Here is a 230,686-nt window from a genome sequence, read left to right on the forward strand (position 1 = left end):
GATGTTCGACGAGGACGAAGGCCCCGAAGCGGTGGCCGTACTCGGCTTCGAGCTGCCGAGCTGTCTCGGCCATTGCGGGGCCGCCGCGTTCCTCATGAGCGAAGAAGACGAGGAGCTGTTCGGGCTTCGTCGAGGTGTGCAGCAGGGTGCGGATGGTGTCGGCGATGACTGGGTAGGGCTCGTTGTACGCGGCCACGACGACCGCGTGGCGCAGGGTCGATGGACGCATGATCGAGGTCGGATCGGCGCTGACTTTCGCGACGAGGGCGGCGTGGTCGGCAGCACGGAATCCACCCCGAGGATGCGCCAGGGAAGGGCGACCGTCCAGGGCCCGCTCGAGGTCGGTCAGGCGTGCCGCCCAGTCGACGCGAGCGCTGCGTCGGTAGCGAAGGAACCCGCGGGCGACGTCGATCGCCCCGAGCATCGCCCGGACGAACATCAGCCCGACGATCGAGAGCACATAGACCGCTCCGAGCATCGCGTCGACGAACGGGAGGACGAACACGAGCCCGACCGCGGTGAAGCTGATCGCCGCCGGCAGGGCTTCGAAGAATCGGTACAGCCGGGTACGCGGGCCCATCGGCAGCTCGAGGCCGGAGGGCGGTGGTGCCGTCGGCTCGAACGAGAAGGCTCCCCTGCCGGAGCTCCGAGGACCGGGTGGTGACGGCCGGAGCGGTTGAGGAAGTGGGTGGCCGGAGGTTGGCGATTCGACGGAGGTGACTGGTTCGCGGTTCGCTCTCACTCTCTCGATCCTGGGTGCCCCGGCTGGACAGCTGTTTGTCGGCAGATGCAGGTCAGGTGAATATTTCGTGCCGACGACCGGGGCTCCAGCATGTGCTGTGAATGGTCGTTGGCCAGGAGAATGATCGGCACTCGGGGGTAGAGTCGCTTCATGACATTTGCAGTCCGCCCCGCAGTCATTGCCGACGTCGCCGGAATGGCGCGCGTCCACGTCGACACCTGGAGTGAGACCTACCGCGGGATCATGCCCGACGAACTCCTCGATGCTCCGGACCTCGTCGATCGACGCGGACAGATGTGGACGCAGATCCTCGACGAGGCTGCTCCGTCGAAGTACACCTGCGCCGTCGCCGAATCCGATGGCCGGATCGTCGGCATTGCAATGTGCGGACCGCCGGAAACCGACGGAAGCGTCGAAGACCGGCATCTCTACGTTCTCTACGCCTATCGAGCCATGCACGGCACGGGCGTCGGCCAGGATCTCTTCGACGCCGTCGTCGATCCGTCCGTGACGACGGCGCTATGGGTGGCGGATCCGAATCCCCGCGCGCAGGCGTTCTATTCGAAGAACGGGTTCGTCCCCGACGGCACGGTCAAGACCGACGAGTACGACGGGGTGCGCGAGGTGCGGATGGTGCGGCAGGCCAGGGGCGACTGACGCCCAATCAGGTCCAGAGGACCTTGTCCTGTGCGCCCAGTGTCCCACCGGCACCGAGGTGACCGAGCATGAGTGCCCCATCCAATGGTCCGCCTGCGGGCTCGACGATGGTGATGGTCGGATCCAGTCGTGCGGCTTCGGCGCGGAATCCCTCGACGAGGTGATCGCCGGCGGCCGCGACTCCCCCGGTGAGAGCGATGCGGGTCGCGGAGTTGGAAGTGGGAAAGGCCTCGGTGGCTACCGTTGACGAGTCAGTGTCAGTTCGCACGGAACGAGCTGCGGCGAGCGCGCTGCGGGCCGCTTCCTGACCAGCTTCACGGAGCAGGTCGGCAGATGCTGTGTCGCCGGCCCGGGCACAATCAGCGACGTCAACGGCGATTTCGGCGAGGAGTCCGGCCCGGTCGCTGCGGGTATAGAACTGTGCCGGCCACGAGGCGGGTGGGCCGAAGCGTCGGGTGGCTGCCTCGAGCAAAGCACGGCCGTGTTCGTCGATTCCGTCTTGAGTGCGCAAAGCGAGTTCGAGACCATGACGTCCCAGCCACGCTCCTCCCCCGCGATCGCCGAAGAGGTGTCCCCAGCCATCGGCTCGTGACCAGTCTGCTGTCCATTTGCCGTCAGCGTCCGGACCCGGATGGGCGATGGCGATCGCCCCGGTGCCGAGCACACTGATCGCCCCACCGGCCCCACCGAGAGCACCGAGGTGGGCGGTCACGGCATCGATCGCGGCGACTGCGGGCACCCCGACCTCGCCGGAGATCTCGGCGAGAACGTCGGACGGATCCTCAGCGAGGGAGGCGATGCCGGTCGCACCGATTCCGATGCTGCTGACCTCGGGGAAACGTTCGGGCCAGGTCTCCGCGGCCGTTCTCACTAGTTCGCGGACGACGTGAAGGACGTTGCTGCCGCTCGGCCCGATCTCGATCCGCGGGCCGGTGAGTTGGTCGATGATGCGTGGGACGAAGCCCCCGCCGTCAGCGATGCCCGGTCTGCTAACGGCATTGCCACGATGGTCAGTTGCATCGCCAACGTCACCGAGCGCGGCTCGGCTGCCGGTGCCGCCGATGTCGATGCCGAGGATCAGGGTCATGCGCCCACGGTACCCGGGCCGGAACCTTCCGAGTCCGTACCGTCGTCCGAGCCGACCGGTTTCTTCGTCCCGACAAGCTCGGCGATCGCGGCCCTGACCGAACCGTCATGGGCCTCCAGGGTCGACCCGGCCAGGGCGGGGGCCGCCTCGGTGAAGGAGACGACGATAGCGGTCTTGAGATCGCCATCGCAGCTCTCGAGCAGAGCCCGCGCGTCGGCGTCTCCCAGGTCAGCGGCCTCGCGGAGGATGCGCACAGTGCGCTCGCGCAGCTTCGCGTTCGTCGCGACGACGGAGACCATGAGGTTGTCCCAGGTCCGGCCGAGAGCGACCATGAGCGCGGTCGAGAACCCGTTGAGGGTGAGCTTCTGGGCGGTGCCGGCCTTGAGCCTAGTCGATCCGGTGATCACTTCGGGGCCGGTGTCGAGCACGATGTGGTCATCGGCTTTCTCCGCCAGAGAGGCGTACGGGTTGTTCGAGATGAGCACAGCGTGGGCGCCGTTGGCCCGCGCCGCGTCGAGCGCCCCGCCGACGTACGGGGTCGACCCGCTCGCGGCGATGCCGATGGCCACATCGTCGGGTCCGAGCTCGGCACCGGCCGCGGTTCCGTCGGCCCCGGAGTCCTCGGCGTTCTCCACCGCATTGACCAATGCCGCCTGACCACCGGCGATATGCCCGATGACCCGGCCCGGTTCGAGGTTGAACGTCGGCAGGAGCTCGCTCGCATCGAGGACGCCCAGCCTCCCCGAGGTGCCTGCGCCGAAGTAGTGGACGCGGCCGCCTCGGCGCATGCGGTCAGCGGCAATGTCGACGAGTTCGGCCAGCTGCGGCAGGGCTGCGGCCACCGCGTCGATGACGGCGTGGTCTTCGGCGTTGAGGACCTTGAGCACCCCGAGGGTGTCGAGGTCGTCGAGGCCGGAGCTAGCCGGATTGCGCTGCTCGGTCGGCGACAGCGGCCGGCCGGCCGGCGGTGCCGTTTCAGACGTCGGCGGGTTCGGTTCCGACGTCGGCGAGGTCGGGCGGGCTGAGCCCGGCTGGGAGGAGGTCATGGACGGGGGCTTCCTTCCGCCTCGGCGATGGTGGGCTCTTCGACTGTGGTCTTGTGGCGCAGACCCAGCAGGCCGCCGACGATGAAGGTGACGATGACGCCGAGCAGCGGGTACCACTGCCACGCCACCCACACTTCGCCGGTGACGTACTTCTCCATGACGAAGAAGAACGCGTTGACGGCCACGGCCAGGGCGAAGGCGATGTTCGCGTCGACGGCCCTAGCCCGCTTGTTGACGATGCCGAAGACGAACGCGCCAAGCAGACCGCCGTACGTGATACCGGCGATGCCGAGAGCCAGGATGACGATGTTGCCGGAGTCGGATTCGAAGACCGTGGCCGGCAGGATGAACGCGATCCCCCAGCCGATCGTCGCCCAGCGGCCGACCCTGAATCCCTGTTCGTCGGTCATCGGGGTGCGCTTGAGCTTCGCGTAGACGTCGTTGACCGTCGAGGACGACAGGGCCGACAGCGACGACGACAGCGTCGACATCGCGGCGGCGAGGATGCCGGCCAGCAGCAGTCCGGAGATTCCCGTGGGCAGGCCCTCGATGATGAACAGCGGGAAGATCTCGTCGTCGCGGGTCAGCCCGAGGTCGGCAGGCAGCGCGTGATCGTAGTACGCCCAGAGAGCCAGGCCGACGGCGAGGAAGATCGCGAACTGGACGACCACGACGAATCCGGAGGTGATGAGGGCCTTCTGTGCCTCGAGCTTCGACCGGCACGACAGCAGGCGCTGAACGATGAGCTGATCGGAACCGTGGGAGGCCATCGCGAACACGGCGCCGCCGAGCACCGACGGGATGAACGAGGTGTCCGCAGAGATCGGGTTGCCCTCGAAGACGAAGATGTTCGTCTTTCCGGCCTCGACCGCCTCGGCGAGCCATCCGCCGCCGATCGATGCGGAGATGATGATGATCGCGAGAATCCCGCCGAGGACGTAGAGGATCATCTGCGCGACATCGACCCAGACGACGGCCTTGATGCCGCCGATGAACGTGTACACGATCGTCACAAGCGAGAGGACGACGATGATGACGAAGTAGTTCGTGTGGATGCCGAGCCCGTCGAGGATGACCTTGAGCGGGATGGCCGCGGCGAGCACGCGGATGCCGTCGGCGAGCAGTCGGGTGAAGAGGAAGGTCACGCCGGCCGTGGTCTGCGTCGACTGGCCGAAACGTTTGCCCAGGTAGGCGTACGCGGTGATCATCTCACCGTCGTAGTAGCGCGGCAGCATGAAGTAGGCGACGATGACGCGGCCGAGGATGTAGCCGAGTCCGAGCTGCAGGTAGTTGAGGTCGCCGAGGTAGCTCATGACGGGGATGCCGATGACGGTGAGCGCGCTCGTCTCGGTGGCGACGACGGACAGGCAGACGGCCCACCACGGCAGGTCGCGCCCGCCGAGGAAGTAGCCCTTGAGGCTGCTCTGCTTGCCGCTCAGTGCCAGTCCCAGCCACGCCGTTGCGACGAGATAGGCGATGATCACCAGGAGGTCGATGATCTGCATTGGTCTCTCCTTGTTGGGGGTGTGGAGTGTGTCGGTTGATCGGTGGTCAGGAGGTGCGTTCGTTTGTGTGGCCGGGCGGGCGTTGCCGGTGGCGGCCGCGGTTCAGTCGGCCAGTCTCAGTCACTCAGTCTCAGCCGGGTGGGACGTCGGTGGAGGGGTTCGGGCAGACGGAGCGGTCCGTCACCGGGAGTGAATCGACCCGCGATGCGCGGTCCGATCGCCCCGGTCAGACTGGGCTGAGTGCCGTCGAGTCCGTGCCAGCTCAGCCACCCGAGGAGCGCCATGAGCAGCGCTTCCTTGCTGCCTTCCGGCAGCCCGAAGGCCTCATCCGTGCTCGTGAGGACGATGCCCTCGCCCAGTTCCTCGCCGAGGCGGCGCATCAGCTCCGGATTCCTCGTCCCACCTCCCGAGGCGATGACGGTGGTGACGTCGTGACGGCGGGCCGCCTCGGCGATGGTGCGCGCGGTCAGCGCGGTGACCGTGGCGATCTGATCATGCTCGCCGAGGTGGGGGTGGGGTTCGAGGTATGAGTCGAGGTAGGCGGCGTGGAAGAGTTCCTTGCCCGTCGATTTCGGGGCGGGCCGTGCGTAGAAGGGTTCGGTGAGGAGCTCGGTGAGCAGGTCCTCGTCGACGGTGCCGGCTGCTCCGAGCGCGCCGTCGCTGTCGTAGCTCTGCCGACCGTCGGTGATGCGGCGGGCGAGGATGTCGATGAGGGCGTTGGCCGGGCCGGTGTCGAAAGCGATGGGATCGTGGCCTGGTTCGATGACGGTGATGTTCGCGATTCCGCCGAGGTTGAGCACCGCGGTCGGCGCCTCGGCGTCGGAGAGCAGGAGGGAGTCGAGCAGCCCGACGAGCGGGGCACCCTGTCCCCCTGCGGCGACATCGCGGGAGCGGACATCGGAGATCACGGGCGCACCGAGTCGTTCTGCGATGAAGGCCGGCTGTCCCAGCTGGAGGGTCGAAGTGACCTGCCCGTCGGTGATGTCGTGGCGGACGGTCTGTCCGTGGGAGACGACGAGGTCAGGGGTCAGGTCGTGGTCGGCGCAGAGTTCGGACAGGGCGTCGGCGCAGAATCGGCCGAGCCGGGCGTCGACGCTGCTGACCAGTGACAACGGCAGATCTGCCGGTTCGAGAAGGCGAAGGATGTCGGCGGAGAGCCGGTCATCGAACGGGGTTTCGCGTTCGGCGAGGATCCGCACGGTCAGGGTGGTGGGGTCGGCGCCGACGAGGTCGAAGCTGGGGGTGGGTTCCGTGTCGCTGATGGGGTCGGGTCGGAACTCGGCGATGACGAGGTCGAGACCGTCGGCGGAGGTTCCGGTCATGAGTCCGGCGATGATCATGGCTGCACTCCCCCAGTGTGGTCGGTGACGGTGGAGGGAGCGGTGCCGGTGGGGGCGGCCTCGGATGCGGCCGGAGCGGGGACGGTGAGTTCGGTGCGGACCTTGTAACGGTCGCCTCGGTAGACGGAGCGGACGAACTCGAAGGGGCAGTCATCGGCACCGCGGGATATGCGTTCGAACAGCAGGGCGGGTGAGAGTTCTTCGACGCCGAGGTGTTGAGCTTCGCCGGCGTCGAGGAGGGTGGGCTCGATCGTCTGCACACTGTGGTTGAGGCGGATGCCGAAGTTCCGGCGCAGCAGATCGTAGAAGGACTGGTCCTCGAGGTCACCTGGACTCAGCCCCGGGACGAGAGCCGAGGGGACGTGGAGTTCTTCGAGAGCGATCGGTTCGTCATCGGCCAGGCGCAGACGCAGGATCGCGATGACGTCGTCGTCTTCGGCAATATGGAGTCGACGAGCGATGTGCGCGCCCGCCTCGGCGACGTCGAAGCTGAGGATATGAGACCCGGGACGCATTCCGCGGGCGAGCATATCCTCGGTGAAGGAGCTCGCGGCCAGCGGTTGGTCGAGTTTCGGCCCGAGTGCGAAGACACCCGTGCCGTGCCGCCTGCGGACCATGCCCTTGGCGACGAGTTCGTCGATGGCGCGGCGCAGGGTCATCCGCGAGATGCCGAGCGTCTCGGCGAGCTGCCGTTCCGGAGGGAACTGCTCACCGGCGGCCATGTCCTCGAGACGGTCGAGGAGCTGGTCACGGATGGCATGGAATTTCGTCACACCACCATTGAGGCACAGGACACACTGCGAAATCAAGACCACTGGTCTATTTTGTGATGGCTGGACCCTCGGTCGGCGTTTCACTCGTGCCGTCGATCAAGCGCTCGCTCACTTTCAAGCGCTCCCTTCCCTCGATCAAGCGGGGCCGCGAATATGGCGTCGTCGACCACGACATATCTGCGCCCCGGCTTGAACGGCGGAGACCGGGCGGGCGGTCAGAGGCCGGGCAGGCGGAGGCCGGGCGGGCTGAGACCGGGCGAGCGGAGACCCGTCAGACGAAGAGCAGTGAGAGCAGGAAGGCGAAGATCAGCCCGAAGACGCTGACCAGGGTCTGGACCATCATGTGAGTCTTCGTCGCCTGACCGATCGTCATGCCGAAGCTCTCCTTGACGAACCAGAATCCCGCATGGTTGACCCAGTTCAGACCGATCGATCCCGAGCCGATCGCAATGACGACCAGAGACACGTATGCCCCCGAGTGATCACCGATGAGAGGGGCGACGATGCCGGTGGCCGAGGTGATTCCGACGGTCGCCGATCCGGTGGCGAACGACAGCAGGATGCCGATGAACCAGCCGAGCAGGATGAGGTTCATCTCCAGATGAGAGGTCGCGCCGACGACGGCGTCGCCGATGCCCGAGTCCTTGAGCACCTCGTTGAAGGCACCACCGCCGCCGATGATGAGGATGACTCCGGCAATCGACTTGAGGCTGTCGCCGAAGGAACTGCGGATCCGCTCACCGCCCATTCCCGAGGTCCATCCGAGTGCGATGGCGGCGAAGACGACTCCGGCCAGCATGGCGATGATCGGGTTGCCGATCACCTCGGCGATGGGTTCGAACGAGGACTCCGGCGCCACGAGCTGAACGACGGTGTGCACGAGCATGAGCACGACGGGGACGAGGACGGTGACGAAGGCGAGCCAGACCGGAATCGTTCGCAGTTCCTTCTGGTCCACCTCGGCGCGGGCTCCGGTGTACTGGTCGATGAGGTCAGCGGTCGGTTCGAGTTTGACCCGTGGGGCGATCCAGCGGGCGTAGACCGGGCCGGCGAGGATGACAGTGGGAATCGCACAGACCAGGCCGAGGCCGATGGTCATTCCGACGTTCGCGTCGAGTCCGGACACGGCGATGAGCGGACCCGGATGGGGCGGAACCATGCCGTGGAGGCAGGCGAGCGCGGCGATCGCGGGAACGAGGATGCGCAGGTACCACAGCTTCTTCTGCCCGGTCTTCTTCTCCAGCTGCGAGGCGACCGCGTAGATGACCGGGATGAGGACGACGAGGCCGACCTCGAAGAACATCGGGATGCCGATGATGAAGGCGACACCCGTCATGATCCACGGAGCGGCCTTCGGCGAGGAGTGCTCGATGACGAGGTTCGCGATCCGTTGGATGGCGCCGCTGTCGGCCAGAAGCCGTCCGAGCATCGCTCCGAGGGCGACGACGACACCGGTCTCGCCGAGGGTATCGCCGGCTCCGGCGGCGATCGTCTCCGGAATCTTGGCGATCTCCTCACCGGCGGCCAGTGCCGTCACGGCGGAGGTGATGAGGAGAGCGAGGAACGGATGCAGCTTCGTCTTCCAGTTGATGAGGAGGATGAGAAGCGCGATCGACGCGAAGAGAAGCGTCACGAGGTATGCGGTTGAGCCAATCACTGGGGCAACGTTACGCCCCTGCCTGCTGGATCCGGGAACGAGGGGTTCGCACGCGAGGGGTTCACGTGGGAGGGAGAAGTCCCTAGCATGAAGCCATGACTGCATATACCGGACAGAAGCTGCTCGACGCACTCGACTCCCAAGGGCTCGGCGACTGGCAGGGGCTGCCGGACTGCATCGGCGCCCGGTTCCTCACCGGCGACTTCGCCACCGGGCTCGATCTCGTGGCCGAGATCGGGTCCCTCGCCGAGGCGGCCGGCCACCATCCCGATGTCACGCTCACTTTCCCCCACGTCGACATCCGCCTGACCAGCCACGACACCGGTGCCGTGACCGAACGCGACCTCAACCTCGCGGGACAGATCAGCGAGGCGGCCGCCTCGGCGGGGGTGAAGGCGGACCCGACCATCCCGGCACTGCTCGAGCTCGGCCTCGATACCGCAAATCAGGACGCCATCGCTCCGTTCTGGGCGGCGCTCCTGACCGGGGATGCGAGCAACGTCTCCGGACCCGATGTCGTCGATCCTGCCGGACAGATGCCGCTGCTGTGGTTCCAGGACTGCGAAGAACACGAGGTTCCGCACCAGCGTCTGCATGTCGACGTCTCCGTGCCGGCGGCGGTCGCGCCGGAGCGGATCAGGGCCGCGGTCGACGCCGGAGGCACGATCGTCGACGAGTCTCAGGCGCCGTCATTCACCGTCCTCGCCGACGCCGACGGCAATCGCGCCTGCGTGTGCACGCTGGCCGCTCGCCCGTAGGCTGGGATACGACCTCTTCCACCCAGTTCAGGGAGTCCGTGTGTACCTAGCCGCCGAGAACCGCTACAACTCGATGACCTTTCGCCCCGTCGGTCGATCCGGGCTCGTCCTGCCTGCGTTGTCACTGGGGCTGTGGCACAACTTCGGCGACGATGTCGCCTTCCAGAACCAGCGCGATATCGTCCGTCGCGCCTTCGACATGGGCATCACGCACTTCGACCTGGCGAACAACTACGGTCCTCCCCCGGGCTCGGCGGAGACGAATTTCGGCCGGTTGCTGCGCGAAGACCTCCGCCCCTACCGCGATGAGCTCATCATCTCGACGAAGGCCGGTTGGAACATGCATCCCGGCCCATATGGAGGTCCCGGCGGCAGCCGCAAATACCTTCTGGCCAGCCTCGATGCGTCACTGCGCCGACTCGGCCTCGACTATGTCGACATCTTCTACTCCCATCGTCCCGATGCTTCGACGCCTCTCGAGGAGACCATCGGCGCACTCGACACCGCCGTGCGCTCCGGTCGCGCGCTCTACGCCGGGATCTCCTCATACTCCGCCGCCGATACGGCCCGGGCCTCGCAGATCGCCCGCGATCTCGGCACTCCCCTGCTCATCCACCAGCCTTCGTACTCGATGATCAACCGGTGGATCGAAGATGATGAGCTCCTCGACACAACCGCTGACGAAGGGCTCGGTGTCATCTGCTTCTCCCCGCTGGCGCAGGGCCTGCTCACGGACAAGTACCTCGACGGAGTGCCCGAAGATTCGCGAGCGGGCAAGGCGAAGCCATCGTTCAAGGACGGGTTCCTAAGCGCCGACAACCTCGCCCGGATCCGCGGGCTCAACGACATCGCGGCCGCTCGCGGTCAGTCGTTGGCACAGCTCGCCCTGTCCTGGGCACTGCGGGATGGCCGAGTGTCCTCGCTGGTCATCGGGGCCAGCCGTGTCGAACAGCTCGAGCACAATGTCGCGGCTCTCGACGCGGCACCGTTGAGCGACGAAGAGCTCACGGCAATCGACGAATTCGCCATCGATTCCGGTGTCGATATCTGGGGAGACGCGCGACGCAGCACTGCCGAGTGAAGTCAGCGGCCCTCCGCAAGGCTCAAGTGTCGCAGTCTCACATCGCCTGCGCCGCCTCGAGCAGCCACCCGATCCGGTCGCTCCAAGCGGGCCGGAAAGCGTAGACGCAGGCGAGCCGAATGAGGGTGGCCCTCTCGTACACGCTCACCCTGGCGGGGTCGAACCCTCCCGCCGACGCGACCCGGGCGATCTCATCGATGACCACGGCCGCCTCGGCGGGGGTCCACAGACCCTGCTCGGTGCGCCACCGGGCATGCGCGCGGAGGTTTCCGAGGTCGAGCGCCCGTTCACCCCGGCACGCCGTATCCACGTCGAGCAGCCCCGGTCCGGAGATCGGATCCCACATGATCTGTTTGTCGTGTAGGTCCCGGTGGATGAGCCCGATCGATCCGTCCCTCGCCGAGGCGGTCTCGTCGTCGAGTTCGGCCGTGACCTCTGTGATGAGTTCGTCCACGTCGGCGAGCAGAGTCTCCCCTCGCGCAGTCCGCGTGGTCTCCAGCAGAGGACGGGCGCGCTCACGCCATAAGTGGAGCACTTCGACCTCGTCCGCAGCCCCATGAAACGGCATCGCGGTCGACAGTTTCGGCGCAGCCGCTGGCACGGTATTGGTCGGATGTGCCTTTGCCTGAGCCCAGGCGTCGAGGGACTCGGCCCAGGCACGTGACCACTCCTCGCCGAGCTCGGCTGGATCGTGGAGTTCGACCCCGGGCACCACGCTGAGCACAACGGTCGAAGAATCCGAACTGAGCACCTGCGGGAGGGCGAAACCGGGAAGGAACCCAACCGCTCGGCACTGTCCCGCGATGACGTCGGAGGCCTTTCCGTCGCGCACGCATTTGGCGAAGCTGCCGTCGCGCAGGCGGACGACGGCGCGTCTGCCCGGCCGATGGGAGACCAACCGGCCTCCGTCCTCGAGCAGCCCGGCGAGACCCGGCAGCTTCGGGTCACGGTCAGCGTCGAGGACCGTCACGCCGCGTTCGTCGAGATAGCCGACCCGGGTCCCCTGGCCAGGAAGAGAAGCCTCCCACGCGATTCGACTGTCTCCTGCGGGCCAGGCTCGACGCACGTTCCAGTCCTGTCCGCCGGTCGTGACTGCGTCAGGGATGTGCAGGGCCGCGCCCCACTTCGTCGCAGACTGTTTCGTCACGGTCTGCTTCGTCGCGATCTGCGTCGCCGCGGTCTGCTTCGTCACGGCTTGTTTCGTCACGGTCTGCTTCGTCCCGGTCATGGTGCGACCTCCGTCGTCGGGGCGTTCCCTTCCAGAGCGGTGCGCGCGAGGTCGATGATCCGCATCGTCTCGTCCCTCCAGGTCTCGGAGCAGCTGCGCCAGGGTTCGAGCGCGGCCACCAGGATCGCCCACGCCGTCCATGCGCCCAGGTCGGTCTCCTCGCCGCCGGCGGAACGGTAGCCGTCGATGAAGGGGTGCTCGAGCTCGTGCAACCGGGAATCGACGCGGCAGGCCGCGATCCATCGCCCCAGATCCATCCCGATCGGCCCGTACCCGGACCGGTCGAGGTCGATGATCCGGCACTCGGAATTCGCCAGAAGCACCTGGTCGGGGCTGAGGTCCCCGTGGATCTCCCGCAGTTCCCGCTTCGGCCCGAGGCCTCGATTCGGTCCGAGTCGTCGGCTCAGTTCGGAGAGCAGTCCGACGATGTCAGTCTCTCGTTCCGGGAGCAGACGAACCAGCGACCGGCTGGTGGTCTCGAGTTGGTCGAGCGGAGAGTCGAGCGCGCGTCCGTCCTCCCCCGCCGAAGCGCCAACTTTGTCTGCCTGCACGCCCGCGGATTCTCCCGGATCGCCTTCGTCGTCCGGCAGTGCACGTGTATCAGACACACCGCCTCTGTGCAGTTCGGCGATGATCACGCCGACTTCCTCGGCGACATTCGGATCCGGTCGATCGCTCAGGTCACCGGTCCCCCACCACGGCGAACGTGTGGCGGTGTCACGTCCGCCGACGAACTCGACCGGCAGGCTGGGAAGCTCCGCTCGCTGCCAACGGTCGGCTGCCTCGGCGAGGTGGATCTGGGAGTCGGCGGCGATCCGCACGAATTCCGGCGCCCCATCGGCCGGGGTGTGCTTGAGCAGCAGCCGCCTGGCGGGGTTGTATCCGATGATCCGCAGATCCCCGCCGAGGTGGTCGAGTGTCCGTGCGACATGCTTGCCGATCCTGGGGTCGGCCAGCACTCCGCCGGTGACCAGCACGGCACCGGTCGCACCCGCCGAACGCGGGTCGGCAGCCTCGTGGACGACCAGCTCCTGCCCGTGCCGAGCGGCCCGCCGCCGAGCATTGGCGAGCTTGTCCGGGCTCGTCAAAACCGCGGTGAATCCCCAACCATCGAATTCGCCGAGGCGGCTGGGCTCCTCTCGCTGCCATGCGACGATGGCGCTCTTCCCCGGTTTGACACGGACACGGCGAGGACGAACCGCGAAGCCGAGGCGTCGGGAGAGCTCGTCTGCCGATCGCAGTTCGTCGATATAGGGCAACAGGGCGAATCTCGTGTCCACGAAGTCGTTCACCGGGTCGGAAATCGATGCGGTCATGATGAGGCTCCTGCATAGGTGGGGGCGCTGCCGACGGTGGGCGGTTCGGACGGACGTGGTCCCGCGACCGTGGACGGCTCCGCCCCCATCGTTCGCCCCGGCACGCTGTCGGCTTCGTCGGCCTGCGAACGGATCCACCGGGAGAAGCGCGAGTCCGCAGCCGCAGCCAGCTCGCTCGGTGTTCCGTCCTCGACGACCCGACCGTCCTCGAGCCACACCACACGGTCGAGTCCGCGGATCATCGCCACGTCGTGGCTGATGACGATGCTCGTCCGGCCCGTCGTCAGCGCGGACACTGAATCGGCCACCTCGGCGCGAGTCTGCGGATCGAGCCCTGTCGTCGCTTCGTCGAAGACGACGACCGGGGCGTCGCGGACGAGGGCGCGAGCGATGGCCAGCCGCTGCCGCTGCCCACCCGAAAGCGTGTCCCCTCGGTTGCCGAGCTCGGTGTCGTAGCCGTCGGGAAGAGAGCGGATGAACGCATCGGCACGGGCCGCACGGGCGGCGGCGACCACCTCGGCGTCGGTGGCATCGAGCCGACCGTAGCGAATGTTCTCGCGCACGCTCGCGGCGAAGAGCACGGACTCCTGGAGAAGGACCGACACGTTCTGCCGCAGGGAGGCGCGAGTGACGTTGTGGGTGTCGTAGCCGTCGAGGTAGATCGACCCGGAGTCCGGCTGCGACAACCGCAGCAGGTAGCTCATCAGGGTCGATTTTCCGGCCCCGGAGGCCCCGAGGATCCCGACCTTCTGTCCAGCCGGAATGAGCAGGTCCAGCTCGTCGAACAGCGGCCTGCCATGCCCATCGGCCGAGGTGATGCGGTTGAAGACGACGTCGCCGCAGACCGGGCCCATGGACACTGAGTCGGGGGCGTCGGCGATCTCGACGGGTTCGTCGAGGAGGTCGGCGATCCTCTCCCCCGAGGCGGCCGCGCGAGCGATCCGGCCGGTGTATTTGGCCATGTCCCGCAGCGGCTTCATCGCGATCTTCAAGTAGAGGAGGAAGAGGACGAGGTCGCCCGGAGACATCGCCCCGCGCAGCACCTGCCACCCGCCGAAGGCGAGAACGAGAGCCTGCGAGATGCCGACGAGAACATCCGTGGAGCGCTCGAGCCCGGCCGCCAGACGGCGTGCCCGCACCCCGGCCCTGAGTGCGCGTTCGTTGCCGTCGGCGAAGTCGCGGGCCACGGTCTTCTCGAGTCCGTAGGCCTGGACGACGCGGATGGCACCGAGCGCCTCGGCGGCGGATCCGACCAGTCGGCCCTCACCCTTGCGCGTGGACCGGGAGGCCTTCGTGATCTTCGGGGTCGCCACCTTCGACAGCAGGCCGTAGACCGCCGCCGTGACGAGCACGATGGCGCTGAGCACGGGGTCGAGGACGACCATGACGACGAGTAGGACGGCGAGCGTGATGACATTGCCGACCAGGGGCAGCCCGGCGGTGACGGCGACTTCCTGCAGCCGTCCGATGTCGCCGACGAGTCGCTGTGAGGTGTCTCCGATCGAGGCCTTCGAGTGGTAGCGCAGCGACAGGGACTGGACGTGATCGAACACCCGTGAGCGCAGCTGGGTGGCGACACGGGCGCCGACGAGAGCGAAGCAGATCGTCGAGGCGTAGTTCGCCGCGGCCCGTCCGCCGACGATGACGGCCAGGCCGATGGCCACGACTGCAAGGGTCGTACCCACTCCGGCGTCGAGGCCGAACGTCGGGGCGATCTGGGCGCCCAGGGCCGCGGTGACGGCGTCGACGGCGATCTTGATCGGCCACGGTTCGAGAATGCGGAAGACGACGTCGGCCAGCAGTGCGGCCATCCCGCCGATGATCAGCCACGTGTGCCGACGCAGGTGCGGGCGGATGATCCGCAGGGTCCGCCGCAGCGCGGACGCCGTGAGCTTCTTGCCGCTCATGAGATCACCGCCGAGGCGGGGCGCCGTCCCGATACGGACGTTTCCTCGCAGATAGGTGCGGCATCGGTTTCTCCGGCAGCTGTGTCGCCGGCGGTTCCCGTCACCGGTGCGAGGATCTGCTGACACCGGCGCATCCAGGAATGGCTGGTCAGGGCCTCTGCGCGGGCGCGTGCTCCCATCCTCGCGCGCAGTTCGCCGTCGTCGATGAGTCTCTGCAGTGCGCGGGCGAGGTCCGCGGGGTCGGCCGGGTCGGTGAGGATCGCGGCTCCGGTTCCTGCGAGCACGCCGGGGATCGAACCGACGCTCGATGCAACGACGGGCAGTCCGGCGGCCAGGTATTCGTAGACCTTCAAAGGGGAGAAGTAGTTCTCCCCTGCCGGGTACGGGGCGACAGCGATATCGAATTCGCGCAGCGCCTCCGGCACGGCTTCGGGTGCCAGAGCACCGTGGAAACGCACACGCCCATCCAACCCGAGCGTACGCACCTGATTCTCCAGCGCCTCGGATTCGGGGCCATGGCCGACGATGTCGACACGGAAGTCCCCGACCAGTCCGGCGCAGGCGGCGATGAGCCGATCCGTGCCGTGCCAGGGTTTGAGCGTGCCGACGAACCCGATCCGCACCGGACCGTGAACACTCGGAGGTCCCCCACCGGGGCGGTCCTCCCGTATCGAGCGACCGCTGGGCGACCCGCATCCTTCCCCGCCGAGGCTGTCGTGATCTGGCCGTGGAGTGATCCGTTCCGTGTTCACTCCGTTCGGGACGACGCTGACGTCGCCGAGGCCGGGATAGTCGGTGCGGACCCAGTCGGCGACGAGTTCGCTCACGCACACGATGCGTGCGGCTCCGGCGAAACTTGCCGCCGTGGCACGGGCGGCGTGTTCGGCGTGGACGAGTCCGCGATGGGTCCGCTGCTCCTCCAGCAGAGGCGCATTGACCTCCATGATCAAAGGCACGTCGAGGCGCTGGCTGATCCGGGCACCGGCCGTGGAGAACAGAGAATACCGTTCGTAGACGAGGTCGAATCCCTGCCCCGAGGCGGCCACCGTGTCCGTGACCAGGTCGGCGAGCATGTCGGAGAGTCGCAACAGTACGATCTCACGCTGGGAGCGGTCAAGACCACGGGGCACCTCGAGGCGGGTGACATCGAGGTCGGCGAGGTCGGAGGGCACGTCGTCATCGGTGCGGGTGCAGAAGACGCTGACCTCATGGCCGAGTGTTCGGAAGGTTCGCACGACCTCCTGGACGTGGACGCTGGCACCTTTCGTGCCGAAGACTCCGATGCCGGGGTCGAGAAGGACATAGGCGATTCTCATGACACTGACTCCATTTCACGGACTGTCGGAACGGCAGGAACTGCCCCAGGCACCGCCGCAGCGTCGGCCAGGCTCGCGAGCTGCCCGGCCTGGACGCCCGAGTCGTGCAGGCGGCACACCCGGTCACGGGCGGCATCGGTGACGGCACGGATACCGGCGGGATCCGTGCGGAGGGCGGCGGCCACCTCGGCGATGGTGGAGGCGATGTTCGCCTCATCGGTACCGTCGACGAGCCACCCGGTCCGGCCATGGTCGATGACCTCTGGCACGGCGGTGACGGCCCCGGCGACGCAGGGAATTCCGGTGGCCATGCCCTCGAGCAGCACGGTGGGCAGGCCGTCGGCGTTGCCGTCGGTGCCGATGACGAACGGGGAGACGAGGATGTCATGGTCGGTGAGCATGTCGCGGACCTCGGCCTGGGTCAGCGCTCCGTGGAAGGTGACGAGGTCGTCGAGTCCGAGTGTGTGGGACCGGGTCCGCAGCTCCTCCTCGAGGGGGCCGGTGCCCACGAGGTCGAGACGGCAGCTCATGCCGTCGGCCCGGAGGCGGGCGAGCGCGTCGAGGAGGTGGGCGAATCCCTTCTTCTCGACGAGGCGGCCGACGGCCAGCAGCGAGGGCACCTCGCCCGTCGCGCCCTGCTTGGGCCGATACGGGAAGCGATCGATCTCGAGGCCGTTGCGCACGACGACGACCCGGTCGGCCAACTCGGGGCCGAGCACCCGCGACAGGTAGCGGCGATTGAAATCGCTGATCGCGATCACGTGGTCGGCGTCCGCGGTCTTGCGGGCCAGATCGGTGAGCACGACATCCTCGTGGAAGATGTCCTTCGCATGCGTGGTGAAGGAGTAGGGAATCCCCGTCAGCGCCGAGGCGGCCCGAGTCACGGTCGTCGACACCGACGCGAAGTGCGCGTGCAGGTGGGTGACCTCGTGGTCGAGGGCCAACCGGGCGAGGGTGAGAGCTTGGATCGCATCATCGTGGCCCAGTTCCATAAGTTCGCCGAGGTGGTCCGACACTGCCGCGGCCACGCGCGGTTCCGCTGCCGCCTCGGCGAAGGACTGCCAGAAGCTGCGGGCGCTCGAGGGCCGGTCGATGTGGATGACCTCGGCGCGGACGCGAGCGAGTTCGGGATGGAAGCGGGTGTCCGTGCTGGGGCGCAGGGAGAAGATGACGAGGTCCTCTCCGGCGGCTTCACGCGCGAGGATCTCGGAGACGATGAAGGTCTCGGAGAACCGCGGGTACATCTTGAGCACGTAGGCGCGGCGGCCGAGATGTCTTTCCGGTCGAGCGGTCGGGGCTGCCGGTGGACGCGGTGCCGGTGTTGAAGGGTTTGGTGTCTGTTCAGACAGCATGGCTGGTCTCCTCCAGGGTGATGGGCAGACGGGCGGACGGTGCTGTGCCGGCGGCTGCAGTCGCCGTCGGCGCTGTTGACGCCGGTGCGGTTGTCGCCGGTGCGGTTGTCGGCGTCGGTGCGGTTGCGGATCCGAATGCCGTTGCCTCGGCGCGGACATCAGCGATGAGTTCGGCTGCCAGGCGGGGAACGGTGGCCAATCCGGTGAGATCGATTTGGGAACGGTCTGCGGGTCGCCCGACCCGGTCGGCGAACCATTCGCTGAGAACATCGGCGTCGAGGCTGTCGATTGTCAGAGCGTCGACCGCTCCGGCAGCAGCGAGGGCGAATGCCCGCCTGGGCTGTTCGGCCCGGTGTCCCTTGCGGGGGACGACGAGCGCGGGGGTATCGGTGGCCATGAGTTCGGCCAGAGTGTTGTACCCGCCCATGCACACGACAGCGTCGGCGGCGGCGACGAGTCCTGGGATGTCGTCGCAGTGACGGATGACTGTGGTGGCCGCACCGGCACGGGCACGCAGTCGTTCGAACTCCTCGGTGTCCATCTGCGGACCGGTGACGACGAGGTGACGGTGGCCATCGGGCGGTTCGGCGTCCACTGCGATCGAGGCGAGGCTGCCGCCGTCGGATCCCCCGCCGAGGCAGGTGAGGACGAAGGGCCGGGTTCTGCCCCCTGCCGTCTCGACGTCTGCCGTCACGACACCCGCAGCCACGGTGCCTGCCGGCAGGACACCACCGTCATCGGGGCGGTCCCGTGACAGGTAGCCGGTGGTCACGGCCTTGGCCGCCAGGGTCGCGGGCACTTCGCCGGTGGACCGGGGATCGTAGACGTCCGGGTCACCGTAGATCCAGACTTCGTCGAAGGATTCGGCCACTCGTGCAGGCCCTCCGACCTTCTCCCATTCGACAGCGATGACGGACGGGGTGTCGAGGACTTCGCGCAGCCCGAGGACCGTACGGCAGCCGTAATCGCGGACCTGGTCGATGGCGTCGGCGAGCTCGCCGCCGATGCCGAAGGGGTGCCGGTCGACGATGAAGAGCTCAGGTCGCTGCTGGTCGAGGATCGCCGAGATCGCCGCCGCTCGCAGTGCCCGCAGGCCCTGCATCGAGGAGGCGAGTGCCCGTGGGACGTAACCGCCGGGGGCGGGGGTGACTCCGGGCAGGATCACCCAGTCCCACCCATCCGGCAGGTCGAATCGCGTGGCCTCAGGACTGCTGGCGATGAGCAGACCGGAGACCTCCCGGCCGGTCAGTGCCGGCAGGTCTCGGGCCAGAGCGAAGGCCAGCGCCCTGTTGCGGCGGATGTGGCCCAGTCCCAGCGAGTCGTGGGAGAACAGTGCGATTCTCAATCGTCGTCTCATACATCTCAGCTTGTCGGCTGTGATTAAGATGAGATTAAGACGCGGATGAGAAAGATCTTAGGTTCAGTCCACGCGGTATCCGAAGCCGCGCACCGTGGTGACGAAATCAGAGCCGAGCTTCTTGCGCAGGTAACCGACATAGACGTCGACGACGTTCGAGCCGGGGTCGAAGTCGAATCCCCACACGTGGGAGAGCAGCTGTTCGCGGGAGAGGACGTTACCTCTGTTGCGCAGCAGGATCTCGGCCAGGGACAGTTCCCGAGCCGAGAGGTCGACGAGACGGTCTCTGACCCACACCTGCCTTTTGAGCAGATCGATGCGCACCTCATCGCGGATGAGCTCCGTGACCTCCTGCTCCTGCGGGCTCTCCTTGAGCCGCAGACGGACGCGAGCCAGCAGCTCCGCGAATCGGAAGGGCTTGATCATATAGTCGACCGCCCCGGACTCGAGAGCGTAGATCGTGTCGTCCGGGTTGTCCCGGGCGGTGAGCACGAGCACCGGCAGTTCGGGTCGCCGTTCACGCAGCTGCCCGAGCACGGTGAAACCGTCGAGGACGGGCAGACCGATGTCGAGGATGACGAGCGCGAAGTCGCCCGTCATTGCCAGGTCTCGCCCGGTGAGGCCGTCGGCGGCGGTCTGCGGACTGAACCCGGCGGCGGTCAGGCCCTTCGAGATGAAGGCGGAGATCCGCGCCTCGTCCTCGATCACGAGAATGCTCTTCACTTCTGTCCTTTCGGCAGGATCATGCGGAACTGTGCACCGATGGCGGTCCGGTCGAGCACGACCGTGCCTCCGTGCGCCTCGGCGATGGCGGAGATGATCGACAGGCCCAACCCGAACCCGGCTCCGTCGGTCGACCCACGGCAGAAACGGTCGAAGATATCCTCGGCGATCTCGTCGGGCACCCCCTTGCCTTCGTCGCGAACCCAGACGTGCACGGAATCGGAGTCGTCCCGGGCACCGAAGACGATCTTCTGACCGTGCTCGGTGTGTTCGACGGCATTGGACGCCAGCTGCAGAAGCGCCTGCGTCAGGCGTTGTCGATCCCCGCGGAAACTCAGCGATTCGGGTACGTCGAGGCCCCATTCCCGGTCTCCCAGTCCTTTGGCCTTCGCCAGGGAATCGGACACGACCCCGCTGAGGTCCACCTCGGCGAAACGCACGAAATCAGGGCGGCGGGCACGAGCCAGCAGGAGCAGCTCCTCGACGAGGCGACCCATCCGATCCGTCTCATCGAGCAGCATCGCCCGGGTCTCCTCGACATCGCCGACGTCCTCTGCGTTCATCGTCTCGAGGTGACCGCCGAGAATGGTCAGTGGCGTGCGCAGCTCGTGCCCGACGTCGTCGAGGAAGCGCCGCTGAGCTTCGAAAGCCGCCTCGAGGCGATCGAGCATCTCGTTGAAGGTGTGCCCGAGTTCGGCAATGTCGTCATGGCCCTTCGTCTCCAGACGACTGCTGAGATCACCGCCGGAGATCGACTGCGCGGTCTGCCTCAGCTCGGTCACCGGTGACAGCAGCCGGCGCGCCAGAAGTGAGGAGAGTCCGGCGATGAGCAGAGTGGCGGCGAGCGCGACGACGACATAGATCTGCATGATCTGCACGAGGTCGGCATGGCTGGCCGAGACGTTGTGGACGACGACGAAGGCTCCCGCCCCGTTCGTCGCGGCCGCTCCGCCCGCCACCTCGCCGACGCCCTTCGTCCGGGACGTCGAATCGGTGGGCGCGGTCTGGGTGTCCGTGGCCGTGCCCGCTCCCGCCTCGGTGCCGGCGATGGGCAGGACGAAGCCTTCGTATTCGACGTCACCGACGGTCAGGCGGATCTCCCCGCCTTTCTCGGCCGCCCCGGCTACGGCCTTCTCGAAGTCGCTCGAACTGCCGAGGAGGTCCTTCGGCTCACCCTGATAGAGCACGCGGCCGTCGGTGAGGAACGCGAACAGCACCTCGTCCTCGTCCGGCCTGTTCTGGGCGAGGAAATTGCTGAGGATCTCATCGACGGAGGCGAATGGTCTGCCGGTCTGCGGATCGATCCCGTTCTCGGAGAACGTCCGCATCTCGTCGACCTCTTGGGACATCGAGGCGGTGGTCCGGCTGGAGACGTTGTTCGACTCCACGGTGTAGAGGATGAGGCCGACGATGGAGAGGGTGAGCACGGACAGTGCGGCAACGGTGATGGTCAACCGGTTCTGAACGGTCAGCCCGACGCGCCGTTCAGTCGTCATCGTCGTCCCCGTCATCGTCGCCGTCGTCCCGGTCATCATCGTCCCGGTCATCGTCGTCGCCGTCGTCGTCCCCGCCATCATCGTCGTCGGGGACTTCACGAGGCGGGTTGGGCACCGGTTCGTAGGAGTGCTCGATCTCATCAGGTTCTCGCGAATCCTCGCCTCCGGAGTCCGCAGCATCTGAGTCCTCGGCAGCGGAGGCGCCGGTGTCGGAGGCACCAGTCGAGTCTTCGTCGGCAGAGCTGTCAGCGTCTGCATCCGACGTCTTGGAGGTCTCCGTCGGTTCAGGGGTGACTTCCACCGGGCTGAGATCCGGCGGGTCCGCTTGAGTGGTGTTGCGCACGATGAGCACGGTCAGCAGTGCGAGCATGACAACGAGACCGGCCACAATCCAGCCGATGATCTTCGATCGTCCACCCATACCGTCCACATTGCCCAAGGCCTGCCGCAAAGTCGAGCCGGAGGCGATGAGAGTCTTCTTAGGTGGAGTGTTCGGGCGCCTGTGATACCGTAAGCGCCGACCGCCACGACGACCCGCAGGAGCCCACCGATGAGCGACGATCGCGCGGACCGCGACCAGGCTGAGCCCGTATCCGCAGACCCCTCATCGCCGATGCCCGAGTCCACCGAGCCCGACGATGGTTCCGCGCAGGCAGACGGTTCCGCAACCACTGAGCCGGATGTCAGCTCCGAAGCCGAGTCCAAGGAGAATCCGTGGGCGGCGATCAAACCCTGGCAGGGCAAGGCCCAAGGCCTCGACAAGCTGCTGCTGTTCATCATCATCGGCGTCCCACTCATCTACCTCGGCCTCATGCCGCTGCGACCGTGGATGCTCGTCAATGCCCCGGTCGTCCAGGAATTCATCAACGGCGCGAAGACCTCGATCGTCGCTGCCGCCGCCTATGCCCGCGTCGGTGAGATCCCGCTGTGGCTGGTCATCGTCGCCGGTTTCGTCGGCATGGCCAAACTCGACTGGGCGTTCTGGCTGGCCGGGCGCCGGTGGGGCGACGGTGTGCTGCGGCTCTTCGCACAGAACGAACGCCAGCTCAAACGCATCAACCAGCTGAAGAAGATCCCGAACTGGGCGCTGTTCCTCATGACGCTGATCTCGCGCTGCCCGGGAATCCCGGGCACCCTCGTCTACCTCGTCGCCGGGTGGACGCGGATGCGCCTGTCGCTGTTCCTCGTCGCCGACCTCCTCGGCTGCCTCATCTTCACGCTCATCTGGACATTCCTGGGCTACCAGCTCGGAGAAGCCGCGGTCGACATCCTCAAGGTCATCGACAAGTACGCCCTGTGGCTGACCCTGGCCCTGATCGTCGGCATCTTCGCCATCAGCTTCTTCAAGGAATACCGCAAGCAGAAGAAGGCCGAAGCCGCAGGCGGCACCTCCGAGAACTGACCATTCCCGCCGAACCGGGAGCCGCTTCGGATCCTGGTCAGGTGTCTCGGATCAGGAGCCGAAGGACAGGAAGGTCTCACGCATGCGCTGCGGGTCGGCCTTCTGTCCGCTGAAGAGTTCGAACGCGTCGATGGCCTGATTGACCGCCATCCCCGATCCGTCGAGCGTGCGGCAGCCCTTCGCTCTGGCTTCGGCAAGCAGCTGCGTCTCGAGTGGGAAGTACACGACGTCGGCCACCCAGGTATCCGACCCGAACACGGAAGTGTCGACCGGAGTTCCCGGGTACGCCTTCATCCCCACCGGGGTGGCGTTGACGATCCCCTGCGCCGAGGCGGCCGCCCCTTCCAGCTCATCGAGCCCGATCGCTCGCGCCCGAGTTCCGACCGATGACGTTTCTACGATGTCCGTGGCCAGTCCTTCGGCACGCTGCACATCGGTGTCGGCGATGATGAGGTCGCCGATTCCGAGTTGCGCAAGTGCGAACCCGACCGCACGGCCGGCTCCGCCCGCACCGATCTGCACGACCGCCTCGGTGGCGGCACCGTCCAGTCCGGCACGGAATCCGGCAGCGAAACCGGTGACATCGGTGTTGTATCCCGTCGTCCGTCCGGCGCTGTCGATGACGACGGTGTTGACCGAATTGATGCGCGCGGCCACGGGATCGACCTCATCGAGGAGGCCGATGACCTGCTGCTTGAACGGATGAGTGATGTTGAGCCCGTCGAAACCGAGGCGGATCGCCGCGGTGAGCAGCTCCGTCAGTGTCGCCTCGGCGAGGTGGGGGCTGCTGATGTCGATGGTGCGGTAGATCGTGGGGATGGAATGTGCGGCACCTTCGTTCTCGTGCATCCGCGGGGTGCGGGAGGCGGAGATGCCATCGCCGATGAGGCCGAGGAGGAGGGATGAGGTCATAGTCTCGCTTTCGCGTTCGTGAGGTGGTCGATGAGGATCTCGACCGCGTGGACGTAGCCCTTCGCACCGGCTCCGGCGATGACGGCCGCGGCGACGGGTAAGAGGTAGGAGTGGTGGCGCACGGCTTCCCGCGCATGCGGGTTGCTCAGATGCACCTCGATGATCGGGTGGTCATAGGATTTCAGCGCATCGTGCAGGGCCAGGGAGGTGTGCGTGTACGCTCCGGCGTTGATGATCGCACCGACCGTGGAGCGCCGGGCCGCATGGACGGCATCGATGAGCCCACCCTCATGGTTGCTCTGGATGCAGCGAACGCTCAGCCCCGCCTCGGCGGCGGTGTCGGCACACATGGCCTCGATATCGGCCAGCGTGGTGCGGCCGTAGATCTCCGGTTCGCGCTCCCCGAGGAGGTTGAGATTGGGTCCGTTGAGGACGAGGATTTCGGGCATGGTCACCTCGGGAATCGGGCGGCGATCAATGCCGCGGTTTCGTTCAGTCGGGGGACGAATTCGATGAGCTCGTCGAGGCTGCGGCGGAAGACCGGAGCGGCGAGCGCGAGCGAGGCCAGCAAGGTGCCGTCGAGGTCGAAGACGGGCACGGCCAGGGCATTCATGCCGATGTCGTTCTCTTCGGACTGTCCCGCCCAGCCGTCGGCGCGTATCTGTTCGAGACGTGTGCGCATCTTCGCCGTATCGGTGATCGAGTTCGGGGTGCGAGCGACGAGGTCGAGCGCGTCGACGGTGGCGTCGGCCTGTGGATCATGGGCGAGCAGAGCCTGACCGATCGCCGAGGTATGCAGCGGAGATTCGTCGCCGGGGTCGGTGGTCGTGCGGAACTGCGGGCCGTCGACGGTGAGCACAGTCAGTGCGGCATTGCCGCGACGGACGGCGAGGATACTCGATTCGCCGGTGGACTTCGTCAGTTCCTGCAGCAGATCCTTCGTCGCTCCGGACAGCCCCTGCCGGTGCGCGACCTTCTGCGCGAGGCGGAAGACCTCCATCCCGAGGGTGTAGATCTTCGTGCGCGCATCAAAGCTGGCATACCCGGATTCGACGAGCCCGCCGAGGAGGCGGTAGGCGGTCGAGAAGGGATAGCCGGTCGTCTCGGCGGCCTGGGCGGCGCTGATCCCCTCGGGTGATTCGCCGAGGAGTTCGAGCATCTCGAAGGTCTTCGTCACCGAGTTCGAGCCCTTGGGCGGCATGCTTCGCCTCCTTGCGTTGCTGTGGCAGTTCGGTGGTGCTGGGGCAGTATGTGCAGGTGGTTCGTGAGTCCGGAAAGCAGAATTCCCTCGTTCCACGTTGACAGGCTATGTCATCTCAATCACACTGTAAACCACAATGTAACAATTATTGCCACACTATGGCAATGCAGTATCGGTCCGATGAACGCTCGACAGCGCCGAGGCCGTCGATAAGTCCTGAGAGTGAGAAATGCGAGGAAGCATGAGCAACGCGATCGAGGAAGCTCGCCCCACGAAGAAGACACCGCTGCGCGCGGCCTTGTCGAGTTGGACGGGTTCGGCCCTGGAGTACTACGACTTCGCGGTCTACGGGACCGCGGCGGCGCTGGTGCTCAACACTCTGTTCTTCCCCGAGACCACCGCACCGGGAATCGCCATTCTGCTGGCGATGGGGACGGTCGGGGTCGCCTATGTCGTGCGTCCGCTGGGTGCGCTCATCATGGGACCGCTCGGTGACCGCTTCGGTCGCAAGTTCGTCCTCATGCTCACTCTGTTCATGATGGGCGTGTCGACCTTCGTCGTCGGCTGCCTGCCGACCTATGACCAGGTCGGAATGCTCGCTCCGATCCTGCTCGTGCTCTGCCGCATCATCCAGGGCCTGTCGGCTTCGGGTGAACAGGCGAGCGCAATCTCAGTCTCCCTCGAACATTCGGACGAGGCGAAGCGGTCGTGGACAACGAGCTGGACCTTGCACGGCACTCAGGCCGGCACCCTGCTGGCTACAGCCGTGTTCATTCCCTTCACTGCCTTCCTCCCTGACGAAGCACTCTTCAGTTGGGGCTGGCGTGTACCGTTCTGGCTGTCGGCACTGGTCGTGCTCACCGCCTGGCTCATCCGTCGCGGGCTCGAGGAGCCGCCGGCATTCAAGGAGTCGCGGGTTGAGAACCCACCGCTCATGCAGGTCTTCCGGTGGCACAAGGCTGCGGTCGTCCGCGTGGCCGTGTGCGCCATGGTCAACACCGTGAATATGGTCTTCACCGTCTGGTCGCTGTCGTTCGCCACGTCGATCGTCGGCCTCGAGCGTTCGACCATGCTGCTCGTCTCGGTCATCGCCAACGGTGTCGCCCTCTTCGCGATCCCGGCGGCCGCACTGCTCTCCGACCGATTCGGCCGGAAACCGATCTTCATCACCGGCGCCGTCGGATCGGGTCTGATGATGTTCCCGTACCTGGGTGCGGTCTCGGCCGGGAACTGGCCGCTCATCTTCGTCTTCGGCGCCATCATGTCCGGCTGCGCGTACTCGCTGGCCAACTCCATCTGGCCCTCGTTCTACGCCGAGATGTTCCCGACGACGGCACGAGTGACAGGTCTGGCACTGGGCACACAGGTCGGATTCGCGGTCTCCGGCGGTCTGGCTCCGGTCCTCGCTTCCGCTGTCGCCGGCGCCGGAGGAGAGAATTGGGTCTCGGTCGCCGCGTTCACCGCGGGCGTCTGCGTCGTCGTCGGCCTGGTCGCGATGACGGCGAAGGAGACGAAGGGACTGAGCCTGGAAGAGATCGATGTCGTCCACGAGGAAAGGTCACGATGAAAACCTCGATTGCCACGGTGTGCCTGTCGGGCACGCTCGAGGAGAAGCTGCAGGCTGCCGCAACGGCAGGGTTCGACGGGGTCGAGATCTTCGAACAGGATCTCATCGTCTCGCCCAACTCGCCCGAGAAGATTGCCGAACTGGCCGCAGAGCTCGGACTGAGTCTTGACCTCTATCAGCCCTTCCGCGATTTCGAAGGCGTCGATGACGAGCAGTTCGCCGCCAATCTGACCCGGGCCGAGGCGAAGTTCCAGCTGATGAGTCGAATGGGTATGACCACGATCTTGCTGTGCTCGAACGTCGCCACCGCAACCATCGACAACGATGAGGTCGTCGTCGATCAGCTGCGCCGCCTCGGCGATCTGGCAGAGAGATACGGCATCAATGTCGCCTACGAGGCGCTGGCCTGGGGTCGATTCGTCTCCGAATACGATCGCGCCTGGGACCTCGTCAAGGCCGCCGACCATCCGCGCATCGGCACCTGCCTCGACAGCTTCCACATCCTCTCCCGCGGTACGGACCTGTCACGCATCGCCGAGATCCCGGGCGAGAAGATCTTCTTCCTCCAGCTCGCCGACGCTCCGGCCCTGTCGATGGACGTGCTCAGCTGGTCCCGTCACCACCGAGTCTTCCCCGGCGAAGGCTCGTGGGACCTCACCGACTTCCTCGCTCGCGTCGCCGGGACCGGTTATGCTGGACCGGTGTCGCTCGAAGTCTTCAACGACTCCTTCCGACAGGCCGACACCCAGCGCACCGCCGTCGACGGACTGCGTTCCCTGCGGTGGCTCGAGGCGGCGACCGCGGATCAGGTGTCTGAGGACAATGACCCGGGTTCGGCCAGCGGCACTCCTGCAGCCGCCGGTGCGGGACGAGTGCGTCTCGACCTGCAGCGACTGCCCGAGGTCGCCGAACCTCGCGGCGTCGACTACGTCGAGCTCGGCACCGACGACCTCGGGGCACTGACCCGGCAAATCCACCAGCTCGGATTCCGCTTCGTCGGATTCCACCGCACGAAGCCGCACGTCCAGCTGTGGCGTCGCGGACAGGCACGCATCGTCGTCACCGAATCCGCTGGTGTCGACCCCGTGGAATCCGAGCCCTCTGGCGCACCCACCGGATCGGGAACCCATCTGCACGGCATCGGCTTCGCCGTGGCCGATGCCGACGCCGCGATCAATCGGGCGATTCTGCTCCAGGCGACCGAGGTCCCCCGCGACCAGGCCCATGACGAGGAGATCCTGCGCGGCGTCTTCGCTCCCGACGGGTCCGAGGTATTCTTCGGCAACGGAACCGGCATCGACCCCACGTGGACCGAGGAGTTCGGCAACGTCCCCGACGATCGCCGCTCGGCCATCGACCACGTCAACCTCGCACAGCCGGCCCACCACTATGACGAAGCGGTGCTCTTCTACACCTCTCTTCTCGCGCTCCATGCTCAGGTCTCGAACGATGTGCCCAGCCCCTCAGGTCTCGTCCGGTCGCAGGTGATGGCAAGCTCCGACGGGGCGATCCGCATGCCGCTCAACCTCGCGCCGCGTTCTGCCGAAACTTCGACGACCGGCGGCTACCCCGAGCACGTCGCTCTCGCCTGCGATGACATCTTCACGGCCGCAGAGACCGCGGTCTCACGAGGGTTGGACTTCCTGCCTGTTCCCGAGAACTACTACGAGGATCTCGAGGCTCGTTTCGATCTCGCCCCCGATCTGCTCGAACGGCTGCGGGCGAACAACATCCTCTACGACCGCGACGGCAGCGGCGAGTTCCTCCATTTCTACACCTCGACGATCGGATCGGTGTTCTTCGAGATGGTCGAACGCCGCAATGACTACCAGGGATACGGCGCCCCGAACGCGCCGGTGCGGCTGGCCGCACAGCACCGGCGCAACGCGGGTCGCTGAGCCGAGCGCACTGCTCGACACGGTTCAGAAGGGCCTGCCCGCCACCGGTTCCGGGCTGAACTCCCAGACCGAACTGGACGTCTCAGGACCCTCGATCGGACCGTCAGCCGGCAGAAGGTCCTCGTCCTTGAGCAGTGAGAGGATACGGCCGTGCGAAGCCTGCCAGACGATCCTTCGGACGGCTGACACCTCGGTGTCGAGCACGCGGGCGACTGCGTGGATCTCATCGTGCACGTAGTCGACGGTGAGATCGGCTTCGGAGTCGGCCACCGCGGCGAGGTATCCGACCACCTTGTCGTCGACCTCGAACTGAGGGCACCCGGCGAGCATCAGCAGGTGGAGCCACGTGATGCCCGAGCTCTGGCTGGGCAGAGCTCGCCAGGCCTTCGAGACGTCGTTGTAGAACGCATCGTTGCCGACTCCCTCGCCGACCGCTTCAAGCAGATCACCGACATCATCGATCCCATAGTCGGCCATGACTCGGGTGGCGTCGTCGACGACCTCGGCCTTGAGCACCGCCCCCGGGCGGGTGCTGGCCGGTTTGAGGTTGCACGCCTCGAACTCAGCCCACGGACGTGCCCCACCTGCGGCGGCGATCGAGTAGCGCAGCGACTTCGCTCCATGGGCTTCTCCGTGCTGGGCGATGTACCGGGCGACGACTTTATCCACCGCCGTCGGGTGGGAGCCCGTCGAATAGATTGCGTCGAGGATGCACAGCGCGAGGCTCGCCGGGTAGCTCGGTGTCATCGTCTGGCCGAAGTCGCCGAGGAACTCTCCGCACCTCTGCGCCAAACGAGCGACGCTGTTGGTCGTGATCATCATTGTTCTGACCTTCCGTCGTGCGCCGCACCCTGCGACGCGTCACCTCCGACTCCGATGTCGGATGCGTGGACAGAACATTAGACCGCGGCACTGACATGACTTGCTCGGGAATGAATAGAACACCATTGGTCCGCAGTTTCACCTGCTTCTACACACTTCACCGGGCTGAGATGTGCGCAGCGATCCCAATTCGCCGCCGGCGGCGAATCAGGCCAAGAGGCCGGTCGCCCGTCCTTGGCAGCCATCATGGCCTCTGGCAAAGTGGAGCCATGAGCACAGAAGAGATCATCATCGACGGCCCCCTGGCACGCGCAACGCGGATCCTCTGCCAGGTCTCGGCCAAGCACGTGGCAGACAAAGCTGAGATCGACAAGTCCGAACTCAAGGACTACGAAAAGGGGACAGCGGACCTGACCGCCGAGCAGGAGCGTCGACTCATCCTCGCCCTCGAACAGTACGGTGCGCGGTTCATTCCCGACGGCAAGGAAGGCGGCTACGGCATCCGCCTGAAGTTCAGCCGCGCAAAGGTCCGCGCCATCGAACGCTGGGAAGACGAAGGCGGCACCCCCGGCGCCGACGACGTCTGAGCGCCGCGCGCAGACGCAGGGCCTCCTCGGTGAGGCGAAGCCCTGCCAGGGAGTCCCTTGTGACTTCCGGGAATTCCGTTGCGACGACTGTGGCCTCGAATCCGCGCGGAGCGGATTCGAGGCCACAGGTGCATCCGTCGGCGCCGAGCAACCACCTCGGCGACGTTCGAAGTCACCGGCGGATATCGCCGATGAAGATCAGGCGAGTATCAGCGGAGAACGTCAGTTCTTGCCGATGAACTCGAGATTGTCGACGACACGATTGGAGAAGCCCCACTCGTTGTCATACCAGGCAACGACCTTGACGTGGTTGCCGACGACGCGGGTGAGCGCGGAGTCGAAGATCGACGAAGCGGGCTGACCGACGATATCGGAGGAGACGACGGGCTCGGTCTCATAGTCGAGGATGCCCTTGAGCTCGCCCTCGGCGGCCCTCTTGTAGGCGTCGAGCACCTCGTCGCGGGTGACCTCACGGGAGACGGTCGTGTTGATCTCGACGATCGATCCGACCGGGACCGGCACGCGGATGGCATCGCCGGACAGCTTGCCGTCGAGCTGCGGGAGGACGAGGCCGATTGCCTTGGCCGCACCCGTCGAGGTGGGGATCATGTTCTCGGCGGCGGCGCGGGCACGGCGGGGATCCTTGTGCGGGCCGTCCTGGACCATCTGGTCACCCGTGTAGGCGTGGACGGTGGTCATGAAGCCCTGCTCGATTCCGGCGAGGTCGTCGAGTACCTTGGCCAGCGGGGCCAGGGCGTTCGTCGTGCAGGAGGCGTTGGAGATGACGGTGTGCTCGGGCTTGTACGCCTCGTTGTTCACTCCGTAGGCGAGGGTGACGTCGGCACCCTTCGAGGGAGCGGAGACGAGGACCTTCTTCGCGCCGGCGGTGATGTGGGCGCTGGCCTTTTCGGCCTTGGTGAAGCGGCCGGTCGATTCGAGCGCGATGTCGATGTCGAGCTCACCCCAGGGCAGTTTGGCCGGATCCTTCTCGGCGAAGACCTTGATGGCCTTGCCGTCGATGACGATCTCATCATCCGTGGCCTCGACGTCATGGTTGAAGCGCCCGAGGGTGGTGTCGAACTTCAGCAGCCGAGCGAGATCGTCCACGGGGCCCAGGTCGTTGATGGCCACGACCTCGAGCTCGCTGCCGCGCTCGATCAGCGCGCGCAGGGTGCTGCGTCCGATGCGACCGAAACCATTGATGGCGATGCGAGTCAATGTCACTCCTTGTAGATGTTGAACACGGGATTCGTCTTGATATCTCCATCATGGGCGATTTCCACAAACGTCAACAGTGGCCAGCCAGACAATCTACGCAAGGTTCTCGCCAGTCGTATTGCCAAAGGTCGAAAGTTTCTGGCCACAGTTGTCTTCGTGTGATCCGGGCCCCTGAAATGTGCCGAAAAATGCCCCAGCTCGGCCCGGAAGTGTCAGATTCTCACCCTGACAAGCGCCCGCTTTCAGCCCTGGAAGGAGTGACGGTAGTCGTTCGGGGAGGTCGAGAGGATGCGCTGAAAGTGCATCCGCAGATTCGCACCCGTTCCGAGTCCCACCTGGTCAGCGATCTGCTCGATGCCCAGGTCGGAGTTCTCCAAGAGCTCCCGGGCGACATCGACTCGGGCTCTGAGAACCCACTGCATGGGAGTGTACCCGGTGTCTTCGACGAAGCGGCGGGAGAAGGTGCGCACGGAGACTCCGGCGTTGGCGGCGAGATCGCGCAGCGTGATCTTCTCGCCGATGTGCTGCAACGCCCATTCGCGGGTGTCGGCGAAGTCGTCGCCGAGCGGGTCAGGCACGCTGCGCGGCACATACTGCGCCTGCCCAGCGCTGCGATAGGCGGCGGCAACGAGCCGCCGGGCGACCTGGTTGGACAGTCCGACGCCGTGATCGCTGCGGATGAGATGGAGGCACAGATCGATCGCCGAGGCGGCTCCGGCGGAGGTCAGCAGCTGTCCTTCGTCGATGAAGAGGACGTTTTCGTCGACCTTGATCGAGGGGAACCGTCGGGCGAGCTCCTTCGCCGTCGACCAGTGCGTGGTGGCGCGTCGCCCGACGAGCAGTCCTGTGCGCGCAAGGACGAAGGTGCCGGTGGAGATGGCAGCGATCCGCGCGCCGCGCTCGAATGCCGAGAGGAGCGCCCCGACGACCGAGGCCGGTGGTTCTTCTGCCACCGCCGAGGTGGCACCCGGCAGGATGATCGTGTCCGCGGTCTCCAGGGCGTGAAGTCCCTGGTCGACGGAATAGTCGAGCCCGTCCGAACCGGTCACCTTTCCTGCAGCGATGCCGCAGACCTCAACCTCGTAGGGCCAGACCCCTGCAGGGACGGTCGTCGCCCGTCCGCCGGGCACGGCGGAAGCCGCCTCACCGCTCGGATTCGGCTGGGAGCGTGGGGCCGTCTCGGTGCGGGTGCGGTCTGTGGCTGCGTTCGACTCCCGCCCGAAGATCTGGACGGGGACGCCGAGATCCATGGCAGACACCCCGTCCAGTGCCAGCACGAGGATACGGTGCGGGCGGGAACGGGGTGTTCTGCGCGGAAGGGTGCGGGGCTCGTCACTCATGATCGCCTCTCAGTCTAGGCAATCGGGACTCGCCCCGGGGCGAACTCAGTGCTCGTGGACCCCGGTGAGCTTGAAGCCCAGACGACCGTGGGCATATGCTCCACCGGCACGAAGAGCCGAGGCAGTCCAGGCAGTCTCTGCCAGTTCGGTCTCCGTGGCGCCGGCCTTGACGGCGGCATTCGAATGCGCATCGATGCAGTAGGCACACTGGGTGGTCAAGCCGACGGCGTAGGCGATGAGCTCACGGTACTTCAGCGGGATTTCACGACCTTCGGAAGCGAAGACGGCGTTGTTGAACTCGCCGAAGGCCTTGAGGATGTCGGGAGTGGTTTCCTTGTAGGCCCTGTCGTACTTGCGGTCATTCTCGCGGTCGAAGAAGTCGGTCATGGTCATATCTCCTGTGATCGGTGTCATTCCGATCCTCACGCTACCGAGTCCCCGCATCAATCGCTACGGAATTGTCACCTAAGAGGCGGATCGACACGTACACAGCTGCGCCGGACGGGTTTGCGGTCGGCATGTCTCCTGCGGGTGGATCCGCCTCGACTATCCGCACTGTTTCGAGGTGGATCCGCCCGCAGGAGACACGCGAACCGCTCGGCCTCAGTACAGCGTGCCCTGACCGATGAGAGGGGCAGTCTGCGCTCCCGGCAGAGGCGGTTCCTGAGGTGCGGCTGTGGCGGGCGCGGCCTCAGGATGTGCAACCGCTGCTTCACTCAGCGCAGGCACGGGCGCTGCAGATGCAAGGTCTGCAGCTGCTGGGGCTGCCGGAATCTGGTCTGCGGGAGCCGGCGCTACGGGGGCATCTTCCGCCGCGGCGGGCAAGGTCTGCGCAGGGACCGATTCGACGGATTCCGCAGCCGCCTGCACCGCTTCGGCTGGTGACGCAGCCACCGGAATCGACTCCGCGGCCAGAGCCTCGGCACTCGCCGCCTCGGGGCTGCCGATACTCGGGTCGGCGGGAGCAGCTGCGCTCGGCACTGCAGGCGCGGTGCCCGGTACAGAGTTCCGGGGAGCCGCCTCGGTGGGTGCAGGGCTTGCAGGCGTCTGACCAGCGGTCGGGACCGCCTCGGCGATGGCCTCGAACATTGCCAGGGTGCCGTGCTGGGCCGCGAGGCTCACCGGTTCTGGGTCGCTCGAGAGCTTGATGCCGACGGTCTGAGTGGCGCGGTCGATGTAGAGCATCTGGCCGTGGATGCCGATGCCGATGACGACGTTGCGGTCGGCCGAGGGCATCCAGAACTGGCTGCGGTACATTCCGCCCGGGTAGGAGCGTCCCGACGGGGACGCAGCGAAGACCTTGGCGGAGTCCTCGGCGCCGGTGAAGATGTCTTCGACCCATTCCGCCGAAAGCACGCGTTCACCGTTGTCCGTGGTGCCGCCTCGGGCGATCATCTCGCCGAAGCGGGCGAGGTCGCGCAGGGTGGCACTGATGGCACCGTCGGCGATCGATCCGCCCCACCGGTCCTGGCAGACCTGGGCGGCGTGGGCGGCGCCGATCCGCGACCACACGTATTCGCTGGCGACGATGGAGAACGGCTGGCCGGTGACCGCCTCGGCGATCCAGGCGAGCACATCGGTTTCGCAGCTGCGGTAGACGAAGGCAGAGCCGTGTTCGCGGTCGCTGGTCAGCCCGGTGAGGAAGTTCTTGATCCCCTTCGCCGAGGCGGCCGATCGAGGCGCGAAATCGACGGCTTCGAACAGGGCTCGGATCTCAGAGCCCTCCTCGAGGTATTCCTCGGAGAACTTGATGCCCGAGCGCATATCGAGCAGATCGCGAATGGTGGCTCCCGCGTAGCCGCTCTTGGCCAATGCGGGCACATGCGTGGTGACAAGGTCGGTGGGGCGCAGCAGTCCGGCGTCGGCGAGCGCACCGATAACGGTGGCGACGATGGACTTGCTCACGGAGAAGAGCATGTGCTGGCGGGCGGGCTTCATCGGCCAGGCGTATTCCTCGGCCAGCGCCACTCCGTTGCGTGTGACGAGCCAGGCGTCGGTGTGGGTGTTGGCCAGCACGTCGCCGACGGTGGTCCAGTCCTCGTCGGCGGCCGGCCATTTCTCGCGGTCGATCGTCAAGGACCGGAAGTCGTTGCCTTCGGTGACGTATTCGCGCACCGGCCCGATGCCGCGCGGGATGCCGCCGGTCGGGAAGATCTCCTGCATTCGGGTGAGCGCGAAGGCGAAGAACTCGGGCCATTTCCAGGTGTCGAGGTCGATGCTCTCGAGCACCGCTTCCGATGGGTCGACGATGGCGTCTTCACTGGCAGAGGTGAGTTCCCCGACGTGCGGCAGGGTGATGTCCAACGCCGAGGCGTCGACATCATCGACTCCGGACTGCACGGTTGCAGGGTCCGCGGAAACCGAGGGCTGCTGGGAGTCCGCGTCCGCAGATCGACCGGGAGCCGCCTCGGTGGCGGTGTCTGTGGATGTGCCGATGCCCTTGGTATTGCCGGACAATGCACCGATTCGTCGGTTCGGCGGGGTCACCGGGCGGGGCGGAAACGTCTCGTCTTCGCCTGCCATGTCACCTCCACTGTCTCGACCTGGACTGCGTTGCGCATGCGCGCGGCTGTCCCGATGTGCAGGGAACAGACTACCGGCACGAGGTGAAACTCCGTAGTCGAGAAGAGCCGATTGGGGCGATGCGGCGTTCTCCGTCCCGATCGTCTGCGTCTCTCACCTGGAGTGACGGTAATGGTGATTACCTATCAGTTATTCATCTGACAGTTGGTCACAGTGCCGATGCGGCGCGCTCGGCTTCCGACTCACTGGCGCCGCCTCGGCCCGCAACGGCGGTTCGGCGTTTCACGTGTCGACCACAGCCCACATCGTCGTCGATTTCTCACCGGCGACGAGAATGGTGCTGTAGCCGGAGGTCAGCTCATCGTATTGGTCGGCCTTGTGCTCTTCGACGAGTCTGCCGGTATCCGAGTCGTAGAAGCTCGTCTTCTTATTATCAGTGAGCACGACCAGCCCGACGTCGGGCAATACTCCCTCGCCGCCCCACGGAGTCGTCGATCTGTAGTCGCCAGCATTCCACGCCGTCTTCCCGGTCGCTGCATCGATGGCGACGACGCCTCCGTCGGGACCCGGCGCGAGTACCGCAGCCTTCCCTCGGCTGTCGAAAGGCACTGTTCTGGGAGCCCCCGAGTACAGCACGGTATCGAAAGCCATCTCCGGTGCATCCGCGAACCATCCTTCCGGCGACCCGTCCGAGCCCTGATATTTGACCGCCGAAGCGAACAGCTGCAGCTGCAGACACGCGGCCCGGCCTTCCGGCGTAAAGGTGAAGTCGGTCGAACACATCGGATCGGTCGTGTCCTCCATCGTCGCGGCGTTAGGGCCGGAGTCGGCGGCCAATGTCGCGCTGTCGGTCTCTTTGAGTCCAGCAGGAAGGGTCAGCTCAGCTGCTCTGCTGAACGCCTGGCTCATCGGGTCATCGGGGTCCTCGGCTCCGAAGAGGTAGGTCAGCGTGGTCTCATCGCTTGTCGGAAAGACGTCGAAGTGCTCGACTCCGGAGTCGTCGATCGCTCGAGCTTTGGTGATGGGAACAGTGGCATGGCGCCCGGTGTCCAACGAGATCCGTGTGACCATGGAGTCCTCCCCGGACTTCCATGACATGACTGCGTTCTTGCGGTCCGGCGCGAGGTGAATCAGGGAGCCGCCGAAGGTCCGACCGTCATCATCGATCGACAGCGACGGCCAGGCTTCAACCCCTGTCGATGGGTCAAGGGCGAACAACACCGCATTGCCGGCTTCGGAGGTAGGTGTGCAGTGCCCGTCCATTCGCATGCCGCTGTATTCGAGCAGGAGCAGGTCATCTTCGCCGAGGCGGTTGCCGAGCCCTGTCGACCGGGAGCCGAACGCCATCTGTTCATGACACGCATCGTCGGGGCCGGGAATGTCGAATGACCAGGCTTCCTCGCCGTCTTCCCAGGTGTAGGCAGTGACCGTTCCCGAGTAGTCGTTGACGATCACCAGGTCTCCCGCGGAATAGGCTTCTGAGCCTCCGCCTTCGTCATTGATGTAGGCGTCGATGCTCCACAGCTCTTCTCCGGTGGAATCGATCGCCCGCAGCTTCTCTTCGACCCAGTCGGTGACGAGCGCATGCCCCGCACCATCGTCGACGGTCAGTGTGGCGAAGTAATCGAGCTCGACCGGTTCGGCCAAGGTCGGGGTCGTCGTCGGCGATGGTTTTCCCTCTGGTTCGCCGCCGATGCTGCAGCCGCTCAGCGCCACTAAACCTGCCGCCACAACCGCCGCCCACATCCGCTTCATAATGCGTTTCTCCTGCTCATACCCCGGTGCATAGCTTGATCATATGCGGCGGCATTCACATTGGCACTTCGGGTGTGGTGAGCATAGAACCGCGCACTCGCCGAAAAACGGGCTGCGTGTCGAGTAACGGGGGTGCACATGCGTTTCTCGACGCTCAGCCCGTTTTTCGGCGGAGACTGCGAGCAGTGAGGCCCCTAAACCAGCCCCTGGTCCTCGGCGACTCGGATGGCGCGGGCCCGCGAGTCCACCCCGAGCTTCGTGAATACGTTGACGAGGTGGCTCTTCACTGTCGCCTCGGTGACGAAGAGCTCCTGAGCGATCTGCGCGTTCGACGCCCCTGTGGCCAAGAGTCTGACGACGTCGCGTTCACGCCGGGTGAGCTTCGGGCTCGGATTGCGCATCGCGGCGAAGACCTTCGACGAGATCTCCGGAGGCATATACGTCTCCCCCTTCGCCGCTTTCTCGATCGCAGTCGAGATATCCCCCGGGTCGATGTCCTTGAGCAGGTACCCCGAGGCCCCGGCGTTGATCGCGGCGATGATCTCCGAATCGAGGTCGAAGGTGGTGAGGATGAGCACCGCCGGCGGATTCGCCTTTGCGCGCAGTCGCTTCGTCACCTCGATGCCGTCGATCCCCTCCCCCAGCCGCAGATCGCAGAGGACGACGTCGGGGTCGAGTTCGTCGACGACAGTCAGCGCCTCCTCACCACTGCCGGCCTCACCGACGACGGCGATGTGGTCCGGAGCGTCGATGACTGACTTCAGGCCCGCCCGCACGACCGGGTGGTCGTCGACGAGGATGACTCGAATGCTCATGCGTTCTCTCCTGTGTCGGTGTTCTCGCGTGTGCCGTCTCCCTCGTCAGCAGTGCTGAGCCCCTCACCCCGGGTGTGCAGCTGGGACTGGCTCGGCAGGGTCGCGGAGATCGCAAAGCCGGATCCCTGACTCGATTCGATGACGAGTTCGCCGCCGAGTTCGCGCATCCTTGAGCCGATGAAGTCGAGACCGAATCCCGAATCGGGGTTCCGCTGCCGATTGTGAGGATCGTCCATTCCGACGCCGTCATCGACGATGTCCATCCTGATCGCCCCGTCGAGGTCCATGAGGCTGACCATCACTCGTGTGGCCTGCGAATGCTGCCGAACGTTGGCCAGCGCAGACTGCGCGGTCCGCAGCAGCGCCACCTCCGCCTCGGCGGACAGAGTCGGCAGGGTCTCGTCGACGTCGAGGCGACCCGTGATCGAGCTGTCCTCCTCCAGCCTGGCGAGCAGCCGACGGATCGCCGCGGTCAGCGCCCCGTCCTCGAGTTCGGCCGGGGCAAGGGCGGCGATGATGCGGCGGACGTCGCGGGAGCTCTGCGCGGCGAGCTCCTCGACCTGGGCGAGCACCTGCCCGGCGTGATCATCGGTGGTGCGCTCCGCCTCGGCGTGGGCGATGAGGCGGATCGACGAGATCGACTGCGCGATCGTGTCGTGGATGTCGCGGGAGACGCGGGTCCGCTCCTGGATCTCGCCTGCGTGGCGCTGGGTGAGAGCGAGCTCGTCCTGGAGGTCGAGCAGGTTCTGGTGTGCGAGCTCAAGCGAGCGCAGCAGTTCCTCGCGGCGGCGGCCCTCGCGCAGGAGTTCGATATAACCGCGGGACAGCCCGAGAGCGAACACGGCACCGATGAGGGAGCCGATGATGCTCGGGGTCGGCACCTGCCCGTAGTGCGCGAGTGGGGCGACGATTGTCGCGATGTAGGTGAGTGCGGTGAAGACGACGGCGATGCGCAGGGAGAAGAGGTGGCCTGCGAGCAGCCAGAGGAGGAAGGCGACCCAGATGAACTCGGCGGAGACGAGCAGGGTGCACAGCCAGGCGGCTGCGAGGACGATGAGCCACCATTTCGCGAGGACCAGTGCGCCGGAGCGCGCTGCGCGGACGGCGCCGAGGGCGTACCAAGCGAGGAAGACGACGCTCACGGTTACGGCAGCGAGCATCGGTGCACCGGCAGAGACCGCGCGGATACAGGAGATGAGCATGAGGACGAGCGCGATGGCGTGCTGACCGAACTCCATCGTGCGTTCCGTCCATTTGCGTGCGCCCACGCTGCCACCTTCCTGCAGATCGGCCTCGGCGATGAAACTGCCGAAGCGGTGATCCAGTGCTGTCATGATCTCCCTGCCAACTCAATCACATCCGAAACCCCGGTGGTACGACAAATGCGCGGCCCGATGCGAAAACCGAGTGGGCCCGGGCGACGATCTGCGTCGTCGCCCGAGCCCACCCAGCGTGACGGCTCAGTGCCTGCCGTGGTGAATCCCGGAACCGGAGTCCGCGAATTCCTTCTCGGCGAGCAGATGGGTGGAGTGTTCGTCACCGTCAGCCGCACCGGATGCCGCACGCTCGTGGAAGTGCGTGATCGCCTTGTTGGGCCACCACACCTTGTCGCCCACGAGTCCGAAGATCGAGGGGACGATGATGGTGCGGACGATGATCGTGTCGACCAGTACGCCGACTCCGACGATGAGGCCGAGCTGGCCGAGCACCATGAGCGGCAGCATGCCCAACGCCGCGAATACTCCGGCCAGAACGATGCCGGCACTCGTGATGACGCCGCCGGTGTGGGCGACTGCCTCGACCATGCCCTGGCGTCCGCCGTGGAGGACAGATTCCTTCTTCGCACGGTGGGCGAGGAAGATCGAGTAGTCGATGCCGAGTGCCACGAGGAAGAGGAACGCGAGGATCGGCACCTGTGCATCGAGGGCGGACTGACCGAAGATCGTCCGTGACAGGAACGCGCCGAGCCCGATGGCCGCCGCGGAGGAGACCACGTTGACCAGCAGCAGGGTGAACGCCGCGATGGGTGCACGGAGGATGACGAGCAGGATGATGAAGCTGATCGCCAAGACCATCGGAACAATGGTCATGAAGTCTTTCTGATTGCCGTCACGGGCGTCGAGCTCCGTGGCCGCTGCACCACCGACCTGAGCGTCGGCTCCGTCGATGGCGTGGACGTCGCCGCGGATGTCCTCAACGAGGTCGAGTCCCTTCGTGCTGTCGGGTGCATACTCGCCGGTCACCATGATCTTCGTGACCGAGGTGCCGTCGATGTTCGTGTCCTCGATCGCCGAGGCGCGCACGACGCCGTTCATATCGTTGACCGAATCGGCGACCTCATCGGCATGGTCGGTATCGGCGACGATCCAGATCGGCTGGGATTCCCCGGGCGGGAAGTGGTCGGCCAGGACATCGAGTCCCTGCGCGGATTCGGACTGGACCCGGAACTTCTCGGTCTGGTCGAGTCCGATCGAGGATCCGATGAACCCGGTGGCCATGACACCGAGGATGACGATCCCGGCACCGAGGTGGAGCCCCGGTTTGCGCACCACCCGAGTGGCGATGGTGCGCCAGATCGAGGGCTTGGCCGCACCTGAGGGTGCGGTCGCACCCTCAGGTGCGGTGGCACGGCCGGCGGCGGCTGCCTCAGCGGGGGTGAGTTCTTCATCCGTGCTCTCCTCGGCCTTCGGGATGAAGGGCCAGAACATCTTCTTGCCGCAGATCGCGAGTACGGGCGGCAGCGCGAAGAGGACGGCGGCTGCGGAGATGAGCAGGCCGACGGCCGCGGTGATGCCCAGGCCGCGGGTGCCGGGGATGATCGCGAAGACGAGGCTGAGCAGGGACAGCACGACGGTGAGGTTCGAGGCGAGGATCGTCGTGGCGGTGTGCGTCCAGGCGTCGGCGAGCGCGCGGCGGTGGTCGGTGAAGCGGCGCAGCTCCTCGCGGTAGCGGGAGATGAACAGCAGCGCGTAGTTCGCTCCGGCGCCGAAGACGAGGACGCTGATGATGCCTGCGTCGAACTGCAGGTCGAGCCAGTCGCCGACGGCCGCGGTCACGGTCGAGGCGAGTCCGTCGGCGGTGCCGATGACGATGAGCGGCAGCAGCCACAGGATCGGTGAGCGGTAGGTGATGATGAGCAGGAGGGCGACGATGACGATGGTGACGATGAGCAGCGTGAAGTCCGCGCCGTTGAATGCCGAGGCGATGTCGGCGCCGATCGCGGGACCGCCGGTGACCAGCAGGGACATGCCCTCATCGGTCAGTCCTGAAGCGGTCGGGTCGTCGGCGATGGCGGTGCGCAGGTCGTCGACGGTCTCGGCGGTGTCGGAGTTCGTCAGGCCGACCGTGATGGGCACCATGAGCAGCGCGGCCTGTTTGTCGTCGCTGAGGATCGGTCCGGTGACGGTCTCGGTGGATTCGTCGCCGACGGAGTCGCCGAGCGAGGAGCCGAGCTTCTTCAGCTCGGCCTGGTCGTCGGCGGAGAGTTCGGATCCATCCTCGTTCGAGGCCACGACCATGACGGACTGCTTGTCCGCCTCGGGGAACTTGTCGAGGACCTTCTGTGCCTGAGTCGATTCGGAGTCGGCCGGAGCGGTTTCGTTGGGCCGGTCCTCCCCTGCCCCGGACAGGAGTCCGAAGAGCAGAGCGACGAGGACGACGATCCCGCCGAGGACGAGCCACGAACCGCGCTTCGATGTCAGCGTATGTGCGGTTTTCGCCAGTGGTGAGTTCATGACTCCAGTCCATCAATCTATGGAGTCACACACATCGCCTGTGAGTTCGGATTCGATCTGCAACTTTCGATGGAGAAAACGCGCTGACCTGGGGCGATAGGTTTTCTGAAGGTGGAGGTTCCGCGGAGAGTCGGCGACTCAGACGAGCTCAGCGCCCGCCTTCTCGACCTCCGCGAGGGCGGCCCTGCTCGACTCGTCTCCGACGCCCGCGACGAGGTCGGTGAGCACGCGAACGCTCAATCCCGCACGCAGCGCGTCGAGCGCTGAGGCGCGCACGCAGTGGTCGGTGGCGATGCCGACGACGTCCACGTCGGTGATCGTGAGATCGCCAAGAAGCTCGCCGAGGCGGCTCCCCGTGTCCGTGATCCCCTGAAAAGCCGAATAGTCGGGTTTACCTTGGCCCTTGCGGACCTCATGGGTGATGGCCGCGGTGTCGAGGAGAGGATCGAAAGCCGCGCCGTCGGTGCCTGCGACGCAGTGGACGGGCCAGGAATCGACGAAGTCCGGGGTTTCGCTGAAGTGGCCGCCGTTGTCATTGTCGGCATCGTGCCAGTCGCGGGAAGCGATGATCGCGTCGTAGTCTCCGACATGGGCGGAGAGGTAAGCGGTGATGCCTTCGGCGACGGCGTCACCGCCGGTCACGCCGAGCGCGCCGCCTTCGGTGAAGTCATTCTGGACATCGACGATGAGGAGTGCCTTGGCCATGCCTCGAGCATAGGCGTTTCTGCGCGGAATTCCAGAGATGTGGCGAATGGGGACGGAAATCCAGTGCTGTGGCGAATCGGAGGGTCGAGCGATTCGTGTCGGCGCGGCTCAGCCGGTGGGTTTGTCGGCGAACCAGTAGAACTGGGAGAACTGCTGCGAACGCCCCAGCCCCAGATCGCCTTTGGCGAAGCGGCGGACCTCTTTGACCATGTTCCTCTCCCCCGCCGCCCAGACGTACAGTCCGGCGGTATCGAGGTCGAGTCCGCGCAGGCGATCGGCCACGGATCGATCCGTGCGATGCTGCGGGGCCGCCTCGGCGCTCACACCCTGACTCACCCAATGCCACGTCGCGTTGGGGTGTGCCGACTGCGGGAGCCCTGGCACTTCGGCCGGGTCGGCGGTGATCGCCACGGTGATGGCAATGTCGGCGGGGACGGCTTCGCACCAGGAATTGATGGCCGGGAGCGCAGTGAGGTCCCCCGCGAGGAGGAGGTGGGAGGTGTCGTCGGGCAGGTCGAGGCGCGCAGGGGTGAGGGCGGCTTCGATGGTGTCACCTGGGCGGACATGCGCCGCCCAGCGGGCCGCGGGACCGATGTCGGACGTGGATTCCGCCTCAATCGGGCTTGTCGAGCCCGCCAGGCCTGCCTGACCCGCAGAAACTGCCGGGCCCGCCGGAATTGCCTGGTTTGCCGGGCCGCCCGAATCGGCTTCTCCGAGGTCACCGTGGAGGACGAAGTCGAGGCTGAATGTCCCGGCGTGGAGGTCGATGGCCGAGAACGTGTAGCCGCGCTGACTCAGGTGGCCCTCGCCCTTCTCCGGGTGCGGGAACCACAGCCGGGTCCACAGAGTCGGGAAGACCTCATCGAGTTGGGCCAGCAGTTCGGCACCGGAGAAGTGGATCCGACGGTAGGTCGGGGTGAAGTCCGTGACCCCGGTGACGACCACTTCGTGATTCGTGATGCGCATCAGCCGCATCACTCCGCGTTGCCAGTTGACCATTCGCTCCACCCCTCGTTCGCAAGTCTTTGCTTAGCCTACCCTAAGCAAACGGCGACGGGAGTGTGAATCAGCGGATCAGACACTTCGGGACGGGAGTGTATGTGGAGTGGATCAGATCCATCGGAACTGGTGCATCAGTGGAGTGGGTCAGACCCAGCCTCGGGCTTCGAAGATGCGGTGGTAGATCTCGCGGACGACGGCCTGCTTGCGGGCGTTGTAGCCCATGACCGTCTCCCCGACCGCGTTCGATTCCGCGGCCGATGTCCGCTTCACCGACTCGTAGGCCTCGCGCTCGACCGCATGCTCCCGCAGCCGATCTCGGAAGAGCCGCATCCGTGCCACTTCCGCGCACCGGGGTCCGAAGACGTGCAGATTGCATCCCGGCTGCCCGGGTTCCGGGTCGAGCCGCTTGAACATCCGATGCTCGTACCACGCAGGTTCGCGGAGGGTGAGACCGAATCCCGCTTCGGCGAGCGCGGGGACATAGTCATCTTCGGCCGCGGGGTCGGCTACGACGAGGGCGATGTCGATGATCGGTTTCGCGGGCAATCCCGGCACCGAGGTGGACCCGACGTGGTCGATGCCGACGAACGCACCGCTCGGGCTCAGGGCCCGACGGATCCGGTGGGCCGCCTCGGCGAAATGATCGGTCCAGGCGGGGTCGTGGTCAACGATGGCGATCACGGACGGCGGCGTGGTCGGTCGCGTCCAGAGATCGGGATCCTTGACATCGTTGAAGGTGATGATGTCAGCGATCGCGGCTGACATCGGATCGGCGGACACACCGCCCGCGGCCTCCTGCTCAGAGGAGTCACCAGCGGACGGCTGCGTCATGCCTCAGGCCTGCTTGAGGGCGTGCTTCTCGGCCTTCTTCGCAGCTTTCCTGGCAGCCTTTGCGGCCGCCTTGTCGATGGCCTTCTGGTTCTCACCGGCGCCGATGAGGAGCAGCAGTCCGCCGAGCGCGGCGAGGTTCTTCGAGAACTGGGTCTGGTGAGCCTTCGCCTCTCCGCCTTCCATCTCCCAGAAGGAGTGTCCGGCGAGCGTGGTCGGGATGAGGGACCCGGCGAGTGCGAGTGCCGAGAGGCGCGGCTTGATGCCCAGCAGCAGGGTGGTGCCGGCGAGGATCTGGACGCCGCCGTTGATGCGCACGAGCAGCTCGTTGTCGTCGGGCAGCCCGGGCACGTATTCGCGGATGGCGTCCAGGGTCGACTCGGCCATCGCTGCTTTGCCTGCCGGATCAGTGACGGCCGAGTATCCGCCGCTGATGAAGATCGGTGCGGTGAACACGCGTCCGGCGGTCTGCAGCAGCGAAGGTCCGAAGGTCATATGGGGCTCCTGTGGGTTTGGGATTCCGGTTGATCGGGTTTTGAGCCTAGCCGACGCCGGGGCCGAGCCTCAAGATTCGGCGCCGGCCTTCCCTTTGATGCCCAGTTCCGGCTGCTTGCGGAACTGGCCGGTGACGACGAGCACTGCGATGACGACCGCTGAGACGATCCAGCCTGCGACTCCGAGGAACGCGACAAGCGCCGGATCCGGAGTCGACGCACCTGCATCGACGAACAGGCCCAGCAACATGGCCCCGCAGCCGTTGAGTGCGGCATGGGCGAACACGGCCGGCCATACGGATCCGGTGCGCAGGCGCAGCCAGCCGAAGAGGATGCCGACCATGACGCAGCCGCCGACCATGAAACCCACACCGGTGAGGTCGGGGCGCCCGAAGTTGTAGCCGAGCAGGATGAGCGGTGAGTGCCACAGGCCCCACACGACGCCGATGATGAGCAGTGCGGGCCAGGTGCCCAGGGGACGCAGACTGGTGAGCAGCCATCCTCGCCAGCCGAATTCCTCGCCGATCGTGACACCGACATTGGCCACCGAGCTGACGAACATGAGCAGCAGGTAAATGGCGATGGCGGCGGCAGTCGGCAATGAGTCCGTGCCGGGAATCGTCTCCAGCTGCGCCGTGAACCCGGACAACCCGTCGAGGTCGAGGGCGAGCCATCCGAAGGCCGCGCTGACCAGGTAGCCGAGGACGACGAGCACCATGATCCCGAAGAAGGCGGCGATGGTCATCCCGATGACTCGGCCGAAGCTGCGCAGCGGCCAGAAGCCGAAGTAGCGCGGAGCACTGGCCAGGACCTCTCCCCTGGCACGGGCGCGGCGGCGCTGGACGATGGAGGCAATGATGCTCGCGATGAGCGGAGTGAACATCATGGCGCTGCCGCAGGCCAGAAGCAGAACGGGATCGCCGATCCCCTCCGCGGAGAACCACAGCGGCAGGCAGGCCAGCCAAGCGAGCCCGAATGCGGTGACGGTGAAGATTCCGATCTCGAGCCACGGGACCCGAGCGGGCACGACGGCGAGCGGCCGTCCTTTCGCGTCGACATCCTCGGCGGGGGTGTGCGATCCATCCATCGCCGAGGCGGCAGAACCGGGCATGGAATCCGTCGTTCCGGGCCGGTGGGGTTGGATAGTGGGTTGAGGTGATGGCTCGGTCGGTCCGGTCGCCTCGGCGAATCCGTTGTGACTGTGCGTCTGCGTGTTCACGGTTCCTCCTCGATCCTGCACTGTGCCCACCGATTCGGCGGTGGTCCGTGCCTGTGATTCCACGCTATGACTCGTCGTTGTTCGACACCTCCGCCGCGAGGATGAAATAGCAATCAGCCGCGCGGGCGAGAACGCTTCCGCAGGTGAGAATCGGAGATACGATGCGAACAGCACAGAATCAACGACGATTCGAATGAAGGAACATCACCATGTCCGATCTCCCCTCGAACGCCCACCACCCCGCAGGCGTTCACAACTCCACCGGCAACCGGGCCGGCGACCACCTCTCCGATTCCGACCATCTGGCCGTCCTCGGCTACGAAGATTCCTTCGAACGGTCGATGAGTCCGTGGGCGAACTTCGCCCTCGGCTTCACCTACCTCTCCCCTCTCGTCGGTGTGTATTCGCTGCTGGCAGTGGCGCTCTCAACCGGTGGTCCGCCCTCGATCTGGTGGATCGTCATCGTTGCCTGCGGACAGCTGCTCGTCGCCCTCGTGTTCGGTGAAGTCGTCTCCCAGTTCCCCATCGCCGGCGGAATCTACCCATGGGCCAGGCGGCTGTGGAGCAAGCGATATGCGTGGATGGCCGCATGGATCTACATCTGCGCACTCATCGTCACGATCACCTCGGTGGCGGAGTTCGGTGCCGGATTCCTCGCGAGCCTCTTCGGCCTCGAACTCAGCCGCAACTCCACTCTGTTCCTCGGCCTGGTGCTGTTGGTGCTGGCCTTGGCGATCAACTTCTCGGGCACGAAATGGTTGGCCCGCATCGCGCGCATCGGCCTTTTCGCCGAGCTCATCGGCGTCATCGGGCTCGGCCTGTTCCTGCTCATCTTCGAACGCAAGCACAGCTTCTCCGTCTTCTTCGACACCATGGGCACCGCGGGCGACGGCAGCTACCTGCCCGTCTTCATGGGAGCTGCAGTCGCCGGGCTCTTCCTCTTCTACGGATTCGAAGCCTGCGGCGACGTCGCCGAGGAGGTGTCGAATCCGGCTCGCGGCATCCCGAAGGCGATGCTCATGACGATCCTCGTCGGAGCGGTCTCGGCCCTGTTCTCCTTCGGCGGGTACGTGCTCGCGGCACCGAATCTCGAGGAGATCGTCTCCGGTGAGGTCGCCGACCCGATTCCCGCGATCCTCGAAGGCAGCCTCGGAGCGGTGGGGGCGAAGATCTTCCTCGTCGTCGCTGTCCTCGCATTCATCTCCTGCGTGCTCAGTCTGCAGGCCGCCGCATCGAGGCTGATCTTCAGCTTCGCCCGCGATGGAATGATGCCCGGGCACCGGTGGCTGTCGAAGGTCACCGACGGGACGAAGATCCCGCACAATGCGCTCATCGTCGCCTGCACGGCACCCGCGCTGATCTGCGTGCTCATCTGGTTCAACGACGGAATCCTCGTCGCCGTGACCTCGTTCGCGATCCTCGGCATCTACCTCGCCTTCCAGATGGTCGTCCTCGGTGCGCTGCGGCAGCGGCTGCGCGGGTGGAAGCCGGCGGGTCCGTGGTCGCTGGGCGGTTGGGGAATCATCGTCAATTTCGCCGCACTGGCCTACGGCATCTTCGCTATGGTCCTGCTCTCGCTGCCCGGCGACTCCGGATCGTTCTTCGCCGACTGGATCGTGCTCATCGGTCTGGTCGTCGTGCTTGTCGCCGGATTCATCTATCTGTTCACGGCACGTCCGGATCGGAAGTCCGACGCTCCCGAAGGTGACGCCATCGCCGTCGCCGAGGCGATCCGGGCACACCGCGCGAAGCAGTAACTCACGCGGGTCGGGCGCGGCCCCGGATCAGACCCCGAACTCTGGCGCGAAGGCCAGGGCGCCCTCGGGTACCTCGCCTCCCAGCGGCATCGCCATGAGCGCTTCGTCGGGAACGTCGACGTGCAGGGTGATGCCGAAGCCTGAGGCTGGGGTGAACCCGAAGCGCGGATAGTACTCGGGGTGGCCGAGGACGACGGCGAATGCCTCACTACGGCGGGCCGCCTCGGCGAGGAGCGCTTCGATCACCGCAGTGCCTGCGCCAGTGCGCTGGTGCTCGGGCCATACGGAACAGGGCGCCAGGCAGACGCCTGGGGCCTCGCCGACGAAGCAGCGGGAGAGCATCGCGTGGGCGATGACCTCACCTTCGAGCACTCCGACGAACGACAAGCCCTCGACCCCATTGCCGGATCCGCGGAGGGCGTCGACGAGCTCTGCCTCGTCAACCTGGCCGAATGCAGCTGCGGTCAGCGCGTGGATCGCGTCGAAGTCGCCGGAAGTCTCAGGGCGGACGGTGAACTGAGGTACGGGAGGATTCGTCACCCGCTCACGATAGCAATCGGCGGGGCCGCCTCGGCGAGATTCCATCGCCTCACCAACTTCCCGCACATAAAAATACGGACCTATGCATAACAATTCGACAGACGGCGCACAATCACGTTACGCTGGTGACATGTCGAAAGTACTGTCTTCGCTCCCAGTCGGTGAGCACGTTGGAATCGCCTTCTCCGGCGGTCTGGACACCTCCTGCGCGGTCGCGTGGATGCGCCACAAGGGCGCCATCCCGTGCACATACACGGCCGATATCGGCCAGTACGACGAGCCCGACCTGGAGTCGGTGACCGATCGCGCCAAGGAATACGGTGCCGAGATCGCTCGCTTCGTCGACGCCAAGCGCCTGCTCGTCGAAGAAGGCTTCGTCGCCCTCCAGTGCGGTGCGTTCAACGTCCGCTCCGGAGGCAAGACCTACTTCAACACCACTCCCCTCGGCCGCGCTGTCACCGGGACCATGCTGGTCCGCGCCATGAAGGAGGACGGCGTCGACATCTGGGGCGACGGCTCGACCTACAAGGGCAACGACATCGAGCGGTTCTACCGGTACGGCCTCATGGCCAACCCGAAGCTGCGCATCTACAAGCCCTGGCTCGACTCGGAGTTCGTCGACGAGCTCGGCGGCCGACAGGAGATGAGCGAATGGCTCGTCGAACACGGCTACCCCTACCGCGACTCGGCCGAGAAGGCCTACTCCACGGATGCGAACATCTGGGGAGCCACCCACGAGGCGAAGACCCTGGAGTTCCTCGACGCCGGACTCGACATCGTCGAACCGATCATGGGCGTCGCCGCCTGGCGCGATGACGTCGAGGTCAAGTCGGAAGAGGTCTCGGTCCGCTTCGAAGCCGGCCGCCCAGTCGCCATCAACGGCGAAGTCTTCGACGATCCCGTTGCCCTGGTCTTCAAAGCCAACGAGATCGGCGGCCGCCACGGGCTCGGCGTCTCCGATCAGATCGAGAACCGCATCATCGAGGCGAAGTCCCGCGGCATCTACGAGGCTCCGGGCATGGCCCTGCTGCACGTGACCTACGAACGCCTGCTCAACGCCATCCACAACGAGGACACCATCGCCCTCTACCACGAAGAGGGCCGCCGCCTCGGCCGCCGGATGTATGAGGGACGCTGGCTCGACCCGCAGTCGCTCATGCTGCGCGAGTCCATGCAGCGGTGGGTCGCCTCGGCGATCACCGGCGAGGTCACCCTGCGCCTGCGCCGCGGCGACGACTACACGATCGTCAACACCGAGGGCCCGAACCTGTCCTACCACCCGGAGAAGCTGTCGATGGAGCGTGTGGGCGACTCCGCCTTCGGCCCCGAGGACCGCATCGGCCAGATGACCATGCGCAATCTCGACATCGCCGATTCGCGTGCCCGCCTCGAGCAGTACGCCGCCATGGGCATCGTGTCCGGCCCGACTTCGGAGCTCGTGGGCTCGCTGGAAGCCGGCGGCGCCGAGGAGATCGCGAACTCCAACGCCGAGGTGGACGAGGCCAGCGACCTCGCCAACCTCTCCTCGGCCTTCGACGCCGGCACGGACTGAGGTCCTGACCCGGCACAGGTCCCGGTAGGGCTGAGCCCCGTCCGAACCGGAGATCCCCAGAACTTCCGGAGACACTGCGCAGCATGAGACTCGCGGCCTCCGGTTGAGAACAGAGAACGGCCGGCAGGCGCACTCCTCGATCATCACGATCGACGGAGTCCGCCTGTCGGTCGCTTCGCATTCACTGCGATCTGCAGCGCCTGTACCCACTGGTGGCGGGGCCATGGAAAGATTCACTCCATGAATTCCGATTCCCGGAACAAGGCCCACACCCTCGCCGAGGCGGTCGACCGAGATCTGCGCGCCCGTGGCGGCAGCGAACGCGCCCAGAAGGAAAGGGCCTACCTCAAGAGCGAACTCCTCCATTACGGGGTGAGTGTGCCCGACACTCGTGCCGTCGTTCGCGCCGCCCTGCGCACGGTGAAGCTCTACCACGAGGAAGTCATCGAACTAGCCCGACTCCTCTGGGCCGCGCCGACGTCGTCGGACGACTCGGCCGGCAGCGCCGAACCGACGCACACAGGCGCCGGGTCAGCAGGGCACCCCACACCCGTCCACGAACGTCGCGCCGCGGCCACGATGGTGCTCATCCAGTCGAAGGACCGCCTCGGCGGTGCGGATGCGGATTTCATCGAGGGCCTGCTCCGCGAGGCGAAGACCTGGGCGCTCGTCGACCCTCTGGCCGGGGACCTTGTCGGGCCGTTGAGCGAACGGGACGCCGCGTTCGACCCCGTCTTAGAGCGCTGGGCGAGCGATGAGGATTTATGGATTCGCCGCTCGGCCCTGTTGGCGCACCTGATCCCGCTGCGGCACGGCCGCGGCGACTTCGACAGGTTCTCCCGATTCGCCGATGCGATGCTCGAAGAGAAGGAATTCTTCATCCGCAAGGCCATCGGCTGGGTTCTGCGCGATACCTCGCGCAAACGCCCCGACCTCGTCTTCGACTGGATCCTCCCGCGCGCCCACCGCGCCTCAGGGGTGACGATCCGAGAAGCCGTCAAACGCCTGTCGACAGAACAGCGTGAGGCCGTTCTCGCCTCCAGATGAGCGGCCGACCGCCGACTCCCCGCCCACCGGCAACACACCCCACCCGAGCCCGATCTGCCATCGACTTTCATGTCATGACAAATTAGTCGACAGATTCTCTTTTGACCTGACAAATATATGTGTAATGTGGTGTCCGCTTCACCACGAAGGCTCCATGCGAGCCTCACTGCCGTCGGACGCATCGCAGACTGTCGTCCGACACCGAACCCCCTGCATTCGAAGGAGAATCATCATGCCGCAGCGCCTCGGAATCGCTGTCATCGGAGCCGGAATGGCCGGTCGAGCCCACGCCTCGGCCTGGCGCGCCGCCCCCACAGTCGGCACCGGCGAACTGCCGGAGCTCGAACTCGTCTCCGTCTGCGACCTCGCAGGCGATCTCGCCGCCGCCACGGCCGCCCGATACGGCTTCTCCCGCCACGACACGGACTGGCAGAACATCGTCGATGCTGACGATATCGACATCGTCAGCGTCGTCGTCGCGAACTCACTCCACAAGGAGATCGTCGAAGCGCTGCTCGCGGCCGGCAAGCATGTCCTCTGCGAGAAACCGCTGACCGACACCGTCGACGACGCTCGCGCCATGGTCGCCGCTGCCGAGGACTCCACCTCGATCGCCCGCCTCGGCTTCACCTACCGACGCTCCCCCGGCCTGGCCGCCATCCGCGACCTCATCAATGACGGCACCCTCGGCGAGGTCCACCACGTCAATGCCTGGTACTGGACGGACTATGCGTGCTCCCCCACCGCCCCGATGAGTTGGCGCTACAAAGGTGAGCTCGGCAGCGGCGCACTCGCCGACGTCGGCAGCCACCTGACCGACACCGTCGAATTCCTCGCCGGTCCCATCAGCTCGGTCTCGGGCGGTCGCTTCCACACCGCGATCACCTCCCGCCCGCTGCCGCTCGGTCACGTCGTCGGCCACGACCATGTCGAAGTCAGCGACGAATTCGAACCTGTCGGCAATGACGACTACGCAGCCTTCGGCGTCGAATTCCCCACCGGATCCGGCGTCCTCCAGGTCTCCCGCATCGCCGCAGGCCATCCCAACAGCCTCGGCATCGAAGTCTTCTGCGCCAATGGCTCGGCCAGCTTCGACTTCCGCTTCCCGGGCCAGATCGTGCTCAACCAGACCATCGACGGGCACGCCGCGACCGGACTGACGACGATCCAACTCGGCCCCGAACATCCCTATATCGCCGACGGTCTCGCCATGGCAGCTCCCGGTGTCGGCGTCGGACAGAACGACGGCTTCGTCTTCCAGGCGCGCGCTTTCCTCGACGAGGTCGCCGGCCGCGCCGAGGCTGACTCCCTTCCCCGCTGCGCCCGCTTCTCCGAGGGCCTGCACGCACTCCAGGTCCGTGACGCCGTCATCGCCTCGGCTGGCGACAACGGAGCCGCGAAGGAGGTCGCAGCATGAAGTACGGCGTCTACACGGCCATCCTCCACGATCGCCCGCTGCCCGAGGCACTCACCGTCATCAAGGAGCTCGGACTCGACGCGGCCGAGATCAACGTCGGCGGGTTCCTCCCGCCCATCCACATGCCCACGATCGATGACCTCCTCACCTCGGACGCTGCCCGTGATGACTACCTCGGCATCTTCGCCGAGGCAGGGGTCGAGTTGGCGGGCCTCAACGCCAACGGCAATCCCCTCCATCCGAATCCGGAGATCGGACCGCCGACTCTGGCCGACATCGAGCGGGCCATCAAGGTCGCGAATCGACTGGGCCAGACGCGCGTGGTGACGATGTCGGGTCTGCCCGGCGCCGATTCCGCGGCCACCGTGCCGACCTGGATCGTCAACCCGTGGGAGTCGTCCTACCTCGACGTCCGCGACGCTCAATGGGAGGCCGCGACCCCGATCTGGCGCAACCTCGACCGCCTCGCCGCCGACAACGGTGTGAAGATCGCCATCGAGATGCACCCGCACAACCTCGTGTTCAACCCCGCCACCCTCGAACGCCTCGTCGAGACGATCGGAGCGACGAACGTCGGCGCGGAGATGGACCCCTCCCACCTGTTCTGGCAGGGCATCGATCCCGTCGCAGCCGTCGACCACCTCGGCGAACTCGTCGTCCACGCAGCAGCCAAGGACGTGCGCATCAACGAGGCCGCACAGATCCACGGCGTGCTCGACGACCGCCACACCCGCTTCACCGGGGACCGGATCACGAACATCCGCGGCGGAGCGGCGATCAGCGCCTGGCCCAAGGGCTCGGCCTGGGACTTCGTCGCCCTCGGCAAGGGCCATGACCAGGACTTCTGGAACCGGTTCGTCGCCGCCCTGGCCCGAGTCGACCCGAACATGGCCGTGCACATCGAGCACGAGGACGAATCTCTCGGCCGGATCGAAGGACTCGAAACCGCCGCCGAGGTGCTCCTCACGACCGCACGCACCGTGCCGTCCCCAGCCTGATCGACACGGTCGCGCAGTCGGCGTGCGACGCGTCCGACCGCGGCACAGCGACCACGCCGACTGCGTGAACTGAGGCGTTCGGGGACGGTGACCTGAGCGGGTCACCGTCCCCGAACCCTGGCGAGCCGAGTAAGCTCGAAACACAGATCCCCCGATGAGGCAGGAGCCAATGGCACGCGAACCCGAGACCGAACTCCCTGCGGAGTTCTTCGGCCCCCTCGACCGCTCCCCCGGTGCCGCGCCGCTCTACACCCAGATCGCACGCAAGCTCGAAGGCGCCATTGCCGCCGGCACGCTCGTGGCCGGCACCCGGCTCGAGAACGAGGTCGCGATGGCCAAACGCATCGGGCTGTCCCGTCCGACGATCCGCCAGGCGATCCAGGACCTCGTCGACAAAGGACTGCTGGTGCGTCGCCGCGGGATCGGCACGCAGGTGATCCAGCGCCCCGTTGCCCGGCCGGTCGACCTCACGAGCCTCTATGAGGACCTCGAGAAGTCCGGCAATCCGCCGTCGACTGTCGTGCTCTCGCATCGCGTCGAAGCCGCCGACGCCGAGGCGGCCGAACACCTCGGAGTCCCCATCGGCACACCCAGCCTCCACCTGCGGCGACTCCGTCTTGTCGGTTCGACACCGCTGGCGGTGCTGCACAATGTGCTGCCGGCTCCCTTCACCGACATCACCGCCGACGAGCTCGTGAGCACCGGCCTCTACGAGACCCTGCGGGCCCGCGGGGTCGTCTTCTCCGTCGCTCAGCAGCGCATCGGCGCGAAGGCCGCCGATTCCGCCGAGGCGGAACTGCTCGACATCGACACGGGGTCACCGCTGCTGACGATGAACCGCACGGCACTCGACCATTCGGGCACCATCGTCGAATGGGGCGATCACTGCTACCGGCCCGACCTCTACTCATTCGAGACGACCCTCGTCTCGCGCTGAGACGCACCGATCCGCACTTCGGCGATGCCTGCGGCCGCGACAATCAGTCACACCGCACACAACGGGGGCCATCCGGCATCGCGCCGTCACGCCTACACCGCACTCTCACACCCACCCGCCACCGCTGTGCCCGCACCCGAGAAATTTCTCCCGCAAGGGGGGTGACGAGGCACACGAACAGTGCTATTGTCATGACAAATACTTTGTCCTGACAAATACTCGCAACGGCATCGCCGCCGTAGAGAAGGAAGCTCCACCATGACCTCCTCGCCGACTTCGGCTCCTCGGACCTCACCGTTCGACCTCATCACCATCGGACGCATCGGCGTCGACATCTACCCGCTCCAGGACTCGGTCGGCCTCGAAGAGGTCGAGACCTTCGGCAAGTACCTCGGCGGGTCGGCCACGAACGTCGCCGTCGCCGCAGCCAAGCACGGCGTCGACGCCGCCGTCATCACCGCCACCGGCGACGACCCCTTCGGCCGCTACCTGCGCAGCGAAGTCGCCCGCCTCGGCGTCGACAACCGCTGGGTCGCCACGAACCCGGACTACAACACCCCCGTGACCTTCTGCGAGATCTTCCCGCCCGATGACTTCCCGCTCTACTTCTACCGCGACCCGAAGGCCCCCGACCTCGACCTCACCGAGGCCGACCTCGACCCCGAGCAGATCGCCTCGGCGCAGATCTTCTGGGCCACCGTCACCGGGCTGAGTGTCGAGCCCAGCCGGGGAACCCACCATGCCGCGTGGGCGGCGCGGAAGCGCGCCGGGCACACCGTCCTCGACCTCGACTACCGCCCGATGTTCTGGGAGTCCCCCGAGATCGCCAGCGCCGAGGTGGCCCGTGCCCTCGAGCACGTCACCGTGGCCGTGGGCAACAAGGAGGAATGCGAGATCGCCGTCGGTGAGACCGAACCCGAACGCGCCGCCGACGCACTCCTCGAACGCGGCGTCGAACTCGCGATCGTCAAACAGGGCCCCAAGGGAGTGCTCGCGAAGACCGCCGACGAACGCGTCGAAGTTCCGCCCTACCCGGTCGACGTCACCAACGGCCTCGGCGCCGGAGACGGATTCGGCGGCGCACTGTGCCGCGGACTGCTGGCCGGCTGGGACCTCGACTACCTGCTCCGCTTCGCCAACGTCGCCGGAGCCATCGTCGCCACCCGCCGCGAATGCTCGACCGCGATGCCCGCGACCGAGGAGATCACCACCGTCATCGGCGAACCCACCGACTCCGCTGCCGTCGCGGCCGGCGCGAAGGGAGACCACTCGTGACCACCGACGCCACCACGGCACAGACCACGGCCTCAGCTTCCGCCTCGGCGACAGCGAGCCCCATCGTGACCACCGACGCCATCGCCGAACTCCGCGAGGCCCGCTTCACCGACCCCGGCACGATCACCCGCGCCTGGCAGTCCCGCTCCCGCCGCACCATCGCCGGCGATGACTCCCGCCTCTTCATCGTCGCCGCCGACCACCCGGCCCGCGGCGCCATGAAGGTCGGCGACGACGCCCTGGCGATGGCCGACCGCGCCGACCTCATCACCCGCCTGGCCACCGCGCTCTCGCGACCCGGCGTCGACGGAGTCCTCGCCACCGCAGAGATCCTCGACGACCTCGCCTTCCTCGGCCACCTCGAGAACAAGCTCGCCGTCGGATCGATGAACCGCGGCGGGCTCGCCGGCTCGAGCTTCGAGATCGACGACCGCTTCACCGGTCACACCGTCGACCAGATGGCCCACGACGGGATCGACCTGGCCAAGACGCTGCTGCGGATCAACCTCGGCGACCCGGCGACCGCCTCGGCGCTGCAGGCCAATGCCGATGCCGTCAATGCCTGCGCCGAGGCGAACCTGCCGGTCATGCTGGAGCCGTTCATGAACGAATGGGTCGACGGCAAGGTCCGCAACCAGCTGACCCCAGAGGCGGTCATCAACTCGATCGGCATCGCCCAGGGCCTCGGCGCGACGTCGACGCACACGTGGCTGAAGATCCCCGTCGTCGACGACATGGAACGGGTCATGGCCGCGACCACGCTGCCCACGCTGCTGCTCGGCGGCGAACGCTCGAACGACCCCGAGGCGACCTTCCGCAGCTGGGCGAACGCCCTGGCCCTGCCCGGAGTCCGCGGACTCGTCATCGGCCGCTCGATCATCTACCCCGCCGACGGCGATGTCGTCTCGGCCGTCGACCGCGCCGCCGCTCTCGTCCACGGAGAAGAGAGGATCTGAAATCATGATCAACGAATGGTTCCACACCGCGGGCTCCCTCGCCCGCGAGGGCTTCGACTCCGTCGTCGACGCAGAGATCGACGGCTGGGCACACACCGGATTCCGGTCCGTGACCTTGGGCGATGCCTCAGCATTCGCCATCCCGTCCGCACCGCGCACCGGCACGACCGCCTCGGCGAATGATCAGCACCCCACCTCCATCGACCTGCCGGCCGCCGCGGTCGAACGGGTCCTCGTCCCGCTCGCCGGTGAGTCCTTCACCGTCGACTACACCCTGGCCGACGGCAGCACCGGCGGCCAGACACTGACCGGCCGAACCTCGGTCTTCCACGGCCCCGCCGACTGCCTCTACCTGCCCACCGGAGCGAGCGCGACCGTGTCCTCGACCGCCGGGCGGATCGCCGTCGCCGAGGCGCCCACCACCGAGGCTCGTCCCGTCCAGTTCCTGCCCGCCGCCGAGGTGCCCGTCGAACTGCGCGGTTCGGGGATCTCGAGCCGTCAGGTCCACAACTTCGCGACCCCGGCCGGACTCGACTGTGTGAAGATCATCGCCTGCGAGGTCATCACCCCGGGCGGCAACTGGTCGTCGTATCCCCCGCACAAGCACGACGAGGCGATTCCCGGCTCCGAATCCCGACTCGAGGAGATCTACTACTTCGAGACCGCGGTCTCCCGGGGATCGAAGGCCCCCGAGGCGGCCGATCCGTTCTCCCTGTTCTCGACCTACTCGTCGTCCGCGGGAGAGATCACCACCTCGGCGACGGTGCGCACCGGCGACATCGCGCTCGTGCCCTACGGCTACCACGGTCCGCTGGCCGCAGCCCCCGGCTACGACAACTACTACCTCAACGTCATGGCCGGCCCCGACGAGGAACGCGTGTGGCTCATCAGCGACGATCCGGCCCACGGCTGGGTGCGCGAGGAATGGGAGAACCTCGAATTCGACTCCCGCCTGCCCTACACGGCCGAGACAGACGCGACTTCGAAGGAGAAGTGACATGACGACAACGATGACGGTCGCCCAGGCGCTCACGACATTCCTCGCCCGCCAGTACACGGTCGACGGCGACGTCCGCCAGCGGACCATCGCCGGCATGTTCGGCATCTTCGGTCACGGCAATGTCGCGGGCATCGGCCAGGCCCTTCGCCAGCTCAGCCACGAGGAACCGGGAGCCATGCCCTACCACCAGGGCCGCAACGAACAGGCCATGGTCCACCAGGCCGTGGGCTACGCCCGGATGAACCGCCGGCGTTCGACCTTCGCAGCGGCAGCCTCGGTGGGTCCAGGTGCGGCCAATATGCTCACCGGCGCGGCCCTGGCCACGGCCAACCGCATGCCGGTCCTGCTCCTGCCCTCGGACACCTTTGCCACCCGCGTCTCCGACCCGGTCCTCCAACAGCTCGAACACCCTCACGACACATCACTGCAGGTCACGGACGCGTTCCGGCCGCTCTCCCGGTTCTTCGACCGGGTCGACCGTCCCGAGCAGCTCTTCTCCATCGCGCTGGCCGCGATGCGCGTGCTCACCGACCCGGCCGAGACCGGGGCCGTGACCATCGCCCTGCCCGAGGACGTCCAGGCCGAGCTCATCGAGGTCCCCGATGAGTTCCTCACCGAACGCGAATGGCACATCCGCCGTCCCCTGCCCGAACCCGGACCGCTCGACCGCGCGGTCGAGGCGATCCGGAATGCGAAGGAACCGCTCATCATCGCCGGCGGCGGTGTCCTCTACTCCGAAGCCGAGAACGAACTCAAGTCCTTCGCCGAGGCGACCGGAATTCCCGTGGCCACCACCCACGCCGGCGGCGGAGTCCTCGACCACGATCATCCGCTCAACCTCGGCGGGGTCGGTGCCACCGGATCGGCCGCCGCGAACCGGATCGCCTCCTCGGCGGACCTGGTCATCGGCATCGGCACCCGCTACAGCGATTTCACGACCTCGAGCCGCACCGCTTTCGACAACCCCGACGTCAGCTTCGTCAACCTCAACGTCGCAGGCTTCGACGCTTACAAGCACGGCAGCCGGTACCCGATCATCGCCGACGCCCGGGCCGGTCTGCTGGGACTGCACGAGCGCCTCGGCGACTTCCGGGTCGATGACGCGCTGACACGGAAGGTCGAAACGGAGAAGGCGAACTGGACCGCCGAGGTCGACGCCTCCACCGCGGCCACCGACGCCGAGCTGCCCGGTCAGCCCGAGATCATCGGCGCCGTCAACCGCGCCATGGGACCGCGCGACGTCGTCGTCCAGGCCGCTGGTTCCCTGCCCGGTGACCTGCAGAAACTCTGGCGGACCCGCGATGCGCTGGGTTACCACGTCGAATACGCGTTCTCGTGCATGGGCTACGAGATCGCCGGCGGACTCGGCGTGCGCCGAGCCATCGACGCCGCCCGCGACGACCGGGACGTCGTCGTCATGGTCGGCGACGGGTCCTACCTCATGCTGCACACTGAGCTGCTGACCGCGGTCGCCGAAGGGCTCAAGCTCATCGTCGTCCTCATCCAGAACCACGGCTACGCCTCGATCGGGCACCTGTCCGAAACGGTCGGTGCTCCGCGCTTCGGCACCTGGTACCGCAAGTACGACGCCGACGACCCTGAGTTCCGCACCGACGAGATCCTGCCCGTCGACCTCGCCGCGAACGCCCGCTCCTACGGCATCGACGTCGTCGAGATCGAGCCCGGGAACTCCGCGAGCGCCCGACTCGCCGAGGCGGTCGAAGCCGCCCGTGCCTCGGAGTCCTCCACGCTCATCCACATCAACTCCGACCCCTTGGTCTACGCCCCGGACGGCGAGGGATGGTGGGACGTGCCGGTCGCAGCCACCTCGACGATGGACGAGACCCAGGACGCCCGCACCGCCTATGAGGAGGAGCGCAGCACGCAGCGGGCGCTGCTCTGACCTCCTTCAGATCACCTGCGCATCACGCAACCCGATTCGAGACGCGCCCCCGCCCTCGATTCAGACGAACATCACCGACACCAAGGATTCACCCATGACGACGCAGTCACTTCGCATCGGCACCGCCCCCGACTCCTGGGGAGTCTGGCTGCCCGACCACCCCGGCCAGGTCCCCTGGCAGCGCTTCCTCGACGAGGTGGTCGAAGCCGGCTACACCTGGATCGAACTCGGCCCCTACGGCTACCTGCCCACGGACCCGAACCAGCTGCGCGAGGAACTCGGCAGCCGCGGCCTCAAGCTCTCCGGCGGGACCGTGTTCACGGGGTTCCACAAGACCGATGATCAGTTCGACCGAGCCTGGAAGCAGGCCGAAGCGGTCGCGGCGCTGACCGCCGATCTCGGAGGCGAGCACATCGTCGTCATCCCTGACCTGTGGCGTTCGGACACCACCGGACAGGCCCTGGAGTCGCGCACTCTCGACGACGAGCAGTGGGCCCGCATGGCCGCCGGCCACGACGCCCTCGGCAAGGCACTGTTGGAGGAGTTCGGTCTCCACCAGCAGTTCCACTCCCATGCAGACTCCCATGTCGGCACGCATTCCGAGGTCGAACGCTTCCTCGAGCTCACCGATGAGCGCTTCACGAACCTCTGCCTCGACACCGGCCACTTCTCCTATTACGGAGGCGACAACCTGGGTCTCATCCAGGACCACCCGTCCCGGATCGGCTACCTCCACCTCAAGCAGGTCGACCCGGTGAAGATCTTCGACGTGCTCAAATCCGATACTCCGTTCGGAGATGCGGTGGCCGACGGGATCATGGTCGAACCCGATCAGGGCATTCCGCCGCTCGACCCGATCATCGACGCCGTCGCCGCCCTCGATGAGAACATCTTCGCCATCGTCGAACAGGACATGTTCGGCTGCAGCGTCGACGCCCCGTTCCCGATCGCTCAGCGGACTCTGGCAACCATCCTCGGCTCGACATCAGCCGCGGTCGTCGACCGCTGACCATCAGACCACGAACACACAGGAGTGACAGTGAACGATTCCGCCCAACCACGAGACTTCCGCGTCGGCGTCGTCGGCGCAGGCATGATGGGAGCCGACCATGTCAAACGCATCACCTCTACGATCAGCGGAGCCAGGGTCTCTGCCATCGTCGACCCCGACGAGGCCAGGCTCGCCGCGGCGCTGGAGGACGCACCAGGGGCCAAGGGATACGCCCGCATCGAAGACGCTCTCGACGAGAGCGCTGTCGACGGAGTTCTCATCGCCACCCCCGGATTCCTCCACGAGCAGGTTCTCCTGCCCTGCCTCTCCGCCGGCCTTCCGATCCTCTGCGAGAAGCCGCTGACGACGGATCCGGAATCGTCCTGGCGGGTCCTCGAGGCCGAACAGGCCACCGGCAGACAGCTCATCCAGGTCGGCTTCATGCGCCGATTCGACCCCGAATACCGACAGCTGCGGGAACTCGTCGCGAACGAGCAGGCCGGTGAGCTGCTCATGCTCCGCTGCGCTCACCGCAATCCGGCGGTGCCCGACTCATATCAGCAGGAATCACTCATCAACGACTCGGTCGTCCATGAGTTCGATGTCGTGCCGTGGTTGGCAGGCTCCCCCATCGTCTCCCTCGAGGTCAAGCACGCTCGCCGCAACCGACTGGCGCCCGAACGTCTCAAGGAGCCGATCCTCGTGCTCATGGAGCTCGAGAACGGAACGCTCGTCGATCTCGAGATGAACGTGAGCATCCAGTTCGGCTACCAGGTGACCACCGAGGCGGTCTTCGACTCCGGCATCGCCCGGATCGGAGAGTCCCACGGTATGCAGCTGTGGCATCAGGGACGTTCCGGTGTTGCCGAGCACGCCGACTTCACCACTCGCTTCGCCACGGCCTACGACAACCAGGTGCAGACATGGGTCGACGCGGCCAGGCAGGGAACCATCGCCGGGCCTTCGGCCTGGGACGGCTACAGGGTGGCCGTGGCCTGTCAGGAGGGCGTCGCCTCTCTTCTCGACGGCAAGCCCCGCACGCTCGACATCCCCAAAACTCCCGCCTTCTACCTCTGACCCGACAGCCCGCCCACTGGATCACCTGGAGCACCGATGAAGATCGCCTACGATCCCACCCCACTGCATCACACGCACCGACTGCTCGACTTCCCGGCCGCCACGGCGGATCTCGGGTTCGAACACCTGCAGCTGACCCCGCACCCGGATTTCGCGACCCACTTCCGCTACCCGAAGATGGACCGCGACCTCATCCGCCGATTCGGCCAGGCCGTCAATGCCGCAGGCATCACAGTGCCGGCTCTGCTGCCGGTGCAGCGGATCGCTTGGCCCGACGAAGCCAAGCGCGTGGCAGCGGTGAAGAACTTCCGCCGCATCATCGAGATCGCCGTCGACCTCGGTGTGGACACCATCAACACCGAGTTCAGCGGCCGGCCGGAAGCGTTCGAGGATTCCGAGGAATCGTTCTACCGGTCGATGGACGAGCTGCTGCCGATCATCGAGAAGGAAGGGCTGCGGCTCAACTTCGACCCGCATCCCGACGACTTCGTCGAAGACGGCCACGAGGCATGGCGGGTCCTGCGCGGCCTCGACTCCGAATCCATCGGCTTCGTCTACGTCGCCCCGCATACGTTCCACTACGGTGACTGCCTCGAGACCCTCGTCGACGAACTCGGCGAGCGCCTCCGGGCGGTCTACATCTCCGATGCCTACGATCACCGGGCCTCACACGGGTTGCGGTACATCGCGAATCCGCCGACCACCTCGGCGAGGGTTCACCAGCATCTCAAGGTCGGAGACGGCGACGTCGACTTCGACGCGCTCTTCGCCGCATTGCAGCGGACGGGTTTCCTCGACCTTCCGGAGTCCCTCATCGTGTCCAACGTCTTTGCTGAGAACGAGAACAACGAGTCAGTCAGCCGCTTTCAGAAGCGACGAATCGATGACCTGATCAGAGAGCAGGGAGGTCCGACAGTCTGACAATCGCAGCACCGAGCCGACCCCGCGTCGTCGGGCTGGCTCGTACCCACTGATCGAACCACATAAGCGCACCATCCGCACCACTACTGAATAGCCAACCTCAACCGCACCGCCACGGCGTGGTGCGGCTACCCCGTCGCGCCGCAATTCAGCGCTGCCGCGGCGGAACGATTGAGAATCATTCAAAGGAGAGTGAACGCCATGAGCGGTCAAGTGAAATCGCTGGTGGAACTTCCGCCCGACACCAAGGGTCCGCACACCTCACGCCTGGGCATCATCGCCGTCGTCGCCACCTTCGGCGGCCTGCTGTTCGGCTACGACACCGGGGTCGTCAACGGTGCCCTCGAACCGCTGACGCACGACTTCGGACTGACTCCGCGGACCGAGGGCCTCGTCGTCAGCTTCCTCACCATCGGAGCCGCCTTCGGCGCAGTCGCCGGCGGACGTCTCTCCGACGCCTTCGGGCGACGATCGAACATCATCCTTCTGGCGATGTTCTTCATCGTCGGAACTCTGGCGTGTTCGTTGGCACCGAACTGGCAGTTCCTCGCTGGAGCCCGGTTCTTCCTCGGCCTGGCGGTCGGCGCGGCTTCGACGACGGTACCGGTCTATCTGGCCGAACTCGCACCGTTTGAGAAACGCGGATCACTCGTGACCCGCAATGAGGTGATGATCGTCGTCGGTCAGTTCGCGGCCTTCGTCATCAATGCGGTCATCTTCAACGTATGGGGTGAACACGATCATGTGTGGCGCTATATGCTCGCCGTCGCCGTGCTGCCGGCAATCGCACTGCTTGTGGGCATGATCTTCCTGCCGGAGAGTCCGCGTTGGCTGATTTCGAAGAAGCGCGATGGTCAGGCGCTCGAGGTCCTCAAACTGGTCCGGTCCGACGAACGTGCCGAGGCCGAAATGAGAGAGGTCGAACTCCTCGCCGAGCAGGAAGAAGTCGCCAAAACCGGTGGGGTGTCGGACCTCGCCTCGAAATGGGTGCTCAGACTCGTCCTCATCGGCGTCGGCCTCGGCGTCGCTCAGCAGCTGACCGGTATCAATTCGGTGATGTACTACGGCACCCAGCTGCTCACCGATGCCGGCTTCTCCGCAGATGCCGCGATCATCGCGAACACGTTCAACGGACTCTTCTCCGTCCTCGGCGTCACCGTCGGGATCATGCTCATCAACCGCCTGCCGAGGCGGTTCATGCTTCTCGGCGGGTTCATCCTCACCAGCTCTTTCCATCTGCTCATCGGCCTCTCGGCCGTGTTCCTGCCTGACGGCACGTTCAAGGCCTACGCGATCCTCGTGTTCGTCATCCTGTTCGTCTTCTCCATGCAGGGAACGCTCGGACCGCTCGTGTGGCTCATGCTCGCCGAGATCTTCCCACTGAAGATCCGCTCGTTCGCAATGGGCATCTGCGTCTTCGCCCTCTGGCTGGCCAATGCCGCGGTCGCACAGTTCTTCCCGAGCGTGGTCAGCGGCCTCGGCATCGCGAACACGTTCTTCCTCTTCGCCGCCCTCGGCGTGCTGGCACTGCTGTTCATCTACTTCTTCGTCCCCGAGACCCGGAACAAGACCCTCGAAGACCTCGAAGCAGAGTTCCGCACGAAGTACGGTGAGTGACGTGACGAGTCCGTTCCCGCCCGCATTGCCGGCACTGGTCGTCCTGCCGCCGATGCTCACTCCACCGCCCGCATCAGCTTCATCGTTCATCTTCTTTCGTGAAGGAGCCCATCATGTCGATCCTCGTCGCCGTCACTGACCGCGCGGAAGGCGCAGCGGCAGTCACCGCCGCCATCGCCGAAGCCAGGCTCTTCGACACCGATCTCGTCATCGTTCCGCTCGGCATCGTCGCGTCGTTCGACACCGCCGCGCTCGACGAGAGCGGAATCAGCTACACCGTCGTCGCACGCAAGGGACGCGGCGACCGCGATCCCGCCGAGGCGGTCCTCGACGAACTCGACGACCGTTCGGACGTCGACCGGCTCGTCATCGGGATGCGACGTCGGTCCCGGGTGGGCAAGATGCTCATCGGCTCTGTGAGCCAGAGGCTGCTCCTCGACTCTCCGGTTCCGGTGCTCGCAGTCAAGGACTGAGCCCACCGTCGACCGCCCGGCCACGCGACCGTCGTTTCAACGAATCGACGGTCGCGTTCCCGCACCGTCGTCCTATCGCGATCGTCCGTCCCCGCGGACCGGAGGGTGGCCGGGCAGTTGGCGCGCTGCGTCCTCGGGGTTGCCGGTCAGCTCGACGACTCCGCGGTCGAGCGCGGCCTGGGCCAGCTGCGGATACCCCGCCGCCGAGGCGGCCCGAGCGATCGCCTCGACCGCCGACCTCGCGGACTGCCGACCGGTCCCTGCGAACCAGATCCAGCGGCCGTCGATCGACCGTGGAATCGGGTCGAGGGCCAGTGTGACTCGTCTGCGTCCGCGCCTGGCATCCTCGGCCGAGCAGGCGACGAAGTGGACACCGTTCTTCGTCCACCACGACGCCCGCAGAGTCGACTGAGCGATCTGTCCCTGGAGTCCGACCTCTTTGAGATATCTGTTCGCACCAGCGACCCCGACGATGCTGCCGGGCGTGATCTGCCCATAGGGAATGGCGTAGGGACGAATCCCCGGGGCAACAGAGCCGACAAGGATTCCTCGTTCGCAGACGATGAGCCGCTCACCCGAGAGATAGAGAAGGATCAGACCGAACATCACCGCGAAGATGATGCCCGGAGCAACCGCCAGCAGCGGCGTCTCCCCCGGGTTGATGAATGTCAGAACTGTGAAGAGCATCCACCCGAGGACGAACCCCGTCACCGTCTTCGGTCCTGGGCGGTCGGCGAACACCTCGATGACCTCACCGAGCTCTTCACGATGGCGACGGGCTTTCCGCATCTCAGCACCCAACAGAACCCCAACCTTCGAATCGACGCCCGGATCAGCCTGACTCCGGGCATACGAAAAAGTCCCTCACCGGCAATCCTGCCAGGTGAGGGACTCTCGTTCTGTGCGCCACGAGGGATTCGAACCCCCAACCTTCTGATCCGTAGTCAGATGCTCTATCCGTTGAGCTAGTGGCGCATGTCGCTCGGACTCACGCCCTGCAACTCGAACAACTATACACACCAGTTTCACCGAAGCTCAAATCGCACCCACGTGCGCTTCGCCACATTCGCACTCACGGTCAGAGCCGCCTCGGCGAGAGGGCATGAAATCGCAGATTTCAGCCGTCAATCATCGCTGAAACAAATCGTCAAATATTTGAAACAACACGTCATCCAATTGTTGCATTCACGTCAATGACCCTCTGGCTGTGATCCAATGCACATCTTCGAGTGACCGAAACGCGCGTTTTTCGCTTCCGCTCCCATCCTACGGTGGATATGTACCAACCGCTCGACGGGCGCCAGCCGCCGGAGACGAAACCCCACACCCGATTGACCAGGAGACCACTCATGACTGTCCTCGACCATGATGTCGTCGCTGACCAGCTGAAGAACGCACCGACCGAGAACAAGTCGGTGCTCTCGTTCGTCAGCCGGATCGCCGCCCTGACAACCCCGGACGACATCGTCTGGATCGATGGTTCCGAAGCACAGAAGAACGAGATCGCTGAGAAGCTCGTCGAAGCCGGCACCATCCAGCGTGTCAACGGCACCAAGGACTCCTACTACGCGGCCTCCGACCCCGAGGACGTCGCCCGCGTCGAGGGCCGGACCTACATCTGCTCCGAAGACGAGAAGGATGCCGGTCCACTCAACAACTGGGTCGCTCCCGCGGAGATGAAGGAAACGCTCAACGGTCTGTTCGAGGGTTCGATGCGCGGCCGCACCATGTACGTCATCCCCTTCGTCATGGGCCACGCCGAGGCGGACCAGCCGATGTTCGGCATCGAGGTCACCGATTCGGCCTACGTCGTCCTCTCCATGCTCGTCATGGCTCGCTCGGGCAAGTACGCCCTCGATGCGATCGACGCCCAGGACGCGAAGTTCGTCGAGTGCGTCCACTCCGTCGGCGCTCCGCTGGAAGAGGGACAGGAAGACGTCGCCTGGCCCTGCAACACCACCAAGTACATCACCCACTTCCCCGAAGACCGCGCCATCTGGTCCTACGGATCCGGCTACGGCGGCAACGCCCTGCTGGGCAAGAAGTGCTACGCGCTGCGCATCGCCTCCGCGATCGCTCGCGACGAAGGCTGGCTGGCCGAGCACATGCTCATCCTCAAGCTGACGAGCCCTGAAGGCGTCGTCAAGTACGTCGCCGCTGCGTTCCCCTCGGCCTGCGGCAAGACGAACCTCGCCATGATCGAACCGACCATCCCCGGATGGAAGGCCGAAACCCTCGGTGACGACATCGCGTGGATGCGCTTCGGCGAAGACGGCCAACTCTACGCCGTCAACCCCGAATTCGGACTCTTCGGAGTCGCCCCGGGCACCGGTTACACCACGAACCCGACCGCGATGCGCGCCATCGAGGCCGGCGGCAACATCTTCACCAACGTCGCACTGACCGACGACGGTGACGTGTGGTGGGAAGGCAAGACCGACGAGGCACCTGCTCACCTCACCGACTGGAGGGGCAACGACTGGACGCCTGAGTCCGACACCCCGGCCGCTCACCCGAACTCGCGTTTCTGCACCCCGATCGCGAACGTTCCGACCCTGGCTCCCGAGTGGACCAACCCGAATGGTGTGCCGATCTCGGCCATCCTCTTCGGCGGTCGCCGCAAGACCACGATGCCGCTCGTGACCGAGACCCAGGACTGGACCCACGGTGTGTTCATGGGCTCGGTGCTCTCCTCGGAGACCACCGCAGCTGCCACCGGTGCCGTCGGCGTCGTCCGCCGCGACCCCATGGCGATGCGTCCGTTCATCGGCTACAACGTCGGTGACTACCTGCAGCACTGGATCAACATCGGCAACACCGAGGGCGCCCAGCTGCCGAAGATCTTCTACGTCAACTGGTTCCGCCGCGACGACGACAACTCGTTCCTGTGGCCCGGATTCTCCGAGAACTCGCGCGTCCTCAAGTGGGTCTTCGAGCGCGTCACCGGCACCGCCGATGCGCAGGAATCCCCGCTCGGCCTCACCCCGGTCGAAGGCGGCCTGGACACCGAGGGCCTCGACTTCACCGACGAGCAGCTGCGCAAGGCTCTCGCCATCAAGCCCGAAGAGTGGGAGACCGAACTCGGCCTCATCGAGGAATGGTACGCCGAACTCGGCGATTCGGTTCCGGCCGAACTCCGCGCCGAGGTCGACAACCTCCGCCAGCGCCTCGGCCTCGCCTGAGTCGTTTGGCTGAGTTTCTTAGCTGTGTGGCTAGCCTGAGCCGTTTGGTTTCATCGCTGACAGTCTGAGCCGTCCGTTCATCGGCAATCCCCCAACCGCCGCCGAGGTGGTTGGGGGATTGTCGTATTTCGTTGCGGGTGCGCGTTCGACCGTTTGAGCCCGCCGCTGATCCGTGAGTGCCTCCGGGCTATAGGGCCGAAGCCGCGCAGACTCAGCAATGCGCCGCCTGCGCCCCATGAACCTCACGGAGAAATACCAACACATCACGCGGTTTCGCTTTGAGCTCCTTTAGTAGGCGATAGGTGACCTTCTCCGGCTTCCTCGGCTTGCCGATCAGTGCGTTCTGATGAGCGGTCGGCCCACGGGCAGTGATCGTCACGAACAGGGCGTCCGGAAGCGGATATTTCCTCCACTCGAACTCTCCCCCGATGTCGACGACGCCTGACCACGGCGTTGCGAACTGACGGAGGCGTCCGCCCGGTTTCCACCGTGAGGACTCCACGCCCCACCGCGAGATGACCAACTGTGGTCGCAAAAGGGGAAAGACGAACGTCCATAACACTGCACCAACGCCGAAGAGCACCAAGCCGATGGCAAAGACCACAAGGAAGAAGAAGACCGGCCACCCGCCGAAGCCAGGGGACATCGGGTTCCAGGTCGAGGCGGGGGTGACGACGAACATGAGGATGATCGCTCCGACGAACAGCCAACAGATGAGTGCCATCGCGAAAGTCTTGACCAGGTTTGTTCGCAGTACGACGCGTCCATCGCGCCGCATTGCTGCATGCCATTGGTCGATGCGCCGGCGATCGGCTTTGGCGATCTCCTTCTGCAGATCAGCGGCATGTCGAGGATTGTGCGGCGGAATTCTCACAAGAAGAGTTTAGGACGAAACCGCCGGTCGCCCAGCAAGCGCATAATGCAGCTCCCCTGCCCAAAACATCCCTGTGCAGCTGTAGGAATTGGAACTGACGAGAGAAATCGCCGCTGCAAGCGGCACGCGCACTTTGTCATTTCACAAAATGTTCCTGCGCTTGGAGCAGGAATGCCAGCCTTTCGCGTGAGCCTCCTCGCAATAGATGACTGAGGAGATAGGTTCTCTGCCCATCAGAAGCTGCTCTGAGACTTCTCTTCCTAGGCAACAGCAGAGTGTTCTTCACTGTCGGCCCGGTCGCCCTGATTCGAACGTGAAGTGTCGAACGCAACGGCCACATTCGTGGCGGTGCTGTGTGCGGATAGAACCCATCGATGATGTCTATGTCAGACCAAGCGGCAGAGAACCGGGTTGAGCTGCCTCCGGGAGCCCACCAGATGGTGCGGATTCCCCACCGGGAGATGATCGTCCGAGGTCGGAAAAGTGGAACAGCGACAGTGAACATCAGCGCCCCGATTCCCGACACCGCTAGACCCGCGGCGAAGATGGCACCGGAGAGTATCGAGACCGCCCAGCTGCTCGGACTTTCGAGCGGCTCCCACACGGGAATCCAGATCGGTGCCGGTGTTCCTACAAACGGAAGCGCGAGGCAGACTGAAAACGCCCACGTGATCACAGCAAATCCCAGGGTCTTAAAGAACCCGGTCCGCAGCACCATCTGCCCGGTCCGATCGAGCTCCTTGACCCACCGACTGACAAGTTGCGGGTCCGCCTCACCTATTGCGTTGCGCACATAGGATGGCAGCTCATCGCCCGTATCCGAATGCCCCATGGACGGAATTCTATTTGTTCGTCTCGGCTCTGCCCGCGAAAGCACGCCGCGGGCACACCCATGCGGCAACGCTGTTCCCTTACGCGCGTCTCATAACCAAGAGGCAGTCGCAAAACACTGTCGCAGTGCCAAAACACCCTGGTGCAACTGTAGGAGTAGCCGCTATCGGTGACCGACGGCAATCCAGAGGTTGGTTATGCCACCAACGGTGAGGGATGCTCACCGGGCCAGGTAAGCTCAGGCGCCGTGGAGGGCCGGGACGATGAGGTAGACGCCGAGCAGCACGACCGCTCCGCAGATGCCGAAGACCGCCCAGTAGCCGACCGGCAGCGCTGAGCTGCTGCGGCCCTCCTCGACGCGGTCGAGGTGCGCGGCGCGCATCCGCACTCCGACGGAGAACAGAGTGATGACGATGATGGCCGAGACCCATGTCGCGGCTGCAACGATGGCGAACGAACTCCACTCGATCATTTCGCGTCTCCCTTATCGCTCGCATCTGCCCTGCTCGCATCTGCCCTGCCCGCATCGGCTCCGGTGTTCGAGGCCCGGCCCGCATCGGCTCCGGAAGCAGATCCGGTCGACGATGAACTCGTCTTCGCAGCCTCGGCGGGAACCGCCCCGTTCTTCTTCGCATCGCGGTGGGCACGGCGCTTCTCTTTCGCCGCCTGCTTCTCCGCCCAGGCCTCGTATCGAGCTTCTCTCTTCTCCTGAGCACGTTTGCGGTTGCGGTCCTTACGCAGCTTGCGCTTGCGGCCGCGGATGTTGACGGCCTCGCCGACGGTGTCGAAGTTCGAGATGTCCGTCTCCTCGACCCGGCGGGAACTGAGGTAGATCCACAGCACCACGACCACGGCGATGACCGTGTCGACGACGACGCCGACCGTTCCCAGGTGAGCGATGCCGGCGGCGATTCCGCCGACGATCGCGGCGGCCGGAATCGTCAGCAGCCAACCGGATGCGATCCGTCCGGCCGTCGACCACTGGACATCGGCGCCCTTGCGGCCCAGTCCCGAACCGAGCACGGAGCCGGAGGCGACCTGCGTCGTCGACAGAGCGAAGCCGAGGTGGGAAGAGGCGAGGATGGCGGCCGCCGTCGAAGTCTCGGCCGACAGTCCCTGAGCGGGCTTGACCGTCGTCAGCTTCGTGCCGAGAGTGTCGATGATGCGCCATCCGCCGACATAGGTGCCCAGCGCGATCGCCAGAGCACATGCGGTGATCACCCAGATATGCGGGCCGGTGCCGTGCTCCTGCAGGTTGGCGGAGACGAGCACGAGGGTGATGACGCCCATCGTCTTCTGCGCATCATTTGTTCCGTGGGCGAGCGCCACCAGCGAGGACGAGAAGATCTGCCCGTACTTGAACGGTGCACGCCGGGCGGTCTTGCCCTCCTCGTTGCGGCGAGTGATCACGTAGGCGATCTTCGTGCACAGGTAGGCGCTGAATCCGGCGATGAGCGGGGCAGCCAGAGCCGGGATGACGACCTTGGACAGGAACACTCCGTAGTCGACGGAGTTGAGTCCGGCACCGACGATGGCCGCACCGATGAGGCCCCCGAAGAGTGCGTGGGACGAGGATGATGGCAGGCCGAAGCGCCATGTCGCCATGTTCCAGATGATGGCTCCGATGAGGCCGGCGAGGATGAAGTCGGGAGTGATCTGGACTCCCCCGCCGCCTTCCTTGATGATGCCGCCCGAGATGGTCTTGGCCACCTCGGTGGAGAGGAAGGCACCGACGAGGTTGAGGATCGCGGCAAGCGTGACCGCCGCCTTCGGTTTGATGGCCCCGGTCGCGATCGGTGTGGCCATGGCATTGGCCGTATCGTGAAAGCCATTGGTGAAGTCGAAGAACAGTGCCAGTGCGATGACGAGCACGACGACGAAGATGATTTCCACTAATCGACCTTGGGTGTAGACACTATTCGGACCGTGGATGATGCAGCTGACGGCCAGCCATCACTATCCCGCAGAAGTCTACCCACAGATTCAACCGCTCTTCACCCGCAATTCGACCCTACTCCACCTCATTCACCTTTTGTTCACTTTTGACGTGCGCAAACGGGCCCCGCCCGGCCGAGAGTGCAATAGCACTCACATTCCGAACGGGGCCCGAAAACAGCAATCCCTCGCCGAGGCGGCTCCCCGCCTCACGCAGTCAACCGCGGAAACCGCGGCGTGACTTCGCCGAGGCGACTCCTCCTTCACGCGTGACGAATCTACTCCGTGACGTACCGATCCGCGACGTCGAGTGCCCGATCCAGGGCGGCGAGTCCGAACCTAACATCCTCGTCCGGAGTGTTCAGCGGCGGCACGACGTGGATGCGGTTGAAGTTCGCGAACGGCAGCACGCCTTCGGCCTTAAGCGCTGCGATGACCTCGTTCATCTCCGGTGAGCTGCCGCCGTAGGCCGCCAGCGGCTCCTTCGTCGTCCGGTCCTTCACGAGCTCGACGGCCCAGAAGCAGCCGAGACCCCGGACATCCCCGACCGAGGGGTGGCGCTGCGCCATCTCCCGCAGAGTCGGGCCGATGATGTCCTCGCCGAGGCGCTCGGCATTGGCGATCATCCCCTCGTCCTCCATCGCGGTGATCGTCGCGACCGCTGCCGCACAGGCGAGCGGATGTCCCGAGTAGGTCAGTCCGCCCGGGTATGCCCGGTCGCGGAAGGTCTCGAAGATCGCGTCCGAGATGGCGACTCCGCCGAGCGGGACGTATCCGGAGTTCACGCCCTTGGCGAAGGTGATGAGGTCCGGGGTGACGTCCCAGTGGTCGACGGCGAACCAGCGACCGGTGCGGCCGAATCCGGCCATCACCTCGTCGGCGATGAAGACGATCCCGTACCTCGCCGTCAGTTCCCGCACGCCGGCGAGGTAGCCGGCCGGTGGGGCGTAGATCCCCGCGGTGCCCGGCACGGTCTCGAGGATGAGGGCCGCGATATTGCCGGGCCCCTCGAGGGTGATCATGTCCTCGAGATGGGCCAGCGCCCGCTGCGTCTCCTCGGCCTCGGACGTCGAGTTGAAGTACGACCGGTAGGGGTAGGCAGGCATGAAGTGGACGATGCCCTCAGCGGAGTAGTCGTTGGCGAACCTGCGCGGGTCACCGGTGACGTTGACGGCCAGCTGCGTGCCGCCGTGGTAGCTGCGGTAGGCCGAGAGCACCTTCGTCCGACCGGTGTGCAGTCGGGCCATCCGGATCGCGTGCTCGTTCGCATCGGCTCCCCCGTTTGTGAAGAACACATGGTCGAGGTCGCCCGGGGTGCGTTCGGCGATGAGTCGGGCCGCCTCGGAGCGGGCGTCGTTGACGTGCTGCGGCGCGATGGTGCACAGCCGGCCGGCCTGCTCCTGGATGGCCGCAACGACGGCCGGGTGCTGATGGCCGATATTGGTGTTGACCAGCTGCGAAGACATGTCGAGCAGCTTTCGACCCTCACCGTCCCAGACGTAGGGGCCGGCGGCGTCGACGATCGTCAGCGGGTCGAACGGCCCCTGAGCCTGCCAGGAGTGGAAGACGTGCGCACGGTCGAGTCCGTGGGCACGTCGCCCGGCCTCGATCTGCTGCGCATCGATCCGATCAGCGCCCGAGCGATCAGCGTCGAGGTGCGATTCGGTGAGCGGGGAATCCGCGGTGGTGGTCATGTCAGGGCTCCTTCGCCGAGGTGGTTCGTCGTTGCGTGAACGTCCGCCCCGGGTCGGGGCGGACGTCAGTGGTGGTCGGTTCAGTCGTTGGTGGGGAATCCGAGGTTGAGTCCGCCGTGGCTGGGATCGAGCCAGCGTGAGGTGACGACCTTGCCGCGGGTGAAGAAGTGGACGCCTTCGTCACCGTAGGCGTGAGTGTCGCCGAACAGCGAGTTCTTCCATCCGCCGAAAGAGTAGTAGCCCACGGGCACGGGGATGGGCACGTTGATGCCGACCATACCGACCTCGACCTCGTTCTCGTATCGGCGGGCAGCACCGCCGTCGTTGGTGAAGATCGCGGTGCCGTTGCCGTAGGGGTTGGAGTTGATGAGGTCGATGCCCTCGTCGTAGCCGGGGACGCGGACGACGGCGAGGACGGGTCCGAAGATCTCATCGGTGTAGATCGACATGTCGGGGGTGACGTTGTCGAAGAGGGTCGGGTTGAGGAAGAATCCCTCGGCCGGGGTGTTCTCTCGGCCGTCGAGGACGACGGTGGCTCCCGCCTCGGCGCCGGCATCGATGTAGCCGGCAACCTTGTCGCGGTGGGCGGCGGTGACCAGTGGTCCCATGTCCGGCTCGGTGGCACCGTCACCCACGCGCAGTGTCTTGGTGCGTTCAGCGATCTTCGCCACGAGCTCATCGGCGATGGAGTCGACAGCGACGACCACGGAGATCGCCATGCAGCGCTCACCTGCGGCGCCGTAGCCGGCGTTGACGGCGGCGTCGGCGGCGAGGTCGAGGTCCGCATCGGGCAGGACGAGCATATGGTTCTTCGCTCCGCCGAGCGCCTGGACGCGCTTGCCGGTGGCGGTGCCGTTCTCGTAGACGTATTTTGCGATCGGGGTCGACCCGACGAAGGACACCGAGGCGACCTCGGGGCTCTCGAGGATCGTGTCGACGGCTTCCTTGTCACCGTGGACGACGTTGAACACGCCATCGGGCAGCCCGGCTTCCTTCCACAGCTCGGCGAGCCAGTTCGCGGCCGAGGGGTCCTTCTCCGAGGGCTTGAGCACGACGGTGTTTCCGGTGGCGATGGCCACGGGGAAGAACCACATCGGGACCATGGCCGGGAAGTTGAAGGGAGAGATGATCGCGGAAACGCCGATCGGCTGGCGCAGGGAGTGGACGTCGATGTTCGTCGAGGCGTTCTCCGTATGACCGCCGCGCAGGTGGCCCGCGATGCCGCACGCGAATTCGACGACTTCCTGGCCGCGGGCGACCTCGCCGAGAGCGTCGGAGACGACCTTGCCGTGTTCGGCGGTGATGATCTCGGCCAGTTCCTGCTTCCGAGCGTTGAGCAGTTCGCGGAAGTTGAAGAGGACAGCGGTCCGCTTGGCCAGGGACGTGTCGCGCCAGGCGGGGAACGCGGCGGATGCTGCGGCGATCGCCGATTCCACGGTGGCCTTCGACCCCAGGGCCACCTGGCCGCTGACGACTCCGGTGGCCGGGTTCGTGATATCGCCGAGGCGGGTGTCGGTGTCCGCGGTGACGGTCCGTCCGTTGATCCAGTGGGAGAGCGTTGCCATGAAGAGTCCTTCTGCGTCGTCGGTACGTCGGTTGAGTCCATCCTCTGTCCGCTTTGCCGATCTCGGAAGTGTCAGAATGTCAGAATCTTCGCCCTCGGCTTTACACTGTGTCAATGGACACTGCACGGGAGTCGAGCGGGGCATCGTTGAGCATCGCCGGTCTGCTCGAGTTCGAGGAGATCAGGGCTGCAGAGCCTGCGGTACTTGCCGGCGAGGCAGGCCTCGACCGGGCTATCCGCTGGGTCCACATCGCCGATTCCGAGCATGTCGAGCGCTTCCTCGAGGGTGGTGAGCTCGTGTTGACCACCGCCACGGCCTTCCGCCACTCGCCTGCGGCGATGACGGAGTTCCTCGACCAGCTCGAGCGCGCAGGTGCGGCTGGGACGATCATCGAACTCGTCGATGAGAACTCGACCCACGATGAGGAAGCGCGCGAGATCGCGGCCGCGGCCGCCTCGGCGAGGGAACTGCCTGTCATCGTCCTGCCGCGTCGGGTGAAGTTCGTCAGGATCACCGAGCTCGCGCACCGCAGCCTTCTCGCACAGCAGATCTCGCGGCTCGAACATGCCCGGGAGATCCACGAGACGTACACGCAGCTGAGTCTCGATCGGGCCGAGGCGCAGACGATCGTCGACCGCACTGCAGAGCTGTTGGGCACGGCGGTGGTCCTCGAGGATGTGTCCCATCGGGTTCTCGCGCATTCCGGCCGTGGTTCGCAGGCTCTCGCGCAGAAGTGGGTCGACCTCGTCAGCGGTGCGAGTACGACGCCCGGCGGTCACGCGCCGGCGCAGTGGCGGCAGACGCCGGTGGGGCTGCGTTCTCGCCGGTGGGGCCGGCTCGTCGTACCCGGCGCCGCCGAGTCCGTCGCCGATCTCGAGCAGGTCATCGAACGTGCGGGTGAAGCCCTGACGCTGACTCGAATGGCCGATCGCGATGAGCAGGATCTGCTGCTGCAGGCCCAAAGCGGCCTGATCCGAGAGATCACGGACTCAGAGGGCATCGACGAGCGTTCGGCAAGGGAGCGCGCCCGCTCTCTGGGATTCACTCCTGCGGAAGGAGCCGAACTCACCCCAGTGGTCGTCCGCATCGATCGTGAGGCCGACACCGATCCGACTCGGGTGCAGCTGCAGGAGCGCGGCCTGACGCAGGAGATCGCCTCTGCCGCCTCACGCCTCAATCTGTGTCTGCTCATGACGAGCCTGCAGTCAGGCGTGTTCGGGTTCGTTGTGGGGCCCTGTCGCGGGAGAAACCGACGATCGCAGCCGAGTCTGCGCGGTGCGGAGGAAGCCGATGAACGGCTCACCCGTCTGCTCGCCGAGCTCGATGGGCTTGCTGCGAGCTGGGTGGTCGGGGTCGGCCGTGGCAGCACTTCTCTGCTTCGCGCTGTCGCCGGTTTCGAAGCCGCTTCTCACGTCGCCGAGGTCGCGTCGACGCTCGATGTGCGTGAGCGTGCGTTCTACCGCTCCTCGGACGTGCGCATCCGCGGGCTGCTGTCTCTGCTGGCCGAGGACTCCCGGCTGCGTGCCTTCGCCGAGGGAGAGCTGGGGCCGCTGCTCGGCGAAGACGGACGCCGGGACGGCGTTCTGCCATTCGCTGCGAACGCCGCAGACGACGGACTGCTCGACTTCCTCGAGCTCTACCTCTCCCATGGCGGCAACAAGTCGGCGATGGCGCGGGCCGGGCATCTGTCCCGGCCCGCGCTCTACGCACGGATCAATCGCCTGCAGGACCGCCTCGGCGTCTCACTCGACGATGCGGAGTCACGCACGGCACTGCACGTAGCGCTGCTGTGGTGGCGGATGTACGGCTGAGGACCGTACTCGACGGAGTCGGCGACTCCCTCCAGCGGGGTCGTGTGCTGCCCGGGACAGAGCAGGCTTCGGCCGGTCGACAGAAGTTCAGTCGAATATAGCGCGAATCGTGTCGGTGACGGGGATTCCGCGTTCGGCCGCCTCGGCGCGATTGGCGTAGCGACGGTCACCGGGCTGACGGTCCATGCCCGCATCGCGGAGCATGTCGACGAATTCGCGCACCCGAGCGAGGTAGGCGTCGTTGCCGCCGCGCTCGGGATCAATGACGATGAAGAGCTGACCGGTCCGGAAGGTGTGGGCGCCCTCGGGGGCCTCCGCGTCGACCTCATAGGTGAAGGCACCGCCGGTCAGCCCTGCGGCAAGCGTTTCGATCATGAACGACAGCAGCGCACCCTTATGCCCGCCGATCGGGCGGATGCCGCCGCCGTCGAGGATGGCGTTCGGATCCGTGGTGTCCGCGCCGGTCGAGTCGACCCCGGTCCCGACCGGAACGTCCTGGCCTTCTGCCCGCAGCAGCTGCAGATCCCCGTGGGACATCGACGACGTGGAGAAGTCGAAGACGATCGGGTCCGCGTCAGCCACGGGTGTGGCGAAACCGAACGGATTGGTACTGAAGACCGGACGAGTGGCCCCCTCGGGAACAACGGCGAGCTTGCCGCTGGCGATCATCCCCATCGCCACCCGACCGTCGCGTGCAAATGCCTCGAGGTCGGGCCACAGGGCACTGAAGTGATGGGTGTTGCGCAGAGCGATGACGGCGACACCGGTGTCGTCGAGCGCCTTGTCGATCGTCGGCCCCGCCTCGGCGAGTGCAGGTTGAGCGAAACCATTGTGACCGTCGATGCGGATATAGGAAGGGCCGACGACGTCGATGCTCGCTTCTGCTGCCCCATCTGCCCAGCCTCGATTCAATGAATCGAGATAGCCGGCGACCCTGAAGACTCCGTGGCTGAGAGTGCCGTCGCGTTCGCAGGTGGCACAGTTGGTCGCCAGCACTCTCGCAACCGCCGAAGAGGCTCCTGCGGCGGTGAGCTTGGCTTCGATCGCCGAGACAAGATCATCGAAAGAGATGCGGTCGGGTTCGTTCGTCATTGTGCGCTCCTCGTGTGCAGCGAATCGTGTCGGCTTCGACCATTGGCCTTGATCAGCAGACTACCGCTCGAACAGTCATCGATCCTGCCCCGCCATATCCGCGTCTCAGCCGTCGACTCCTGGTTCTGCTGCCCTCGTACCGCCGCTCCAGATGTCTCCGACGGTGAAGCCGACCGGAAACGGATCATCGGCCTCGAGCACGAGCTGTTGGAATCCTGTGATCCACCCGCGCCCGGTAATCGAAGGGATGACGGCTGGACTACCGCCGATCTCGGTCTCTTCCTTCACCACGGCGGTGAAGGTCGTACCCATCATCGATTCGTGGACGAATCGCTGACCGACGCGCAGTTCGCCGCGGGCGTGTTTGGCCGCCACTCGCCCGCTCGTCCCGGTGCCGCACGGCGAGCGGTCGAAAGTCCCAGTCCACGTGCTCGGATCGTCGAGGTCGACTATGCCGTTGGGCAGGACGACGGCGTTGCGTCCGTCGGTGCCCTCAGTTCGTGCGGGTCCGTGGATCAGCGGCAGACCGATCGAATCGATTTCAGGGATGAGGGGATGCCTCACCTCGAAGGTCTCGTTCGCCGCCTGCCGCAACACGCTGGCAGCCCTGATGATCTCCTTGGCATTGCCAGGATCAAGATCCACGCCGAGGTTGTCCGACGCAGTCTGTACGTAGAACTGACCGCCGAAGACGATGTCGACGGGAATCGTCCCGTACCCAGGCACCTCGAGAGGCAGGTCGAGTCCGTGGACGAAAGCCGGGACATTGTCGAAGGTCACCGATTTCGCTCGGCCGGCCTCCACCTCGGCGCGGACCGTGACGACACCGGCGGCGGTATCGACCCGCAGCTCGGTGACCGGTTCGCTGACGTCGACGGACCCCGTCTCGATCAGCGCCGTGACGGTGCAGATGAGGTTCGATCCGGACATCGGCTTGAACCCGCCCTGCTCCATCACGATCATTCCGAAATCGCAGCTCGGATCCGTCGCAGGCACGACGATCGGCGAGCACAGGCCGGGATAGCCGCGGGGTTCGTGGAGGATGAGGTTCCGGAAGTCGTCGAGGTGCTCTTCGCAGTATCGGAGCTTTTCGCCCATCGTGGCACCTTTGACCCGCAGTCCCGAGCCGATGAGCACTCGGCCGGGTTCGCCGGCCGCGTGAACATCGACGGCCTGGATGAGCTGTCTGTTCTTCACGTTCCCTCGTCTCTGCTCGGGCGGGCCTCAGCCCACGACTTCGCTGCCGGCGACTTGCTGTGTGGTCATGGAACTTTCCTCATTTCGTGTGGGGTGTCGGCGAAGAGGTTCGATGCCGACGAGAGACGTTCAGAACCGGTTCGGTGAAACCCGGGCGAGAAGTTCGTCTGGCAACGTCGAGCTTCCGTCAGTCATGAGTCCGGCCAGCAGACGGGCAGATCCCGGTGCCAGTGTCAGACCGAGCATCGCATGTCCGGAATTGATGTAGGCGTTCTTCACAGAGTCAAGTCGTCCGATGACGGGAAGGCCGTCAGGTGTCATTGGGCGCGACCCTGCCCATGGAGCCAGTTCTCCCTGACCGTCGCCCCAATCACGGAATGACTCCTGCGCGGAGCGGCGGATCGCACCGACGCAAACCTCGTTGACATCGTCGTCGGTACTGCCGAACTCCATCGTGCCTGCCAGCCGGAGCATGCCGTCCAGCGGAGTGACTGCGACTCGTGCATCTTCGAGGGTCAGCGATGTGCGCAGCTGAATCGGGGCCGGTGAGTAATCGATGCTGTAGCCCTTGCCGGAGTAGATCGGGATCTTCTGGCCGAGTTGCCTGGCCAATGCGCCGGACGGGACACCGGCAGAGATGACTAGAGCGTCCGCCTTGATGACCTCCGCGTCGGAGGTGACAACTGCGGTCACAGCGTCGCCTGAGCGAACAAAGCGTCCGACGCGAGTGTCTTCTCGCACGGCGACCCCGAGATCGGAGAGTTTCGTGAGGAGACCCGCCGTCAGAGAATCGGGTTCGATCTGTCGGTCAGCGGAGAAGGAGAGACCGTGGCGGATGCGTTCGCTGAGAGCCGGTTCGGCCTCGCGGACTTCGTCATCATGCAGTCGCCGCGGCCGGTGGCCGGCGGCCTCGAAAGCAGGCAAGCTCGCACAGTGCTCGTCGAAGCGTTCCCGAGTCTCGAAAGCCAGCAGCACACCGCGGTCGTGCATCTCGAAGTCGATGCCTTGAGCCTGATACTCATCGAAGAGATCGTTCGCATCCTCGCCGAGGCGCAGGTGGAGGTCGAGTCCGGCTTCGAAGTCACGTGCGTTGCAGTGCCTGGCCATCCGCAACAGGAAACTGAGATAGCCGGGCGCAAGGGACGGCTTGATCGATAGTGGGCTGTCGGGTTTGAGCATCCATCGGATCCCCTGAAGCAGCACACCCGGGGCAGGCACCGGGGTGCTCTCGGCGATGGCGATCTTTGCGGCATTTCCGTGAGAGGCGCCCGAACCGCAGCGGGCAGCCTCGATGACTGTGACGTCGTGTCCGCGCAGCGCAAGTTCGTACGCGATGGTCAGCCCGACCACACCGCCTCCGACGATGACTGTCTTCAATCGGTTGCCCTCCATTGGTCCCCGAATCGGCTGTTTCACGGTCCGATCAGGGCCGACGTCACCGAAGCTGACTTTTGTATGACCATCTATTGAGAGAGACGCTATGCAGTGCGGTCAGGTTCGTCAATGGCCTCAGCCGCTCTTCCCGGACAGCCCCAGATCAGGCTCAGCCTTCGTAGCGGATTTCGACGCGACGGTTCTTCGCCCGGCCCTCGGGGTCGTCCTTGCCGTTCTTCTCGTTCGACTCGACGGGCTCGGACTCGCCGAAACCCTTTGCCGTCAGGTCAAGGTCCGAGTCCTCCGAGGTGAGCACCTCGGCGACGGCTTTCGCTCGGTCTTCGGAGAGCTTCTTGTTGTAGTCGTCTTCGCCTTTGGAATCCGTATGCCCGCCGACGGTGATCTCGGAGTCGGACGGCAGATCCTCGACAAGGTCCTTGATCTTCTTCTTCGCTGTGTCGCTGAGCTCAGCCGAGTCGAAGTCGAAGAGGATATCCGTGTCGAGCGTGACCACGGTATCGCCGCCACTGGCTTTGGTTGTCTCCACGTCCTCGATGCCTTTGTCCAGGTCATAGATCTCCGGTTCGAGTTCGACAATGCTCTTGTCGATCTGCGACTGGTCGGGATCGGTGAAGTCCTCCGGAGTCGGGGCATCTCGGTTGGCGATGTCCTGCGAAGTCACTGAGTCTGCGAACGCGAGTGCGGGTGGACCGGCGACGACAATGCCGGCAGCAAGAATCACCGCTACAGGACCGACGGCTGCCGGCTTCACGAGATCTTCACTCCGGTGGCGAGGTTCATACCGTCGACGACGGAGACCTCGACCTCATCGACATCCGGCGGCGGGGCCGCGAAGACAGCGAAGGCGTAGTGGGTCTGGCCGGGTTTGAACTTCGTCTGTTGGACATTCGTCTGCGCTCGCTGCGGGAACTTATCCAACACGTTGTGCTTGCGCAGGTTCTGCGAGTCGACAAGGAACGGCGCCCAGCTCCCGCCCAGATAGCCGTAGAGATCGTCACCGTCGTCGTCCTCGTCGGTCTGATCAGAGTTCACACTGAACGCGAACTGGGCCACGACCGTCTCGCCCTGACGCTTCAGAGGGAACAGCTCGACAGCCATCGTTGCCTTGTCATCGCCGTCAACGGCGGCGGGAATCTCCTGGGAAGCGACAGGATCGGGAAGATCCTTCGGATCGAGGCCGGCCGCCTCGGCGGATCCGGATTCACCCTTCGAACCTGCGGCCTCACCGGACTCCTGCGCAGCGCCTTGGGTCTCGGCACCCTCGGCGTTCGGCTCCTCTGTGTCGTCTCCGGACGAGCAGGCGGCCAGGGTCAGCGCCAAAGCTGCGGCGGCAGCGGACAGAGCTGTCTTGCGGATCAGGGGCATAGCGATGGGAGTTCTCCTCAGTACTCGCCGGAGCAGCATCTCTGCTGGTGAGCTCCGGTGGCGCGGGGGCGGACGCGGATCAACTTACCCCGGACAGGTGAACTTTCACTACATCGAACGTAAGTCGAGACGAACAAAGGCGTCGGCACTCGCGGGCAAACGCGATTCTGTGGGAACGCAAGAACCCCTGCACCCGAATTCTCATCGGATCGCAGGGGTTCTGCCTCACGCGGAGCCGGTGGGATTTGAACCCACGGTCCCCCTATTGGAGGACTTCACCTTAGCAGGGTGACGCTTTCGGCCGCTCAGCCACGACTCCATCCGCAATGCTGCGATCCGCCTCGGCGAAATGCATACCGACAGACCCTCCAGCACTACGGGATACAGCCTAAGGGAAAGGAGCCATCCAGGGCAAAGCGCAACCGCGGAGAGTGGGCTTCGTCATAGTCGAACCGACCCGTGACGGGCGCAAATCCGGGCCGAACGTCCCCTTTGTACCGCTCCCCCACACCGGAATTCCAGCATTCATCAATGTCCAGGCGTAAAATCGGCGTGATGTGCTTTGCGGTCTGGTCTCAGATCCTCGCAGAAACACCGGTCGGAAAACCGATAGCCGCGGTGTGCCCTGTGCCGGAAACGAGAACGGCGAGCGGGCCGTATTGCACGAGCAGACAGTTTTTGAGGAGTAGACAACTTGCCAGAGTTTCCCCCTGACAAGCGCGGACCGTATGGGAGCGACCCCGATTCCCAGACAACAGGTCGTCGGCTCCGTGCCTCCTCTCGCCCCCGGTTCCGCGGCGACACCGCCGCCAGTGAAAGCGACTCGACACCGCAGTCGAGCTCGCCGCAGCAGAATTCTCGGCAGTCTGAGCCTCGCCGCTCGGACTCCCAGCGTCGTGACTCCAAGCAGCTGCCGACCTCGGCGGTGAATCCTCGCCGGTCCCGCACGAACTCGGACCACAACCCCGGCCAGAACTCTGGTCAGGACTCCACACGGTCCGCCGACGCCCGATCCGACTATTCGTTCCGCACAAGCTCTCGCGGATCCGGAGAGCAGTCGGACAATCGACTCGGCGACAGCACCCGTGACACAGGATCAGCGACCCGCTCGCCGCATGCACCGCCTCCGCGCCCGGTCGCCCCACGCACTCGCCGCGAAGCCCGCATGCTGCGAGCTGCCGCCGCAAGCGGAGCCTCTGCCGCCGGAGTGGCCGCAGCAGCAAGCTCGAATACACAGGATGATCCGGACGCCGGCTCACGGCGCGGTCCTGCCCACGATGCTCCGCGCACCTTCGCACGGGACGAATCGGCCGCCTCGGCGAGGGATTCCCACGATTTCGACCACACGGACAACGACGCCGATACGGGCTCCGCTCCGACGACTCGCCGCGACGCCCGTGAACGGCACGCGGCCGAATCCCGAGGCCGGGGCCGAAAGAAGTCATCCGCCACACGGGGCGCGCGCAGCGCCGCGGCCGCAGCAGCGGTCGGTGCGGGCGGCACTGCGGCAGCAACCGGCGCATCGTCTGCCGCGAGAGGAGCCGACGAGAACGGCTCCGCCCACGGCGAGAAGTCGACCGGTCACGGACCGGGACGGGCCCGCCGCCATTCCTCCCGCCTCGGCGAATCGTTCCCCAGCCTCGTCGGCTGGACCTCACTGAGCACCCTGCTGCCCGGTGTCGGACTGCTGCGCACACGCTTCCGGCCCGCCGGGCTCATCGTCTTCGGTCTCTTCGTCCTCACTCTGCTCGTCGGGCTCGTCTACCTGCTGGTCAAGGGACCGGTGCGTGCGATCGCCACGATCGTCGCCAGCCCCTCGCTGCTCAACTTCCTCGCCATCGCCGCCGTGCTCGTGGCCGTGATCTGGATCCTCGTGATGGTCGTATCCCACCTCGGGCTGCGCCGCGGACACCGATACCGGCCCTGGCAGAACAAGATGGCCGGCGTCCTCGTCGTCTCCCTCGCCCTCATCATCGGCATCCCGCTCGGCGTCGGCTCGGTCTTCGCCCGCGTGCAGTCCGACACGGTGGCCAGCCTCTTCGGCGACAGCACGGGCAAGGCCCACAGCGCCGAAGACCTCTGGGCGGACAAGCCCTATATCAACGTCTTCCTCATGGGCCGCGACAATGGCGACGATCGTGAGGGCACCCGCCCGGACACGATGCTCGTGGCCTCCATCGACACGAAGACCGGCAACGCCGCGCTCATCTCCGTGCCCCGTAACCTCGCGTTCCCGGTCTTCCCCGAAGGCAGCGAACTCGAAAAGGCGTGGCCCGACGGATTCCGCCCCTCCGGTGACTCGTCCGAGGACCTCATCAACGCCGTATGGCAGTGGGGCGAACAGAACCCCGACAAGATCGGAAACCCGCACGGACTCGAACCGGGCATGTGGGCGACGATGCAGGCCGTCGAAGGCTCGTTGGGTCTCAAGCTCGACTATTGGTCCTCGGTCGACATGGCCGGATTCGAAGACGTCGTCGACGCCATCGGCGGAGTCAAGATCGACGTCGAACGCCCGATCCCGATGGGCGGCGGAAAATCGATGTCGGGTGTGAAGAACGAGATCTACGGCTGGGTCGATCCGGGCCCGCAGACGCTCAAGGGCAAGGACGCACTCTGGTACGTCCGCTCCCGTGAAGGCAGCGACAACTACGACCGCATGTGCCGTCAGCAGCGGATGCTCAAGACCACTCTCGAGCAGATCGACCCGCAGGAGATCGCCACGGCCTATCCGAAGCTCGCGAACTCCGCGACGCGGAACATCGCCACGTCGATCCCACAGAACGAGATCCCGGCCTTCATCGAACTTGCCATGATGATGCAGAAGGGCGACGTCACCACAGTCCAGATCAACAATGACGTCACCCCGACCTACGACCCCGATTACGATGTGCTCCACAAGTGGATCCTCGGCGAAGTCAAGGGTGCGTCCGACGGCGAGGAGACACCGAAGCCGACGAACGACGGCAGCAAGTCCCAGGAATCCGAGGACAGCACCGGCTCGACCGAGGACAGCACCGAAGACACCGCCACCGATGAACCGGCCGATTCCGCGGATGGTTCCACGGACGAGGCCGGCGCCGAGGCGGACGCCACCGAAACGGCAACGCCGGGTGAGCCCAACGCCGAAGGCAAGTGCTACCCGAAGGGCTTCAAGCCCGGTGACGACTTCCCCGGCTACCCCGGGCCCAACGGCGGAACCGGCGAGCAGGGGTGAGTCAGGCTCCACAGACTCCCGCCCCCGCGGTCGCGATCATCGGCGTCGGACCGCGAGGTCTCACCGTTCTGGAGAGGCTCGTGGCTCTGGCTGCGAAACGCTTCGCCGGCACCGTCGGCGCGTCCCGCAGCGCGGCTGACGCCACCACCGAGACCGCGCTGACCATCCACCTCATCGACCCGTACCCGCCCGGCGCGGGAATCGTGTGGCGCACCGACCAGCCCGAGTCTCTGCTGATGAACACCACCATCGCCGAGCAGACCGTCTTCCCCGATTCCAGCTGCAGCTTCCTCGGCCCCGAAGAAGCACCGACCGGACCGTCCATGGCCGAGTGGTACCTTGCCAACGGCGGCACCGAACCGCTGCACTCGACCTTCCCCAGCCGCAGTCTCTACGGCCGCTACCTCCGCGACGCCTACCGGCGCATCCGCGAGGGCGCACCGGACTTCATCGAGATCGTCGAACACCCGACGAAGGCCGAATCCGTCATCGACCTGCCCGCGATGGACCTCCCCCAATCGGTGGCAGAGAGTTCACGGGCCACTGTCCCCGAGCAGCTCGTGCGCTGCCAGAACGGCACGACGATCGTCGCCAGCGCCGTCGTGCTCGCCGTCGGTCACATCCCCAGCGCCCAGCCGGAGGAGCGCGCCCGCCTCGCCGCTTTCGCCGAACTGGGCGGCGGGCTGTACCTGCCGCAGGGTCTGCCCGCGGAAACCCCCGTCACCGAGGTGGCCCCCGGTGAGCGGGTCATCGTCCGTGGCATGGGGCTCAACTACTTCGACCTGCAGACCCTGTTCACTCATGAGCGCGGCGGTCGCTATGAGACGCAGCCCGGCGGACTGCTGCGGTATGTGCCCAGCGGTGACGAACCGCGGCTGGCGCTGGGATCACGACGCGGAATCCCGTACCGCAGCAAACCGATCTGTCATGAACATCCTCGGCGGGACTGGCCCCTGCGGTACTTCACGAAGGACAATATCGCTCTGCTCGCCGGGATCGAGCACCTCGACGGGGAACGCAAGGCCGGTGCCCGATTCAATGATCAGCTGTGGCCGCTCATCCTCGCCGACCTGCGTCTGGCGTACTATCACACGCTCTCCCAGGTCCGTCCCGAAGCGTTCGCCGATGACCCCGGCCAGCTGCGCGAGGCCATCGGCGAAGCCGTCTCACGTCACCTGACCCGGCGCACCTGGCAGGAAACCCACCCGCAGTCGGGCGAAGTCGGTGCTGGCGAGGCTCGGACCGCTGCGCCCGCTCGCGCCGCGGCAAGCGCTACGGCCACGTCCGGTGCTGCACGAACAGCCGGCGCCACGGCCACCGAGGATGCCGCCCGTCAGGGCCGCGTCACCCGTGAGGCCTTCGCCTGGTCGGAGATCGAAGAGGCACTCGTGCCCGATCCTGCCGACCGCATGTCACTGCACACCCTGCTCAACCCGCTCGAAGGTGAGCTCTTCACCAGCCGCGAACCCGGCGAGCCTGGTTCCCTGCACGAGTGGATGCTCGATTTCCTGCGCACCGACCTGCGCAACTCTCTGGCAGGTCCGACCGGCAGCCCGGAGAAGGCGCTCTTCACCGTGCTATGGCAGTCCCGGCTGCTGCTCAAGGAGCTCATCGTCGCAGGTCACATCGACCGCGTGAGCATCGACATGGAGATCCTCGGCTGGTTCGAGGGCTTCGTCTCCGGCATCTGCGATGGGCCTCCCCCGCAGCGGATCGCGGAACTCATCGCCCTCGCCGAGGCGGGAATCGTATCCTTCATCGGCCCCGATATGCGCATCGAAGAAAACCCTGACGCTCTCCGCGAGAATCCAGAGGCGCCCGAAGCTGAGGCAGAGACCGCAAGTTCCGGCATCGCCGCACGCCCGGACGGGGTCGATAGCACCACTGCCAAAGCAAAGGGACTCACCAATGAGGCGCAGAAGCCGCGGCCAGAGATCTTCACGGTCACCTCGGCGCAGGCCGCGGGCGCGATCACGGGCAGCGTCGTCATCGATGCCGCGTCCCCGACGAACTCCGTCTCGCGCGCTGCCGATGTCCTGCTCTACGGAATGCTCGAACGCGGTCAGCTCACCGCGGCCCGCCTGACCTTGGACGACGGTCGAGAGAAATTTCTCAACGGACTCGCACTCACGTCTCGGCCGTACCGCACCATCGATGTCGAGGGCAACGTCCACCCGCGCCGGTTCGCTCTGTCGATCCAGCTGTCGTCGAAGCAGTGGGGGCTGGCGATCGCAGCGAACCCGGGCACGAACGCGGCCACGCTCAACGACTCGCACGCAGCCGCCGAGGCGATCCTCGACCTCCTCTGAGGCCGCGTACTCGTCCTCTTCTAAAGCTCAGCAGGCTCTCCCCGGACGCCAGTCGCCGAGAACTCTCGGCCCATCCGCGTCTCCGCGGACGCTGACGACCCACCCGCGACTCCGCTTCCGCCGCCAGCACACTGTCCATCAGCGGACCACACCACCCGCGACAGTTGCCGAACTCCGCGCCGCGCAATGCACGAGGCGAGTTTCGGTACACCCTTCTCTGTAATGCACATGGAGGAAAGTGAGCGGCCGAGCATCGAACGCGAACAGCCCAGTCTAGGGTGAATGGCCCAGTTTCAAACATGGGCTATTCAACTCAGACTGGGCTGTTCGCAGAGGCGACGCCGCGCCGCACCGGGCCGGCAGCGTGGCGCCGCGTCCGCCCCGGCGGCTACGCCATTTCGAGGGCGGCTTCGGGCTTCGTGGTCCGGGCCCGGACGATGGCCAGCAGCGACATCACGATGCCGATGACCGCCCAGGCCAGCAGTCCGCCGTATGCGGCAGCCTGCCCGCTGGTGCCCGCGGCGATCGCTGCGAAGCCGTTCATCGACGGAGTCAGCGGCAGGATCGGCGCGACGAAGTCGAAGAACTGCGGCACCGCCCCGATCGTCCGACCCGCGACGGCCAGCACGACTGCGATGACCGACAGGAACCGGCCCACTCCCCCGAACCACGCGACGAGTGCGAAATTCAGGATCATGAACACGATCGCTGAGACGAACGTGAGCACTGCGATGTCGAAGCCTTGGATCGCGTCGATGTCCATCACGGTGACCGCGAGGATCGAGAGCACGAGCGCCTGCAGCACGCCGACGACGAGGCCGGGCAGCAGTCCGCGCGCCCACACGGCGAACGAAGACTTCGTCGACAGCAGAGCCCATGCCGGGATCGGCTTGAGCACCGTGTAGGTGACGAGTCCGCCGATCCACAGGGCGAGCATGATGAGGAGCGCGATCGTCGATCCCGCCAGCACATCCGTGACGCTGTCCGTGTCCGGGGATGCGATATTCGCCGAGGCGACCTTGGCCAAGCGGTCACGTTCCGGAGCCGTGTAGGACGGCACTTCGTCCGCACCGTCCTTGACGCCGTCGGAGAACTTGCTCACGCCCTTCGCATACTTGCCCGTGCCCTCATCGAGCTTGTCGAGGCCGGCTGAGAGTTCGGAGGTGCCGGTCGCGGCCTCGGAGACGCCATCGGTGTACTTGCCGACACCGGTGCTGTATTCGCTCAGCCCATCGCTGAGCTGACCGGCACCGTCGGAGAGTTCCGAGGAACCGTCGGCGACCTTGCCGATGCCCTTGGACAGGGCCGGCATACCGTCGGCGAGCTGCTGGTTGCCGTCGGCGACCCCGGCGGCACCGTCACGCAGTCCCTTCGAGGCCTCGAGCAGCTTCGGGGCGTTCTTCGAGATGTCCTCCATGCCCTTCGTCAGATCGCCGAGGCCGTCCTCGAGTCCCTTGACGAACTTGGTCACGCCGTCGGAGAGCTCCGAAGCACCCTTGGCGAGTTCATCGGACCCGCCGAGGAGGGACGAGCCGTTCTGCTCCTGCTCGAGTCCGTCCACGGCTCCGTTCAGACCGCCCGAAGTGCCGTTGAGCAGTCCCTGGGCATAGGCCTGTTCGATGCCCTGACAGACCTGGTCGGGAGTTCCGGTCGGGCACATCTCGGCCCGTGCCTGCTTCGCCTCGGACTTGCTCATGATGCCCTCTTCGACAAGCTTGTCGAGATCAGGTTTCGAGGCAGCGAGCTTGTCGGCACCATCGGCCTTCTGCTTCAGCCCGTCTCGGTACTGGTGCAGTCCGTCGGAGAGGCCTGAGGCGCCCTTGGACACACCGTCGGCGCCCTTCTCGAGTTCCTTGCCGCCCTTGGTGATGTCGCCGAGGCCGCCTTCGCCCGAGTCGCCGGATCCGGCGAAGCCCTTGATGATCTCGTCGATGGACTTCGTGTATTCGTCGACGCCGTCGGAGAGCTCACCGGAGCCGTCGGCCAGCTTCTGCGTGCTGTCGGGCAGCTTCGAGGTCTTCTTGTCGAGTTCGTTCAGCCCCCCGGACATCTCCGAGGCACCCTTGGACAGTTCGCCGGCGCCCTTCGACAGCTCCGTGGCTCCGGACTTGAGCTCGCCGCCGTTGTCACTGAGCTGCTTCATGCCTTTGGACAGCTCGCCGGCGCCTTCGGCCGATTGTCCGGTGCCTTCCTTGAGGCCTTCGGCACCCTTGTCGAGTTCCCCGGCTGCGTCGCCGAGGTCCTTCATCTGATCGCCCATCTTATTGAAGCCCACGTAGATGTTGTCGAGGTAGTTCTCGGTCATCTGCGTGTTGAAGGTCGTCCGCGCCACCTCGGCGACGGATCGGGAGATCTGCGTATCGAGCGCGGGAGCGGTCCCGGAGACGTCGACGTCGAGCTGCGTCTGCGTCGCCGACTTCGCATCATCGACCGAGGTCACAGCGCGGGAGAAGCCCTCGGGAATCGTCAGCTTCGCGGCGTATGTGCCGTCGGACAGCCCGTTCTGCGCATCCTCTTCATCGGTGATGACCCAGTGGATGTTGTTCTCGTCCTCACCCACCAGACCGCTGGTCAGCTGACGGCCGATCGGCACGGTCTTGCCGTCGACCTTCGCTCCATCGTCGTTGTTGACGATGGCGGCTTCGATGGTCTCGAGACGATCGCCGCTCTTCCACGTGGCGAGGATGAATCCGGCCGCCACGATGATCGGGATGAGGACCAGCCCGAGGAGGGAGAGCCAGTTCACCGGCTTCTTCGAGTTCGCACGTTCGAGTCTCACGACTGCACACCTTCCATGTTGGTGCTGTCGACGGCGTGGGTGTGTTCGCCGTCTGATTCGCTGTCGGTTCCGCCCCGCTCATCGGGTCGAGCCTCGTCGAGGTCGAGGTGGAAGTAGTTCGTTTCGGGATCGAAGATCCCTGTCACATCCCCGTCGGGCAGGCCGAGGATGACGGTGGTGCCTTCGGCGACGAGCTGCGGCAGCAGATCGCGCAGATCCCGTGCCGGTCCGGCCGATTCCCGTGCCCCGGCCGCGAGCTTCTCCGCCCCGTCGATGACGAGCAGATCCGGCGCCGAGGCGGCCATCCGAGAGATGTCGCGCGGACTGATCATCCGGTCGGCTTCGCCCCGGTTGAGGTCGAGGTAGGGAACCTGTCGGCGGACCCGTCCGGCGTGTTCGGGCAGGACGTTCTGGCCGATCTTCATCTCCCCGGCCGTGAGTCCGACGCGGCCGGACACGGCGAGCAGGAGGGCTCGGCGGGAATCGCCGCTGGCGACGAGGATCTGGCCGGGCAGCAGGGAGATGTCGACGCGGGCGAAGCCGCGGTCTCCGGAGTACACGCCGATTCCGCGTCCGTAGACCCGGTAGTCCGAGTTCGGCTCCGGCCAGTCGCGCAGGGCCACTTCGTGGGCGAGGCCCTCTCCTTCGACGTCGAGGCGCGGCAGGATCCGATCGAGCCACTTCGGCAGCCACCAGGCCTTGTCGCCGAGCAGCTGCATGATCGCGGGCACCAGCGACATGCGCACGAGGAAGGCGTCGACGAAGATGCCGGCGGCCAGGGCGAGCGCGATCGACTTGATGATCGGTTCGCCGGCGGGCACGAAGGCCGCGAAGACGGAGAACATGATGATCGCTGCGGCCGAGACGACGCGGGCGGAGGAGGCGAATCCGGCTCTGATGGCGTCCTTGGCCGAGGAGCCGTGGACATAGGCTTCGCGCATGCCCGAGACGAGGAACACCTCGTAGTCCATCGCGAGGCCGAAGAGGATGCCCATGACGATGATCGGCAGGAAGCTGATGACCGGTCCCGTCCCGTCGATGCCCAAGGGGCCGGCGAAGAGTCCGTCGTGGAAGACGAGGACGACCGTGCCGAAGGAGGCGAAGACGGAGAGGAGGAACCCACCGGTGGCCTTGATCGGCACCGCCACGGAGCGGAAGACCATCATGAGCAGGATGATGGAGAGTCCGACGACGAAGATGCCGAAGGGCACCAGAGCCTTGCCGAGCTGGTCGGAGACGTCGATCTGGATCGCGGTGGCACCGGTGACGGCGGTGTCGAAGTCGAAGTCGTCCTCGATCTCCGTGCTCAGGTCCCGCAGCCGATCGACCGTGTCGAGGGTCGCCGGGTCGTCGGAGGCCGTCGTCGGAATGATCTGGAAGAGCCCGACGGTCGCGTCCCGGTTCGGGGTGGCCATGATGACCTGTTCGACGCCGTCGACCTTCTCGATGCGCTTCTCGATCTCCTCGACGTCTCCGAGCGGATCGTCGCTCGTCACGATCTGGCTGGTCATGACCAGGGGCCCGTTGTAGCCGGGTCCGAAGTGCTCGTCGATGAGGTCGTAGGTCGCCCGTGCCGGGGTGCCCTGCTCCTGGTCGCCTGCGGTGGGCAGGGACAGTTGGAGCTGGGTGGCAGGGATCGCGAAGAGCGCGAGGCCGCCGACGATGACGACGATCGTCAGCAGCGGGATCTTCGTGACGACCTTGAGCCACCCGGCGAAGAACTTGTTCATGATCGTCGGCGGGTACGGGTCGCCGCCCTCGGCGCGCGCCTCGTCGGCGATCCTCTCCCGCAGTGCCGGGTCGGTCGCCTCGGCGGGGGTTCCTGTGGATGCGTCGGTCGCCACAGTGGGGGTTCCTGTGGAACCGTCCCCCGCCTCGGTGCCGGTCGATGATCCCTTCGCCGAGGCGGTCGTGCCCGTCGTCGCCCGCTGAGCGGCCGCGGCGTAGGCCTTCCGGTAGCGCTTCGTCGGCTTCGGGGTGATCTTGGACTTCACGAGTCCCAGCAGGGCGGGGACCATCGTCAGGGAGATCATCACGGCCACGGCGACGGAGCCGGAAGCGCCGATGCCCATGATCGTGAGGAAGGGGATGCCGGCCAGGGACAGGCCGAGGAGTGCGATCATCACGGTCATGCCCGCGAAGACGACGGCGGACCCGGCCGTCGCGACGGCGCGTCCGGCCGCCTCGACGGGGTCGTGGCCTTCGGCGAGGAGGTCGCGGGCGCGGGAGACGATGAAGAGTGCGTAGTCGATGCCCACGGCCAGGCCGAGCATGAGCGCAAGCATGATCGAGGAGGAGTTGATCGTCGCGAACGCGGTGCCGCCGACGATGAGCAGCACGGAGATGCCGACGCCGATGAGCGCAGTGATCAGCGGCATTCCCGCGGCTCGGAAGGAACCGAGTGTGAGCAGGAGGACGATGAAGGCGATGACGACGCCGATGCCTTCGACCCAGGAGATCTCGACACCGGTGATCTGGAAGAGCTCACCGCCGCCTTCGACCTGCGCTCCGGGCAGGGCATCGCGCAGCGGGTCGAGCGCCTCGATGAGGTTGTCGCCGGCGTCCTCCCCGACGTCCTGCTGAGTGCCGTCGTATTGGACGGAGATCATGGCCGCCGTCTCGTCCTTGCTGATGGCACCCTCGACGAGGTCGGAATACGGGGAGGTCACCGTGTCGACGTGCGGGAGGTCCTCGATGCGGTCGATCTCGTCTTCGATCGCGTCCTTGTACTTCGCATCCTCGACCGAGTCTCCGTCGTCGGCGACGACGATCACCGAGGCGGAGACGCCGGCGGCTTCGGGGAACGTCGACTTCATCGAGTCCAGAGCCGTCTGCGCCTCCGAACCCGGGAGTGTGAAGTCATTGTCGAAGTCCTTGGAGAAGGCGGCGACTCCGGCTCCGACGAGGACGAAGATCAGCAGCCACGCGGCGATGAAGCGCCACGGGGTCCGATACGCACGACGGCCCAGGGCGTAGAGGAAAGTTGACACGAAAACCTCGATACAAAAGTGTATTGGATACAGTATTGTATTGTTGTGCAATACCCACCCTCCATGCAAATGGATCCCAGGTTGAGCGAGGATTCCCATGAGATGCTCAGGCGCCTCGCTCTCCGCCACGCCGTCGCTGCCGGCTCCGATGCCGGCGCAGAGAACTGCACCACCTTGGCCATCGCCGACCCCACCGCAACGAAATGACGATGAACACAGACGAACTCAGCCCACGCAGACGCCAGACCCGATCCACCCTCGTTCAGGCCGGCACCTCGGTCTTCGCCGTCCGCGGCATCGACGGCGCCTCGATCGAGGAGATCTGCGAGGCCGGAGGCCTGACCAGAGGGGCGTTCTATTCGAACTTCTCCAGCCGTGACGATCTGGTGCTCGCGATCATCGAGATGCGCATCTCGGAGAACCTTGATCGCCTCGATGCCACGATCCAGCGGTGGTCCGAGCAGCTCATGGCCACTGCCGAGGTGCCGGAGATCAAAGCGCTGATGACGCAGTTCATCGACGATGTCTTCAATGAGAAGAAGCAGACCGTGGCCGAGACGATCACGGAACAGGAGATCGAGCTCTACTGCCTGCGGGTTCCGCATCTCCACGCCCGGTATGTCGAACTCAACGCCACTCAGCTCGATCGGCTGGCCGCACTCGTGACCACGGCCCTCGATGTCGCCGGCGCCACGACGAAGCAGCCGCTCGGCGACTTCCTCACGGTCATCATCTCCGTGTTCAACCGGATCGCCCTGACTGCGGCGGCCGGGAAGAAGATGGACGAGCACGTCGACATCGATCCGAGCCTCATCGTCGAGGTCCTCATGCACCTCATCGATTTCTGTCCCGACGCCGAGGTCTGAACGCTTCTGCCCCGACAGCGATACCTGGAGGCTTCTGCCCCTATGACAAGGTCTGAACGCGCTCGACGAACCGGCTCGAGGCACTAAGGTGGTGCCCGTGAACGAACTCCAGCGCGAATTCTCTGCTTTCATCAACAATATGGACGTCCGCCTCGGCGCGTTCGTCCTCGCCGACCTCCCCGAAACCTTCGAGAAGGAGGACGGGGAGACCGTGAAGTTCCCGAAGGACTTCGGGCCGAAATCACTGCCGATGCTCGAACTCTTCGTGCTCTCGAAGTTCCCGAACACCGAAGAGATCCTCAAGCCGGAGAACCGCCGCTTCTTCGAAGGACTCATCCGCTACCTCGGCGAAACCTATCTGCGTGCGATCGGCGGGGTCTGGGACCACGACGAGTCGTCAGGCAACGGGATGCCATTCATCCGCCCCGACAATGCCGACGGCCCGGCCGCCGGTGAGCCGATCCCGCTGGTGGGAATCGTGCTGGCCGCCGTCGACCAGCGCAGCGCCGAGGTGTTCACCGCAGTGCTCGACAAGGCCAGGGAGCTCCTCGGCGGGGACGGCCAACCGCGCCGCAAGTGCACGGGGCTCTCCCTCGGGGTGCTCAACGCCGAGAACTCGAGCGAGGAGGAGGTCGAATTCCTCACCCGCTTCATCGGCACCGTCGAACCGGGCATCGCCGCCTGGACTCAGGAGCAGGCCGATCCGAGTTCGTGGGGCTTCGACCGGGAGAGCCTCGCCCGTCTGGGCAGGCAGGTCGCGGTCCGCTACGACGGCCCCGACGACATGATCGCCGAGGACGAGACCCCCTTCACCGCCGGTGCCATGCGCTTCATCGGTGAGACGGTGCGCCGCATCGCCTTCGGCCAGTGGCGCTACGGCGCCGAACTCGAAGCCGATGATCCGCGCAGCAGGCAGCCGTTCATCCGCTTCGTCGTCGGCGATCAGAATCTCGACCTCGTGCCGTGGCGACTCATCCAAGCCGCACTGGAGAACGACGATGCGATCGCGTCCGCCCTCGACGCGGTCATCGAGATGCGCGAGCAGGAAGCCGCCGAGGCGGACGAGAGTTCCGATGATTCCGCCAGTGCGACGGACGGAGCAGACGAGAACTGAGCGGCCGCCGCCGGTTCAGAGTTGGAAGCGGCGGTTTCCGTGCAGACCGTCGGCCGGTGACCCGGGTGCGAGGTCGATCTGTTTGCGCGCCGGATCGATGCGCACGCTCACCAGGGTCGCCGAACGATCCCCGTAGGCGGCGCCGGGCGCCGGAGTGCAGCACACAGGCGCGTCTCCCGGTCCAGTCGTCAGCAGCTTCGTGAGATCTCCGACCGCGACGGGCGCGTTCTTCGCACCGTCGGTCGAGGCAGCGCCGTCGGGCTCAGCGGCACCGTCGGTATGGGCGGCGCTGTCGGACTCGGCGGCACCATCAGCAGGGGGCTCTCCGCCACGCGCCAGCGCACGTTCGGCTTCGAAGCGCACGACCGCCTCGGCGAGGTGACGGTACCGTTCCTGCGAGGTCGAATCGGGGCGCAGCTCGAGCGCACCGTCGAGCAGATCCGGGTGCAGGAAATGGTTTGTGTGGATGAGGAATCCGGACTCCCCCGTCTCCCCATCGGCCCCACTGCTCGCGCGGGCCCGTCGCTCGCGCTTGAGCTCGCCGGCGATCTCGACCTGGACGGCCGCCTCGGCGGTGATGACGGTGATGATCGACGATGATGACGTCGGGGCGGAGTCGATGATCTCAAGCGCCTCGGCGAGGGTGCCCGCTTCGGCCAGGACACGGGCGAGGATCATGTGGATGGGCACTCCACCAGGCGCATCGTTCCGGTGCTTGAGGATGTTGAGCAGGACGCCGACGCCGGCCTCGTTGAGACCGATCTTGCCGAGCATTCCGAACTCGGCGATGCCCACATGCCGGTGCTGCCCGGGCACGGCACCGACATCGTTGAAGTGCCACAGAGTGGAGAAGTCCGCCGCCCAATCCCAGTTCTGTGCGGCCACGGAGGCGCCAGGACTGGTGTGGCTCACGGTCGAGCATTCGGTCGGCGCGGCCGGTGCCTGGGTCATGATCTCCGTCCGGGCGACGATCTCCATCAGTTCGGGGACATCGATTCCCGCTCCGGCGGCTACGGCTTCGACTTCCTCGGCGCCGGTCGGCCACCATTGCTGGAGTCGCTGCCAACTCGACGTTGCTGCCGAGTGCACGGCCGCCTCGGTGATGGACAGATGCGAGAAGTAGCGCCGATACGCGTCCAGGGTGGAGGCGATTCCCGTGCGCAGCTCCTCGCCACGGCGGTGGCCGCGTTCGACGTGGTCGCTCGCATGGACGGCGAAGGTCACGGGCCGCACCTCGGCGGCGGGAACGAATTCGGTGCTCATGCTGGTTCCTCCTTGCTGTCTCTCTTCTTCAGGCCGGGCCCGGCTCAGTCCTTGCCGACGAGAGAGCCGACGCCGATGTCGATACCGAGATAATGCATGTGCGCGGCGGTTTCGGCAAGGGCGGCGAAGAGGTTGAAGTTGTGCAGGCTCTCGAAGCCGCGGGACCAGTGCAGGCCCGCCGCGATCGAGTAGACGCTGTGGTCGTCGGTGGCCTCCATGCGGGCGCGGATCTCGCCGAGGCGCTCGTGATGGTGTTCGACGAGTTCGACCTTGCGGTCATGGAGTCCGGCGAAGCGGAAGCCGTGGGCCGGCAGCACCGCCACGTCCTCGTCGAGCTCGCCGATCTTCTCCAGTGAGCGCAGATAATCGCCGAGGCTGTGCGTGATCGCCCCGGAATCGAGGCCGATGTTCGGGGTGATCGTCGGCAGCACATGGTCGCCGGAGAAGAACAGTTTGCCCTCGTCGCGGACGAACGCCGAGTGCCCGTAGGTGTGCCCCGGCGTCCACATTGCCGTCACTCGACCTTCGTCGAGCGGGAGTTCGGTGCCGTCATCGAGGACGTGGATGTTCTCGGGCAGCCGGCTCATCGCCTGTCTGTACAGGTCCATCGAGGCGCTCTTCGACCTGCCCTTGCTCGATCCGACCTGGAGGCTTTCGACTTCGGCCCAGCGGTCCTCGGGGACACCATAGGCGCGGGCGATGTTGAGGTTGGGGTCGATGCCGGTGCCGAGGTCGACGGCGTTGGTGTAGAAGCGTTTGATCGCGCGCAGGTCCTCGCCGTGCATGGCGACCCAGGCGTCGGGGTTCTTCGCGAGGAGTGCGGGCACGAGCCCGATGTGGTCGCGGTGATAGTGGGTGATCGCGATTCCGTGGATATCGGTGACCGTGAAGCCGAGGTCGTTAAGCGCCGAGGTGAGCGCCAGGTACTGATCCTTGCCATCCCAGCCCGGGTCGATGAGGACGACGCCGGAGCCGTCGGCGAGGGCATAGCAGTAGGTGTAGACGAGAGGGTTGTTGGGGATCGGGACCGGGAGGGCCCAGACACCTTCGGCGACCTGTTCGACCGGCGGCAGGACTCGATCCTTCCATGCCGCCGACTGCTGGGAACTGAGCGTTTCGATCGCCATACTGCTCTCACACCTCTCGTGGGGCCACATTGTCCGTTGACTGCAATCTACTCTGTTTCGCGTCGGCGCTGACGGTTCGTTCGATAACTGGGCACGGCACCACCCGATCTGACTACCGATATCGTTGCCGATATTGACGGTTTTCATCGGAAAGGTCACGATTTCACACTGATACCCATCCCGATCCTCGGCGATGGTTTCGTTTTCAGTACCTTGAGCGTTAAGATCATGACGCACATCACTTCCGGGCCGGTCATCGATGGCGACGTCGACGGCCCGGCGGGCGGCAAGACTCATTGGGGAGGATTGATATGGCTGCCTCTGGCTCACTGAAGCGCAACCTCGGACTGTGGTCCATCGTCGGACTCGGACTCGGCTATATGACGCCGACGGTCGTCTTCGACACGTTCGGAATCGTCTCCGAACAGACGAACGGAGCAGTTCCGGCGGCGTACCTCGTGGCTCTCATCGTCATGATCTTCACGGCCTTCAGCTACGGCAAGATGGTCAGGGTCTTCCCGACCGCGGGGTCGGCCTACACCTATACGCGGGAGACGATGTCACCGGGGCTCGGCTTCCTCGTCGGGTGGACCTCCCTCCTGGACTATCTGCTGCTGCCGATGGTCAACTGCCTCATCATCCGGCTCTACATGGAGTCGATGGTCCCCGATGCGCCCCCGTGGGTGTGGGTCATCGTCTATACGATCGTCATGACCGGCATCGTCCTGTCCTCGATGCGGGGGACGGCGAACATCAACGGCATCCTCCTCGTCTTCGCGGTTGTGCTCGTCGCCACGTTCTGCGTGCTCGCCGTCATGCAGCTCAACGCCGGCGAAGGCGCCGGAGTCGTCTTCAGCCCGGAGCCGTTCATCCATCATGGCGTCCACCTCGGCGCGGTCCTCACCGGTGCGACTGTCGTGTGCTTCTCGTTCATCGGCTTCGATGCGGTGACGATGTACACGAACGAGGCGAAGCACGTCAGCCTCATGCCGAAGGCGATCATGCTCACCGTTCTCGCCGGCGGTCTCATCTTCCTCGTCGCCGGCTATTTCGCGCAGCTGCTCTTCCCCGACAATTCGCAGTTCACCATCGTCGACGATCCGCTGCCGGAGATCGGCATGATCACCGGCGGCCACGTGTTCCAGCTGTTCTTCGTGGCTGCGGCATTCGCTGCGACCGCCGCCTCGGGGCTGGCTTCGCATGCGTCGGTGTCGCGGATGATGCTCGTAATGGGCCGCAACGGGGTGCTGCCGCGCAAGGCCTTCGGATACATCAACCCGAAGACGCACACTCCGGTGTTCAATATCGTGCTCGTCGGTGCGGTGTGCCTGCTGGCGATGTCATTCAGCCTCGAGCTCATCTCGGCGCTCATCAACTTCGGTGCGCTCATCGCCTTCACCTTCGTCAACCTCACGGTCATTGCGCACTACGCCTTCCGAACCAAGCAGGTCAAGGACTTCAAGTCGGCGTTCAGCTACGTCGTGATGCCGGCCGTCGGCGCGATCCTCACAGGAGTCCTGTGGGTCAGCCTGCACGGGACCGCGCTCATCGGCGGACTCGTGTGGCTGGCGATCGGCATCATCTACCTGGCCGTGCTGACCCGCGGATTCAAGCGCTCGGTGCGCAGCTTCGACGACCCCGAGGCCGATGCCGAGATGTCCGAACCAGAGGCGCCTGAGGCCGGGGGCGGCGCTGGGACGCCCGGGGCTGGCGAGGCTCCCGAGGCGGGAGCGCCGGTCCGGGACTGAGCGGTCGGCACCTGAGTGCACTATCGACCTAACGGTGCCTATGAGCGGCTTCGAAATTCATACGCGGTGATCTTGATCAGTGCGCATGAATTTCGAACCCGCGAGTTACGACACTTAGCGCTGGGCGTGCCGTTCAAGCGCTGCATCGCTGAAATCCCGTCGTTCAAGGCGAAGCGCGGTTATCGGTAGGTCTGCCTAGAGAAAAGCGCGCTCAGCCTTGAACGAGCGGAAGTGGAGTCTCTGTCGCGGGGCTGGCCCCATGGGAGAATCAGTTCCATGGTGTCCTCGGTCCGCGCAGTCCACTTCAGCCCTACGCATGACTTCAGCAAAGAGCCGATGCCCTCGATCACGCTCATCGAGGGCATCGGCGTCGCCGGTGACGCTCATGCAGGGACGACCGTTCAGCATCGCAGCAGAGTGGCCAGGGACCCGAGCACACCGAACCTCCGACAGGTCCACCTCATCCATGGCGAACTCTTCGACCACCTCAGCGACGAGGGGTTCACGGTGGAGCCGGGCAGCCTCGGGGAGAACATCACCACGGGCGGAGTCAATCTGCTCGAACTGCCGGTCGGCACTCGACTGAGAATCGGTGAGGCGACGGTGGTCGTCACCGGCCTGCGCAACCCGTGCCGTCAGATCGATGACCTGCAGCCTGGCCTGATGAAGCGCCTCGTGTTCAAGGACGACGATGGCCATGTTCGCCGGCTTGCCGGAGTCATGGGCATCGTCGCCCGAGGCGGGGTCGTTCGTCCGGGCGACGCGATCATCGTCGAGCTACCACCCTTGCCGCATCATCCGCTCACCACCGTCTGACAAACTCACTGAAAGCACTGGGACACCCGGCGCTTCCGGCGGGCCTGGTCAAGAAGGACCCTTGCGCGACCGAGTCTGCGCGACTCGGTCTGCGGCAGCGGCAGCGCTAGGACCGTCGTTCAAGCGCTGCACCGCGGGAATCCCGTCGTTCAAGACCAGGCGCGGTTATCGGTAGGTCTGCCCAGCGAAAAGCGCGCTCAGCCTTGAACGAGCGGAAGCAGAGGATTCGCCGCGCGTGATGAAGCGCCGTAGTGAGCAAGTGAAAGCCCCCGAGCTCTTCGCTGTTGACGATGAGCTCAGGGGCTTCTCCCTTGGCGGAAGCGGTGGGATTCGAACCCACGGTGCGGGGTTGCCGCACAACGGTTTTCAAGACCGTCTCCTTCGGCCGCTCGGACACGCTTCCTTCGGTTCTTCCATGCCTGTGACAGTGATGGAGCGAACCCGGCCTGCTCGACGCGAGGTCGAGCCACCATAGTTTCTCACAACCGCAACAGCATCTGCCAATTGACGGTTCAGGAGAGGAGGTCAGTCCTTCTTGCGCTTCTTCATCCGGTTCCGCTTACGCTCGGTGCCCAGGAGGTCATCGAACACAGACCCGCCGGCAGGCTTCGAATCGTCCCGGGACTTATCCATTGATTCGTCGGGCCGTGCCGCGGAATCGTCGCGACTCTTGTCCGGCCGCTCGGAGATCTGCTCGCCGAATGTTCCGCGGTCGCTGCCGGAGTTCTGCGAACGTTCGCTCCACGTGTGGCCGAGCTTCGGTGCGTCCTTCGGTTTGGCCGGCTGCGATTCGTGTCCAGTGCTGTCGGCGTCCTCCGAGGTGGCGCCGCGCGCCGCGAACGAGGCCGGAACTCGTCGGACCGGAGCTTCCGATTCTTCCTCGTCGACGAATTCCTCGTCTTCAGCAGGAGCTGGAGCCACTTCGGGTGCATCGTCCTGGGGCGGGTCCACGGTCGAGTCCTCGACATCGTCGATGTCGGAATCCGCGACCGCGTCAACGGTGTTCTCCGCAGTATCGGCGACCTCGACCTCTTCGGCTTCGGACCTGTCGGTCTCGGAATTCTCGACCGTGGGCTCTGCCGAAGGAACTGCGTCGGCCGCACTCCCATTGGCGGGCGACTCAGCAGCTTCAGGTTCTGCCGCGGCAACTTCGTCCGCTTCGCTGACTGCAGAGGGCTCCTCGACAGTCGGTCCTTCGGAGCCCAACCGTTCGGCCCCCGAGTCCTCGGAGTCTGAGTTCGCGATCGCAGCTGCGACGGCGCCGGAGGTTCCACGGGGCGCCGCAGAGACCGACTCCGAATCGGCGGCGGTCGCCTCGTCGGCGGGTGGAGCCACGGCGAACGCATCGCTCGACGCGACTTCCGCATCCACTTCCGAGTCCTCGGCAACAGCAGCACCGGCTGCGTCGCCGGAAGCTGGAGAGTCCTCGGCCGCATCGGACCCCGCCTCGCCGGAATCAGACCAGTTGAGGCGGGCCTCAGCAGCCTCCTCGGTGCGGGCGGGCTTGCCCTTGAGGACGAGGGTGAGCGTGGCCAGCGGCACGGACAGCCAGTTCGGGCGGTTGCGCAGCTCGGTGACGACCTCGACGAGAAGCCGGTCGACCAGCGCCGCGCGCAGCACGGGATCGCTCAGCCCGATGCTGTCGCCGCGCGCCCGCGAATATCCGGACAGCAGCGAGTTCTGGACCTGCGAGGCCCACAGGTACTCGGGCGAATCGAAGATCGCGCGCAGCGCTCCCGGATCGTTGCCAAAGCCGCTGACGACCAGCGAGCCGTCCTCGGAGTCGAGCGCGTCGGTGCGCTGCAGACGAGCGAAACCGGCAGCGTAGTCGATGCTGCGCAGCAGAGCCACGAGGTCGAAGGCGGCGGGCTTGGGGTCCGAGTCCGTCGAGTCCGTGAACTTCACGACCGAATAGCCGTCGGTGGACGAGCTGACCACATGGTCGAGCGTCAGCTCGCCGTGGATCTTCTGCAGGGTGCCGATGGTTTCGAGGCTCTGCAGCCTGGCACGATGGCCGCGCAGCTCCGGCACCAGCGAATCCAGGGCCAGGGGTGCCCGGCCCAGCGCCCAGTCGATGCGTTCGACCCACTTCTGCACCAGCTGCTTCGTCGGTTCGCCGGCGCCTTCGACGACACCGAATTCGGCGGCCATGTCCGTGTGCAGTTCGCCGATGCGCCGCCCCATCTCTGCGGCGTGGGCGTTGTAAGCCCCGATCGAACCGGAGTCGACGGCGCACACCGTGTTCACGGCTTCTCGCCATGCAGGTTCGGCGTCGACATCGACGTGGGAGAGCAGCGCCATCGGCGCCTCCATCTCCTGGACCTCGAACATGTCGTACCAGCGGCCCGAACCCCAGCCGATGACCTCGGGCACGCTGCGCGAACCCGCCTCGGTGAGCAGAACCGGAATCGTCAGCGACGACGGCATTCCGTTCTCGAGGACGCGGAAGAACGAGAGCTCCAGCGGCTCGTATTCGTCGTGGATGATGACGGTCGACTTGTACTGCCCGGAGTCCGAGACCTCGATCGGGCGGATCTCGACGGGCATGACGTCCTCCGCCCCCACCGTGAGGTCTCCGATCGATGGCTTCGGTGGGACCGCCTCGGCGGCGGTGTTCGTCGATCCATTCGCCGAGGCGGCCGCGCCGTTCGCGGTCACCGGGAACGGCATCGGCGCACGGTCCCGGGCCTCGGTCTTCTCCTGGCTGTGGCGCAGGGACTCGGTGGACAGCTGCCCGCCGTCGAAGACCTTGCGCTTCGTGATCGCGTCGGCCATGAGGTTGACGAAGACGGGATCGGCGGCGCCGTCGTAGACGTAGACGGTGCCGAGCGCGAGGTCGTCGACGCGGCCGATGAGGGCGTGGCGCAGGTGCATATCCTCGGCACCGCGCAGGGTCAGGGGGATGTTGAGGCGACGCAGGGTGGGACCGTCGCCGACGGAGATGACGGTCACGAGACCGGCGAAGCCCCCGAGCTCCTCGGCGGTGTAAGTGAACGCGCGGGCCACCGACATGGGGGTGATGTCGGGGTCGGTCCCGAAATCTGCTGCGAGCTTGGGAAACCACGGCTGTCGGGGTATCCAGCTGGCTAACAGTTGTTCGAGCTCACTGCTGATGGCCATGACGTCTCCTAGAAGGGATTACGGGCATCCTCCATCCAATCATGATATGGGGTGTTCGCGGTCCAGGGCGCACCCGAAACCCCGAAGTCGGGAGCCGAATCACCGGGTTCGGGTAGGTGCGAGGCGGGTACGGGAGGGACGCGGTACTGTCATAGCGGGGCGGGCCGCGGCGAGTTCTCAGCGGCCCGCGGCTGTCCTCATATCGATACGAATTGCCAAATAGCAAGACAAAGGGCGCACAATAGTCTGGTGGTTGAAACAGACATGACTCCCCAGAAGCTCACACTCGCCGGCGAGGTCGAGGCGGCTGCGCTGCGAATTTCCGATTCTGTCATCCTGTCGCCACTTCAGATCTGCGAGCGGTTGACGACCGCGACCGGTTCCACGGTCTACCTCAAGCGCGAGGACCTGCAGATGGTGCGGTCCTACAAGATCCGCGGCGCCTTCAACTTCATGCTCCAGCTCGATGCCGACGAACGCGCCCGCGGTGTCGTCTGCGCCTCGGCGGGCAACCATGCCCAGGGATTCGCCCGGGCCTGCAAGGAACTGGGCATCCAGGGCACGATCTTCGTGCCGAAGACGACGCCGAAGCAGAAGATCGAACGCGTCCGTCACTTCGGCGGGGAGCAGGTGACCATCGAGATCGCCGGCTCCACCTACGATGACGCCTCGGCGTTGGCCCACCGGTTCGCCGAACGCAATGAGGCACTCCTGGTCTCGGCCTTCGACGATATGCGCACCATCGCCGGTCAGGGCACCGTGGCCGCGGAGATCCACGCTCAGCTCGAGACCGACCCGGATTACATCATCGTTCCCGTCGGCGGCGGCGGAGTGCTTGCGGGAATCGCCGCCTATGCGGCCGAACGGATGCCGAACACGAAGGTCATCGGCGCCGAACCCGCCGGAGCCGCCTCGATGATCGCAGCGCTCAAGGCCGGCCACCCCGTGACCTTGGAGAACATCGACCGTTTCGCCGACGGCACCGCAGTGCGCCGGGCCGGCAACATCACCTATGACGTCATCGCCGACCTCGGCCTCGACATCCGCCCCGTCGCCGAGGGCGCGGTGGCCACCGAGATGCTCGATATGTACCAGGTCGACGGAATCATCGCCGAACCCTCCGGTGCTCTGGCCTCGGCCGGGATCGGCGGCCCGGACTCGGACAAGCCGATCACGATCGAACCCGGGTCGACCGTGGTGTGCCTGGTCTCCGGCGGCAACAACGACATCTCCCGCTACCCGGAGATCCTCGAACGCTCACTCGTCCACGAAGGCCTTAAGCACTACTTCATCGTCGACTTCCCGCAAGAGCCCGGTGCCCTGCGCCGGTTCCTCAACGAAGTGCTCGGTCCCGAGGACGACATCGCGATGTTCGAGTACGTCAAACGCTCCGACCGGGAGACCGGACCGGCGTTCGTCGGCATTCAGCTCGGCTATGCCGAAGACCTGCCGAATCTGCTCGAGCGGATGGAGGCCTCGAATATCGAGGTCGAGCGCGTCCACCAGAACTCGCCGATGTTCCGCCTCTTCGCCTGAGCGGCTTCGCTGCCGCCCTGCCTCATCCCGAGTCGCCCTCCACCGAACCCCACCTCGCGGATGCCCCTGCCCACTCGCGCACCCAGCTACTAGAGTGGACGCATGCGCGCTATCACGATCTCCTCCCCCGGTGAACCCGAGGTCCTGCAGGTCACCGACGAACCCACACCAGACATCGCCGCCGACGAGGTCCTCGTCAGCGTCCATGCCGCCGGCGTCAACAGGGCCGACCTCCTGCAGCGCCGCGGATTCTACGATCCCCCACCAGGGGCCACCGAGATTCCCGGCCTCGAGGTCTCCGGCACGATCGAAGAACTCGGCGCCGACGTCACCGGCTGGTCCGTCGGCGACCGGGTGGCGGCTCTGCTCTCAGGCGGCGGATACGCCGAATACGTGCCCGTTCCCGCAGGTCAGCTGCTTCCCGTCCCCGCCGGCTTCGACCTCACCGAGGCGGCCGCCCTGCCCGAGGTGCTGTCGACCGTCTGGTCCAACATCGTCGGCCGCGCAAAGGTGCAGGCAGGCGAATGGCTGCTCGTCCACGGCGGCGGCTCCGGAATCGGAACGGCCGCAATCCAGATCGCACGCCACCTCGGCGTGAAGATCGTCGTGACCGTCGGCTCCGAGAAGAAGGCCGACTTCTGCCGCGAACTCGGTGCCGATGCCGTCATCAACTACCGCGAAGAGGACTTCGTCGAACGCGTCCACGAGATCTGCACCCACGACGACGGGTCGACAGGAGCCGATGTCATCCTCGACATCATCGGCGCGAAATACCTCGAGCGCAATATCAAGGCGCTGGGCACCGACGGCCGTCTCGTCATCATCGGCATGCAGGGCGGAACGAAGACCGAGATCAACCTCGGCTGGCTCATGCAGCCGCGCAAGTCAGTCTCCGCCACGACCCTGCGGGCGCGGCCGAAGGACCAGAAGATCGCCATCGTCGCCGAGGTGGCCGACCGCCTCTGGCCGGCCGTGATCTCGGGCGACATCCGCCCCATCATCCACGAGGCCATGCCGCTGGCCGACGTCGTCCGTGCTCATCAGACGCTGGAGGACGGGGCGAACATCGGAAAGGTTCTGCTCATCGTCGATGAGGAAGGTGCATGAGCAATGACTGAGAATCCCGAGTCCTTAGGCGGCATCCAGAACTCCGCGGGTGACACGAGCACTTCGGACGCAGCGAACACAGACGAGGCGGGGAACGCGAACAGTGTGTCGAACGCCGACGGAGTGCAGGCCGGCCTCGCCAAGGCGCAGCACGATCAGGCGGACGTCTCGTCACCGGCGAAGGTGATGCGCATCGGCACCATGGTCAAGCAGCTGCTCGAGGAGGTCCGTGGTACCGAGCTCGATGAGAAGGGACGCGAGCGCCTCGCCGAGATCCATCGCCGCTCCATCGACGAACTCGAAGATGGGCTGTCGAAGGACCTCATCGAGGAGCTCGAACGCCTCGACCTGCCCTTCGACTCGGCCGACGGTCCCCCGACGACCTCGGAGCTGCGGATCGCCCAGGCCCAGCTCGTCGGCTGGTTAGAGGGTCTCTTCCACGGCATCCAGACCGCGATCATGGCACAGCAGGCCATGGCCCAGCAGATGGCCGGCCGCGGCCAGCTGCCTCCGGGGATGGTTCCGCCCGGAATGACGCCGGCTGACGGGCAGCCCGGCGAGAAGACGAAGTCGGACCGCGACGATCGCGGCACCGGCAACTATCTGTGAAGCGTTTCTTCTCCGGCCTGCGCAAGAAGGCGATTCCGACCGCGGTCAAGGACGATGACCGGTTCGGCACCGGTCTGTGGCGCCACAACCGCGACCGCTTCATCCGCGCAGTCGACCGGTACTACACCACCGCGGTGGCCCTCCACGAGTCACGGGACTCCGGTGGCAGAGCCATCTCGGGAGCCGCCTCGGCGGGATCGTCCGACGGCGAGGCCACGGCCGCCTCGGCGAAGGATCCGATCGACGTCATCGTCGGCGGCACCCACCGGCTCAACGCACTCGTCGACATCGTCGACGACCTCACAGCGACCCTCCATGCCCGCCACCCCGTCACCGGTCAGGTGGTGCCCGGGCCGGCTCGGCAGGCCGTCGGCGACGCACCGGAGCTGCTGACGAAGGCCTCGTCGAAGGTCGGCGAGGCGGTGCTCGCGGCGTCGATGGCACGGTCGGACGGGCCATCGGGACGGTCGATCGACTCGAGCGCGGGGGCCACGGTTCGGTTCATCACGGATGCCGAGGAGCTGCTGGGACGGGCGCGGGAGATTCTCGCTAGGGTGGAGGCATCATGAGACCTCCGATCAGCCCCGATATCCTGCCGCCGGATGACTTCGACCTCGGCCTTGTCGCCAGCGATATCGACGGCACTCTGCTGCTGAACTGGAAGCCGATCTCGACGGCCACGATCGATGCGATCCACCGCTGCCAGGACGCGAGAATCCCCTTCGTGCTCGTCACCGGGCGGCCCATGCGATGGTTGGCGCCGATCGCCGAGCAGATCCCCGACCTCGGTCGCGTCGTCTGCCTCAACGGGGCGGTCGTCTACGACATCGCATCGCAGTCCGTCGTCGATGCCCACACCATCGATACGCAGACGCTGACGGAGATCACCGCGGCGGTCCGCGTCGATCATCCCGAGGCCCGGTTCGCCTACGAGACGCTCAACGGCGGTTTCATCGACCGGGAGTTCGTCACCGGCCGACCGCGTGAGGCCAGGATCATCGACGATGTCTCCGAACTCGCCGGCGAGGACGTCGTCAAGGTGCTCGTGCGTCTGGAGACGAGCGATTCGCAGGCGATGCACGACCTCATCGATCCGCTCGTCGACGGCACTTGCCATGCCTCGTTCTCCGAGCCGGACAACGGTCTTGTCGAACTGGCACCGTATGGGATCACGAAGGCGAAGACGCTGTCGGATCTATGCGACCACCTCGGAGTGGCGCGGGCGCAGGTGATGGCGTTCGGGGATATGCCCAACGACATCGAGATGCTGTCGTGGGCCGGGCACGGGGTCGCCATGGGCAATGCGCTGGGGTCGGTCAAGGCGATCGCAGCGGCCGTGACCGAGGCAGTCGACGACGATGGCGTCGCCCGCTACCTCGACGCCGTCTTAGACACCCGCCCCAACTGACCCCAATTACTATCTGACGGCGGCCCAGCTACCTCGCGCGAGGTTGCTGGGCCGCCGTCGGGTAGTAATTAGGGGCGGGTGTTGGTGGTGCCCTCTGCTTCGAGGAGCGCTGAGTCGAGGCTGAAGTAATCGACCAGTGCCACCGCCAGTCCGTCGTCGTCGACCGAATCGGTAACCACGCTCGCGAGCACCTTGAGTTCGTCCTTCGACTGCCCCATAACGATTCCGTGTTCGACCCATTCGATCATCTCGAGGTCGTTGAGTCCGTCTCCGGCCCCCACAGTGTGAGCGTGCTTGACCCCGAGTTCCTCGGCCACGATCTCCAGACCGCTGGCCTTCGAGACCCCGTCCGGGGCGATGTCGAGCCAGTTGCTCCAGCCCACCGAGTAGCTGACCTCATGCAGTCCGAGCGAGTCCACGGCGGCGGCGAACTCCTCGGCGGTGCCGTTGACTTCGCGCATGACGATGCGGGTGGCCCGCTTGGTCAGCAGCTCGTCGAAGTCGACGATGTCGAGGGTGTCGGATTCGGCGAGTTCGCCGACCGGGAACGCCCCGGACGCCCACCGGTGCAGGTCCGGATCCTCGACGAGGAACAGCGCCGTCGGCAACGCCGCGTGCATCTGCTCGAGCGCATCCTTCGGGTCGAAGGACACGACATGGTGCAGCTCCCACCCCAACGGCAGCTCCGGGTCGAGGCGGACGACGACCGATCCGTTCGAGCACACGACGAAGCCGTGCTTGAGGTCGAGCGCGTGGACGACCTCGAGCGCTCCCGGCAGGGCACGGCCGGTGGAGACCACAAGGTGGTGGCCCTCCTCGGCGAGCCGATCGAGCACCTGCTTCACCGACTCCGACAGGGTTCCGTCGTAGCCGACGATCGTGCCGTCGACATCGAGTGCGATGAGGTGCGGGGTCAATGTGTCTCCCAACGTATGCGTGAATCTTCTTGTCGTTCTTCCCGGCGCCGAGGCGACCGAACCCGACCGAGTCCCGTCGAGTTCCGCCGCACGGTCAGTTCCCCGCGTCCCGGCACAGGCTCAGTAGCGCGGTCCTTCCGGTCCCTGTGCGGTCATCCCGCCGAGGTAGGGCCGCAGTGCCTCGGGCACCGTGACCGAGCCGTCCGCCTGCTGATGGTTCTCGAGGATCGGCACGAGCCAACGCGTGTTGGCCATGGTTCCGTTGAGGGTGGCGACGGGCCGGGTCGATCCGTCGCGGCGTTCGCGGATCTGCAGGCGGCGGGCCTGGAATGTCGTGCAGTTCGACGTCGAGGTCAGTTCCCGGTAGGTGCCCTGAGTCGGCACCCAGGCTTCGCAGTCGAACTTGCGGGCGGCCGAGTCACCGAGGTCGCCGGCGGCTGTGTCGATGACCCGGTAGGGCAGCTCGCACAGTCCGAGCATCTTCTCCTGCAGGGACAACATCCGCTCGTGTTCGGCTTCGGCGTCCTCGACCGGGACGTAGGCGAACATCTCGACCTTCTGGAACTGGTGGACGCGGATGATTCCGCGGGTGTCCTTGCCGTAGGAGCCGGCCTCGCGGCGGTAGCAGGAGGAGATGCCGGCGTAGCGCAGCGGACCGTCGGAGAGATCGATGATTTCGTCCATGTGGTAGCCGGCCAGGGGCACCTCGGAGGTGCCGACGAGGAACAGGTCGTCGGCTTCGAGGCGGTACACCTCATCGGCGTGCTCACCGAGGAACCCGGTGCCGCGCATGACTTCGGGACGGACCAGGGTCGGGGTGATGGTCGGGCTGAACCCGGCCTCCTCGGCGACGTCGCGGGCGAGGTTGAGCAGAGCCATCTCGAGCTTCGCGCCGAAACCGGTGAGGTAGTGGAAACGCGATCCGGAGACCTTTGTTCCCCGCTGGGTGTCGATGGCCTTCAGCTTCTCACCGATCTCGAGATGATCGAGCGGTTCGAAGCCGTCTTGGGTGAAGTCGCGGGGAACGCCGACGGTCTTGAGCGTCACGAAGTTCTCTTCGCCGCCGGCAGGGATGCCGTCGATGATGAGGTTCGGGACCTTTGACACGAGCTGGTCGAAGGCGAAAGTGGCTTCTTCGGACTCCGCGGACAGCGACTTCACGGCCTCGGACTTCGCCTTGCCCTCGGCGATGAGTGCCGGCTTGTCCTCTTTCGGTGCCTTCGCGATCTGGGAGGAGAACGACTTCTGATCCGCTCGTGCGTCTTCGAAGGCGGTGATGGCCGCGCGACGAGCGGAATCGGCGGCGATGACCTCGTCGATGAGCTCGACGGATGCCCCGCGAGCCTCCTGCGATGCCTTGAACAGGGCCGGGTTGTCTCTGAGAAGCGCTAGATCGATCACCCTCTCAGCTTAACGGGCCGGGCGTGTTTTCGACATTCGGCACTCAGCCTGCACACGACCGGAGCACTGTAGATTTGGGACATGATCATCGAGTTGGACCCCCTGATGACCTGGGTCATCGTCATCGGTGCCCTCGCCGTGCTCGTGGCCGCGTTCCTCATCGGCCGCCGCAACGGCGTGCGACGCACGCTCAACACGATGAGACGCTACGTCCACCCGGCGAACCTCGCCGACGAGGCAGTCGATGATGCGGCCCGATACCGTGCCGCGCTCATCGTCAATCCCACAAAGACCGATGTGCGCAAATTGGCCGCCACCGCCGAGGCGATCTGTCGTTTCGAGGGATGGAACCCTCCGCTCGTGCTCGAGACCACCCCCGAGGATTCCGGTGAGGGGGCCACGGTCCGTGCCCTCGACGAGGGAGTCGACGTCGTCATCGCCGCCGGCGGGGACGGCACCATCCGCGCGGTCGCCTCGGCGCTGGCCGGCACCTCCACTCCGCTGGGGATCGTGCCGTTGGGGACCGGGAATCTGCTCGCCCGCAATATCGACCTCGTCCTCGACAAGACGGAATGGGCGCTGCGGATCGCGCTGTGGGGACGCAACCGGGAGATCGACGTGGGGACGGCGAAGATCGCCCCCGACGGCGATACCCATGTCTTCACCGTGATGACCGGACTCGGCTTCGACGCCGCGGTCATGGCCGATACCAATGACGATCTCAAGGCCCGCCTCGGATGGCTCGCCTACGTCGAAGCGGGATCGCGGAAGCTCACCGGCAAACCCAGTCATGTCAAGGTCACGTTCGACGACGAATATCGGATCTCGGCCAGGGTGCGTTCGGTGCTCGGCGGCAATTGCGGCCGATTGCAGGGAGGCATCCAGCTGCTGCCGCAGGCCGTCATCGACGACGGCATGCTCGACGTGCTCATCGTCAGCCCGAAGAACCTCGGCCAATGGGTCGGCGTGCTCGCATCGATCGCCGGCCGCCGAGCCTCACGCGGGCTGCACACGAACATCCGGAAGTGCCGAAAGGTCGTCATCGAAGCCGGCGACGAGGTCGATATTCAGATCGACGGAGACCCGCTGGGACAGTCGTCCTACCTGGAGATGGAGGTCGACCCCTCCGCCCTGACCGTCCGCGTCCCCACCGTCGAACAGCGCAAGCAGATCCGCGCCGAGGCGTGGCCGGTCTAGCTCAGAACCGCTGAATTCGCGCGGCCGACGCGTCCCCTCGCCGAGGCGGCACTGACAGCCATTCTTTTACCGACGAGTAGGTCACGAAACGGTTAAAGAAATTCACCTAAGTGTTACCGCTTTTAAACCTGAACAAAACGTACAGAAATAGTTTGGAAAACCCTCAGAACCTAGGATGAGTGCCGTATCACACCCCTCGCCACAGAGATTGAAGGCACTCCAATGAAGAAGATCATCCTCGCGCCGGCAGTCGCGCTCGCGTTCACCGGGCTTGTCGCGAGCCCGGTCGCTGCCGCGGAATCGACGTCTGCCCAGTCCGCCTCCACGCAGAAGGCCGAGCAGAAGAAGGTTGAAGCCGCAAAGGCCGAAGCCAAGAAGAAGGAAGAGGCCAAGAAGGCCGCGGCTGAGAAGGCCGAAGCCGAGAAGAAGGCAGCCGCGGAGAAGGCGGCAGCCGAAAAGAAGGCCAAGGAAAAGGCCGAGGCTGCCAAGAAAGCCGCCGACAAGAAGAAGGCGGACGAGAAGAAGGCCGCCGAGGACAAAGCGGATAAGAAGGACGAGGCAAAGACGCCTCCGAAGAAGGTCGATCCGAAGCCCGCTCCTGCCCCCAAGGACGAGGACAAGGACTCCAAGGACGACGACAAGTCCGAGGACAAGGCCAACCCCATCAACGCCTCGGTGCAGGTCACCTCGGGTGAAGTCACCGCCGAGGAGCTCCACGAGGACGGTGTGACCGTCAAGGTCACCGGCCTCGAGAAGGGCGACAAGGTCGCCGCCAAGTCCGGCCTGACCGGCCCGGCCGTCACCGCTCAGGGTTCGACCGCGACGATGAAGCTGCGTTCCGCCTCTGAGGTCTCGCAGGAGTCGGTTTCCTTCGCAGTCCAGGTACAGCGGGAAGACGCCGACACCAAGACCCTCACCGGCGCCGCCGAGGTCGATGTTCAGGCAGAGGCCGAACCGACGGTCTCGCTCAACACCACCGAGATCTCGCAGAGCGATTTCGACGAGAACGGCATCGAGGTCACCGGTGAGGGCTTCACCCCGAACGGCACTGTCACCGTCGTCGGCGGCAACGCAACGTCGCCCTTCGCGACCCAGGAAGTCGAAGCCAACGCCGACGGCGAGATCTCCGCAACCCTGAAGTTCGAGGGCGACGAAGCACTTCCGGCCGGCGATTACTCCGTCTGGGGCGTCGACCAGGAGTCCGAAACCAACTCCCCGGCTCAGGACTTCACCATCACCGAAGACGACGCTGTCGATCCGATCGATGCCTCACTGAAGGTCGATCCGAAGGAGATCACCGCCGAGGATCTCGCCAACAAGGACAAGGGCGTGACCGTCACAGTCACCGGCGTGAAGGCGGGTGACAAGATCACCGATTCCCTCACCGGTGAGGCCGAAACGGCAGAGGCCGACGGCGACTACAAGCTCCACCTCTGGTACGAGGGCAACCCCGACAACCTCGAGGTCGGCGAGGTGCCATTCACTGTCACCATCGACCGCGAAGGCACCGAGTCGGAGACCCTCAACGGCACCATCAACGTTGTCGGCGAAGACGACGGGGACGACGGCAACGAAGACGGCAATGACGACGGCAAGGATGACGGCGACGACGGAGACGACGGCGAGACCGAAGCTCCAGCCGAGGCTTCCTTCACGGTTTCGCCGAAGACGATCGAGGCGGCGGACTTCGCCAACGAGAAGAAGGGCGTCACCCTCGCCGTCGAGAACTGCGGGCCCGGCGCAGATGTCCACTTCGAGGTCAACCCGAAGGGCATCAACGTCACGGCCTATGAGAACACCGTCAAAGCTGACGACGAAGGCAATGCCTCGGTCAACGTCTTCGGCACCTCGTCGGATGTCTCCGCCTACGTCGGTGCGTACACCGCAACCGCAACTTGCGGCGACGACACCATGAAAGACTCCTTCACAGTTACCGAAGGCGCCAATGGCGGCGGATCTGACGGCGGGGACAACGGCAATGCCGGCAACGGCGGTGGAGATGACGGCAGTCAGCTGCCTCGCACCGGTGCCGACCTCGGTGGACTGACGACGGGAGCCCTGCTCCTCCTCGTCGGTGGTGCCGCGATCGCACTGACCGGCCGCAAGAACAAGTTCGGACAGACTCCGACGAGCTTCTGATCCGAGCCAGGCGGATGACCTGAATCGAGAGGGAGGGGCGGCTCAGCACACGCTGAGCCGCCCCTCCTTCTGTTCTGCAGTCTGTGACGAACCGGGTGTTCAGGGTGAATGAAGAATGAACTCTGCAACAGAGCCGACGTCAGTGCTGAACAAAACGACCACAACTATGTGTGTGGTGAATGTTGCATTACTGTTACATTCGTAATACTTCACACCCAGCTGTAATTTTCTAAGGAAATACATGAAGAAGCTCGCCCTCGCCCCCGCGGTGGCCATCGCCATCACCGGCCTGGCCGCATCCCCAGTCATCGCTGCTCCCGGTTCGGACAGCTACTCGCACACTGTCGTCAAGAACTCCGGCGACGCCCAGGAGAGCACTCCTTCGGAGTCGCCTGAGGCTGAGGCGCAGGCCATCGAAGCGAAGGTGACAACCTCCCCCAAGGAGATCACCGCCGAGGACCTCGCCAACAAGGACAAGGGAATCGTCGTCACGATCACCGGTCTTGAAGCCGGAGACAAGATCTCGGATTCGCTCACCGGCGAAGCCGGAACTGCTGAGGGCGATACCTTCGAATACAACATCTACTCGACTCAGCCCGCCGAAGACATCGAGAACGGCAAGGTCGATTTCTCCGTCACGATCACTCGCGATGGCGAGGAGCGCACCTATGACGGGCTGAGCTTCTCCGTCGTCGACGACACAGACGAGCCCGAGGCTCCCGAGGTCGACCCGAAGGTCTCGCTCAACGCCGACAAGTTCACGGAGAGCGAGTTCGCAGAGAACGGCATCAAGGTCACCGGTGAGGGCTTCACCCCGAACAGCAAGGTCACCGTCGTCGGCGGCAACGCAACGTCGCCGTTCGCGACCAATGAAGTCGAAGCCGACGACGAAGGAAAGATCTCCGCAACCCTGAAGTTTGAGGGCGACGAGGCGCTTCCGGCCGGCGACTACTCCGTCTGGGGCGTCGACCAGGAGTCGGAAACCAACTCCCCGGCTCAGGACTTCGTCATCACCGAAGACGAAACCGAAGAGCCCACCGCTCCGGTTGAAGAAGCCAAGCTGACCGTCTCCCCCGAGTCGATCACGCCTGCTGACTTCGTCAAGGAAGACAAGGGCGTTACCCTCGCCGTCGAGAACTGCGAACCCGGTGAAGACGTCCGCTTCCTCGTCAATCCCAAGGGCGAGTCGAGCGTCACCGCCTTCGACAAGACCGTCCAGGCTGACGACGAAGGCAAGGCCAACGTCAACGTCTATGGCACCAGCGCCTCCAACGCATCGGCCTACGTCGGCGAATACGACGTCACCGTCACCTGCGGCGATGACGAACTGACCGGTGACTTCTCGGTCGAGGAAGACCCGAACGCCGGTGGCGGCGACGGCAATGAAGACGGTAACGGCGGAAACGATGATGGCGACAACGGAGACGCCGGCAACGGCGGCGACCTGCCCCGCACCGGTACCGAGCTGACCGGCCTGGTCGGCGGCGCCGGCCTCCTCCTCATCGGTGGAGTTGCAGTCGCCATGACCATGCGCCGCAAGAAGGTTGCCAAAGATCCCGCTGAGATCTGATAGCGACCGACTTGAGAACATGCCGGCTCGACTGAGGCGGGCGTGAGTCGAAGAAGGGCGCGAACCCAGTTGGGTTCGCGCCCTTCTTCTTTTCGCTGCAACAAAGCAGAAGACAGCTCATTCCATGCGGTCGTACCTCGAGCGCAGGGCGAGGAAGACCCCGTAGAGGACCAGGCCGAGACCCACGGCCAACAGCAGATACGGCCCGAACGGCTGATCGCGCATGCCCTTGAGCGCACCGTCGATACCAGTGAACTCCTCCGGATCACCGGTCGCCGCAGACACCACGATGAGGATGCCCACCGACAGCAGCGTCGCACCTTTGCCCAGATACCCGACAACACCGGTGAATCCGACGAGGAAGCGGGTGAACGCGCTGCGCGGCCGACGAAGCTCATCTTTCCACTTCCGGCGCAGACCATTGATACAGAACACGATGCCGATGAGCGCAATCACGGCGCCGGCAGCCATGAGGATATACAGTCCGCCCGGGGCCTTCGCCACGGTCGTCGAGGCCTGTGAGCTCACTTTGCCCGAGTCCGATCCTCCGCCGAAGACGAACTGGGAGAAGGTCGCGGCAACCACAACATAGGCAATGGCAGAACCGACCGTCGAGAAGAAGTCGATCCACTGTTTCCTCCCCTGCTTCTCCTGCGGGTCGCGAGTTCCGGCACCGCGCAGCGACGACGCACCGAAGAACGCGTTGACCAAGCACCACAACGCCATCAGCGCACAGCCGAGGAAGCAGATCACGATCAGCACCAGGCCGAAGGGCTGTGAAGCGATCTGTCCGACCGCTCCGGCCTGGTCGGCTTCGCCGCCGCCCTGCCCCAGGCCGATCGTCACGGCCGTCGCACCGAGGATCGCGTGGACCAACCCATTGGCAATGAAGCCCGCGCGGGCCACACGCTCGAACCAGCGGCTGTCCGCGGCTTCCTGAGCCGCCGAATCGGCACTGTCGGCGACCTGTCGAACCTTCTCTTTCTCGTTCACAGAGTCAGTGTCGCACAACACGTGTACTTTTCTGCGCCGCAATGAACTGGATTCGTCGAGCAACGCGAAAAGGCGGAGTGCGCACCGAAAGTTCGGTTCGCACTCCGCCTCGACGCTGTTCTCAGCGTCCCAGTCGGGCCTCGTCAGGATCAGCCGCGTCGGTACCGGTTGTACAGCACCAGAGCTCCCGGCTCAGGGCGACCCTGTGGGCGTCGTCCCCTCGAGATCGAGACGACGTCTCCGCCCACGGTTCCGGCCGCGAAGACACGCGCATCGCGTTCCTGCACCGACCGGCGTGCCCGAACCTCGTCCTCAAGCTCCTCGTTGCGGCTCTTGAGCGCATCGACCTGATTCTGCAGGTCGATGATCTTCTTGATCCCGACGAGGTTGACTCCCTCGTCCTGCGACAGCTGCTGGATCAGTCGCAGCTTGGCGATGTCCTTCCCGGAATAACGCCGGCCCCGGCCCGCAGTGCGTTCCGGAGAGACGAGACCCAGTCGGTCATACTGCCGCAGCGTCTGCGGGTGCATGCCCGCCAGATCCGCGGCCACCGAGATGACATACACCGCCGCACTCGATGAAATGTGCATTGTGATTCACCACCTCAGCTGGCCTTGGCTTTGTCCAGCAAGCCGGCGCGTGGGTCCTCACCTTCAGTGGCGGCCTTGAACGACTCGACCGCTTGCTTGGCTTCCTTGGACAGGTTCTTCGGCGCCACGATCTCGACTGTCGCCAGCAGATCGCCGGTGCCCTTCTTCGTCTTCACACCTTTGCCCCGCACGCGCAGGGTCCGTCCCGACGGTGTACCCGGTGCGACCTTGACCTTGACGGGCATCCCGCCCAGAGTCGGCACCTTGACCTCGGCGCCGAGGGCCGCCTCGTCGAAGCTGATCGGCAGATCCATCCGCAGGTTGTCACCATCGCGGGTGAAGACCGGGTGCGGGCTCACGTGCACGGTGAGGATGACGTCTCCGGGCTCGCCGCCGTTGGGGCTGGCCTTGCCCTTGCCGGCCAGGCGGATCTTCTGTCCGTCCTTGACCCCGATCGGGGTGCGCACGGTCAGCGGCTTCCCGCCGGGCATGTTCAGCTTCACCGAGGCGCCGTCGATGGCTTCGGTGAACGACAGCGTCGTGCTCGACTTGATGTCGCCGCCCTTGACCGGAGGCTGGTAGCCGCCGTATCCGCCGCCACCGCCGAAGCCTCCGCCGAATCCGCCGAGCAGATCCGCCAGGTCCGGGGGAACGTCTCCCCCACCGCCGTAGGTCGTGCGGGTCCGGGTGCGTCCGCCGCCTCCGAAGAGGTCGGAGAACACGTCGTCGAATCCGCCGCCGGCAGCCCCGCCGGGTCCACCGGAACCGGCGCTGAACCTGGCGCCGCCGCCCATGGCACGGACCTGATCGTACTGGGCCCGGGATTCCTTGTCGGAGAGCACCTGGTGGGCCTGGCCGATCTCCTTGAACTTCTCCTCGGCCTTCTCATCACCGGGGTTGGCGTCCGGGTGATACTTGCGCGCGAGCTTGCGATAAGCCTTCTTGATCTCGGCGTCGGAAGCATCCTTGGAGACGCCGAGGGTTTTGTAGAAGTCCTTGTCGAACCAATCATTCTGAGGTCCGGTATTCACCTGGCACCTCCTTTCCTTCCAATCAATCCTGTCATCAGGGTATTCACTTGTCCTCTCACAATCCGCATCCCCGGGGCGATGCCCCGAAGATCCGGACCGCCGCCGAGGCGGTTCCCCGGCCCCGCACGTCGGTGAACCGGCGTGCGGGGCGGGCGGCCGCCTCGGCGATCATGGTCGCTGCTCAGTCCTCCGGCTGCTGGACACCGACGCGGGCGGCGCGGATGATGCGCTCCCCGATCCGGTAGCCCGGCTGCATGACCAGGAAGAGCGTCGGATTCTCGACCTCATCCGAAGGCTGCTGCATGAGCGCCTCGTGGATGTTCGGATCGAACTCGTCGCCGACCTCTCCGTACTGTTCGACGCCGAGCTTGTTCAGCGATTCGACGAGCTTGTTCACGTGGGTCTCGAAGGGCCCGGTGACATCGCCGTTGTCGCGAGCGAGCTTGACCTCGTCGAGCACGGGAATCAGGGCCTCGACGACCTTGATCGTGCCGCCGAGCGCCGCACGCTCACGTTCGCGGTCGGCCCGCATCCGGTAGGCCGCATATTCGGCGTTGATGCGCTTGAGGTCGGCCAGGTATCCCGCTGCCTCAGAACCCGGTTCGGGCTCGGCCTCCGGCTCGATGTCCTCGAGACCCGAGGCATCGGACGGGATGTCCACACCGAGGTCGCTGGCATCGGCCGCGGCAGCCTGTTCGGCATTCGGGTCCGCGGTCGGCTCCTCGCCGGCCCCGGCCGAGGCCGACTGGGCGTCGGCCTCGGGACGGACCTCACCGGTGTTCGGATCGACCCGGCGCTTGTCACTGAAGGTGAAGCCTGGCTCCTCGGACGACTTGTCGTTGCCCTCGGCAGTCATTACTTCTTCTCCTCATCCTCATCGTCGACAACTTCGGCGTCGACGACATCGTCGTCTGCGCTCGCATCGGCTGCGCCTTCACCGGCAGCTTCGGCGCCTTCGGCACCGCCCTGCTGGCTGTAGATGGCTTCGCCGATCTTCTGCTGGTTCTCCACGAGCTTGTCGTAGGCGCTCTTCACGGCGTCGTCGTCTTCACCCTTGAGGGCTTCCTTGACGGCGTCGACATCGCCCTGCATCTCGGTCTTGAGCTCTTCCGGCAGCTTGTCGGCATTGTCGGTCAGCAGCTTCTCGGTCTGGTAGGCGAGGTTCTCCGCATTGTTGCGGACGTCGGCAGCCTCACGGCGCTTCTTGTCCTCTTCTGCGTGCTCCTCGGCCTCGCGGACCATGCGGTCGATGTCTTCCTTCGGCAGTGCGGAACCGCCGGTGATCGTCATCGACTGCTCGGTGCCGGTGCCCTTGTCGGTGGCCGACACGTGGACGATGCCGTTGGCGTCGATGTCGAAGGCGACCTCGATCTGCGGCACACCGCGCGGAGCCGGAGCGATACCGGTCAGCTCGAAGGTGCCGAGGTTCTTGTTGTCGCGAGTGAACTCACGCTCACCCTGGAAGACCTGGATCGACACGGAGGGCTGGTTGTCCTCAGCGGTGGTGAAGGTCTCCGAGCGCTTGGTCGGGATCGGGGTGTTGCGCTCGATGAGCTTGGTCATCACGCCGCCCTTGGTCTCGAGTCCGAGCGAGAGCGGGGTGACGTCGATGAGCAGGACGTCCTTGCGCTCACCCACGAGGACACCGGCCTGAACGGCGGCGCCGATGGCGACGACCTCATCGGGGTTGACGCCCTTGTTGGGCTCCTTGCCTCCGGTGAGTTCGGTGACGACGGCGGAGACGCCGGGCATACGGGTCGAACCGCCCACGAGGACGACGTGGTCGATGTCGCTGACGGAGACACCGGCGTCCTTCATGACTGCGTGGAACGGAGCCTTGGTGCGCTCGAGGAGGTCCTTGGTCAGGTCCTCGAACTTCGCACGGGTGAGGGTCTCATCCAGGTGGATGGGTCCGTTCTCGCTCATCGACAGGTACTGCAGCGAGATGTTCGTGCTGGTGGCCGAGGACAGTTCCTTCTTGGCCTGCTCTGCGGCTTCCTTGAGGCGCTGCAGAGCGGTGGCATCCTTGGTCAGGTCCACGCCGTAGTTGTTCTTGACCTGCTCGACCAGCCAGTCGACGATGCGCTGATCCCAGTCGTCACCGCCGAGGCGGTTGTCACCGGAGGTCGCACGGACCTGAATGGTGGAGAAGTCGTCTTCGTCCTTGCCGACTTCCAGCAGGGAGACGTCGAAGGTACCGCCACCGAGGTCGAAGACGAGGATGAGCTCGTCTTCCTTGCCGCGCTCGAGGCCGTAGGCAAGAGCGGCAGCAGTGGGTTCGTTGATGATGCGCGAGACGTTGAGGCCGGCGATCTCACCGGCATCCTTGGTTGCCTGGCGCTCAGCATCGTTGAAGTATGCGGGAACGGTGATCACCGCGTCGGTGACCTTCTCCTGCAGGTACTCTTCGGCGTCGTGCTTGAGCTTCTGGAGGATGCGGGCCGAAACTTCGGGGGCCGTCATCTTCTTGCCGCCGATCTCGGTGGACCAGTCGGTGCCCATGTGGCGCTTGACCGATGCGACGGTGTTCTTGATGTTCGTGACGGCCTGGCGCTTGGCGATCTCACCGACGAGGGAGTCGCCGTTCTTGTTGACTGCGACGACGGACGGGGTCGTGCGACCGCCTTCCGCGTTTGCGATGACCTTCGGGTCGCCGCCCTCGAGGACGGTGACGACGGAGTTCGTGGTTCCGAGGTCGATTCCGACTGCACGTGCCATAGTTTTCTCTCCTTACAGATCGTGAGTTCCTGCGACTCGAATGTGTGCGATCGGGCGGCTCCGGTTCTTGAGTCAGAACCACTCGACCGCACACATTGAGCCAACCGGACTCAAGTATTCTCTTCGAGGTTCCGACCGTCAAGTCGGCCTCATCAAAGTTGCGTACACCAGACTCAACTTTGCTGAGGATGGTTTTATTCCGGCGGGAGAGGATTTCTTTTCAGACAGCCGCTGTAGGTTCTCGGATTTCGTGTCGGAATCTCAATTTCGCGTCGGAGGCGTGTCGGTGTTCCCAGTTTCATGTCGGTGCGAGGATGCTGGAAACATGACAACGAAGACGTTGCTGGACACGGAACTGATGTACCTCACCGAGGAGGGCACATCGGTAGCCACCACTGTGGGCGCTGTGGACAGCACCCGACTTTCGAAGGGACTACCGGTCCGGTCGCCCAGATCATACGCGCGTCAACGTCACTACCCCGGTTTGTTTTGGTCCGCGACCACAAACGACCATATACCGTTCGAAAGCCGGTTAGAACTCGATCGATTGTGGTTGGCGGACTTCGAGTGGAAACCAAACCATGGGTCAGGTCAGAGTCAAACAAACCTTCAGCATTCCCTTCGTTTGACCTGAACCTCGGTTCAGGGGTGAAGCTTGAGGCATGAGTGAACGAGATGAGCTGTTTGGGATTGCCGAAGTCTCGGCACGGATCGGTCTGGAACCGGACACGATACGATACTTCGAGCGCCAGAGGGTCATACCGTCTCCACGACGCGACAGTGCGGGACACCGTCAGTACACGACGGCCGACGTCGAGTTGATCCGCATGCTGGTTCATCTCCGTGAGACGGGGATGCCTCTGGCTGATATCGCGCAGTTCACGGGCGCAGACAACAAGGTGGCTGATCTGGCCGGACTTCGAGTGGAGTTACTGACAGCCCATCGCCGTCGCGTCCAGGATAGGCGTGAGGAGCTCGACCGAGCGCTCGATGTAATTACGCGGAAGATCATGGATTTCAGCGATCGAATCACCGGTTCGGTGAACCTTCTCGAGCGAACAGATTGCACGATTGCGTTCGACGTCCAGGGGGAGGGGCCTCTGTTGTTTCTGGTCGGTGCGCCGGCGGGGCGGGCTGGTTTCGCACCGCTAGCGCATGAGCTTTCCGACCGTTATACCGTCGTCACCCATGACCCGCGTGGTGTCGGTGCCAGTCGTGCAGTCCTGGGGATGGCTGCACCCACGCCCGAGGTACTTGCCGAGGATCTTGCTGCGCTTGTTGACCGGCTCACCGGAGGGCCCGCCCTATTCGTCGGAACCAGTGGCGGCGCCGTGACGCTGTTGGAACTGGCCAAGCAGTATTCTGAAATGGTTGGCCGGGCCGTGTTGCATGAGCCGCCGCTCGTGTCCCTCGTGGCTGATTCGAAGCTAGCGGACAGAGCTGCAGCGGTGTTTGAAGCCGCGGAGGCTGATCCCCAGCGGGCAGTGCAGGAGTTCTTTGATCTCAGTGGCGCTGCCCACCATACGGGACCAGATCAGACACCTCCCGCCCATATGTCGATGCCCGAGCTACCTGCCGAGGAACTCGAAAAGAATCGCTACTTTCTAGGGCAGATGGCCGGTCCATCAGTCTTTTACGTACCCGATATTGAGGCCATCCGACGTGTTGCGATTACGCTGTGTGCAGGCTCACTGAGCCATCATCAACTCGCGCGGCGGGCAACCCAAATGCTCGCTGAACGTCTAGGACTGCCCCTAGTCGACATGCCAGGTAACCACCTCGGCGCAAGCTCAGAGCCGTCAGAATTCGCAAAAGACCTCAAGCGCCTGCTCGAACCCTGAGCACTACCCGCGGCCCTTCCTAGGCCGAACGGCCCAGGACCACGGCCCCGCTGGAGCTCTTGACCGTTGAGGCGGAATGCCCGCTCTCCCACACGTTGAGGGGGCGCTTAATCGTTCCGTTGGTGGTCTTCTTAGCCCTGATATGTTCAAACGAGGGCGGCGCACGGAGCCGCAGCCCAGTTTCGTACAGCTAGGCGGTGGAGGCGGGGGCGAGGCCCCGCTCGTCGCGAATGAGCGTCATCGACCAGAACAAGGCTCGGCGATTCCTAGCGATTCTCTTCCACGACCACTCGACGACCTTATGGGCGTGTACGAGACGCCCCAGCACTCGCAGATAGCGGTGAAGCGCCCTGGGGTTCGCTCCAGGTCTTAGCCTTGATCCACCGATGCGAGTAGCCAGACCGGGCCCCGCGTGAAATAGAAATACCCCTCCTGAGCTGGGAAAATAATGATGTTCTAAGTCTCCATATCCCGCTCAGAAAGGGGCACCTCTCAAGTGCTATTCAATCACTCCCCCACGACTGTGTCCCACTCTTTCGACGACACGAATCTCACCGCTGCCACCGGGCTCGTCCCGATCATGGCCCTGGCCCAGAACGCCGGCTTGCCAGACCTCGCCGAAAACCGTCTGACCGTGACCACCACCGGGGCCGATAAGGGCGCGAATCCGGCAGCGAAGCTGGCCACACTGGTTGCGGGAATGGCTGCCGGGGCCGACTCGATCGATGACATGAACATTCTCCGCCACGGCGGCATGAAACACCCCTTCGACCGCGTCTATGCCCCTTCGACTTTGGGCTCGTTCCTCCGCTCGTTCGCCTTCGGCCACGTGAAACAACTCGACGCCATCTCCTCCCGCTTCCTGACCAATCTCAATGAACACACGCCTCTGCTGCCCGCCAGTCAGGAGAACGCGCAATCATCGACAGTCTTCGTCGATGTCGACGACACCGTCATCGACATTCACTCTGCGTCGAAGCAGGGAGCTGGGTTCGGCTACCAGGGCAGTCGCGGCCTCAACACGCTATTGGCTACCGCGTCAACCAGCAGCTCCAACCAGCTCATCGTGGGCCAGCGCCTGCGCAAAGGCTCGACCTTCTCAGCACGTGGTGCTGATAAGTTCGTCTCCGACGCTCTGGCCACCACCAAACGCATCAACCCTGGTGCTGCGGTGCTCGTTCGCGCTGACTCGGCGTACTACTCATCGACCGTGACCAAAGCCGCCCATGATGCCGGGGCTCATGTGTCGATCACCGTGCGCATGGACAAGCGGGTCAAAGCAGCGATCGGAACAATCAGCGATGACGCATGGACTGGCATCGAGTATCCCGAAGCGATCTACGACGAGGACTCCGGAGCCTGGGTCAGTAAGGCTGAAGTCGCCGAGGTTCCGTTCACCGCGTTCACCTCGAAGAAGAAGTCCCTGCACACCACTGGCCGCTTGGTCGTCCGCCGTATCCCGGAGCTCAACGAGACCAAACGCGCTGCCGGGCAGAATCCGTTATCCGACTTGTTCCGCTATCACGCGTTCTTCACCACCGTCGACCGGGATCGTTTCGACACTGTCGCTGCTGATCACATGCACCGCAAGCACGCGATCATCGAGCAGATCAATGCGGAGCTGAAGAACGGTGCCCTGGCGCATATGCCCTCCGGGGTGTTCAACGCCAACGCCGCCTGGGTGACGATCACAGCGATCACTCACAACCTGCTGCGGGCCGCTGCCGGACTCATCGGCGGACGGATGAGCAAAGTACGCGCCCAGACACTGCGAACACGGATCATCAGCATCCCGGCCCGGATTGCTCACCGTGCCAGGAAGCTGATCCTGCACCTGCCCACGAAGTGGCCGTGGGCGACGGACTTCGCACGACTCTGGCAAGCGGTTCTGAGTCCACCGACGACGGTATTGTCCTGACCGATCCGCTCCTGCTCGAGCACAACGCCGCAGGGTCTGGAGGAGACCTTGGGAAACATTTGTGGAAGAGACCGGTGAGAGACCGAGACGCTACCTCCTGCCCGCACGTCATGCTCGCGCTCGAATCCAGCCGCACCCCTTGCCTGCAAGCAGATCGGTGGATCAAGGCTAAGTGGTGGGGCACTCAGCAGACTCGGCCGACTTGACTTCAACAAGCCAAGCATCTCCCGTCAGAGAGGCACTGCCATACACCGCCCAACCGAGCGATCACGTGAAATTTCCAGGCTAGTTGCGAGCAGTCGCCACCAAAGCCAAGAAGAAGTCGCTGATACCGGCCAAGCCCGCAGACAGGCATACCCTGCCAGCCACAGCACCCTCTATGGATCAAACATGCGAATGGTCTGCTCGAACGAGTCATCGACGCGCCGGACGAGATCAATACTGTCGATGGAACCATGGTATCTTGCGGCCCGAAAGACTCCGAAGGCGATCTCCGTCGACAACCTCGCCTCTTGCGTCGTGGCGCCACACTCTTTCAAGGCTTCAGCGAGAACTCCGCTCAACCACAGCAGTTTCCGCTCTTCGCGGTCCCTGAGAGACTGATTCTCAGCCACGAGGCGAGACCGCAGTGCAAACCGCTCCCCGCCAGCGACCAGGTGGACAGAAACCGCTCGTAAGGCGCAACGCGCCCGATGAAATGGAGTCGATGTCGGTGATGTACCGACCCTTGACGCCTCCGCAACGAGCAGTTCTGCTACTTGCCCTTCGTCGGCGAAGAGCACTTCCTGCTTATCGCCGAAATACCGGAAGAACGTCGTCCGCCCCACCGCGGCACGCTCAGCAATCTCGGAAACGCTAACGGCATCAAAATCGCATTCAGCGAAGAGGTCATACGCAGCGTCAATGATGGCCTGCCGTATCCGCGACTGAGAGCGGGCACGCAGAGAGGACGGTGTTGTCATGAGATCAGGTTAGTCTTATTATGTACCCAGTACCAACTGGTACTCAGTACCAGAATTGAGCCACGCAGACCGTGCCTTCCCCTCACGGCCACTGGCCCAGTTGCACTGGACAGCCTTCCGTTTACTAGGAGTTCCCGTGATCCATCACGTCATCCGTTTCAATATCAAGTCGGGAGTTTCAGACGAACAGCTCGACAACCTTCTCAACAGCCTGAGAAGACAGGCTGTCGCGGTGCCGGCTGTGGTCTCCGCGCACGTTGGACGGGCCCACGGTGAGGACCGCGCCTGGGGAGCGAATTTCATACTCAACGACCTCGACGCCTACTGGCAGTTCATCACCCATCCGGCCCATTTGGAGACGGACAGACTCGGCTGGCCCCTGCTCGACGATTTCACAATGTTCGACATCACCGACGACACCGACCCGACGATCGGCGACGCGATCGCAGGACTGCACGAACGTCGATTGCGAGAATTCCCAGAACTGGTGGACGTGGTCGCGCCACCGCGCGATCCGTGCCAGGCAAACGCTTAGTCAGGACTTGTCATCAGACCTCACGCACCCTCTATCCGACCAGCGATCACGTATGCGCAGAAGGCGAAGGCCCATATGAAAGCAGTCATCCACACGCGGTACGGCGACTCAACGGTTCTCGAATACGTCGACGTCGAGGTACCCGCCCCAGGAGCCGGAGAAGTCCGAGTCAAGATCGTCGTCTCCGGAGTCAATCCGACGGACTGGAAAGGACGAGCAGGCGGGCCCTCCTCGACGTCGACGCCCGGCGAAGCCCGTGTACCCAACCAGGATGGCTCCGGGATCGTCGATTCCATCGGCCCCGGAGTCGAGGGCCTTACCGTGGGCGACCGCGTCTGGGTCCACCTCGCCGCTCACGAGCGCCCCACAGGGACCGCGCAGGAATACACTGTCCTGCCACAAGAAAGGGTCGTCCACCTCCCAGACACCGCAAGCTTCGATGTCGGCGCCGCTCTCGGCGTGCCCGCCATGACGGCCCACAGGGCATTGACCGTTTCCGACTCGGGACCAGCACGGCTCGGGCCGGGAACTCTTCAAGGACGAACCATCCTGGTGACCGGCGGCGCAGGGGCCGTCGGGCATGCTGCCATCCAACTGGCGCGTTGGTCCGGAGCCGAAGTGATCACCACTGTCAGTTCCCGGCGAAAGGCCGCACTCGCCTCAGCCGCGGGAGCAGATCACGTCATCAACTATCGAGGGGGCGCTGCCGCCGCTGAAATCCGGAAGATCGCAGCCAACGGCGTGGACCAGATCGTTGAGGTTGCGCCGAGTGCCAACGCCGCACTCGATTCTCAGGTGCTGGCCAATCATGGAACAGTCGCAGTCTATGCGACCGAAGGCCAGCCGTTGAACCTCGATGTCTGGCCACATCTTGCGACGAACACGCGGTATCAGTTCGTCCTCTTGTACACGGTTGGCAACACAGCACTGAGGGCCGCCGCCGACGATATCGTCAACGCACTCAAGGACCGGGCATTGCCCGTGGGCGAAGAAGCCGGACTGCCTCTGACACGATTCGAGCTGGACCGGACTTCCGACGCTCACGACGCTGTTCAAGCCAATGCCATCGGCAAGGTCCTCATCGACGTCTCGTCTCATCCATTCGGGGCAGATACGACCGCAGGTGCCGAGTGAGATACCTGAGGACCCGGCTCGCTACCCACCGCGCAGTGATCCTGGCTTGGTCGGCGTAGGGCACTTGCCACAGTGAAAGGGATATCGTCATGAGCTGGTTCTACCTTGCTATCGCCGTCGTCTTTGAGATCGCCGTCGGGATTTCTGCCGGCAAAGCAAACGGTTTCACCGACCTCCGGTGGACCATCGTCACCCTCATCAGCGGCGCGATCGGAACCTACTTCCTCAGCCTCGCCCTGCTCACCTTCGATGTCGGCATCGGTTACTCACTCTGGACCTCACTCGCCGAGGTTGGAATCGTCATTATCGGTGCCCTCATTCTCTCTCAGAAGATCACGTGGAAGAAGGCACTCGGGATCACCGTCGTGGTCGCCGGGGTCATCGGCCTCAACTTCTCGGGAACCGCTTGACCCCCCCACTCTTCTCAGCTCAGTAAGGAGGCCTCATGAACGCCCCGGCTCCAGCCGCCGACACCGTTGAGCCCGCAAAGAATGGCCGCGCATGGATCGCATTACTGGTCGCCGGCGGATTCGAGATCGGCTATGCTCTCTCGGTCAACGGCAGCGGAGGTTTCACCGACCCGATTTGGTCTTCTCTTGCGGTGGTGTTCTTCCTTCTAACGATGTTCTTCCTCAGTGTCGCGCTCAAGCATGTGGACGTCGGCATCGGGTACGCGGTCTGGACAGGCATCGGGGCCGTCGGAGCAGCCGTCTTCGGTCCTCTGTTCTTCGACGAGCATCTTACGTGGACCACAGCTATCTGGCTGGCAGTGATTATCGCTGGAGTGGTCTGGCTCAAAATCGCAGACAGCACCAAACCTGGAGTCGACGAACAGGCAACCCGCTGAATATGACACTATCGCTGTCTGTTTCGGGGCAGCTGCGTCCTACCGTGGATGTTTGAACTGGGAAGCACGAGCATGGAGCTTGACAAGTTGGTGAGACATGACGTCTCATGCATGGGTCACATCGCAGGTCAGCGCGGTGCTCGACTGACAAGTTCCGCCAGGTCATACAATAAATGTAGCTTCTCGTTCGAGGTGTCACTTTCTTGGCCATCGCGTGTCAAAATTTCTCACGATCCTGTCAATCGAGGGCCATGAGAACAATTCCTGGCACGAGCACGAGAGAGTCTCGATGCGGCTGAACGGGCGGTCTCCGAGGCGGCGGAGGCGGACGGGCAGATTCGAGGCAGTCTCACGATCGGTGTGATTCCGACGGTGACCACCATCGATATACCTACTGTACTGGAGCTTTTCCATCGCGCCCACCCTGCGGTGCGGATCAAGCTCCGAGGCGGCGGTAGCGATGAGTTCATCACCGCGATCAGCGAGGGCCGTATGGACGTCGCAGTGCTCGGGCTGCCCGACAGCGCACCCCCGAAAGGCGTGAACGCGCGCGTTCTTGCCAGGGAGCGGCTCATCGTCGTCGTCGCCGCTGAACACTCACTGGCTCGGCGTCGCAGACTACGGTTGGAAGACTTGACCGATGAAGTGTTCGTGGACTTTCCCGAGGGAACACCCGGCCTAGTTCCCTCCGACCTCGCATTCCAGGCCGCTGGTGTCCATCGCGAGGTCGCCTTCGAAGCGATGAGCGCCGACCTCATCGTCGACCTGGTCAGGCAGGGCCTCGTGATCGCCCTGCTCTCACCAGCTGTCCTCCCCGCCGGCAGCAACGACCTTCGAACGATCCCGGTGACAGCTGGCCCCACCCGTATCGAGTACCTCGCGTGGAGCAGCTTCAACTCCACCCCCGCAGCAAGAGCATTCCTCGAAAGCCTGCCGATGCCTCAAGCGGGCGACGACACGTAGGTGCATTCGCAGGGAGCCGAATGTCAGTCCACCGGACCTCGCTTCAAAAACGCTTGACAAGATCGACTGCTCCTTCGGGATTCTCGGTTTGCTGGACGAATCCTTCGCTCGTGTACAGATGGATGTTCTTCGTGCTCCGCGATCCGGTGCTGAGCTCTATCCGGTCGCAGGAGCTGGCGAGAGCATCCGTCGCGTGCCGGAGGAGCCAGCGCCCGATTCCCCGTCCGTAGAGATCGGGAACGACGGCGAGTCTGCCGATGTACCCTGTTCGCGATGCGCGTCGAGCGCGAACCATTCCGATGAGACGACCGTGGAGCCAGAGTCCGATCGTCTCCCAGTCGGTGAGCCAGGCCTGCACGTCGTCGAGGGTCTCGGTGAACGGAGTGAGGTCTAGTGTTTCGTTGCTCAACGCCTCGTCGACCCAGCAGCATCGCTGCAGAACCAGTACATGAGGTGCGTCGTTGGGAGTCAACGGGCGTGTATAGCTACCGGGCAGCGGCCCAACTCCGTTACCTGGCCGTGCAGCCTCCCGCATGGGCTTGAGTGCGTGAGCTAGTCTGATCAGCTCTTCCAGCAAGCTGTTCGCTGACGCGGTCAGCTGTGCGCCCGAGCGCACCCCGGTCGAATCGATCGTGTCTTTCAGGCGCAGGGCGACGGTCGAGCCGAGTGGGACGAGACGAAGTGTCGTTATCACCTGTTTCGCGTGCTGCACGGATCGGGTGCCTGCCGAGGTGTTGCCGTAGCTCACGAACCCCATGGGCTTCCATGCCCATTCTTGGCTCAGGTAGTCGAGGGCGTTCTTGAGCGTCGCGGGCATGCCGTAGTTGTATTCCGGCGTGACCGCGATGAAGCCATCCGCCTCGTCGACGATCTTGCTCCACGCTTTGGTGTGCGGGTTTCGGTAGGCGCCAACAGCAGGATGTTCCTCCTCGTCGAAGAACGGGAGGTCGAGATCGCGCAACGACACATGCTGAAGCTCGACGCCGAGTGCGTCGGCGTCGGGGGTGAGGGTTCGCAGGAGCCAGTCTGCAACCGCCGGGCCCATAGCTCCTGGCCTGGTGCTGCACGTGAGGATCACGACTCTAGGAGATTTTATTGACATGTAAACGAGCATAGATCGTAGAATGATTACATGTCAACGAAAAGGATGGGGTCCGCGGCGCCGTGGTTGAACGAGGATGAGGAAGTCGCCTGGCGCGCGTTTCGTCGCATGACGATCGCAGTGCAGGCCGGTGTGGTGCACGACCTTGCAGCGTCGGGTCTCTCGGAGCCCGACTACGAGGTGCTCAGCACCCTGGTCGAAGCGCCGGAGATGACGAGCACACTGCATGCCCAAGCGCAGAAGATGGGGTGGTCGCGGAGCAGGCTCTCGCGTCACGCCGGCAGGATGGAAGCGCGAGAGCTGATTCGCCGTGATCCCGACCCGGCAGACGGTCGCGGCTGTCTGCTCGTACTCGCCCCCCTCGGTCTCGACGCCCTTCGTGGAGCGACTGCCGTGCACTTGGAATCCGTGTGCCGCCGCTTCGCCGATCGGCTCGACGCGCGCGACCTCCTCGACATCGTGCGAATCTCTGGAAAACTCTCCCATGCTCCAGAGTCGGCTCTATGACACGTAGGCCGTGAGCAGTCTGTCAAGGGCCCGATGAGACTGTCGACGAGCCAGGTCGATGTCGTTCTGTTGGGCTGTCCACAGGGCTGCTTCGTTCATCGCGCCGGAGAGTTGCGCGGTCGACGCATCGAGGATGTCTTCTGCAACTCCTGCCTCACGTAGTGCCTCTCGCAGATGCGTCGCCGAATTCTCTGCGTCAAGTCGGCGCCATTCCTGCCAGCCGATCACTGCTGGTGAATCGATGAGCAGGATGCGCATGGCGGCTCCGTTCGTGATCGCATCGAGGAATGCGTGCGACCCGGCCTTGAGCTGTTCGTGAGGCTGCGGGTCTGCATTCTCGGCCGCCGCGACGACAGCTCGTGCGACGTCGGCTTGGAGTCGGGCGGCGACTTCGCCGAACAGCGCGACCTTGTTCCGGTAGTGGTGGTAGACCGCCCCCCGTGTGACCCCGGCGTCCCGGGCGACATCATCGACGGAGACTTCGCTGAAGCCTCGCGCTGATAAGAGTTCCTTCGCGGAATCGAGGATGCGTTGGGCTGTCTGGGCGGCGTCGGCTGCGGAGGCGCGGGGCATGGTCCTCTTCCTTTACGTACAGTGTGTATGTATGCTGGCTTCGTTACATGCATATCGTACGTAAAGGAGTGCAATGTCCGTCACCAGCCTCTATCCCGTGCTCATGTCTCGCGATGTCGACGCCGCGGCGTCCTTCTACCGCGACTTCATCGGTTTTGAGACGACCTTTGAATCCGACTGGTATGTCAGCTTGCGCTTAGGCGAGTTCGAGCTGGCGATCTTGGCTCACGATCACTCCACGGTGCCGGCCGGATACCGTGAACTTCCCCGAGGAGTGATCGTCAACCTCGAAGTCAGCGACGTCGATGCCGTCCACAAGCAGCTGGCCGGCAGAACAGAGGTGAACGTGGTGTTACCGCTTCGCGACGAGGACTTCGGTCAGCGGCACTTCACCATTGCTGCCCCCGATGGTGTGCTGCTCGACATCATCCAGCCCGTGGCTCCCAGTGAGGACTACGCGAGCGCGTATGTGCAGCCATAGAGGCTCCCGTTCGGCGAGACCCTGGATCCGTTCACCTCAGGTCTCGCCGAAGGGGAACGAAGATGGCGAGAATCGCCGCGATGACCGCGTATGCCACGAGGATCGCAGCGCCGAGCACAGGTGAGACCATCGTCGCAGGCGTCAGCGCTGTCTGGCTCGCGATCGCGCCGGTGAGGAAGTCGAAACTCGTCAGCGATGCCGTCGCGCCGCCCGGCAGGAACGGGTAGATCGCATTGACGCCGGGAACCATCATCAGGACGTACTCGACGAACAGGAAGTAGCCGAGCACGACGCCGATCGCGACGAAGGGTGAACGCGCCAACGCGCCGATCCCTACTCCAAGCAGCATGTAGGCGGCAGCGGCGAGGCTGAGCTGTATGAGTGCCGGTACCAGATTCACCACATTGACGCCCAGCGGTACACCGCGCATCCATGTTGCGACGATCAGGGCGAGGAAGGCCGACAGGGATGCGACCATTCCGTAGACAATGCCCAGCGCTGTGTACACGGCGAGCTTGGCTGTGAGTACTCGACCCCGACGAGGAACGACGAGGAACGTCGTGCCGATCGTGCGGTGTCGATACTCGTTTGTGATCGCGATGGTCCCGATCAGCGCGGGGACGAACAGAAGCACGGTTCCGATGCCGAGCACGAATCCAACGCCTTCGGGGGTGTCGATGTCCGGCATGGGAGGCTGGGCGTTCTGCGGTCCGGTGAGCGCAAGGAGAAGCGGCAATCCGCCACCACACGCGAGCGCAACCAGTGTCGACCGCAGTGCTACTCCGGTGCCGCTCAGTCGCGCGACTTCGCCATAGACGGCATTCATAGGAGGAGTCCTTTCTGCGTGAGGCGCAGGAAGGCTTCTTCGAGGGGAGCATCTTGCGCTACGAGTCGTTCGAGTGCGCCAGCCCAGACGGTGCGGCCTCGGTCGATGAGGATGACGTCGTCGATCGTGTGCTCAACCTCGTTGAGCACATGGCTGGAGAGCAGTACGGCGCGCCGTCAGCATCGGCGAACTCGCGCAGGAATGTGCGAAGCCAGGCGCTTCCGCTTGGGTCGAGACCGTTCGACGGCTCATCGAGCACGAGGATGTCCGGGTCGCCGAGCATCGCGGTGGCCAGCGCGAGGCGCTGGCGCATCCCGGTGGAGAAGGTGCCGATCCGACGATCGGCGTACGACTGCGCCCCCACGAGGGATAACACGGTGTCGACCCGCGACCGGTCCATTCCTCCGAGTGCCACGTACGTGTGAAGGTGAGCGCGTGCCGTCATGCGTGGATGCGCTGAGGCAATGTCCAGGACCGCGCCCACGGTCTTTGCGGGCGCAGGCAGGTGGGCATACGGAAGGCCAGCAATGTGAGCCTCACCGCTGTCGGAGCGAACTAGGCCGAGTAGTGCGCGCATGAGCGTCGATTTCCCTGCCCCATTGGGCCCGAGGAACCCGACGACGCGCCCGTTCTCGACCTTCAAGGTGACATCTTCGAGCGCAACGACTGCCCCGAACCGTTTTGAGAGCGCCTCTACCTCGATCGCAGCGTTCAAGAGTGCACGTCCGATCGGAGGTCTGCCGCGATCGACTCTGCAGCATCGGTGCTCAGGAGGACCTCGTCGAACCCGACGGCGGCCCGGTCGACGGCGATCCGCAGCAGCGGGTGACCGCGCTTCATCGAGACTAGGCGCCGCACTCCCGAAGGGTGTCTGAACGTGCCCAGCTTGCGGTAGCCAGAGATGACGAGACCGGATTTCATCCCGAGGATCTCGGAAGTCCATCCCGGCTCGCTCGTTACACCACGGATCGCCGCCCTCGGAATTGACAGCTTCGGCAAGCCCGTCATCGTCGCCTCCCAGCCGGGAAACTGCACGTGTACTCCCGTTTGGTCGTACGTGATGTTCGTCATCGTTCTCTCCTGATCGCTAGAATAGAATCGTAACGAGAACATTATCATAATGATAACAGTGAGGAGTCAAGGTGCCGGACAAGACTGCTCTGGCAGAGGTCGTGCTGCACCCCGTGCGATTACGGATCATCCAGCAGCTGGGTGGTCGCAACCGCACGACGGCACAGTTGCGCGAGGCGCTCCCGGATATCCCGCAGGCCACGCTCTATCGACATGTAGCGGCCCTCCTCGATGCCGAGGTTGTCGCCGTGGTCAATGAGCGCAGATCTCGTGGCGCGATCGAGCGAACCTTGGCGCTAGGGGACCGGATGGCAGCGATTGACCACGCCGAGCTTTCTGCGATGAGCAGCGCGCAGCTAAACACAGCCTTCCTGACTTTCTTGGGAGACGTCACGGGTGACTTCGATCGTTTCCTCAGCGCGGGTTCTCCCGAAGCCCGTGAGTTGGTCGGTTTCGCGCGAACGCCCTTGTACGTGAACAGGGAGGATCTCGCCACGATCCAGTCCAGCCTCGCCGAGCTACTGGCCCCTTACCTGACGGAACGGGAGGACGGTCAGCAACGCGTCAACCTCGCCACGATCCTCCTTCCGGACCCGTGAACGCGTAAAGAGAACGACGGCAACGCAAAGGAGACAAGATGCCAACGACGAAGCACATCCTTGTGTACTCGGACTCGCTGACCTGGGGCATAGTCCCGACGACTCGGCAGCGACTTCCCTTCGAAGAGCGCTGGCCCGGAGTCCTGCACGCCGCGCTCAACGCGGGAAGGGACGGTCGCATCCGGCTTACGGAGGATTGTCTCAACGGGCGTCGCACCGCCTTCGACGACCCATACAAACCTGGGCGGAACGCCCTCAGCGGCATCCAACAGGTCATAGAAGCGCAATCCCCGCTCGACCTCGTGATTCTCCTACTCGGCACGAACGACTTCCAATCCATGCACCAGCACAAACCCTGGCACTCCGCGATGGGCATCGCAGCGCTCATCAACGCGATCAGGACAGCGCCGATCGAGCCCGGGATGCCTACCCCGCCGATTCTCGTCATCGCGCCCCCGCAGCTTGACAACCCTCGAGGACCGATCGGCCCGAAGTTCGCGGGCGGGGATATCGCCGCACAGGGTCTCGCGCAGGCAATTCGACAGGTCAGCGAAGACACCGACTGCGTCTTTTTCGACTCGAACACGATCACCACCAGCAGCAAGCACGACGGCGTGCATCTCGACGCCGACCAGCACCACGCCCTGGGTGTCGCACTCGCGCCGGTCGTCGCGGACCTGATGGTAGATCGCGATGCTGGCTGAAGCTCCACAGTCAAACAATGCGGGTCATCCGGCCCCTTCTGAGGCGATCAGAGCGTAGTTCCTTACTTTTACCTACTGGGCGCTGCCTAGTTGGTCACATGCAGGAAGACTGTCGGCTACTTTTGCTGAGATAGGACGGTGCGCTGCCCAGACCCTCTCTATATCAACTTGGCGTAGCGCATCTCGCATCGCTCGTAGCGCGTTGTCCGAGTGTCGCAACGTTTTCTGGGTACCTAGTCGAAAGAGGTGCGAAAAATGGTCGTCGTCATTGCCTAGTCCCAAGTGCCTGCGCAGAGCTGTGGCTCGGGTGCGGTTAACGTTTGATTTGTCGGCCAGGTCATATTTTCCCATGTAGAACTTTATCTCCAAGTCGACTTCACGGATGCCGGCCGCTTCGGCTTCAGGGTCATTGGTCGTGTGTAGCGCAGTGCCCTATAGGTCTTTGTGCTCGTCGAGGAAAGCGACGATCACTTCCGTAGGCGGTCGAACTCCGCCTTGCCGAAGTACGCGGTCGCTGACCGGAGGATCTCGTTCGTCTTCTTCAGCCCCCGATTCTCAGCTTCCAGTTGCCGGATCCGAGCTGTGGAGTCGATCGGCGTCGTGGGCAGATCGTCATCTTAAGCGCGCTTGACCCACGTCTGTAGAGCTTCCTTGTGGACACCGGTCTGTTCAGCGATCCGAGCGATCGCGCCGTTGCGCATCGCAGGGTCTCGGCGAGCTTCCACCGCCAACCGTGTGGTACGCGCGTGGAGCTCGGTAGGATCCTTCGGGTTCGGTAAAAGGGCCGTCCTTCCGGATATCTGTCACACCCTCAATCAAACTAAGGACGGTTCAATCTGTGGCTACTCGTTTCCCTTTGTCAAAGACATTCTTGTCTCCAGTAGCGAGCAGCGCTGCTTCGAGGAGCATTTCGAAACAATGCTTAAGATGGATCAAGACTGTGGTCACTCTTCCATTGTTTTCCAGTGCGTTGAACGCTGTGACGCCAGTCCGCAGCGAGGAGATGGCTTTCGCCCTCAGTGTGCGAACGTCGTATGACTTTCATGGCATGATTACAGGTTAAATGAGATCGGATGCACTTCCACCGCCTGTGAGCCCTGATGTTGGCAGGCAGAGGTCAGACATTGAGATCGCTGACGAGCGTGGACCTGGTCAATCCAAGCTCCCTTGACAGTAGGCGGATCCTGCTCGTCGTCGAACACTCGTAGGTGATATGACTTTACCCGAGCGACTTGACCGCAAAGCGGGCGCTCACTCCTTTACGCAATGTTGCACCGCGATAGCTCATCTTTAGGCTTTCATCTACTCTGTGGTAGGTACTGGAAGAAAATGACAACTTAGTGAGACGAAAGTGGTCTCCTCAAGTTGTCATGTCCAAGGTCACCTCGGTGAGCTTCTGACAAGAGTAACGAGATCCTACAGCCGCTGCGGTATCGAGCAGGCCGAGAACATCATCGACAACAGCGCCCTGATGCGACAGCACGACACGGCCCCAGGGCTCACCGTCACCGAGGCTGTCACCACGAAGGATGCGCTCGCGCAGTTCGCTCCAGCGCCTCCAATGTCGGTCGAAGGCGCGTCGCCTGACAAGCCTCTTCCGCTGCGCCTGACCGCGAAGCGCGGAATCTCGATCCGTATCAATGAAGACGATCATCGGTCGATATCCGAGAATTCCTGCAAGGCTCACAATGAGTCGGCGACTCCATCGGCGGGTGCCCGGATCATGGATGACCAGCGGTCCGCCGCCCCTGTTGAGCATGAGCGCAAGCACGCGGAGATGGGCGATCGTGTGGAGAATCGGTCGAACAAGCGCGTACGGCAACCACGGCATCCACTGACGCAGCTGACGTCGCACGCCCTCCGGGTCCGCCGACCGCACCCGAGGCGATCGGCCCCGTAATACTCTGAGTGCTTCGGTCTTGCCTGCCCCGGGAACCCCGGCGATGACAACGAGAGGAGTGACCGCAGCACTGCCCGATGGGCCGCTTTCGCGCCCTTTGAAATTCCGGTCGAGTTCCTTAACGAACCCGTCGTCGCCTCTCGCAGCGGCTGCTGATCCCATGGTGACCTCTCCGAGTCAGATGATGAGAGTCAGCATAGAGGCGATTTCTTCGCCGTCACTGCGAAATCTCTCGGAGATTCACTCGCCGAGGTGGTCCTCCAGATCATCGAGGATCTGACCGGCCCCGGTCGGGCCGAGTCCGAGGAACCAGACATCGTCATTGACGCGGATGGCCTTGCTGTCCTTGACCGCGTCGAGACCCTTCCATTGGCTCGATTCGAGTGCCTTCTTCTCCCCGGTCGCCTCCGGATCGCCATAGCTGGTGTAGAAGACATAATCGCCGGCCGCCTGGTCGAGGTTCTCCGGAGAGATCTCGACGGCGAGCTCGTCGACGTCCTGGTTCTTCGGGCGCTTGAACCCGGCATCGTGGAGGATGACTCCGATGAGCGACTGGTTCGCATACAGACGGAGGCGATCAGGCATGAAACGCACGAGCGAGATCGTCGGGTCGCCGTCGACGGAGTCCTTGAGTTCTCCCGCCTCGCGAGCGTATTCCTCAAGCTCCTTCGTCGTCTCGTCTTCCATGCCCATCGCCTCACCGACGAGGCGGAAGTTCTCCTTCCACGGGAACCCGGGACGGATCGAGAACACCGTCGGAGCAATGGAGTCGAGTTCGTCATAGAGTTTGTCGGCACGCAGCTGGCTGCCGAGGATGAGGTCGGGTTCGAGAGAGGCGATCTTCTCGAGATCAAGCTCCTGAATCGTGCCGACCGTCTCGACTCCCTTGACCTGGTCTTCGAGATAGCTCGGCACCGGACTGGCGCCTTCGGTCGTCACCATGCCGACCGGTGTGATGCCCAGCGACAGGACATCGTCGAGCTCTCCCGTGTCGAGGACGACGACGCGCTCGGGCTTCTTTTCGATCTCCGTCGTGCCATTGGCATGCTTGACCGTCCGCGGGAAGACCCCGGCCTCGGCATCACTGCCGAGCTTCGCAGTCTCCTCATCAGCAGTGCCGAAGGCCTCGCCTCCTGTCGCAACATCCTTGTTGCCGGCGTCCCCGTCGGCGTCCTTGTCACCCTCGGCGGCACAGCCGACAGCGAGCAGGGCAATGGTCAGAGCAGAGGCGGCCACAGCAACCGCCCGATTCTTCAGAGTCGATTTCACGAAGATGAGCCTACCCTAAGTGGATACTTCGCTCGACACGCCACACCCTGCGCAAAATCTCACCACGAATGCAGCTTCCTGGGCCTACTTAGGTTAGGCTCATCTTCGCAAGCGAACATTCTCGAAAGGTCCCCTATGTCCCGCGTCAAACCCGGCAGCACACGCGTATTTGCCGCAGTCACCCTCGCCACCGCTCTCAGCCTCAGCGCCTGCGGCGGGTCCGGCTCTTCCGACTCCGGCAATGGCGACGCCGCCGCCGACGGTCAATGGCCCCTGACGATCACGGACGACGCCGGCCACGAAGTGACCATCGACGAGGCACCCGAATCGGTCGTCTCCACCTCGGTGACTCTCACCGGCAGCCTCCTCGCCGTCGACGCACCGGTCACTGCCTCCGGGGCCACCATGCCCAACTCCCCCGTTGCCGACGACCAGGGCTTCTTCACGCAGTGGAGCGACGTCGCGAAGGAGAAGGACGTCAAAGCCCTCTACCAGGGCGACCCCGATGTCGAGGCCGTGCTCGCCGAGGAACCCGACCTCATCGTGGTTTCGAAGACCGGCCAGGACTCGGCGAACGCCATCTACGATCAGCTCAACGACATCGCCCCGACCGTCGTCATCGACTACGGGGACAAGGACTGGCAGGAGGTCACTGCCAAGCTCGGTGAGATCACCGGCCACGAGGATGAGGCGAAGAAGGTCAACGACGAATTCGGTTCCCGCGCCGAGGAGGTCAAGTCCGCCATCGACGCCCCGAAGCAGCCGGTCACCGGCATGATCTTCAACGAGAAGGCCAAGGGCGGAGGATCCGGGGCCAGCGCGAACATCTGGACCCCGGAATCCGCTCAAGGCAAGCTCCTCCAGGAGGTCGGCTTCGAACTCGCCGAGGTCCCCGAAGGCACAGCCGGCCAAGGAGAAATGGGCAAACGCGCCGATATCGTCGAAGTCACCGGTGAGAACCTGTCGAAGGCCGTCACCGGCGAATCCGTGTTCCTGTTCAACGCGAACGAGAAGACAGCCGCGTCATATGCGAAGAACTCGCTGGTCGAGAGCACACCGGCGGTGAAGAACGATGCCGTCTACCCGATGGGCCTCGACTCATTCCGCCTCGATTACTACTCCGCCACGAACGTCCTCGACCGCATCGAGGACGAATTCGGCAAGTGATCACCTGAACCCGAAACGGACAGCCGGCAACGAAGATTCTTCTCGCTGCCGGCCGTCCGTTCTCTGCCTACGGAGCCCCGTCTTGGCGGCCCCGGCGGGGCCGCCTCGGCGATCTGATCGACCTCCGCGGGGCCGCCTCGGCGAATCAGCCCTTGGCCGGGCGGGAGCTGATGATCTCCGCGCGCTCGTCGCGGTTGAATTGACGCAGCTGGGTCACATGGGACGGGTTGAGCTCGGAGACATCGGCGACCTGGAGCAGGCGCATGGTGCGCTCGACCTGCTCGCCGAGGATCTCGATCGTCCGGTCCACTCCTGCTCGACCGCCGGCCATGAGGCCGAAGAGGTAGGCGCGGCCGATGAGCGTGAAGTCCGCGCCCAGCGCCAACGACGCGACGATGTCGGCGCCGTTGCGGATTCCGGTGTCGATGATGATCTCCACGTCCTTGCCGATCTCGCGAGCCACCTCGGGGAGGAGTTCGAAGGGCACGGGCGCGCGATCGAGCTGGCGCCCGCCGTGGTTGGACAGGACGATCGAATCGACGCCGAGGTCGGCGAGCTTTTTCGCATCCTCGAGCGTCTGCACGCCCTTGACGGAGAATTTGCCGGGCCACATGGCGCGGATCTCGGCGAGGTCATCGAAGTTGATGGAGGGGTCCATCGCCGAATCGAGGAGCTCGCCGACGGTGCCGCCGGTCTCCGACAGGGACGCGAACTCGAGCTTCGGGGTGGTCAGGAAATCCCACCACCACCAGGGACGAGGGATGGCGTTGAGGATCGTCTGCGGGGTCAGTTGCGGTGGAATCGAGAAGCCGTTGCGGGTATCGCGCAGTCGGGCACCGGCGACGGGGGCGTCGACGGTGAAGAAGAGAGTGTCGAACCCGGCGTTCTTCGCCCGCTCGACGAGGCCGTAGGAGATGTCGCGCTGCTTCATCACATAGAGCTGGAACCAATTTCGCCCATGCGGGTTGGTCTTCTTCACGTCCTCGATCGACGTCGTGCCCAACGTCGAGAGCGTGAACGGGATGCCTGCAGCTCCGGCGGCTCCGGCGCCGGCGGTCTCACCCTCGGTCTGCATGAGTCGGGTGAAGCCGGTCGGCGCGATGCCGAAGGGCATGGCCGAGCTGCCGCCCATAATCTGGGTCGAGGTGTCGACGTTCGTGACGTCCTTGAGGATCGAGGGGTGGAACTCGATATCGCGGAAGGACTGGACCGAGCGCTCCATCGAGATCTCACCCTCGGCGGCACCATCCGTGTAGTCGAACGCCGCGGCCGGGGTCCGACGCTTCGCGATCTTGCGCAGGTCCTCGATCGTCAGCGCATTCTCCAAGCGGCGCTTCTTCGGGTCGAGTTCGAACTTCTTGAACTTCATCAGCTCGAAGATCTCGGCCGGCTGAGGAATCTGCCTCTTGACCATGTTTTTCGCTCCTTTGATTAGGCGGTGGTTGAGAAGTGGGGGTGGCTGGTGCGGGTGGTCGGATCGGCGAGACGGCGCCGCGCGGATTCAGGAGCCGGGGACCATCCAGGACAGCACCGTCGACTGGAGTCCGACGAGCAGACACATGGCGACGAGCATGCCCAGGGACCAGCCGATGACGCGGCGGAGGATCGAGGCCTCCTTGCCGAGCAGGCCGACAGCGGTGGCCGCGATGGTGAGGTTCTGCGGGCTGACCATCTTGCCGAGGACACCGCCTGAGCTGTTGGCACCGACGAGTAGCAGCGGGTTGAGCCCGGCTTCATGTGCGGCGGTCTGCTGCAGGGTCGCGAACAGTGCGTTCGCCGAGGTGTCCGAACCGGTCACAGCAGTGCCCAGCCAGCCGAGGATCGGCGAGAGGAAGGCGAAGAAGGCTCCGGTGCCGGCGATCCAGGTTCCGATGGTGATCGTCTGGCCCGAGAGGTTCATGACATAGGCCAGCGCGAGAACGGAGCCGACGGTGAGGATCGAGAACTTCATCTTCACGACGTTGACGATGAAGACATCGACGGCGTCCTTCGCCGACATCTTGTACACGATCGCGACGATGATGCCGGAGATGAGCAGCAGGGTGCCCGGGGAAGACAGCCATTGGAAGTTGTAGACCGTGCTCGTAGAGACTTCGCCAGCGGCGTTGAGGATGTTCCCATCCAGTCCGGGCCAGGGGATCTTCACATCGGTCGAGGCCAGCCAGTTGTTGAGTACCGGCACGAGTTTGGCCACGGAGAAGATGACGATGACGAGCAGATAGGGAAAGAGCGCGAGGAAGACGCGGGACCCGGTCAGCGGCGCGGTCTCCTTCTTCACATCGGTGGCAACGGCAGCAGAGGCACCGCCGGCATCGGGAGCATCGGCGCCTTCGTGTTCGCGCTCATCGGCCATGCGGTCGAGTGCGTCCTGACCGCCCTTCGGCTTCCAGAAGCGCAGCATGATGACGACGGCTGCGAGGCCGACGAGGGAGGCGATGATGTCGGTGAGTTCGACGGAGAGGAACGTGGCGGAGACCCACTGGGCGAGGCCGAAGGCGATGCCCACGACGAGGGCCAGCGGCCAGATCTGCTTCAGCCCGCGACGCCCGTCGACGAGCAGGACGAGGAAGAGCGGCACGACTGCGGCGAGGAACGGGGTCTGGTGACCGACCATGGCGCCGATGTCCTGGTAGTCGATTCCCGTCAGAGTGCCGGCGGTGATGATCGGGATGGCGATGGCGCCGAAGGCCACGGGGGCGGTGTTGGCAACGAGGACGACGACGGCAGCTCGCATAGCGGTGAAGCCGACGGCGACGAGCATGACACCGGTGATCGCCACCGGGGCGCCGAATCCGGCGAGCGCTTCGAGGAGGCCGCCGAAGCAGAAGGCGACGATGATGGCCTGAATGCGCGGGTCATCGGAGATGACGTTGATGACCAACCGCAGGTCCTCGAAGTGCCCCGAGCGCACGGTGAGCTCGTAGAGCCAGATCGCGGTGATGACGATCCACATGATCGGAAACAGTCCGAAGGCGAACCCCTGTGTCGCCGAGAGCGCGGCGAGTCCGACCGGCATTCCGTAGGCGGCGATCGCGACGATGAGAGCGACGCCGACGGCGGTCAGTCCGGCCCAGTGGGCCTTCCATTTGAGCGCGCCGAGGGTGACGAAGATCGTCAACAGCGGCAGGATCGCCAGCATGGACGTCCACAGCAGGCTGTCGGCCACCGGTGCGATTTCAGGTGTGTACATGGCTTCTCCAAATCGGCCGGGCCTGCCCACATCGGGTCCGTTCCCCTGTGAACGCGCTCCGAACTCGAACGATCAGAACTTTCAGTATGGCCTTTATGAGGTCAGACCATTAATCTGAGCATAGGACGAGGGTGTGATCTGCGTCAACTGTTTTCTTCCGGCGGCGGTTCCGGTCGCATCCCCACGAGCAGGACGACGAGCAACGAGAGGCATGACATGATGGCGCGGTGGAGACGACCATGAACGATGACACGAACGAGGTCCGCCCGGAACAGACCGGCAGCGCCGAGGCGGCCACCGGTCCCGAATGGAAACCCGTGAACCGGGCGAGCACCTATGAGCTCGTCATCGATGCCATCGAAGAGCAGATCATGACCGGCTCACTGGGCGTCGGAGATCCTCTGCCTGCCGAACGCGACCTGGCGACGAAGCTCGGCGTCAGTCGCGCCAGTGTGCGCGAAGCGCTGCGGGTGCTCGACAGCCTCGGCGTCGTTCGGTCATCTGGCGGGTCAGGTCGTGGTGCCGGCACGTTCATCGCCGCCATGCCCTCGGCCGCGCTCACTCGTTTCCTCCGCCTTCATGTTGCGCTCACGAACTTCAGCATCGATGACGTGACGGAGACGCGCATCCAGCTCGAACGCTCGAGCGCGATTCTCGCGGCGACCCGTGCCGATAAGGACGCACTGGCGGAGGTGAATGCGCAGCTGGCGATGATGGACACTCCCGGCATCAGTTTGGAGACCTTCAACGACGCAGACACCGCCTTCCACGTCGCCATCGCTCAGGCGGCTGGAAATCAGCTGTTCTCCGACCTCACCGGGGCCATCCGCACCTCTCTGCGGAAGTCGATCTTCTCCTCGTTCAGCCGCGTCGACGACCAGCAGGCGCTGATGGCGAAGCTGCAAGCCCAACACCACGGGATCATGGACGCCATCACCGCCGGTCGCGCCGAGGAGGCTGCGGCCCTGACCGAGGAACACATCCGCTTCGCCGCCTCACGCTTACCCGGCCTCTCCGACACCTAACCCACCCCAATTGCTACCTGACGGCGGCCCAGCAACCTCGCGCGAGGTTGCTGGGCCGATCCTTCTATGTCTGTCAAGCCGGCGTGGGAATTGTTTCTAGCCCGTTGAGAATCTTGAAAACTCGACGCGCGAGATACCATTTGAGCTTGCGCTTGAGTTCCCTCTTCGACTTCTTCGTCGGGTCCTCACCAAAGCGCTGGGCAACATAATCCCTGGTTCTCTCATCGTGGATCATCCGGTTCGTGATCACCGTGTGCAGGGCCCGGTTCAACTGCCGATCCCCACCCCTGTTCAACCGGTGTCGTTGCGTGTTGCCCGACGAAGCAGGGATCGGATTCGCCCCTGCCAGGGCTGCGAACGCAGCCGCGTTACGGACTCGTCCCGGATGCGACCAGGCGGTGAAGAACACCGCGGCAGTGAACGTACCGATCCCGGGTTCGGCCAGCAAGACTGCCGCCGGACTGGCCTCAACAAGTTCAGCGAGCTTGTCATGGTTGTCCTGCAGATCGTCATCAAGATCGAGGACGCGTTGAGCTAAACGGACCGCTTCGTCCCGGGACGTGGCCAGGCCGATGTCTTCCTTCCTCGACCGCCACTTCGAGATCTCGACGAACTGGGCATCGGTCAACGAGTTACGGGCATCAATTCCCAGAGCGACAGTGCGCACCAACGCGGTCAGGGAGTTGATCATCCGGGTCCGTTCGGTGGTCATCGCGTCCCGGGCTGCCAACAGCACGCGCAGGCCCTGGCGGACTCCTTCGCCTTGGCGTGGCCACCGCAGCTGGTCGGTGTGTAGCGCCAGCACGGACTTCGCGATCCGGTAGGAGTCGAGCTCATCGCTCTTACCCACGCCGTACCGGGCTTTGGCATCCATGCGTCCAGCTTCGACCACGGGGTATTCGGTCGTGGCGATATGACCGGTCAGCACCGCCCCGTAGGATGCGGTTCCTTCCACGACCCACAGGGTGTCGAGGTCACCTTTCGTCCACCGGCCGGCCCAGGTCAGGGCCCGTTTGATGCCGGCCCGAGATGTCGGGAAGCTGCCGGTAGCCACGAGGATGCCGGTGTTGGTGATGATCGTGTAGACGTGTTTTCTGGCGTGTGTATCGACGCCGATGAAGAAGTTGTATAAGTGCGCGACAATGGACATAGCGGTTCGAAGCTCCCTGTTTGACCGATAGGTTGTGCGGCCGCTTGCGGCCGGTACCGGTCCGGGATGAGGTCACTTCGGAACAACACTGTGATGAGTCACGCCCCGGCAAGGGGCGGACAGCCTTCTGATCAAGTTACCGAGGTGGGCCGAGTCGGTGCCGGCCGCACCACCCATGTGATCGGACAAATCGGCCCGAAGACACCACCAAAAGGGGGTGGGTCACCGCCAGGTTGAGTCACGATCACGGGGTGGAGAGGCCAGCACCTACTCTGCCAGCCGGTCCCAGACCAGCCACTACCAAGACTCACAGCCGTCAGGTAGCAATTGAGGGGTTTACTGGTCGTCGGAACGTTGGGCCACCTCGGCGGTTTCCGCTTCGATCCGCGCTTGGTTCTCGGCCCGTTTCTTGGCGCGCTTCTCCTCCTTATGTACCGCCCGGACCTCTTTGCGCCGTTCGACGAGGAGGTAGAGAGCGGGGACGAGGATGAGCGTGAGCACCGTCGACGAGGTGAGCCCGCCGATGACGACGATCGCCAGGGGCTGCGAGATGAACACTCCCCCACCGGTCAGCCCCAGCGACATCGGCACGAGGGCGAAGATCGTCGCGGCCGCGGTCATGAGGATCGGGCGCAGGCGCAGTCGGGTGCCGTGGACGATCGCGTCCATGAGGTCGAGCCCGTCCTCACGCAGCTTGTTGATGAGGTCGATGAGCACGATCGCGTTCGTCACGACGATGCCGATGAGCATGAGCAGACCGATGAGCGAGGGAATGCCCAATGGTGTGCCGGTCGCCAGCAGGAGCAGCACGGCTCCGGTCGCGGCGAACGGAATCGACACCAGCAGGATGAGCGGCTGGACGAAGCTGCGGAAGGTCGCGATCATCACGAGGAACACGAGCACGATCGCCACGGCCATCGCCAATCCGAGCTGACCGAAGGATTCCGCCTGCTCCTGACTGGCACCGCCGACGTCGAAGCTGACTCCGTCGGGCAGATCCATGGTCTCGGTCAGGTCAGTGGCCGCGGCGGTGACCGTTTCGAGCTGGCCGCTGGACGGGGTTGCGAACACGGTGACCTTCCGGTCGCCGTCGGCACGGTCGATCGTCGCCGGGGTCTCGGTCTTCTTCACCTCCGCGATCTCGTCGACGGTGATCGGCTCACCCTTGATGTCGGGGATGGCGGCCTGCTCATCGGCAAGCGCCTCTTCCTCCTCCTGGCTCTGTTCCTGTTCACGCTGGCCGTCGACGAGGTCGTCGATGGCGTCGTTGGCTTCCTTCAGTCCCTTCTCTGCCTGTTCGACCCCTTCGCGGGCCTGTTCCACCTGGTCGGCAGCCATGTCGCCCGGGCTCGGAGCCGGCGGCGGATTCTCGGCATCGCGCAGGGCCTTGCGGGCCTGTTCGAGCTGGTCGGCCGCGTTGTCACGAGCTTCACGGGCAGACTCAAGCTGCACGGCCGATTCGTCAGCGGCCTTGCGCTTGGCCTCCTCGGCGCGGGCATCGGTCTTCTCCTCGACCCGATCGGTCGCATCCTCCTGGGCGTTCTGCGTCTGCACCTCGGTGACGGGCAGTTCGAGAGCACGGATCTCGTCCGGGGTCGCATCCGGATGAGTCGGAGCGAGGGTGATGTCGCGCTCCTGGCCATTGAGGGTGATGGTGCCGGCCTCGACACCGTGGAGTGCGGCGGCGATGGCCTGCCCGACCTCAGCCTGGCTGAATCCGTAGTCGGCGGCTTTCTCCCGATCGACGTCGACCTCGATGACCGGCTGATCGGCGGCGAGGTCGTTGCGGGCGGACTGTACGCCGTCGGTGTCCGCCATCTTCTTCGTCACCTCGTCGGCAGCCTTTCGCAGCGCACCCAGGTCGGTGCCCGAAAGGGTGACCTCGACGTCCTCGCTGACGGAGCCGCCAGCGTCCTGGACGTCGATCTCGCCCGCGTCCTTCCCGAGGTCGTCGAGTTGGGTGCGGAGGCGGTTCGTCGCGACCTCGGCCTCGGAGTCTTCGGCCAGGGTGACGTTGAACTGGTTCTCCGCTCCGGATTCTGGGCCGTTGACCGTCGTCGAGTAGGTGTCGACGTCCGGATCATCGCCGAGCACGGCTTCCACGCGCTTCGCGGCCTTGTCACTGGCTTCGAGCGAAGCGCCGGCGGGGAGGGTCTGCGTGATGTACACGGAGTTCTGCCCGGCCGATCCGAGCAGGTCCGTCTTGAGGAAGGTCGCGCACATCATCGTGACAACGAAGATGACGACGGAGAAGGCGATGGTCCTCCAGGGGTGGTGCAGGGCCGAGATGATCGCCGGCAGGCTGCGCTGCTGGAGGCGATCGACTCGGCCGGAGGCCTCACCGTTTCCGGGTGCGGGAGCGACGACGGGTTCGACGGTCGCGTCCGGCAGCGGGTCCTTGCCCTTGGCCGCGCGTTTAGCGTTCTTCTTCTCGATCGCCTTCTGGCGGCGTTCGGCACGGGCCACCGAGCGGCGGTGCTGCTTGGCCGCCCACAGCTCATAGCTGCGGTCGGTGGCGGCTTGCCGTTTCGGCGAGAGCGGTTTGGGGCTGCGGCGCAGGACCCAGTAGCTGAACACGGGGACGATCGTCAGCGCCACGACGAGGGAGGCCAGCAGTGCCAAGGACACGGTGACGGAGAAGGGCCGGAACAGCTGTCCGGCGATGCCGTCGACGAACGCGATGGGCAGGAACACGGCGACGGTGGTCAGAGTCGAGGCGGTAATGGCACCGGCGACCTGCTTGACGCTGGCGACGATGTCTTCGACCGTCAGGTCGCTCGTGCCCTGGCGTCTCCGGATGTTCTCGATGACGACGATGGAGTCGTCGACGACGCGGCCGACGGCGATCGTCAGGGCGCCCAAAGTGAGGATGTTCAGCGTGTAGTCGCCGACCATGAGGCCGATCATCGCGATGAGCAGCGACATCGGGATCGAGATCGCGGCGACGATGGTCGAACGGAACGAGCCGAGGAAGGCGAGGATGACGAAGATCGCGAAGATCAGGCCGAGTCCGCCTTCGACGGAGAGGTCGTGGATCGACTTCTCGATCTCCGGAGCTTGATCGAAGATCGTCGAGAATTCCGTATCCTCGCCGAGCTTCGGACCGACCTTGTCGAGGGTGTCGGCGACCTTGTGGGAGACGTCGACGACATTGGCGTCCTGGTCTTTGGTCACCGACACAGTCACGGAATCCCTGCCGTCGGCGCGGGACAGGGAGGTCTTCTCGACCGAGTCGAGGTCGACGTCGGCGACCTCACCCAGCAGTACGGTGCCGTCCACGGTGCGCAGTGGCGTCTTCTCGATCTGCTCGACGGCGTCGACCTCAGTGCCGACCTCGACGGCCATCGACGTGTCGCCCTGTGAGCTCTGGCCAGCGGGAACGACAGTGCCGGCGGCTTCGAGCTCATCGGGCACGGAGGATTCGACGACGTTCTTCTCCGCCACGTCCTCGGGGCGGAAGGTGATGGAGACTCGCTGCTCGTCCTGGCCGGTGACCTCGACGTTCGAGACTCCGTCGAGAGCGCGGAGTTCGGGGACGAGGTCAGTCTCAAGACGGTCACCGAGGGTGGCGGAGTCTCCACCGGAGACGGCGAACATCGTCACCGGGACCTCATCCATCTGATACGACAGCACCTCGGCTTCCGCATCGGCGGGCAGGTCGGACTTCACTCCGTCGACGGCCGAGCGGACGGCGTCGGTCATCTCTTCGGAGTCCTTGCCGAAGGGCCAAGTCACCTCGGCGGTCATCATCCCCGACGATGTGGAGGTGGTCACCGATTCGAGCTCTCCGACCCCGTCGAGCGCGGTTTCGAGGGGCTTGGTCACAGTCTCCTCGATGACCTCCGGAGAAGCGCCGGGGACGGTGGCCTGCACCGAAGTGCCGGGCAGGTCGACCGAGGGCATCGTCTCCTGGTTGAGTGAGGTGGTCGCGACGATGCCGAAGACGGCGATCACGAGGGTGAGCAATCCGACGATGAGGCGGTTCTTCAGACTCATCCGGGTGATCAGGTGCACAGGGGTCCTCCGGGTTCGGGGGTGTGAGCAGGGCGCTCCAGTCAGTCTTCCAAGCGGATCGCCTCAGCGGATCGCCCAAAAGTAGGCAACGGTGTCCCCCAAAAGGATGAATTCTCACTGCTGTTCCCGGCAGGTCGATCACGGCCGTTCGGTGGGGCACGTTCCGACCCTAGAAGCGGTCACGGGTGCCCGGCACGGGAGTTGTCCCCCAGACCACCCTCAGGAAACACGGAGGAAAACCGGAGGATCCCCTCCTCTTACTACCTGACGGCGGCCCAGCAACCTGGCGCGAGGTTGCTGGGCCGCCGTCAGGTAGCAATTAGGTGTGGAGGCGGACGTGGTGGAGGAGGCGTTCGGAGCGGTCACTGTCTGATGCCGCGACATCCAGGCCTCCGGCGGCGTCGACGTTGAGGGCGGCGGTCAGAGTGGCTTCGGCCGCCTCGGTGTCGAAGTCCTCTCCGATGGCGACGAGGACGCTGTCGGCATCCGGCCGATCACCATTCCCCGCGCTTAAGGACGGCGTCTTCGGGACAGGTCGGGCCGCCTCCGCGACGTAGACGTTCGGACCCACAGCCTGCACATCGAAGCTGCGCCTGCGAGATCCCACAGCCGCGAGCACGGTGCCCTTCACGCGGTACACCCCGGGCGGGAGGTCTTCGACGAAATCCATCACCGCATCCGGATCGACAGGGCCGCTGCCGGTGACGGTCACGGACTGGGCGTGGCGGTGTGGCATGGATTCCGCATCGACCTCGTCGTCACCGATCTCGTCGACCGCCGCCTCGGCGTAGGCCTGACGCAGCAGTTCCCGGATCGGCAACTCAGGTTGGATCGGGTCATCACCGGCGTCGGAGCCGCCTCGGCGAAGGTCCTGCTCACCTTCGCCCGGATCGAATATGAGTGTGGGGTCGAGGCGGGCGTGGTGGGTGCCGATGACGATGACGCGCGGATTGCGTTCGTGGACGCGGGCGCGCACGGCCTCGACCGTGGTCCCACGGTCGGCCACCGGCACCTGGTCGAGCTTGTTGACCAGCACCAATGTCGTCGCGGCGAAACGCAGGGGCGGCAGGCTCGAGGTATCGATGGTGTCGAAGTACATGGTGGCGTCGACGACGTCGATGACCCCGCCGAGGTGGAATCGGTGGTGGCCCATGCGCGTGATCATGCGGGCCAGGGTCAGGGGCTCGGCGAATCCGCTGGCCTCGACGATGATTGCGTCGAGGCGCAGCTTGGGGTTCGTCATCGCCACGAGCGCGTCTTCGAGCTCGGAGTCATCGGTCAGGCAGCACACGCATCCGCCCGAGATCGACAGCGGTTCGTCGACCTGGCCGACGACGAGTCCGGCGTCGATGTTGAGGTCGCCGAAGTCGTTGACGATGACGCCGATGCGGGCGTCAGGGTGGCGCAGGAGGTGGTTGAGCAGGCTCGTCTTTCCGGCACCGAGGTAGCCGGTGAGCAGGATGACCGGGATCGCCGGTCTGCGGGTGGGGCCGCTCATTGCGCCTCCTCGGTGGTCGTGCTCGCTTTTCGTGCTCGGTGGCTCGACAGCGCGGGTTCCGCTGTGCGCGAGGGCCCCGTTCTCGGTACGGGGTCAATCGTAGAGGTGTGGGTGAACCGCCCGTTAATGGTAACGTGTTTCATTATTTCTCTCGCATATGCGCGTTCATGCATATGCCCCTGTGACGTCGACGATGAGTTCGACAGAGACGATAAGGGAGGACTCCCATGGCAGCTCCGCAGAAGAAGACGCGCAGCACCGCACAGAAGGCGCTCATCCGCTCTGCCCTTGAGACCGAGACCCGCTTCGTCTCCGCCAAACAGCTCCACCGCCGCCTCGAAGACGAAGGGGCCAGCGTCGGCCTCGCCACCGTCTACCGGCAGCTCAATGCGCTTGCACGCGGCGGCGATGCCGATACGATCACCATCGCCGAGACCCAGCTCTTCCGCGCCTGCGCGCAGACCGAGCACCATCACCATCTCGTCTGCGAGCGCTGCGGCACCGCCGTTGAGATCGACCCGCCGAGTGAGGACTGGATGCGTCAGATTGCGGCATCGAACGGCTTCGAGATCACACACCACGTCTTCGAGATCTTCGGCCTGTGCGCCGAATGTCGGGCGTCCGGCTGAGCGCAGCCGGAGCACCGCCCCGGCGTCAGGCTTAGACCGCTGGCGTCATCCGCGGTGCGCGGAGTCCCATGCGGGGAACTCGTCGTGATACTCCAGCCAGGCCATCGGACCCGCCAGAAGCTCAGCATCGGTGAGGACGGCGCGGTCGAGCGCTTCACACAGCCCCGCCTCGTCGAGGTCGAAGCCGATGAAGGCGAGATCCTGACCGAGCGCCAACAGCTCTGCACCGGGCAGCGGATCAGCGGTCAGCGGTGAGAACGTCAGCAGCGTGCCTGCCTGATCCCAATGCGCGGTCACATAGGGTCGGGAGGCAAGCTTCGCGAAGCCGGCCGAACGGACGATTCGCCCCCAGCAGTCTTCGCCGAGCGCCGCACTCAGCACTGCCTGCAGTCGCTGCGGGTGGAAGGGTCGCGCTTGTTCGAAACGGCAAGCGCGGACACCTCCCGACCGAGCCGGGGGCCGAAACTCCGAGTTGAGTATCGCCGTCCACCCCGCGGCGGGAGGTCGGTGCCCGAACTGCCAGCACACCGGCTCATGCACCGCGCCGTCGCGCAGGAGAAAGCGCTCGGCCTCCGGTGCCAGGTGCGCGATCAGCCCGACGGCCGCCTCGGCCCCGGCCGAGTCGGCAGCATCGGGCGCCAGCAGAGCAAGTGTCGAGGCGAATTCGATCTGCGCAACCAGGGCTCCGGCGCGCGCTTCCGAATCGAGATCGCTGCGCAGGCAGGCAAGGTCGAGCACGCAGACGAGGTCGGTGAGCACGGCTCGCGTGTCGGGATCACTCAGAGCTCCGATGATCTCCGCACAATCCGCGTCCTCCCCGTATTCGAGGACGAACCCGTGCACCCCGGATGTCATTCCGACCAGATCGACGAGGCGGTCGATCGCCTCGATGCCCTGTTCCGTCTGCTCCGCGGGCACGAAGACAAAACCGCGATCCCTGGCCAGACCCATCGCATAGCGCCTGCGCTCAGCCGCGCAGAGTCCGACGACGGCGATCGCTTCGATTCCGTCGACGATGGGACTCCGGCCGCGTTCGTCTGATCCCTGCATTCGCTTCCCTTCGCTGGAGAACATAGTATTATCTCTAATGATACTCATTCTCACTAAGGAGTCGCATCCATGAAGGTTCGTCGTTCGCTGCGTTCGCTGAAGTCACTGCCCGGTTCGCAGGTGGTCCGCCGCCGCGGCCGCGTCTACGTCATCAACAAGAAGAATCCTCGATTCAAGGCCCGTCAGGGCTGAGCCGGGTTCGAATCGCTTCGAGCTCGGCTGCAGTGTCGAAGTCGCTCACTACCTCCGGGTCCACAGCGACCGCGACCGGCTCGAGTCCCGCGAAGAGCAGCTTCACCGCCCCATCCGTCGGGTCGCCGATCTCCGTGAGACGGGCACGCAGCAGCCGAGTCGGCCAGGCCGCGCAGAGGAACTGCGTCTTCCCCCGATCGTCGGTGCCCGTGGCCGGACGTCCGGTGGCACGACACGCAGAGATGAGCTCACCGAGGTGGCCCGCCGTGATCAGCGGCATGTCCCCGGCCAGGACAAGGGTGACATCGGCCGTCTCGACCGGAAAGTCCGCCTCAGTCGGCATTGCCGCAACCGCGGCTGCGATCCCGGCCAAAGGGCCCGCGAACTCGGGTTCTTCCCGCACGACGCGGACGCTTTTCTGCTCCGCTTCCGAGAGCCCGTCTGCGGGTCCGGCCACCCACACCTCGGCGTCGGCTGCCGCACCGCGGATGCTCTGCAGGATCCGGGAGATCGTCGACCGTCCGTCGACCTCGACGCCGGGTTTGTGAACACCGTCGAAGCGTCGCGAACGACCGCCGGTGAGAATGATCGCGTTGACCGTCATGCCTCGATCGTACAGACCGCGAATACCGCACTCAGCACCTCGAGGACAACGAAATCCGCAGCCCATCCTCGGCGAATCGGCGCTACTCTGGGCAGGAACACACCCACATCGCGCACGCACCGTCGAGTGCCCGGAGGAAGATCATGTCGAAGTTCGATGTCGTCGAAGCGTCCATCGCCGATCTGCGAGCCGCCCTCGAGAACGGCCGCACCACCTCGGTGGAGCTCGTCGAGGCCTATCAGGACCGGATCGCCGCGTTCGACGGCCCCGACACCGACACGAAACTCAACTCCGTGATCGTGAAGAACCCGCAAGCCCTCACCGAGGCGGCCGCCTCCGACGAACGACGTGCAGCCGGTGAGACGCTCGGCCCCCTCGACGGAATTCCGTACACCGCGAAGGACAGCTATATGGTCGCGGGCCTCACCGTGGCCTCCGGATCCCCGGCCTTCGCCGACCTCGTGGCACAGAAAGATGCATTCACGATCGAACGGCTGCGCGCCGGCGGCGCCATCTGTTTGGGCCTGACGAACATGCCGCCGATGGCCAACGGCGGCATGCAGCGCGGACTCTATGGTCGGGCCGAAAGCCCGTACAACGCCGACTGGCTGACCAGCGCCTTCGCCTCCGGATCCTCGAACGGCTCGGGCACGGCCACGACGGCGAGCTTCGCAGCCTTCGGCCTCGGCGAGGAAACCTGGTCATCGGGCCGAGCCCCAGCGTCACACAATGCGCTCATCGCCTACACCCCCTCTCGCGGGGTCATCAGCGTCCGCGGAAACTGGCCGCTCGTGCCGACCATGGACGTCGTCGTCCCCCACACTCGCACGATGGCCGACCTGGCCGAGGTCCTCGACGTCATCGTCGCCGACGACGAGCAGACTCGCGGGGACTTCTGGCGCGTCCAGCCGTGGGTGGATATCCCGAAGGCGAGCGCGGTGCGCCCGGATTCCTATGCCGCACTGCTGCCGGAATCGGTCGCGGCGGCGCAATCGGTGTTGGCCGGCAAACGCCTCGGCGTGCCACGGATGTACATCAACGCCGATGACGAGGCCGGGACGAACCCGGACGGCGGTATCGGCGGGCCCACGGGACAGCGAGTCGAGACGCGCGCCTCGGTGATCGAGGCCTGGCAGGCGGCGCGAGCCGATCTCGAATCCGCAGGCGCCGAGGTCGTCGAGACCGACTTCCCGGTCGTGAGCAAATACGAGGGCGACCGGCCCGGTGCGCCGACGATCGCGACGCGGGGGCTCGTCACCGCCGCCTACCTCGATCGGGAGATCAACGACCTCTCGTCGTGGGGGTGGGATGATTTCCTCGTCGCGAACGGCGACCCGAAACTGAACACCCTCGCCGAGGTGGACGGAGCCTTGATCTTCCCCCACCCAGCCGGTGCGCTGCCGGATCGCTACGTCGGGTTCGACGATGACATCGCGACCTACCCGGAGCAGGTGCGCACGAATCGCTACGTCTCGGTCACGGAGATCCCGGAGCTCGAATCCGGTGTGCGCGGGCTCGAGGAGACCCGCCGGGTCGACCTCGAGGAATGGATGGACGAGCGGGGCCTCGATGCGGTGATCTTCCCGGCGATGGCCGATGTGGGACCATCGGACATGGACGTCAATGAAGCTTCCGCGGACCTGGGATGGCGCAACGGCACGTGGGTGGCCAACGGCAACCTCGTGCCCAGGCATCTGGGCATTCCCTCGGTGACGGTGCCGATGGGCACCATGTCCGATACCGGGATTCCCGTGGGCCTGACGATCGCCGGACGCGGCTGGGACGATTCGGCACTCATCGAGATCGCTGCGGCGTTCGAGGCGACCGGCGACCGTCGCCAGGTGCCGCCGCGGACTCCGCGGCTGTAGATCGTCAGCGCCCGGAGGTGAGTTCGCGCTTTCGCCTGGAGGCGTCACGCAGCTGCATCCATCCGGCGAGGATGAACCAGATGAGGAACGGGTAGGACGCGGCTCTCTCGACGATGCCGACGGGCAGGTTCCAGGTCTCGGGAGCAGCCAAGAACAGTGCTCCGGCGAGACCGAACGCGCCCAGTCCGAGCGTGAGCCCGCCGAATTCGACGGGACCGATCCAGCGCTTCTCGGGCCAATGAGTCAAGGCGATGCCTGCGGCGAGCAGACCGAGATTCTGGATTCCGGATCCGCCGAAACCGAAGACAGCATGCAGAGTCGGATCGATATCGGCGGGGACCATCCCGGTTCCGGCCAACAGCATTCCGCCGGCGGCGAGTAGGAAGGATCCGCACCTGCCCCAGCGACTCGGGGCGATCCAGTCGTGCCAGATGAAGGCGATGATCGCGAGCATCGATCCGGCGATGATGGAAACACCGTTGACGAAGGGATGGGCCGGTGAGCAGACCTCGATCGGGGTTCCGACGTCTCCCCAGTCCCCGCATCCGGTCATCCCCAGATGGCTGATGGGCTGCTGAGTGAACGAATAGCCGCCTTCGGACATCAGTGCCGCGGGAATCTCGATGAGGATCGTGGCCATGCTGGCAAGCACGGCGAGGAGTGCCCATACCCGCTCGGGTTTGGGCGAAACGCGGATGGTGCCCGAACCGGCCACCTCTGCTCCTCCGTACGGCGACATCGGATGTTGTTCACGCTATCACTGCGCCTGCCTGAAACCTTCTGGTGAACCAGTCCGACCCCTGGCGTGTCGAGGCACAACAGTGGAAAAGTATTGACCATGGTCGATTACACGGTTCTCGCCGAACGCGCTTTCACCCTTCTGCAGGGACATCACCAGGACGAACCTCTCGTGCTGCCGACTGTCTGGGATGCCTGGTCGGCTCGTGCGATGGTCGACGTCGGTTTCAACGCTCTGAGCGTCGGGTCGCACCCACTCGCCGATTCGCTCGGCCACGGCGACGGTGAGCAGATGACGCTCGAGCAGGCGCTCGAGGGTATCTCGCGGATCACCTCCGCGGTGGATGTTCCCGTCACCGCGGATCTCGAATCCGGATACGACACCCCCGCTCCCGAGCTCGTCGCCGGTCTCCTCGAGGCCGGAGCGGTCGGTGTGAATATCGAGGACACGGTGCACAGTCGCGGCAGCATGCGCAGTCCCGAGGAGCATGCCGAATACATCTGGAGTCTGCGCCAAGCGGCCGAGGCTCAAAGGGTCCACGTCGTCATCAACGCCCGGACAGATGTGTTCAAATATCCCGGCGACTTCGAGGATCCCACCGCCGAGGTGGTTCGACGTCTGCGTCTGTGCACCGACGCCGGCGCGGACTCCGTCTACCCCGTCCGCCTGCCCGATGTGGGCACACTCAAGTCGATCCTCGCGCAGATCACTCTGCCGCTCAATGTCACCGCGCACCCGATCAAGGGCGCGGTGCCCGAAGAACTCGACCTCTCACAGCTCGCTGAGCTCGGGGTCGGGCGCGTGACCTTCGGTCCGCTTCTGCAGGCGGCGCTGACCGACTGCTTCGCGGATTTCACGCGCGCTTGGCAGTAGGGTCATCCCCCTGCCGTCGGCACTATTCACTGCAACTCACCTCCACCCATCACAAGAGGAGACGCAATGCCTGCCAACCCCCGCGAAGGCCAGCCGATCTGGATCGACTATGTCTGCCAGGACTTCGAGGCCGCCCAGAACTTCTACAATCAGCTCTTCGGCTGGGAATTCACCGACATGGGTGAGGACTTCGGCCACTACAACATGATCACGAAGGACGGAGGCAACGTCGGCGGCGCCATGCGAGCCATGAACATGGACGGCACCCCGAGTCCGGAGATGCCCACGGCTTGGTCGACCTACCTGCACACTGGGAACATCGCCGGAGTCCACCAGGCAGCGTTGGGTGCCGGTGCTGCGGACGTCGTCGGACCCATGCCCGTCGGCCCGCTCGGCCAGATGGCCGTCGTCGTCGATCCGACGGGTTCGCCCATCGGCATGTGGCAGCCCGGCGAGTTCTCCGGCTTCGATACTCCGCTCTCACCGGGAACTCCCGTGTGGTTCGAACTCATGACGACGAACTACCAGGCAGCGAATGATTTCTATGCCAAGGTCTTCTCATTCGACATCACTCCGATGGAGGGCTTCCCGTACTCGACGCACGGCGACGGCGACGATGCCGTGGCCGGAATCTGTGACGCCAGCGAATGGGCACAGAATTCCTATTGGCGCACCTACTTCAACGTCGAAGACGCCGATGCTGCGGCAGCGAAGGTGACCGAGCTCGGCGGCAAGGTGCTCGCCGGTCCGGAAGACTCCCCGTACGGACGCATCGTCACGGTCACCGATCCGGAAGGCGCGACGTTCCAGCTCCAGCAGAATCTGTGACCGTCAGCCTCGCCGAGGCGGCCCGGCACTGTTCTGGTCGACTGCCCTTCGGCAGTCGCTGATCCGGCTGTGACTGACACCGATCGTTTTGCACCGCTGCGGCGACGATTCCTCAGCCTGGGGCTCGGGGAGATCGTCGCCGCGGCGGTCTTCGCTGTCGTTCCGACGCGGCTCGCTTTTGTCGCGACCGATCGAGCCGAAGCAGCGCTATAGGCAGCGCTGTCCCCGCTGCTCTTCATCCTCGTCCAGGCCGGAATCTACTGGCTGATCGCTCGGCATCATCTGCCGGCCCCGATTCCAAGACCGGTCGCTCGAATCTATCGGTTTCTGCGCGTCATCAATCCGCTGGTGCTTCTCACCTCACTCATCGGCATCGTCGTCGCTTGGCCCGGCTTTTCGCTCAGCGCGGTTCTCATCATCGTCATCTGGCAGTTCGCTGCCGCCGAATACATCAACTATTTCCATGTCCGACTCTCCTACCCGTGGTCGAAGTGGACAGTGAAGGTCGGCCGCCGGTCAACTCCGCGCCTGGTCAGAGACCTGCAGAGGAGTTAGAGCTACCGCTGTAAGTCATCCAGCACGCTTGATGGTGAGCTTTGAAATCATGCGGTCGCTGAATAGTCTCAGAATGAACATCGCGACAGTCTCTGTATTTATGGCATCTTCATTCGCCGACGTTTAAGCTCGAAACCAACAAGCCGACGGCCGAGAGCGTCGCACGACTGGAAGTCAAAGAGAGCGGATCCATTTGGACATCAGCACGGAACTGAACGGCAGGATCGAATACATAGTAATTCCAGCGATTCAGAAGCTGCTTACTGATGCCGAATTCGAACAACTTACTATCGAATCTGAGGGGTCTAGGCTCGATCGATTCGTAGCGTCTATTCAGGCATGCGGAGAGACTCTCAGCGTCATCGTTTCAGATTCCTATATGTACGAAAACATGGATGAGGCGCGAGATCGATTCTTCGAAGATCTTCGAGATGAAATATCGGAGACCGAGTTCGGCTGGGGTCAGCTCCGGGACGGCTCGTCGAACTGACCTCAGGCCCGGAGTGCAAGGGCGAACGGCAGCACCGAGGTGGCTCCTGCCCGCCGCAGCAATCGTGCACAGACCGTCATCGTCCACCGCGAGACGACCTCGTCGTCGACCAGCAACACTGACTTCCCGGCCACTGCCTCCTCGACTTCCGGAGGAACAACGAAGGCCTCATAGAGGTCTTTGACGCGGAAAGCACTGTTGACATCAGGGGTGCCGTGATCGCCTACCTGGAGCAGTTCCCCGCCGTCCACGAGTCGGCCGGCCGCGGCGAGATTCGCGGCCAGAGACCGCACCGTCACTGGACGGCGATTGCTCGGGATCGATACGACCACCTCGGGGCGGGTGTTCCAGTCCCACTGCCCGAGCACTTCGAGGCACCATTTGCCGATCTGGCCGGGCACCTCGGCGTCGGGAGCATCGGGGGCGAGGAACGATCGCAGGCTCTGCCCCTGTCCGAGGTCGGAGAGGCGGGCGATGGCGCGTCCTTCCTCGGCGAGATCTTCGGCGGGGATCCGACCCTTGAGCGGAACCCCGATGTTGGCCAATCCACTAGGCCAGGTACTGCGCGGTTCGATGGGCAGGCCGATCTTGTGCAGGTTCCCGGCCGCCGCTTGGCGCTGTTCGTCGGAGATCTCGGCAGAGAACCACACTCCCGCACAGTTGTCGCAGCGGCCGCAGAGTTTCGGGTCGGGATCGTCGAGCTGACGGATGAGGAACTCCATCCGACACTGCCCGGTCGCCTCATAATCGAGCATGGCCTGGGCCTCTTCGGCTCGGACGGCCGCGACCTTCTCATAGCGTTCCCGGTCGTAGGTCCAGCCCAACCCGGTCGAGACGTACCCGCCTTTGACCTTCGACACCGCGTCTTCGACTTCGAGGGTCTTGAGCAGCAGGTTGAGACGGGAGCGTTTGGTTCCGACCAAAGTTTCCAAGCGGGCCACGGACAGGGGGCCGTCCGCCTCGGCGAGGGCTGCGAGCACGGCGTTCGCATCGTCCTGATTGGGCATCGATGCAGTCGCAAAGTACTCCCAGATCTGTTCGTCTTCCGCTCCGGGCAACAGCAGGACATCGGCGGAGTCTGTGGCGCGGCCGGCTCGGCCGACCTGCTGGTAGTAAGCCACGGCTGAGGAGGGCGCGCCGATGTGGATGACGAATCCGAGGTCCGGTTTGTCGAATCCCATGCCCAGCGCCGAGGTGGCCACCAGCGCCTTGATCCGATTGTCCTTGAGCTGCTGCTCGAGTTCCGCGCGTTCTTCGGCATCGGTCCGGCCCGTATAGGCGCGGACCTCGTGGCCTTGTTCGCGCAGCATTCGGGTGATGTCCTCGGCAGCGGAGACGGTGAGCGTGTAGACGATTCCGGACCCGGTGAAGTCGTTGAGATGGGAGGCCAGCCAGGCGATGCGGGAGCTGGCGTCGAGCCCTGGGAGGACGCCGAGGCGCAGGGAATCTCGGGCGAGTTCACCGCGGACGACTGTGGTGTCGTCGCCGAGCTGTTCGGCGACGTCGGTGACGACGCGGGAGTTCGCTGTCGCCGTCGTCGCGAGTACCGGGGTGTCACGTGGCAGTTCGGACAGAATCCGGCCGATGCGGCGGTAGTCGGGGCGGAAATCGTGGCCCCAATCGGAGATGCAGTGGGCTTCGTCGACGACGATGAGTCCGAGGAAGGCCAGCAGTTGGGGCAGCACTTCGTCGCGGAACTGCGGATTGTTCAGCCGTTCCGGGGAGACGAGGAGGACGTCGAGACTGCCGGCCTTGAGGTCCTCGAGCACGGAATCCCATTCGGTGACGTTCGAGGAGTTGAGACTGGCGGCACGGACTCCGGCACGTTCGGCCGCGGCGATCTGGTCGCGCATGAGCGCCAGCAGCGGGGAGATGATGAGACTCGGCCCGGTGCCCGAGGCCCGGAGCATCCGAGTGGCCACGAAGTACACCGCTGACTTGCCCCACCCGGTGCGCTGGACGACGAGGACGCGTTTCTTCGCCTGCACGAGGTCGCGGATGGACTCGAGCTGGCCATCGCGGAACTGCGCGTTCGGGTTCGCGGTGAGCTCGGCCAGGATCCGCTGCGCCTCGATCGCGAAATCGTCAGGGGCGCCGGGTGAGCCTGCAACCGGTGGGGATGTCGGGGTGGATTCCGTCATGGGGCCAGTCTAGGTGGAGGGTGTGACACGGCAGGCCCATCCCCCAGTTGGCCTGGGCAAAGCATGTCCTTCACTTTGCCTTTGCTGCGGCTCCTCAGCGCAGCGCCAGCTCGATGCCCAGGGTGGCGAGCACTCCGAAGAGGACGCCCCAGAGGATGATCGAGATGACCTGCCAGAAGGCTACGACATTGCGGTTCGCACCGAAGCCGACCATCGCTGACGAGGTGATCTGCGAGGGCAGGAGCGTCTGGCCGAGCAGCGAGACTCCCGGCACGCCGAATTTGTCGAACATGCGCTTGAGCCGCTGTCGTTTCGGCTTCTCCTCGACCTCTTTGTTCTTCGTCGCCTTGTCGCGGATGGCACCGGCCCCATAGACGAAGGCGAGCATTGAGATGACGTTGCCGATGATGGCCATGAGGATGGCGACCACGGGGTGGAGTCCGATCGCGACGCCGATGACAGCGCCGAAATACGACTCGACGAAAGGGATGGCCGAGACGAGCAGAATGCCCGCCCACTGCAGCCAGTCGGGGATGTTTCCGGCGAATTCCTGCAGACTGTCGACCATGAGGGCTCTCTCTTCTTCCGTTCGGGTCCTCTGGTCGGGTCAGCACACTGTTCCTGCCGCGCCGTTTCAACGCTTTGGCACACCGTACTAGTACAACGTACTATACACTGAGTTGAAGCATCGTTGTCAATGAAGCGAGGAGTCACGGTTGTCGAAGCGAGACGAGATCGTCGCCGCAGCCATCCGCCTGGCTGAGGGGTCGCAGCCTGGGCACGCGAACCTCAGTGTGCGCGCCGTGGCCAAGGAAGCAGGGGTCGGACCATCGACTCTGCGCCACTACTTCCCCACCCAGGCAGACCTCCACGAAGCAGTCGCTCGGCGCTCCATCGACACCGTCGTCAAGGACTTCTCCATCGCTGATGCGAACCGCGACCCGGCCGACCGGCTCTATGAGTGCTGCGCTCAGTTCCTGCCGACTCATGAGCATCGAGATGTGCAGCTCGAAACCTGGTTCTCCATGCACTTGCATGCCCTTGGAGCGGAGAAGCGGGCAGTGTCCCGGCGCCTCCTCGAACACGGTCACCGTGTCACCTATGACAGCCTGCATCGCTGGCTGAATCTGCTCGCCGAGGAGGGGCATCTCGACCCGACTGAGGTGGCGCCGACCGCCACAGCACTCTTCACCACCGTCGACGGCATCGCCCTGCACTCGATCATCTCTCCCGAGACCATGACCGTCGACGCCGCACATGAGCAGGTCAAGTGGACGATCAGCAAGCTCCTCAGCTCCTGAGCGGATCAACAGAGGGCAGTTCAGCTCCGCCCCCGAATCACCGCATGACGGCGGCCGCGCGACGCAGTGCGTCGGTCAGTCGGGAGAGCTTGTCCGAGGCCAGAGTCCAGTGGTGCCAGTACAGCGGCACGTCGATATGCGGCTCCGCGCCGATCTCGACGAGGTCGGCTTCGAGACCGTCGAGCTGCATAACCGGCACCATCCCCCACCCGAGGCCTGCCTCCACGGCGGCCGCGAACTCCGCTGAGCCCGGCACGACCGACATCGGGGGCCGGCCCTCGACTCCGCAGCGCCTGAGGAACTCGAACTGCAGATCGTCGTCCTGTCCGAAATTCACCATCGGCAGTCTGGTCAGATCCGCCTCGGTGCCGGTGGAATGCCGATCGAACAGGAAGCGTTCGGCCACGGCGGTGTAGCGCATCGCCCCGAGCTCGGCGACCGTTGTCCCGTATCCGCCGGTCGCGGTCGAGGTGATCGTGCCGAGCACTTCTCCCGAGGCCAAGAGCGGCAGCGCCTTGTCCTGATCGACCATCTCGATGCGGACGACGACATCGTCCCAGCCGGCCGCCTCGGCGAAGATCGGGCGGAACCACGTCGCCATCGAATCGGCATTCACCCCCACCCGGAGCACCGTAGGCTCACGACCCCGGTCACCGGATCCGCCCGCCCCGAGGGAGTCGGCGTCGATGCCGTGCAGCCGGTCGAGCGCCTCGGACTCGAGCAGCTCAACTTGCCGAGCGTAGCGGAGGATCGCCTGCCCCGCCTCGGTGACGGTGATCGGGTTCGTTCGTCGGATGAGCACCTGCCCGAGGCGGGACTCGAGTGTGCGGATGCGCTGACTCGCCGCAGAGGCGGTGATGCCGAGAACGAAGGCCGCTCCCTCGACGGTGCCTTCGTCGACAGCGGCGGCGAGCGCCTTGACGTGATCGATGTTCATGAAGCAATTGTGCATCAGATGCATATTCTGTTGTTTTTCTTCTGAACTATCGGTCTCTACTGTTGAGTCCGTGTTCACTCATCTCGTCACCGGACTCCTCACCGGCAGGTCCCTCATCATCGCCGTCGGCCCGCAGAACGCACTCCTGCTGCGGCAGGGGATCCGGCGCGAGCACCTCGGCGTCGTCGTCACCATCTGCATCGTCGCCGACGTGCTGCTCATCGCAGCGGGCACGGTGGGGATCGGGGCGATCGTTCTGCTCGCGCCGTGGGCGCTCGAAGTCCTGCGCTGGCTGGGCGTGGCCTACCTGCTGTGGTTCGCGTGGACGAGCCTGAAATCGGCGCGTGAAGCCACCGGGCTGAAGGCGGACACTCATCAGCGGTCCCTCAAGTCCATCATCGTCACCACTCTGGCGCTGACGTTCCTCAACCCCGGCGTCTACATCGACACCGTCGTCATGCTCGGCAATCTCGCGAATCAGCAGGGTTCGGACGGGGTGTGGCCGTTCACATTCGGGGCAATGCTCGGCTCGATCAGCTGGTTCCTCGTCATCGGCTACGGCGCCCGTGGGCTCTCCCGTTACTTGGGGCGGCCGCGAGTCTGGCAGGTCCTCGACGTCATCATCGCCGTCGTGCTCGTGCTGCTGGCCGCGCGGCTGGCGCTGGGATAGCAGGGAAGTCGCCGCGGTGGGAGCTGGGGCTCGGGTCGGCATGCAGACGGAGGCTCCGCGGTCGTGTCGGAGCCGAGCGATACCGTCGCAGACATGGATCCCCGCATCGACCTGCCACTGCGTTCTGTGGCCGAGCATGCCCTGTCTCCTCCGAAGCTGAGTCCCTGGCTGCGTGATCTGCCGGCCGTTCGCGACGTTCTGTCCGGCTTCGAGTTCGATCGGACGACCGTCTTCGTCGGCGAGAACGGCTCGGGCAAGTCGACCATCATCGAGGCCATCGCCACGGCTCTTGACCTCCCGCACGGCGGCGGCTCCGGTTTGGAGGTGCGCGATCACGTCGAGGCGCCTCCCGAGCTGAGTGAACACCTGCAGATCGTGCGCGGAGCGACAACGAATCGCAGCGGCTTCTTCCTTCGCGCCGAGACGATGCACGAGAACATGGCCTATCTCATGAGCGTCGGTTCGATGCGCGGCCATCACTATGCGCAGCGCTCGCACGGCGAGATGTTCGTCGACATGCTCACAAGCCGTTTCATGGAGCTAGGACTGTGGATCCTTGACGAGCCGGAGAGCGCGCTGTCGTTCACGGCCTCGCTGACTCTTCTGCAGCTCATCCGCGAACGCCAGCGGAAGGGCCTGCAGACCGTCATGGCCACCCACTCCCCCATCCTCGCCCGGGCCGACAACGCGAAGATCGTCGAGGTCGGCGACTGGGGACTGCGCGAATCCGCGTGGGAGGACCTCGACATGGTCGATCACTGGCGCCGTTTCCTCCACGACCCGCAGCGATACCTGCGCTACCTCGACGACTGAGCCGCCGCCTACGCCCGCAACGCCAGAGGCGACCCACTCCTTACTCTGCTGACACGCGCAGTTTGCACCCGGGAGACCCCCCAAACACCTCGGCGATGGTTGCTTGATCACCTCCCAACTGGATTTCGCTGGATTGTTTGGTCGATCCACGGCGTTTCGCCCAGCGAAAACACCGTGGATCGACCAAACAAATGCGCCGACAGCGTCTGGCATCCGCAACGGGCCACGCCCGCGCTGCGACACCCGCGCTGCGATCAGGCCTGTAAGTCCGCAGCAGCCCTGTGTCCCGCAACAACTCTGCAGCCCGCACCCCAAGGCACGACACTGCAACCGGCCCGGCCTACAGCTGCAGGCTCGGGTGGAGCTGAGTGAGCGTGACCATACGCTTGCGGCTGCAGACCACGGTTGTGGCGACCAGACAGATTGCAGTCATCAGCAGCAGCACCACTGCCGCCTGCGCGGCGATGAACATGTCACCACCGGCAACCAGTGTGCGCAGACCGCTGACCGCGTGCGTCATCGGCAGGAACGGCGAGATGATCTGGAAGATCTTCGGCGCCGTCTCCACCGGATAGGTTCCGCCTGCCGATGCGATCTGCAGCATCAGCAGAACCAGGGCAATCAGCCTGCCGACACCACCCAAGGCCGCGACACACAATTGGTGCACGGAGTGGAAACAGGCCGCCACGAGCATCGAGAACAGCAGCGTCCACAACCACGAACCGGCCGAGAAGTCCAAGGTGAAGGCGAGGATCGCATAGAGGACCGCGACTTGGGCGATGCCGAACAGCAGCCCGGGAACGTAGCCGGCCCATGCGATGCGCGACGAGGTGGCCGATGAGAACAGTGCTCGGTATGGGATGGCGTTGAGCACCATGTAGGTGATCATTCCGCCGATCCACAGAGCCAGGGAGACGAAGAACGCAGACAGTCCTTCGCCATAGGCATCGACGGCGTTGTCCTTGACCTTGTCTGCATCGACGGGAACCGCCACGACATCCGAACGGTTCTCCCGGTCCTTCTTGTCGTAGGTCGGGATCTGTTCGAGTCCTTTCTCCAACCCGTCGGCGAGTTCTCCGGAGCCGTCATCAAGCTTGCCCGCACCCTTATCGAGTTCGGTTGACCCGTCGACGAGCTGCTCCGATCCGTCCTTGAGATCACCGGCTCCGTCCTTGGCCTTCGCCGTGCCGTCCTTGAGCTGGACGGCCCCGTCATGCAGGTCACCGGCACCCTTGGCGAGCTTGCCCGCTCCGGCGTCGAGCTTGATCAGTCCGGAGTGGAGGTCATCGGCACCGGTCGCGACCTTCTGCGCTCCGTCGTCGAGCTGACCGATCTTCTTATCGGCCGTGCGGATCTTGTCCATCACGCCGTCGACCGCGTCGGTCAGCTTGTCCTCGAGGCTCTTGGCTTCATCTTTGGCATCGGAGGCGCGCTGGTGTGCGGAATCGAGGTCCTCGCCGAGGCCGTTGGCATCCTCGGCGAGTTTCTTGACGTTCGGGTCGTCCGGATAGTCCTCCTGCAGCTGCTTGATCCGGTCGTCCATGTCCCCGCGCACGGTGGTGCGGGCGTCGTCGAAGTCCCCTTCGGCGCGCTCGAGCTTCGGTCGCGCTCCGTCGACGACGTCATCGGCCTTGCGTTTGACGTCCTCGGCTTTCTTCGTCGCCTCATCGGCGGTATCTCGCAGCTCTGAGGTGCCGTCGGCGACCTGCCCGGCACCGTCGGCGAGTTTCTTCGAGCCGTTCTTCGCTTCGGTGGTGGATTTCGCCAGGGTATCGGCCCCGTCGGCGAGGTCGCCGCTGCCCTTCTTCAGCTCGCCCGCACCCTTATCGAGGTCGATGAGCCCGGTCTGCAGCGTTCCGATTCCTTTGTCGAGCTTCGTCGTCCCGTCCACGAGCTCTCCGGTGCCGTCGTGGAGTTGGCCTGCTCCGTCGTGCAGGTCGGACGCACCGTTTGCAGCTTTCTCCGTCTCCGAATGGATGTCGTTGAATCCGAGATAGACCTGGTTGACGTACTCGGCGGTCGTCGTCTTGCTCAGTCCGCCCTTGATCTCGGAGAGGATGGTCCCGGCCACCTGTCCGACGATGAAGTTGTGGGCGTCGTCGGTGCGCAGCCGCAGCCCTGCCTGCTGCGGATCGTCACCTCCGGTCGACACGAGCATCTCGGAGAAGTCCGAGGGGATCTCGAGGACCGCGAAGTATTTCCCTTCGGCCAGTCCCTCGTCGGCTTCCTCTTGGCTGGTCTCCTGCCAGTCGAATCCGCCTTCGCCCTTCGGCGTGATCTCGTCGACGAGTTCCTGACCGGCGTTGAGCTTCTCTCCGTCCGAGTCGGGCTTCTCCGCGCCGGTATCCTCGTTGACGATTGCCGCCTGCAGCTTGTCGAGGTGCTCGGTCGGGTTCCAGTTCGAGGCCAGGTACAGCCCGCCGTAGATCGACGGGATGACGATGATGACGATCATCGCCAAGCGCGTGATCGTGTGGCGTTTGAATCGTGAGAGTTCTAACCAGGGCAGGGAGAACATTCGGGAATCTCCTCGGATTCGTATACGTGGGGCAGGCAGTTCAGTGTTTGGACCCGCGATGAGCGGGAGGGTGGGGCGGCAGTTCGAGTTCGACCAGCGACGGCTCCGCGCGGAAGCCGAGCGATCTGGTGGCGATGTCGAGTTCGCTCGAGTCCTCGCAGGAGACGATGACCGTGAGCGGGTTCTCGGGATCCCGTGATCTGCGCAGCTGCTGGTAGATGAGGATCCCGGCCCAAGCACGGGCTCGGTCGGCGGATTCGCGCAGGTAGTCGATGTTGTCGATGACGACGACGGGTGGGCGGCTGAGGCTCGCCAGCCCGAATTCGAGGAAGAATTTCTGCAGCTCACTCAGCTCGGAGACGAATACCTCTCCGTCATCGTCGATGAGGAAGTCCGCGCGCTGGGCGTCCTGCTTCGAGAACGTCCCCGGCGGGAGTTCGTCAATGATCTCCGTAGCCGTGGTGAAGGTGTCCCGGATGAGACCGATGACCTCACGCAGGGTCGATTTCGACGCCCACGGCTTGTACCAGGGCTGGAGCATGATCTGTCGTTCGGCGACGTGCTGCGCAACCGTGAAATCGTCCTCAAGGTCCGTCAGCCCGCCGATATGTCCGACCGCAACCTGCCCGCGCACGTTGCGGGCCTGCTTGCGGATATCGATATCGCCGAGGCGGCCCTCCCCCGCGGAGACCCGCATCCTTCCAGCCAAGGACAGGAGGAGAGAGGTCTTCCCGCTGCCGGCGGGACCACGGACGACAGCGATGGCACCGGTCGGCACCTCGAGGTCGATATCGGTGAACACATCGCCCTGTTTGCCGGACAGCGACCAACCGTGCAGCGCGACCGCTGGCGCGTCGATGTCGGTGTCCTCGGCGAGAGTGTCCGTTGTGCTCTCCATAGCCATCGCTCCCAATCGTCTGTGCCCTCGTCGATCCGGTCAGTGCCGGATAATTCTGCTGCGCGCAGGTGACTGCAGACTACGCCACCACCGGCACGTGAGGTTGTGGAGCGGGCGATTCCACGCGAAGTTACCCATTGGTAACACCAGTGAATTCTCTCATGAAAATGACGCGAGAGTGACTCGAGAAGACCCAGATGTCACGAATTGCACATCGATTCGCTGGACAGAGGCCATCGGGCGGACTCTCGGGTGGCCTCTCGGTGGGGACCGCGGAACGGTTCAGGAGGGCGGGACTGCAACGCGGTTTCAGGGGTGGGGTCGTACTATCGAAGACGTCGATGTCCCTCGACACACGACGACGAGAATGAGGAGCGGATGAGCACGGCCGATCGCAACCTCACCGGACTGCACAGACGGTGGGGGCTGAGCCCTTCGACGCTGGCTCCCGGATGTTTCGCCTCGGTGATGGCGACCGGCATCGTGTCGATCGGTGCCGAGCTCAAAGAGCTGCACTCGCTGTCAGTGGGTCTGTTCTGGATCGCCGTCGCTCTGTATGTGTTCTTCACCGTACTCACCGTGGTGCGGATCCTCCGATATCCAGAAGCTGTTCGCGCCGACCTGCATGATCCCTCCCGGGCGTTCGGGTTCTTCACCGCTGTGGCAGGCACGAATGTCCTGGCGACGGGGCTCGTCGGTTTCGGCTTGATCCCGCTGGCCCTCGCCTTCTTCGCTCTCGGCGGTCTGCTCTGGCTGGTGCTCGGGTACGGGATTCCCTTCACCGCGATCCTCGGGTCGAGCACACGGCCGGTATCTGCAGGGGTGAACGGCACGTGGCTTGTGTGGGCGGTGGCCGCTCAGTCAGTGGCGGTGGTCGCCGCGAGCCTGGGGATCGAGCTTCCGAACACCGCATATCTCGAGCCCGGTCTGGTCGCATTCCTCGCGCTCGCGGCGGTGGTCATGTGGGCGGTTGGACTGGCGCTCTACGTCGTCTGCGTGATTGCGATCGGCGTGCGCGTGCTTCGGCATCGGTTCGGGCCCAAGGACCTCGATGCTCCGTATTGGGTGACGATGGGGGCACTGGCAATCACGATCGTTGCGGGTTCCCGGATTCTCGATCTCGGCGACGCTCCCCTGCTCGAAGCGACACGTGTACTGGTCGGCGCCTCCTCGGCGCTGCTGTGGGCGATCGTCACGTGGCTCGTCCCGGCGCTCGTCGCCGCAGGAGCCTGGAGGCATGCCGTCCACCGGGTGCCGATGACCTATTCGGCCGGGCTGTGGAGCATGGTGTTCCCAGTCGGCATGTACGCCGTGGCGAGCATCTACCTGGGCCGGTCGGATCATGTGCCGGCGATCGAATGGATCGGGCTCCACTGGTACTGGATCGCACTGACCGTCTGGGCGATCGTCTTCGTCACCATGGTCACGTCATTCGTCAGAACCCTCCGCAGTCGCTGACCGCTCGGACCTCCTCGGCGGGGTCTTCGCAATGCGCCCTCCCAACAGCACAACGCCCCGCCAGTGGCTTCTCGCACCATTGCAATGGTGCGAGATGACACTGACGGGGCGTTATGGTTGCGCAGCTGTGTTACGTGTCAGCAACTAGACGTGATGCTCCGCCCGAGCACAGGCGCCGCAGTCAGACCTCGAAATCAGACGTCGAAGCGCTGACCCTCGGGCTTGGGCGGCATGATCTCCATAACGAGCACAACGATTCCGCCGATAGAGGTCAGGGTAAGCAGGTAGAAGAGGCCGGAGAAGCCTGCATCGTGGAGGCGGCGCCAGGAGACAGCGATCGACGGCACGATCGTGGCCAGGACAAACACGCCGAGAAGGACCCCTCCGATGCCCATCAGTGCAATGCCACCGCCCGAGGGCGCCCCGCCCCCGTAGGGATCGGCAGAAGCAGACGCCGCCATCATCACCGCTCCGATGATGACAAGAATGTAGGGCACCAGCGCAACGAGAACGCAGAACAGCGTCGCCCACCAGAACTCGCTGCGCGAGGCCCGCCCGCTGAACTTCGCGTAGTTCTTGAAGAAGCGCTTGACGGCCTGGCCGAAGGAAGCGCCGTAGAGCGGCAGTGAGAGGTCATCGGGGCTGGCGGCACCGCGTGGCGCTCCACCGAAGCCCTGCCCTCCATAGCCCTGGCCGGCGGCACCGGGAGCTCCTTGACCGGGTGCGCCGGAGTTGTATGCTGCATTCGCGTCGTAGGACATGATGACCTTCATTTGTAGGTGACGTTTCCGATCGCGCTCCGACGTCGATGGGCCGAAAATGCTCAGCCGATCTTCAGGAAGCGCGCACTCTATTCTGCACCAGGCATTCCATCGATCATGTGTCGAACCGGTTTCAGATCTGCAACACAGCGCATGATTCACTCATTTGTCATGGTCCGGACACGGAAACGGCGCCCGAGGAATGATTCCTCGGACGCCGTGATCCGCGAGCCGCTGCCGCTTCGAAAAGGCTCGACCTCGTCGACGATCAGCACTGCCTGCAGGCGAGTTCGCCTCAGGCGTCGCCTCCGGTGAGGGCATAAGCCTCGTCGACCGACGACTCATCGATATGCCCGTCGACGCGACGCAGCTTCTTCCAGCCGAGCGAGATGACGACGACCGACAGCAGCACGGCCCCCGCACCGAAGAGGTACGGAGAACCCGCACTGATGGATTCCGATACCGCACCGGCGACGATCGGCGCCACGGCACCGCCGATGAAACGCACACCCGAATAGGTCCCCGAGGCGACCGGACGTGGCAGGTCGCTGACCTCCATCGCCGATTCGGTGAACACCGTGTTGAGCACGCCCAGAAGCATGCCGGCCACGATGATGCAGACGATGATTCCGGCCAGCGACTCGACGAGGAAGGACATGACACCCAGCAGCACGGCCAGTGCGACCAGAGTGACGATGAGGCTGCGACGACGCCCGATCCGCTTGGTCAGCACGGGAGCGCCGAACACCGAGGTGATCGCCACGCAGATGCCCCAACCGAAGAAGACGTAGCCGAGGCCCATGGCCCCGAAGTCCTCCATGCCCATCTTCGCGGCGGCAGCCTCGACGGGGAACGGGCTGTAGGCCAGCAGAATGAAGAAGCCGAAGTTGTAGAGCAGAGCGGAGACGCCGAGGATGGCGACACCCGGACGGGCGAGTGCACGGAACGTAGCGCTGAGCTTGATCGGCTCCGCCGAGGCCCCATTCGAGCTCGTTCCTCCCGGCAGCAGCACAACGATGGCGATGAAGCCGATGGCCATGAGGACTGCGGTGCCGAAGAACGGTCCGCGCCAGGAGATGCCGCCGAGCAGTCCGCCGAGCAGCGGGCCGGTGGCGATGCCGACGCCGAGAGCCGCCTCGTAGAGGATGATAGCCTTCTCAGCACCACCGGACGCGGCACCGACGATCGTCGACAGAGCGGTGGAGATGAACAGCGCGTTGCCCAGCCCCCAACCGGCACGGAAACCGATGATCTGGTCGACGGAACCGGAGAATCCAGCCAGAGCCGCGAACGCGACGATGAGCACGAGACCGATGAGCAGCGTGGTCTTCGCACCGATGCGCGAAGACAGGAAGCTCGTGAAGAACATCATTCCGCCGGTGATGAACAGGTAGCTGGTGAACAGCAGCATCGATTGGGCGGGGGTGGCGTCAAGCTCGGCCGAGATGGCCGGCAGGATCGGATCGACCAGGCCGATGCCCATGAAGGCGATGACCGCGGCGAACGCGACCGCCCAGACGGCACGCGGCTGGCGAAGGATCGACGCTCCCGCCCCGGAATCGCCGGGTGTTTCGTCCCCTGTTGTTTCGTTGTCTGCTGACGCTCTCATCTGCTGGTCGCGTCTCCTTTCCTATGGTGCGTTCCGCTTGCGAAGTCCGATTCGGAAGCGTGGTTGAAAAACTGAGGTGTGTGCTGCGGCTAGCCCGCGGCCGAATCGGAGTCCGATTCGTCGGCGGGTTCGTCGACGCCGTCGACCGGGTGGCGGTCCTTGAGGAAGTCCGAGACCAGTCCGAGCGCACGATCGACGCTCTGCCTCTCCTCGACGCTCAGCGACTCGAAGTAGGGCTGCATCTGCTCGATCATGATCGACCGGTTCTCCGCCAGCCTCGCCCGTCCGGCTTCGGTGAGAGAGAACTGCGACGCCCGGCCGTCCGTGGGACTGGGTTCGCGCACGACGAGTCCGGCTTCTTCGAGTTTGGCGAGGAGTTTCGTCGCCGCGGGCTGAGAGCTCAGATATCCTTGCGCGAAATGGCCCACCCGCACGGGCTGATACTGCTCGACGACTGCGAGCGCACGCAGCGCCGCCAGCGAGTTCTCATTGCCGATCACTCGTCGAAACGCTCTGGTCAGGCGCGACGAGACGACAACGAGCCGCGACACGAGTTCAGCCGAATCCACATCATCCATAACTTATTTATATACCCAGGTTATGCAATTCGGCAAATCATGGTCACCGCGAGCGCCTTCGCGTCGCTCGCGAACGCCGGCCCGCCCGGACCACGGAGACACTCCACCCCATCCGCACGGAAAACCGCTCCCACCCCGCCCAGATGTCACCATGTGACGGACCTCACGGCCGCCTCGGTGATGGTCATGCTACTCTGGCCTCACATGTTCCGGGGACGGTGAAATTCCGTACCGGCGGTCATAGTCCGCGAGCCGCTCGCATTCGTGCAGGCGGTTGATTCGGTGAAATTCCGAAACCGACAGTCAGAGTCTGGATGGGAGGAGCATGGTGGCCTCGGCCGCTGTGTCTGGTGCAATCGACCGCACCGTCGCACGCGACTGAGACGCCCTGATGGTTGCACCCGCAATATCCTCCCTCCCGGCGAAGGCTCGGGAGGTTTTTTCATGGGCGCGCAGTCAGGCGACGCAGCGGAATTCACGGACCTCGAATCCGCGGCGATGACCGCTGCCCTCAATGCGGCCCGCGAAGGTGTTCGCGGAGCGAATCCGCTGGTGGGCGCGGCAATCCTGACAGCCGACGGCCAGATCGTCACCGGTCACCACGGAGGTGCGGGCACTCCCCACGCCGAGGTGGACGCGATCACCACCGCCCACGACCTCGACATCGATCTGACCACCTCGACGCTGTTCGTCACGCTCGAGCCCTGCGCCCACCACGGCCGGACCGGCCCCTGCACCGAGGCGATCATCAACGCTGCGATCCCCTCCGTCGTCTTCGCCTCCCCCGACCCGAACCCCCTGGCCGCGGGCGGTGGACAGACCCTCGCCGAGGCGGGGCTGACGGTCCGTTCGGGACTGCACGAAGACGACTCCCGCGCACTCAATGCCCGCTGGGTCCGGTCGACGGCCGAGGCCCGCCCGTTCGTCTCGGCGAAGATCGCACAGAGCCTCGACGGGGCCGTCGCCGCCGCCGATGGAACCAGTCAGTGGATCACCTCCGCGGAGTCTCGCGCACACGCTCACGAGGTCCGGGCCCGAGTCGACGCCATCCTCGTCGGCACCGGCACCGCCGTGGCCGACGATCCGCGTCTCAATGCCCGCGGCCCGGACGGAATCTCACTCGACGACCAGCCGCGGCCCGTCGTGCTCGGCACCTCGGAACTGCCGGTCACATCGTTTCTCGCCCTCAATCCGAACACTCTGCAGCTGCGCACCCACGATGTCCGTACGGCCTTGGACGAACTGTACGCCGCCGGAGTGCGCCACCTCCTCGTCGAAGGCGGGCCGACGGTGCTGGGCGCGTTCTTCTCCGCGGGGATCGTCGACGAGGTCTTCTGCTATCAGGCTCCGGTGCTCATCGGACCCGGCCGCAGCAGCGTCGACGGCTTGGACATCGGCACCCTGTCCGAGGCGCTGCAGCTGATCCCCGACGACACGGAGACACCGGCGGTGTCACGGCTCGGCCCGGACTTCCTGCTGCACTTCACAACTGCGGATCCGGAACCTACCGAAACCGGCTCCCCCGAACCAGGTACGTAGCCGCCGCACTCCCCCAACCACCACCGACCACCGCCTGAAGAATCTGGAGTCACATGTTCACCGGAATCATCGAAGAACTCGGCACCGTCGAGTCCATCGAGCACACGAACGATTCGGCCGCGATCACCATCGACGCCGGCCCCCTCGTCGCCGACCTCGACCTCGGCGGCTCGCTGTCCGTCAACGGAGTCTGCCTGACTTCGACGAGGCAGCCCACCGAGCAGCGTCCCGGCCTATTCACCGCCGAGGTCATGGGCGAGACCCTGCGCCTGACCGGGCTCGGCTCCTTGGTCACGGGCGACCGCGTCAACCTGGAACGCTGCACGCCCGCCTCGGGGCGCTTCGACGGGCATGTCGTCCAAGGACACGTCGACGGACGCGGCGAACTCCTCAACCGCATCGACCGACCCGACTGGTCGACCCTGCGCATCGGGATCCCGAACGACCTCGCACCGCTGACCGCGATCAAGGGGTCGATCGCGCTCAATGGTGTGTCGCTGACGCTGACGGCCGTGTCCGAACCGAGCGCACCCTCGGCGTGGGTGGAGGTCGGCCTCATTCCAGCCACCCTGGCACACACGACGTTCGGCGAGCTGCCGGTAGGCGCGGCCGTGAACGTCGAGGTCGACGTGCTCGCGAAGTACACCGCACGCCTCCTGTCCTTCCGCACCGCCACCCAGCAAGGAGTCGATCATGACTGATCCCATCGCTCACGCCAGCCGCCTCGATCCCATAGACGCGGCCATCGCAGCCGTCGCCGCCGGCCGACCCATCCTCGTCGTCGATGATGAGGACCGGGAGAACGAGGGCGACCTCATCATGGCCGCCGAGTTCGCCGACCCCACGACGATGGGCTTCTTCGTCCGGCACACCTCGGGCGTCATCTGCGCACCGATGACCGCCGACCGAGCCGCGTCCCTGCGTCTGCCGCCGATGGTCACCGACAACGAGGATCCGAAGGGCACCGCCTACACGGTCAGCTGCGACGCGGTCGGGGTGACCACGGGCATCAGCGCCGCCGAACGCGCCGAGACCGGTCGAGTCCTCGCCGCCGGTCCGGATCCGACTGCGATCTCGCGGCCCGGCCACATCTTCCCGCTCATCGCCAAGGACGGCGGGGTCCGCGAACGTCCAGGTCACACCGAGGCCGGAGTCGAGTTCGCGCGCCTGGCCGGTGCTCAGCCGGTGGCGATGATCGCCGAGGTGGTCCACGACGACGGTTCGATGATGCGCTTCGACGCGGTGCGCGACTTCGCCGACGCCCACGACCTCGTCATGGTCTCGATCGAACAGCTCATCGCCTACCTCGAGCTGCGTGACGCGGATGAGTCGAACGACTCCGCGGCGTCCGTGTCTTCGCCTTCGGACGATTCCCGCACTGAGGCGGCCGCCTCGGTGAACATCGCCGGTGCCCCTGGTGGGGACGAATCGGTTGAGGCGACCGCGGAGGTGGCTCTGCCGTCGGAGCACGGCAGCCTGCGGGCCCGCGCGTTCACGATCAACGGACATGACCACCTCGGCGTGTTTGCGGGGTCCCCGGATTCCGACTCAGCGGGTCCGGCACCTCTCGTGCGGCTGCATTCGGAGTGCCTGACCGGGGACGTCTTCGGTTCGCACCGGTGTGACTGCGGTGAGCAGCTCGACCTGGCGCTCGGCCTCATCGCCGAACACGGCGGGGCGGTGCTCTACCTGACCGGGCACGAGGGTCGCGGAATCGGGCTGAGCAACAAGCTGCGCGCGTACGCCCTGCAGGATCAGGGGCGGGACACCGTGGATGCGAACCGGGACCTCGGGTTCACCGACGACGCCCGCGACTACCGTGCCGCGGCGACGATCCTGCGCTCGCTCGGGTTGACTCGCATCCGCCTGCTCACGAACAACCCGGCGAAGACCTCGGCTCTCGAAGAGCTGGGCATCACGGTCGACGCTGTGGTTCCGCTCGAGGTCGCGGCGCGGCCAGAGAACACGCACTACCTGGCCACGAAGCGCGAACGTATGCACCATGTGCTCTCGCTGCCGGAGGTCACGGGCACATCCGGCACTGGCGCGGGCACAGCCGGGGCCGTCGCCAGCTGAATCTCGGCCCCACACAGACACGAACCAGGCTCTGCGGAGCCTTCGAACAAAGGACACAATCATGGCTCATTCCGGAGCACCAGAACTCACCGTCGACGCCGCTGACCTGCGCGTCGCCGTCGTCGCCGCCTCCTGGCACACCCAGATCATGGACGGACTCGTCGACGGGGCCCAACGCGCCGCCGCCGAGGCCGGAGCCGAAGCCACACTCATCCGTGTGCCCGGCAGCTTCGAACTGCCCGTCGCCGCAGCTCGTTTGGCACCGCACTTCGACGCGGTCGTCGCTCTCGGAGTCGTCATCCGCGGCGGCACCCCGCACTTCGACTACGTCTGCCAAGCCGCCACCGACGGCCTCAACCGGGTCGCCATCGACTCCGGCAAGCCGGTCGGCTTCGGCGTCCTGACCTGCGACACCGAACAGCAGGGACTCGACCGTGCCGGGCTCGAGGGCTCGGTCGAGGACAAGGGACATGAGGCGATGACCGCCGCTCTCGTCACCGTTCAGGCCCTGGCGCCGTACCCTCAGATCTGAGCAGGGCTGAGTGGCGGGGGCCTCCTCGGGCGAGCGGGTCGGCCGACCCCAGCTTCCTCAGACCGATCGGACAGCAGAACCTGCTTCCCCAAAAGATAAGTGTGCGCAGATTGCCCATTTGGGTGTCCCAAGTGGCAATCTGCGCACACTTATCGTGCTGTGCGGCAGGTTGCGCCGGCGGCGCAGGCCCGCGACCTGACTCAGCTCAGAAGAGCTGGCGGATGTTCGTCCGGGCGAGGTCGATGAGTTCGTCGCCCTTGCCCGAGAGCACCGTGCGGATCGCGTAGAGAGCGAAGCCCTTGGCCTGCTCGACGGTGATCGACGGCGGCATCGACAGCTCCTGGCGTTCGGTGACGACATCGAGGACCGCAGGCCCCGGGTAGGCGAGGAATTCCTTGACGACCTTCGGCAGGTCCTTGGACTTCTCGACACGGAATCCCTTGATCCCGACCGCCTCGGCGATGGTGGAGAAGTCGGGGTTGTCGAGGTCCGTTCCGAACGTGACGAAACCGGCCGCCTTCATCTCGAGCTCGACGAAGTTGAGCGAGGAGTTGTTGTACACGACCGTCTTGACCGGCAGCTTGTTCTGCGTGAGCGTGATGAGCTCACCGAGCAGCATGGCCAGTCCGCCGTCACCGGCGAGCGCGATGGTCTGCCGGTCCTCGAACGCCGACTGCACGCCGACGCTCTGGGACAGGGCGTTGGCCATCGATCCGTGGCTGAAGGATCCGATGAGGCGGCGCTTGCCGTTCATCGTCAGGTAGCGGGCCGCCCACACCACGGGTGATCCGACGTCGGGGATGAAGACGGCGTCGTCATCGGCCATCTCGTCGAGGAGCCGGGTCAGGTACTGCGGGTGGATCGTCCGCTTCGACGGTGTGGCCAGCTCGTCGAGGTCCTTGCGCGTCCTCTGATAGTGCTTGGTCAGGGACTTCAGATGCGTGCTGCTGCGGTTGGCCTTGATCTTCGGCAGCAGCGCCTCGACGGTGTCGGCGACCGTTCCGACGAGCGGAATGTCGACCTTCGTGCGCCGTCCGATCTGGGACCCGCGCACATCGACTTGGATGACGGTCGCGTCCTCGGGGTAGAACTGCTGGTAGGGCAGATCGGTACCGAGCATGAGCAGAGTGTCGCAGTCCTTGAGCGCGGCGTAGCCGGAGGAGAATCCGAGCAGACCGGTCATGCCTACGTCGTAGGGATTGTCGGGTTCGACGAATTCCTTGCCGCGCATCGTATGGACGATCGGGGCCTGGAGCTTCTCGGCGATGGCGAGCAGCTCATCATAGGCGCCCTCGGTGCCTGCGCCAGCGAGGATCGTCGTCTTCTTGCCCTTGTTGAGCGCCTTGGCAGCGGCTTCGATCTGGGAATCCGCAGGGATCATGTGCGACGGGTAGGCCCGGACCTCCTCGGCGGCGGCATCGATGTCGGCCAGGCCGACGTCACCGGGAATGACGAGCACGGCCACGCCGCGCTTCTCGATGGCTTCTCGCATGGCGATGCGCAGCAGGCGGGGCATCTGCTCAGCCGAGGAGACGTTCTCGACGTAGACGCTGCAATCGCGGAACAGCTCGGTCGGGTGGGTCTCCTGGAAGTAGTTCGAGCCGATTTCATCGCTGGGGATCTGGGCAGCGATGGCCAGCACGGGAACTCGCGAACGCTGGGCGTCGAAGAGACCGTTGATGAGGTGGAGGTTGCCGGGTCCGCAGCTGCCGGCGCAGACCGCGAGCTCACCGGTCAGGGCGGCCTCGCCGCTGGCGGCGAAGGAAGCGGCCTCCTCGTGGCGGACGTGAACCCATTCGAGTTGCGGGTTCACGCGGAGGGCATCGGTGAATCCGTTGAGCGAATCTCCCGGGATGCCGTAGACGCGCTTGACTCCGCTCGCGACGAGGGTATCGACGATGTTTCTGGCGACGGTGGGCATTGACTTCCTTCCGTTGAACCATGGCACCGGGGTGCATTCACAGCCCCGGCAGGGGCGGCCCCACGCTTGGGGCCTTGACCGCGCTTTCAGTCTAGTCCCGAAGTCCACCAGGGCGGCTGTCCGATTCCTCACCCTCGGATGCAGGAATAACCTCGCCGAGGCGGCGCTGACGGATGGGTTCGCATGCACGGAATCCTCCGACGAGGTGCTTGCCGTGAGGTTCGCAGAAGCGCCCAAATGATGTGTCAAGCAATTTGCCACATCTTCGAAACGTGTAAAAAAATCGCCGATTTCTTTACACGTTTCTCTGCCCGTAGAGTGTGCCCCTCACCGAGGCGGCGCTCACGTCCGCGCCGACAGCAGGGTCGCCAGGGTGAGCAGCCCGGCCATGGCCACCGCCATCATCGGGTACCCGCCGAGCACCCCGGCCAACGCGGGGCCGGCGACCGGCGCGAGCGCCGTGCCTGCGGTGATCGGGGCGACGAAGACGCCGTTGACGGCCCCGAAATTCTTCGTTCCCCACCGGTCGGACACCGCCGTGGCCTGCAGCAATGTCATGCAGCCGCGCACACCGCCGCCGAGCATGGCAATGCCGATGAGCAGCCAGATCGGGCTGGGAACCAGGGCGAGCAGCCACAGTCCGACAGCGCCCGAGGCGAAGAGGATGACTGTCCGCGCCCGTGTCGACGAGTGCCGTTCCAGACTCGGGTAGCCAAACCGTCCGGCCACCTGACCGAAGCCGACGAGGCCGAGGGCGATGGCCGCCAGACTGTAGTCGGCACCGCGTTCGATGATGAGCGGGATGATGTTGATCGTCACCGCGAAGAGGGTGAACGTCGCGATCGCGACGGCGATCTGCAGGGTGATGAAACGCGGGTGACGAGTGACTTGGCGCAGCTCGGCCCGGCTCGGCTTCACCGCGGATGCGGCCGCCTCGTCGGTCCAGGTGCGGTTGAGGAAGAACAGGTGCATCGGCAGCGCGAGGACGGCGAGCAATCCGGCGAGCACACCGTAGGTTCCCCGCCAACCGAGGCTGTCGATGAGCCAGGCGATGATCGGGGCGAAGACCGTCGAGGCGAGCCCGCCGACGAGCGTGATCGTCGTCAGGGGCTTCGTCCGCTCCGCCCCGTACCAGCGGGTGATGACGGCGAAAGCCGGCGGGTAGAGCGTCGCTGCCTGCGCGAACCCGGCGAGGATCCAGGCGGCGAAGAACACCACGAGGTTCGGCGCGACCGCGACGAGTCCGAGTGCGACAACTCCGATGGCCGTACCCGCACCCATGATCAGCTGCGGACCGTGCCGGTCGAGGAGGCGCCCGACGCTGGGTCCCATGAGCGCTGAGACGATGAGTCCGACGGTCAGCGCCGCCGTCACCGTCGTGTGGCTCCACCCCATATCGTCAGAGATCGGGGTGACCGCCACCGGCAGGGAGTAGTAGAGCAGACCCCAGCACACGAGTTCGGCGACGCAGAGAGCGGCCAGTCCCCCGCGCGGCTTATCGGTCGTCATCGGGACCCTCGCCGAGGCGGTGCTCCGTTCCCACGCCACGACCTGTTCCTTCGCCGAGGTGACCCGAGGTCTCCCCCTCGGCCGCGGTCCGCAGCCGGTTCAGAGCCGTCTCCCACGGGATGCGTTCCTGTTCGAGCCGGACGCCTCCTTCGGCGCGGATCCGTTCGAGGGCACGTGCTTCGGTGCCGGTGAGATGCGCGAAAGTGCCGATGCTCGGCTTCGGTTCCGGTACCCAGAGATCCTGGTGCGCGAGCAGAGTTGCTTCGTCCATGAGCACGGATTCGACCTCCGGCAGGTGGCTGCGCAGGCGGTTGAGGATCGCGAAACCATGGGAGTCGAGGTCGCCCCAATAGATCACGCGCGCACCGGCGATCCAGTCCAATCGAGCGACCCCGTCGACGGCATAGCCGGAGCCGTGTACGGCCACGGCACCCGGCCAATCCGGCATGGCGAGCACGGATTCGAGGTTCTCGAAGACGAAGACCAGCCTCGGCGATATGGGCAGTCGACCGAATTGGGAGATCGGAGCGGTCACATCGTCGAGGTACACGGCTGGAGCGCTGTTCGAAGCACGGTCGCCAGTGGCTGCGGAATCAGCAGCGGCGATCAGAGTCCCGTCGAGGATACGCAGCCGCAGTCGCGGTTCGGCGTCGAGGACGGTCACCGCATCGGCATGGCCGATCCCTCCGAGCAGGGCGGTGACGAGGCTGCGGTGGGTCTCAAACCACTTCGAGTCCACCCCGCGGATGGGCAGCTGCCTGGGTCGCAGCGATCCGAGCGGATGGGTGCACAGCCAGTCGACGACGTCGACGACAGTAACGAACGCAGTGTCGGACAAGGAGAGGATCCGTTTCGACTGGGAACGTATCGCTGCGGCAAGGGAGCCCCCGTCCGAGCTGACCTCCGCGTCCGCGTCGCGAGTCGCCGCGATGCCGTTCGATACGGACCCGAGTCGCTGCCGGATGCTGACGGCACGGTCTCGCAGCCTCCGCCATTCTCGAGCGGTGTCGCCGCCGACGAAAGCGGCCACTGCATCAGGGGTCAGCAGTCGCAGTCGGACCGGAACGCGTTGACTGCCGACGCGGACCCAGCTGCGCTCTTCCCAATCGATCTCGAACTCTGCAGGTGCGCCCGCGGCTGCCCCCGCAAGCTCCCGGAACGCCCGCCAACTGCCGGCCCAGTCGGCGGCAGCAGCCTGATCGGAGAGCACCTGCTGTTCCGTCGGCGATTTGAGGGCGATCTCGATTCGCACCTCCTCGACCTGTTCCGCCGCCCAGGCAGCCATAGACGCAGCCAGGCGCTTGCGCGCCTTGTCCCGAGCCTCGGCGACGGAGAGCATCGTCATCGGGCGTCCGACTCCTCGAACTCAAGCTCGACTTCACCGGCCACACGGATGCTGTCGGAGCCGGCCGCCTTCTCAGACCCATCTGCCCCACCGGCACCGTCCGATCCCTCAGCTTCCGTGGCCGCTCCGGCGCCGCTCGATTCTTCGCCAGCGCCAGCGACTGACTCCGACTCCGATACTGACTCCGAGACCGACTCAGCTCCAGCCCCGTCCAGCTCCGTCTCGTCCCACACCATCGTCGAGGTCAGGGTCTTCTGCCGACTCGGATTCTCGATCGAGGTCGCCGCACCCACATAGGGTTCGATCGTCTGCAGCAGCTTCTGCGGAGTCGCCAGCACCATGTGGAAGCCGAACTCGATGAAGATGTCCAAGGCCATACGCGTATACCGCGTATCCGCTTTGTCGAAGGCCTCGTCGAGGATGATCGTGCCGTACTTCGAGATCGCCTCATCCGGGTCGGCGAGCTGATAGCGCAGCGCTGCCGCCAGGCAGAAGATCACGAGCTTCTGCTGCTGACCACCGGACATCGCCGCACCCGAATCGTAGGTGGCATGTGCACGACCATGGTCGTCGATCTCCTCGGCGAGGAAGCTCACGTGCAGGCGTGTGTCCAGGCACTGAGTCTTCCAGACCTTGTCGACGTGCTCGCTGGATGAGAATCGGCGCATCACCTCGGCGAGGGTGTCGTACTTCTTCTCCGCGGTCTCCATATCGTCCTCACCCCAGCTGCCGCTTGCCACGAGGCGGAGATCGGCGATGAAGGCGTTGACTGTCTCGGACCGCCGGGTCTTGACCTTCAGCCGCAGGTACCGGTCCTCGTCAAACTGCGACCGCAGCAAGGAGGAGTTGATCGGCGCGACCCGATCCTCGATCTCACGCGGAGCGGCATGGATCTCGTTGAGGAGTTCGCCGATGAGATCCCGGGACCGCTGCTGCAGCAGATCCCGGAAACGGTTCTCATGATCGGGCAAGCCGTGCGCGAGGATCTCATCGAGCATCGACAGGTAGGCGCGCCGATCATCGACTTCCGCCGTGAGCTGGGACGATACCGATGGCCATGCGGCCTTGAACTCGGCAGCCAACCGTGTCACGGACTGCCCCGACCGACTTGCATCGGCTTGCGCCCGGTCCTTCTCCTCCTGCAGCACCTGCGAGACCTGCTGGCCCACCTCGGCGAGGTTCTCCCGCTTGATGCTGCGTTGGATCTTCCGGAACCGTTCGTCCAATTGTTCGCCGAGGTGGCCCTCGACTTCCGCCACCCGACCTGAGTTGACGTCGTCCTCGATCCGGGTCAGGTTCGAGCGCAGACCCGTCGATTCCTCGTTCGCCCGGCGAAGGGCATAGTCGGCTTCGTTCTTCGCTGTCTCGGCCGCGTCCTTGACCGCCTTGGCTTCGCGTTCGGCGCCGATCGCCTGCTGCAGGTCGCCGTCGGCATCTTCGAGTTCGGCCAGCTGCCGCTCGAGAGTCGCGACCTTCTCGGCCGCTCCGTCTCGGTCGACGTCGCGCCAGGACTGTTCGCGAATACCGGCGAGGATGCCGCGGCGACGGTGGGCCTGTGCGGTTTCGGCGTCGGCCGCCGCGACCACCTGTTCGGCCGCGGCCAGTTCCGACTGAGCCTCCTTGAGGGATTCGACGAGGGCTTCGAGTTTCGCTTCGCGGTCGCCGAGGACCCATTGGCTGCGATCGTCGATGGCCCGCCGGTCGTCCTTCTCGTACCGGGTGCGTGAGGTCTTGACCTGGCCCTTGACGGTGACGGCGCGCGGATGGTCGTCGAGTTCGTCCGGGTGGTCGACACAGGCGAAGTCGAAGCGTTCGGACAAGGTGGTCCGGACCCAGTCGCCGAAACCGGTGTCGCTGACATTCACCTTGTTGACCAGCGACTTCTCACTGCCCACGGGGCGGGGGCTCGGCACTGAACGCGGGATCTCCTCGAAGACGAGGCGTCCGCGGATGCGGTGGGAATCCACCCAGGTGCGCACGGCTGAGAGGTTCTCAGAACGGACGAGGACGGTCAGTGCCATGGGCCGCAGCACCCTCTCGATGGCACCCGTCCACCGGGCCTCGTCGGGGTCGACTTCGATGAGTTCGGCCGCGAACGGCAGCGCCTTCTCGCTCAGTCCGGTGCCGGCGGCGAGCTCGGATCTGATCGTCATGAGGTTGTTCGGCACGGTCGATCCGGACCGCCGCAGGGATTCGATCTCCCCTTCGAGTTCGCGGACCTTCGCCCGCGCCTGGGAGAACCGGTCGTGATCGGCGTGGCTGGGTCCGGCGACCTGCGTGTCGTCGTCGAGGCTGGAGGCGATCTGGGCCTGCAGTTCGGCGAACTCGGCGGCCGTGGTCGGGGCATGCTCGATGCCGGCCTGCTCAAGCTGGCGAGCCAGCCCAGACCAACGTTCGGCGATGGCGCGGCGTTCGGTTTCGGCGGTGTCGATGCGCTGCTGAAGGTGTTCGGCCTCGGACCCGCCGAGTTCCAAAGTGGCCCGTCGGGCCAAGTCGTACTCGTCGACTGCGGCGTCGAAGTCACGTTTGGCGCGGTCGGCGGTGACTTCGAGTTCGACGATCTGTCTGGTCAGCGCCGAGAGGTCGGCGCGGAGGATATCGAGCTCGCGCCGCTTCTGGTACGGCAGCAGAGCTTCGCTGAGCGCGATCGACTTCGCGGCGATGTCGTTGGCAGTCTCGAAACGGGAGGCGGCTTCGCGCAGCTGCAGCAGATGATCGCGCTGTTTGCGCAGTTCGACGACATGGTCATGAGCGTCCTTGAGATCACCGAACTGGGCGACGGCAGTCTCGGCGAGATCGAAGGTCACCGGACTTTCGAGCATATGGTCTCGGAAGAGCCGGTCGAGGCTGTCCAGGCTCTTCGCCGACTGTGTCTTGTGCAGCAGCTGGAGTGCGGACTCGTCGGCCATGCCGAAGGTCTTGCGCATCCGTGCATAGAACTTCCCGTGGTGGCCGTTCGAGGTGACCACCGCATCAGGATGGTCGGCCTTGAGTTTGCGGGCCTCGAGTCCGGAGCGCGCATAGTGCTGCAGGTCGGAGAGGTCGAGGTCCGCGCGCTCGAGGACACAGGCGTCGGAGAGATCCGTCGTTTTCGTGCCCGAACCCTTGATGAAGAAGAGTCGGGCCAACGACAGGGGCTTGTCGCTGCCGTTGTCGTAGCGGAGGATGATTCCGCTCCAGGTTGCGCGCGGACGCAGATATTTGCTGACGACCCGGTCCTCTTCGGAATCCGCGGTGCGAGTCCAGGCCCCGCGGACGTAGCTGACGAGGCTGCGCTGGTCGAGGCGAGCGCCCGCGGTCTGAGCGGCGACGTTGAAGCGCAGCCACTTGTCCGGGGTGAGCACAGCGGCGATTCCGTCGAGGAGGGAGGACTTGCCCGAGCCCGAGGGCCCGGTGATGAGGTGGCCCTTGTGGGAGACGGGGATGCGGTGGATGTCGGCATCGAAGGTGCCCCAGTTCGCGATCTGGATCTCGCTCAGGCGCCACTGACTGCCGACGTCGGGTCGGTTCGCTCCGCGAGCACGCGCCTGGTCGGCGACGAACGCCGCGTCGAGCGGGAAGAGTGCCTCTGTCACGCTTCGTCCTCCTCGGTGTCGGCGTCGATGTCGGTATCGGATGCGTCGGTGTCGGTGTTGTCCACGACCGCCTCGGCGATGGAGTCCTCACCGTCATCAGACTCTCCGTCATTGATCTCACCGGCATCGGCTTCACCGGCGGCGATGCGTTCGTAGACGGCGATGAGCTCGCGCACGCGGTCCTCGTCGATGAGGAACTTCACCATGGGAGAGATCTCGAAGCGGTCTTCACCGGCTTTGTGGAGCACACGCAGTCGGTTGCTCATCCGCGACCACGCGCCGTTGAGATTGCGCTGGAAGGTCGATTCGTCCCCTGTGCGGTAGATCGCGAGTCGTTCATAGACCTCTTCGCGATCGACGATGACACGCTTCTCCCCCGGCGCGGCCAACAGCAGCTGCCGGAGCACCAGCAGCATAGCCGTGTCGAGGAAGGTGAGTCGTTCGCTGCGCACCGCGGCGGGCGCGTCGATCTCGTCGGTGACGATCTTGCGGGTGAATGCGAATTCGTCGACCCGGTCGATGACGAGGTCGAGGAACAGGTCGTGCAGGCGGGAACGGACGAGGCCCTCGTCCGCGACGAGAGCGGCCCACAGCTGCGGGGCCTGCGTCCCGGACACATACGGCCCTTTGAGCAGTTCGAGCAGCACTCGGCGAGTGCGCTCTCCCAGCGTTCCGGTGTCACCGGACCACAGACCGCTGGGGTTGTGGCCGAGGTCGTCTGCGGAGTCGGTGGATTCCATCGCCGAGGCGACCCCCACCTCGGCGGGAGCTGTGTCGTTGTCGTGGTGGGTGGGGCTCATAGGGTGATGCCTTCGGTGAAGTAGTGGCGGCGGATCGCGGCGGTGCGGACGATGCCGTCGATACCGGCCCAGGTGAGGATTTCGCGGTTGCCGACATCGACGTGGCCATAGGTGCTGGCCAGGGACAACAGGCCGACGACGCTGGCCAGTCCCTGTGTGGCGGGGAAGGTTTCGAGCACCTCCGCGACGGAGGCTTCGTGGGCGGAAGTGACGACGGAGTTGATGTTCTCGGTGAGTTCGGCGAAGTCGATCTCGGATTCGCGGGCGACTGCGATGAGTTCGGCGAAGTCGATCTCGGAGTCCGTGGCCTCGCCGAGTTCCGCTCCGGCGTCGAACTCCTCGGGGTCGTGGAGGATGACCTCGCCGACGCTGCCGAGTGAGACGCTGGAGAGTTCGAGGTCGATGCCGATCTCGTCGTAGGGTTTGAGTTCCTGCGACACGGGCGCGGCCGCGGCGAGACCCTCCTGGAGGAGAGTGCGCATGACGCGGTCGCGTTGGAATTCGTGGGAGTGGACGTAGCGGCGCAGTCCACGGGCGAACTCGGTGAGGATGTCCGAAACCTCGTGGGATCCGTCCTTCATCTGGCGCATCAGGGTGCGCAGGGAACGGCGGGTGGCCAGAGAGAGGGTAGCGGAGAAGTCCCGGTCGAGGATGGCGGCGATGTCGTCGTCGAAGGCCGCGGACTGTTCGGGGTCGCGGACGAGGGCGGAGAACGCCGAGAACGTCCGACCTTCGTCGGAGGACTCGATGAGGTCGACGCCGCGGAACACTTCGTCGAGTACTTTGGACTGGGAGTCCTCGGCGGCGAGGATCGAGACCCGCAGTTCCTGATTGAGTTCTTCGAAGCGTGCGCGCACGCGGGCGAAGTCGGCGGGCAGTCCCTGCGCCTGCTGGAGGATGTCGGAGACGCGTTCGTTGGCTCGCCGCCTGTCGAGGACGACGGAGCGCGGATCGCCGCGGCGCACACGGGCGATCTCGGCGTCGATGCGTTCGCGTTCGGCGCGTAAGGAGGCGAGGCGGCGAGAGCTGTCCGGGTCGGTGTCGATGGCCAGCTGTCGCACGGATTGGGCGAGACTGACCAGCCGGGATTCGGTGGCGGTCTGTGGTGGGGTGCGCAGCTGCTCGAGCATGCGGATGGCATCGAAGCCGGCGGCGGAGAGTTCGTAGGTTTCGCCTCTGGCGGCGGTGGCGGGACGGCGGACGAGGATTTCGGCGCGACGCCAGTCATCGCAGTAGGCCTTCGCCGTCCGAAGCGAGAGGTCGAAGTGGTCGCGCAGCTCCTCGAGGTCGGCATCGATGCTTTCGTGCAGATCCTCGGTATTCATCCTGGTGCCGGGCTTGCCGAGATGAGCGTCGAGGGTTCCGGCCATGACAGCGAGGTTGTCGGCCCGGAGCATGCGCAGAGTGGCATTCGATTCGAGCAGTCGCCGGTAGGCGAGCGCGGATGACAGGGCGGACATAGGAACTATTCTCTGCGCCTAGGCGGGTGCGCGCCAATTCGCGAGTCGGGTGAGGTCAACGGCTGTCGTTCCTCCCTCCGAAAGTGTCAGGGTCAACAGGTCGGTCCTTCTTGGACATCTTGGCCACGACAAGACAATAGGACTCGAGCACGAGGTCGTGGAGAAGATCGGGATCGAGACGATCGCCGGCAGTTGCGGCGCCGGGTTCGCCGCCGTCATCGCTTCCCTCCCCGGCGACGGTGATCCAATGCTTCTTGTTCATGTGATAGCCGGGTGAGATCTCCGCATAGGCGTCGCGCAGCACCTCATCGTCGAGGGGATCGATCTTGAGGTTGAGACTCGGAACTCCCCGCAGCTCGTATGCCATCATGAACATCTTTCCGCGCACTTTGTACACGGCATTGTCCGGCCCGAACGGGTGGTCGAGTTCGACCGAGGGGTACTGCATGGCTTGGTCGTGGGACAGTCGGAGCACGGTGGCGGGGTCCATGCGTGGAGACTAGCAAAGGCCACTGACGTAGGAACTGACGTTAGACTCGAATCATGCCTGAGACCTCACTCCACACCACCCCTCACCTGCTCTTGGCCGCTCTCGGCGGGACCATCGCGTCGACCGCCAATGCCGCAGGTGGGGTTGCTCCAGCACTCAGTGGGGCAGAGATCGCTGCGGCCGCGGGTCTCGATCAGGTCTGGCCGGATCTGCAGGCTGATTTCACTCAGGTTGCTCAGGTTTCGAGCGCGAATGTCACCCTCGAGATGCTCTTCGACGTCGTCGAACTCGCCCGCTCATCCGCGGCCGATGGAATCGTCCTCACCCAAGGCACCGACACTCTTGAAGAGTCCGCGTTCGGGCTCTGGCTGCTCAATGACTCGAGCACTCACATCGCTGTCACCGGGGCCATGCGCAATCCGACCCTGCCCGGAGCCGACGGGCCGGCAAATGTCCGGGCCGCCGCGCTCACTGCCCTGTCCGACCAGGTCAGAAACCTGCCTGCGTCCCTTGTGTTCAATGACGAGGTCCACGATCCGAGGTTCGCAACGAAGTCGCACACGACCTCGACGGCCGCGTTCTCCTCCGGGCCCATCCTCGGCGCGATCGGATGGCTGAGCGAAGACGATCTCCATCTCCCGCACGCACCCCAGCCTCCGAAATCACCGTTCGCCGGACTTCCCCGTCCGTCTCAACTGAGCAAGGTCGCCCTCGCCGAGGTGGGGATGGGCGAACCGGAAGAGACCCTTGGTCTCATCGACGGGTCCGGGTTCGCCGGAGCCGTGATCTCCGGAGTCGGCGGCGGTCACGTCCCCGAGGATCTGATGCCCGCCGTGGCCCGACTGGCCGAGAGGATGCCCGTGGTGCTGGCCTCACGTACCGGTTCGGGTGCGAGCCTGCACCGCACCTACGGCTATCCGGGCGGCGAGATCGGCTTGCTCGATTCCGGGCTCATCTCCGCGGGAATCCTCGACGCTCGCAAGGCCCGCATCGTGCTCAACCTGGCGCTGAGCTTCGGCCTTGACCCCGCCGAGGTGTTTGGTCAATTCAACTGAGCTTCACACCGGCCTGGTCGACCCCCGCACCACGAGTTCCGGGGTGAACTGGCGGTCGTGATGTTCATCCGAGGCCAATGCGTTCTCCTGCAGGAGTGCCTCCACCGCCGTGCGTCCGAGCAGTTCCGCCGGCTGCCGCACGGAAGTCAAGGGCACGATCGTTGAGAACGCATAGTCGATATCGTCGTAGCCGACGATCGCGATGTCCTCAGGGATCCGCAGATCGCTGAACATGATGACTGCCTGCATGAATCCGACCGCCAACAGATCGTTGGCGCAGAAGACCGCGTCGGGCCGCTGATCGTCGGGCAGCGCGACGACCTTCTCCCCCGCGTCCCGTCCGGCGAGGATGGTGAGTTCGGCGGTGTCGAAGACCGGCAACTCGAGTCCTGCTTGACCGGCTCGTTCTCGCGCTCCGGTCAAACGGTCGGCGACCTGCGGCAGCGACTGCTGTCCGCCGATGAACGCTGGTCTCGTGCAGCCACCGGAGATGATGTGGTCGAGTGCCAACCGCCCTCCGGCGATATTGTCCACGGTCACTGACGACAGGGCGTAGCCGTTCGAGTCACGGTCGACGAGCATGACGGGCGTGCCTCTGGACGCAATCGATTCGAGCCCGGACAGGTCTGAGCCAGTCGGGGTGACGAGCAGACCGTTCACTCTCTGTTCGGCGAAGAGGTCGACATATTTCGATTCCCGGGCCTCATCGGTCCCCGAGTCTCCGATGAGCAGTGACAGTCCTGCCTCGTCGCAGGCTTGTCTGGCCCCGTGCGCAACAGACGCGAAGAACGGGTTCGCGGTGTCGAGGACGACGAGGCCCAAACTGCTGCTGTGCCCAGATCGCAGCTGCCTGGCCGCGGCATTGCGAACGAAACCAAGCTCCTCGATTGCGGCGTTGACCTTCGCCGCCGTCGCCTCGGCGACCTTCGACGAACCGTTGACGACATGGGAGACCGTGCCGACCGAGACTCCTGCGCGGTCGGCGACTTCGCGCATGCTCACTTTCGCCATGAGTCTCCCTCTGTCATCCGTTGTACTTACGTCACCTGCGCTGTGCCGTCCGTTATCCGCTCCGCGGCACTCCGCAATTTCGCGGGCAGGCATGTCTCATTGTGCCTGACGCACCGTCATTCCGGCCGCCGCTCCCACCCCAACTTCCACAACCGCCAACGGCCGTCTTGATGTGACCCGAACGACATGCTAGTGTTCCGAGCAACAATATTGAAACGTTTCAATCACTTCATCTCACCCGGCGGATTCGCGAAGTCGCGATCACCGAGCCATCCTGGAGGAACCTATGAAGGGCACAACGACGTCGTCCAAATGGAAGGCCACGATCGCCGTGGCTATGTCGAACTACATCGAAGCCGGTTCGATCATCGCGATCGCCACGAGCATCAGCCTGTGGCAGACGGAATTCGGCCTCGACAGCATGGCCGTCGGCCTGCTCAGTGCACTGAGTGCCAACGCCTTCGGTGCTGCGATCGGTGCGGCCATCGGCGGTCCGCTCTGTGACCGCTACGGCCGGAAGTTCATCTACACCTACGACCTGCTCCTGTACATGTTCGGCACGCTGTTCGCGATCTTCGCGTTCAACTTCGCTTCGCTGCTCATCGGCTTCGTCCTCACAGGCATCGCCGTCGGTGCCGGTGTCACCGCCGCATGGACCTATATCGCCGAGGAAGCCCCCGACGGCCGTAGGGCCGGCCATGTCGGTGTGGCCCAGTTGGCCTGGTCGATCGGGCCGATGATCGGCTTCCTCCTTGCCGCCCTGCTCGAACCGATGGGTCTGCTCGGCTCCCGCATCATCTTCGCCCACCTCTTCGTCATCGCCTTCATCACCTGGTGGGTCCGCCGCGGACTGAGCGAATCGCGTCGCTGGACGAAGAAGCAGGCCAACCCGAACACCGTGGGCACCTACCGCGGAATCTTCGAGATGTTCACCAAGAAGAAGAACATCACAGCACTCCTCTTCCTCATCGGCGTCTACGGCCTGTGGAACACGGTGGCCGGTCAGGCCGGAATCTTCCAGCCCCGCATCTACGAGGCCACCGGACTCACCGACGCCCGCTCCCAATACCTGCTGCAGGTCCTCGTCTGGGGTCTGACCAGCGCCGCAACCTTCTTCGGCTTCATGCGCTACGGCGACAAGGTCTCCCGCCGCTGGCTCTACGGCTTCGGCGCCGGACTCGGCGTCATCGCCTGGGCCGTGCTCATCTGGGGACCGGCCGGTTGGTTCTCCCTCCTCGTCTTCGCCATCGGCTGGGGCATCTCGTCCGGACTGGGCGCTCAGGCCTTCTACGGGCTGTGGGCGGCCGAGCTCTTCGCCACCCGCTACCGTGCCTCAGCACAGGGCTTCATGTTCATGATCGTGCGCGTCATGGTCGGCGTCCTGTCCCTGTGGTTCCCTCTCATGCTCGAGAAGACCGGCATCCACGGCGTCGGATTCCTCATCGTCGGACTCCTCGTCGCCGCCCTGCTCATCGGCATGATCTGGGCCCCGAACACCCAGAACAAGACCCTAGAAGAGATCGAGATCGAACGCTACGGCCGACTCCTCGATGCCGATCACGCCACCGAGGTGGCCGCGGGCAATATCCACACCGACGGAACCGCAACATCCGGTTCGACCGATTCCACCGCAGTCAGGGAACGCTGAGATGGAGCGGGTGTGTTTCCGCATGCAGGTCGATCCTGCCCGCCTCGATGAGTACGTCGCGGCACACCGGGCCGTATGGCCGGACATGCTCGAGGCTCTCGAATCCACCGGTTGGCGCAACTACTCCCTGTTCGCGGATCCGACCGGCATGGTCATCGGCTATCTCGAAACGGACGACTACGAGGCCGCGCAGAAGGGGATGGAGCTGACGGAGATCAACGCTGCTTGGCAGCAGTCGATGTCTCCGTACTTCGCTGCCGGCGGGTCGTTCGACGCAGGACCGGAACGAATCCGCGAGATCTTCCACCTCGAGGACCAACTCGCTGCGGCCCGGGCCGAAGTTCACCCCGAGTGACCACTGCATCGGATCCAGCGACTCGCTGATTCTTCAGTCCCACAATGCACCCAGCACCACCGCAACATTAAGGAATACCAACTCTCATGAGCACTCGCCCCACCTTCTCCGACATCACCGATAAGCTCGCCGCGCAGGAGATCGAACTGCCCTCCTGGGCGTTCGGCAACTCCGGCACCCGCTTCAAGGTCTTCGGCACCCCTGGCACACCGCGGGACCCATTCGAGAAGATCGCCGATGCCGCAAAGGTCCACGAACTCACCGGACTCGCTCCTCAGGTGGCTCTGCACATTCCGTGGGACCTCTGCGATTTCGACGAGCTGGCTGCCCACGCTGCCGGACTCGGGGTGCGTTTGGGCACGGTCAACTCGAACACATTCCAGGACGACGACTATAAATTCGGTGCCCTCACCCACGAGGACGAGGCTATCCGCGCCAAGGCCATCGACGCTCATCTCGAATGCATCGACGTCATGGATCGCACTGGATCACGGGACCTCAAGATCTGGTTGGCCGAAGGTTCGAACTACCCTGGCCAAGCGGACATGCGGGGTCGGCAAGATCGACTCCACGAGTCACTTTCCCAGATCTACGACCGCCTCGGCGAGGAACAGAAGATGGTGCTCGAATACAAGTTCTTCGAGCCCTCGTTCTACCACACGGACGTCCCCGACTGGGGCACTAGCTACACCCAGGTCGCAGCCCTGGGCGACAAGGCGCTGGTCTGCCTCGACACCGGCCACCACGCTCCGGGCACGAACATCGAATTCATCGTCATGCAGCTGCTGCGCCTGGGCAAGCTCGGCTCGTTCGACTTCAATTCCCGCTTCTACGCCGATGACGACCTCATGGTCGGTGCCGCCGACCCGTTCCAGCTCTTCCGAATCATCCACGAAGTGATTCGCGGAGGCGGCCTCAACAGTCCCGATATCGCGTTCATGCTCGACCAGTGCCACAACGTGGAGAACAAGATCGAAGGACAGATCCGATCGGTGCTCAATGTCCAGGAAATGACCGCCCGAGCCCTCCTCATCGACACAGAGGCGCTCACCGAGGCTCAGCGAGCAGGCGATGTCATCACCGCCAACGCCATCTTCATGGATGCGTTCTACACCGATGTTCGCAGCGACCTCGCTGATTGGCGCGTCTCCCGCGGACTGCCGGCCGACCCCATCCGCGCCTTCCGCGAATCCGGCTACCAGGAGCAGATCGCAGCCGACCGCGTCGGCGGCACCCAAGCCGGCTGGGGCGCCTGAGCTCGGCGACAGTGGGCGTCCCGACATCGCGGCACCCACTGTCTCGACCCACCTCGCTGCATCACGCACTTCGACACCCGCACCATCCTTTTCGAGGAGAACCATGACCCATCCGACCGTCAACGAACTCATCACCCGCTCGAACTCGCTCGGCGCCGATCGTCGCAATACGAACTTTGCCGGTGGCAACACCTCCGCCAAAGGCACCGACATCGACCCGGTGACCGGCGAAGACGTCGAACTCATGTGGGTCAAAGGCTCCGGCGGAGACCTCGGAACGCTGACTCCCGAAGGTCTCGCGGTCCTCCGCCTCGACCGGCTGCGAGCGATGGAAAACACCTATCCCGGTGTCGACCGCGAAGACGAGATGGTCGCGGCCTTCGACTACACCCTGCACGGCAAGGGCGGTGCCGCACCCTCGATCGACACCGCCATGCACGGACTCGTCGACGCCGCCCACGTCGACCACCTCCACCCTGACTCCGGAATCGCCATCGCCACTGCGGCCGACGGTGAGGAACTGACGAAGACGATCTTCGACGGTTTGGTCGTCTGGGTGCCATGGCGCCGACCCGGTTTCCAGCTCGGCCTCGACATCGCAGCCATCAAGGCAGAGAACCCGCAGGCCATCGGCACCGTCCTGGGAGGTCACGGGATCACGGCATGGGGAGCCACCTCAGCGGAATCCGAAACCAACTCGCGGTGGATCATCGACACCGCGGCGGCCTATATCGCCGAACACGGCCGTCCCGAACCTTTCGGCGCAGAGCGCACGGACTTCGCCGCTCTGCCTGCCGATGAGCGCCGGGCCAAGGCCGCGGCCCTGGCTCCGCACCTGCGCGGTCTCGCCTCTGCGGACAAGACGATGGTCGGGCACTTCACCGACGAACCGGCGGTGCTCGAATTCCTCGCCGGGGAGAAGCTCAACGCTCTGGCCGAACTCGGCACGAGCTGCCCGGACCATTTCCTCCGCACCAAGGTGAAGCCGCTGGTCATCGATCTGCCGGCGGCCACCTCGGTGGAAGAGACCATCGCCGCACTCCCGGCACTGCACGAGGCCTACCGAGCCGATTATGCGGCCTATTACGACCGCCACGCCGATGCTGAATCACCCGCCATGCGCGGGGCTGATCCGGCGATCATCCTCGTTCCGGGGGTGGGCATGTTCTCCTATGGCGCGGACAAGCAGACGGCGCGGGTGGCCGGCGAGTTCTACGTCAATGCCATCAACGTCATGCGCGGAGCCGAAGCGCTGTCGACCTACGCTCCCATCAGCGAGGCGGAGAAGTTCCGCATCGAATACTGGGCTCTCGAGGAAGCCAAGCTGCAGCGCAGGCCTGCACCTAAGCCGCTGGCCGGTCGCATCGCGTTCGTCACCGGCGCCGCTTCGGGGATCGGCAAGGCGATCGCCACTCGCCTCGTCGCCGAGGGGGCCTGCGTCGTCATCGCCGATCTCGACCGGACCAAAGCGCAGGAGGTTGCGACCGAACTCGGGTCGACCGATGTCGCCATCGGCGTCGCAGCCGATGTCTCTGATGAGGCCGGAGTGCAGGCGGCCTTGAATGAGGCGGTCCTTGCCTTCGGCGGTCTCGATCTCATCGTCAACAATGCCGGGCTGTCCCTGTCGAAGTCGCTGTTCGACACGACCGAAGCCGATTGGGACCTCCAGCACAACGTGATGGCCAAGGGGTCGTTCCTCGTGTCGAAGAACGCCGCCCGGATCCTCGTCGACCAAGGGCTCGGCGGTGACATCGTCTACATCTCCTCGAAGAACTCCGTCTTCGCCGGACCGAACAATATCGCCTACTCGGCGACGAAAGCCGATCAAGCTCATCAGGTGCGTCTGCTCGCGGCCGAACTCGGCGAACACGGAATCCGTGTCAACGGCATCAACCCCGACGGCGTGGTGCGCGGTTCGGGAATCTTCGCCGGCGGTTGGGGTGCGCAGCGCGCGAAGACCTATGGGGTGGAGGAGAAGGACCTGGGCAAGTTCTATGCTCAGCGGACCATTCTCGGCTGCGAGGTCGTTCCGGAGAATGTGGCCAACGCCGTCTATGCGCTCTGCACTTCCGACTTCTCGCATACGACCGGTCTGCACGTACCCGTCGACGCCGGTGTCGCCGCGGCTTTCCTGCGCTGAGCCACGTGCGAACGGAGAAACACACGCAAATGGACTCCACTGATTCTGCTGCCGGTCTGACTCTCGCCGCGGTCGACCTCGGCGCCACGAGCGGCCGCGTCATCTTGGGCGGCGTGCACGATGGCGTGCTGCGGATGAAGCCCGTGGCTCGGTTTGCCAATGTGCCGCAACTCTTGGGCGAGAGCATGCACTGGAACATCCAGTCGCTCTTCGCCGAACTGAGTACGGGCCTCCGGGAAGCCATCCTCAGAAGTCCGGGACTCGTGAGCATCGGCATCGATTCGTGGGCCGTCGACTATGGGCTGCTCCGCGGCGGAGAACTGCTCGGGATTCCGCACCATTACCGTGATGCCCGGAATCTGCGCGGTGTCGAAATCGTCCACGAACTCGTCGCCCCTGATGAGCTCTTCACCCACAACGGCCTCCAGCACCTCGACTTCAACACCGTGTTCCAGTTCGCGGTCGAAGCCGAATCCGGGTTCCTCGACCTCGCCGACGCGGCACTGCTCGTTCCCGATCTCATCGGATTCTGGCTGACCGGGCAGATGCGCACCGAACGCACGAACGCCTCGACGAGCGGGCTTCTGTCGGTCCGCAACGGAGACTGGGACGCCGACCTCATGGAACGGCTCGGACTGCCGGCCGATCTTCTGCCCGCTCTCGTCTCCCCCGGCGAGAGCATCGGGGAACTGAATGCACCGGTGGCTGTCCGTCTCGGGGCGGCCGACCCGATCCAGGTCACAGCCGTGGGCAGCCATGACACCGCCTCGGCGGTGGTGGCCGTGCCGATGGAACGGCAGAGCTCTGCTTATATCTCCAGCGGCACCTGGTCCTTGGTCGGTCTCGAGATCGACGAACCGGTCGTGACCGAGGAGGCGCGCCGAGCGAACTTTACGAACGAAGGCGGAGTCGACGGAACGATCCGGTTCCTCAAGAACGTGTCCGGTCTGTGGCTGCTCAGCGAATCGATGCGCCAGTGGGAACACGACGCCACCGATGCTCAACGCAGCTCGGACCTTGAGAGCCTGCTCGCCGAGGCGGCCGCAATCACGACGCCTGTGGCTGTGTTCGACCCGTCCGATGGACGTTTCACCCCACCCGGGGACATGCCCACCCGAATCCGTGATTGGTGCGGTGAGCACGGCATCGAACCTCCCCACACCCGAGCCGAGGTGGTCAGATCCATCCTCGAATCGCTTGCTGCCGCTTATGCTCAGACCATTGCGACGGCCGAGAAGCTGACGGGACGGAGTGTGGAGACGATCCACATCGTCGGCGGCGGTTCGCAGAACACTCTGCTCTGCCAGCTCACCGCGAACCGCTCCGGCCGCAGAGTGCTCGCCGGTCCCGTCGAGGCGACGGCGATCGGCAATCTGCTCATCCAAGCGCGAGCGGTCGGTCAGGTCGATCCGACCAGCAGCTTGGACGAGCTGCGTCAGGTCGTGAGGAACTCGTTCTCCGTCACCGAATACCTGCCTGCCTGAACAGCGTTGCGATCCGCAACGCAAGAAAGAGGCGGCGTCGGCCAGAACTGGCCGACGCCGCCTCCTCGTTTCCGATTCAGAGATGAACCGACAGCCTCAGCTCTCGGCGCCCACGGCGACGACCATCTTGCCGAAGTTTCCGCCGGTGAGCAGATCGTTGAAGTATTCGGGAGCCTTCTCGAGACCGGGACGGATATCCTCGCGGAAGCGAACCTTGCCCTCCTTGAGCCAGCCGCTCATGTCCGTAAGGAACTGCGGGGTCAGACGCTCGGCGAACTCGGTCTGGATGAATCCGCGCACGAGCAGCGACTTCGTCAGGATGTTGCCCATGAGCGCTCCCGAACGGTCCGGCCCCTCGGGCAGCGAGGTGAGGTTGTAGTTGGCGACGAGACCGCACACGGGCACGCGAGCGAACGTATTGAGCCGCGGCAGCACAGCGTCGAAGACCTCCCCGCCGACGTTCTCAAAGTAGACGTCGATGCCCTGCGGCACCGCCTCCTTCAGCTCCTGCCGCAGGTTCCCCGTGCGGTGGTCAAGTGCCACGTCGAAGCCGAGCTCACGAAGGTGAGCGACCTTGTCCGGTCCGCCGGCGATGCCGACGGCAGTCGCTCCCTTGATCTTCGCGATCTGACCGACGACGGATCCGACGGGACCGGTCGCAGCGGCCACGGCCACGGTCTCACCCTCCTTGGGCTGACCGAGCTCGAGCAGACCCGCGTACGCAGTGAACCCGGGCATGCCGAGCACACCGAGGTGGGTGGAGATCGGCGCAATCTCCGGGTCGATCTTGCGCAGGTGTCCGGTCGACTCGACCGAATACTCCTGCCAACCGCCGTAGCCGAGCACGATCTCACCGGCGGTGAAGCCCTCGGCATTGGATTCGACGACCTCGGACACGGTGGCGCCGACCATGACATCGCCGACCTCGACGGGCTTGGCGTAAGACTTCGCGTCCGACATCCGCCCGCGCATGTACGGATCGAGCGAGAGATAGAGGGTGCGCAGCAGCACCTGCCCCTCGCCCGGGGTCGGCACAGGCACCTCGTCGAGCAGGTAGTTCTCTGCAGTGGGAGCGCCCACAGGGCGCGAGTTCAGGCGAATCCGATGGTTGGTCGTCATGGAGACGGTTCCTTTCAGCAGCAGATCATTCTTCGCTTGTGTGCTTCATTGGGGCGACAGGTGCATCCGCGACGATCACCGATGCTGTCGGTCATAACAACCATTCGGGATCGCCCGATGTTCCTGATCGAACGATTTTTCTGACACCGAGGCGGCACCCAGTCGAACCTTCCCCACCAGATCGCGGGCCACCGTCTCCCATTCGGGATCGAAGGCCCACCCGAAATCGCCGAGGTGGTCGAGCAGATGGCTGCCATTGTCTCGGATGATCTCCGACCACTCCTTCGGCCACGCGCCGTAGTTCGCCGCCGAGGCGAGTTCGTCGACATCCTTGAACACGGCACCGGTCGGATCGAGCCGACCGTCCTCGGCGTGCAGGGGCATAGACGCGATCGGGAAGGTGATATCGAGGATGTGATCGCTGGTGAACAGCGCATCATCGCTGCGTCGGTGTGAGGTCTCAAGATTGATGTACCACTCGACCCGCACGCCGCCGGACTCTGGACGATCGACATCATCCCCAGCATCTTTGAGCAGCACCCATACGGAGAACGGAGCTTCGGGCGGGACGATCTTGAGCACTCCACGACCCCGCCACGTGCCCTCGACATTGATCCTCGTCGGCGCCTCGGCGATGGGACGAAACCGTGCCTTCAACGGCACATCGTGGGCGTTCGTGTCTTCCCACCCGACGATGCGGGTCTCCTGCGTCGGCGTACCCCCTGCCAACCACAGAACAGAGCCGGACGGCCCGTCGGCGATGACACGCATCGGTCGTGCCACCTCGGCGAGGTCGCGGTTGAAGTCGAAACGCCGGAACGTCCAGGTCACGGTCTGCCCCGGAGTCCAGTACGGCGCCTTCCCCACGGGTCTGACCTGGGACGGAGTGGGGATCGTGAACGGATCGCGCAGGCTCATGCGGGCAGTCTATGCGTCGGGCATGGGCGAGCGCTGAAGACCGACCACCCGTGAAGACCTGGGCGGCGAGGTCATAGAGTGGGGCCATGAACGACTCCGATGACGCAGCGGCTCAGACCCCCTCGGCAGCCCAGACCGCACCCACTGCCCCGACCGCGAACCCTGCCCCGGAGACGACGATCGGTCGCGCCTTCGAGGTCCCGGAAACGATGACCGCTCCACCGCGCACCGATGCCGAAGTCCCCGACTACGTCCGCGCCCTCGGCTTGCCAGGCCTCGCTGACATCCACGTCCACTTCCTTCCGCAGAACGTGCTCGACAAGGTGTGGGAGTACTTCGACAATGCCGCGGACAACTACGGCCGCGACTGGCCGATCACCTACCGGTACGACGCGGACACCCGCCTGGAAATCGTCCGCGAGCTCGGCCTGCGCGCGATCCCGGCCCTGACTTACCCGCACAAACCCGGAATGGCCGCGTGGCTGAATGAATGGAACGCCGAGTTCGCCGCCGCCCACGACGACGTCATCCACTGCGGCACCCTCTATGCCGAACCCGAATCAGCCGACTACGTCCAGGCCGCACTTGCCGCCGGGGCGACGCTGTTCAAGGTCCACGTCCAGGTCGGTGTGTTCTCCCCCGACGACGAGGTCCTCGACCCTGCGTGGAAAGCCCTCGAAGAGGCCCGCGTGCCGATCGTCATCCACGCTGGATCCGCTCCCCTGCCGGGCACGTACACCGGGCCGCAGGCGGTGGCGAACGTTCTGTCCAAGTTCCCACGGCTGAAGTTCGTCATCGCCCATATGGGCATGCCCGAGTACGACGAGTTCGCCGATCTCGCAGAGAGATTCGACAACGTCTATCTCGATACGACGATGTTCGCCTCCGGGTATTTCTCCACCCCCGCCGAGGTGACCCCCGCCTACCGTGAACGCCTGGCCAGGCTTGAGGACAAGGTCATCCTCGGCTCTGATTTCCCGAACATCCCCTATCCCTATGTCGATCAGATCTCCGGACTGGCAGGGTTGGGCCTCGGCGATGATTGGATGCGCTCGGTGCTGTGGACCAACGGCGCGAAGGTGCTCGGGCTCGACTGAGTCTCAGCCGTCGCGGGGCACTCGGTCGGCGCCGACGACCCCGGTGAGCATCTCCTCGGCGATGGGTGCACCGCGTCGGATGACGCTGATCTGACCGGTCGATTCGAGGATCACGCATGCCACCTCATCGCGGTTGCGGATGCCGGCAGATCGCAGTTTGGCGATGAGTTCGTCGTGGTCGACGTGGCTCTTCGACAGGTTGTCCTTGAGGATCTCACGACCGGCCATGAGCACCACCGCCGGGGAGTTGACGACGCTGCGCACGAATCCGAAGCGTCGGCCGAATCCGCTGAGCGCCTGCAGGATCAGCAGGGTCGCCAGACCCAGGATTCCGGCCGCCAGGGTCGGGGTATCGCCGAGGATGGACCGCCCGATGATCGCTCCCATCGCGATGATCGCGGCCACGTCGAAGCTCGACAGGCTCGCCAGAGTGCGCTGGCCGAAGATGCGCAAGAGCAGAATGATCCCGAAGTAGAAGGCCACACATGAGACGACGATCCTGACTGCGTCGACCCAATTGAGCCCGTATTCCATCCAATCCATGAGAACCTCCGGAACGGATGATACGCCTGCCCCGGAATCGGGGCTCTGTATTGCGCCTGGAGTTCAGCGCCTCGCACCCGGTTCAGCACCTCGTCTGGGACTCAGACCGAGCGCAGCCATTCGTCGACGGTCACGTCGGACATCCTCGGTGACGGTGGGATGAGGCCGTCGCGGGCCATCGGCCCGGGCAGGGGAATACCGACGACTTTCGACGGCTTCACACCCGCCTTTCGGGCACGTGCAGCGGCAAGTCTGCGGGCGATCTCAGCGAAGTCGCTGATCTCGGGACCGGCGACCTCGATGGTGCCGCGCTCGCGTGCGTCGATGGCTTCGGCCATCATGCGGGCCGCCTCGGCAACAGCCAGGGCCTGCACGCGCATCTTCGGCACGAAGCGCAGCGGCCCGGCCTTGACCGTCATCGTGTCAACGAGTTCGAACCACTGAGCCGACCGGAACATCAGCAGCTGCTCGCCTGGGACGAGCCGGCGAAAGATGCGCTCCTGCATGGCTTTGCCCTGGTAGTAGCCCATCATCCGCGACTCGGCGGCCTCGGGGCGGAACGCGATCGACAGGACGGCCACGGAGGTGCCGGGCTGCTCGGCGGCCGCCTCGGCGATCGAACAGGAGCTGCGTGAGAAGAAGTCGATGGCTTTCTGGGCGTTCATCGTCAGCTGGTTGACGCAATCGACGAGGACGTCGCTGCCTTCCGCTGCCTCGGTGACGCCCTGCCCAGTCACCGTGTCGACCCCGCTCCCGCGATGGGCGGCGATAACAGTGTGGCCGCGTTCGCGCAGCTGGGGCACCAACTGCGCGCCGAAGGTTCCGGTGGCTCCATAGACTGTGATCTGCATGCTCGTCGACCCCTCAGACGCCGCATGGGCGGGCCCGAAGTCGAGCCCGCCCGTGCGCCGGTCGTTTCTCAGTTCTGGTTGACTGTGACAGTACCAGTATCGGCCGTGGCCGAGATCGGAACGAGGATCTTGCCCTTGGCTTCCTTCGGGTCATCCGCCACATCGTACTTCTTCAGATCGGAGGCGAGGTCGACGGAGCCGTCATTGGACTTCGCGTTGATCCGGTAGAAGAAGTCCTTATCAAGCTCTTCCGAGGTGAGCTTGAGATTCGGCACTCGCATGTCGATCGAGCCTTCTTCTGTCTTCGCGATGATTCCGCCGGTGGGCATCGCCTGATTGGTGAAGTCGAGATCGACGGTTCCCGTCGAACTGACCACGTCGATGCGGTCGCTGACGGTGAGATTCTCTCCTTCGATGGCGCCGACCCCCGTCTTGGCCGACACCGTCCCGAAGTCACCGTCCAGGTAGGTCGCACCCCAATCGCTCGTGGTCCGCACTTTCTCAGCCGAACCGGTCACGTTTGCGGTTCCACCGCCGGTGTCGGCGTTGATCTCGGCGAAGTCACCGGTGACATCGAACCGGCCGTAGTTGCCGTCGAAGTCCAGCGCAAGGTCTTTCGCCTCACTGGTCGGGATGGTGACGGTCAACCTGGTGTTCTCGAGTTTCCCGCCGTTCTTCACGGCCACCTCGGCGGTATCGGCTCGACTGTCGACCTCAAGGTTCGCGGAGCTGTCGCGGGGACCGGTGCCGGTGAGCTTCACGGTCGCCTCGGCAACGTCGGCGGTCTTGATGTCGACGGCACCACCGGAGTCGAGGCCGATCTTGAGTTCCTTCATCGCCTTCGGCAGCGGTTCAGACGATTCGATCCGCCCGTAGTCGAGGCGGGAAGCACCTTGGGCGGTGCTGACGATGACGGGGACGAGGAGGACGACGGCGGCGAGGATGATCAGGACCGCGCGCAGACCGACGCGGGCGGATTCGCTGATGCGCACTGTGGCAGGCATTCTAGGCTCCGAGGAATGTGAGGACGGCGAGGACTCGGCGGTTCTCCGAGGTGTCGGCGGTGAGGCCGAACTTCGTGAACACCGAGGAGATGTGCTTTTCTACGGCACCGGCACTGAGGTAGAGGGTGCCGGCGATCGCGGCATTGGACTTGCCTTCGGCCATGAGCTGGAGGACTTCGATCTCGCGGGGGCTCAGGGTCGACAGTCCGTCCTTCTTGCGCGTGCGCACAAGGATCTGGGACACGACCTCCGGGTCGAGAACGGTGCCGCCGCCTGCGACCTCGTCGACGGCAGTGAGGAAGTCTTCGACGTCGGCGACTCGGTCCTTGAGCAGGTAGCCGAAGCCGCCGGTGTTCTCGGCGATGAGTTCGGACGCGTACTGCTCCTCCACGTACTGGCTGAACACGAGGACCTTGACGTCCGGGTTCTGCTTGCGGATGAGGACGGCGGCGCGGATGCCTTCATCGGTGAACGTCGGGGGCATGCGCACGTCGATGACGGCGAGGTCCGGCGGATCGTTGTGAACGACGGCGAGGAGTTCGTTGGCGTCGGGCACGGCGGCGATGACCTCATGTCCGGCGTCGGCGAGCAGCCTTTCGAGTCCGGCCCTCAGGACGGCAGAGTCTTCAGCGATTACGATGCGCATGGCACCTCCACAACTACAGTCGTTGGCCCACCTGCGGGGCTGGTCAGGTTCAGTGTGCCACGAGCGGCTTCGACCCGGTCGATGAGGCCGGCGATCCCGGTGTGACGCCCCGTGCGGTCGACACGTGCACCGCCGTGGCCGTTGTCGGTGACGACGATCTGCACACCGCTCTCGATCGGGGCGATGAACACGCTGGCGCGAGTGGCGCCGGAGTGCTTGGCGATGTTCGTCAGGCATTCGGCGACGACGAAGTAGGACACGGCCTCGGCTTCACGCCCGATCCGCCCCTCGAGGCGGACATCGACGTCGACGGGAATCGTCGACCGTCCGGCCAGGGCGGAGACCGCGGCGTCGAGTCCGCGATCGGTGAGGACAGCGGGGTGGATTCCGCGGGCCAGCTGGCGGAGTTCGTTGACGATGCCCTTGGCTTCGGTATGGGCTTCGGCCACAAGTTCCTTCGCCTTCTCCGGATCTGTGTCGATCTTCGTCTTCGCCATGCCCAAGGTCATGGTCAGGGCGACGAGGCGGGGCTGGGCTCCGTCGTGGAGGTCGCGTTCGATGCGCAGACGTTCCGCCGCGGCCGCCTCGAGGCCGGCCATGCGGGCCCGATCGAGTTCCGTGACCTCGGCCTGCAGCGCCACGGTGCGGGCCGGAGCGAGCAGCGCCCGGTCGAGGGCGCGGTCGAGCAGCGGGGCGAACCACAGGATGGCCAAGGAGCTGGCGAGGACGATGACGGAACCGATAGCCACACCGATGCGGGCCGGTCCGTCGATGGTTTCGCCGATGAAGAAGGTATTGACTCCATGTGGGTTGATGGCGGCGAAGATGCCGAAGATCGATCCGCAGATTGCGGCGATGGTGCCGGCGACGACGATCAGGCCGAGGAGCATCTTGATGTAGTGGTGGGCGGTCGAGCGCCAGAAGGCACCGGATTTCACCTGCAGCCAACGGTTGTGGAGGAAGCGGCCCATGCCGGGATCGCGATTGCTGCTTTCGATCTTCGGGACGGGGATCTTATCGGCGTAGATGAGTTCGGCCCGGTAGCGTTCGGCGTTGTTCGCGCCCTGCTGGACGAGGACCCAGACGAGGAGGGCGAGGACGCCGAGACCGAGGGCGAAGATGCCGCCGATTCCGGTGAACAGCAGACCCAGCGGGATCCACGCCCAGATCAGGGCGAGGACGGCGGAGAGCACGAGGTTCGCGACACCGATGATTCCGGTGGGGCGTTTGGGCCAGGTGATGGGTCCGTCGGCGGGGATCTCGGTGACCTCGTCCCGGCTCAGCGGCAGTGAGCCGGTGACCGGTGCGTAGGCGACGGGGTCACGTTTGGGCTTCATCCGCCGAGGCGGCCGCGGCTGTGCCATCGGCTGTGCCGTCGGCATGGGCTGTGCGTTCGGCGCGGGCCGTGCATGCGGCATGGGTTGTGCATGCGGCGCGGGCCGACCGAACTGGGGGCCGGGTTGTGGTGCTGGGTGCGGTCCGGGTTGAGGGGCGTGGCCGGGCGGGGTGGGGTAGTTCGGGTTGCTCGAGGGCGCGTACCCGGATGGTGCGGCCTGAGCCGAGGGATGGGCGCGGGGGCCAGGCTGCGCAGGAGCCGTCGGATGAGTGTAGGTGACCGGCCTGGTGGGGTTCATCGGTGGGTGGTCAGAACGCTGGGCCTGTTCGCCGGCTCCCATCACTCGGGTCGAGCCCGTCGCGAACGGCACGTCGAGGTCGACGGGTTTCGTCCGGAACTCTCCTGCTTCGCGAGCGGTCGGTACGTCGGCCGCTGCTGCGTCGACTTCGGTGGTCGGCGGTGCATTGACGATCGCTTCGGCGCTGATTGACTCTTCGCGCTGTGGGGGTTGAGGCTCCTGCGGATCGGGGCCGAGCGGCTCCTGATCCTGCGGGTTCTCGGGGGTCTTCTCACTCATAGCAAATACGCTACGGGAGCCGCGGGCTCGCGAACAGCACGAAGACCTCCGACCCCACGTCGGGTTTTCCCGACACCCTGTGACCGCACCCACTGGATTTCCAGGTGGGCGCTGGAGCCCCGGACCGCATCAGCCGCGCCTTTGCGCACGACGTGTCTGAGCATCCCTCACCCTTCGCGACGAATCACCCCGCTGCAACGAGGTGGTCTGCCACGAAGGGTGAGGTGTGCCGACGTACCGGGAGGAAGTGTCGCTCCCGGTACGTGATGCCGTCGGCTATACGGGGACCGCAACCGTTGGAGACGAGACGTGGCGCTGTCCCACAGGAGCGGTATGGGCGGCTCCGTCGGCAGGACTCGTGCCCGCATCACCGGACGTGGCGTCGAGCGCCTGCGCAAGGTCGGCGAGGATGTCTTCGACGTCTTCGATCCCGACGGACAGGCGGATGAACCTGCCGGAGACGCTCACCTCGCTGCCGGCCACGGACAGGTGCGTCATCGTCGCCGGGTGGTCGATGAGGGACTCGACGCCTCCGAGCGATTCGGCCAGAGTGATGAGTTTCGTGTTCGCCACCAGGGACAGTGCCCGCTCCTCGGTGTCGGTGCGCAGGGACACCACTCCCCCGAACCCGCTCATCTGCCGCTTCGCCACCTCGTGGCCCGGGTGCGAGGGCAGGCCCGGATAGATCACTTCGGCCACCTCGTCGCGGGTCTCGAGCCATTCGGCCACCGCCTGCGCGTTGGCACAGTGCGCCTTCATCCGCACCGGCAGGGTTTTGATCCCGCGCCTGGTCAGCCACGCGTCGAACGGGGAGATGCCCAGCCCGACGGAAGCGAGGTGGCTTTCGAGACGGTCGACCACCTCGGCGGCGCGGGGACAGCTCGTCCCGTCACCGGTGAGGACCGCCCCGCCGATGACATCGGAGTGGCCATTGATGAACTTCGTCGTCGAGTGCACGACGATATCGGCGCCGAGCTCCAGCGGACGCTGGAGCACCGGGGTCGCGAAGGTCGAGTCCACGGCCAGGAGCGCGTTCGCTCGGTGGGCGAGGCGGGCCGCCTCGGCGATATCGATGATGTCGAGCCCGGGGTTGCTCGGGGTCTCGACCCAGATGATCGCGGTGTTGTCGTTGATGGCGGCGGCGAGCGCCGCGGTGTCCGTGAGGTCGACGGTGCGGATGACCACTCCCCAGCGGACGTACTCATTCTGCAGGAGCCGGAAGGTCCCGCCGTAGACGTCGCGGGGCAGGATGACCTCGTCGCCGGGACGAAGCAGAGAAGAGAACACGGCTACCTCGGCCGAGGTTCCCGAATTGACGGCCGCGGCGAACGACGCTCCCTCCAATTCGCACAGAGCCTGTTCGAGGTCGCTGCGGTTCGGCGTGCCCGTGCGCGCGTAGTCGAAGCCGGCGCGAGTCTCTCCCGGAGTGTCCATCATGAAGGTCGAGGTCTGGAAGATCGGGGCCACGACCGAACCGGTGTGCGCCTCGGGCATGGCTCCCGAGTGCACCGATCGGGTCGAGATTCCGGCGGGTGTGGTGGGTTCGAAACGGGGTGAACTCACGGCGGATCCTTCCTTCACTGATGGGCACCGCTGCATCTGCGGTGTGATTCAGTGTGAGTGCCCCAGATGCGCTCGCGCGAACGCGCCGTCTCGGATGGTCACGTCGCGTCATATGTCGTCGACGAATGTCATTTTTCGACGTAGAAGGTCGGCATCCCTCGCCGAGGCGGTCCGCCGACTCGTACGCACGCGACGTGACCGTCGTTCGTTCCCACCGCGGCAGCTCTCTGTGACGATCGAGCAGTCCCACTGCCGGTCGCCGGTCACCCAGCCAGGAGCTCCCGCCGGTCGGACCCTGCCGCCACGGCGTCGAGGATCGCCCCGGCAATGCGCTCGTTGTCAGCGAACACGGGGGCGCCAGTCTGCGGTCGGCTGAAGGCCTCGGCCGTCGATCCGGAGACCGCGGGGCCCAGCAGGAACAGATCGCCTTGTGCCCGACCATGTGCGTCGAGCGCGCGACCGGCACCGTCGGTGCGCAGCTTCGCGTGAGCCGCGGTCTCGAGCAGCAGTCGGCCGTCCGCCCGCAGTGTTTCGAGGACCGGATCGGCTGCCTTCTCCGCACTCTGCCGAGCCAGGCGGGCATCGACGAGATGAGTGAAGGTCTTCGCCTCCGGGTGAGCGGTGGAGCGGGCGGTGAAACCGGCAGCATCGGCGTCGATGCTCAACCCGGGACCGAGGAACCGAACGAGACCGGCTTCGTGGAGAGCGAGGATCTGTCTGACTCTCTTCGGCGGCGGGCCGCTGCCGATGAACGAGAACAGGGAATGGAAGCTGCCTTCGACGAACTCCGTGCGATCGCCATTGCTGACTCGACCGTCGCGGACGAGCATCCTGATCTGCACATATGCCTTGACCAGAGCGGTGAAGACGGCGAGGTCGGCAGAGTGGTGCACATCGGCACTGCGCTTGAGTTGCCCGGAGATGTGATCGCGCACGCTCGCCTCTGCAGAAGAGAGATCATCGCAGCGCAGATCGGCCAGCGGACGGTCGATGCGGTCCAGGTCGAACAGGTCGGCCTCGTCTGTGATGACGTCGCGGGCGGCCTCGGCGATGGTCTCGAAGACGGCGCCGGTGGTGGCTTCTGCCCCGTTCTCGCCGATGCGGCCTGAACGGACCCGCTCGGCGGTTGCGTCGATGCGCTCGAGCAGTTCGGGAGCGTCGATGCCGCGCTTCCACAGCACGTGTTCGTAGTGGGCATAGGTGAGTTCGAGTTCGAACAGCGGACCGAGCACTTCATCGAAGTCGATGAACCGGGAACTCTCGCCGAGGCGGTGCCCACTTCCGCGACGGCCCCCTCCCACGCCGCCGGTTCTCTCAGCCACGCGGTCCAAGTACCGCAGTGCCACGGCCGGTGCGCCGGGGACATCGGCCTGACTGTAGCCGAGCTTCGGACTGTAGGAGACCCCGCGGGAGGATCCCACCCACAGCACCGGTTCGGTGCCGGAGGGCCGGTAGCGAAGCCGTTCTCCGTCGTCGACGAACTCGCCGCCGCGACCCTCGGTGACCATGACCATGAAGTCGAGGAACGCGAGTCCGAAACCTCGGGTGAGCACCTCAGCGCCGGCAGGGATGCCGCTGAAGTCGAGGTCGGCCGTGTATCCGGGAGCCTGGTAGTACAGGTCATGTCCCGCCGAGGCGGCAGCGCGGTCGGCCAGGATCGCATCCTGCTCGGCGGTGTGCATATCGAGATGCCCCTGAGCCGAGACCAGGACGTCGGTGGCGATCTCCGCCCCGGCGGAGGTGGTGACCACGAAGCCGCGGTCGCCTTCGCCGCGGCGCACCGCCTCGGCGCGGGCACGGTGCATGTGCACCTCGGCGCCGAGCCGGTCGAGAGCGAGCTCGAAGGCAGCCGACAGGTAGTGACCCTGGACACGGCGGCTGGCGAACGATTGGGAGTCGAGCACTGCCGCCTCGGCGCCGAGGCCCACCTGCGTCAGGCGATCTCGACCGGGCCCGTGGATCCACTCGTGCAGGGTCGGACCCATGATGCCGGGATTGTCGAGCAGGCAGGTCTCGTCCGGGAAGATCGTGATGTCCTCGGTGCGCGAGTTCATCCACAGGTGCGGCGACTGCTCGGTCCGCCAGATTCGCCCGGCTCCGGCCGGGTACGGGTCGACGAGGTGGATGCGCAGGCCTGCCCCGGCGTTCGAGGTCGCGGCGATCGCGAGCAGAATGCCCAGGGTCTTCGGCCCGGCCCCGATGAAGGTGAGGTCGGCGCGGTGCCCGCCCGAATCGGATGCCGTCGACGCATCACCGCCGGTCGTGAGGTCCGCCGCAGCCGACGTCTTACGCATCGGCATAGAGGCTCACGGCCGGGGCGAGTCCGAGGCGGCCGCGCAGATCGCTCGCGTCGCTGCCGCCGCCCAGTGCCGCGACGACCTCAGGGGTGTCCCGCAGTCCCGCCGCGTGCAGGGCGGGGAGGATCTCGGAGACCAGTCGGACGCTGAAGTCGAGTTGATTCTCAGCTGACGCGGTCAGCAGCACTCCCGAGGCCCCGCGTTCGACGAGGATGCGCACGGAGCCGACGAGCTCGGCCACCTCGGCGCGGTTCGTCGGTGCCGGCAGGACGGTGAGCACCGGCACCCCGGGGTCGAGTTCGGTGCGCAGATCCTCGAGCGAGACGGTGCCGGCGGCCTCGTCGACGAGGACGACGTCAGCGGCGGCGCGGGCCGCCTCGTTGCCGGCCTCCGCACGGACGATGATCGGCGGGTGGCCCTGCGGCGGGCGCGGCGTGATCGAGGGGCCGAGCACCGAGTAGTCGACTCCCGTCGAGTCCTGGACCTGCGCTTCGATGTAGTGGAGGCGGTCGCGATCGATGTACCGGTCGGTGGCCTCGTCGCGGATGATCGCGTCGTCGTCCCAGGAGTCCCAGAGTCGGCGGATGACGTCGATGACGGATGCGGCCTCGGCCCAGGCAGCGGGTGCCGGGGCGGGGCCGCGTCGACCGAAGAGGGCCGCCTCGGCGGGGGTGGATGAGATGCCCACGGCGAGTCCGGCACGGGCCCGAGCCGCATAGTCGAGCGTCGCCGAGGCGGTCGCGAGGTGGAAGGGCTCGAGATGGGTGGCGCGGACCTCGGGGACGATCCCGAGCCTGCTGGTCAGCGGGCCGAGCCAGGAGGCGAACTCGAGCGCGTCGTACCCGGTGAAGTCATCGGGGACGAGGGCGAAGTCCGCATGTCCGTCAAGGGTCTTCGCGGTCGCCGGGCCGGAGATCGGATCGGGGTTCAGCGTGGTGGCGATGATGACGCTCATGAGGGATTCCGTTCGGTCGTGATCGGGGTGGTGATGAGGGATTCGGCGGCGGCCGCCTCGGCGTGGGTGCACGACCGTGCACGGACGGTCAGTTCGGAGTCGAACTGGTCGATCGCGTCGATGACATCGCGTTCGACGGACTCATCGATGCTCGGCGGGGTCGTGTCCGTGGCCGGGAGGATGTTGCTCGAGACGACGAAGCGTCCGCGGCCGATCGAGCTCGCCCCGAGGGTCGCCAGCAGCGGTTTGAGGCCGTAGTCGAGGGCGAGGACGTGGGCGGCGGATCCGCCGGTGAGCAACGGCAGAACGGGTTTGCCGTGCAGGGCGTCCATCGGCAGCAGGTCGATGAAGACCTTGAGCAGTCCGGTGTACGTGGCCTTGAAGACCGGGGATCCGACGACCACGGCATCGGCCGCGGCGACCGTGTCCCGCGCCGAGGCGATGAGACCGTCGCTCGAATCCCCCGTCAGGAGGGGGCCGGCGGGCAGGTGGCGGAGTTTGATGAACTCCGTACGGTGGCCGTACTGGCCGAGCCTGCGGGCGATGAATTCGAGCAGTGCCTCGGTCTTCGAGTTCTCCGAGGGGCTGGCCGAGAGCAGGACGACACGCGACATGTCAGCCCACCTCCTTGAGTTCGCGGGTCGGAGCGTCGGGGGTGCCGGCGACACCGATCTCTGTGGTGTCGGTTTCCGCGGCGGCGGTGCTGCGGGCTTCGCGGCGGGCCTCGGCCCAGTCGACGGCGGTGCGGGCGGCGGGCAGTCCGGTGTTCTCGCGCAGGGACCCGCCCGGATACTCGGTGCGGTAGACGCCGAGTTCCTGGAGTTCGGGCACGACCTTCTCAACGACCTCGTCGAGTCCGCCGGGGGTGAGGTGGGGGACGAGGATGAAGCCGTCGGCGGCCTTCGTGCGGACCGCCTCGGCGAGGTCGGTCGCGACCTGGTGCGGGGTGCCGACGTAGGAGTGACGGGTCGAGACCCGGATGACGAGTTCTCGGGCGGTGAGGTTCTCGGCCTCGGCGATCTGCCGCCAGGAGGCGATCGTGGCTTCCGCGTTCTTGATGTGCTTGACCCGGCCCTGCGAGATCGATTCGCCGGCCGGCGGCACATCGGGCAGAGGTCCGTTCGGGTCGAAGGCGGAGAGGTCGCGGTCCCAGACGCGTTCAAGGAAGGCGATAGCACCGGCCTCGCTGACCTGCTGGGCGGCGACCTCGCGGGAGCGTTCGGCCGCCTCGGCGGGGGTGTCGCCGAGGATGACGGAGACTCCCGGGTAGATCTTCAGGGAGTCTTCGGTTCGGCCGTAGCGGGCCAGCCGGGATTTCACGTCCGCGTAGAACTTCCGTCCGGATTCGGGGTCGGAGTGGCGGGTGAAGATGACGTCGGCCGAGCCGACGGCGAAGTCACGGCCGGAGTCCGAGTCCCCCGCCTGGAAGACGACGGGGTGACCGCCGGGCAGGGCGCCGGCGGGGAAGCGTCCGGCGATGTCGAAGAAGTCGCTGGCATGCGTGCACGACCCGTCACCGGCGGCGGTGTCCCAGAGTCTCCGAGCCACGTCGATGAAGTCCTCGGCGCGGCGGTAGCGGTCGGCGTAGTCGAGGTAGCCGCCGCGGCGGAAGTTCTCGCCTGTGAAGGCGTTGGAGGTCGTGACGACGTTCCAGGCGGCGCGACCGTTCGAGAGGTGGTCGATCGTCGCGAGCCGGCGGGCGATGTCGAAGGGTTCGTTGAACGTCGAGCTCAGAGTTCCGGCCAGGCCGATGCGCTTGGTCACGGCGGCGAGCGCGGACAGTACGGCCGTGGTGTTCGGACGACCGACGACGTCGAGGTCGAAGATCTTTCCCTGGTGTTCGCGCAGGCGCAGGCCTTCGGCGAGGAAGAAGAAGTCGAAGAATCCGGCCTCGGCGGTCTGTGCGAGGTGAGCGAAGGAGTCGAATTCGATGTGGCTGCCCGAGGCAGGATCGGACCATACGGTCGTGTTGTTCACGCCCGGGAAGTGCGCGGCGAGGTGGACCTGCCGCGGCTGGCCGGGGATGCTGCTGTCGAATTCAGGCATGGGATGCTCCTGTCAGTTCGGTGGGGTTCGGGGTCAGCGATACGTCGCCGGTGTCGGTGGACGTCGCGCGCAGGTCGGTGTCGGTGGTCTCTGTCGAAGTCGCGCGCTCGGCCGTGCGCACGGCGGAGTCGTCGAAGCACGGCACTGCGTCGATGAGCGCCCGCGTGTAGTCGTCACGGCTCTCGTGCAGCACACGAGCAGTCGGCCCGGATTCGACGACACGTCCGTCCTTCATCACGATCACCTCGTCGGCGATCTGCTCGATGACGGCGAGGTCATGGGAGATGAAGAGGTAGGCGACGCCGAGGCGATCCTGCAGGTCGACGAGCAGCTGGAGGATCTGCGCCTGCACGCCGACGTCGAGTGCGGAGACGGGTTCGTCGAGGATGATCACCTCGGGGTCGACGGCCAGCGCACGGGCGATCGCGAGCCGCTGCCGCTGCCCTCCGGAGAGCTCCCGCGGCGTGCGGGTGAGCAGGCTGTGATCGAGGGCGACGGAGTCGAGCAGCTCCCGCACGCGTCCCGGCCGGTCGGCTCGGGTGCCGATGCGGTGGCCGCGCAGCGGTTCGGTGAGAATCCGCTCGACCGTGTAGTGCGGGTCGAGAGCCGCGCTCGAGTCCTGGTGGACGTACCGGATGCGCCGTCCGAGGTCCTTCCGTCCGTAATCGGTGACGGGCTTTCCGTGGAGGGTGATCTGGCCGGAATCCGCTCGGTCGGCACCGAGCAGGATCCTCGCCGAGGTGGTCTTCCCCGACCCGGATTCGCCGACGATTCCCACGGTCGCCCCGGCCCGCAGTGAGATGTCGAGACCGTCGACGGCGGGACGATCCCCGCCGAAGTTCCGCACGATGCCGCGGCCGGACAGGACCGCCTCGGCGCCGGTGTGGGTCTCGGTGGCGCCAGCGTCGGTGCTCGGCCGCAGTCTCCCCCACCCGAGGTGCGGGGCCGCGGCGAGGAGCGACTGCGTATAGGCATGCTGGGGGTCGGCGAGGACGGCTTCGGTGGGCCCGGTTTCGACGATGCGGCCGGCCTGCATGACCAGCAGCTTTGCGGCGCGTTCCTTCGCGACGCCGAGGTCGTGGGTGATGAGCACGAGCGCGGTCTGCGAACCGGCGACGAGGCCGCCCAGCACGTCGAGGACCTGTTTGGCCACGGTCGCGTCGAGCGCCGAGGTGGGTTCGTCGGCGATGATGAGCGCCGGCCGGGCGGCGATCGCATTGGCGATGAGCACGCGCTGCCGCTGCCCGCCGGAGAGTTCGTGCGGGTACCGTCGCCCGTGGGTCTGCGGGTCGAGTCCCACGGCGGTGAGAACCTCGGCGATACGGGGTCTGATCTGCGGTTTCGCATAACCGTTGACGGTCAGGGTCTCGGCCAGGGCGGAGGCGATCGTACGCACCGGGTTGAGCCCGGCGCCCGCGTCCTGCGGCACGTACGCGATTCCCGTACCGAGGATCCGCTGCCAGGTGCGCGGCTTCGCCGAGGTGAGGTCCTCGCCGAGGTGGCTGTGCGTGTGCGCGTGAACCTTCGTCCCAGCCGGGAGGAGTCCGGTCAGGGCCGCTGCCGTCGTGGATTTGCCGGATCCGGATTCGCCGACGATCGCGAGCGTGTCACCGGGGGCGAGACTGAGGTCGATGTCCGCGATCGCCGGGGTGGGAGCACCGGGGTAGGTGACGCTCAGTCCCGCAACCTCGAGGACCTCAGGGTCCTGAGGCGACAGGGTCGACCGGGCCCGGATCGGTGTCGGCTGGGCCTCGGTGGTCTCCAGACCGGCATCGTCGAGGAGTTCGGTGCCGGCACCGGCTGCGGGCCAGGCGAGGAGATCGGTGTTGATCATCGGAATTCCTTCTCGGAGTTGACGGCGTGGGAGAGACGGTTGGCCGCGAGCACTACCGCCGCGACGACGAGTCCGGGGAAGGTCGTCATCCACCAGGCTGCGGCGAGGAAGTCGCGGCCCTCGGAGACGAGCAGACCCCATTCGGGCTGCGGCGGCGGGGCGCCGAAGCCGAGGAAGCTCAGTGCGGAGACGGCGAGCACAGCGGACCCGAACTCGAGTGCGAGCAGCGCCCCGATCGGGCCTCTGACCTGGGGCAGGATGTGCCGGGCTAGGACCGATGCGGCCGAAAGTCCGTCGGCGCGGGCGGCGCGGACGAATTCGGTCGAGCGCCACCGGATCACCTCGGCGCGGGTCAGCCGGGCGAACGAGGGCACGGCCGCCACGCCGACGGCCACGGCGACGTTGAGGGTGCCGAAGCCGAGCGCGGTGATCACTGCCATCGACAGCAGCAGGCCGGGCACGGCCTGGAGGACATCGACGGTGCGCATGAAGATCGCGTCGAGCACCCCGGTGAAGAAGCCGGCGAGGAGGCCGATGAGGACGCCCGCGCCGACCCCGATGAGCACGGCGGCGAGGCTGGCCGACAGGGTCTGCGCGGACCCGTGGATGGTGCGGGCGAAGACGTCGCGGCCGAGCTGATCGGTGCCGAAGACGTGCTCGGCACTGGGTGCCAGGAGGCGGTCGGTCGGGTTGCCGGTGAGCGGATCGACGCTGGTGAGCAGGGTCGGCCAGACGGCGGCGAGTGCGGCGAGTCCGAGGACGATGATCGCGATGACTTCGACGATCCCGATGCGGGTGGAACCCACCGCCGAGGTGAGTCGACGCAGCCGACCGGGCGTGCCGCCGCCGGGGACCCGGTCCTCGTGGGGCCGGTCTGCACCGGGCCCGGTCGGTGCGATCTGATCGTTCTTCTGCAGTTCGGTGACCAGACTCATGAGCGCCCTCCTTCGGTCGTCGTCGATGCGGACTCTGCCGTCGAGCCCGCCGGGTTCACACCGGCGGTGGCGTTCTCACGGTCGGCCGCCTCGGCGAGGGTGTGCCCAGTCGTCGATTCGAACTTCCGACGAGCGGCCCGCAGCCGCGGATCGAGCAGCGGGTACAGGAGGTCGGTGATGAGGTTGACGAGGACGAACACTGCAGCGGCGAAGAGGACGATGCCCTGGACGAGCGGAATGTCCTGCCCGGTCACAGCGGTCTGTGCGAGGCGGCCGAGGCCCTGGCGGGAGAACACGTTCTCCACGACGACGGACCCGGCGAGCGCCTGTCCGAAGAGCACCCCGCCCATCGTCAGCGCCGGCAGCAGCGCGACGGGCAGCGCCTGGCGCAGCAGCAGCCGCAGGCGGGTGTATCCGGAGGCGTGGAAGGTCGTGACGAAGGGTTGGATCCACGCGTTCTGCAGCGAGCGGAAGAGCACCTGGGCGATGATCGCCGACAGCGGGATCGCCAGGGTCACGGCCGGCAGCACGATCGCGGCCGGGGAACCGGTGCCCACTGCAGGGAAGAGCGGGAAGCGGAAGGAGAAGACCTGCAGCAGCATCAGCCCGACCCAGAACGTCGGCAACGCCACTCCCAGTCCCGGCAGAGCCGCGAGGGTGTCGCGCAGCCACGGGCGGCGGGTCAGGGTCGCGGCAACCGCGATGACGATCCCCACCGCCAACGCGAGACCTAAGGCCAACGCGGCGAGTGCGAGCGTCGGGGGCAGGGCGGCGGCGATCGCCTCGGTGACGGGGGTGCCGGCCTGGATCGAGGTGCCGAAGTCAAGGCGGACGACGGCCAGGAGGGCGAGCAGGTACTGGATGGGCAACGGCTGGTCGAGGTTGAACTCGGCACGAAGCCTGGCCACCTCGGCGGGGTCGAAGCTCTGCAGCTCTCCCCCGGCGCCGAGCATCGTGATGACCGGATCGCCGGGCAGCCAATAGAGGAGGAAGAAGCTGAAGGTGAACGCGATCCACAGGACGAGCAGTCCTTGGGCCAGCCGGGAGGCCAGGTAGCGCAGGCTCATCACCGCTCACCGTCCAGCCAGGTGTCATAGAGCTGGAAGCGCGAGGAGGCCTCGTACTTGAAGTCGTGGACATTCTTGCCGGTGCCGATCACTCCGGAGAGTTCGACGATCGGAATCGAGTAGCCTTCGTCGATGAGGATCTTCGCGGCCTTCGTGAAGTCCGCCGTGCGTTCCTTCTCGTCGAGCGTCGAGGTCGTGCGGGCGAGGATGTCGTCGAGCTTCTCCTTCTTCTTCCTCGCGTTGCCGTTCTGTTCGTCGACGCCGAAGTAGTTGCGCAGAACATCGCCGTCGGCACGGGTGAGGTTGCCGAAGGTCAGTTCTTCCTTGCCCTCGGCCTGCTGGGCGGTCACCTCGGCAGTGGTCTTCTTCTCGAGTTTGAGGTCGAAGCCGATCTCTCGCAGCTGCTGCTGGACGAGCTCGAGGAATGGGGCGTCCTGCCAGTAGGTCAGCGTCGTCGACAGCTTCTTGCCGTTCTTGACCCTGATGCCGTCGTCGCCGGGCTTCCAGCCGGCATCGTCGAGGAGTCTCTTCGCCCCGTCCGGGTCGTAGGCGAGCAGATCGGAGAGGTCTTCGTACTCAGGGGTCGACTTCGCCAGCACCGAGGTGGCCGGAGCCTGGTGCTGCGAGATCACGCTCTGCAGCTGGTCGCGGTCGATGCCCTTGACGAGCGCCTGACGCACCGACTTGTCCTTGGCGATGTTCCCGGTGAGCTTGGGCACGAGGTTGTAGACGACGCCCGGGTTCGGTCGGGAGGCGATGCCCAGTCCCTGCGCCTCGAGGGTTTTCTCGTCCTGGGATTGGACGGAGAAGTCGACATCTACCTGTCCCGACAGCAGTGAACCGTTGCGCACCGAGGCCTCGGGGACGATGGAGAATTCGATGCCGTCGAGGTGGGCCGGCCCTTCGTGCTCGGCGATCGATGACGGCCAGTCGTAGTCGTCGAACCGGGCGAGCTCGATCGACTTGTTGTGTTCGAAGGACTTCACCTGGAACGGGCCGGTGCCGACGATGTCTCCGGTGCAGCGTTCCTCGGGGGACTTCGCGAGTGTGTCGGAGGAGTAGAAGCCCAGCGACATCGTCGACGTCGCCTGGAGGAACTGGGCGTTGGACTTGTCGAAGGTGAATGTCACGGTCTGCTTGTCGGGGGTCTCGATCGACTTCAGCCCGTCGAGGTAGGTCTGCCCCAGGGAAGCCTTCGCGCCGAGATCCTGGATCGCTTCGAAGTTCTCCTTCACCGAGGCGGAGGTGAAGTCCGTGCCGTCCTGGAACTTCACCCCGTCGCGGAGGTGGAAGGTGAAGGTCTTCGCATCATCGGAGACATCCCAGCTCTCGGCGAGCCACGGCTTGATCTCCTGGGTCTCCGGATCCTGATCGGTGAGCGAGTCCGTGATCTGACGAGTGACATTGAGGGTGACGTTCGTGCCCTGCTGCTGTCCGTCGAGGCAGGTCGGATCGACGTCGTAGGCGATCTTCAGAGTTCCGCCGTCCTGAGGTGTGGCATCTTCGTCCTCGGCCTGTGCCGATCCGGAGCACCCGGCGAGGAGGAGGGAACCTGCTGCGAGCACGGCGAGAGCGAAGTGAGAGCGGCGCTGCGGCGAGCGGGTCGGAGCGGCGGGAGAGCTGATGGTGGTCATGGGTGTCCTGGGTGGTGTCAGTGGTGGATGTGAATCAGAGGTGATTGCGAAGGTGTCGGCGCGAGTTGCGACGATCACGGGCCGACCATTCGGCAGTGATTGCTCAACATATCGCCGGAAAGATCAAGCGCTTTCTGTTCGGCGCCCCAGAATCACGCGAGAACGCGGAGCGTCCGGCGGGGCGAGGCGAGCGAGGCCCGACAGCCTCCGCCGCAGAAAAGCCCGGGCGCCCGGAATCGGCGGTAAATCAGCCGTTGACGAGCCGGAACATCGGCATGGGCAAGCAACAGTCAAGAGCTTCGAACCGTGCGGACAGCGCCCAGGTCTGCGAATTCTTGAAAGCGATCATCATGCCCTCTGCTGAAGTGATGTCGTGGAATGTTGACGATCAACACCGTATCAGTAAACTCAATTGCTCAACAATAGTTGAGTATGATCGTCGTCATCATTCGTCACAGAACTTTCAGCCGCCCTCTTCCCATAGGCCGCCCCAGGGTGTAATACTTAGCCTCATGGTTAAGTATTCGGATGAGCTCGATGCGATGTTCTCGGCATTGGCCGACCCCACTCGCCGCAGCGTGATCGCGCGTCTCGGGCGGGGACCGGCCAGCGTCGGAGAGCTTGCCGAGCCGTTGTCGATCTCGCTGCCGTCGTTCATGAAACATGTGCGCAGCCTCGAATCGTGCGGCCTCATCCGGACCGAGAAGTCCGGGCGCGTGCGCACCTGTGTGCTCAACCAGGATCGGTTCCATCTGCTCTCGGGTTGGCTCGAGGAACAGCGGCGCATCTGGGAACGCGCCACCGACCGGCTCGAACAGTTCGTCACCACGGGTTCCGTCGACTCCGACGGGCCCACCCCGACCAAGGAGGAATCATGACCACTCAGCTCTCTCGCACCCGCAATCAGAATCCAGACCTCGACCTCAGCATCCAGCGGATCATCCGCGCCCCGAAGCAGGCGATCTGGGATGCTTGGACCACGCCGGATCAGCTGGCCCAATGGTGGATTCCGGCACCGCTGAGTCTGCGCGTGGATTCGCTCGAGCTCGCTCCGGGCGGTGCCTTCGTCACCCGGATGAGCGAGGACGGCACCGAATGGCATCCGCATGTCGATGCGGTGTTCCTCGTCATCGAGGAAGGCAGCCGCCTCGTGTTCACGAACGCCGTCAGCAGCTCCTGGCACCCTTCGCTGCCGGACCCGGTGGCGATGACCACCGAGATCATCCTCGGCGATCATCCCGACGGCACCGACTACCGCGCCATCGTGCGGCACGGCAGCCCGGAGCAGCGCGCCCGGCATGAAGAACTCGGGTTCTTCGACGGCTGGGGCACTGTCACCGACCAGCTGGCTGCCGCAGTGGAGTGAGCCCGGCCGACAGGACGAGCGAACCCATCAGCAGGCCGGCCGCCACGACCGTCCAGATCATCGGCGCGATTCCGACGAGGAGGGCGATCGCAATGCCCATCGTGGCCGCTCCGACAGCGACAATGGCGCGCGCCCGCGAGCTGAATGCCTGGACCGGGAAACCCTGCGGAAGGACAGCACGGACAAGCGCTGAGAGGCTGCGACCGACTGCGGCCAGTCGCTGTTCGGAGGGGAACGGGATCCGCTCCGCGGCCATGGCGACCAGCGCGGAGAGTCCCATGACTGCAAGCAGCCACGGCAGACGCGTCGCCCACCACCATCCCGACTCGATCTCGGGAAGGATGAACTCGGCGACGGTGCCGGTCGGCAGGTCGAGCAGAATCCCCGTCGGGAAGCCGACGACTGTCTGCGCCAGCCATCCGAGAGCGCCGATGAGGACGATGACGACGCTCATATGCCACAGGTAGACCTGCATTCCGTAGGAATTGCCCCAGGCGATGACCCGCGCCCAGAACTGGGCGGTCAGAATTCGGGAGGAGGGGGCCGCCTCGGCGAGGGCTGCGGGGGCTTCTCTTGGAACCATCGTCGACTCTGCGGACAGCCGATCGACGTTGAGCGCCTGATTCAGCCGGGCATGGAACAGATGCAGCACACAGAGCTGCGCGACGCCGAGCAGGACGAGGGCGCCGGTCGGCGGATTGAGGTTGACGAGCATATTCGGGCTGTACACCCCGGCTGCCACGAGTCCGCCGAGGAGACCCAGAGCGGCCGCAAGCGCCGACCACACCACGGGACGGCTGATCGGGCGGTCGGAGGCCTCGGCGAAGAAGAACCCGAGCTGTTGGATCAGCGGCCAGACGACGACGAAGTTGAGATAGCCGAGGCCGGCAATCCCTGTCGTTCCGGAGAGAACGTCGACGGCGATGACGGCACCGGCGAGGACTGCCAGGGACCGCCTCGGCGCTCTTTCATGGAAATGGACCGCTACCGGCACCAGCGAGGACAGGCCGAGATAGACGGCGAGGAACCACAGCGGCTGGCCGATGCGGCGGCTCGCCTCGGCGATGAGTTCGGAGGAAACGCCCATGTCAGCGGCCGCGGACAGTCCGATTCCGGCAATGACGACGAGGACAGCTGTGGGTACGGCGAGGCGGCGCAGTCGGGCGCGCAGATAGTCGGTCCAAGTTCCGCCTCGAGCACGGGTGCGCCGCCATCCGGTGATGCCCGCGTATCCCCCGATGATGAAGAACAGGGGCATGACCTGGAAGAACCAGGACGCTGCGGCGAATCCGGCGGTCGTCGACAGCGCGACCGTCGGCGCCACTGTGCCGTCGGAACCGAGCACGGCCGCGCTCATCATCGAGTGGAGGATGACCACGACGACGAGGCAGCCGAACCGGATGAGGTCGATGGCCTGGTCGCGGTGGGGTGTGGCGGCGGTGTGGGTTTCGCGAGCCCGAGGTTCGGCGGGCGGGGCGACCGCGCTCTCGGGGGTTCGGACGACCTCGGTGCCGGCGGGCAGGGCCGGGTCGTTGAGCATGAGTGTCATGGCAGTTCCTTGTCAGAGTCGTTCAGTACCGATCACAGGGAATCGGGGCGATGACACCGAAGTTAGGAACCGCGTCTGCCTCGGCACATCACGCCGGAGAGCCCACCTCTCCCCCGCCGACCGATACTTCCGAGGGATACCTTCGACCGGTCACCTCATACTCGCCGCGGCCGATCGTGTGAGAATGGCGATGAGCACGCACGACCACGCGGCCGCCTCGCTCGGCTACAGACGCCGAGCCCGGGCCGCCGATAATAGGAGAGAACCGTGACGATCGCCTTCGCGAAGACCTCACTGCCCATCATCGGTGCACCCATGGCCGGTGGGACGACGACGCCCGAACTCACCGAGGCTGTCGCCCGGGCCGGCGGATTCCCCTTCGTCGCCGGCGGGTATCTCACCGCCGAGGCTCTCGCCCCTCTTATCACACGGATGCGCGAGACGACCTCGAACTTCGGCGTCAACCTCTTCGCTCCGAATCCCGTCCCTGTCGATCGCGAGGCTTTCGACGGGTTCGTCAGTGCGCTCGAACCGGCCGCTGCCGCTCGCGGTATCACGCTCGATCCCGAACCGGTCGAGGATGACGACAACTTCGACGACAAGCTCGACTGGCTCACCGAGCACCCCGTTCCTCTGGTCTCGCTGACCTTCAATCTGCCCACCGCCGAGGCGGTCGACCGCCTCCACGCCGTCGGCACTCAGGTCGTCGCCACGGTGACCTCGGTTGCTGAGGCCCGTGCGGCCGCCGAAGTCGGGGTCGACGGGCTCATCGTCCAAGGTCCGCACGCCGGCGGACATTCGGGTACGGCCGATCCGACGCGGACCATCGAGGACCGCGCGACCGTCGATCTCGTCCGTGACATCCTCGCCGAGGTGGACCTGCCCGTGGCAGCCGGCGGCGGAGTCGACGGTGAGGCCATGGTGGGAGAGCTCCTCGGTGCGGGGGCGAGCTCAGTCGTCGTCGGCACCCTGCTTCTGCGCTCCGACGAGGCAGGAACGGCACCCACTCATCGGGCTGCACTGGCCGCCGACGAGTTCACGGACACCCAGCTGACCAGGGCGTTCACCGGACGCCCCGCGCGTGCGCTGGTCAATGACTTCGTGCGGACGTTCGACCCGATCGCCGTCGACGCCTATCCGGCCGTGCACCATCTGACGAAGGAGTTCCGCGCCGCGGCGAAGAAGGCCGATGACCCGCACGGCCTGCACCTGTGGGCCGGAACCGGATACCGCAGCGCCCAGGACGGATCCGCAGAGACCATCGTCAAGGACCTCGGAGCCGGCTTCGCCCGCGAGTAGTCGGCGAGCCGGCGTCCCCCGCAGACGCGCCTCTCCGAACCGCGCCGCTCAGTTCCCGGCGACGACCAACCCGGACTCGTAGGCGGCAACGACGATCTGGGTGCGGTCGCGCAACCCGAGCTTCGACAGGATCCTCGAGACGTGGGTCTTCACGGTCTGTTCGGCGAGGTACAGCTGTTCGGCCACCTCGGCGTTGGCGTGCCCCTTCGCCACCAGGGTCATCACGTCGATCTCCCGGTCGGTGAGCTGACCGAGCACCGCGGTGTCCTTGGCCACGGTGGGCCCGGCGACGTATTCGGCGATGAGGCGGCGGGTCACCGAGGGCGCGAGCAGCGATTCCCCACCGGCAACGACCCGGACAGCGGTGATCATGTCTTCGGCGGTGGCGTCCTTGAGGAGGAATCCGCTCGCACCGGCGCGGAGCGCGGAGAACACGTATTCGTCGGCGTCGAACGTGGTGAGCATGATGACTCGCGGGTGGTCCCCGGGCATGTTGAAGATCGCTCGGGTGGCGTCGAGCCCGTTGAGCGTCGGCATCCGAATGTCCATGAGGATGACATCGGGGCTCGTACGGCGGACGAGGTCGACGACGGCGGACCCGTCATCGGCGCTGCCGACGACCTGCATGTCCGACTGCGCGTCGAGCAGCGCCCCGAACCCCTGCCGCACCATCGCCTGATCGTCGACGATGGCGACCCTGATCGTCGTCTCCGACGGAGGCGGCACACTCGCCGAGGCGGCTCCTCCGTCCCCGTTCCCCGCGTCCTCAATTCCCGGCATGGTCCAAACCTACCGGACAGCGGGGTCGCAGAACCCGCGCAATCCCCGAGAATCCGCCGCTTGGGTCCGGTTTCGCGCAGATCTCATCCTCATGGGTGATACGTGCGGCGCTCATTTCACTCCAGCGTATGATGTGCCGGCGCACACCGGCTCCCTAACGTTCGAGTCATGATCATCACCGCCGTCATCCTCGCCACCGCAGCAGCGTTCTGTCTGGCCTTGGGCACCCACTTCCAACAGCATGCCGTGGCCACCATGGCTCCGGGCCTGCGCCGTCGCGCTGCCTGGGCCACCGGGCTCGGTCTCATGGGGCTGGTCACGGTGCTCAACGTCATCGCGCTCGGACTCGGCCCGGTCGCCATCGTCCAGCCCATCGGCGCGGTCTCTCTCGTCTTCGCCGTCCTCATCGGCCGGCGGTGCTTCGGGCTCCGCCTCGGTGCTCCGCTGCTCATCAGCATCGCGGTCACGCTCTTCGGGATCTTCTCCTTCGTGGCCACCTCGGCGAGGTTCGCCCACGACATCTCCGTAAACGCACAGTCGGTGACGTGGCTGCTCGCCGTGCTCATCGCCCTCACCGTCTTCGCGGGGCTGTTCTCGTTCAGCTCCGCCGGCCACATCCCCCGGGTCGTCATGACCGGGATCGTCTTCGGCACGGTCGCCGCGGCCACGCACGTCCTCGCCCGATCCGTCGTCATGTCGGGACTGCCCGGACTCGATACGTTCGGTCTGCGCTGGTGGGCGCTGTTGGGCGCGGTCGGCCTGGCCTCGGCGGCGGGGTTCTGGCTCGTCCAGACTGCGTACGCCTGCGGCCCCGCCGAGACCGTGCTGGCCGGCCTCACCGTCATCGATCCGATCGTCGCCGTCATCATCGGTGCCGCATTCTTCGGCGAGTACACGGGCCTGACTCCGCCGGCCACTCTCGGTCTGCTCGTCTCCGCAGCCATCGGCATCGGCGGAGTGTGGATGCTCTCGCGCTTCCACCCGAAGGTCCTCGAATCCCGCAAGACCGCTCGCACTGAGACTGCGGTCGGCACCGCGCAGACGTCCTCGCACACAGCACAGGAAGGAATCACGCTGTGAACCACTCCCCCGTTCTCACCTCCCCCGCACCCGCCGACGCGTACGCTGGAGACGTGCCCCGCCCAGCAGAGCCTCCGCAGATCGGCCCGAACTCCCAGGCGGCCGCAGGTTCTCGGACCGCGACCGCGCCGAGTTCGTGGTGGGCCAGAGTGTGGCACAATCTCGGTCGCGATGCCGGCCTCGTCGCCCCGAGCCTGCTCATCTCCCTTATCGCGTTCCCGGTGCTCATCGCCCTGTTCTCCGTCTCGATCGCCACTGTCATCGTCTGGGTCGGCGTGCTCCTCCTGCCGCTGACACTCACCGTCGCCCGCGCGTTCGGTAATCTCTCCCGGGCCCGTGCTCGTGCGTGGGGTGCCCCCATCGCCGAGGCGGCTCCCCGTCCCCGTGGACGCGGACTCCGCTGGTGGTTGGCTCCGCTGTCCGATGCGCGTGCGTGGTTGGATCTGCTCTTCGAGGCAGTGTTCGCACTGCCGATCCGGCTCTTCACGTTCTCGATCTCCCTGGCCTGGTTCGCAGGCGGTCTTGGCGGGATCACGTTCTTCGTCTGGGGCAGGTTTCTCCCCGAAGACGAAGGCGATACCGTCGACTGGGTGGTCGCCTGGGTGACGAACTCCCCGGTCACTGACCTCGGGTTCTCCGCCGAGGCGACGTTCCAATTCGTCACGGGCATCGTCCTGCTGCTGACTTTCCCCTTCATCCTCCACGCCATGGCACTGCTCGAGATCGTCTCGATCCGCGCTGCCGGGTCGACTGATGGGGCAGCTGTCTCCGCGCAGGCGACTCGCTCAGAGCGGTCGGCTCATCCGGCGCAGTCGTCTGCACTGTCGGCCATCGCCGGGAGTCAGGGGTGGTTCTGGCTCATCGCAGCGTTCGTCGGGGTCGTGCTCGTCGCGGTCGCCTGGCCGGTGACCACCGTGCTCTACGGTGTCCCGACAGTCTTCGCGATGGTTCTTGCGTTCAGTCTCAGCGCCGCGCTCCTGTTGGCAGTGCGCTGGCCCATCCCGGCGATCGGCCTCGGCCTCGTCGCTCAGCTGGCAGGCATTCTGCTCACTGCGGAAGTCTCGGGAGTGGTCCGACCGTTCACGGTCACCTCGCTGCTGGCTCTCGTGTTCCTTCACCTCATCATCGGTCTGCGGCACCGCTGGATCCACCTCGTCGCACTGTGGTCGGGTAGTGCGCTCATCGGCGGGCTCGCTCTGGTCCTGCCGCATGCCGGCGAGCTGCCCGGGGCCTTGTCGAACGTCATCACCACCGCGGCCGTCGCCGCCGGTGCCGGAGTCATCGGCGTCATCGGCAACCTGCTCATCAAAGGTCGCAGGCAGCTCGAATCCGAACGCGAACTCAGCGCCGCGGAGCTGGCGAAACGGCAGGAGCTGGAAGAACGCAACCGCATCGCTCAGGAACTCCATGATGTCGTGGCGCACAGCATGTCGGTCATCAGTGTCCAGGCGACGACGGCGAAGTACCGGCTGCCCGGACTCGATGAGCGCAGCCTCGGTGAATTCGATTCGATGGCCTCATCGGCCAGGCAGGCGCTGACGGAGATGCGCGGATTGCTCGCGATCCTCCGCGGTGGCCGGGATGCCGACCTGGCGCCGCAGCCGACCGTCGACGACATTCCCGCTCTCGTCGATGTCACGCGCGGCTCCGGTGCGGTCGTCGATCTCGACTTCCCCACCGACCCCATGTCGCTGCCGCCGACGACGAGCCTCACGGCCTTCCGCGTGGTTCAGGAGAGTCTGTCGAATGCGCTGCGGCATGCCGCCGGCGCACCAGTGGCGGTCACCGTCACAGCCATCGGCTCCCGGCTCGAGATCTCCGTGCTCAACGGGGAACCCGACGGCGGGGCGGATGCGGGTGGGCACAGCCACCTCGGCGGAGGTTTCGGCATCAAAGGGATGCGCGAACGCGTCGAAGCCTTGGGCGGGAGCCTGCAGGTGGGGCCGACCCAGCACCGTGGTTTCGAGGTCAGGGCGTCGCTGCCGATGGAGTGAAGGTCCGAGGAAAGGGCTGAGGCGGCGCGGATTCGCGCCGAATCAGGCGAGCGTCGGGCGTCCGGTGCCATACTGGAAGTCCCCTCATGCTTTCCCATTCGGAAGGACTGTTTCCCCATGTCACAGCCGCCTCCTTCGCCATCTGCATCTCCGCCTTCGCCGGCGACCGCCTCGGCGTCGGATCCGAAGGCACCGAGACGATCGGTGCGGATTCTGCGGCGCACGATCGCCATCATCATCGTCGTGGCTTTCAGCCTGGCTGCGGCCGGCGGGATCATCGTCCTCCTCGGCGACATCGAGTCCGAAGCGACGTACAAAGTCATCGGCACCACGGCTCTGACCGGCGCCGTCAGTGTCGCAGCGTTCTGCGGTGCCACGCTCATCGGTCGCCGGACCCAGTGGTTCGGGATCGTCACGATCGGCATGGCTACGGTCACGATGGCGCTGAGCCTGTGGTTCCTCCGGGGCGACCCCTATGCAGATCCTGACAGCTATGAACTCGAAGAGGTCCTCTTCCAAGCCCTGTCCTCGTTCGCCCTCCTCACCGCTGTCGCCTCGATATCCGCGCTCATTCTGCTGCTGGTGCCCCGGTCCTGGGTGGTGCGGGTCGGGCTGCCGATCACGCTCGGACTGCTTGCTCTCGGCACGAGCCTGGTTCTCGTCACGATCTGGGTGGAACCGGCGTGGGAACTCGAGTGGCTGACCCGCCTCAACGGGATCGTATGGATCCTCGCCGCACTCGGGGTCGTCGTCGTGCCGCTGACTTCGCTGCTGCTCAGGACCGGGTCGAAGCCTGCGCGCGCCGACCGCGCCGGCGAGACGTCAGCCCGATCGACTCAACCGTCGTCGTCCCAGCCGTCGTCCCAACCGACGCCGGCTCTGTCGCCTTCGACGCTCGATCGCATCAACGCCGCCGCGCGGGCCAAGGGCATCACTGCAGATGAGCTCATCGATCGGCTTCTGACCGCGGAGCCTCGAACCCCTTCGGCAGACGAGAGTCGATGAAGCCTGCGACGAAGGCGCCGATGACGAGCAGGACGAGGAGCGCGATCATGCCGGCGAAGTTCGACAGCACAGGGTTTGTGAAGTCGAACAGTCCCGGCCAGATGGCGTAGACGACCACACAGCACACGCCCACGAATCCGAACACGTTGAGCGTCGCCTGGCCCGCGGACCGTGCGCGCTTCCCGCTGTGTTTTGAGGCTTCCTCTTCGGGGGTGCCGAACCCGGCGTCGGGTGTCGTCCCCGCCGCCTCGGCCCTGTCTTTGACCTCGTGGAGGACGGTGAGGACCTGGTCTTCTTCACACCCGCGCTTGCGCAGGTTCTGGGCGAGCTCGCTGTAGTAGCTCATGACAGGTTCGCTTTCGTTTCGGTGTCGGCATTCACATCGCTGTCCACCGCGGTTTCCTCGTTCTCTGGGCTGTCCCCGCGGGGACGCATCGGTTCACGGTCGGTCGGGCCGCCTCGGCGAAAGATCGATCCACCTCGGCGGAGATGATCGAGGACGACGATGATGCCGAAGACGATCGGAGCCGCTATCGACATGACGACCTCGACTGTGGGGGCGCTCGTCGCATTGAGGTCGGCACCGGCGAGCACGCCCAGACCGAACGCGAAGACGTTGTTGACGATGTGGAAGGCGATTCCGGCCTCAAGACCGCCGGTGATGATGGTCAGGGTGCCGACGATGACGGCGAAGATGCCGACGTCGATGAGTCCCGGCAGGTCGTAGACGTGGCCGACGACGAAGATCGGCACGGGGATGAACACGGCCCACGCGGGGTGGCGCAGCCATGAGCCGATGATGTTCATGGCCAGGCCGCGGAAGACGATCTCCTCGGCCGTTGCCTGGAACGGAACGAGGAGGATGATTGCGATGAGCATGGCGAGCACTTGGCTGTTCCACACGATTCCCAAGGTCAGGTTGCCCATCGACCCGTCGGAGAAGGCGACCATGACGATCGCGCAGACCATCCATACGGCCGCACCGACCAGCAGATACCGGCCGAGCTGCCCCCATCGCATGCCGCCGCAGAGCGAGATCATCGAGGAGAAAGAGCGCCGGTAGATGCATAGGGTCGCGAGCTCGGCGGCCGGCCACATGAGGATGACGTTGACGAGTCCGAAGAGGACGCCCGTGGTCGTGTTCATGTCGATGAGGCGTTCCGACCATGTGTTGAAGCCACCGTCGACGCCGAGGGCGAAGAGTGCCCAGAGAAGGAAGCCGACGAACAGGACGACGATTGCGATGAGGTAGAACACCGCGGTCAGGAGCGCGACGAGGATCGGCTTGAACCACCTGTTGTCGGGCAGTGCGGCGAACTGACGATGATAGTGCATAGTGTGGGGTCGGTTTCTCATGTCTCCACCCTTTCGAAACCGGCGGCCGCCCACCATCGGTCAAGGGCATGATTCATGTCATCCGATCGGATGAATGCGCACGTCAGGGCGCATCCGGCCGGGCTGCCGCGCCCTCGCGGCCGCTCCGAATTCATCCTTTCGGGCGACACCCTCGCGGCCCGCGCCCGGGTAGGCTCGAAGGGTGACACCTCGCCCCGCCCGCCGCCCGCTCGCGCATGCCCTCCTCTGGACCGGCATCTCCGCGGTCGTCGGCGCGCTCATCCTCTTCGTTGTCATCGGAAACCAGTGGCCGAACCCGAAACCCACCGGTGCTGAGGCGGACGCGCTCAGTGCCGAAATCTTCGTACACATCGTCTTCGGGCTCGTATCCTTCGTCTGTCTGCCAATCGTGCTCGTCTTCGACGGACGCCGGATTCCGCGCAAACAACTGCGTCCGAAGGTCCTTGCCTCAGAGAAGCTGCGCGAATTCCTCACAGTCACCGGGCACGGCGGTGATGAGTTCCTCGCCGCCGACGGATCCGTCGAATCGCTTCAGCGGCGACCGGGAGGCTGGATTCCCGTCACAGTCGGGATCATCGGCATACTCCTCGGCACGGTCAGCATCCTCGGCGCCTTCGCCGCTTCGATCATGCTCATCTCACTGTCGGCCCGGCGCAGTTGGGCCCTCGACTTCGTCGCACTCGCCGCCACACTGGCAGCCTTCTCAGCGACCTATGTGCTCACTCCACAGGCCGCGGGAGCCTTCGATCTTCCCGTGTTCGTCTTCGGCGGCACGATGTACGCCGTTATCGTCATCGTCGGTGTCATCCGCGGTGCCCGCGAGCAGGGCTTCATCGACTCCGCCGCCCAGACCCTGCTGCGCGAACGCTCCCGGCAGGACCGCGCCATCGCCGAGGTGCGACGCGGCATCGCCCGCGATATGCACGATTCCCTGTCCCACCACCTCTCCGTCATCGCCATGTATTCCGGTGCGCTGTCCGTGCGGCAGGACCTCGACCCCGACGAGGTGCGGGAGAACGCCCGCCTCATCGCCGATGCCGCCCGCCGCTCCGGCGTCGAACTCCGGGAGGTGCTCACCATGCTCCGCAGCGACGATCAGGGCACGGTCATCGACCCCGACATCGACCGCCTCGTCGCGGCCAGGGGCGACACCGCTGAGCTGCGCTACCTCGAACCGGTGACGGGCGCGGCGCTCCACCGGTGCGGGGCACTCGAGCAGACGACGATCTACCGCTTCGTCCAGGAGGCGATCACGAACGCGGTCAAGCACGCACCAGGCCAGACGGTGACGATCAAGGTCGGCTTCGATGAGGCCGACGGTCACCTCGTGCTCGTCGCCAGCAATCCGCACACAGGCCTGGCCCCGGCCTTCCGCGCCGGAGCGCAGCAGCTCGTCTCCGGATCCGGGTTGGGACTGCTCGGACTGCGGGAGAGAATGGAGGCCATGGGCGGCGATCTCACCGTGACGACCACTCCGGAGTTCACCCTCCGTGCCCGCATCCCCGTCGACGCCGACATCTTCACAGACGGCGACGCCCTGGGTATGACCGAAGCGACCGACCCCCGCGACGAGCAGGAGACACAGCCATGAGCATTCGGGTACTCATCGCCGACGACGAATCGCTCATGCGCTCGGGTCTCAAGCTCCTCCTCGGCGCGGCGACCGATATCGAGGTCATCGCCGAGGCGGTCGACGGTGTCGAAGCCATCGACCTCGCCCGTCGGCTGAGTCCCGACCTCGTACTCATGGACATCCGGATGCCCCGTCTCGACGGCCTCGAGGCCGCGCAGACGCTGCTGTCCGATCCCGAACATCCGCAGGTGCTCATGCTCACGGCCTTCGGGACCGACGATTTCATCCACCGCGCCCTGCAGTCCGGGGCGGCTGGTTACATCCTCAAGGACACCCCGCCGGAAGAGCTCATCAACGCCGTCCGCGCGGCAGCCGACGGCACCCGCACCCTGTCGGCGACCGCCCTGGCCACGTTGATGTCGTCCCGTCCGGCCGCCTCGACGTCGGGTCAGGATCCGCTGGCGTCCCTGTCGACCAGGGAACGGGAGATCGCCGAGGCGGTCGCTCAGGGTTTGACGAACGCGCAGGTGGCGCGGTCGCTGTTCGTATCGACGGCGACGGTGAAGACCCACCTGGCGCGCATCTTCGACAAGCTCGAAGTGACCTCGCGGGTGCAGCTGGCGCTGCTCGTCAACGCCCGCCGCTGAGCCTCCCTAGGCGATCATTTCGGAGCCATTCGAATGGCGCCGTCGAGGCGGATCGTCTCACCGTTGAGCATCGGGTTGGCGACGATCGCTTCGACGAGCTGCGCGTACTCGGCGGGCTTGCCCAACCGGGCCGGGTGCGGCACGGACTTGCCGAGGGATTCCTGCGCCTCGGCGGGCAGACCGGCCATCATCGGGGTCTCGAAGATGCCGGGGGCGATGGTGACGACGCGGATGAGAGAGGCGGCGAGTTCGCGGGCCATCGGCAATGTCACGGCGGCCACGGCACCCTTGGACGCCGAGTAGGCGATCTGGCCGATCTGCCCGTCGAAGGCGGCGACGGAGGCGGTGTTGACGATGACTCCGCGCTCTTCGCCGTCCGGCTCCTGCTGCTGCATGGCCGCAGCGGCGAGGCGGCAGACATTGACGGTGCCGACGATGTTGATGTTCAGCACCTTTTGGAATGCCTCGAGCGGCAGCGGACCCTTGCGGGAGACGAGCTTGCCGGGGGTCGCGACGCCCGCGCAGTTGACGACTACGCGCAGGGCGCCGAGCCCGGTGGCGGTGTCGACGGCGGCCTGAACCTGCTCTTCGTTCGTCACGTCGGCGGTGACGAAGTGGGCGGAATCGCCGAGTTCGGCGGCGACCTGCTGCCCCACCTCGGCGTTGAGGTCGACCATGACGACCTGGGCGCCGGCGGCCAAGAGGCGTTCGGTGGTGGCGCGGCCGAGTCCGGAGGCTCCGCCGGTGACGAGGGCGACGGTGTTCGTGAGATCCATGAGTGTCCTTTGCATCGCTGAGCGAACAGTTGATCACTGCGACTCTAACGCAGATGTGGGGACGGTCACTGTGCACGGTCGGGTGGGGCCGCCTCGGCGCGGGATCACCCTGACGGCGGCGTCGGTCGCGACGGGGACGATGTCGGTCGACGCGGGGACGACAAAGCCCGCCGGTCGGGTGACCGGCGGGCCTGTCTCAGCTCAGCTGCGAGGGCGGACTCAGGCGGCCTGCTCCTCGGCACCGGCTTCGCGCACGGACTTCAGGGCCTCGCCCCAGGCGACGATGTCGTCGACCATGGAGGCGAACGGGGCGGCCGAGATCTCGGTCGGGGCGAACGTACCGTCGGCGACGTCGGTGAAGATCGAGAACGATGCCTGGTCGCGGACGACGGCGAGCTTGTAGTTCGCGAGGATGTGGCGCAGGTGCTCAGCGGCGCGCACTCCCTTGTCGGCGCCGTAGTTCACGATGCCGGCGACCTTGTGGTTGAACTCGGTGGCGACGAAGTCGAGGGCGTTCTTCAGCGAACCGGAGATCGAGTGGTTGTACTCCGGGGTGACGAAGATGAAGGCGTCGAACTCTTCGAGCTTCGCGCCCCAGGCCTTCGTGTGGTCGTTGGCGTACATCTTCGCACCGGCGGGGATCACCTCGTCGAGGAGGGGCAGGTCGAAGCTGCCGAAGTCGACGACCTCGGCGCGGACGTCATCATTGGAAGCCAGCTGCTGCTCGACCCAGCTCACGATCTGCGGGTTGAGCGCCTGCGGGCGGGAAGTTCCGGGGATGATGGCAATGTTGAGCATATGCGTCCTCAAATCGTTGAGCGGTGTCCACCGGCCGGGCGGCCATGGCGGTCGAGTTCACGGGCGGAGCCTGCGACCTCGGCGAACCGGGTCGGCTCAGTTCCACACTGGCCAACATTGTTGAACCCTCAATCATTCCCGGATCGAGAGTGACCCTGGTCACTGGTTGAGGCTGGGCCAGGTCACTGACCGGCCACTGCCCGATCACTGTCCTGGTGACAGGGCCCGACGAAGCCCGCGACCGGTCGCAACGGGCGCCGAACACGGTGATACCGTAATTCCCCGCGAAATCAGGCCCGCAGAGACCACCTGTCGTGTATGGTCGTTGGGCAAGTGAAAGACTGTTCGTTAAAAAGTCGGCTTCAACGGAAAACAAGGCAAGGAGTCCGGTCATCGTGCGCTCAACCAACGGCCGCAACAATATTCTCCGCTCGGCCCGGGACACCTTCGCGGACAAAGGATTCGACGGCGCGTCCATCCGCGATATCGCACAGACAGCAGGTCTGAGCCTCTCAGCGCTCTACTACTACTTCCCGTCCAAGCAGGAAGCTCTCTACGAGCTCGTCCACACAGCCTATACCTGGTACGTCGAGCACTGCCGAGCGGTCATCGCCGACGTCGATGACGATGTCGTCGATCAGCTGGCCGTGGCGGTGCGCTACCTCGCCCGCTATCGCATGGAGAACGTCTCGGTCTCCACCGTGCTGCTGCGCGACACCGAACGGCTCACCGGCGACAACGCCGTCCGCGTCAAAGAACTCCAGCGAGAGGCCCGCGAGATCATGGGCGATATCGTCCAGGCCGGCATCGATGCAGGGAAGTTCCACGTCAGCAGTGCGGCTCTGGCCACTCGCGCCATCCACTCGATCTGCAACTCGCTCTCACTGTGGTACCGGCCGACGGGCGACCTGACGCCTGACATGATCGAGCGCGACTTCACTCAGTACTCGATGCGCATCCTCGGCATCGACCCCGACGAGGCCGAACTCGACCGCCTGCTGGCCCTGCCGGTCAACCAGGCCGGAATGCTCGACTTCATCGCCGACACCAATTGACCCCTTACTACCTGACGGCGGCGCAGCAACCTCGCGCGAGGTTGCTGCGCCGCCGTCAGGTAGTAATTAGGGGGTTGGGCGGAGGGTTCTTGCCAGCTCGCGGCGCTTCGCCTGCTCCTTCGGGTCCGGGACCGGCAGTGAGGCGATGAGGCGTTTCGTGTAGTCCTCCTGCGGCGCACCGAGCACCTGCTCACCCGTGCCCTCTTCGAGCAGCTCGCCGTGGAAGAGCACCCCGATGCGGTCGGAGAGCATATCGACCACGGCGAGGTCGTGGCTGATGAACAGGGCCGCGAAGTCGAAGCGGTTCTGCAGCTCGACGAAGAGCTCGAGCACCTTCGCCTGCACGGACACATCGAGCGCCGAGGTCGGCTCGTCGGCGATGAGCAGCTCCGGATCGAGCGCCAGTCCGCGCGCCAGGGACGCCCTCTGCCGCTGACCGCCGGAGAGCTCATGCGGATACCGCGCCGCATACGCCTTCGGCAGCTGCACAGAATCGAGGAGTTCGGCCACTCGCTGCGACCGGTCGTTCGCACTCATCTCCCGGCGGTGGATCGCGAACGGTTCGGCGATGCACTCCCCGATCGACAGATGAGGATTGAACGAGGCCGCCGGGTCCTGGAACACGAACCCGATCCGTCGCCGGATCTTCGAGAACTCACGCTCCTTGAACCC

Annotated in this window: 195 protein-coding genes, 3 tRNA genes, 1 pseudogene and 1 riboswitch (2 of these 200 only partly in view); of the genes and pseudogenes, 83 read left to right on the forward strand and 116 right to left on the reverse strand. The window is 65.3% G+C overall.

Annotation, left to right across the window (positions count from 1 at the left end):
* Nucleotides 1-580, reverse strand: the start of a protein-coding gene (locus ACVZTU_RS15440; RefSeq protein ID WP_482400772.1) for a glycosyltransferase family protein. The gene continues 1,028 nt to the left of window position 1, outside the view; the window shows 580 of its 1,608 coding nt (coding positions 1-580); the start codon lies at nt 578-580; its stop codon lies off the left edge, out of view.
* Between the two features lie 312 nt (nt 581-892).
* Between ACVZTU_RS15440 and ACVZTU_RS15445 the strand changes: the two genes are divergently transcribed.
* On the forward strand, nt 893-1,399 hold the full coding sequence (locus tag ACVZTU_RS15445; RefSeq protein ID WP_218973623.1) for a GNAT family N-acetyltransferase: 507 nt from the start codon (nt 893-895) through the stop codon (nt 1,397-1,399).
* A gap of 7 nt (nt 1,400-1,406) precedes the next feature.
* On the opposite strand, the gene ACVZTU_RS15450 is transcribed toward ACVZTU_RS15445, so the two are convergent.
* From ACVZTU_RS15450 to ACVZTU_RS15475, 6 genes are all read right to left on the reverse strand, one after another.
* Nucleotides 1,407-2,486 carry an N-acetylglucosamine kinase gene (locus ACVZTU_RS15450; RefSeq protein ID WP_139468018.1) on the reverse strand — a complete coding sequence of 360 codons (1,080 nt, stop codon included), beginning with the start codon at nt 2,484-2,486 and terminating at the stop codon, nt 1,407-1,409.
* Entirely contained in the window at nt 2,483-3,532 is a 1,050-nt protein-coding gene (murQ, locus tag ACVZTU_RS15455) for an N-acetylmuramic acid 6-phosphate etherase (protein ID WP_482400773.1), read from the reverse strand. The genes ACVZTU_RS15450 and murQ overlap by 4 nt, the downstream gene beginning before the upstream one ends.
* Complete coding sequence (locus ACVZTU_RS15460) at nt 3,529-5,037, reverse strand: sodium:solute symporter (RefSeq protein ID WP_139468016.1); 1,509 nt, start codon at nt 5,035-5,037, stop codon at nt 3,529-3,531. The genes murQ and ACVZTU_RS15460 overlap by 4 nt, the downstream gene beginning before the upstream one ends.
* A 116-nt stretch (nt 5,038-5,153) precedes the next feature.
* Complete coding sequence (locus tag ACVZTU_RS15465) at nt 5,154-6,377, reverse strand: anhydro-N-acetylmuramic acid kinase (protein WP_139468015.1); 1,224 nt, start codon at nt 6,375-6,377, stop codon at nt 5,154-5,156.
* Nucleotides 6,374-7,150, reverse strand: coding sequence for a GntR family transcriptional regulator (locus tag ACVZTU_RS15470; protein ID WP_139468014.1), 777 nt, complete (start codon nt 7,148-7,150; stop codon nt 6,374-6,376). Before ACVZTU_RS15470 ends, ACVZTU_RS15465 begins: the two co-directional genes overlap by 4 nt.
* A 271-nt stretch (nt 7,151-7,421) precedes the next feature.
* Nucleotides 7,422-8,807 (reverse strand): GntP family permease, encoded by a 1,386-nt coding sequence (locus ACVZTU_RS15475; protein WP_229663965.1) that lies wholly within the window; start codon nt 8,805-8,807, stop codon nt 7,422-7,424.
* 95 nt (nt 8,808-8,902) lie between these two features.
* Between ACVZTU_RS15475 and ACVZTU_RS15480 the strand changes: the two genes are divergently transcribed.
* Nucleotides 8,903-9,565 carry a VOC family protein gene (locus ACVZTU_RS15480; RefSeq protein ID WP_139468012.1) on the forward strand — a complete coding sequence of 221 codons (663 nt, stop codon included), beginning with the start codon at nt 8,903-8,905 and terminating at the stop codon, nt 9,563-9,565.
* A gap of 40 nt (nt 9,566-9,605) precedes the next feature.
* Entirely contained in the window at nt 9,606-10,646 is a 1,041-nt protein-coding gene (gene mgrA / locus ACVZTU_RS15485; protein WP_139468011.1) for an L-glyceraldehyde 3-phosphate reductase, read from the forward strand.
* Nucleotides 10,647-10,683: 37 nt separating this feature from the next.
* On the opposite strand, the gene ACVZTU_RS15490 is transcribed toward mgrA, so the two are convergent.
* The 9 genes from ACVZTU_RS15490 to ACVZTU_RS15530 all read right to left on the reverse strand — a co-directional run bounded on the left by ACVZTU_RS15490 (nt 10,684) and on the right by ACVZTU_RS15530 (nt 21,762).
* Nucleotides 10,684-11,874: a phosphotransferase gene (locus ACVZTU_RS15490; RefSeq protein WP_139468010.1), complete on the reverse strand. Its 1,191-nt coding sequence runs from the start codon at nt 11,872-11,874 to the stop codon at nt 10,684-10,686.
* Nucleotides 11,871-13,190, reverse strand: coding sequence for a phosphotransferase family protein (locus ACVZTU_RS15495; RefSeq protein ID WP_139468009.1), 1,320 nt, complete (start codon nt 13,188-13,190; stop codon nt 11,871-11,873). The genes ACVZTU_RS15490 and ACVZTU_RS15495 overlap by 4 nt, the downstream gene beginning before the upstream one ends.
* On the reverse strand, nt 13,187-15,097 hold the full coding sequence (locus ACVZTU_RS15500) for an ABC transporter ATP-binding protein (RefSeq protein WP_172171644.1): 1,911 nt from the start codon (nt 15,095-15,097) through the stop codon (nt 13,187-13,189). Before ACVZTU_RS15500 ends, ACVZTU_RS15495 begins: the two co-directional genes overlap by 4 nt.
* The gene (locus tag ACVZTU_RS15505; protein ID WP_482400774.1) at nt 15,094-16,413 is read right to left on the reverse strand and encodes a glycosyltransferase family 4 protein; all 1,320 of its coding nucleotides are present in this window, start codon (nt 16,411-16,413) and stop codon (nt 15,094-15,096) included. The genes ACVZTU_RS15500 and ACVZTU_RS15505 overlap by 4 nt, the downstream gene beginning before the upstream one ends.
* Nucleotides 16,410-17,765: a glycosyltransferase family 4 protein gene (locus ACVZTU_RS15510; RefSeq protein WP_482400775.1), complete on the reverse strand. Its 1,356-nt coding sequence runs from the start codon at nt 17,763-17,765 to the stop codon at nt 16,410-16,412. The genes ACVZTU_RS15505 and ACVZTU_RS15510 overlap by 4 nt, the downstream gene beginning before the upstream one ends.
* Nucleotides 17,755-19,110 carry a glycosyltransferase family protein gene (locus tag ACVZTU_RS15515; RefSeq protein ID WP_482400776.1) on the reverse strand — a complete coding sequence of 452 codons (1,356 nt, stop codon included), beginning with the start codon at nt 19,108-19,110 and terminating at the stop codon, nt 17,755-17,757. The genes ACVZTU_RS15510 and ACVZTU_RS15515 overlap by 11 nt, the downstream gene beginning before the upstream one ends.
* Before the next feature lie 75 nt (nt 19,111-19,185).
* Nucleotides 19,186-19,845 carry a response regulator transcription factor gene (locus ACVZTU_RS15520; RefSeq protein ID WP_482400777.1) on the reverse strand — a complete coding sequence of 220 codons (660 nt, stop codon included), beginning with the start codon at nt 19,843-19,845 and terminating at the stop codon, nt 19,186-19,188.
* A complete protein-coding gene (locus tag ACVZTU_RS15525) occupies nt 19,842-21,440 on the reverse strand; it encodes a sensor histidine kinase (protein ID WP_482400778.1) in 1,599 nt (532 codons plus the stop codon). The genes ACVZTU_RS15520 and ACVZTU_RS15525 overlap by 4 nt, the downstream gene beginning before the upstream one ends.
* Nucleotides 21,331-21,762, reverse strand: a complete 432-nt coding sequence (locus ACVZTU_RS15530) for a hypothetical protein (RefSeq protein ID WP_482400779.1) — start codon at nt 21,760-21,762, stop codon at nt 21,331-21,333. Before ACVZTU_RS15530 ends, ACVZTU_RS15525 begins: the two co-directional genes overlap by 110 nt.
* 129 nt (nt 21,763-21,891) lie before the next feature.
* On the opposite strand from ACVZTU_RS15530, the gene ACVZTU_RS15535 reads away from it, so the two are divergent.
* The gene (locus tag ACVZTU_RS15535) at nt 21,892-22,743 is read left to right on the forward strand and encodes a DedA family protein (RefSeq protein WP_482400780.1); all 852 of its coding nucleotides are present in this window, start codon (nt 21,892-21,894) and stop codon (nt 22,741-22,743) included.
* 51 nt (nt 22,744-22,794) lie between these two features.
* Here the strand turns inward: ACVZTU_RS15535 and ACVZTU_RS15540 are convergent, their stop codons facing one another.
* From ACVZTU_RS15540 to ACVZTU_RS15550, 3 genes are read right to left on the reverse strand one after another with little or no spacing between them, the layout of a single operon-like run.
* Nucleotides 22,795-23,655, reverse strand: a complete 861-nt coding sequence (locus ACVZTU_RS15540) for a shikimate dehydrogenase (RefSeq protein WP_420096379.1) — start codon at nt 23,653-23,655, stop codon at nt 22,795-22,797.
* Complete coding sequence (aroQ, locus tag ACVZTU_RS15545) at nt 23,652-24,104, reverse strand: type II 3-dehydroquinate dehydratase (protein WP_482400781.1); 453 nt, start codon at nt 24,102-24,104, stop codon at nt 23,652-23,654. Before aroQ ends, ACVZTU_RS15540 begins: the two co-directional genes overlap by 4 nt.
* 2 nt (nt 24,105-24,106) lie before the next feature.
* The gene (locus ACVZTU_RS15550; protein WP_139467997.1) at nt 24,107-24,856 is read right to left on the reverse strand and encodes an IclR family transcriptional regulator; all 750 of its coding nucleotides are present in this window, start codon (nt 24,854-24,856) and stop codon (nt 24,107-24,109) included.
* Between the two features lie 241 nt (nt 24,857-25,097).
* Here ACVZTU_RS15550 and ACVZTU_RS15555 point away from each other — a divergent pair, with 241 nt between their 5' ends.
* Both ACVZTU_RS15555 and ACVZTU_RS15560 read left to right on the forward strand, forming a co-directional pair.
* A complete protein-coding gene (locus ACVZTU_RS15555) occupies nt 25,098-26,423 on the forward strand; it encodes an MFS transporter (RefSeq protein WP_139467996.1) in 1,326 nt (441 codons plus the stop codon).
* Nucleotides 26,420-28,321: a bifunctional sugar phosphate isomerase/epimerase/4-hydroxyphenylpyruvate dioxygenase family protein gene (locus ACVZTU_RS15560; protein ID WP_482400782.1), complete on the forward strand. Its 1,902-nt coding sequence runs from the start codon at nt 26,420-26,422 to the stop codon at nt 28,319-28,321. Before ACVZTU_RS15555 ends, ACVZTU_RS15560 begins: the two co-directional genes overlap by 4 nt.
* A 24-nt stretch (nt 28,322-28,345) precedes the next feature.
* Here ACVZTU_RS15560 and ACVZTU_RS15565 read toward each other — a convergent pair whose 3' ends face one another.
* Complete coding sequence (locus tag ACVZTU_RS15565; RefSeq protein WP_482400783.1) at nt 28,346-29,143, reverse strand: hypothetical protein; 798 nt, start codon at nt 29,141-29,143, stop codon at nt 28,346-28,348.
* Between the two features lie 269 nt (nt 29,144-29,412).
* Between ACVZTU_RS15565 and ACVZTU_RS15570 the strand changes: the two genes are divergently transcribed.
* Nucleotides 29,413-29,730 carry a transcriptional regulator gene (locus tag ACVZTU_RS15570; protein WP_092010600.1) on the forward strand — a complete coding sequence of 106 codons (318 nt, stop codon included), beginning with the start codon at nt 29,413-29,415 and terminating at the stop codon, nt 29,728-29,730.
* Between the two features lie 222 nt (nt 29,731-29,952).
* Here ACVZTU_RS15570 and gap read toward each other — a convergent pair whose 3' ends face one another.
* The 13 genes from gap to ACVZTU_RS15635 form a co-directional block, all read right to left on the reverse strand.
* The gene (gene gap, locus ACVZTU_RS15575) at nt 29,953-30,948 is read right to left on the reverse strand and encodes a type I glyceraldehyde-3-phosphate dehydrogenase (protein WP_482400784.1); all 996 of its coding nucleotides are present in this window, start codon (nt 30,946-30,948) and stop codon (nt 29,953-29,955) included.
* A 242-nt stretch (nt 30,949-31,190) separates the two neighbouring features.
* Entirely contained in the window at nt 31,191-32,288 is a 1,098-nt protein-coding gene (locus ACVZTU_RS15580; protein WP_482400785.1) for a GlxA family transcriptional regulator, read from the reverse strand.
* A 45-nt stretch (nt 32,289-32,333) separates the two neighbouring features.
* Complete coding sequence (locus ACVZTU_RS15585; protein WP_229663963.1) at nt 32,334-32,702, reverse strand: carboxymuconolactone decarboxylase family protein; 369 nt, start codon at nt 32,700-32,702, stop codon at nt 32,334-32,336.
* Nucleotides 32,703-32,891: 189 nt separating this feature from the next.
* Nucleotides 32,892-34,811 (reverse strand): serine hydrolase domain-containing protein, encoded by a 1,920-nt coding sequence (locus ACVZTU_RS15590; RefSeq protein WP_482400786.1) that lies wholly within the window; start codon nt 34,809-34,811, stop codon nt 32,892-32,894.
* Between the two features lie 282 nt (nt 34,812-35,093).
* The gene (locus tag ACVZTU_RS15595; RefSeq protein WP_482400787.1) at nt 35,094-36,566 is read right to left on the reverse strand and encodes an outer membrane protein assembly factor BamB family protein; all 1,473 of its coding nucleotides are present in this window, start codon (nt 36,564-36,566) and stop codon (nt 35,094-35,096) included.
* Nucleotides 36,567-36,760: 194 nt separating this feature from the next.
* The gene (locus ACVZTU_RS15600; RefSeq protein WP_482400788.1) at nt 36,761-37,381 is read right to left on the reverse strand and encodes a response regulator; all 621 of its coding nucleotides are present in this window, start codon (nt 37,379-37,381) and stop codon (nt 36,761-36,763) included.
* Entirely contained in the window at nt 37,378-38,715 is a 1,338-nt protein-coding gene (locus ACVZTU_RS15605) for a sensor histidine kinase (RefSeq protein ID WP_482400789.1), read from the reverse strand. The genes ACVZTU_RS15600 and ACVZTU_RS15605 overlap by 4 nt, the downstream gene beginning before the upstream one ends.
* A 126-nt stretch (nt 38,716-38,841) precedes the next feature.
* Nucleotides 38,842-41,115, reverse strand: a complete 2,274-nt coding sequence (locus tag ACVZTU_RS15610; protein ID WP_482400790.1) for an MMPL family transporter — start codon at nt 41,113-41,115, stop codon at nt 38,842-38,844.
* A gap of 138 nt (nt 41,116-41,253) precedes the next feature.
* A complete protein-coding gene (locus ACVZTU_RS15615; protein WP_482400791.1) occupies nt 41,254-41,820 on the reverse strand; it encodes an isochorismatase family protein in 567 nt (188 codons plus the stop codon).
* Nucleotides 41,821-41,928: 108 nt separating this feature from the next.
* Entirely contained in the window at nt 41,929-42,819 is an 891-nt protein-coding gene (locus ACVZTU_RS15620) for a siderophore-interacting protein (RefSeq protein WP_482400792.1), read from the reverse strand.
* Nucleotides 42,820-42,966: 147 nt separating this feature from the next.
* Nucleotides 42,967-43,653: a GrpB family protein gene (locus tag ACVZTU_RS15625; protein WP_482400793.1), complete on the reverse strand. Its 687-nt coding sequence runs from the start codon at nt 43,651-43,653 to the stop codon at nt 42,967-42,969.
* A 3-nt stretch (nt 43,654-43,656) separates the two neighbouring features.
* A complete protein-coding gene (locus tag ACVZTU_RS15630; protein ID WP_172171684.1) occupies nt 43,657-44,145 on the reverse strand; it encodes a DoxX family protein in 489 nt (162 codons plus the stop codon).
* A 69-nt stretch (nt 44,146-44,214) separates the two neighbouring features.
* A complete protein-coding gene (locus ACVZTU_RS15635) occupies nt 44,215-45,363 on the reverse strand; it encodes a CPBP family intramembrane glutamic endopeptidase (RefSeq protein WP_482400794.1) in 1,149 nt (382 codons plus the stop codon).
* A gap of 209 nt (nt 45,364-45,572) precedes the next feature.
* On the opposite strand from ACVZTU_RS15635, the gene ACVZTU_RS15640 reads away from it, so the two are divergent.
* The gene (locus tag ACVZTU_RS15640) at nt 45,573-47,120 is read left to right on the forward strand and encodes an APC family permease (protein WP_181270808.1); all 1,548 of its coding nucleotides are present in this window, start codon (nt 45,573-45,575) and stop codon (nt 47,118-47,120) included.
* A gap of 27 nt (nt 47,121-47,147) precedes the next feature.
* On the opposite strand, the gene ACVZTU_RS15645 is transcribed toward ACVZTU_RS15640, so the two are convergent.
* Nucleotides 47,148-47,660: a GNAT family N-acetyltransferase gene (locus ACVZTU_RS15645; protein WP_482400795.1), complete on the reverse strand. Its 513-nt coding sequence runs from the start codon at nt 47,658-47,660 to the stop codon at nt 47,148-47,150.
* A gap of 130 nt (nt 47,661-47,790) precedes the next feature.
* Between ACVZTU_RS15645 and argG the strand changes: the two genes are divergently transcribed.
* The 14 genes from argG (at nt 47,791) to ACVZTU_RS15715 (ending at nt 63,824) form a co-directional block, all read left to right on the forward strand.
* Nucleotides 47,791-49,212, forward strand: a complete 1,422-nt coding sequence (gene argG / locus ACVZTU_RS15650; protein WP_139467983.1) for an argininosuccinate synthase — start codon at nt 47,791-47,793, stop codon at nt 49,210-49,212.
* 240 nt (nt 49,213-49,452) lie between these two features.
* Nucleotides 49,453-50,259 (forward strand): DNA alkylation repair protein, encoded by an 807-nt coding sequence (locus tag ACVZTU_RS15655; RefSeq protein ID WP_139467982.1) that lies wholly within the window; start codon nt 49,453-49,455, stop codon nt 50,257-50,259.
* Between the two features lie 232 nt (nt 50,260-50,491).
* The gene (locus ACVZTU_RS15660) at nt 50,492-51,676 is read left to right on the forward strand and encodes a Gfo/Idh/MocA family protein (protein WP_139467981.1); all 1,185 of its coding nucleotides are present in this window, start codon (nt 50,492-50,494) and stop codon (nt 51,674-51,676) included.
* Complete coding sequence (locus tag ACVZTU_RS15665; protein WP_482400796.1) at nt 51,673-52,674, forward strand: sugar phosphate isomerase/epimerase family protein; 1,002 nt, start codon at nt 51,673-51,675, stop codon at nt 52,672-52,674. Before ACVZTU_RS15660 ends, ACVZTU_RS15665 begins: the two co-directional genes overlap by 4 nt.
* A 169-nt stretch (nt 52,675-52,843) precedes the next feature.
* Entirely contained in the window at nt 52,844-53,611 is a 768-nt protein-coding gene (locus ACVZTU_RS15670) for a GntR family transcriptional regulator (protein WP_181270821.1), read from the forward strand.
* 258 nt (nt 53,612-53,869) lie between these two features.
* Entirely contained in the window at nt 53,870-54,886 is a 1,017-nt protein-coding gene (gene iolC, locus ACVZTU_RS15675; RefSeq protein ID WP_482400797.1) for a 5-dehydro-2-deoxygluconokinase, read from the forward strand.
* A gap of 65 nt (nt 54,887-54,951) precedes the next feature.
* The gene (locus ACVZTU_RS15680) at nt 54,952-55,842 is read left to right on the forward strand and encodes a class I fructose-bisphosphate aldolase (RefSeq protein WP_373284077.1); all 891 of its coding nucleotides are present in this window, start codon (nt 54,952-54,954) and stop codon (nt 55,840-55,842) included.
* 4 nt (nt 55,843-55,846) lie between these two features.
* The gene (gene iolB, locus ACVZTU_RS15685; RefSeq protein WP_482400798.1) at nt 55,847-56,839 is read left to right on the forward strand and encodes a 5-deoxy-glucuronate isomerase; all 993 of its coding nucleotides are present in this window, start codon (nt 55,847-55,849) and stop codon (nt 56,837-56,839) included.
* A 1-nt stretch (nt 56,840) separates the two neighbouring features.
* Nucleotides 56,841-58,745, forward strand: coding sequence for a 3D-(3,5/4)-trihydroxycyclohexane-1,2-dione acylhydrolase (decyclizing) (iolD, locus tag ACVZTU_RS15690; RefSeq protein ID WP_229663956.1), 1,905 nt, complete (start codon nt 56,841-56,843; stop codon nt 58,743-58,745).
* 94 nt (nt 58,746-58,839) lie between these two features.
* The gene (locus ACVZTU_RS15695; RefSeq protein WP_181270824.1) at nt 58,840-59,754 is read left to right on the forward strand and encodes a sugar phosphate isomerase/epimerase family protein; all 915 of its coding nucleotides are present in this window, start codon (nt 58,840-58,842) and stop codon (nt 59,752-59,754) included.
* A gap of 30 nt (nt 59,755-59,784) precedes the next feature.
* Nucleotides 59,785-60,813 (forward strand): Gfo/Idh/MocA family protein, encoded by a 1,029-nt coding sequence (locus ACVZTU_RS15700; RefSeq protein ID WP_482400799.1) that lies wholly within the window; start codon nt 59,785-59,787, stop codon nt 60,811-60,813.
* Between the two features lie 36 nt (nt 60,814-60,849).
* A complete protein-coding gene (locus tag ACVZTU_RS15705; RefSeq protein WP_482400800.1) occupies nt 60,850-61,734 on the forward strand; it encodes a sugar phosphate isomerase/epimerase family protein in 885 nt (294 codons plus the stop codon).
* A gap of 201 nt (nt 61,735-61,935) precedes the next feature.
* Entirely contained in the window at nt 61,936-63,351 is a 1,416-nt protein-coding gene (locus tag ACVZTU_RS15710; RefSeq protein WP_482400801.1) for a sugar porter family MFS transporter, read from the forward strand.
* A gap of 113 nt (nt 63,352-63,464) precedes the next feature.
* A complete protein-coding gene (locus tag ACVZTU_RS15715) occupies nt 63,465-63,824 on the forward strand; it encodes a universal stress protein (RefSeq protein WP_482400802.1) in 360 nt (119 codons plus the stop codon).
* A 72-nt stretch (nt 63,825-63,896) separates the two neighbouring features.
* Here ACVZTU_RS15715 and ACVZTU_RS15720 read toward each other — a convergent pair whose 3' ends face one another.
* On the reverse strand, nt 63,897-64,613 hold the full coding sequence (locus ACVZTU_RS15720) for a hypothetical protein (protein WP_482400803.1): 717 nt from the start codon (nt 64,611-64,613) through the stop codon (nt 63,897-63,899).
* Between the two features lie 113 nt (nt 64,614-64,726).
* A tRNA-Arg gene (locus ACVZTU_RS15725) sits at nt 64,727-64,799 on the reverse strand.
* Nucleotides 64,800-65,173: 374 nt separating this feature from the next.
* Between ACVZTU_RS15725 and ACVZTU_RS15730 the strand changes: the two genes are divergently transcribed.
* Nucleotides 65,174-67,006, forward strand: a complete 1,833-nt coding sequence (locus ACVZTU_RS15730; protein WP_482400804.1) for a phosphoenolpyruvate carboxykinase (GTP) — start codon at nt 65,174-65,176, stop codon at nt 67,004-67,006.
* A gap of 211 nt (nt 67,007-67,217) precedes the next feature.
* Here the strand turns inward: ACVZTU_RS15730 and ACVZTU_RS15735 are convergent, their stop codons facing one another.
* The 5 genes from ACVZTU_RS15735 to ACVZTU_RS15755 all read right to left on the reverse strand — a co-directional run bounded on the left by ACVZTU_RS15735 (nt 67,218) and on the right by ACVZTU_RS15755 (nt 73,905).
* On the reverse strand, nt 67,218-67,880 hold the full coding sequence (locus tag ACVZTU_RS15735; protein ID WP_482400805.1) for a hypothetical protein: 663 nt from the start codon (nt 67,878-67,880) through the stop codon (nt 67,218-67,220).
* Nucleotides 67,881-68,949: 1,069 nt separating this feature from the next.
* Complete coding sequence (locus ACVZTU_RS15740) at nt 68,950-69,183, reverse strand: hypothetical protein (RefSeq protein WP_172171696.1); 234 nt, start codon at nt 69,181-69,183, stop codon at nt 68,950-68,952.
* On the reverse strand, nt 69,180-70,604 hold the full coding sequence (locus tag ACVZTU_RS15745) for an inorganic phosphate transporter (protein ID WP_482400806.1): 1,425 nt from the start codon (nt 70,602-70,604) through the stop codon (nt 69,180-69,182). Before ACVZTU_RS15745 ends, ACVZTU_RS15740 begins: the two co-directional genes overlap by 4 nt.
* Before the next feature lie 320 nt (nt 70,605-70,924).
* Nucleotides 70,925-72,340 (reverse strand): aminotransferase class III-fold pyridoxal phosphate-dependent enzyme, encoded by a 1,416-nt coding sequence (locus ACVZTU_RS15750; RefSeq protein WP_482400807.1) that lies wholly within the window; start codon nt 72,338-72,340, stop codon nt 70,925-70,927.
* A gap of 80 nt (nt 72,341-72,420) precedes the next feature.
* Nucleotides 72,421-73,905: a CoA-acylating methylmalonate-semialdehyde dehydrogenase gene (locus ACVZTU_RS15755; RefSeq protein ID WP_482400808.1), complete on the reverse strand. Its 1,485-nt coding sequence runs from the start codon at nt 73,903-73,905 to the stop codon at nt 72,421-72,423.
* A 113-nt stretch (nt 73,906-74,018) separates the two neighbouring features.
* Here ACVZTU_RS15755 and ACVZTU_RS15760 point away from each other — a divergent pair, with 113 nt between their 5' ends.
* A complete protein-coding gene (locus tag ACVZTU_RS15760; RefSeq protein ID WP_259357323.1) occupies nt 74,019-75,716 on the forward strand; it encodes a PucR family transcriptional regulator in 1,698 nt (565 codons plus the stop codon).
* A gap of 87 nt (nt 75,717-75,803) precedes the next feature.
* Here ACVZTU_RS15760 and ACVZTU_RS15765 read toward each other — a convergent pair whose 3' ends face one another.
* The 6 genes from ACVZTU_RS15765 to ACVZTU_RS15790 all read right to left on the reverse strand — a co-directional run bounded on the left by ACVZTU_RS15765 (nt 75,804) and on the right by ACVZTU_RS15790 (nt 81,084).
* Nucleotides 75,804-76,808 carry an Ldh family oxidoreductase gene (locus ACVZTU_RS15765; RefSeq protein WP_139467960.1) on the reverse strand — a complete coding sequence of 335 codons (1,005 nt, stop codon included), beginning with the start codon at nt 76,806-76,808 and terminating at the stop codon, nt 75,804-75,806.
* A 105-nt stretch (nt 76,809-76,913) separates the two neighbouring features.
* On the reverse strand, nt 76,914-78,005 hold the full coding sequence (locus tag ACVZTU_RS15770) for a proline racemase family protein (protein WP_139467959.1): 1,092 nt from the start codon (nt 78,003-78,005) through the stop codon (nt 76,914-76,916).
* 129 nt (nt 78,006-78,134) lie between these two features.
* Nucleotides 78,135-79,382 carry an FAD-dependent oxidoreductase gene (locus tag ACVZTU_RS15775; RefSeq protein WP_482400809.1) on the reverse strand — a complete coding sequence of 416 codons (1,248 nt, stop codon included), beginning with the start codon at nt 79,380-79,382 and terminating at the stop codon, nt 78,135-78,137.
* Between the two features lie 166 nt (nt 79,383-79,548).
* Nucleotides 79,549-80,151 (reverse strand): OmpA family protein, encoded by a 603-nt coding sequence (locus tag ACVZTU_RS15780; protein ID WP_482400810.1) that lies wholly within the window; start codon nt 80,149-80,151, stop codon nt 79,549-79,551.
* The gene (locus tag ACVZTU_RS15785) at nt 80,148-80,765 is read right to left on the reverse strand and encodes a hypothetical protein (protein WP_482400811.1); all 618 of its coding nucleotides are present in this window, start codon (nt 80,763-80,765) and stop codon (nt 80,148-80,150) included. The genes ACVZTU_RS15780 and ACVZTU_RS15785 overlap by 4 nt, the downstream gene beginning before the upstream one ends.
* A 230-nt stretch (nt 80,766-80,995) precedes the next feature.
* A tRNA-Ser gene (locus ACVZTU_RS15790) sits at nt 80,996-81,084 on the reverse strand.
* 375 nt (nt 81,085-81,459) lie between these two features.
* Between ACVZTU_RS15790 and ACVZTU_RS15795 the strand changes: the two genes are divergently transcribed.
* Complete coding sequence (locus tag ACVZTU_RS15795) at nt 81,460-83,982, forward strand: LCP family glycopolymer transferase (RefSeq protein WP_248283892.1); 2,523 nt, start codon at nt 81,460-81,462, stop codon at nt 83,980-83,982.
* The gene (locus ACVZTU_RS15800) at nt 83,979-86,291 is read left to right on the forward strand and encodes an FAD/NAD(P)-binding protein (protein WP_482400812.1); all 2,313 of its coding nucleotides are present in this window, start codon (nt 83,979-83,981) and stop codon (nt 86,289-86,291) included. The genes ACVZTU_RS15795 and ACVZTU_RS15800 overlap by 4 nt, the downstream gene beginning before the upstream one ends.
* A 388-nt stretch (nt 86,292-86,679) precedes the next feature.
* Here the strand turns inward: ACVZTU_RS15800 and ACVZTU_RS15805 are convergent, their stop codons facing one another.
* Together ACVZTU_RS15805 and ACVZTU_RS15810 are read right to left on the reverse strand one after the other, a co-directional pair.
* The gene (locus ACVZTU_RS15805) at nt 86,680-89,070 is read right to left on the reverse strand and encodes a YhgE/Pip family protein (RefSeq protein ID WP_482400813.1); all 2,391 of its coding nucleotides are present in this window, start codon (nt 89,068-89,070) and stop codon (nt 86,680-86,682) included.
* Complete coding sequence (locus ACVZTU_RS15810) at nt 89,067-92,060, reverse strand: MMPL family transporter (protein WP_139467953.1); 2,994 nt, start codon at nt 92,058-92,060, stop codon at nt 89,067-89,069. The genes ACVZTU_RS15805 and ACVZTU_RS15810 overlap by 4 nt, the downstream gene beginning before the upstream one ends.
* Before the next feature lie 81 nt (nt 92,061-92,141).
* Between ACVZTU_RS15810 and ACVZTU_RS15815 the strand changes: the two genes are divergently transcribed.
* From ACVZTU_RS15815 to ACVZTU_RS15825, 3 genes are all read left to right on the forward strand, one after another.
* On the forward strand, nt 92,142-92,267 hold the full coding sequence (locus ACVZTU_RS15815; RefSeq protein WP_258233247.1) for a hypothetical protein: 126 nt from the start codon (nt 92,142-92,144) through the stop codon (nt 92,265-92,267).
* Nucleotides 92,268-92,269: 2 nt separating this feature from the next.
* Nucleotides 92,270-92,926: a TetR/AcrR family transcriptional regulator gene (locus ACVZTU_RS15820; protein ID WP_139467952.1), complete on the forward strand. Its 657-nt coding sequence runs from the start codon at nt 92,270-92,272 to the stop codon at nt 92,924-92,926.
* A gap of 97 nt (nt 92,927-93,023) precedes the next feature.
* Nucleotides 93,024-94,040, forward strand: a complete 1,017-nt coding sequence (locus ACVZTU_RS15825; protein ID WP_482400814.1) for a hypothetical protein — start codon at nt 93,024-93,026, stop codon at nt 94,038-94,040.
* Between the two features lie 15 nt (nt 94,041-94,055).
* Here the strand turns inward: ACVZTU_RS15825 and ACVZTU_RS15830 are convergent, their stop codons facing one another.
* Together ACVZTU_RS15830 and ACVZTU_RS15835 are read right to left on the reverse strand one after the other, a co-directional pair.
* On the reverse strand, nt 94,056-95,303 hold the full coding sequence (locus ACVZTU_RS15830) for a C45 family autoproteolytic acyltransferase/hydrolase (protein ID WP_139467950.1): 1,248 nt from the start codon (nt 95,301-95,303) through the stop codon (nt 94,056-94,058).
* Between the two features lie 44 nt (nt 95,304-95,347).
* Nucleotides 95,348-96,430, reverse strand: a complete 1,083-nt coding sequence (locus ACVZTU_RS15835; protein WP_482400815.1) for an MBL fold metallo-hydrolase — start codon at nt 96,428-96,430, stop codon at nt 95,348-95,350.
* 311 nt (nt 96,431-96,741) lie between these two features.
* Here ACVZTU_RS15835 and ACVZTU_RS15840 point away from each other — a divergent pair, with 311 nt between their 5' ends.
* The gene (locus tag ACVZTU_RS15840; RefSeq protein ID WP_482400816.1) at nt 96,742-98,178 is read left to right on the forward strand and encodes an APC family permease; all 1,437 of its coding nucleotides are present in this window, start codon (nt 96,742-96,744) and stop codon (nt 98,176-98,178) included.
* A 276-nt stretch (nt 98,179-98,454) separates the two neighbouring features.
* The gene (locus tag ACVZTU_RS15845) at nt 98,455-98,994 is read left to right on the forward strand and encodes an MOSC domain-containing protein (RefSeq protein ID WP_482400817.1); all 540 of its coding nucleotides are present in this window, start codon (nt 98,455-98,457) and stop codon (nt 98,992-98,994) included.
* 312 nt (nt 98,995-99,306) lie between these two features.
* On the opposite strand, the gene ACVZTU_RS15850 is transcribed toward ACVZTU_RS15845, so the two are convergent.
* A tRNA-Ser gene (locus ACVZTU_RS15850) sits at nt 99,307-99,397 on the reverse strand.
* A gap of 122 nt (nt 99,398-99,519) precedes the next feature.
* Nucleotides 99,520-102,114 carry a maltokinase N-terminal cap-like domain-containing protein gene (locus ACVZTU_RS15855; protein ID WP_482400818.1) on the reverse strand — a complete coding sequence of 865 codons (2,595 nt, stop codon included), beginning with the start codon at nt 102,112-102,114 and terminating at the stop codon, nt 99,520-99,522.
* Between the two features lie 264 nt (nt 102,115-102,378).
* Between ACVZTU_RS15855 and ilvA the strand changes: the two genes are divergently transcribed.
* From ilvA to ACVZTU_RS15880, 5 genes are all read left to right on the forward strand, one after another.
* Nucleotides 102,379-103,650, forward strand: coding sequence for a threonine ammonia-lyase IlvA (ilvA, locus tag ACVZTU_RS15860; RefSeq protein ID WP_139468263.1), 1,272 nt, complete (start codon nt 102,379-102,381; stop codon nt 103,648-103,650).
* Between the two features lie 102 nt (nt 103,651-103,752).
* Nucleotides 103,753-104,757, forward strand: a complete 1,005-nt coding sequence (locus tag ACVZTU_RS15865; RefSeq protein ID WP_482400819.1) for an NAD(P)H-quinone oxidoreductase — start codon at nt 103,753-103,755, stop codon at nt 104,755-104,757.
* Nucleotides 104,758-104,760: 3 nt separating this feature from the next.
* A complete protein-coding gene (locus ACVZTU_RS15870) occupies nt 104,761-105,366 on the forward strand; it encodes a proteasome activator (RefSeq protein WP_482400820.1) in 606 nt (201 codons plus the stop codon).
* The gene (locus tag ACVZTU_RS15875) at nt 105,363-105,935 is read left to right on the forward strand and encodes a hypothetical protein (protein ID WP_482400821.1); all 573 of its coding nucleotides are present in this window, start codon (nt 105,363-105,365) and stop codon (nt 105,933-105,935) included. Before ACVZTU_RS15870 ends, ACVZTU_RS15875 begins: the two co-directional genes overlap by 4 nt.
* Nucleotides 105,932-106,774 (forward strand): HAD family hydrolase, encoded by an 843-nt coding sequence (locus ACVZTU_RS15880; protein WP_482400822.1) that lies wholly within the window; start codon nt 105,932-105,934, stop codon nt 106,772-106,774. Before ACVZTU_RS15875 ends, ACVZTU_RS15880 begins: the two co-directional genes overlap by 4 nt.
* Before the next feature lie 68 nt (nt 106,775-106,842).
* Here the strand turns inward: ACVZTU_RS15880 and ACVZTU_RS15885 are convergent, their stop codons facing one another.
* Entirely contained in the window at nt 106,843-107,691 is an 849-nt protein-coding gene (locus ACVZTU_RS15885) for an HAD family hydrolase (RefSeq protein WP_376914008.1), read from the reverse strand.
* A gap of 120 nt (nt 107,692-107,811) precedes the next feature.
* Nucleotides 107,812-109,092, reverse strand: coding sequence for a serine--tRNA ligase (gene serS, locus ACVZTU_RS15890; RefSeq protein WP_139467941.1), 1,281 nt, complete (start codon nt 109,090-109,092; stop codon nt 107,812-107,814).
* A gap of 81 nt (nt 109,093-109,173) precedes the next feature.
* Between serS and ACVZTU_RS15895 the strand changes: the two genes are divergently transcribed.
* The 3 genes from ACVZTU_RS15895 to ACVZTU_RS15905 all read left to right on the forward strand — a co-directional run bounded on the left by ACVZTU_RS15895 (nt 109,174) and on the right by ACVZTU_RS15905 (nt 113,998).
* A complete protein-coding gene (locus ACVZTU_RS15895; protein WP_229664159.1) occupies nt 109,174-110,289 on the forward strand; it encodes a diacylglycerol/lipid kinase family protein in 1,116 nt (371 codons plus the stop codon).
* Nucleotides 110,290-110,511: 222 nt separating this feature from the next.
* Nucleotides 110,512-112,428, forward strand: coding sequence for a hypothetical protein (locus ACVZTU_RS15900; protein WP_482400823.1), 1,917 nt, complete (start codon nt 110,512-110,514; stop codon nt 112,426-112,428).
* Nucleotides 112,429-112,669: 241 nt separating this feature from the next.
* Nucleotides 112,670-113,998 carry a lipoprotein 17-related variable surface protein gene (locus tag ACVZTU_RS15905; protein ID WP_181272243.1) on the forward strand — a complete coding sequence of 443 codons (1,329 nt, stop codon included), beginning with the start codon at nt 112,670-112,672 and terminating at the stop codon, nt 113,996-113,998.
* A 117-nt stretch (nt 113,999-114,115) separates the two neighbouring features.
* Here ACVZTU_RS15905 and ACVZTU_RS15910 read toward each other — a convergent pair whose 3' ends face one another.
* The 5 genes from ACVZTU_RS15910 to dnaK form a co-directional block, all read right to left on the reverse strand.
* Complete coding sequence (locus ACVZTU_RS15910) at nt 114,116-114,991, reverse strand: DUF1206 domain-containing protein (protein ID WP_181272242.1); 876 nt, start codon at nt 114,989-114,991, stop codon at nt 114,116-114,118.
* A 149-nt stretch (nt 114,992-115,140) separates the two neighbouring features.
* Nucleotides 115,141-115,581 carry a heat shock protein transcriptional repressor HspR gene (locus ACVZTU_RS15915; protein ID WP_181272241.1) on the reverse strand — a complete coding sequence of 147 codons (441 nt, stop codon included), beginning with the start codon at nt 115,579-115,581 and terminating at the stop codon, nt 115,141-115,143.
* 14 nt (nt 115,582-115,595) lie between these two features.
* Nucleotides 115,596-116,612 carry a DnaJ C-terminal domain-containing protein gene (locus ACVZTU_RS15920; RefSeq protein WP_139467938.1) on the reverse strand — a complete coding sequence of 339 codons (1,017 nt, stop codon included), beginning with the start codon at nt 116,610-116,612 and terminating at the stop codon, nt 115,596-115,598.
* 181 nt (nt 116,613-116,793) lie between these two features.
* A complete protein-coding gene (locus tag ACVZTU_RS15925; protein ID WP_139467937.1) occupies nt 116,794-117,468 on the reverse strand; it encodes a nucleotide exchange factor GrpE in 675 nt (224 codons plus the stop codon).
* Entirely contained in the window at nt 117,468-119,330 is a 1,863-nt protein-coding gene (gene dnaK, locus ACVZTU_RS15930) for a molecular chaperone DnaK (RefSeq protein ID WP_139467936.1), read from the reverse strand. The genes ACVZTU_RS15925 and dnaK overlap by 1 nt, the downstream gene beginning before the upstream one ends.
* Nucleotides 119,331-119,992: 662 nt before the next feature.
* Between dnaK and ACVZTU_RS15935 the strand changes: the two genes are divergently transcribed.
* Both ACVZTU_RS15935 and ACVZTU_RS15940 read left to right on the forward strand, forming a co-directional pair.
* Nucleotides 119,993-121,171 carry an alpha/beta fold hydrolase gene (locus ACVZTU_RS15935; RefSeq protein WP_181272240.1) on the forward strand — a complete coding sequence of 393 codons (1,179 nt, stop codon included), beginning with the start codon at nt 119,993-119,995 and terminating at the stop codon, nt 121,169-121,171.
* 523 nt (nt 121,172-121,694) lie between these two features.
* Nucleotides 121,695-123,089: an IS1380 family transposase gene (locus tag ACVZTU_RS15940; RefSeq protein ID WP_181272250.1), complete on the forward strand. Its 1,395-nt coding sequence runs from the start codon at nt 121,695-121,697 to the stop codon at nt 123,087-123,089.
* Between the two features lie 377 nt (nt 123,090-123,466).
* On the opposite strand, the gene ACVZTU_RS15945 is transcribed toward ACVZTU_RS15940, so the two are convergent.
* The gene (locus ACVZTU_RS15945; protein WP_181272239.1) at nt 123,467-124,051 is read right to left on the reverse strand and encodes a TetR/AcrR family transcriptional regulator; all 585 of its coding nucleotides are present in this window, start codon (nt 124,049-124,051) and stop codon (nt 123,467-123,469) included.
* 136 nt (nt 124,052-124,187) lie between these two features.
* On the opposite strand from ACVZTU_RS15945, the gene ACVZTU_RS15950 reads away from it, so the two are divergent.
* The 5 genes from ACVZTU_RS15950 (at nt 124,188) to ACVZTU_RS15970 (ending at nt 127,530) form a co-directional block, all read left to right on the forward strand.
* Nucleotides 124,188-124,586, forward strand: a complete 399-nt coding sequence (locus ACVZTU_RS15950) for a Dabb family protein (protein ID WP_181272249.1) — start codon at nt 124,188-124,190, stop codon at nt 124,584-124,586.
* A 75-nt stretch (nt 124,587-124,661) separates the two neighbouring features.
* Nucleotides 124,662-125,720 carry an NADPH:quinone reductase gene (locus ACVZTU_RS15955; RefSeq protein ID WP_482400824.1) on the forward strand — a complete coding sequence of 353 codons (1,059 nt, stop codon included), beginning with the start codon at nt 124,662-124,664 and terminating at the stop codon, nt 125,718-125,720.
* Nucleotides 125,721-125,809: 89 nt separating this feature from the next.
* Complete coding sequence (locus tag ACVZTU_RS15960; protein WP_482400825.1) at nt 125,810-126,130, forward strand: DMT family transporter; 321 nt, start codon at nt 125,810-125,812, stop codon at nt 126,128-126,130.
* 35 nt (nt 126,131-126,165) lie between these two features.
* Nucleotides 126,166-126,567, forward strand: coding sequence for a DMT family transporter (locus ACVZTU_RS15965; RefSeq protein ID WP_181272236.1), 402 nt, complete (start codon nt 126,166-126,168; stop codon nt 126,565-126,567).
* Nucleotides 126,568-126,903: 336 nt separating this feature from the next.
* Complete coding sequence (locus ACVZTU_RS15970; protein WP_268236680.1) at nt 126,904-127,530, forward strand: LysR substrate-binding domain-containing protein; 627 nt, start codon at nt 126,904-126,906, stop codon at nt 127,528-127,530.
* Between the two features lie 43 nt (nt 127,531-127,573).
* Here the strand turns inward: ACVZTU_RS15970 and ACVZTU_RS15975 are convergent, their stop codons facing one another.
* Nucleotides 127,574-128,644 (reverse strand): GNAT family N-acetyltransferase, encoded by a 1,071-nt coding sequence (locus ACVZTU_RS15975; RefSeq protein WP_434591856.1) that lies wholly within the window; start codon nt 128,642-128,644, stop codon nt 127,574-127,576.
* Between the two features lie 18 nt (nt 128,645-128,662).
* Between ACVZTU_RS15975 and ACVZTU_RS15980 the strand changes: the two genes are divergently transcribed.
* The gene (locus ACVZTU_RS15980; protein WP_139467931.1) at nt 128,663-129,139 is read left to right on the forward strand and encodes a MarR family winged helix-turn-helix transcriptional regulator; all 477 of its coding nucleotides are present in this window, start codon (nt 128,663-128,665) and stop codon (nt 129,137-129,139) included.
* Here ACVZTU_RS15980 and ACVZTU_RS15985 read toward each other — a convergent pair.
* On the reverse strand, nt 129,134-129,712 hold the full coding sequence (locus ACVZTU_RS15985) for a TetR/AcrR family transcriptional regulator (RefSeq protein WP_181272234.1): 579 nt from the start codon (nt 129,710-129,712) through the stop codon (nt 129,134-129,136). The genes ACVZTU_RS15980 and ACVZTU_RS15985 overlap by 6 nt on opposite strands.
* 73 nt (nt 129,713-129,785) lie before the next feature.
* On the opposite strand from ACVZTU_RS15985, the gene ACVZTU_RS15990 reads away from it, so the two are divergent.
* Nucleotides 129,786-130,193, forward strand: coding sequence for a VOC family protein (locus ACVZTU_RS15990; RefSeq protein WP_482400826.1), 408 nt, complete (start codon nt 129,786-129,788; stop codon nt 130,191-130,193).
* A gap of 31 nt (nt 130,194-130,224) precedes the next feature.
* On the opposite strand, the gene ACVZTU_RS15995 is transcribed toward ACVZTU_RS15990, so the two are convergent.
* The 3 genes from ACVZTU_RS15995 to ACVZTU_RS16005 all read right to left on the reverse strand — a co-directional run bounded on the left by ACVZTU_RS15995 (nt 130,225) and on the right by ACVZTU_RS16005 (nt 132,090).
* Nucleotides 130,225-131,019, reverse strand: a complete 795-nt coding sequence (locus ACVZTU_RS15995) for an ABC-2 transporter permease (protein ID WP_139467928.1) — start codon at nt 131,017-131,019, stop codon at nt 130,225-130,227.
* Between the two features lie 58 nt (nt 131,020-131,077).
* A complete protein-coding gene (locus ACVZTU_RS16000) occupies nt 131,078-131,662 on the reverse strand; it encodes an ABC transporter ATP-binding protein (protein WP_229664157.1) in 585 nt (194 codons plus the stop codon).
* 68 nt (nt 131,663-131,730) lie between these two features.
* Nucleotides 131,731-132,090, reverse strand: a complete 360-nt coding sequence (locus ACVZTU_RS16005; protein WP_139467927.1) for a hypothetical protein — start codon at nt 132,088-132,090, stop codon at nt 131,731-131,733.
* Nucleotides 132,091-132,161: 71 nt separating this feature from the next.
* On the opposite strand from ACVZTU_RS16005, the gene ACVZTU_RS16010 reads away from it, so the two are divergent.
* Together ACVZTU_RS16010 and ACVZTU_RS16015 are read left to right on the forward strand one after the other, a co-directional pair.
* Nucleotides 132,162-132,689: a helix-turn-helix domain-containing protein gene (locus tag ACVZTU_RS16010; RefSeq protein WP_139467926.1), complete on the forward strand. Its 528-nt coding sequence runs from the start codon at nt 132,162-132,164 to the stop codon at nt 132,687-132,689.
* Nucleotides 132,690-132,727: 38 nt separating this feature from the next.
* The gene (locus tag ACVZTU_RS16015) at nt 132,728-133,393 is read left to right on the forward strand and encodes an SGNH/GDSL hydrolase family protein (RefSeq protein WP_139467925.1); all 666 of its coding nucleotides are present in this window, start codon (nt 132,728-132,730) and stop codon (nt 133,391-133,393) included.
* A 432-nt stretch (nt 133,394-133,825) separates the two neighbouring features.
* Here the strand turns inward: ACVZTU_RS16015 and ACVZTU_RS16020 are convergent.
* The 3 genes and pseudogenes from ACVZTU_RS16020 to ACVZTU_RS16030 form a co-directional block, all read right to left on the reverse strand.
* A pseudogene (locus ACVZTU_RS16020) lies at nt 133,826-133,983 on the reverse strand (IS3 family transposase); the annotation flags it as partial.
* Nucleotides 133,984-134,753: 770 nt separating this feature from the next.
* Nucleotides 134,754-135,455, reverse strand: a complete 702-nt coding sequence (locus ACVZTU_RS16025; RefSeq protein WP_482400827.1) for an AAA family ATPase — start codon at nt 135,453-135,455, stop codon at nt 134,754-134,756.
* 78 nt (nt 135,456-135,533) lie between these two features.
* Complete coding sequence (locus ACVZTU_RS16030) at nt 135,534-136,562, reverse strand: ABC transporter substrate-binding protein (protein WP_482400828.1); 1,029 nt, start codon at nt 136,560-136,562, stop codon at nt 135,534-135,536.
* Nucleotides 136,563-136,697: 135 nt separating this feature from the next.
* Between ACVZTU_RS16030 and fepB the strand changes: the two genes are divergently transcribed.
* A complete protein-coding gene (gene fepB / locus ACVZTU_RS16035; RefSeq protein ID WP_482400829.1) occupies nt 136,698-137,729 on the forward strand; it encodes a Fe2+-enterobactin ABC transporter substrate-binding protein in 1,032 nt (343 codons plus the stop codon).
* A gap of 145 nt (nt 137,730-137,874) precedes the next feature.
* Here the strand turns inward: fepB and ACVZTU_RS16040 are convergent, their stop codons facing one another.
* Together ACVZTU_RS16040 and ACVZTU_RS16045 are read right to left on the reverse strand one after the other, a co-directional pair.
* The gene (locus tag ACVZTU_RS16040) at nt 137,875-139,143 is read right to left on the reverse strand and encodes an alpha-hydroxy acid oxidase (protein ID WP_062241048.1); all 1,269 of its coding nucleotides are present in this window, start codon (nt 139,141-139,143) and stop codon (nt 137,875-137,877) included.
* 87 nt (nt 139,144-139,230) lie between these two features.
* A complete protein-coding gene (locus ACVZTU_RS16045; RefSeq protein WP_259357297.1) occupies nt 139,231-140,919 on the reverse strand; it encodes an L-lactate permease in 1,689 nt (562 codons plus the stop codon).
* 239 nt (nt 140,920-141,158) lie between these two features.
* On the opposite strand from ACVZTU_RS16045, the gene ACVZTU_RS16050 reads away from it, so the two are divergent.
* On the forward strand, nt 141,159-141,944 hold the full coding sequence (locus ACVZTU_RS16050) for a FadR/GntR family transcriptional regulator (RefSeq protein WP_482400830.1): 786 nt from the start codon (nt 141,159-141,161) through the stop codon (nt 141,942-141,944).
* A 73-nt stretch (nt 141,945-142,017) separates the two neighbouring features.
* Here ACVZTU_RS16050 and ACVZTU_RS16055 read toward each other — a convergent pair whose 3' ends face one another.
* The 3 genes from ACVZTU_RS16055 to ACVZTU_RS16065 all read right to left on the reverse strand — a co-directional run bounded on the left by ACVZTU_RS16055 (nt 142,018) and on the right by ACVZTU_RS16065 (nt 148,606).
* A complete protein-coding gene (locus ACVZTU_RS16055) occupies nt 142,018-143,094 on the reverse strand; it encodes an IS110 family RNA-guided transposase (RefSeq protein WP_139470449.1) in 1,077 nt (358 codons plus the stop codon).
* Nucleotides 143,095-143,430: 336 nt separating this feature from the next.
* A complete protein-coding gene (locus tag ACVZTU_RS16060; protein WP_482401760.1) occupies nt 143,431-147,090 on the reverse strand; it encodes an efflux RND transporter permease subunit in 3,660 nt (1,219 codons plus the stop codon).
* Between the two features lie 337 nt (nt 147,091-147,427).
* Nucleotides 147,428-148,606: a CobW family GTP-binding protein gene (locus ACVZTU_RS16065; protein WP_139467919.1), complete on the reverse strand. Its 1,179-nt coding sequence runs from the start codon at nt 148,604-148,606 to the stop codon at nt 147,428-147,430.
* 227 nt (nt 148,607-148,833) lie between these two features.
* On the opposite strand from ACVZTU_RS16065, the gene ACVZTU_RS16070 reads away from it, so the two are divergent.
* Nucleotides 148,834-149,235, forward strand: coding sequence for a Fur family transcriptional regulator (locus ACVZTU_RS16070; RefSeq protein WP_139467918.1), 402 nt, complete (start codon nt 148,834-148,836; stop codon nt 149,233-149,235).
* A 45-nt stretch (nt 149,236-149,280) separates the two neighbouring features.
* Here the strand turns inward: ACVZTU_RS16070 and ACVZTU_RS16075 are convergent, their stop codons facing one another.
* Entirely contained in the window at nt 149,281-150,285 is a 1,005-nt protein-coding gene (locus ACVZTU_RS16075; RefSeq protein ID WP_482400831.1) for a GTP-binding protein, read from the reverse strand.
* Between the two features lie 69 nt (nt 150,286-150,354).
* Here ACVZTU_RS16075 and ykgO point away from each other — a divergent pair, with 69 nt between their 5' ends.
* A complete protein-coding gene (ykgO, locus tag ACVZTU_RS16080; RefSeq protein ID WP_139467916.1) occupies nt 150,355-150,477 on the forward strand; it encodes a type B 50S ribosomal protein L36 in 123 nt (40 codons plus the stop codon).
* Here the strand turns inward: ykgO and mobA are convergent.
* A complete protein-coding gene (gene mobA, locus ACVZTU_RS16085) occupies nt 150,458-151,081 on the reverse strand; it encodes a molybdenum cofactor guanylyltransferase (RefSeq protein WP_482400832.1) in 624 nt (207 codons plus the stop codon). The genes ykgO and mobA overlap by 20 nt on opposite strands.
* Nucleotides 151,082-151,224: 143 nt before the next feature.
* Between mobA and ACVZTU_RS16090 the strand changes: the two genes are divergently transcribed.
* On the forward strand, nt 151,225-152,949 hold the full coding sequence (locus tag ACVZTU_RS16090; RefSeq protein WP_482400833.1) for an amidase: 1,725 nt from the start codon (nt 151,225-151,227) through the stop codon (nt 152,947-152,949).
* A 4-nt stretch (nt 152,950-152,953) separates the two neighbouring features.
* Here the strand turns inward: ACVZTU_RS16090 and ACVZTU_RS16095 are convergent, their stop codons facing one another.
* Nucleotides 152,954-153,688 (reverse strand): DUF998 domain-containing protein, encoded by a 735-nt coding sequence (locus ACVZTU_RS16095; protein WP_181272224.1) that lies wholly within the window; start codon nt 153,686-153,688, stop codon nt 152,954-152,956.
* Nucleotides 153,689-153,787: 99 nt separating this feature from the next.
* Here ACVZTU_RS16095 and ACVZTU_RS16100 point away from each other — a divergent pair, with 99 nt between their 5' ends.
* The 4 genes from ACVZTU_RS16100 (at nt 153,788) to ACVZTU_RS16115 (ending at nt 156,434) form a co-directional block, all read left to right on the forward strand.
* On the forward strand, nt 153,788-154,561 hold the full coding sequence (locus ACVZTU_RS16100; protein ID WP_482400834.1) for an isocitrate lyase/PEP mutase family protein: 774 nt from the start codon (nt 153,788-153,790) through the stop codon (nt 154,559-154,561).
* A 66-nt stretch (nt 154,562-154,627) separates the two neighbouring features.
* A complete protein-coding gene (locus ACVZTU_RS16105) occupies nt 154,628-155,389 on the forward strand; it encodes a VOC family protein (protein WP_181272222.1) in 762 nt (253 codons plus the stop codon).
* A gap of 348 nt (nt 155,390-155,737) precedes the next feature.
* A complete protein-coding gene (locus ACVZTU_RS16110; RefSeq protein ID WP_219922496.1) occupies nt 155,738-155,944 on the forward strand; it encodes a hypothetical protein in 207 nt (68 codons plus the stop codon).
* A 193-nt stretch (nt 155,945-156,137) separates the two neighbouring features.
* Entirely contained in the window at nt 156,138-156,434 is a 297-nt protein-coding gene (locus tag ACVZTU_RS16115) for a hypothetical protein (RefSeq protein ID WP_181272221.1), read from the forward strand.
* Between the two features lie 2 nt (nt 156,435-156,436).
* On the opposite strand, the gene ACVZTU_RS16120 is transcribed toward ACVZTU_RS16115, so the two are convergent.
* The gene (locus ACVZTU_RS16120) at nt 156,437-158,575 is read right to left on the reverse strand and encodes a RecQ family ATP-dependent DNA helicase (RefSeq protein ID WP_181272220.1); all 2,139 of its coding nucleotides are present in this window, start codon (nt 158,573-158,575) and stop codon (nt 156,437-156,439) included.
* A 94-nt stretch (nt 158,576-158,669) separates the two neighbouring features.
* A complete protein-coding gene (locus tag ACVZTU_RS16125) occupies nt 158,670-159,143 on the reverse strand; it encodes a hypothetical protein (RefSeq protein ID WP_482400835.1) in 474 nt (157 codons plus the stop codon).
* Between the two features lie 148 nt (nt 159,144-159,291).
* On the opposite strand from ACVZTU_RS16125, the gene ACVZTU_RS16130 reads away from it, so the two are divergent.
* On the forward strand, nt 159,292-159,876 hold the full coding sequence (locus ACVZTU_RS16130; RefSeq protein WP_139909196.1) for a TetR/AcrR family transcriptional regulator: 585 nt from the start codon (nt 159,292-159,294) through the stop codon (nt 159,874-159,876).
* A gap of 37 nt (nt 159,877-159,913) precedes the next feature.
* Here the strand turns inward: ACVZTU_RS16130 and ACVZTU_RS16135 are convergent, their stop codons facing one another.
* The gene (locus tag ACVZTU_RS16135) at nt 159,914-160,813 is read right to left on the reverse strand and encodes an ArgP/LysG family DNA-binding transcriptional regulator (RefSeq protein ID WP_458311604.1); all 900 of its coding nucleotides are present in this window, start codon (nt 160,811-160,813) and stop codon (nt 159,914-159,916) included.
* Between the two features lie 70 nt (nt 160,814-160,883).
* Between ACVZTU_RS16135 and ACVZTU_RS16140 the strand changes: the two genes are divergently transcribed.
* Together ACVZTU_RS16140 and ACVZTU_RS16145 are read left to right on the forward strand one after the other, a co-directional pair.
* Entirely contained in the window at nt 160,884-161,483 is a 600-nt protein-coding gene (locus ACVZTU_RS16140; protein WP_482400836.1) for a LysE/ArgO family amino acid transporter, read from the forward strand.
* A 93-nt stretch (nt 161,484-161,576) separates the two neighbouring features.
* Nucleotides 161,577-162,296, forward strand: coding sequence for an AAA family ATPase (locus tag ACVZTU_RS16145; protein WP_482400837.1), 720 nt, complete (start codon nt 161,577-161,579; stop codon nt 162,294-162,296).
* A 340-nt stretch (nt 162,297-162,636) separates the two neighbouring features.
* Here ACVZTU_RS16145 and ACVZTU_RS16150 read toward each other — a convergent pair whose 3' ends face one another.
* Nucleotides 162,637-164,814 (reverse strand): YhgE/Pip domain-containing protein, encoded by a 2,178-nt coding sequence (locus ACVZTU_RS16150; protein WP_139467903.1) that lies wholly within the window; start codon nt 164,812-164,814, stop codon nt 162,637-162,639.
* A 40-nt stretch (nt 164,815-164,854) separates the two neighbouring features.
* Entirely contained in the window at nt 164,855-165,712 is an 858-nt protein-coding gene (locus ACVZTU_RS16155; protein WP_458311607.1) for an ATP-binding cassette domain-containing protein, read from the reverse strand.
* 378 nt (nt 165,713-166,090) lie between these two features.
* Here ACVZTU_RS16155 and ACVZTU_RS16160 point away from each other — a divergent pair, with 378 nt between their 5' ends.
* Nucleotides 166,091-167,170 carry a tellurite resistance/C4-dicarboxylate transporter family protein gene (locus tag ACVZTU_RS16160; RefSeq protein WP_482400838.1) on the forward strand — a complete coding sequence of 360 codons (1,080 nt, stop codon included), beginning with the start codon at nt 166,091-166,093 and terminating at the stop codon, nt 167,168-167,170.
* 194 nt (nt 167,171-167,364) lie between these two features.
* Here the strand turns inward: ACVZTU_RS16160 and ACVZTU_RS16165 are convergent, their stop codons facing one another.
* The 3 genes from ACVZTU_RS16165 to ACVZTU_RS16175 form a co-directional block, all read right to left on the reverse strand.
* Complete coding sequence (locus ACVZTU_RS16165; RefSeq protein ID WP_172171800.1) at nt 167,365-167,931, reverse strand: DUF805 domain-containing protein; 567 nt, start codon at nt 167,929-167,931, stop codon at nt 167,365-167,367.
* Between the two features lie 295 nt (nt 167,932-168,226).
* Nucleotides 168,227-169,540, reverse strand: a complete 1,314-nt coding sequence (locus ACVZTU_RS16170; protein ID WP_482400839.1) for an MFS transporter — start codon at nt 169,538-169,540, stop codon at nt 168,227-168,229.
* Between the two features lie 89 nt (nt 169,541-169,629).
* Entirely contained in the window at nt 169,630-170,118 is a 489-nt protein-coding gene (locus ACVZTU_RS16175; RefSeq protein WP_139467898.1) for a MarR family winged helix-turn-helix transcriptional regulator, read from the reverse strand.
* 201 nt (nt 170,119-170,319) lie between these two features.
* Nucleotides 170,320-170,448, forward strand: a riboswitch (FMN riboswitch).
* A 114-nt stretch (nt 170,449-170,562) separates the two neighbouring features.
* Between ACVZTU_RS16175 and ribD the strand changes: the two genes are divergently transcribed.
* The 4 genes from ribD to ribH all read left to right on the forward strand — a co-directional run bounded on the left by ribD (nt 170,563) and on the right by ribH (nt 174,265).
* Entirely contained in the window at nt 170,563-171,657 is a 1,095-nt protein-coding gene (gene ribD / locus ACVZTU_RS16180) for a bifunctional diaminohydroxyphosphoribosylaminopyrimidine deaminase/5-amino-6-(5-phosphoribosylamino)uracil reductase RibD (RefSeq protein ID WP_482400840.1), read from the forward strand.
* Nucleotides 171,658-171,710: 53 nt separating this feature from the next.
* The gene (locus tag ACVZTU_RS16185; protein WP_482400841.1) at nt 171,711-172,358 is read left to right on the forward strand and encodes a riboflavin synthase; all 648 of its coding nucleotides are present in this window, start codon (nt 171,711-171,713) and stop codon (nt 172,356-172,358) included.
* On the forward strand, nt 172,351-173,733 hold the full coding sequence (gene ribA / locus ACVZTU_RS16190) for a GTP cyclohydrolase II (protein ID WP_482400842.1): 1,383 nt from the start codon (nt 172,351-172,353) through the stop codon (nt 173,731-173,733). Before ACVZTU_RS16185 ends, ribA begins: the two co-directional genes overlap by 8 nt.
* Before the next feature lie 61 nt (nt 173,734-173,794).
* Nucleotides 173,795-174,265 carry a 6,7-dimethyl-8-ribityllumazine synthase gene (gene ribH / locus ACVZTU_RS16195; RefSeq protein WP_482400843.1) on the forward strand — a complete coding sequence of 157 codons (471 nt, stop codon included), beginning with the start codon at nt 173,795-173,797 and terminating at the stop codon, nt 174,263-174,265.
* 205 nt (nt 174,266-174,470) lie between these two features.
* Here the strand turns inward: ribH and poxB are convergent, their stop codons facing one another.
* From poxB to ACVZTU_RS16230, 7 genes are all read right to left on the reverse strand, one after another.
* On the reverse strand, nt 174,471-176,186 hold the full coding sequence (gene poxB / locus ACVZTU_RS16200; protein ID WP_181272405.1) for a ubiquinone-dependent pyruvate dehydrogenase: 1,716 nt from the start codon (nt 176,184-176,186) through the stop codon (nt 174,471-174,473).
* A 342-nt stretch (nt 176,187-176,528) separates the two neighbouring features.
* Nucleotides 176,529-177,695 (reverse strand): MFS transporter, encoded by a 1,167-nt coding sequence (locus ACVZTU_RS16205; protein WP_482400844.1) that lies wholly within the window; start codon nt 177,693-177,695, stop codon nt 176,529-176,531.
* Entirely contained in the window at nt 177,682-179,040 is a 1,359-nt protein-coding gene (locus tag ACVZTU_RS16210) for a Wadjet anti-phage system protein JetD domain-containing protein (protein ID WP_482400845.1), read from the reverse strand. Before ACVZTU_RS16210 ends, ACVZTU_RS16205 begins: the two co-directional genes overlap by 14 nt.
* Nucleotides 179,037-182,615 carry an ATP-binding protein gene (locus tag ACVZTU_RS16215; protein WP_482400846.1) on the reverse strand — a complete coding sequence of 1,193 codons (3,579 nt, stop codon included), beginning with the start codon at nt 182,613-182,615 and terminating at the stop codon, nt 179,037-179,039. The genes ACVZTU_RS16210 and ACVZTU_RS16215 overlap by 4 nt, the downstream gene beginning before the upstream one ends.
* Nucleotides 182,612-183,415 carry a DUF4194 domain-containing protein gene (locus ACVZTU_RS16220; RefSeq protein WP_376904671.1) on the reverse strand — a complete coding sequence of 268 codons (804 nt, stop codon included), beginning with the start codon at nt 183,413-183,415 and terminating at the stop codon, nt 182,612-182,614. Before ACVZTU_RS16220 ends, ACVZTU_RS16215 begins: the two co-directional genes overlap by 4 nt.
* Nucleotides 183,412-184,875 carry a DUF3375 domain-containing protein gene (locus ACVZTU_RS16225; RefSeq protein ID WP_482400847.1) on the reverse strand — a complete coding sequence of 488 codons (1,464 nt, stop codon included), beginning with the start codon at nt 184,873-184,875 and terminating at the stop codon, nt 183,412-183,414. Before ACVZTU_RS16225 ends, ACVZTU_RS16220 begins: the two co-directional genes overlap by 4 nt.
* A 55-nt stretch (nt 184,876-184,930) precedes the next feature.
* Nucleotides 184,931-185,365, reverse strand: a complete 435-nt coding sequence (locus ACVZTU_RS16230; protein WP_482400848.1) for an MmcQ/YjbR family DNA-binding protein — start codon at nt 185,363-185,365, stop codon at nt 184,931-184,933.
* 53 nt (nt 185,366-185,418) lie between these two features.
* On the opposite strand from ACVZTU_RS16230, the gene ACVZTU_RS16235 reads away from it, so the two are divergent.
* Nucleotides 185,419-186,420, forward strand: coding sequence for an asparaginase (locus tag ACVZTU_RS16235; RefSeq protein WP_482400849.1), 1,002 nt, complete (start codon nt 185,419-185,421; stop codon nt 186,418-186,420).
* Between the two features lie 3 nt (nt 186,421-186,423).
* Here ACVZTU_RS16235 and ACVZTU_RS16240 read toward each other — a convergent pair whose 3' ends face one another.
* Complete coding sequence (locus ACVZTU_RS16240; RefSeq protein ID WP_482400850.1) at nt 186,424-187,431, reverse strand: LacI family DNA-binding transcriptional regulator; 1,008 nt, start codon at nt 187,429-187,431, stop codon at nt 186,424-186,426.
* Nucleotides 187,432-187,717: 286 nt separating this feature from the next.
* Here ACVZTU_RS16240 and ACVZTU_RS16245 point away from each other — a divergent pair, with 286 nt between their 5' ends.
* The 5 genes from ACVZTU_RS16245 to ACVZTU_RS16265 all read left to right on the forward strand — a co-directional run bounded on the left by ACVZTU_RS16245 (nt 187,718) and on the right by ACVZTU_RS16265 (nt 194,314).
* Entirely contained in the window at nt 187,718-189,079 is a 1,362-nt protein-coding gene (locus tag ACVZTU_RS16245; protein WP_482400851.1) for an MFS transporter, read from the forward strand.
* A 1-nt stretch (nt 189,080) separates the two neighbouring features.
* Nucleotides 189,081-189,434, forward strand: coding sequence for an L-rhamnose mutarotase (locus tag ACVZTU_RS16250; RefSeq protein ID WP_482400852.1), 354 nt, complete (start codon nt 189,081-189,083; stop codon nt 189,432-189,434).
* A gap of 86 nt (nt 189,435-189,520) precedes the next feature.
* The gene (rhaI, locus tag ACVZTU_RS16255) at nt 189,521-190,690 is read left to right on the forward strand and encodes an L-rhamnose isomerase (RefSeq protein ID WP_482400853.1); all 1,170 of its coding nucleotides are present in this window, start codon (nt 189,521-189,523) and stop codon (nt 190,688-190,690) included.
* Nucleotides 190,691-190,793: 103 nt separating this feature from the next.
* On the forward strand, nt 190,794-192,830 hold the full coding sequence (locus ACVZTU_RS16260; RefSeq protein ID WP_482400854.1) for a bifunctional aldolase/short-chain dehydrogenase: 2,037 nt from the start codon (nt 190,794-190,796) through the stop codon (nt 192,828-192,830).
* Nucleotides 192,831-192,859: 29 nt separating this feature from the next.
* Nucleotides 192,860-194,314 (forward strand): rhamnulokinase, encoded by a 1,455-nt coding sequence (locus tag ACVZTU_RS16265; RefSeq protein ID WP_482400855.1) that lies wholly within the window; start codon nt 192,860-192,862, stop codon nt 194,312-194,314.
* 96 nt (nt 194,315-194,410) lie between these two features.
* Here the strand turns inward: ACVZTU_RS16265 and ACVZTU_RS16270 are convergent, their stop codons facing one another.
* Both ACVZTU_RS16270 and ACVZTU_RS16275 read right to left on the reverse strand, forming a co-directional pair.
* Complete coding sequence (locus ACVZTU_RS16270; protein WP_482400856.1) at nt 194,411-195,433, reverse strand: NADP-dependent oxidoreductase; 1,023 nt, start codon at nt 195,431-195,433, stop codon at nt 194,411-194,413.
* Nucleotides 195,434-195,508: 75 nt separating this feature from the next.
* Nucleotides 195,509-196,351 carry a DUF402 domain-containing protein gene (locus ACVZTU_RS16275; protein ID WP_482400857.1) on the reverse strand — a complete coding sequence of 281 codons (843 nt, stop codon included), beginning with the start codon at nt 196,349-196,351 and terminating at the stop codon, nt 195,509-195,511.
* 86 nt (nt 196,352-196,437) lie between these two features.
* On the opposite strand from ACVZTU_RS16275, the gene ACVZTU_RS16280 reads away from it, so the two are divergent.
* The gene (locus tag ACVZTU_RS16280; protein WP_482400858.1) at nt 196,438-197,448 is read left to right on the forward strand and encodes an amidohydrolase family protein; all 1,011 of its coding nucleotides are present in this window, start codon (nt 196,438-196,440) and stop codon (nt 197,446-197,448) included.
* Between the two features lie 3 nt (nt 197,449-197,451).
* Here the strand turns inward: ACVZTU_RS16280 and ACVZTU_RS16285 are convergent, their stop codons facing one another.
* From ACVZTU_RS16285 to ACVZTU_RS16350, 14 genes are all read right to left on the reverse strand, one after another.
* Complete coding sequence (locus tag ACVZTU_RS16285) at nt 197,452-197,991, reverse strand: DUF421 domain-containing protein (protein ID WP_181272421.1); 540 nt, start codon at nt 197,989-197,991, stop codon at nt 197,452-197,454.
* Between the two features lie 101 nt (nt 197,992-198,092).
* Nucleotides 198,093-198,842, reverse strand: coding sequence for an SDR family oxidoreductase (locus ACVZTU_RS16290; protein WP_482400859.1), 750 nt, complete (start codon nt 198,840-198,842; stop codon nt 198,093-198,095).
* A gap of 68 nt (nt 198,843-198,910) precedes the next feature.
* Nucleotides 198,911-199,846 carry a DUF4097 family beta strand repeat-containing protein gene (locus ACVZTU_RS16295; RefSeq protein WP_181272423.1) on the reverse strand — a complete coding sequence of 312 codons (936 nt, stop codon included), beginning with the start codon at nt 199,844-199,846 and terminating at the stop codon, nt 198,911-198,913.
* A gap of 1 nt (nt 199,847) precedes the next feature.
* Nucleotides 199,848-200,492 carry a response regulator transcription factor gene (locus tag ACVZTU_RS16300; RefSeq protein WP_139909223.1) on the reverse strand — a complete coding sequence of 215 codons (645 nt, stop codon included), beginning with the start codon at nt 200,490-200,492 and terminating at the stop codon, nt 199,848-199,850.
* A complete protein-coding gene (locus ACVZTU_RS16305) occupies nt 200,480-202,405 on the reverse strand; it encodes a sensor histidine kinase (RefSeq protein ID WP_482400860.1) in 1,926 nt (641 codons plus the stop codon). Before ACVZTU_RS16305 ends, ACVZTU_RS16300 begins: the two co-directional genes overlap by 13 nt.
* Before the next feature lie 276 nt (nt 202,406-202,681).
* Nucleotides 202,682-203,899, reverse strand: a complete 1,218-nt coding sequence (locus ACVZTU_RS16310) for a trans-sulfuration enzyme family protein (protein WP_482401761.1) — start codon at nt 203,897-203,899, stop codon at nt 202,682-202,684.
* Nucleotides 203,900-204,231: 332 nt separating this feature from the next.
* Complete coding sequence (locus ACVZTU_RS16315; protein WP_482400861.1) at nt 204,232-206,262, reverse strand: FAD/NAD(P)-binding protein; 2,031 nt, start codon at nt 206,260-206,262, stop codon at nt 204,232-204,234.
* Complete coding sequence (locus tag ACVZTU_RS16320; RefSeq protein ID WP_482400862.1) at nt 206,255-207,220, reverse strand: LLM class flavin-dependent oxidoreductase; 966 nt, start codon at nt 207,218-207,220, stop codon at nt 206,255-206,257. Before ACVZTU_RS16320 ends, ACVZTU_RS16315 begins: the two co-directional genes overlap by 8 nt.
* A complete protein-coding gene (gene ssuE, locus ACVZTU_RS16325) occupies nt 207,217-207,834 on the reverse strand; it encodes an NADPH-dependent FMN reductase (protein WP_482400863.1) in 618 nt (205 codons plus the stop codon). Before ssuE ends, ACVZTU_RS16320 begins: the two co-directional genes overlap by 4 nt.
* Before the next feature lies 1 nt (nt 207,835).
* A complete protein-coding gene (locus tag ACVZTU_RS16330; protein WP_482400864.1) occupies nt 207,836-209,266 on the reverse strand; it encodes an NtaA/DmoA family FMN-dependent monooxygenase in 1,431 nt (476 codons plus the stop codon).
* Entirely contained in the window at nt 209,259-211,100 is a 1,842-nt protein-coding gene (locus ACVZTU_RS16335) for a dipeptide ABC transporter ATP-binding protein (RefSeq protein ID WP_482400865.1), read from the reverse strand. Before ACVZTU_RS16335 ends, ACVZTU_RS16330 begins: the two co-directional genes overlap by 8 nt.
* The gene (locus ACVZTU_RS16340) at nt 211,097-212,035 is read right to left on the reverse strand and encodes an ABC transporter permease (RefSeq protein ID WP_181272431.1); all 939 of its coding nucleotides are present in this window, start codon (nt 212,033-212,035) and stop codon (nt 211,097-211,099) included. Before ACVZTU_RS16340 ends, ACVZTU_RS16335 begins: the two co-directional genes overlap by 4 nt.
* Nucleotides 212,032-213,102: an ABC transporter permease gene (locus tag ACVZTU_RS16345; RefSeq protein ID WP_181272432.1), complete on the reverse strand. Its 1,071-nt coding sequence runs from the start codon at nt 213,100-213,102 to the stop codon at nt 212,032-212,034. The genes ACVZTU_RS16340 and ACVZTU_RS16345 overlap by 4 nt, the downstream gene beginning before the upstream one ends.
* Nucleotides 213,102-214,736, reverse strand: coding sequence for an ABC transporter substrate-binding protein (locus tag ACVZTU_RS16350; protein ID WP_181272433.1), 1,635 nt, complete (start codon nt 214,734-214,736; stop codon nt 213,102-213,104). Before ACVZTU_RS16350 ends, ACVZTU_RS16345 begins: the two co-directional genes overlap by 1 nt.
* A gap of 512 nt (nt 214,737-215,248) precedes the next feature.
* Between ACVZTU_RS16350 and ACVZTU_RS16355 the strand changes: the two genes are divergently transcribed.
* Both ACVZTU_RS16355 and ACVZTU_RS16360 read left to right on the forward strand, forming a co-directional pair.
* On the forward strand, nt 215,249-215,614 hold the full coding sequence (locus ACVZTU_RS16355) for an ArsR/SmtB family transcription factor (RefSeq protein WP_135810474.1): 366 nt from the start codon (nt 215,249-215,251) through the stop codon (nt 215,612-215,614).
* Entirely contained in the window at nt 215,611-216,102 is a 492-nt protein-coding gene (locus tag ACVZTU_RS16360; protein ID WP_181272434.1) for an SRPBCC domain-containing protein, read from the forward strand. Before ACVZTU_RS16355 ends, ACVZTU_RS16360 begins: the two co-directional genes overlap by 4 nt.
* On the opposite strand, the gene ACVZTU_RS16365 is transcribed toward ACVZTU_RS16360, so the two are convergent.
* On the reverse strand, nt 216,071-217,651 hold the full coding sequence (locus ACVZTU_RS16365) for an acyltransferase family protein (RefSeq protein ID WP_181272435.1): 1,581 nt from the start codon (nt 217,649-217,651) through the stop codon (nt 216,071-216,073). The two genes, ACVZTU_RS16360 and ACVZTU_RS16365, sit on opposite strands and share 32 nt — an antisense overlap.
* A 267-nt stretch (nt 217,652-217,918) precedes the next feature.
* Here ACVZTU_RS16365 and ACVZTU_RS16370 point away from each other — a divergent pair, with 267 nt between their 5' ends.
* Nucleotides 217,919-218,950: an NAD(P)H-dependent flavin oxidoreductase gene (locus ACVZTU_RS16370; protein WP_482400866.1), complete on the forward strand. Its 1,032-nt coding sequence runs from the start codon at nt 217,919-217,921 to the stop codon at nt 218,948-218,950.
* Between the two features lie 48 nt (nt 218,951-218,998).
* Here ACVZTU_RS16370 and ACVZTU_RS16375 read toward each other — a convergent pair whose 3' ends face one another.
* Entirely contained in the window at nt 218,999-219,730 is a 732-nt protein-coding gene (locus ACVZTU_RS16375; RefSeq protein WP_259357242.1) for a response regulator, read from the reverse strand.
* Between the two features lie 168 nt (nt 219,731-219,898).
* Here ACVZTU_RS16375 and ACVZTU_RS16380 point away from each other — a divergent pair, with 168 nt between their 5' ends.
* The 3 genes from ACVZTU_RS16380 to ACVZTU_RS16390 all read left to right on the forward strand — a co-directional run bounded on the left by ACVZTU_RS16380 (nt 219,899) and on the right by ACVZTU_RS16390 (nt 223,809).
* Nucleotides 219,899-220,810, forward strand: coding sequence for a hypothetical protein (locus tag ACVZTU_RS16380; protein WP_482400867.1), 912 nt, complete (start codon nt 219,899-219,901; stop codon nt 220,808-220,810).
* Nucleotides 220,807-222,804 carry a sensor histidine kinase gene (locus ACVZTU_RS16385; RefSeq protein WP_482400868.1) on the forward strand — a complete coding sequence of 666 codons (1,998 nt, stop codon included), beginning with the start codon at nt 220,807-220,809 and terminating at the stop codon, nt 222,802-222,804. Before ACVZTU_RS16380 ends, ACVZTU_RS16385 begins: the two co-directional genes overlap by 4 nt.
* 117 nt (nt 222,805-222,921) lie before the next feature.
* Nucleotides 222,922-223,809, forward strand: coding sequence for a hypothetical protein (locus ACVZTU_RS16390; RefSeq protein WP_482400869.1), 888 nt, complete (start codon nt 222,922-222,924; stop codon nt 223,807-223,809).
* On the opposite strand, the gene ACVZTU_RS16395 is transcribed toward ACVZTU_RS16390, so the two are convergent.
* The gene (locus ACVZTU_RS16395; protein WP_482400870.1) at nt 223,751-224,155 is read right to left on the reverse strand and encodes a hypothetical protein; all 405 of its coding nucleotides are present in this window, start codon (nt 224,153-224,155) and stop codon (nt 223,751-223,753) included. The genes ACVZTU_RS16390 and ACVZTU_RS16395 overlap by 59 nt on opposite strands.
* Nucleotides 224,152-225,165 (reverse strand): CPBP family intramembrane glutamic endopeptidase, encoded by a 1,014-nt coding sequence (locus ACVZTU_RS16400; protein WP_482400871.1) that lies wholly within the window; start codon nt 225,163-225,165, stop codon nt 224,152-224,154. The genes ACVZTU_RS16395 and ACVZTU_RS16400 overlap by 4 nt, the downstream gene beginning before the upstream one ends.
* A 181-nt stretch (nt 225,166-225,346) precedes the next feature.
* Between ACVZTU_RS16400 and ACVZTU_RS16405 the strand changes: the two genes are divergently transcribed.
* Together ACVZTU_RS16405 and ACVZTU_RS16410 are read left to right on the forward strand one after the other, a co-directional pair.
* A complete protein-coding gene (locus tag ACVZTU_RS16405) occupies nt 225,347-226,756 on the forward strand; it encodes a sensor histidine kinase (RefSeq protein WP_482400872.1) in 1,410 nt (469 codons plus the stop codon).
* On the forward strand, nt 226,753-227,385 hold the full coding sequence (locus tag ACVZTU_RS16410) for a response regulator (RefSeq protein ID WP_482400873.1): 633 nt from the start codon (nt 226,753-226,755) through the stop codon (nt 227,383-227,385). The genes ACVZTU_RS16405 and ACVZTU_RS16410 overlap by 4 nt, the downstream gene beginning before the upstream one ends.
* A gap of 14 nt (nt 227,386-227,399) precedes the next feature.
* Here the strand turns inward: ACVZTU_RS16410 and ACVZTU_RS16415 are convergent, their stop codons facing one another.
* Entirely contained in the window at nt 227,400-228,161 is a 762-nt protein-coding gene (locus ACVZTU_RS16415; RefSeq protein WP_172171873.1) for a 3-hydroxyacyl-CoA dehydrogenase, read from the reverse strand.
* A 219-nt stretch (nt 228,162-228,380) separates the two neighbouring features.
* Complete coding sequence (locus ACVZTU_RS16420) at nt 228,381-228,959, reverse strand: NADPH-dependent FMN reductase (protein WP_482400874.1); 579 nt, start codon at nt 228,957-228,959, stop codon at nt 228,381-228,383.
* A 395-nt stretch (nt 228,960-229,354) separates the two neighbouring features.
* Between ACVZTU_RS16420 and ACVZTU_RS16425 the strand changes: the two genes are divergently transcribed.
* A complete protein-coding gene (locus ACVZTU_RS16425) occupies nt 229,355-230,014 on the forward strand; it encodes a TetR/AcrR family transcriptional regulator (protein ID WP_482400875.1) in 660 nt (219 codons plus the stop codon).
* Nucleotides 230,015-230,080: 66 nt separating this feature from the next.
* Here ACVZTU_RS16425 and ACVZTU_RS16430 read toward each other — a convergent pair whose 3' ends face one another.
* Nucleotides 230,081-230,686: the 3' end of a dipeptide ABC transporter ATP-binding protein gene (locus ACVZTU_RS16430; RefSeq protein ID WP_482400876.1), read on the reverse strand. The gene runs 1,200 nt beyond the window's last position; 606 of the gene's 1,806 nt are visible here — the last part of the coding sequence; the start codon falls outside the window, past its right edge; the stop codon is at nt 230,081-230,083.

Source organism: Brevibacterium sp. OS20, assembly GCF_056837565.1.

Excerpts from the sequence above, each read along its gene's own strand:
- ACVZTU_RS15820 (WP_139467952.1), top strand. The coding sequence starts at position 92,270 with ATGAACACAGACGAACTCAGCCCACGCAGACGCCAGACCCGATCCACC.
- ACVZTU_RS16390 (WP_482400869.1), top strand. The coding sequence starts at position 222,922 with ATGTCACAGCCGCCTCCTTCGCCATCTGCATCTCCGCCTTCGCCGGCG.
- ilvA (WP_139468263.1), top strand. The coding sequence starts at position 102,379 with ATGACTCCCCAGAAGCTCACACTCGCCGGCGAGGTCGAGGCGGCTGCG.
- ACVZTU_RS15720 (WP_482400803.1), bottom strand. The coding sequence starts at position 64,613 with ATGCGGAAAGCCCGTCGCCATCGTGAAGAGCTCGGTGAGGTCATCGAG.
- ACVZTU_RS16025 (WP_482400827.1), bottom strand. The coding sequence starts at position 135,455 with ATGGGATCAGCAGCCGCTGCGAGAGGCGACGACGGGTTCGTTAAGGAA.
- ACVZTU_RS15600 (WP_482400788.1), bottom strand. The coding sequence starts at position 37,381 with ATGAGCATTCGAGTCATCCTCGTCGACGACCACCCGGTCGTGCGGGCG.
- ACVZTU_RS15985 (WP_181272234.1), bottom strand. The coding sequence starts at position 129,712 with ATGCCCCGCGCCTCCGCAGCCGACGCCGCCCAGACAGCCCAACGCATC.
- ACVZTU_RS15750 (WP_482400807.1), bottom strand. The coding sequence starts at position 72,340 with ATGACCACCACCGCGGATTCCCCGCTCACCGAATCGCACCTCGACGCT.
- ACVZTU_RS15760 (WP_259357323.1), top strand. The coding sequence starts at position 74,019 with ATGGACACTGCACGGGAGTCGAGCGGGGCATCGTTGAGCATCGCCGGT.
- ACVZTU_RS16295 (WP_181272423.1), bottom strand. The coding sequence starts at position 199,846 with ATGCCTGCCACAGTGCGCATCAGCGAATCCGCCCGCGTCGGTCTGCGC.
- ACVZTU_RS16225 (WP_482400847.1), bottom strand. The coding sequence starts at position 184,875 with ATGTCCGCCCTGTCATCCGCGCTCGCCTACCGGCGACTGCTCGAATCG.
- ACVZTU_RS15510 (WP_482400775.1), bottom strand. The coding sequence starts at position 17,765 with ATGCTGTCTGAACAGACACCAAACCCTTCAACACCGGCACCGCGTCCA.
- ACVZTU_RS16135 (WP_458311604.1), bottom strand. The coding sequence starts at position 160,813 with ATGAACATCGATCACGTCAAGGCGCTCGCCGCCGCTGTCGACGAAGGC.
- ACVZTU_RS16150 (WP_139467903.1), bottom strand. The coding sequence starts at position 164,814 with ATGTTCTCCCTGCCCTGGTTAGAACTCTCACGATTCAAACGCCACACG.
- ACVZTU_RS16175 (WP_139467898.1), bottom strand. The coding sequence starts at position 170,118 with ATGGATGATGTGGATTCGGCTGAACTCGTGTCGCGGCTCGTTGTCGTC.
- ACVZTU_RS15550 (WP_139467997.1), bottom strand. The coding sequence starts at position 24,856 with ATGCCGCCCAAGGGCTCGAACTCGGTGACGAAGACCTTCGAGATGCTC.
- ACVZTU_RS16205 (WP_482400844.1), bottom strand. The coding sequence starts at position 177,695 with ATGACGACCGATAAGCCGCGCGGGGGACTGGCCGCTCTCTGCGTCGCC.
- ACVZTU_RS16305 (WP_482400860.1), bottom strand. The coding sequence starts at position 202,405 with ATGAGTGAGAAGACCCCCGAGAACCCGCAGGATCAGGAGCCGCTCGGC.
- ACVZTU_RS15840 (WP_482400816.1), top strand. The coding sequence starts at position 96,742 with ATGGCTGCCTCTGGCTCACTGAAGCGCAACCTCGGACTGTGGTCCATC.
- ssuE (WP_482400863.1), bottom strand. The coding sequence starts at position 207,834 with ATGTCGCGTGTCGTCCTGCTCTCGGCCAGCCCCTCGGAGAACTCGAAG.
- ACVZTU_RS16340 (WP_181272431.1), bottom strand. The coding sequence starts at position 212,035 with ATGAGTCTGGTCACCGAACTGCAGAAGAACGATCAGATCGCACCGACC.
- ACVZTU_RS15945 (WP_181272239.1), bottom strand. The coding sequence starts at position 124,051 with ATGACAACACCGTCCTCTCTGCGTGCCCGCTCTCAGTCGCGGATACGG.
- ACVZTU_RS15565 (WP_482400783.1), bottom strand. The coding sequence starts at position 29,143 with ATGATGATCACGACCAACAGCGTCGCTCGTTTGGCGCAGAGGTGCGGA.
- ACVZTU_RS15755 (WP_482400808.1), bottom strand. The coding sequence starts at position 73,905 with ATGGCAACGCTCTCCCACTGGATCAACGGACGGACCGTCACCGCGGAC.
- ACVZTU_RS16300 (WP_139909223.1), bottom strand. The coding sequence starts at position 200,492 with ATGCGCATCGTAATCGCTGAAGACTCTGCCGTCCTGAGGGCCGGACTC.
- ACVZTU_RS16050 (WP_482400830.1), top strand. The coding sequence starts at position 141,159 with ATGAACGATGACACGAACGAGGTCCGCCCGGAACAGACCGGCAGCGCC.
- ACVZTU_RS15865 (WP_482400819.1), top strand. The coding sequence starts at position 103,753 with ATGCGCGCTATCACGATCTCCTCCCCCGGTGAACCCGAGGTCCTGCAG.
- ACVZTU_RS16090 (WP_482400833.1), top strand. The coding sequence starts at position 151,225 with ATGTCGAAGTTCGATGTCGTCGAAGCGTCCATCGCCGATCTGCGAGCC.
- ACVZTU_RS16105 (WP_181272222.1), top strand. The coding sequence starts at position 154,628 with ATGCCTGCCAACCCCCGCGAAGGCCAGCCGATCTGGATCGACTATGTC.
- ACVZTU_RS15620 (WP_482400792.1), bottom strand. The coding sequence starts at position 42,819 with ATGGTCAACTGGCAACGCGGAGTGATGCGGCTGATGCGCATCACGAAT.
- ACVZTU_RS16310 (WP_482401761.1), bottom strand. The coding sequence starts at position 203,899 with ATGCCCGAGGCGCACACCGGTTCGGTCGTGGCCCCGATCTTCCAGACC.
- ACVZTU_RS15695 (WP_181270824.1), top strand. The coding sequence starts at position 58,840 with ATGACGACGCAGTCACTTCGCATCGGCACCGCCCCCGACTCCTGGGGA.
- ribD (WP_482400840.1), top strand. The coding sequence starts at position 170,563 with ATGGGCGCGCAGTCAGGCGACGCAGCGGAATTCACGGACCTCGAATCC.
- mobA (WP_482400832.1), bottom strand. The coding sequence starts at position 151,081 with ATGACGGTCAACGCGATCATTCTCACCGGCGGTCGTTCGCGACGCTTC.
- ACVZTU_RS16210 (WP_482400845.1), bottom strand. The coding sequence starts at position 179,040 with ATGACGATGCTCTCCGTCGCCGAGGCTCGGGACAAGGCGCGCAAGCGC.
- ACVZTU_RS15965 (WP_181272236.1), top strand. The coding sequence starts at position 126,166 with ATGAACGCCCCGGCTCCAGCCGCCGACACCGTTGAGCCCGCAAAGAAT.
- ACVZTU_RS15560 (WP_482400782.1), top strand. The coding sequence starts at position 26,420 with ATGAAAACCTCGATTGCCACGGTGTGCCTGTCGGGCACGCTCGAGGAG.
- ACVZTU_RS16015 (WP_139467925.1), top strand. The coding sequence starts at position 132,728 with ATGCCAACGACGAAGCACATCCTTGTGTACTCGGACTCGCTGACCTGG.
- ACVZTU_RS16095 (WP_181272224.1), bottom strand. The coding sequence starts at position 153,688 with ATGTCGCCGTACGGAGGAGCAGAGGTGGCCGGTTCGGGCACCATCCGC.
- ACVZTU_RS16065 (WP_139467919.1), bottom strand. The coding sequence starts at position 148,606 with ATGAGCGGCCCCACCCGCAGACCGGCGATCCCGGTCATCCTGCTCACC.
- ACVZTU_RS15590 (WP_482400786.1), bottom strand. The coding sequence starts at position 34,811 with ATGGCAGGCGAAGACGAGACGTTTCCGCCCCGCCCGGTGACCCCGCCG.
- ACVZTU_RS16100 (WP_482400834.1), top strand. The coding sequence starts at position 153,788 with ATGGTCGATTACACGGTTCTCGCCGAACGCGCTTTCACCCTTCTGCAG.
- ACVZTU_RS15870 (WP_482400820.1), top strand. The coding sequence starts at position 104,761 with ATGACTGAGAATCCCGAGTCCTTAGGCGGCATCCAGAACTCCGCGGGT.
- ACVZTU_RS16230 (WP_482400848.1), bottom strand. The coding sequence starts at position 185,365 with ATGGACCCCGCCACCGTGCTCCGACTGTCCCACGACCAAGCCATGCAG.
- ACVZTU_RS16055 (WP_139470449.1), bottom strand. The coding sequence starts at position 143,094 with ATGTCCATTGTCGCGCACTTATACAACTTCTTCATCGGCGTCGATACA.
- ACVZTU_RS16170 (WP_482400839.1), bottom strand. The coding sequence starts at position 169,540 with ATGAGAGCGTCAGCAGACAACGAAACAACAGGGGACGAAACACCCGGC.
- ACVZTU_RS16335 (WP_482400865.1), bottom strand. The coding sequence starts at position 211,100 with ATGATCAACACCGATCTCCTCGCCTGGCCCGCAGCCGGTGCCGGCACC.
- ACVZTU_RS16165 (WP_172171800.1), bottom strand. The coding sequence starts at position 167,931 with ATGTCCTACGACGCGAATGCAGCATACAACTCCGGCGCACCCGGTCAA.
- ACVZTU_RS15445 (WP_218973623.1), top strand. The coding sequence starts at position 893 with ATGACATTTGCAGTCCGCCCCGCAGTCATTGCCGACGTCGCCGGAATG.
- ribA (WP_482400842.1), top strand. The coding sequence starts at position 172,351 with ATGACTGATCCCATCGCTCACGCCAGCCGCCTCGATCCCATAGACGCG.
- ACVZTU_RS16290 (WP_482400859.1), bottom strand. The coding sequence starts at position 198,842 with ATGCAGATCACAGTCTATGGAGCCACCGGAACCTTCGGCGCGCAGTTG.
- ACVZTU_RS16075 (WP_482400831.1), bottom strand. The coding sequence starts at position 150,285 with ATGCAGGGATCAGACGAACGCGGCCGGAGTCCCATCGTCGACGGAATC.
- ACVZTU_RS15925 (WP_139467937.1), bottom strand. The coding sequence starts at position 117,468 with ATGACTGCCGAGGGCAACGACAAGTCGTCCGAGGAGCCAGGCTTCACC.
- ACVZTU_RS16345 (WP_181272432.1), bottom strand. The coding sequence starts at position 213,102 with ATGAGCCTGCGCTACCTGGCCTCCCGGCTGGCCCAAGGACTGCTCGTC.
- ACVZTU_RS15730 (WP_482400804.1), top strand. The coding sequence starts at position 65,174 with ATGACTGTCCTCGACCATGATGTCGTCGCTGACCAGCTGAAGAACGCA.
- ACVZTU_RS15505 (WP_482400774.1), bottom strand. The coding sequence starts at position 16,413 with ATGAGAATCGCCTATGTCCTTCTCGACCCCGGCATCGGAGTCTTCGGC.
- ACVZTU_RS15895 (WP_229664159.1), top strand. The coding sequence starts at position 109,174 with ATGATCATCGAGTTGGACCCCCTGATGACCTGGGTCATCGTCATCGGT.
- ACVZTU_RS15500 (WP_172171644.1), bottom strand. The coding sequence starts at position 15,097 with ATGAGCGGCAAGAAGCTCACGGCGTCCGCGCTGCGGCGGACCCTGCGG.
- ACVZTU_RS15460 (WP_139468016.1), bottom strand. The coding sequence starts at position 5,037 with ATGCAGATCATCGACCTCCTGGTGATCATCGCCTATCTCGTCGCAACG.
- ACVZTU_RS16315 (WP_482400861.1), bottom strand. The coding sequence starts at position 206,262 with ATGCGTAAGACGTCGGCTGCGGCGGACCTCACGACCGGCGGTGATGCG.
- iolD (WP_229663956.1), top strand. The coding sequence starts at position 56,841 with ATGACGACAACGATGACGGTCGCCCAGGCGCTCACGACATTCCTCGCC.
- ACVZTU_RS16360 (WP_181272434.1), top strand. The coding sequence starts at position 215,611 with ATGACCACTCAGCTCTCTCGCACCCGCAATCAGAATCCAGACCTCGAC.
- ACVZTU_RS15490 (WP_139468010.1), bottom strand. The coding sequence starts at position 11,874 with ATGACCGGGACGAAGCAGACCGTGACGAAACAAGCCGTGACGAAGCAG.
- ACVZTU_RS15900 (WP_482400823.1), top strand. The coding sequence starts at position 110,512 with ATGAAGAAGATCATCCTCGCGCCGGCAGTCGCGCTCGCGTTCACCGGG.
- ykgO (WP_139467916.1), top strand. The coding sequence starts at position 150,355 with ATGAAGGTTCGTCGTTCGCTGCGTTCGCTGAAGTCACTGCCCGGTTCG.
- ACVZTU_RS16350 (WP_181272433.1), bottom strand. The coding sequence starts at position 214,736 with ATGACCACCATCAGCTCTCCCGCCGCTCCGACCCGCTCGCCGCAGCGC.
- ACVZTU_RS16125 (WP_482400835.1), bottom strand. The coding sequence starts at position 159,143 with ATGGTCGACAGTCTGCAGGAATTCGCCGGAAACATCCCCGACTGGCTG.
- ACVZTU_RS15835 (WP_482400815.1), bottom strand. The coding sequence starts at position 96,430 with ATGGCGATCGAAACGCTCAGTTCCCAGCAGTCGGCGGCATGGAAGGAT.
- ACVZTU_RS15710 (WP_482400801.1), top strand. The coding sequence starts at position 61,936 with ATGAGCGGTCAAGTGAAATCGCTGGTGGAACTTCCGCCCGACACCAAG.
- ACVZTU_RS15495 (WP_139468009.1), bottom strand. The coding sequence starts at position 13,190 with ATGACCGCATCGATTTCCGACCCGGTGAACGACTTCGTGGACACGAGA.
- ACVZTU_RS15555 (WP_139467996.1), top strand. The coding sequence starts at position 25,098 with ATGAGCAACGCGATCGAGGAAGCTCGCCCCACGAAGAAGACACCGCTG.
- ACVZTU_RS15625 (WP_482400793.1), bottom strand. The coding sequence starts at position 43,653 with ATGACGCAGCCGTCCGCTGGTGACTCCTCTGAGCAGGAGGCCGCGGGC.
- ACVZTU_RS15765 (WP_139467960.1), bottom strand. The coding sequence starts at position 76,808 with ATGACGAACGAACCCGACCGCATCTCTTTCGATGATCTTGTCTCGGCG.
- ACVZTU_RS15955 (WP_482400824.1), top strand. The coding sequence starts at position 124,662 with ATGAAAGCAGTCATCCACACGCGGTACGGCGACTCAACGGTTCTCGAA.
- ACVZTU_RS15570 (WP_092010600.1), top strand. The coding sequence starts at position 29,413 with ATGAGCACAGAAGAGATCATCATCGACGGCCCCCTGGCACGCGCAACG.
- ACVZTU_RS15630 (WP_172171684.1), bottom strand. The coding sequence starts at position 44,145 with ATGACCTTCGGACCTTCGCTGCTGCAGACCGCCGGACGCGTGTTCACC.
- ACVZTU_RS15670 (WP_181270821.1), top strand. The coding sequence starts at position 52,844 with ATGGCACGCGAACCCGAGACCGAACTCCCTGCGGAGTTCTTCGGCCCC.
- ACVZTU_RS15585 (WP_229663963.1), bottom strand. The coding sequence starts at position 32,702 with ATGACACCGATCACAGGAGATATGACCATGACCGACTTCTTCGACCGC.
- ACVZTU_RS15905 (WP_181272243.1), top strand. The coding sequence starts at position 112,670 with ATGAAGAAGCTCGCCCTCGCCCCCGCGGTGGCCATCGCCATCACCGGC.
- ACVZTU_RS16285 (WP_181272421.1), bottom strand. The coding sequence starts at position 197,991 with ATGGATTGGATGGAATACGGGCTCAATTGGGTCGACGCAGTCAGGATC.
- ACVZTU_RS15845 (WP_482400817.1), top strand. The coding sequence starts at position 98,455 with ATGGTGTCCTCGGTCCGCGCAGTCCACTTCAGCCCTACGCATGACTTC.
- ACVZTU_RS15990 (WP_482400826.1), top strand. The coding sequence starts at position 129,786 with ATGTCCGTCACCAGCCTCTATCCCGTGCTCATGTCTCGCGATGTCGAC.
- ACVZTU_RS15855 (WP_482400818.1), bottom strand. The coding sequence starts at position 102,114 with ATGGCCATCAGCAGTGAGCTCGAACAACTGTTAGCCAGCTGGATACCC.
- ACVZTU_RS16160 (WP_482400838.1), top strand. The coding sequence starts at position 166,091 with ATGAGCACGGCCGATCGCAACCTCACCGGACTGCACAGACGGTGGGGG.
- ACVZTU_RS16070 (WP_139467918.1), top strand. The coding sequence starts at position 148,834 with ATGGCAGCTCCGCAGAAGAAGACGCGCAGCACCGCACAGAAGGCGCTC.
- ACVZTU_RS16410 (WP_482400873.1), top strand. The coding sequence starts at position 226,753 with ATGAGCATTCGGGTACTCATCGCCGACGACGAATCGCTCATGCGCTCG.
- ACVZTU_RS16320 (WP_482400862.1), bottom strand. The coding sequence starts at position 207,220 with ATGAGCGTCATCATCGCCACCACGCTGAACCCCGATCCGATCTCCGGC.
- ACVZTU_RS16250 (WP_482400852.1), top strand. The coding sequence starts at position 189,081 with ATGGAGCGGGTGTGTTTCCGCATGCAGGTCGATCCTGCCCGCCTCGAT.
- ACVZTU_RS15640 (WP_181270808.1), top strand. The coding sequence starts at position 45,573 with ATGTCCGATCTCCCCTCGAACGCCCACCACCCCGCAGGCGTTCACAAC.
- rhaI (WP_482400853.1), top strand. The coding sequence starts at position 189,521 with ATGAGCACTCGCCCCACCTTCTCCGACATCACCGATAAGCTCGCCGCG.
- ACVZTU_RS15995 (WP_139467928.1), bottom strand. The coding sequence starts at position 131,019 with ATGAATGCCGTCTATGGCGAAGTCGCGCGACTGAGCGGCACCGGAGTA.
- ACVZTU_RS16380 (WP_482400867.1), top strand. The coding sequence starts at position 219,899 with ATGATCATCACCGCCGTCATCCTCGCCACCGCAGCAGCGTTCTGTCTG.
- argG (WP_139467983.1), top strand. The coding sequence starts at position 47,791 with ATGTCGAAAGTACTGTCTTCGCTCCCAGTCGGTGAGCACGTTGGAATC.
- ACVZTU_RS15655 (WP_139467982.1), top strand. The coding sequence starts at position 49,453 with ATGAATTCCGATTCCCGGAACAAGGCCCACACCCTCGCCGAGGCGGTC.
- dnaK (WP_139467936.1), bottom strand. The coding sequence starts at position 119,330 with ATGGCACGTGCAGTCGGAATCGACCTCGGAACCACGAACTCCGTCGTC.
- ACVZTU_RS15580 (WP_482400785.1), bottom strand. The coding sequence starts at position 32,288 with ATGAGTGACGAGCCCCGCACCCTTCCGCGCAGAACACCCCGTTCCCGC.
- ACVZTU_RS16330 (WP_482400864.1), bottom strand. The coding sequence starts at position 209,266 with ATGCCTGAATTCGACAGCAGCATCCCCGGCCAGCCGCGGCAGGTCCAC.
- ACVZTU_RS16395 (WP_482400870.1), bottom strand. The coding sequence starts at position 224,155 with ATGAGCTACTACAGCGAGCTCGCCCAGAACCTGCGCAAGCGCGGGTGT.
- ACVZTU_RS16185 (WP_482400841.1), top strand. The coding sequence starts at position 171,711 with ATGTTCACCGGAATCATCGAAGAACTCGGCACCGTCGAGTCCATCGAG.
- ACVZTU_RS15935 (WP_181272240.1), top strand. The coding sequence starts at position 119,993 with ATGAGTGAACGAGATGAGCTGTTTGGGATTGCCGAAGTCTCGGCACGG.
- murQ (WP_482400773.1), bottom strand. The coding sequence starts at position 3,532 with ATGACCTCCTCCCAGCCGGGCTCAGCCCGCCCGACCTCGCCGACGTCG.
- ACVZTU_RS15480 (WP_139468012.1), top strand. The coding sequence starts at position 8,903 with ATGACTGCATATACCGGACAGAAGCTGCTCGACGCACTCGACTCCCAA.
- ACVZTU_RS16040 (WP_062241048.1), bottom strand. The coding sequence starts at position 139,143 with ATGGTCAAGAGGCAGATTCCTCAGCCGGCCGAGATCTTCGAGCTGATG.
- ACVZTU_RS16375 (WP_259357242.1), bottom strand. The coding sequence starts at position 219,730 with ATGCCGGGAATTGAGGACGCGGGGAACGGGGACGGAGGAGCCGCCTCG.
- ACVZTU_RS15715 (WP_482400802.1), top strand. The coding sequence starts at position 63,465 with ATGTCGATCCTCGTCGCCGTCACTGACCGCGCGGAAGGCGCAGCGGCA.
- ACVZTU_RS15535 (WP_482400780.1), top strand. The coding sequence starts at position 21,892 with ATGAGCGACGATCGCGCGGACCGCGACCAGGCTGAGCCCGTATCCGCA.
- ACVZTU_RS16270 (WP_482400856.1), bottom strand. The coding sequence starts at position 195,433 with ATGACGACCAACCATCGGATTCGCCTGAACTCGCGCCCTGTGGGCGCT.
- ACVZTU_RS15785 (WP_482400811.1), bottom strand. The coding sequence starts at position 80,765 with ATGCCCCTGATCCGCAAGACAGCTCTGTCCGCTGCCGCCGCAGCTTTG.
- ACVZTU_RS15660 (WP_139467981.1), top strand. The coding sequence starts at position 50,492 with ATGCCGCAGCGCCTCGGAATCGCTGTCATCGGAGCCGGAATGGCCGGT.
- ACVZTU_RS15915 (WP_181272241.1), bottom strand. The coding sequence starts at position 115,581 with ATGCACATTTCATCGAGTGCGGCGGTGTATGTCATCTCGGTGGCCGCG.
- aroQ (WP_482400781.1), bottom strand. The coding sequence starts at position 24,104 with ATGCCCGAAATCCTCGTCCTCAACGGACCCAATCTCAACCTCCTCGGG.
- ACVZTU_RS15540 (WP_420096379.1), bottom strand. The coding sequence starts at position 23,655 with ATGACCTCATCCCTCCTCCTCGGCCTCATCGGCGATGGCATCTCCGCC.
- ACVZTU_RS16220 (WP_376904671.1), bottom strand. The coding sequence starts at position 183,415 with ATGAGCCCCACCCACCACGACAACGACACAGCTCCCGCCGAGGTGGGG.
- ribH (WP_482400843.1), top strand. The coding sequence starts at position 173,795 with ATGGCTCATTCCGGAGCACCAGAACTCACCGTCGACGCCGCTGACCTG.
- ACVZTU_RS15605 (WP_482400789.1), bottom strand. The coding sequence starts at position 38,715 with ATGACAGCACTGGATCACCGCTTCGGCAGTTTCATCGCCGAGGCCGAT.
- ACVZTU_RS16235 (WP_482400849.1), top strand. The coding sequence starts at position 185,419 with ATGCCTGAGACCTCACTCCACACCACCCCTCACCTGCTCTTGGCCGCT.
- iolC (WP_482400797.1), top strand. The coding sequence starts at position 53,870 with ATGACCTCCTCGCCGACTTCGGCTCCTCGGACCTCACCGTTCGACCTC.
- ACVZTU_RS15450 (WP_139468018.1), bottom strand. The coding sequence starts at position 2,486 with ATGACCCTGATCCTCGGCATCGACATCGGCGGCACCGGCAGCCGAGCC.
- ACVZTU_RS16005 (WP_139467927.1), bottom strand. The coding sequence starts at position 132,090 with ATGACGAACATCACGTACGACCAAACGGGAGTACACGTGCAGTTTCCC.
- ACVZTU_RS15615 (WP_482400791.1), bottom strand. The coding sequence starts at position 41,820 with ATGGCCAAGGCACTCCTCATCGTCGATGTCCAGAATGACTTCACCGAA.
- ACVZTU_RS15665 (WP_482400796.1), top strand. The coding sequence starts at position 51,673 with ATGAAGTACGGCGTCTACACGGCCATCCTCCACGATCGCCCGCTGCCC.
- iolB (WP_482400798.1), top strand. The coding sequence starts at position 55,847 with ATGATCAACGAATGGTTCCACACCGCGGGCTCCCTCGCCCGCGAGGGC.
- ACVZTU_RS16060 (WP_482401760.1), bottom strand. The coding sequence starts at position 147,090 with ATGAGTCTGAAGAACCGCCTCATCGTCGGATTGCTCACCCTCGTGATC.
- ACVZTU_RS16415 (WP_172171873.1), bottom strand. The coding sequence starts at position 228,161 with ATGGATCTCACGAACACCGTCGCCCTCGTCACCGGCGGAGCCTCCGGA.
- poxB (WP_181272405.1), bottom strand. The coding sequence starts at position 176,186 with ATGCCCACCGTCGCCAGAAACATCGTCGATACCCTCGTCGCGAGCGGA.
- ACVZTU_RS16260 (WP_482400854.1), top strand. The coding sequence starts at position 190,794 with ATGACCCATCCGACCGTCAACGAACTCATCACCCGCTCGAACTCGCTC.
- ACVZTU_RS16145 (WP_482400837.1), top strand. The coding sequence starts at position 161,577 with ATGGATCCCCGCATCGACCTGCCACTGCGTTCTGTGGCCGAGCATGCC.
- ACVZTU_RS15595 (WP_482400787.1), bottom strand. The coding sequence starts at position 36,566 with ATGAAGCGGATGTGGGCGGCGGTTGTGGCGGCAGGTTTAGTGGCGCTG.
- ACVZTU_RS15610 (WP_482400790.1), bottom strand. The coding sequence starts at position 41,115 with ATGAACTCACCACTGGCGAAAACCGCACATACGCTGACATCGAAGCGC.
- ACVZTU_RS15530 (WP_482400779.1), bottom strand. The coding sequence starts at position 21,762 with ATGGGTGGACGATCGAAGATCATCGGCTGGATTGTGGCCGGTCTCGTT.
- ACVZTU_RS15705 (WP_482400800.1), top strand. The coding sequence starts at position 60,850 with ATGAAGATCGCCTACGATCCCACCCCACTGCATCACACGCACCGACTG.
- ACVZTU_RS15960 (WP_482400825.1), top strand. The coding sequence starts at position 125,810 with ATGAGCTGGTTCTACCTTGCTATCGCCGTCGTCTTTGAGATCGCCGTC.
- ACVZTU_RS16400 (WP_482400871.1), bottom strand. The coding sequence starts at position 225,165 with ATGAGAAACCGACCCCACACTATGCACTATCATCGTCAGTTCGCCGCA.
- ACVZTU_RS15830 (WP_139467950.1), bottom strand. The coding sequence starts at position 95,303 with ATGAGCACCGAATTCGTTCCCGCCGCCGAGGTGCGGCCCGTGACCTTC.
- ACVZTU_RS16245 (WP_482400851.1), top strand. The coding sequence starts at position 187,718 with ATGAAGGGCACAACGACGTCGTCCAAATGGAAGGCCACGATCGCCGTG.
- ACVZTU_RS16120 (WP_181272220.1), bottom strand. The coding sequence starts at position 158,575 with ATGACGGAATCCACCCCGACATCCCCACCGGTTGCAGGCTCACCCGGC.
- ACVZTU_RS16420 (WP_482400874.1), bottom strand. The coding sequence starts at position 228,959 with ATGCTCAACATTGCCATCATCCCCGGAACTTCCCGCCCGCAGGCGCTC.
- ACVZTU_RS16155 (WP_458311607.1), bottom strand. The coding sequence starts at position 165,712 with ATGGAGAGCACAACGGACACTCTCGCCGAGGACACCGACATCGACGCG.
- ACVZTU_RS15465 (WP_139468015.1), bottom strand. The coding sequence starts at position 6,377 with ATGATCATCGCCGGACTCATGACCGGAACCTCCGCCGACGGTCTCGAC.
- ACVZTU_RS16240 (WP_482400850.1), bottom strand. The coding sequence starts at position 187,431 with ATGGCGAAAGTGAGCATGCGCGAAGTCGCCGACCGCGCAGGAGTCTCG.
- ACVZTU_RS15980 (WP_139467931.1), top strand. The coding sequence starts at position 128,663 with ATGTCAACGAAAAGGATGGGGTCCGCGGCGCCGTGGTTGAACGAGGAT.
- ACVZTU_RS15880 (WP_482400822.1), top strand. The coding sequence starts at position 105,932 with ATGAGACCTCCGATCAGCCCCGATATCCTGCCGCCGGATGACTTCGAC.
- fepB (WP_482400829.1), top strand. The coding sequence starts at position 136,698 with ATGTCCCGCGTCAAACCCGGCAGCACACGCGTATTTGCCGCAGTCACC.
- ACVZTU_RS16280 (WP_482400858.1), top strand. The coding sequence starts at position 196,438 with ATGAACGACTCCGATGACGCAGCGGCTCAGACCCCCTCGGCAGCCCAG.
- ACVZTU_RS16365 (WP_181272435.1), bottom strand. The coding sequence starts at position 217,651 with ATGACACTCATGCTCAACGACCCGGCCCTGCCCGCCGGCACCGAGGTC.
- ACVZTU_RS16045 (WP_259357297.1), bottom strand. The coding sequence starts at position 140,919 with ATGTACACACCTGAAATCGCACCGGTGGCCGACAGCCTGCTGTGGACG.
- ACVZTU_RS15740 (WP_172171696.1), bottom strand. The coding sequence starts at position 69,183 with ATGATCGAGTGGAGTTCGTTCGCCATCGTTGCAGCCGCGACATGGGTC.
- ACVZTU_RS16275 (WP_482400857.1), bottom strand. The coding sequence starts at position 196,351 with ATGAGCCTGCGCGATCCGTTCACGATCCCCACTCCGTCCCAGGTCAGA.
- ACVZTU_RS16355 (WP_135810474.1), top strand. The coding sequence starts at position 215,249 with ATGGTTAAGTATTCGGATGAGCTCGATGCGATGTTCTCGGCATTGGCC.
- ACVZTU_RS16265 (WP_482400855.1), top strand. The coding sequence starts at position 192,860 with ATGGACTCCACTGATTCTGCTGCCGGTCTGACTCTCGCCGCGGTCGAC.
- ACVZTU_RS15975 (WP_434591856.1), bottom strand. The coding sequence starts at position 128,644 with ATGCTCGTTTACATGTCAATAAAATCTCCTAGAGTCGTGATCCTCACG.